The organism is uncultured Aquimarina sp. (assembly GCF_947492115.1).
In the GTDB taxonomy this organism is placed as follows: Bacteria; Bacteroidota; Bacteroidia; order Flavobacteriales; family Flavobacteriaceae; genus Aquimarina.
Genome location: NZ_CANLMM010000003.1, coordinates 461,374 through 692,059 on the forward strand (window position 1 = coordinate 461,374; position 230,686 = coordinate 692,059).

At 33.3% G+C, this 230,686-nt stretch carries 188 protein-coding genes and 2 tRNA genes (1 of these 190 cut by a window edge); 109 read left to right on the forward strand and 81 right to left on the reverse strand.

All coding sequences use genetic code 11. The annotated features are described in order from the left end of the window. Positions 1–178 precede the first annotated feature (178 nt). On the reverse strand, positions 179–2,074 hold the full coding sequence (locus tag Q1A73_RS11460) for a tetratricopeptide repeat protein (protein WP_299605520.1): 1,896 nt from the start codon (positions 2,072–2,074) through the stop codon (positions 179–181). Positions 2,075–2,384: 310 nt separating this feature from the next. Between Q1A73_RS11460 and Q1A73_RS11465 the strand changes: the two genes are divergently transcribed. Next, positions 2,385–3,932, forward strand: coding sequence for a thiol-activated cytolysin family protein (locus tag Q1A73_RS11465; protein WP_299605522.1), 1,548 nt, complete (start codon positions 2,385–2,387; stop codon positions 3,930–3,932). Positions 3,933–4,076: 144 nt separating this feature from the next. Here the strand turns inward: Q1A73_RS11465 and Q1A73_RS11470 are convergent, their stop codons facing one another. From Q1A73_RS11470 to Q1A73_RS11480, 3 genes are all read right to left on the reverse strand, one after another. Further along, entirely contained in the window at positions 4,077–5,459 is a 1,383-nt protein-coding gene (locus Q1A73_RS11470) for a hypothetical protein (protein ID WP_299605524.1), read from the reverse strand. A 417-nt stretch (positions 5,460–5,876) separates the two neighbouring features. Further along, complete coding sequence (gene dnaE / locus Q1A73_RS11475; RefSeq protein ID WP_299605526.1) at positions 5,877–10,262, reverse strand: DNA polymerase III subunit alpha; 4,386 nt, start codon at positions 10,260–10,262, stop codon at positions 5,877–5,879. A gap of 231 nt (positions 10,263–10,493) precedes the next feature. Further along, positions 10,494–11,375 carry a DUF6252 family protein gene (locus tag Q1A73_RS11480; RefSeq protein WP_299605528.1) on the reverse strand — a complete coding sequence of 294 codons (882 nt, stop codon included), beginning with the start codon at positions 11,373–11,375 and terminating at the stop codon, positions 10,494–10,496. A 368-nt stretch (positions 11,376–11,743) separates the two neighbouring features. On the opposite strand from Q1A73_RS11480, the gene Q1A73_RS11485 reads away from it, so the two are divergent. From Q1A73_RS11485 to Q1A73_RS11495, 3 genes are read left to right on the forward strand one after another with little or no spacing between them, the layout of a single operon-like run. Next, entirely contained in the window at positions 11,744–12,277 is a 534-nt protein-coding gene (locus tag Q1A73_RS11485; protein ID WP_299605531.1) for a 30S ribosomal protein S16, read from the forward strand. Between the two features lie 14 nt (positions 12,278–12,291). Then, positions 12,292–12,816, forward strand: coding sequence for a ribosome maturation factor RimM (rimM, locus tag Q1A73_RS11490; protein WP_299605534.1), 525 nt, complete (start codon positions 12,292–12,294; stop codon positions 12,814–12,816). A 4-nt stretch (positions 12,817–12,820) separates the two neighbouring features. Continuing rightward, complete coding sequence (locus Q1A73_RS11495; RefSeq protein ID WP_299605537.1) at positions 12,821–13,534, forward strand: methyltransferase; 714 nt, start codon at positions 12,821–12,823, stop codon at positions 13,532–13,534. 104 nt (positions 13,535–13,638) lie between these two features. On the opposite strand, the gene Q1A73_RS11500 is transcribed toward Q1A73_RS11495, so the two are convergent. Beyond that, positions 13,639–13,950, reverse strand: a complete 312-nt coding sequence (locus tag Q1A73_RS11500) for a hypothetical protein (RefSeq protein WP_299605540.1) — start codon at positions 13,948–13,950, stop codon at positions 13,639–13,641. Positions 13,951–14,389: 439 nt separating this feature from the next. Here Q1A73_RS11500 and Q1A73_RS11505 point away from each other — a divergent pair, with 439 nt between their 5' ends. Then, the gene (locus tag Q1A73_RS11505; protein WP_299605543.1) at positions 14,390–15,568 is read left to right on the forward strand and encodes an acyl-CoA dehydrogenase family protein; all 1,179 of its coding nucleotides are present in this window, start codon (positions 14,390–14,392) and stop codon (positions 15,566–15,568) included. A 126-nt stretch (positions 15,569–15,694) separates the two neighbouring features. Here Q1A73_RS11505 and Q1A73_RS11510 read toward each other — a convergent pair whose 3' ends face one another. Both Q1A73_RS11510 and Q1A73_RS11515 read right to left on the reverse strand, forming a co-directional pair. Beyond that, positions 15,695–17,083, reverse strand: coding sequence for an aminotransferase class V-fold PLP-dependent enzyme (locus Q1A73_RS11510; protein ID WP_299605546.1), 1,389 nt, complete (start codon positions 17,081–17,083; stop codon positions 15,695–15,697). Between the two features lie 16 nt (positions 17,084–17,099). Continuing rightward, positions 17,100–17,735, reverse strand: coding sequence for a LysE family translocator (locus Q1A73_RS11515; protein ID WP_299605550.1), 636 nt, complete (start codon positions 17,733–17,735; stop codon positions 17,100–17,102). Positions 17,736–17,892: 157 nt separating this feature from the next. On the opposite strand from Q1A73_RS11515, the gene Q1A73_RS11520 reads away from it, so the two are divergent. From Q1A73_RS11520 to Q1A73_RS11540, 5 genes are all read left to right on the forward strand, one after another. After that, complete coding sequence (locus tag Q1A73_RS11520) at positions 17,893–18,312, forward strand: Lrp/AsnC family transcriptional regulator (protein ID WP_299605552.1); 420 nt, start codon at positions 17,893–17,895, stop codon at positions 18,310–18,312. A 60-nt stretch (positions 18,313–18,372) separates the two neighbouring features. Next, complete coding sequence (locus tag Q1A73_RS11525; protein ID WP_299605555.1) at positions 18,373–19,050, forward strand: glycerophosphodiester phosphodiesterase family protein; 678 nt, start codon at positions 18,373–18,375, stop codon at positions 19,048–19,050. Then, positions 19,050–20,264 carry an NAD(P)/FAD-dependent oxidoreductase gene (locus Q1A73_RS11530; protein WP_299605558.1) on the forward strand — a complete coding sequence of 405 codons (1,215 nt, stop codon included), beginning with the start codon at positions 19,050–19,052 and terminating at the stop codon, positions 20,262–20,264. Before Q1A73_RS11525 ends, Q1A73_RS11530 begins: the two co-directional genes overlap by 1 nt. Positions 20,265–20,275: 11 nt before the next feature. Next, positions 20,276–20,833 carry a DUF1697 domain-containing protein gene (locus Q1A73_RS11535; RefSeq protein WP_299605561.1) on the forward strand — a complete coding sequence of 186 codons (558 nt, stop codon included), beginning with the start codon at positions 20,276–20,278 and terminating at the stop codon, positions 20,831–20,833. Positions 20,834–20,907: 74 nt separating this feature from the next. After that, positions 20,908–21,687: a hypothetical protein gene (locus Q1A73_RS11540; RefSeq protein WP_299605564.1), complete on the forward strand. Its 780-nt coding sequence runs from the start codon at positions 20,908–20,910 to the stop codon at positions 21,685–21,687. 80 nt (positions 21,688–21,767) lie between these two features. Here the strand turns inward: Q1A73_RS11540 and Q1A73_RS11545 are convergent, their stop codons facing one another. Together Q1A73_RS11545 and Q1A73_RS11550 are read right to left on the reverse strand one after the other, a co-directional pair. Beyond that, on the reverse strand, positions 21,768–22,325 hold the full coding sequence (locus Q1A73_RS11545; protein WP_299605567.1) for a TetR/AcrR family transcriptional regulator: 558 nt from the start codon (positions 22,323–22,325) through the stop codon (positions 21,768–21,770). A 26-nt stretch (positions 22,326–22,351) separates the two neighbouring features. Beyond that, on the reverse strand, positions 22,352–22,825 hold the full coding sequence (locus Q1A73_RS11550; RefSeq protein WP_299605570.1) for a TspO/MBR family protein: 474 nt from the start codon (positions 22,823–22,825) through the stop codon (positions 22,352–22,354). A gap of 101 nt (positions 22,826–22,926) precedes the next feature. On the opposite strand from Q1A73_RS11550, the gene Q1A73_RS11555 reads away from it, so the two are divergent. The 3 genes from Q1A73_RS11555 to Q1A73_RS11565 are packed head-to-tail and all read left to right on the forward strand — an operon-like array spanning position 22,927 to position 25,921. Beyond that, positions 22,927–24,012 (forward strand): diphosphomevalonate decarboxylase, encoded by a 1,086-nt coding sequence (locus Q1A73_RS11555; protein ID WP_299605573.1) that lies wholly within the window; start codon positions 22,927–22,929, stop codon positions 24,010–24,012. A 47-nt stretch (positions 24,013–24,059) separates the two neighbouring features. Further along, positions 24,060–24,995: a mevalonate kinase gene (locus tag Q1A73_RS11560; protein ID WP_299605576.1), complete on the forward strand. Its 936-nt coding sequence runs from the start codon at positions 24,060–24,062 to the stop codon at positions 24,993–24,995. A 17-nt stretch (positions 24,996–25,012) separates the two neighbouring features. After that, positions 25,013–25,921: a geranylgeranylglycerol-phosphate geranylgeranyltransferase gene (locus Q1A73_RS11565; protein ID WP_299605578.1), complete on the forward strand. Its 909-nt coding sequence runs from the start codon at positions 25,013–25,015 to the stop codon at positions 25,919–25,921. A gap of 83 nt (positions 25,922–26,004) precedes the next feature. On the opposite strand, the gene Q1A73_RS11570 is transcribed toward Q1A73_RS11565, so the two are convergent. Next, complete coding sequence (locus tag Q1A73_RS11570; protein WP_299605580.1) at positions 26,005–26,349, reverse strand: hypothetical protein; 345 nt, start codon at positions 26,347–26,349, stop codon at positions 26,005–26,007. Between the two features lie 452 nt (positions 26,350–26,801). Here Q1A73_RS11570 and Q1A73_RS11575 point away from each other — a divergent pair, with 452 nt between their 5' ends. Genes Q1A73_RS11575 through Q1A73_RS11585 form a run of 3 tightly spaced genes read left to right on the forward strand, consistent with a single transcriptional unit; the run spans position 26,802 to position 29,417 of the window. Then, positions 26,802–27,758: a carbon-nitrogen hydrolase family protein gene (locus Q1A73_RS11575; RefSeq protein WP_299605583.1), complete on the forward strand. Its 957-nt coding sequence runs from the start codon at positions 26,802–26,804 to the stop codon at positions 27,756–27,758. A gap of 51 nt (positions 27,759–27,809) precedes the next feature. Next, a complete protein-coding gene (locus Q1A73_RS11580) occupies positions 27,810–28,649 on the forward strand; it encodes a pseudouridine synthase (RefSeq protein ID WP_299605586.1) in 840 nt (279 codons plus the stop codon). Between the two features lie 30 nt (positions 28,650–28,679). After that, complete coding sequence (locus Q1A73_RS11585; protein ID WP_299605589.1) at positions 28,680–29,417, forward strand: protein phosphatase 2C domain-containing protein; 738 nt, start codon at positions 28,680–28,682, stop codon at positions 29,415–29,417. Positions 29,418–29,421: 4 nt separating this feature from the next. Here Q1A73_RS11585 and Q1A73_RS11590 read toward each other — a convergent pair whose 3' ends face one another. Genes Q1A73_RS11590 through Q1A73_RS11615 form a run of 6 tightly spaced genes read right to left on the reverse strand, consistent with a single transcriptional unit; the run spans position 29,422 to position 34,713 of the window. Beyond that, on the reverse strand, positions 29,422–30,246 hold the full coding sequence (locus tag Q1A73_RS11590; protein WP_299605592.1) for an alpha/beta fold hydrolase: 825 nt from the start codon (positions 30,244–30,246) through the stop codon (positions 29,422–29,424). Between the two features lie 9 nt (positions 30,247–30,255). Then, a complete protein-coding gene (locus Q1A73_RS11595; RefSeq protein ID WP_299605594.1) occupies positions 30,256–30,627 on the reverse strand; it encodes a hypothetical protein in 372 nt (123 codons plus the stop codon). A gap of 41 nt (positions 30,628–30,668) precedes the next feature. Continuing rightward, the gene (locus tag Q1A73_RS11600; RefSeq protein WP_299605596.1) at positions 30,669–32,051 is read right to left on the reverse strand and encodes a glycosyltransferase 87 family protein; all 1,383 of its coding nucleotides are present in this window, start codon (positions 32,049–32,051) and stop codon (positions 30,669–30,671) included. Then, complete coding sequence (locus Q1A73_RS11605; RefSeq protein WP_299605598.1) at positions 32,051–33,523, reverse strand: cellulose synthase family protein; 1,473 nt, start codon at positions 33,521–33,523, stop codon at positions 32,051–32,053. The genes Q1A73_RS11600 and Q1A73_RS11605 overlap by 1 nt, the downstream gene beginning before the upstream one ends. Beyond that, positions 33,523–34,215 carry a glycosyltransferase family 2 protein gene (locus Q1A73_RS11610; RefSeq protein ID WP_299605600.1) on the reverse strand — a complete coding sequence of 231 codons (693 nt, stop codon included), beginning with the start codon at positions 34,213–34,215 and terminating at the stop codon, positions 33,523–33,525. The genes Q1A73_RS11605 and Q1A73_RS11610 overlap by 1 nt, the downstream gene beginning before the upstream one ends. After that, the gene (locus Q1A73_RS11615) at positions 34,216–34,713 is read right to left on the reverse strand and encodes a hypothetical protein (protein WP_299605604.1); all 498 of its coding nucleotides are present in this window, start codon (positions 34,711–34,713) and stop codon (positions 34,216–34,218) included. It lies immediately after the preceding gene. Positions 34,714–34,927: 214 nt separating this feature from the next. Between Q1A73_RS11615 and Q1A73_RS11620 the strand changes: the two genes are divergently transcribed. Both Q1A73_RS11620 and Q1A73_RS11625 read left to right on the forward strand, forming a co-directional pair. Then, the gene (locus Q1A73_RS11620; protein ID WP_299605607.1) at positions 34,928–36,202 is read left to right on the forward strand and encodes a HAMP domain-containing sensor histidine kinase; all 1,275 of its coding nucleotides are present in this window, start codon (positions 34,928–34,930) and stop codon (positions 36,200–36,202) included. A gap of 439 nt (positions 36,203–36,641) precedes the next feature. Next, positions 36,642–37,919 carry a HAMP domain-containing sensor histidine kinase gene (locus Q1A73_RS11625; RefSeq protein ID WP_299605609.1) on the forward strand — a complete coding sequence of 426 codons (1,278 nt, stop codon included), beginning with the start codon at positions 36,642–36,644 and terminating at the stop codon, positions 37,917–37,919. A 78-nt stretch (positions 37,920–37,997) separates the two neighbouring features. Here Q1A73_RS11625 and Q1A73_RS11630 read toward each other — a convergent pair whose 3' ends face one another. After that, positions 37,998–39,635: a 4Fe-4S dicluster domain-containing protein gene (locus tag Q1A73_RS11630; RefSeq protein WP_299605613.1), complete on the reverse strand. Its 1,638-nt coding sequence runs from the start codon at positions 39,633–39,635 to the stop codon at positions 37,998–38,000. A gap of 3 nt (positions 39,636–39,638) precedes the next feature. After that, on the reverse strand, positions 39,639–40,940 hold the full coding sequence (locus Q1A73_RS11635; RefSeq protein ID WP_299605615.1) for an FAD/NAD(P)-binding oxidoreductase: 1,302 nt from the start codon (positions 40,938–40,940) through the stop codon (positions 39,639–39,641). 310 nt (positions 40,941–41,250) lie between these two features. On the opposite strand from Q1A73_RS11635, the gene Q1A73_RS11640 reads away from it, so the two are divergent. From Q1A73_RS11640 to Q1A73_RS11680, 9 genes are all read left to right on the forward strand, one after another. Then, the gene (locus tag Q1A73_RS11640) at positions 41,251–41,961 is read left to right on the forward strand and encodes a DUF547 domain-containing protein (protein ID WP_299605618.1); all 711 of its coding nucleotides are present in this window, start codon (positions 41,251–41,253) and stop codon (positions 41,959–41,961) included. A gap of 66 nt (positions 41,962–42,027) precedes the next feature. Beyond that, positions 42,028–42,915 carry a hypothetical protein gene (locus Q1A73_RS11645; RefSeq protein ID WP_299605620.1) on the forward strand — a complete coding sequence of 296 codons (888 nt, stop codon included), beginning with the start codon at positions 42,028–42,030 and terminating at the stop codon, positions 42,913–42,915. Between the two features lie 36 nt (positions 42,916–42,951). Continuing rightward, positions 42,952–43,950 carry a glycoside hydrolase gene (locus Q1A73_RS11650; RefSeq protein ID WP_299605623.1) on the forward strand — a complete coding sequence of 333 codons (999 nt, stop codon included), beginning with the start codon at positions 42,952–42,954 and terminating at the stop codon, positions 43,948–43,950. After that, complete coding sequence (locus Q1A73_RS11655) at positions 43,943–44,680, forward strand: hypothetical protein (RefSeq protein ID WP_299605626.1); 738 nt, start codon at positions 43,943–43,945, stop codon at positions 44,678–44,680. Before Q1A73_RS11650 ends, Q1A73_RS11655 begins: the two co-directional genes overlap by 8 nt. A gap of 62 nt (positions 44,681–44,742) precedes the next feature. Next, positions 44,743–46,005 (forward strand): POTRA domain-containing protein, encoded by a 1,263-nt coding sequence (locus Q1A73_RS11660; RefSeq protein ID WP_299605628.1) that lies wholly within the window; start codon positions 44,743–44,745, stop codon positions 46,003–46,005. Positions 46,006–46,063: 58 nt separating this feature from the next. Further along, positions 46,064–47,326: a POTRA domain-containing protein gene (locus Q1A73_RS11665; RefSeq protein ID WP_299605631.1), complete on the forward strand. Its 1,263-nt coding sequence runs from the start codon at positions 46,064–46,066 to the stop codon at positions 47,324–47,326. Positions 47,327–47,411: 85 nt separating this feature from the next. Further along, entirely contained in the window at positions 47,412–47,972 is a 561-nt protein-coding gene (locus tag Q1A73_RS11670) for a TetR/AcrR family transcriptional regulator (protein ID WP_299605634.1), read from the forward strand. Positions 47,973–48,026: 54 nt separating this feature from the next. Continuing rightward, positions 48,027–48,437, forward strand: coding sequence for a nuclear transport factor 2 family protein (locus Q1A73_RS11675; protein WP_299605636.1), 411 nt, complete (start codon positions 48,027–48,029; stop codon positions 48,435–48,437). A gap of 23 nt (positions 48,438–48,460) precedes the next feature. After that, on the forward strand, positions 48,461–49,432 hold the full coding sequence (locus Q1A73_RS11680; RefSeq protein ID WP_299605639.1) for an alpha/beta hydrolase: 972 nt from the start codon (positions 48,461–48,463) through the stop codon (positions 49,430–49,432). A gap of 60 nt (positions 49,433–49,492) precedes the next feature. Here the strand turns inward: Q1A73_RS11680 and Q1A73_RS11685 are convergent, their stop codons facing one another. The 10 genes from Q1A73_RS11685 to Q1A73_RS11730 form a co-directional block, all read right to left on the reverse strand. Next, a complete protein-coding gene (locus Q1A73_RS11685; RefSeq protein ID WP_299605641.1) occupies positions 49,493–49,696 on the reverse strand; it encodes a hypothetical protein in 204 nt (67 codons plus the stop codon). A 99-nt stretch (positions 49,697–49,795) separates the two neighbouring features. Further along, positions 49,796–50,401: an NAD(P)H-dependent oxidoreductase gene (locus tag Q1A73_RS11690; RefSeq protein WP_299605643.1), complete on the reverse strand. Its 606-nt coding sequence runs from the start codon at positions 50,399–50,401 to the stop codon at positions 49,796–49,798. 5 nt (positions 50,402–50,406) lie between these two features. Continuing rightward, positions 50,407–51,276, reverse strand: a complete 870-nt coding sequence (locus Q1A73_RS11695) for an NAD(P)-dependent oxidoreductase (protein WP_299605645.1) — start codon at positions 51,274–51,276, stop codon at positions 50,407–50,409. A gap of 89 nt (positions 51,277–51,365) precedes the next feature. Beyond that, a complete protein-coding gene (locus tag Q1A73_RS11700) occupies positions 51,366–52,232 on the reverse strand; it encodes an AraC family transcriptional regulator (RefSeq protein ID WP_299605647.1) in 867 nt (288 codons plus the stop codon). Positions 52,233–52,306: 74 nt separating this feature from the next. After that, positions 52,307–52,882, reverse strand: coding sequence for a YceI family protein (locus Q1A73_RS11705; protein WP_299605650.1), 576 nt, complete (start codon positions 52,880–52,882; stop codon positions 52,307–52,309). A gap of 7 nt (positions 52,883–52,889) precedes the next feature. Then, positions 52,890–53,378 (reverse strand): hypothetical protein, encoded by a 489-nt coding sequence (locus Q1A73_RS11710; protein ID WP_299605652.1) that lies wholly within the window; start codon positions 53,376–53,378, stop codon positions 52,890–52,892. A gap of 2 nt (positions 53,379–53,380) precedes the next feature. Next, positions 53,381–53,770 carry a hypothetical protein gene (locus tag Q1A73_RS11715; RefSeq protein WP_299605654.1) on the reverse strand — a complete coding sequence of 130 codons (390 nt, stop codon included), beginning with the start codon at positions 53,768–53,770 and terminating at the stop codon, positions 53,381–53,383. Between the two features lie 124 nt (positions 53,771–53,894). Then, a complete protein-coding gene (locus tag Q1A73_RS11720; protein WP_299605657.1) occupies positions 53,895–55,010 on the reverse strand; it encodes a helix-turn-helix domain-containing protein in 1,116 nt (371 codons plus the stop codon). A gap of 24 nt (positions 55,011–55,034) precedes the next feature. Beyond that, positions 55,035–55,745: a TIGR04283 family arsenosugar biosynthesis glycosyltransferase gene (locus tag Q1A73_RS11725; protein WP_299605659.1), complete on the reverse strand. Its 711-nt coding sequence runs from the start codon at positions 55,743–55,745 to the stop codon at positions 55,035–55,037. A gap of 28 nt (positions 55,746–55,773) precedes the next feature. Further along, positions 55,774–56,487, reverse strand: a complete 714-nt coding sequence (locus Q1A73_RS11730) for a DUF547 domain-containing protein (RefSeq protein WP_299605662.1) — start codon at positions 56,485–56,487, stop codon at positions 55,774–55,776. Between the two features lie 211 nt (positions 56,488–56,698). On the opposite strand from Q1A73_RS11730, the gene Q1A73_RS11735 reads away from it, so the two are divergent. Beyond that, positions 56,699–57,916 carry an NADH:flavin oxidoreductase/NADH oxidase family protein gene (locus Q1A73_RS11735; protein ID WP_299605664.1) on the forward strand — a complete coding sequence of 406 codons (1,218 nt, stop codon included), beginning with the start codon at positions 56,699–56,701 and terminating at the stop codon, positions 57,914–57,916. Between the two features lie 63 nt (positions 57,917–57,979). Here Q1A73_RS11735 and arsM read toward each other — a convergent pair whose 3' ends face one another. The 7 genes from arsM to Q1A73_RS11770 form a co-directional block, all read right to left on the reverse strand. Continuing rightward, positions 57,980–58,948: an arsenosugar biosynthesis arsenite methyltransferase ArsM gene (gene arsM / locus Q1A73_RS11740; protein ID WP_299605666.1), complete on the reverse strand. Its 969-nt coding sequence runs from the start codon at positions 58,946–58,948 to the stop codon at positions 57,980–57,982. A 45-nt stretch (positions 58,949–58,993) separates the two neighbouring features. Continuing rightward, a complete protein-coding gene (locus Q1A73_RS11745; protein ID WP_299605668.1) occupies positions 58,994–59,806 on the reverse strand; it encodes a purine-nucleoside phosphorylase in 813 nt (270 codons plus the stop codon). Then, a complete protein-coding gene (locus tag Q1A73_RS11750; RefSeq protein ID WP_299605670.1) occupies positions 59,799–60,416 on the reverse strand; it encodes a TIGR04282 family arsenosugar biosynthesis glycosyltransferase in 618 nt (205 codons plus the stop codon). The genes Q1A73_RS11745 and Q1A73_RS11750 overlap by 8 nt, the downstream gene beginning before the upstream one ends. Continuing rightward, entirely contained in the window at positions 60,413–60,913 is a 501-nt protein-coding gene (locus Q1A73_RS11755; RefSeq protein ID WP_299605672.1) for a rhodanese-like domain-containing protein, read from the reverse strand. The genes Q1A73_RS11750 and Q1A73_RS11755 overlap by 4 nt, the downstream gene beginning before the upstream one ends. Positions 60,914–61,060: 147 nt before the next feature. Further along, entirely contained in the window at positions 61,061–61,738 is a 678-nt protein-coding gene (locus Q1A73_RS11760; protein WP_299605674.1) for a DUF2064 domain-containing protein, read from the reverse strand. 2 nt (positions 61,739–61,740) lie between these two features. Continuing rightward, complete coding sequence (gene arsS / locus Q1A73_RS11765; RefSeq protein WP_299605677.1) at positions 61,741–62,796, reverse strand: arsenosugar biosynthesis radical SAM (seleno)protein ArsS; 1,056 nt, start codon at positions 62,794–62,796, stop codon at positions 61,741–61,743. A 45-nt stretch (positions 62,797–62,841) separates the two neighbouring features. After that, on the reverse strand, positions 62,842–63,177 hold the full coding sequence (locus tag Q1A73_RS11770; protein ID WP_299605680.1) for an arsenosugar biosynthesis-associated peroxidase-like protein: 336 nt from the start codon (positions 63,175–63,177) through the stop codon (positions 62,842–62,844). 643 nt (positions 63,178–63,820) lie between these two features. Here Q1A73_RS11770 and bglX point away from each other — a divergent pair. From bglX to Q1A73_RS11790, 4 genes are all read left to right on the forward strand, one after another. Next, on the forward strand, positions 63,821–66,112 hold the full coding sequence (gene bglX, locus Q1A73_RS11775) for a beta-glucosidase BglX (protein WP_299605682.1): 2,292 nt from the start codon (positions 63,821–63,823) through the stop codon (positions 66,110–66,112). 7 nt (positions 66,113–66,119) lie between these two features. Continuing rightward, positions 66,120–68,441, forward strand: coding sequence for a glycoside hydrolase family 3 N-terminal domain-containing protein (locus Q1A73_RS11780; RefSeq protein ID WP_299605685.1), 2,322 nt, complete (start codon positions 66,120–66,122; stop codon positions 68,439–68,441). Between the two features lie 137 nt (positions 68,442–68,578). Then, positions 68,579–71,365 carry a LuxR C-terminal-related transcriptional regulator gene (locus tag Q1A73_RS11785; RefSeq protein WP_299605688.1) on the forward strand — a complete coding sequence of 929 codons (2,787 nt, stop codon included), beginning with the start codon at positions 68,579–68,581 and terminating at the stop codon, positions 71,363–71,365. 21 nt (positions 71,366–71,386) lie between these two features. Continuing rightward, on the forward strand, positions 71,387–72,400 hold the full coding sequence (locus Q1A73_RS11790; protein WP_299605691.1) for a LacI family DNA-binding transcriptional regulator: 1,014 nt from the start codon (positions 71,387–71,389) through the stop codon (positions 72,398–72,400). 2 nt (positions 72,401–72,402) lie between these two features. Here Q1A73_RS11790 and Q1A73_RS11795 read toward each other — a convergent pair whose 3' ends face one another. After that, on the reverse strand, positions 72,403–74,451 hold the full coding sequence (locus Q1A73_RS11795; RefSeq protein ID WP_299605694.1) for a glycoside hydrolase family 65 protein: 2,049 nt from the start codon (positions 74,449–74,451) through the stop codon (positions 72,403–72,405). Positions 74,452–74,636: 185 nt separating this feature from the next. Then, positions 74,637–75,668, reverse strand: coding sequence for a LacI family DNA-binding transcriptional regulator (locus Q1A73_RS11800; RefSeq protein WP_299605697.1), 1,032 nt, complete (start codon positions 75,666–75,668; stop codon positions 74,637–74,639). A 692-nt stretch (positions 75,669–76,360) separates the two neighbouring features. On the opposite strand from Q1A73_RS11800, the gene Q1A73_RS11805 reads away from it, so the two are divergent. The 8 genes from Q1A73_RS11805 to Q1A73_RS11840 all read left to right on the forward strand — a co-directional run bounded on the left by Q1A73_RS11805 (position 76,361) and on the right by Q1A73_RS11840 (position 95,244). Continuing rightward, on the forward strand, positions 76,361–78,031 hold the full coding sequence (locus Q1A73_RS11805) for an alpha-glucosidase (protein ID WP_299605701.1): 1,671 nt from the start codon (positions 76,361–76,363) through the stop codon (positions 78,029–78,031). A gap of 281 nt (positions 78,032–78,312) precedes the next feature. Continuing rightward, positions 78,313–81,405 (forward strand): SusC/RagA family TonB-linked outer membrane protein, encoded by a 3,093-nt coding sequence (locus Q1A73_RS11810; RefSeq protein WP_299605704.1) that lies wholly within the window; start codon positions 78,313–78,315, stop codon positions 81,403–81,405. Between the two features lie 12 nt (positions 81,406–81,417). Continuing rightward, on the forward strand, positions 81,418–82,956 hold the full coding sequence (locus tag Q1A73_RS11815; RefSeq protein WP_299605707.1) for a RagB/SusD family nutrient uptake outer membrane protein: 1,539 nt from the start codon (positions 81,418–81,420) through the stop codon (positions 82,954–82,956). 131 nt (positions 82,957–83,087) lie between these two features. Then, complete coding sequence (locus Q1A73_RS11820; RefSeq protein WP_299605710.1) at positions 83,088–86,360, forward strand: VCBS repeat-containing protein; 3,273 nt, start codon at positions 83,088–83,090, stop codon at positions 86,358–86,360. 1 nt (position 86,361) lies between these two features. Then, the gene (locus Q1A73_RS11825) at positions 86,362–89,670 is read left to right on the forward strand and encodes a VCBS repeat-containing protein (protein WP_299605713.1); all 3,309 of its coding nucleotides are present in this window, start codon (positions 86,362–86,364) and stop codon (positions 89,668–89,670) included. Between the two features lie 22 nt (positions 89,671–89,692). Then, positions 89,693–92,956, forward strand: a complete 3,264-nt coding sequence (locus tag Q1A73_RS11830) for a VCBS repeat-containing protein (protein ID WP_299605716.1) — start codon at positions 89,693–89,695, stop codon at positions 92,954–92,956. Next, positions 92,943–94,340 (forward strand): vanadium-dependent haloperoxidase, encoded by a 1,398-nt coding sequence (locus tag Q1A73_RS11835; protein ID WP_299605718.1) that lies wholly within the window; start codon positions 92,943–92,945, stop codon positions 94,338–94,340. The genes Q1A73_RS11830 and Q1A73_RS11835 overlap by 14 nt, the downstream gene beginning before the upstream one ends. Before the next feature lies 1 nt (position 94,341). Continuing rightward, positions 94,342–95,244 carry a GyrI-like domain-containing protein gene (locus Q1A73_RS11840; protein ID WP_299605721.1) on the forward strand — a complete coding sequence of 301 codons (903 nt, stop codon included), beginning with the start codon at positions 94,342–94,344 and terminating at the stop codon, positions 95,242–95,244. 36 nt (positions 95,245–95,280) lie between these two features. Here the strand turns inward: Q1A73_RS11840 and Q1A73_RS11845 are convergent, their stop codons facing one another. Both Q1A73_RS11845 and Q1A73_RS11850 read right to left on the reverse strand, forming a co-directional pair. Then, positions 95,281–96,171 (reverse strand): phosphatase PAP2 family protein, encoded by an 891-nt coding sequence (locus tag Q1A73_RS11845; protein ID WP_299605724.1) that lies wholly within the window; start codon positions 96,169–96,171, stop codon positions 95,281–95,283. Between the two features lie 138 nt (positions 96,172–96,309). Further along, positions 96,310–96,382, reverse strand: a tRNA-Phe gene (locus tag Q1A73_RS11850). 205 nt (positions 96,383–96,587) lie between these two features. On the opposite strand from Q1A73_RS11850, the gene Q1A73_RS11855 reads away from it, so the two are divergent. The 6 genes from Q1A73_RS11855 (at position 96,588) to Q1A73_RS11880 (ending at position 104,338) form a co-directional block, all read left to right on the forward strand. Further along, entirely contained in the window at positions 96,588–97,319 is a 732-nt protein-coding gene (locus Q1A73_RS11855; protein WP_299605727.1) for a type III pantothenate kinase, read from the forward strand. Continuing rightward, positions 97,316–98,563 (forward strand): hypothetical protein, encoded by a 1,248-nt coding sequence (locus Q1A73_RS11860; protein WP_299605729.1) that lies wholly within the window; start codon positions 97,316–97,318, stop codon positions 98,561–98,563. The genes Q1A73_RS11855 and Q1A73_RS11860 overlap by 4 nt, the downstream gene beginning before the upstream one ends. Before the next feature lie 16 nt (positions 98,564–98,579). Continuing rightward, positions 98,580–99,950, forward strand: coding sequence for a tetratricopeptide repeat protein (locus tag Q1A73_RS11865; protein ID WP_299605732.1), 1,371 nt, complete (start codon positions 98,580–98,582; stop codon positions 99,948–99,950). Then, the gene (lptC, locus tag Q1A73_RS11870; protein WP_299605735.1) at positions 99,950–100,507 is read left to right on the forward strand and encodes an LPS export ABC transporter periplasmic protein LptC; all 558 of its coding nucleotides are present in this window, start codon (positions 99,950–99,952) and stop codon (positions 100,505–100,507) included. The genes Q1A73_RS11865 and lptC overlap by 1 nt, the downstream gene beginning before the upstream one ends. A 209-nt stretch (positions 100,508–100,716) precedes the next feature. After that, positions 100,717–101,985 carry a hemolysin family protein gene (locus Q1A73_RS11875; RefSeq protein ID WP_299605737.1) on the forward strand — a complete coding sequence of 423 codons (1,269 nt, stop codon included), beginning with the start codon at positions 100,717–100,719 and terminating at the stop codon, positions 101,983–101,985. 280 nt (positions 101,986–102,265) lie between these two features. Then, positions 102,266–104,338, forward strand: coding sequence for a peptidylprolyl isomerase (locus tag Q1A73_RS11880; protein ID WP_299605740.1), 2,073 nt, complete (start codon positions 102,266–102,268; stop codon positions 104,336–104,338). An 80-nt stretch (positions 104,339–104,418) separates the two neighbouring features. Here Q1A73_RS11880 and galE read toward each other — a convergent pair whose 3' ends face one another. From galE to Q1A73_RS11925, 9 genes are all read right to left on the reverse strand, one after another. Further along, positions 104,419–105,435, reverse strand: coding sequence for a UDP-glucose 4-epimerase GalE (gene galE / locus Q1A73_RS11885; RefSeq protein WP_299605743.1), 1,017 nt, complete (start codon positions 105,433–105,435; stop codon positions 104,419–104,421). 96 nt (positions 105,436–105,531) lie between these two features. Then, positions 105,532–107,178, reverse strand: a complete 1,647-nt coding sequence (locus Q1A73_RS11890) for a solute:sodium symporter family transporter (RefSeq protein WP_299605746.1) — start codon at positions 107,176–107,178, stop codon at positions 105,532–105,534. 52 nt (positions 107,179–107,230) lie between these two features. Continuing rightward, positions 107,231–110,410 (reverse strand): glycerol kinase GlpK, encoded by a 3,180-nt coding sequence (gene glpK, locus Q1A73_RS11895; protein ID WP_299605748.1) that lies wholly within the window; start codon positions 110,408–110,410, stop codon positions 107,231–107,233. A 229-nt stretch (positions 110,411–110,639) separates the two neighbouring features. Next, positions 110,640–112,400 (reverse strand): glycoside hydrolase family 36 protein, encoded by a 1,761-nt coding sequence (locus tag Q1A73_RS11900; RefSeq protein WP_299605751.1) that lies wholly within the window; start codon positions 112,398–112,400, stop codon positions 110,640–110,642. A 7-nt stretch (positions 112,401–112,407) separates the two neighbouring features. Next, entirely contained in the window at positions 112,408–115,791 is a 3,384-nt protein-coding gene (locus Q1A73_RS11905) for a VCBS repeat-containing protein (protein ID WP_299605753.1), read from the reverse strand. 106 nt (positions 115,792–115,897) lie between these two features. Then, positions 115,898–117,487 (reverse strand): RagB/SusD family nutrient uptake outer membrane protein, encoded by a 1,590-nt coding sequence (locus tag Q1A73_RS11910; protein WP_299605755.1) that lies wholly within the window; start codon positions 117,485–117,487, stop codon positions 115,898–115,900. Positions 117,488–117,506: 19 nt separating this feature from the next. Beyond that, a complete protein-coding gene (locus tag Q1A73_RS11915; protein WP_299605757.1) occupies positions 117,507–120,578 on the reverse strand; it encodes a TonB-dependent receptor in 3,072 nt (1,023 codons plus the stop codon). Between the two features lie 287 nt (positions 120,579–120,865). Next, complete coding sequence (locus tag Q1A73_RS11920; protein ID WP_299605759.1) at positions 120,866–121,882, reverse strand: GntR family transcriptional regulator; 1,017 nt, start codon at positions 121,880–121,882, stop codon at positions 120,866–120,868. Between the two features lie 166 nt (positions 121,883–122,048). Beyond that, positions 122,049–122,504, reverse strand: a complete 456-nt coding sequence (locus Q1A73_RS11925) for a GAF domain-containing protein (protein ID WP_299605761.1) — start codon at positions 122,502–122,504, stop codon at positions 122,049–122,051. A gap of 140 nt (positions 122,505–122,644) precedes the next feature. Here Q1A73_RS11925 and Q1A73_RS11930 point away from each other — a divergent pair, with 140 nt between their 5' ends. The 8 genes from Q1A73_RS11930 to Q1A73_RS11965 all read left to right on the forward strand — a co-directional run bounded on the left by Q1A73_RS11930 (position 122,645) and on the right by Q1A73_RS11965 (position 132,954). Then, positions 122,645–123,061 carry a hypothetical protein gene (locus Q1A73_RS11930; protein ID WP_299605763.1) on the forward strand — a complete coding sequence of 139 codons (417 nt, stop codon included), beginning with the start codon at positions 122,645–122,647 and terminating at the stop codon, positions 123,059–123,061. Between the two features lie 107 nt (positions 123,062–123,168). After that, complete coding sequence (locus Q1A73_RS11935; protein WP_299605765.1) at positions 123,169–126,867, forward strand: efflux RND transporter permease subunit; 3,699 nt, start codon at positions 123,169–123,171, stop codon at positions 126,865–126,867. Continuing rightward, positions 126,851–128,143: a TolC family protein gene (locus Q1A73_RS11940; protein WP_299605767.1), complete on the forward strand. Its 1,293-nt coding sequence runs from the start codon at positions 126,851–126,853 to the stop codon at positions 128,141–128,143. The genes Q1A73_RS11935 and Q1A73_RS11940 overlap by 17 nt, the downstream gene beginning before the upstream one ends. A gap of 27 nt (positions 128,144–128,170) precedes the next feature. Further along, positions 128,171–128,743 carry a DUF3347 domain-containing protein gene (locus Q1A73_RS11945; RefSeq protein ID WP_299605769.1) on the forward strand — a complete coding sequence of 191 codons (573 nt, stop codon included), beginning with the start codon at positions 128,171–128,173 and terminating at the stop codon, positions 128,741–128,743. Positions 128,744–128,811: 68 nt separating this feature from the next. After that, positions 128,812–129,531: a MauE/DoxX family redox-associated membrane protein gene (locus tag Q1A73_RS11950; protein WP_299605772.1), complete on the forward strand. Its 720-nt coding sequence runs from the start codon at positions 128,812–128,814 to the stop codon at positions 129,529–129,531. Positions 129,532–129,534: 3 nt separating this feature from the next. Further along, the gene (locus Q1A73_RS11955; RefSeq protein ID WP_299605775.1) at positions 129,535–130,233 is read left to right on the forward strand and encodes a PepSY domain-containing protein; all 699 of its coding nucleotides are present in this window, start codon (positions 129,535–129,537) and stop codon (positions 130,231–130,233) included. A gap of 2 nt (positions 130,234–130,235) precedes the next feature. Then, positions 130,236–131,963 carry an efflux RND transporter periplasmic adaptor subunit gene (locus Q1A73_RS11960; protein ID WP_299605778.1) on the forward strand — a complete coding sequence of 576 codons (1,728 nt, stop codon included), beginning with the start codon at positions 130,236–130,238 and terminating at the stop codon, positions 131,961–131,963. A gap of 232 nt (positions 131,964–132,195) precedes the next feature. Next, positions 132,196–132,954, forward strand: a complete 759-nt coding sequence (locus tag Q1A73_RS11965) for a M15 family metallopeptidase (protein ID WP_299605780.1) — start codon at positions 132,196–132,198, stop codon at positions 132,952–132,954. Between the two features lie 157 nt (positions 132,955–133,111). Here Q1A73_RS11965 and aceB read toward each other — a convergent pair whose 3' ends face one another. Then, positions 133,112–134,710 carry a malate synthase A gene (aceB, locus tag Q1A73_RS11970; RefSeq protein ID WP_299605782.1) on the reverse strand — a complete coding sequence of 533 codons (1,599 nt, stop codon included), beginning with the start codon at positions 134,708–134,710 and terminating at the stop codon, positions 133,112–133,114. Positions 134,711–134,829: 119 nt separating this feature from the next. On the opposite strand from aceB, the gene Q1A73_RS11975 reads away from it, so the two are divergent. Next, positions 134,830–136,311, forward strand: a complete 1,482-nt coding sequence (locus Q1A73_RS11975; RefSeq protein WP_299606354.1) for an XRE family transcriptional regulator — start codon at positions 134,830–134,832, stop codon at positions 136,309–136,311. Positions 136,312–136,329: 18 nt separating this feature from the next. Then, a complete protein-coding gene (locus tag Q1A73_RS11980; RefSeq protein WP_299605785.1) occupies positions 136,330–137,196 on the forward strand; it encodes an alpha/beta hydrolase in 867 nt (288 codons plus the stop codon). A gap of 10 nt (positions 137,197–137,206) precedes the next feature. Here Q1A73_RS11980 and Q1A73_RS11985 read toward each other — a convergent pair whose 3' ends face one another. The 8 genes from Q1A73_RS11985 to miaB form a co-directional block, all read right to left on the reverse strand. Next, positions 137,207–137,980, reverse strand: a complete 774-nt coding sequence (locus tag Q1A73_RS11985) for a hypothetical protein (RefSeq protein WP_299605788.1) — start codon at positions 137,978–137,980, stop codon at positions 137,207–137,209. Positions 137,981–138,147: 167 nt separating this feature from the next. Beyond that, a complete protein-coding gene (gene groL, locus Q1A73_RS11990) occupies positions 138,148–139,785 on the reverse strand; it encodes a chaperonin GroEL (RefSeq protein WP_299605790.1) in 1,638 nt (545 codons plus the stop codon). Between the two features lie 83 nt (positions 139,786–139,868). After that, the gene (locus Q1A73_RS11995) at positions 139,869–140,144 is read right to left on the reverse strand and encodes a co-chaperone GroES (RefSeq protein ID WP_219007873.1); all 276 of its coding nucleotides are present in this window, start codon (positions 140,142–140,144) and stop codon (positions 139,869–139,871) included. Positions 140,145–140,292: 148 nt separating this feature from the next. Further along, positions 140,293–140,625 carry a preprotein translocase subunit SecG gene (gene secG, locus Q1A73_RS12000; protein WP_299605792.1) on the reverse strand — a complete coding sequence of 111 codons (333 nt, stop codon included), beginning with the start codon at positions 140,623–140,625 and terminating at the stop codon, positions 140,293–140,295. 9 nt (positions 140,626–140,634) lie between these two features. Then, the gene (locus tag Q1A73_RS12005; RefSeq protein ID WP_299605795.1) at positions 140,635–141,582 is read right to left on the reverse strand and encodes a hypothetical protein; all 948 of its coding nucleotides are present in this window, start codon (positions 141,580–141,582) and stop codon (positions 140,635–140,637) included. An 18-nt stretch (positions 141,583–141,600) separates the two neighbouring features. Further along, positions 141,601–142,104: an LptE family protein gene (locus Q1A73_RS12010; protein WP_366141452.1), complete on the reverse strand. Its 504-nt coding sequence runs from the start codon at positions 142,102–142,104 to the stop codon at positions 141,601–141,603. 44 nt (positions 142,105–142,148) lie between these two features. Beyond that, positions 142,149–143,417 carry a sigma-54 dependent transcriptional regulator gene (locus Q1A73_RS12015; protein ID WP_299605797.1) on the reverse strand — a complete coding sequence of 423 codons (1,269 nt, stop codon included), beginning with the start codon at positions 143,415–143,417 and terminating at the stop codon, positions 142,149–142,151. Between the two features lie 32 nt (positions 143,418–143,449). Further along, positions 143,450–144,895, reverse strand: coding sequence for a tRNA (N6-isopentenyl adenosine(37)-C2)-methylthiotransferase MiaB (miaB, locus tag Q1A73_RS12020; RefSeq protein ID WP_299605800.1), 1,446 nt, complete (start codon positions 144,893–144,895; stop codon positions 143,450–143,452). Positions 144,896–145,034: 139 nt separating this feature from the next. Between miaB and Q1A73_RS12025 the strand changes: the two genes are divergently transcribed. From Q1A73_RS12025 to Q1A73_RS12060, 8 genes are all read left to right on the forward strand, one after another. Beyond that, the gene (locus Q1A73_RS12025) at positions 145,035–145,817 is read left to right on the forward strand and encodes a hypothetical protein (protein ID WP_299605803.1); all 783 of its coding nucleotides are present in this window, start codon (positions 145,035–145,037) and stop codon (positions 145,815–145,817) included. Between the two features lie 196 nt (positions 145,818–146,013). After that, complete coding sequence (topA, locus tag Q1A73_RS12030) at positions 146,014–148,512, forward strand: type I DNA topoisomerase (RefSeq protein ID WP_299605805.1); 2,499 nt, start codon at positions 146,014–146,016, stop codon at positions 148,510–148,512. Between the two features lie 8 nt (positions 148,513–148,520). Further along, positions 148,521–149,684 (forward strand): formimidoylglutamase, encoded by a 1,164-nt coding sequence (locus tag Q1A73_RS12035; RefSeq protein WP_299605807.1) that lies wholly within the window; start codon positions 148,521–148,523, stop codon positions 149,682–149,684. 110 nt (positions 149,685–149,794) lie between these two features. Further along, the gene (gene gldK / locus Q1A73_RS12040) at positions 149,795–151,162 is read left to right on the forward strand and encodes a gliding motility lipoprotein GldK (RefSeq protein WP_219007881.1); all 1,368 of its coding nucleotides are present in this window, start codon (positions 149,795–149,797) and stop codon (positions 151,160–151,162) included. 93 nt (positions 151,163–151,255) lie between these two features. Continuing rightward, positions 151,256–151,882 carry a gliding motility protein GldL gene (gene gldL, locus Q1A73_RS12045; protein ID WP_299605814.1) on the forward strand — a complete coding sequence of 209 codons (627 nt, stop codon included), beginning with the start codon at positions 151,256–151,258 and terminating at the stop codon, positions 151,880–151,882. 43 nt (positions 151,883–151,925) lie between these two features. Then, positions 151,926–153,473 carry a gliding motility protein GldM gene (gene gldM, locus Q1A73_RS12050; RefSeq protein WP_299605817.1) on the forward strand — a complete coding sequence of 516 codons (1,548 nt, stop codon included), beginning with the start codon at positions 151,926–151,928 and terminating at the stop codon, positions 153,471–153,473. Between the two features lie 16 nt (positions 153,474–153,489). Then, a complete protein-coding gene (gene gldN, locus Q1A73_RS12055; RefSeq protein ID WP_299605820.1) occupies positions 153,490–154,380 on the forward strand; it encodes a gliding motility protein GldN in 891 nt (296 codons plus the stop codon). Positions 154,381–154,447: 67 nt separating this feature from the next. Further along, the gene (locus tag Q1A73_RS12060; protein WP_299605823.1) at positions 154,448–155,485 is read left to right on the forward strand and encodes an FAD-dependent oxidoreductase; all 1,038 of its coding nucleotides are present in this window, start codon (positions 154,448–154,450) and stop codon (positions 155,483–155,485) included. Here the strand turns inward: Q1A73_RS12060 and Q1A73_RS12065 are convergent. Then, positions 155,482–155,868, reverse strand: coding sequence for a DUF983 domain-containing protein (locus Q1A73_RS12065; RefSeq protein WP_299605826.1), 387 nt, complete (start codon positions 155,866–155,868; stop codon positions 155,482–155,484). The two genes, Q1A73_RS12060 and Q1A73_RS12065, sit on opposite strands and share 4 nt — an antisense overlap. Positions 155,869–155,924: 56 nt before the next feature. Between Q1A73_RS12065 and Q1A73_RS12070 the strand changes: the two genes are divergently transcribed. The 18 genes from Q1A73_RS12070 to Q1A73_RS12155 all read left to right on the forward strand — a co-directional run bounded on the left by Q1A73_RS12070 (position 155,925) and on the right by Q1A73_RS12155 (position 178,951). Further along, positions 155,925–157,841, forward strand: a complete 1,917-nt coding sequence (locus Q1A73_RS12070; RefSeq protein ID WP_299605828.1) for an ABC-F family ATP-binding cassette domain-containing protein — start codon at positions 155,925–155,927, stop codon at positions 157,839–157,841. A 224-nt stretch (positions 157,842–158,065) separates the two neighbouring features. Continuing rightward, a complete protein-coding gene (locus Q1A73_RS12075) occupies positions 158,066–158,521 on the forward strand; it encodes a MarR family transcriptional regulator (RefSeq protein ID WP_299605830.1) in 456 nt (151 codons plus the stop codon). Between the two features lie 167 nt (positions 158,522–158,688). Then, positions 158,689–159,855 (forward strand): HlyD family efflux transporter periplasmic adaptor subunit, encoded by a 1,167-nt coding sequence (locus Q1A73_RS12080; protein ID WP_299605833.1) that lies wholly within the window; start codon positions 158,689–158,691, stop codon positions 159,853–159,855. Between the two features lie 2 nt (positions 159,856–159,857). Continuing rightward, on the forward strand, positions 159,858–163,082 hold the full coding sequence (locus tag Q1A73_RS12085; RefSeq protein ID WP_299605836.1) for an efflux RND transporter permease subunit: 3,225 nt from the start codon (positions 159,858–159,860) through the stop codon (positions 163,080–163,082). After that, complete coding sequence (locus Q1A73_RS12090) at positions 163,066–164,421, forward strand: TolC family protein (protein ID WP_299605838.1); 1,356 nt, start codon at positions 163,066–163,068, stop codon at positions 164,419–164,421. The genes Q1A73_RS12085 and Q1A73_RS12090 overlap by 17 nt, the downstream gene beginning before the upstream one ends. A gap of 55 nt (positions 164,422–164,476) precedes the next feature. Beyond that, the gene (locus tag Q1A73_RS12095; protein WP_299605840.1) at positions 164,477–164,659 is read left to right on the forward strand and encodes a CPXCG motif-containing cysteine-rich protein; all 183 of its coding nucleotides are present in this window, start codon (positions 164,477–164,479) and stop codon (positions 164,657–164,659) included. A gap of 194 nt (positions 164,660–164,853) precedes the next feature. Next, positions 164,854–165,360, forward strand: coding sequence for a DUF3124 domain-containing protein (locus Q1A73_RS12100; protein WP_299605842.1), 507 nt, complete (start codon positions 164,854–164,856; stop codon positions 165,358–165,360). A 316-nt stretch (positions 165,361–165,676) separates the two neighbouring features. After that, the gene (locus Q1A73_RS12105; RefSeq protein WP_299605844.1) at positions 165,677–166,087 is read left to right on the forward strand and encodes a response regulator; all 411 of its coding nucleotides are present in this window, start codon (positions 165,677–165,679) and stop codon (positions 166,085–166,087) included. A 45-nt stretch (positions 166,088–166,132) separates the two neighbouring features. After that, entirely contained in the window at positions 166,133–166,678 is a 546-nt protein-coding gene (locus tag Q1A73_RS12110) for a heme NO-binding domain-containing protein (protein ID WP_299605846.1), read from the forward strand. After that, entirely contained in the window at positions 166,671–167,894 is a 1,224-nt protein-coding gene (locus tag Q1A73_RS12115; protein ID WP_299605849.1) for a PAS domain-containing sensor histidine kinase, read from the forward strand. The genes Q1A73_RS12110 and Q1A73_RS12115 overlap by 8 nt, the downstream gene beginning before the upstream one ends. Continuing rightward, entirely contained in the window at positions 167,891–169,024 is a 1,134-nt protein-coding gene (locus Q1A73_RS12120; protein WP_299605852.1) for an FIST N-terminal domain-containing protein, read from the forward strand. The genes Q1A73_RS12115 and Q1A73_RS12120 overlap by 4 nt, the downstream gene beginning before the upstream one ends. Before the next feature lie 2 nt (positions 169,025–169,026). After that, complete coding sequence (locus Q1A73_RS12125) at positions 169,027–170,070, forward strand: ATP-binding protein (RefSeq protein WP_299605855.1); 1,044 nt, start codon at positions 169,027–169,029, stop codon at positions 170,068–170,070. A gap of 7 nt (positions 170,071–170,077) precedes the next feature. Then, the gene (locus tag Q1A73_RS12130) at positions 170,078–171,178 is read left to right on the forward strand and encodes an FIST C-terminal domain-containing protein (protein ID WP_299605858.1); all 1,101 of its coding nucleotides are present in this window, start codon (positions 170,078–170,080) and stop codon (positions 171,176–171,178) included. Beyond that, complete coding sequence (locus Q1A73_RS12135; RefSeq protein WP_299605861.1) at positions 171,175–172,344, forward strand: HAMP domain-containing sensor histidine kinase; 1,170 nt, start codon at positions 171,175–171,177, stop codon at positions 172,342–172,344. The genes Q1A73_RS12130 and Q1A73_RS12135 overlap by 4 nt, the downstream gene beginning before the upstream one ends. A 3-nt stretch (positions 172,345–172,347) precedes the next feature. After that, the gene (locus Q1A73_RS12140; protein WP_299605864.1) at positions 172,348–172,668 is read left to right on the forward strand and encodes an Hpt domain-containing protein; all 321 of its coding nucleotides are present in this window, start codon (positions 172,348–172,350) and stop codon (positions 172,666–172,668) included. Between the two features lie 5 nt (positions 172,669–172,673). Next, on the forward strand, positions 172,674–173,396 hold the full coding sequence (locus tag Q1A73_RS12145; protein WP_299605867.1) for a LytTR family DNA-binding domain-containing protein: 723 nt from the start codon (positions 172,674–172,676) through the stop codon (positions 173,394–173,396). Between the two features lie 730 nt (positions 173,397–174,126). Then, positions 174,127–174,732 carry a matrixin family metalloprotease gene (locus tag Q1A73_RS12150; RefSeq protein ID WP_299605870.1) on the forward strand — a complete coding sequence of 202 codons (606 nt, stop codon included), beginning with the start codon at positions 174,127–174,129 and terminating at the stop codon, positions 174,730–174,732. A 259-nt stretch (positions 174,733–174,991) separates the two neighbouring features. Beyond that, a complete protein-coding gene (locus Q1A73_RS12155; RefSeq protein ID WP_299605873.1) occupies positions 174,992–178,951 on the forward strand; it encodes a DUF4114 domain-containing protein in 3,960 nt (1,319 codons plus the stop codon). 128 nt (positions 178,952–179,079) lie between these two features. Here Q1A73_RS12155 and Q1A73_RS12160 read toward each other — a convergent pair whose 3' ends face one another. Continuing rightward, on the reverse strand, positions 179,080–181,152 hold the full coding sequence (locus tag Q1A73_RS12160) for a tetratricopeptide repeat protein (RefSeq protein WP_299605876.1): 2,073 nt from the start codon (positions 181,150–181,152) through the stop codon (positions 179,080–179,082). A gap of 870 nt (positions 181,153–182,022) precedes the next feature. Here Q1A73_RS12160 and Q1A73_RS12165 point away from each other — a divergent pair. The 4 genes from Q1A73_RS12165 (at position 182,023) to Q1A73_RS12180 (ending at position 185,211) form a co-directional block, all read left to right on the forward strand. Then, positions 182,023–182,319 (forward strand): STAS domain-containing protein, encoded by a 297-nt coding sequence (locus Q1A73_RS12165; protein WP_299605878.1) that lies wholly within the window; start codon positions 182,023–182,025, stop codon positions 182,317–182,319. Positions 182,320–182,347: 28 nt separating this feature from the next. Continuing rightward, the gene (locus Q1A73_RS12170) at positions 182,348–182,647 is read left to right on the forward strand and encodes an STAS domain-containing protein (protein ID WP_299605881.1); all 300 of its coding nucleotides are present in this window, start codon (positions 182,348–182,350) and stop codon (positions 182,645–182,647) included. Next, positions 182,637–183,866 (forward strand): sugar isomerase, encoded by a 1,230-nt coding sequence (locus tag Q1A73_RS12175; RefSeq protein ID WP_299605883.1) that lies wholly within the window; start codon positions 182,637–182,639, stop codon positions 183,864–183,866. The genes Q1A73_RS12170 and Q1A73_RS12175 overlap by 11 nt, the downstream gene beginning before the upstream one ends. 121 nt (positions 183,867–183,987) lie before the next feature. Then, a complete protein-coding gene (locus Q1A73_RS12180) occupies positions 183,988–185,211 on the forward strand; it encodes a glycosyltransferase (RefSeq protein ID WP_299605885.1) in 1,224 nt (407 codons plus the stop codon). 77 nt (positions 185,212–185,288) lie between these two features. On the opposite strand, the gene Q1A73_RS12185 is transcribed toward Q1A73_RS12180, so the two are convergent. From Q1A73_RS12185 to Q1A73_RS12195, 3 genes are read right to left on the reverse strand one after another with little or no spacing between them, the layout of a single operon-like run. Further along, a complete protein-coding gene (locus Q1A73_RS12185; protein ID WP_299605887.1) occupies positions 185,289–186,815 on the reverse strand; it encodes a glycoside hydrolase family 2 TIM barrel-domain containing protein in 1,527 nt (508 codons plus the stop codon). A 14-nt stretch (positions 186,816–186,829) separates the two neighbouring features. Beyond that, positions 186,830–188,062, reverse strand: coding sequence for a hypothetical protein (locus tag Q1A73_RS12190; RefSeq protein ID WP_299605889.1), 1,233 nt, complete (start codon positions 188,060–188,062; stop codon positions 186,830–186,832). Next, positions 188,062–191,148, reverse strand: a complete 3,087-nt coding sequence (locus Q1A73_RS12195; RefSeq protein ID WP_299605891.1) for a hypothetical protein — start codon at positions 191,146–191,148, stop codon at positions 188,062–188,064. The genes Q1A73_RS12190 and Q1A73_RS12195 overlap by 1 nt, the downstream gene beginning before the upstream one ends. 203 nt (positions 191,149–191,351) lie before the next feature. Here Q1A73_RS12195 and Q1A73_RS12200 point away from each other — a divergent pair, with 203 nt between their 5' ends. Continuing rightward, positions 191,352–192,170: a dolichyl-phosphate beta-glucosyltransferase gene (locus tag Q1A73_RS12200; RefSeq protein ID WP_299605893.1), complete on the forward strand. Its 819-nt coding sequence runs from the start codon at positions 191,352–191,354 to the stop codon at positions 192,168–192,170. Between the two features lie 218 nt (positions 192,171–192,388). Here the strand turns inward: Q1A73_RS12200 and leuB are convergent, their stop codons facing one another. From leuB to leuC, 4 genes are all read right to left on the reverse strand, one after another. Continuing rightward, positions 192,389–193,447 (reverse strand): 3-isopropylmalate dehydrogenase, encoded by a 1,059-nt coding sequence (leuB, locus tag Q1A73_RS12205; protein ID WP_299605895.1) that lies wholly within the window; start codon positions 193,445–193,447, stop codon positions 192,389–192,391. Between the two features lie 118 nt (positions 193,448–193,565). Further along, entirely contained in the window at positions 193,566–195,092 is a 1,527-nt protein-coding gene (locus tag Q1A73_RS12210) for an alpha-isopropylmalate synthase regulatory domain-containing protein (protein ID WP_299605897.1), read from the reverse strand. Positions 195,093–195,230: 138 nt separating this feature from the next. Next, complete coding sequence (gene leuD / locus Q1A73_RS12215; RefSeq protein WP_299605898.1) at positions 195,231–195,827, reverse strand: 3-isopropylmalate dehydratase small subunit; 597 nt, start codon at positions 195,825–195,827, stop codon at positions 195,231–195,233. Between the two features lie 41 nt (positions 195,828–195,868). Beyond that, complete coding sequence (gene leuC / locus Q1A73_RS12220) at positions 195,869–197,281, reverse strand: 3-isopropylmalate dehydratase large subunit (protein ID WP_299605900.1); 1,413 nt, start codon at positions 197,279–197,281, stop codon at positions 195,869–195,871. 322 nt (positions 197,282–197,603) lie between these two features. Here leuC and Q1A73_RS12225 point away from each other — a divergent pair. The 8 genes from Q1A73_RS12225 to Q1A73_RS12260 all read left to right on the forward strand — a co-directional run bounded on the left by Q1A73_RS12225 (position 197,604) and on the right by Q1A73_RS12260 (position 203,075). Further along, positions 197,604–197,676: transfer RNA gene (locus Q1A73_RS12225), tRNA-Met, on the forward strand. A 1,465-nt stretch (positions 197,677–199,141) separates the two neighbouring features. Next, positions 199,142–199,390, forward strand: coding sequence for a cold shock domain-containing protein (locus Q1A73_RS12230; protein WP_366141453.1), 249 nt, complete (start codon positions 199,142–199,144; stop codon positions 199,388–199,390). Positions 199,391–199,585: 195 nt separating this feature from the next. After that, positions 199,586–199,933 (forward strand): hypothetical protein, encoded by a 348-nt coding sequence (locus Q1A73_RS12235; RefSeq protein ID WP_299605903.1) that lies wholly within the window; start codon positions 199,586–199,588, stop codon positions 199,931–199,933. Between the two features lie 85 nt (positions 199,934–200,018). Next, positions 200,019–200,558, forward strand: a complete 540-nt coding sequence (locus Q1A73_RS12240) for an AraC family transcriptional regulator (protein WP_299606361.1) — start codon at positions 200,019–200,021, stop codon at positions 200,556–200,558. Between the two features lie 366 nt (positions 200,559–200,924). Further along, positions 200,925–201,275 carry a cupin gene (locus tag Q1A73_RS12245; protein WP_299605906.1) on the forward strand — a complete coding sequence of 117 codons (351 nt, stop codon included), beginning with the start codon at positions 200,925–200,927 and terminating at the stop codon, positions 201,273–201,275. Between the two features lie 234 nt (positions 201,276–201,509). Next, positions 201,510–202,547 (forward strand): beta-1,6-N-acetylglucosaminyltransferase, encoded by a 1,038-nt coding sequence (locus tag Q1A73_RS12250; RefSeq protein WP_299605908.1) that lies wholly within the window; start codon positions 201,510–201,512, stop codon positions 202,545–202,547. Positions 202,548–202,564: 17 nt separating this feature from the next. Then, positions 202,565–202,750, forward strand: coding sequence for a hypothetical protein (locus Q1A73_RS12255; RefSeq protein ID WP_299605910.1), 186 nt, complete (start codon positions 202,565–202,567; stop codon positions 202,748–202,750). 22 nt (positions 202,751–202,772) lie between these two features. Beyond that, complete coding sequence (locus Q1A73_RS12260) at positions 202,773–203,075, forward strand: co-chaperone GroES (RefSeq protein WP_299605912.1); 303 nt, start codon at positions 202,773–202,775, stop codon at positions 203,073–203,075. Between the two features lie 76 nt (positions 203,076–203,151). Here the strand turns inward: Q1A73_RS12260 and Q1A73_RS12265 are convergent, their stop codons facing one another. The 3 genes from Q1A73_RS12265 to Q1A73_RS12275 form a co-directional block, all read right to left on the reverse strand. Beyond that, a complete protein-coding gene (locus Q1A73_RS12265) occupies positions 203,152–204,945 on the reverse strand; it encodes an alanine racemase (RefSeq protein WP_299605915.1) in 1,794 nt (597 codons plus the stop codon). A gap of 145 nt (positions 204,946–205,090) precedes the next feature. After that, positions 205,091–206,008 carry a DUF1611 domain-containing protein gene (locus tag Q1A73_RS12270; RefSeq protein WP_299605917.1) on the reverse strand — a complete coding sequence of 306 codons (918 nt, stop codon included), beginning with the start codon at positions 206,006–206,008 and terminating at the stop codon, positions 205,091–205,093. A 41-nt stretch (positions 206,009–206,049) separates the two neighbouring features. After that, positions 206,050–206,232 carry a hypothetical protein gene (locus Q1A73_RS12275; RefSeq protein WP_140592049.1) on the reverse strand — a complete coding sequence of 61 codons (183 nt, stop codon included), beginning with the start codon at positions 206,230–206,232 and terminating at the stop codon, positions 206,050–206,052. Positions 206,233–207,049: 817 nt separating this feature from the next. Between Q1A73_RS12275 and Q1A73_RS12280 the strand changes: the two genes are divergently transcribed. Both Q1A73_RS12280 and Q1A73_RS12285 read left to right on the forward strand, forming a co-directional pair. Then, entirely contained in the window at positions 207,050–207,412 is a 363-nt protein-coding gene (locus tag Q1A73_RS12280; RefSeq protein WP_366141454.1) for an HPF/RaiA family ribosome-associated protein, read from the forward strand. Between the two features lie 200 nt (positions 207,413–207,612). Next, entirely contained in the window at positions 207,613–208,452 is an 840-nt protein-coding gene (locus Q1A73_RS12285; protein ID WP_299605921.1) for a universal stress protein, read from the forward strand. Between the two features lie 147 nt (positions 208,453–208,599). Here Q1A73_RS12285 and Q1A73_RS12290 read toward each other — a convergent pair whose 3' ends face one another. From Q1A73_RS12290 to Q1A73_RS12300, 3 genes are all read right to left on the reverse strand, one after another. Further along, positions 208,600–209,487, reverse strand: a complete 888-nt coding sequence (locus Q1A73_RS12290; RefSeq protein WP_299605922.1) for an RsiV family protein — start codon at positions 209,485–209,487, stop codon at positions 208,600–208,602. A 148-nt stretch (positions 209,488–209,635) separates the two neighbouring features. Continuing rightward, the gene (locus Q1A73_RS12295) at positions 209,636–209,920 is read right to left on the reverse strand and encodes a hypothetical protein (protein ID WP_299605925.1); all 285 of its coding nucleotides are present in this window, start codon (positions 209,918–209,920) and stop codon (positions 209,636–209,638) included. Positions 209,921–210,004: 84 nt separating this feature from the next. Continuing rightward, entirely contained in the window at positions 210,005–210,409 is a 405-nt protein-coding gene (locus Q1A73_RS12300) for a hypothetical protein (protein WP_299605927.1), read from the reverse strand. 124 nt (positions 210,410–210,533) lie between these two features. On the opposite strand from Q1A73_RS12300, the gene Q1A73_RS12305 reads away from it, so the two are divergent. The 4 genes from Q1A73_RS12305 to hemN all read left to right on the forward strand — a co-directional run bounded on the left by Q1A73_RS12305 (position 210,534) and on the right by hemN (position 215,052). Beyond that, the gene (locus Q1A73_RS12305; protein ID WP_299605928.1) at positions 210,534–211,682 is read left to right on the forward strand and encodes a PAS domain-containing sensor histidine kinase; all 1,149 of its coding nucleotides are present in this window, start codon (positions 210,534–210,536) and stop codon (positions 211,680–211,682) included. A gap of 7 nt (positions 211,683–211,689) precedes the next feature. After that, positions 211,690–212,742, forward strand: coding sequence for a response regulator (locus Q1A73_RS12310; protein WP_299605930.1), 1,053 nt, complete (start codon positions 211,690–211,692; stop codon positions 212,740–212,742). Between the two features lie 88 nt (positions 212,743–212,830). Next, on the forward strand, positions 212,831–213,664 hold the full coding sequence (locus tag Q1A73_RS12315) for a universal stress protein (RefSeq protein WP_299605932.1): 834 nt from the start codon (positions 212,831–212,833) through the stop codon (positions 213,662–213,664). 23 nt (positions 213,665–213,687) lie between these two features. Next, on the forward strand, positions 213,688–215,052 hold the full coding sequence (gene hemN / locus Q1A73_RS12320) for an oxygen-independent coproporphyrinogen III oxidase (RefSeq protein WP_299605934.1): 1,365 nt from the start codon (positions 213,688–213,690) through the stop codon (positions 215,050–215,052). A gap of 90 nt (positions 215,053–215,142) precedes the next feature. Here the strand turns inward: hemN and Q1A73_RS12325 are convergent, their stop codons facing one another. The 9 genes from Q1A73_RS12325 to Q1A73_RS12365 form a co-directional block, all read right to left on the reverse strand. Continuing rightward, a complete protein-coding gene (locus Q1A73_RS12325) occupies positions 215,143–215,847 on the reverse strand; it encodes a sulfite exporter TauE/SafE family protein (RefSeq protein WP_299605936.1) in 705 nt (234 codons plus the stop codon). Then, positions 215,848–216,294, reverse strand: coding sequence for a FixH family protein (locus Q1A73_RS12330; RefSeq protein WP_299605939.1), 447 nt, complete (start codon positions 216,292–216,294; stop codon positions 215,848–215,850). A gap of 19 nt (positions 216,295–216,313) precedes the next feature. Continuing rightward, positions 216,314–217,735, reverse strand: coding sequence for a cytochrome c oxidase accessory protein CcoG (ccoG, locus tag Q1A73_RS12335; protein ID WP_299605941.1), 1,422 nt, complete (start codon positions 217,733–217,735; stop codon positions 216,314–216,316). Between the two features lie 16 nt (positions 217,736–217,751). Beyond that, on the reverse strand, positions 217,752–218,708 hold the full coding sequence (locus Q1A73_RS12340) for a cbb3-type cytochrome c oxidase N-terminal domain-containing protein (RefSeq protein ID WP_299605943.1): 957 nt from the start codon (positions 218,706–218,708) through the stop codon (positions 217,752–217,754). Beyond that, positions 218,705–218,896, reverse strand: a complete 192-nt coding sequence (locus Q1A73_RS12345; protein WP_299605945.1) for a CcoQ/FixQ family Cbb3-type cytochrome c oxidase assembly chaperone — start codon at positions 218,894–218,896, stop codon at positions 218,705–218,707. The genes Q1A73_RS12340 and Q1A73_RS12345 overlap by 4 nt, the downstream gene beginning before the upstream one ends. A gap of 28 nt (positions 218,897–218,924) precedes the next feature. Next, positions 218,925–221,108: a cytochrome-c oxidase, cbb3-type subunit I gene (gene ccoN / locus Q1A73_RS12350; protein ID WP_299605947.1), complete on the reverse strand. Its 2,184-nt coding sequence runs from the start codon at positions 221,106–221,108 to the stop codon at positions 218,925–218,927. Between the two features lies 1 nt (position 221,109). Beyond that, positions 221,110–221,322, reverse strand: coding sequence for a cbb3-type cytochrome oxidase assembly protein CcoS (gene ccoS, locus Q1A73_RS12355; RefSeq protein WP_366141455.1), 213 nt, complete (start codon positions 221,320–221,322; stop codon positions 221,110–221,112). Between the two features lie 149 nt (positions 221,323–221,471). Beyond that, positions 221,472–222,071: a pyridoxamine 5'-phosphate oxidase gene (gene pdxH / locus Q1A73_RS12360; protein WP_299605951.1), complete on the reverse strand. Its 600-nt coding sequence runs from the start codon at positions 222,069–222,071 to the stop codon at positions 221,472–221,474. Next, entirely contained in the window at positions 222,055–224,463 is a 2,409-nt protein-coding gene (locus Q1A73_RS12365) for a heavy metal translocating P-type ATPase metal-binding domain-containing protein (RefSeq protein WP_299605953.1), read from the reverse strand. Before Q1A73_RS12365 ends, pdxH begins: the two co-directional genes overlap by 17 nt. A gap of 116 nt (positions 224,464–224,579) precedes the next feature. On the opposite strand from Q1A73_RS12365, the gene Q1A73_RS12370 reads away from it, so the two are divergent. The 8 genes from Q1A73_RS12370 to Q1A73_RS12405 all read left to right on the forward strand — a co-directional run. Further along, positions 224,580–225,506: a universal stress protein gene (locus Q1A73_RS12370; protein WP_299605956.1), complete on the forward strand. Its 927-nt coding sequence runs from the start codon at positions 224,580–224,582 to the stop codon at positions 225,504–225,506. Between the two features lie 66 nt (positions 225,507–225,572). Then, the gene (locus Q1A73_RS12375; RefSeq protein WP_299605959.1) at positions 225,573–226,421 is read left to right on the forward strand and encodes a universal stress protein; all 849 of its coding nucleotides are present in this window, start codon (positions 225,573–225,575) and stop codon (positions 226,419–226,421) included. A gap of 99 nt (positions 226,422–226,520) precedes the next feature. Beyond that, positions 226,521–227,372 (forward strand): universal stress protein, encoded by an 852-nt coding sequence (locus tag Q1A73_RS12380; protein WP_299605962.1) that lies wholly within the window; start codon positions 226,521–226,523, stop codon positions 227,370–227,372. A gap of 111 nt (positions 227,373–227,483) precedes the next feature. After that, positions 227,484–228,332 carry a universal stress protein gene (locus Q1A73_RS12385; protein WP_299605965.1) on the forward strand — a complete coding sequence of 283 codons (849 nt, stop codon included), beginning with the start codon at positions 227,484–227,486 and terminating at the stop codon, positions 228,330–228,332. Positions 228,333–228,397: 65 nt separating this feature from the next. After that, the gene (locus tag Q1A73_RS12390; protein WP_299605968.1) at positions 228,398–229,246 is read left to right on the forward strand and encodes a universal stress protein; all 849 of its coding nucleotides are present in this window, start codon (positions 228,398–228,400) and stop codon (positions 229,244–229,246) included. Positions 229,247–229,313: 67 nt separating this feature from the next. Then, complete coding sequence (locus Q1A73_RS12395) at positions 229,314–230,165, forward strand: universal stress protein (protein WP_299605971.1); 852 nt, start codon at positions 229,314–229,316, stop codon at positions 230,163–230,165. Positions 230,166–230,176: 11 nt separating this feature from the next. Continuing rightward, positions 230,177–230,581, forward strand: a complete 405-nt coding sequence (locus Q1A73_RS12400) for a hypothetical protein (RefSeq protein ID WP_299605974.1) — start codon at positions 230,177–230,179, stop codon at positions 230,579–230,581. Positions 230,582–230,664: 83 nt separating this feature from the next. Next, positions 230,665–230,686, forward strand: the beginning of a protein-coding gene (locus Q1A73_RS12405) for a hypothetical protein (RefSeq protein WP_299605977.1). 389 nt of this gene lie beyond the right edge of the window; only the first 22 of its 411 coding nucleotides appear in the window; the start codon lies at positions 230,665–230,667; its stop codon lies beyond the right edge, outside the window.

Here is a 230,686-nt window from a genome sequence, read left to right on the forward strand (position 1 = left end):
TATTGATTTTGTTGATACCAAATATACTATTAAATTGTTCTGTAGGAAGATATTTCTGAATCTTTTGCTTGCTCAATTAAAGAATAATAGTTGGGTTATTTTTTAAGAACGATAATAAGTTCGAATTAATGCAAAGAAGTTTAAGTTTTAATTATTATTAAACGCAATATTGTTCTTATCATAGAGTATTTAAGAATTCATAGAGGTCTTCTTCTTTTCCGAGCTGAAGTTTCTTTTTTAATCTATATTTTGATTTTAGTACACTATCTGGTAGTACATTTAGCATGGTAGCAATTTCTTTAGTAGTAAGATTCATTCGTAGAAAGGAGGCTAATCGTATTTCTTTTTCAGTGATTTCATTATGAATTGCTTTTAATTTGTTATCGAAATTATTGTGTACATCTGCAAAGTATGACTTGAATACTTCCCAATCTTTGTCTTCAGCACTTTCTTTTTTTAATAACATTACCAATCTTCTAAACTCTACTTTAAAAAGTTCAGGAGAGTTTTTAATACGTTCTAGATTTTCTTTGAGTTCTTGGATAAAGCTACTTTTTTGAACCAAATGCAACGTTTGGGAGGTAAGTTCTTTTCTTTTAAATTCAATTTCTTGCCGGTATATTTCTTCTTGTTTTTCTCGTTCTATTTGATTCTTTTTAATTCGTTGTCTGAATCCAAAAAATAGCAATCCTGATACCACAATGAAAGATATCATTCCTCCTGCATAGAGCGTTTTTCGAAGATTACTAATCTCTACTTGTTGATTTAGATTTTTTATTTCTTCCTTTTGTAACGTAATGGCAGCTTCTTTTTTTTCTGTTTCGTAAATAGTTCGTAATTCTTCTATTTGTTGCGATTTTTTCACTGAAAATAAACTGTCTCTTATTTTTTGAGATGCATGTAGGTCTGAAAGTGCTTCTTTATTTTTATTCTGTAATCGAAAAAGGTTAGAGCGTTTTTCATATAATTCCTGAAGATTCGACATGGTACCAATTTTTTCGGCTATGTTGATCGCTTGATTAATGTTTTTAATAGCTTCAGGAATATTGTTTTCATTTTTAAAGGTATTGCTTAATCCTTTATATGCATTTATAATCCCAATTTTTATGTCTTCTCCCTCTGTAATCTCTTTGGATTCTATAAAAGATGCTTTTGCTTTTTCGTATTTTTTTTCAATGTTGAATAATTCACCAAGATTATAAAGTGCATTGGCTAATGGGGATTTTGCCTCATGCTTTCTTGCTAGTTTTATAGCTTCTTCATAGTGTGTTTGAGCTTCGTTTATGCGATTTAATTTTTTTAAGGCATTCCCAGCTGAGTTTTTTGCATAGGATAAATAAATCTCATCATTTTGAGCTAAATAAATTGCCATTGCTTCTTTAAAATAGGTAAGTGCTTTTTTGTGGTTTTCCGTTGCGTATTCTAAATCACCTAAAAGTTTTAGAATATCAGCTTTTCTCATGACGTCATTGATTTCTGTAAAAAGTTCCAATGCTTTTAAAGCTTCAATTAAAGCAAGTTTGTAATTACCTTTTTCCATATAAATAGTAGCAAGGCTATTATATTGTGCACCCTTAAATTTTGCTTTGGCCTTATCCACTTTTTCATTTTCTTCTATAAGTTCAAGGTTTTCCAGAATTATATGAATAGCGCTTTCAAAATCACCTTTGCTCCGCAAGATGTCCGCAATGGAATAGTTAACAAATAAAGTACCTCTGTAAGAATTGCGATTGCTAAATTCTTGTTTTGCTTGTTTGTAATAATAAAGAGCAGAATCTAGATTGCTTCGATTGGTATAAAAATCACCTAAGTGCAATAAGCCTTTGCCAATCCCCATTTTGTAATCAATTTTTTTTGAAATTTTCAGTTCTTCTTCTGCGTATTTTTTAGCTTTTAAAGGCGAAGAGAACATTAATTTCTCATGAAGCTCGGTCAAAATATCAACCCTAACACTATCTTCTTCGATATGATTGTCTAAAGCATTTTTTAAACTGTCAATTAATTTTAGGTTTTGAGAAATCACCAGTTGGGTACAAAATATAAATACTGTAATAAGAAGAGATTGGAATTTCATAAAAGCGAGTCATTTAGTTGACAACTAAGGTAATTAATAAATATTATGATTGTCGAATACTCTGTATTTCGAAAGAAAGTGTAGAAGGGAGTTTACAAGATCTTTAGGTTGCTTTTTCCCTTAGGTATCCTCTCTTAATACTTTGAAAACGTAGAGAACTCTTCAGTTTAGTATTCGTAAAAACACTCATTTCTTTCCAAGTTAATTTATGGGTTTTTAATAGGTGTCCATGCTTTGTCCATGACTGAAATTAGGACTAAAAACGCTTTGCTAGTAGTTTTGGATCGTTGAATCATTAAAAAGAAAACTCATGAAAACTTCAATCTTAAAAATGCCCCAAGCATTTATATTAATTAGTTTGATTTATACTTGCATAGCATGTAGCTCTTGTAGTAAAGATGAAGATAGTTTGCCTTCCGAACCTGTAAATCCAGAAGCAAATACAATCAATGAATTCATTAATAATTTGGAATATAATCCAAGTGAATTGTTAGGGGTTGAAGAAACTGGTGGAGAAGCGTTGGTAAAAATAGATGGAGAGACTACTACAGATAATTCATATAATGAAGGCATAGAAACTACTTGTGTGAGCGTGGATTATAACCTAAAAGCCAATTTTGAAGATGTGGCAATCCTTCGTCCAACAAATGGTGTTGTTTGGCCAGGAGCATTGGTGGTTGGAAATCAAACTATGCGAGATGGTCTTCCAGAGGCTTTTACTCTAGGTAGAGCACCGATGACTATACGATTAGATTTACCAGGTATTGGGGAAGCAGGGAATATTAGAGTAGAGGATCCCAGGAATTCTAATGTACAATCCAAGATCGATGAGGCTTTAGAATATTGGAATACAAACGCATATCAAGAAGGATATGTAAACCCTTCGAACTCTTCTTACTCAGCCAGTACTTCTTATAGTTCTAAACAGATGAGTTTAGAAGTTGGAATGAATACGGAATGGGCAACAGGTGATGTTTCTGCACAATTTAATTATGAAACTACAAGTACGAATAGAGTAGCTGTTATGGTGTTTAAACAAGTTTTTTACACAATTACTATGGATACTCCTGAAAATCCTTCGGATGTATTTAGAGCTGACGTGCCATTATCACGAATCGAAAATGCATTTAATTCTGTGACACCACCTGCGTACGTGCACTCTGTAAATTATGGTAGAATAATCATGTTTAGAATGGAGACTACAGCAGAAGCTACGGAGGCAGAGCTTACAGGAGCTTTTAATTATGCAAGTGGCGTAACTAATGCATCTGGTGATGTGGAGGCTAAGTATAAAGAAATTTTAAATGAATCTACTATCACTACAGTAACAATAGGAGGGAACGCTTCTGTGGCTTCTGAGGCCGTTTCTGCACAAAACTTTGGTGATTTACAATCTATTATCAAAGGAGAAAATGCTGTGTATAGTAGAAACAATCCTGGGCTTCCAATTGCTTATACCATTAGATTTTTAAAGGATAATAGTTTAGCAAAAATGGGATATAGTACGGATTACGTTGCATTAAATTGTACTACGGCAAAACGTGTGCATAATCGAATAGTGTTTAAAAATACAGTGGTTGATAATTTTAGAATAGGAATTGAATATAAACTAAAGGACGGAGCAAGTGTGCCTTACGATGAAATTGTCTGGAAAGATAATAAGGTAGATGGTGAGCAGACTATCATTACTCCGCCAGATGGAGCTTATGATATCTTCTATTATGTAGATAGGGCAAAAGCAGGTACTGGTTACGAGAATAAATGGACGGATAACATTGGAGGATATGTTCACGCACATGAAGATTGTTTTGAATCCTACCGAAATTTCCTAGAAGTGAAAGTAAGGACTTGCCAATAAAAAAGTATTTTTTTCGAAAGTCGGCATCCTAGGTTGTGATTCAACAACCTGATGTCGGCTTTTTTGTATATTTCTATATAAAATAAGAAAAAGCTCAGCGCTTACTGGTTGCTGAGCTTTTCCATAAGGTTTTAAGAGTTGCTATTAGTTATTTGTAGGTATTCCTATTTGAGTACCAATAACACTATCATCTGGTTGCGTAATAACAGGACAGTTGATAATAGCTCCTGTAGCTGTTAATAAATCTGATAAAGAATTAGCTAATGGGCTTGGATTAGCATTTCCTCTAAATGGGATCAAAGTTCCATCTGCTAATAAGTCATTAATTTGATCAAAACTCTGTAGGATTGGACGTTCAGATTCTGGAACGGTAAATTCTGTTACGTGAGCATCCCACATCGGAGCATATCTTGTATCACTTGGATCTATAGGGAATGTATTGGTTGGATCTTGTACTTGTCTGTTACTTAAAGAAGCAGTATTTAATCCTTGTACTCCAAGTCCATCAGTATCTGTTGTTCTTCCATTAGCTGTTGGACTAAAAGGTAGCATAGATCCTCCTGGGAATAATCCAAATGTTGGTAGATTTGCTAATCTTGGTGCAAATACTCCTAACTCGATAGTTGCAGGTCCTGGATCTGAAGTATCAGTTACGATATGGAAGTAATATGGTCTATTAGCATGCCATCCATCAAGTAATTGCATAACAACTGAAGCTTGATCAGGTGCAAAATTTGGATTGTTTAAATCATCTTCTTGCTCTTGCTCATTTCCAAGAGGGTTTGGTACTCTGTCATGAAGACCTGTACTGTTGGCTACTGGCTGCGCATTAATTACTACTCCACTAGGTAAAACAACATATGAAGACCATTTACCATCTGCAATTGCTCCTGGGTTTGCTTCTGCTGGAGGAAATCCGAATAGTAAACCGTCTGCTGGTCCAGTTACTAAAGATCTTTTTGGTGAAAAATCTACAGATCCTTCAAAAACAAGTCGCCCTGTTCTTGTAAAATATCCTTTTTGTTCTCCTCCAGATCCTATAGAGGCTGCCATTCTTGGTGCGAAAATAACACCTAGTTTTTTAGCCATCAGTCTGTCAGATACTTCTGTGATTACGTAGTAAAGCTCTCTCTTTTGTCCATTTGGTAAAGTTTCCCAACCTTTAAACATAGGCAGTCTAACAGTGGGTCCTGCAGGAACCACATCTCTATCAATTCTAAAATCAATACCCAAAACACTTGGTACAAAAACATTTTGTGCGTCTGTGAATCGTAAAGCTGGGTTAAAAAAGTTATAAGGAATTCCGCCATCTTTACGGATACTTGCTAGTAATATTTTAGCTTCTTTTAAAGCTCTAAATGATTGTAATAAGCCTTTTGATTGAGCTTCTTCTTCTAATGCATCTTCTGCAATTTCATCAGTGATCGTTTGATTTGTTTCAACTTCTAAAAGATTGTCGTCATTGTTACAAGCCATGAATAATGAGGCGGCGAAAATACTTAAAAGTAAGGTTTTAAAATTTTTCATTTTTTGTGTTTTTAATAGTTATATTCTGAAAAAATCATTAAGAAAACAATTGGCCAATCGTTTAAAGTAATTAGGGTTTTAAGATCTTACATATTTTGAGACGGTATAAATATTTAATCTTACATCAAGGGGAATTTTGAATTTTAAAAAATAGTGTTGGTTTTGTAGATCTTGTGAATTGAAACCCTTTGAATTAAAGGGTTTTATATGAAAAAAAGGCTATGATTACAAAATGTAAAAAAACAATGTTTTTTAGGAAATATTTAACTAGATCATTCTAGTTTTTAAGAATCCTTAACAACTTATAAGTGTTAGCTATCTAACACATTATGAGATTTTTATTGGCTTTTTTATAGGTGATATTTTCCCTTCTTCTTACAAGTTCGGGATTAAAAACTTCAGAATTAAAGATCGTTTCTAGTTTAATTTGTAATACACAGAATCGCTCTCCAATGCGGTTAACAATTCTGGAGAGATGTTTACCTTTTGTTTTCTACTTGGCATATGTAACTTAAGTTTCTCTGCCATTTCGAAAATCACAAAATTTAACGTGTGATTTCCAGCATGTTCAGTGAGCAATTCTTTTAGCTTATCAATCCTAGTATCAGAAAGTTCATTAATATCTAGTTGAATTGTCAGCTTTCTGGCATAGGTTTCCATTACGTCGTGTAGTAACTGAAAACTATTGAATTGTATTCTGGGATCTCCCTTTTTTCCCGTATCGCGATTAACCCAACCTTCTTTTATAAAAGCTTTTGCATACACGAAGGTGCTTTGTACTAGGAAGGGTCTGTGTTTTAAGTAATCTTCGCCAAAAATTCTAAACTCATGCGCAGTGTTATAGTCTTCTATGGTAAACGTGGCCCATCCTTTTCCATTTTTTGATGTTCGATGCTCCACACCTGTGATTACGCCACCAAAGGAGATCTCACGATTTAGATTGTTTTCTAGATCGGCAAAATTCAAAAGTGTTCCATTGCAGAAATACTTCATTTCATATTTAAAATCATCGAGTGGATGACCAGATAAATAAATACCAACTACTTCTTTTTCTCTAGCTAGTTTTTCCATAGTGCCCCATTCTTCACAAGGAGGAACAACTGGTTCTGGAATTTGAACATCACTAGATTCGCCAAATAGACTTACCTGAGAAGAGTTTTCGTTTTCTTGATATTTTGATCCATATTTCATAGCTTTTTCCAAGAAAGTAATTCCATCTCCATCCTGATGAAAATATTGACCTCTATGCGTTTCTATAAAAGAATCAAATCCGCCAGCTAGAGCCAAACTTTCAAAAGCTTTTTTGTTAGCGGCACGTAGGTCAATACGTTTTGCCATATCAAAAATAGACCTGTATGGTCCATCTTCTTTTCTGTTTTCTACAATAGTAGCCACGGCTCCGGTACCTACACCTTTGATGGCTCCCATTCCAAATCGTACTGCACCATCTTTGTTTACAGAGAATTTTCTATAAGATTCATTCACGTCGGGTCCTAATACATCTAATTTCATACGCTTACATTCTTCCATGAAGAAAGTAACCTGCTTGATATCGTTCATGTTATTAGATAGTACAGCTGCCATATATTCTGCGGGATAGTGAGCCTTTAGATAAGCGGTCTGATAAGCAATCCAGGCGTAACAAGTAGAGTGAGACTTGTTAAAAGCGTAGGCAGCAAATGCTTCCCAGTCTTTCCATATTTTTTCTAATTTGTCTTCGGCATGACCTTTTGCAGCAGCTTGTTCAATGAATTTGGGCTTCATTTTATCTAGTACTGCTTTTTGTTTTTTACCCATTGCTTTACGGAGTACATCCGCTTCACCTTTGGTAAAATCAGCAAGTTTTTGAGAAAGTAGCATCACTTGCTCCTGATATACTGTGATTCCGTAGGTTTCTTTTAGGTATTCTTCACAAGCTTCTAAGTCATATATGATCTCTTCGGTACCGTGTTTTCTATTAATAAAACTTGGGATATATTCTAAAGGTCCTGGTCGGTACAAAGCATTCATCGCAATTAGATCGGCAAAAACTGTAGGTTTTAGTTCCTTCATATATTTTTGCATCCCGGGAGATTCATATTGGAATACTCCAACCGTTTCTCCTCGTTGGAATAATGCGTACGTTTCTTCATCGTCAAGAGGGAAATTCTCAGGATCTAATTCTACACCATGTTTTGCTTTTACAATTTTTACGGTATCCTTAATTAGGGTTAATGTTTTTAATCCTAAGAAATCCATTTTTAGCAGACCAGCACTTTCTACCACAGAGTTGTCAAACTGCGTACAGTACATGTCAGAATCTTTGGCAAGCGCAACTGGGACAAACTTGGTAATATCATCGGGTGTGATGATCACTCCACAAGCATGAATACCTGTATTTCTAACTGAACCCTCTAAAACTCTAGCTTGGTTTAAGGTTTCGGCTTCGAGATCGCTACCTTCTGCTATATTAAGTAGTTCATTTACTTTTTCTAATTCATCACTTCTAAACTTCTTTTTTAATACCGCTTCATCTACACCAAATATTTTTCCAAGTTTAGACATATTTGGAATAAGCTTTGCAATTCGATCTGCATCACCAAGAGGTAAATCAAGTACACGAGCAGTATCTCGAATAGAAGATTTTGCTGCCATAGTACCGTATGTAATTATCTGAGCTACCTGATTGGCTCCATATTTTTCGATTACATAGTCCATTACACGTCCTCGTCCTTCATCATCAAAATCAATATCAATATCGGGCATACTTACACGATCCGGATTTAGGAATCTCTCAAAAAGTAAATCATACTTTATCGGATCTAAATTGGTAATCCATAGGCAATAGGCTACCGCAGATCCAGCAGCAGATCCACGTCCAGGACCTACAGAAACCCCCATTTCTCTTGCGGCTCTTATAAAATCTTCCACAATCAGGAAGTATCCTGGGTATCCTGTATTTTCAATAACTTTTAATTCGAAATCAAGGCGCTCATCAATTTCTGGAGTAATTTCTCCATATCTAATCTTTGCTCCTTTGTAGGTGATATGCCTTAAATAAGCATTTTCTCCTCTTTTCCCTCCGTCTATTTTGTCTTCTTCAGATTGGAACTCTTCTGGGATGTCAAATGCAGGTAATAATACGTCTCTTGCTAGTACAAAAGGTTCTATCTTATCCACGATCTCCTGAATATTCATGATGGCTTCAGGGAGATCTTTGAATAAGTTTTTCATTTCTTCAGAAGACTTAAAATAGTATTCCTGATTTGGTAATCCATATCGATATCCTCTTCCTCTTCCAATTGGAGTCGCTTGTTTTTCTCCGTCTTTTACACATAGTAGAATGTCATGGGCATTGGCATCCTTTTTTTCGCAATAATAAGTATTGTTTGTAGCTACTGTTTTGATGTTATGCTTTTTGGAAAAGTTGATCAAAACCTGATTTACTCGATTTTCATCCTCTTGATTATGGCGCATGATCTCGATATAGAGGTCATCTCCAAACTCCTCGTGCCACCATAATAAAGCTTCTTCAGCTTGCTTTTCTCCTATGTTTAGTACTTTACTAGGAACCTCTCCATACAGATTTCCAGTTAGGACAATGATGTCTTCTTTGTATTGTTTAATAACTTCTTTGTCAATTCTAGGCAGGTAATAGAAACCGTCTACAAATCCAATAGAAGACATTTTGGCTAGATTGTGATATCCGTTTTTGTTTTTAGCTAACAAAACTATTTGATATCCATTATCCTTTCGGGATTTGTCTTTATGATTTTCGCAAACAAAAAACTCACATCCAACAATTGGTTTTATTTCGACTCCTGTTGGTTCTTCTCCATTTTCGATAGCTTCTGCATTCGCTGCTTTTACACTTTTATTGTGATTGGTAACTGCTTGTACAAAATGAAAAGCTCCCATCATATTTGCATGATCTGTCATGGCTACAGCTGTCATCTTGTGTTTGGCTGTTTCTTTTACCAGATCAGGAATACTGATAGTAGATTGTAGGACAGAAAATTGCGTATGGTTATGTAGGTGAACAAAATTTACAGCATCCAAAGCTGCAATATTGTCCTTGATTTCTTGTTGAGAAATGTCAGAACTTCCCTGTTTATCCAGTGTTTCTTGGATCTTTTGAGAAGCTCTTTTTAGATTAATATGTTGTAAACCTATTAATTCTATTGGTTCTGGATTAACACGTTTGAAGTTTTCAAAGTAATCTGAAGGAGCATCTAGCTCTTCTTTTGTGAAAACTTGCTTCCTGATTAATTCTAGAAAACATCGAGTGGTAGCTTCTACATCGGCCGTTGCGTTATGGGCTTCTCCAAATGAGGTTCCGAATAAAAACTCGTGTAACTCTGTAAGTGTAGGTAATTTGAATTTTCCTCCACGACCTCCAGGAATTTGACATAAACTTGCAGTAGTTTCGGTACAAGTATCAAGCACGGGTAACTCTTGTAATTGATTGCTAATACCAAGTCTATAAAACTCAGCACCCATGATATTAACATCAAACCCTACATTTTGACCGACAACAAACTTCGTTTTTGATAACGCAATATTGAATTTTTCCAGAACTTCTGCTAGGCTAATACCATCCTGCTCGGCAAGGGCAGTTGAAATTCCATGAACTTTTTCTGCATCATATGGAATATTAAATCCTTCTGGTTTTACTAAATAATCTTGATGCTCGATACAATTACCCATTTCATCGTGTAATTGCCAAGCGATCTGAATACATCTTGGCCAATTATCAGTATCACTGATGGGAGCATCCCAACGCTTAGGTAAACCTGTTGTTTCGGTATCAAAAATTAAATACATAAAAATATGTTTCGAGAAAGTTTTGTCTTATGGTCAAAGTGATCATCAAAAATAATTAAAATGATGTGTTCGGTGATTGAAAAGTTATCCAGAATTATTAACTACTTAAGATTTCCTTTATGAGGAATCAATGAAAAGATTGTTTTAAGAAATAATGTAATATGCTAAAAATTAAAAAGCGTTCACTAAAATAAATTAGTGAACGCCTTTTTCGCTATAGTTGAGTTTTGATTAATATCCGTATTCAAATTGTCCTTCTGTCACTGCAACACCTGTTGTTGTAACGAATTCAAAAGTTCCGCTGATACATTTTGTTTCGGTATCATGAGATGTTATGGTAAGTCTACCAGAAACAGCTGATGCTTTATCATTGTATAAGCTATATGTCGCGCTATACTCTCCTGATCCTGTTAAAGAGTGCTGTCCAACCTCCACACTGATTGGGAAAACGATTGTTATCTCCTCGTCTTCATTACTCGCTTTTATTAGTATTGAAGGGTTGTTCACTCCAAAAGGAATTGCATCGTGATCATCAGTAATCATCTCGTTTCCATTAATCATGGCTGTTAAAGAAGCGTTTAAAAGACAAGGGTTGATTTCTTCTTGCTCTTCTTCTTCAGAGGTAATAATGATTTCCTCCTCTTCTTCCTCTTCTTCAGGTTCTGGTACAAAATTTTCTATAGGTAATCTATAAAACCATCCGTTTTGGAAACTCATTGATTTTCCATTGCTTCCTTTTAAATCTGTAAAATAGAAATTCCCAGAAACTAAATTGTCCTGAATTTCTGTAATTACTATTTGTCCATTATTAGCACCTTCTTCAGAAACGAACTTAGCATCGTTGTTTTCGAATGTTACTTGATTAATGGCTTGTTCTAATCTATAAGTTCCTCTTTCTGTAGAAGAAGTAGTGAAGCTAATTGATTCTGTTCCTGTGTTTCCGATGATTACTAATGTACCATCCTCATGAATGATTGCTTTTCTAATATCGGGTCTAAATAACTTTCCGTCTATAGTAGCTTGTAATCCTGGTGAATTTACTTCTATATCGGTACTACAAGAGCTGAAAATAAGGCATATAAATGCCAGGAGTAGGGTAATTTTTTTAATCATACGCTTGGGGCTTTAAAAAATTTAGAGATAGATAACCAACTAATCAATAAATAATTTAATACAAACATATCACGAAATTCTGAAGAAAACAATTTTTTTGAAGATAAAACCATAATTTTTTACGATTAATGACATTTTAATATCGATGAAATACACAAAATTATATTTCATATCTAATAAAAGTAGGTATTTACGCTTCTCGTGAGACGTCTATAAGTCCTGTTAGAAAGAACAGTAAAACGTGTTAATTCTTCGATAGCTCTAAATTATTTAGTGAAAGAAGAATAAATTCGATGCTAATTTGCTAAAAATGATTACATTTGCGCACTTAATTATAAACAGGGTCGTGTACCCAAAAATTAATTTTTATGCCTGTTAAAATAAGATTACAGAGACATGGTAAAAAAGGAAAGCCTTTTTACTGGATCGTAGCAGCAGATGCTAGAGCAAAGAGAGATGGTAGATTTTTAGAAAAAATCGGTACTTACAATCCAAACACTAACCCAGCAACTATAGACCTAAATGTTGATGGAGCTGTAAAATGGTTACAAAATGGAGCGCAGCCAACCGATACTGCTAAAGCTATTCTTTCTTATAAAGGAGCATTGCTGAAAAATCACCTTGCAGGAGGTGTTAAAAAAGGAGCTTTAACTGAAGAACAAGCTGAAGAGAAATTTAACGCTTGGGTTCAGGAAAAAGAAGGATCCGTAAATGCTAAGAAAGATTCTTTAGCAAAGGCAGAGGCTGATGCAAAAGCAAAAGCACTTGCTGCAGAAAAAGAAGTAAATGCTAAGCGTGAAGCTGAAGCTGCAGAAGCTGAAGCTGCCGCTAAAGCAGAAGAAGTAGCTGCTGAAGCTGCTGAAGCAGAAGTAACTGAAGAAGCTAGCAACGAGGAAGAGTAGTTGCATTATTGACGATGAAGAAAGAAGATTGCTTCTATCTAGGCAAAATCGTAAGTAAATTTAGTTTTAAAGGGGAGGTGTTGATAAAACTTGATACCGATGAACCTGAAAGTTATCTAAAAATGGAATCAGTTTTTGTGAACTATAACAAAAATTTGGTTCCATTTTTTATAGAAAAAAGTAAACTTCATAAAAGTGATTTGCTTAGAGTAAAGTTTGAAGATATAGACTCCGAAGAGGATGCTGATGATCTAATGAAGGCAGAAATATATTTGCCACTTGACTTGTTGCCTAAGTTGGAAGGAAATAAATTTTATTTTCACGAAGTTATTGGTTTTAGTATTGTAGATCGAGCTTTTGGAAAAGTAGGAGTTATTACTCATATCAATGATAGTACTGCACAAGCACTTTTCGAAATAGACAGGGACGGTGTTGAAATTTTAATACCTATGAATGACGAATTCATTGATAAGGTGGATAGAGAACAGCGTACTGTTTTTGTAAATACTCCAGAAGGATTGATCGATCTTTATTTATAAAATAATGTCTAAACCATTTCATTTTAAACAATTTATGGTTCACCAGGATCGATGTGCCATGAAGATTGGTACTGATGGAGTGCTTTTAGGATCTTGGGTTCCGATTTCAGAAACTGTAAATACTATACTAGATATAGGTACTGGAACAGGAATCATTGCTCTAATGATGGCACAGCGTTCTCATGCAGGAACTATTGATGCACTAGAAATAGATGAGCTTGCTTATGAACAAGCAGTAGAAAATTTTGAAGCTTCTGACTGGGGAGATCGGCTATTTTGTTATCATGCTTCTTTTCAGGAATTCTTTCAGGAAATTGATGATGAGTATGATCTTCTCATTAGTAACCCACCTTTTTATAAAGATACCTATAAAACAGAAGATTCTAGTAGGGATTTAGCCAGATTTGAAGATGCATTGCCATTTGAGCATTTATTTATAGGAGCAACTCATTTGCTTTCCGAGAATGGTAGGTTTGGAGTAATTTTACCTTATAAAGAAGAGGAAGTAGTAATTGAAATTGCCCATAAAGTAGGCTTGTATCCTCAAAAAATTACAAGAGTAAAGGGAAACCCATCTTCAGAAATTAAAAGAACTCTTTTGTTATTTGGTTTTGAAGAGGTGGAAGTAAAATTGGATGAGCTTATTATAGAGAATGAAAGGCACCAATATACTCCAGAATATGTAGACCTTACTCGAGATTTTTATTTAAAAATGTAAAAAAGGAGAGTCTAGTAGACTCCCCTTTCTCCAAATTCAATCACTCTACGTAGTTCAACTTATATTTCTATAAGTGTAAACAATCTTAAAGATTTTTAATGCTATTAGTTTTTACCGATCCAGTTTCCTTCTGCATCACATAATACTTCTACAGTCTCTCCGTCTTCTTTCGTAAGTTCTAGCTTAAACTCTGAAGCGTCTTCCTTAGCAGCAGCTTTATTGATGGTCGCACCTTTAAAATCTTTCGCAACAGCATCTAAAACAGGTTGGGGTAAATTTTCAACAGCTAATTCAATATATTTTTCTTGAGCAGTAATTTCTATAGCTTCATCTGAAGAAGTCACTTGAGCAGTGATATTACTAGTTCCGAATAAAAGTCCTAAAGCTACTACTGGTAATACAAATAAATTTTTCATTTTAATTTCAGGTTTTAATTATTTTTTATTTCGATACTTAAATAAGAGGAAGAATTATGCCAGAGGATTGATAATGCTTTAATGTTGATTAAATAGCTGTAATACAGTGTTTTAAAACAAACGCTAATAATGTTAATAGTATCTAAAATGTGTAGAAATCAGATTGAGAATGCGGAAATTAACCACAAATTTATGTTCAAAATAGATATGCAAAACGTATGATAAACGCTTCTCACAATTTGTTTTGTTTGAAGTAAGTTTGATCATAACAGGATTAGAAGAATGATTGGGGAAAATCAAAAACAGCTTTATTACAAGGGTTATTAACAGATTTGACATTTTTTAATGCAAAAAGGAATAATCTGAGATCTTTCTTGATTATTTTTTAATTAATCTCACTATTTTTGAATATATCATAAAAAAATAATCCATTTACGCTATGAAACCTGATCTTTTTGAAGCACCAGATTACTACAATTTAGACGAACTTTTGACTGATGAGCATAAGTTAGTACGCGATGCTGCGCGCAGTTGGGTAAAACGAGATGTGTCTCCAATCATAGAAGAATATGCTCAACGTGCTGAATTTCCTAACCAAATTATTAAAGGATTAGCAGAAATTGGAGCTTTTGGTCCATATATACCTGAACAATATGGAGGAGCGGGATTAGACCAGATAAGCTATGGGTTAATCATGCAAGAGATCGAACGAGGCGATTCAGGTGTTCGTTCTACAGCTTCAGTGCAATCATCATTGGTGATGTATCCTATTTGGAAATACGGAACAGAAGAACAACGAAATAAATATCTTCCTAAGCTAGCATCTGGAGAATTTATGGGATGTTTTGGTCTGACCGAGCCAGATCATGGATCTAATCCAGGTGGTATGACAACCAATTTCAAAGATAAAGGAGATCATTATTTATTAAATGGAGCAAAATTATGGATATCCAATGCACCTTTTGCTGATATTGCTGTGGTTTGGGCAAAAAATGAAGAAGGAAGAATCCACGGTTTAGTGGTAGAAAGAGGTATGGAAGGTTTTTCTACGCCAGAGACACATAACAAATGGTCCTTACGAGCATCTGCAACAGGTGAATTAATATTTGATAATGTAAAGGTTCCTAAAGAGAACTTATTACCTGGAAAAAGTGGTTTAGGAGCACCGTTAAGTTGTTTGGATTCTGCTCGTTTTGGTATAGCTTGGGGAGCAATAGGAGCAGCAATGGATTGTTATGACACAGCACTTCGTTATTCTAAAGAAAGAATTCAGTTCGATAAGCCCATAGGTGGAACTCAGTTACAACAAAAAAAGTTAGCTGAAATGATTACCGAAATCACGAAAGCGCAATTGTTAGCTTGGAGATTAGGGGTGCTAAGAGAAGAAGGTAAAGCGACGACTGCTCAGATATCTATGGCAAAACGTAATAATGTGGAAATGGCAATAAATATTGCGAGAGAGGCAAGACAAATTCTGGGAGGAATGGGTATCACAGGAGAGTATAGTATTATGAGACATATGATGAATTTGGAAAGTGTAATCACTTATGAAGGTACTCATGATATTCATTTATTAATTACAGGGATGGATATTACAGGTATTCCAGCTTTTAAGTAAAAATCAAAATAAATTTTCGTAATAATTACGCCTTAGTTTTCCTAAGGCGTTTTTTTATGACATAGTTTTTATCACTCTCTAAACCTAAAATATTTATTTATGCAGGAGTATACTTTTATAATTGGTTCAGTTTTTAATTAGGTTTTTAGCATCAGTAAATATGCTGATTGTCTTTTCAATATCTTCTTTTGTAGTCATCCATGAGCAGATACTAATACGTATTACATCTCTTCCTTTCCAACGAGATCCACCGCACCAGCATTGTGAAGAATTTTGAACTGTATGTAAAACCAATTTTGTTTGCTGATCATTTTCACAGGCTATCAATACTTGGTTAAATACAACTTCATTCAGAATGATAAAACCATTTGCAGATAATCCTTCTGCTAGCTGTTTTGCTCTGTTATGAAATGTTGTAATCATAGTATCCATGCCTTCTTTTCCAAGATATTTCATGGTAGCCCATAATTCTATAGTTCTGGAGCGTTTTGATAATTCAGGTGTATATAAAAGTGGATCTCTTTGATCGCTATAGGTAATGTATTCTCCAGAGGCTTGTAATGCAGATATTAACGCTTCAGAATCTTTACACATTATAATTCCAGAGTCATATGGAGTGTTTAAAGTTTTATGACCATCTACAGCCCAAGATGATGCTTTTTCGATTCCTTTCGTAAGATAAGAAAGAGATTTTGAGGCTGCCGCCCATAGTCCAAATGCTCCGTCGATATGCACCCAAGCACCAGCTTTATTGGCTTGATCACATATAGTGTCAAAATCATCAAAACTACCAGTATTTACGTTGCCAGCTTGTAAAATCAAAAGAGAATGATTGTCTAACTCAGGAAGTTTATCGATTAATAATCTTCCTTGATCATCTGATGGTATCCAGCTGATATTTTCGTTACCAAAGCCAAGCATAGCAAGGGTTTTCTTTATACTAGCATGTACCTGTTCATGGGCGAAAATTTTAATTTCCGGAGCACCATTTATTCCTTTTATGTTGATATCCCATCCTAGATTTTTAAGTAATCTAAAACGTGCAGCTGCTAATCCAGAAAGGTTCGCCATCGATGTTCCGCTAACAAAACCGGCAACCGTTTCATTTGGTAAATTAAAAATAGTTTTAAGCCATTGTTCACAAATTTGTTCTAACTTGGAGTTTATAGGAGATGTAAGAAATAATCCTCCACATTGATCCCAAACATCTGACAACCATTTTACTCCCAATGCTATGGGAACAGCGCCTCCATTTACAAAACCAAAATATCGTCCTCCTAGTTGTGCAATTGTAGCTTTAGAACCAACATCGTGTAATAGATGCATAATTTCCTCAGTAGAACCTGATTTTTCACTAAGAGGTTCATCGAACACGTTTAATTGTTTAATATTTTCGGGAGATGGAAATACATCCATCTTTTCAATCCCATCTATATAGTCATAAGCAAAGGAACGAGCTTTATCGAATAGCTTTTTCTCCAATAATTCTGTTCGCATTTGTTGTAAAATATCCATACTTTAATGTGATAAATTATTGTTTAGAGAAGGCTAATTTGATTCCAAGTAGTATAAAGGTAATTCCTGTGAATTTATCTAACCACGTTTTTATTTTATAGTTTTTACGTATTCGATCAGATAGTTTGGCTGCAAAAAAGGCAAGAAAAAGACACCATATTGTTCCTGTAGTCACAAAGGTTAAACCTAAAATCATAAATGGAATATGGTTTTCTACCGCTTCAGGACTAATAAACTGAGGCAAGAAAGCAAGAAAAAATAAAGCTACTTTAGGATTCAGAATATTGGTTAATATGCCTGAAACGTAAATTTTAGAGTAGTTTATGTGATTTTCAATATTTTCATTTACTTCAAAATTTTGTACCGTTTTAGATCGTAATAATTGAACACCTAAGTAAATAAGATAGATAGCTCCAGCATATTTTATGAGCTGAAAAGCTAAGGCAGACTTCGCTAGTAATACTGATAGGCCTAAAGCGGCTGCCAAGCAATGGATCAAAGCACCAGTTGTTATTCCTAAAGCAGATAAAATACCGGATTTTTTTCCTTGTGATATGCTTCTTCCAAGGATGTACATAGTATCCGCGCCTGGTGTTAAGTTTAAAAGAATTCCCGCAAGTATAAAAGCTTCAAAGTTGATAATTCCAAACATGTATTATGGTTTTATGAAAATGATGTAAAGTAATAGTACTTTATTCTTACAGTGTAAATTTAGTTTTATCTTAGCAAGATGATATGTTGATTCGTGGGATATAACGTGCAATTTCCTTCGAAAACGTATTTTTAATATACAAAAACAATGGATTGTGGTGAAAGACGAATTAGATCGTAAGATCCTATGTTATTTAAAAGAAAATTCTAGAGCTTCTTATGCGCAGATAGGGAGACAAATTGGGTTGTCGGCATCGGCAGTTGGTGAACGAATTCAGCGTTTGGAAGAAACGGAAGTTATTAAAGGATATAGGACATTAATAGATCCGAAAAAGATGGGACTTTCTGTGTCGGCTTATATTCTGATGAGTTTAGAAAGTAAAAATTTCCATTCTTTTGTGGAGATCATGAAAGATTATCCTGAAATCGAGCATTGTAGTAGGGTTACTGGAGAGAATTGTTTGATTATGAAAATAAATGTAAAAGATAGTGGTCATTTGCAGAAATTTATCGATCGTTTAGCAAAACATGGAAATCCATCAACACAAGTAATTCTTTCGGATCTTATTACAAATTAAGTAGGATGTATTAGTGATAGTTTGACATTTTCAAATCGTATAATTTTAAAATAAAAATAAATGAAAATATTTGGGCATCGCGGAGCCGCTGGATTGGTTGCAGAAAATACAATAGAGTCTATTAAAGAAGCCTTAAATCATAAGGTCGATGGAATTGAAATAGATGTTCATAAATGTAAGTCTGGCGAGCTTATTGTAATTCATGATGAAACATTACAAAGAACAACTAACGGTAAGGGAAAAGTATCTGACTTTACACTGCAGGAATTACATAAATACACAACGATCGAAGGATACAAGATTCCTACGTTAAATCAAGTATTAAATATGGTCAATACAACATGTGATATAAACATAGAATTAAAAGGAATAGGAACGGCGATGCCTGTAATAGAGCTTTTAGAAGATTATATTAAAAACACTAACTGGGAGCGTAATAATTTTGTGTTATCTAGTTTTGATCATTCTCAACTATTTCAGATAAAAAGATCAAGTTCCGAATTTAATTTAGGAGTGTTAACAGAGAAAAATATATCCTCAGTTTTATCAGTAGCCGAAAGTTTAGAAGCCTATTCTGTTCATCCACCAATTGCCTCATTAACGGAAGAAGAGGTGAAGCTGGCAAAAGATAAGGGCTATAAAGTGTATGTCTGGACGGTAAATGATCCTGAAGATATTAAATCATCAAAAGAGCTAAAAGTAGATACTATCATAACTGATTTTCCTAATTTTGCTTAATGCAATATGATCTCCTAATTATTGGCGGCGGAGCGGCCGGTTTTTTTACTGCAATTAACGTAGCTGAAAATGATCCAAATCTTACGATAGCCATTTTAGAAAGAGGAAAAGAAGTGCTTTCTAAAGTAAGAATATCTGGAGGAGGAAGATGTAATGTTACACATGCGGAGTTTGTTCCAGATCCTTTAAGTAAAAACTATCCAAGAGGCGAAAAAGAGCTATTAGGTCCTTTTCATACTTTTATGACAGGTGATACTATGGAATGGTTCGATAAACATGGTGTTGAATTAAAAATAGAAGATGATGGTCGTATTTTTCCAATTTCTGACTCATCGGAAACTATTATAAATTGTTTTTTGTCTGAGGCCAGAAGGTTAGGAATAGAAATTCTTAAAAATCATGTGGTAAAAGATTTTTACTATGAAGATAAGGTTTGGAAAATAAGTACAAATCAAGGCGATTTTGAAAGTAAAAAAATGATGATAGCTACAGGAAGTAATTCCAAAATCTGGGCAAAACTTAAATCCCTTGGACTTCAAACGGTAAATGCAGTACCTTCTTTATTTACATTTAATATAAAGGACAAAAGGATTAAAGACTTGCCGGGTATTTCAACAAATGCTTCCGTAAAGGTCAAAGACTCTAAATTATTCAGCGAAGGTCCTCTTTTGATTACGCATTGGGGAATGAGTGGTCCTGCAATTCTGAAGCTTTCGGCATGGGGAGCAATAGAGTTGCATAATTTTAATTATAACTTTGAGATCATCGTCAATTGGTTACAAGATTATTCGTTAGAAGAAACCCTTCATATGTTAAAGGCTTTAAAAAACGAGCACCCCAAGCAACAAGTTTCTAAATATGCTCAATTTAATTTGCCCAAAAGACTATGGCAAAGTTTAGTGTTAGCCGCAGATATTGGTGATACAACCAAGTGGGCAGATGTAAATAAAACACAACTAACTAGACTTTCTGAAGAATTGATCAAGGGAGTTTATAAAGTAGTAGGTAAAAGCACATTTAAGGATGAATTTGTAACAGCAGGAGGTATAGATCTTAAGGAGGTTAATTTCAAAACCTTTGAAAGCAAAAAACACAAGAACTTATATTTTGCTGGCGAAGTCTTAAATATAGATGCGATAACGGGAGGATTTAATTTTCAGAATGCTTGGACAGGAGCTTATATCGCTGCTCAGGCAATTACATCGAAAGAATAAAAGAACAACACATGAAAACTTATGTCGCTTTATTGAGAGGTGTTAATGTTGGAGGTCATAACAAGATTAAAATGGTTGATCTTAAAGTGGCACTTCTTTCTGCCAGTTTTGAATCGGTAACTACCTATATACAAAGTGGAAATATTGTTTTTAAAGCTGGATCTGAAAACATTAAAGAATTACAAGAAAAAATAAAGAAAGTAATCCAAAAGAACTTTGGTTTAGAGATATCTGTTGTAGTGCTAACACAAAAAACTTTACAGAAAATTCTAACAAAAAATCCTTTCAAAGAGAGATTTAGTAATGACGAAGCCGAACTCAAAAAATTATATTTCATGGTCTTTTGTGATGCCGCAAATGAAAATGCCATCATAGAACTTAATAAGCTTTCGGTAGCTCCTGAAGAATTTATAATCACACCTGATGTCATCTATTTATATGCTGCAAATGGTTACGGAAAAACAAAACTTCACAATAATTTTTTTGAAAAAAAATTAAGAAATAAGTCTACTGCTAGAAACCTGAAAACGTTAAGTAAGTTATTGGAAATTTGCTCCTTAGTTGGTTGATTTGTAGATAAACGCCCAATAGATTTGTGTAAAATTTCGTATATTAAAGAGGTTAAACTATTACCTTATATACTATGAAAAAAATTACACTACTACTTATTATTTTTATTTGTCAAAGTTCGTTTACAGCCAGAGCAGGAGATGATGAGCCTATTAAAAAGCTATTAATGGACTATATAGCTAAAATGAATAATTTAGAAAAAGGAGCTAAGAAAAATAGCGTCTTACTTCTATTTGATGAAAAATATAGTGGCAATACGGTCTACGTAAATTTATCAGGAGCTTTGGTTCGAAAAGAGTACGATAAAAAACATATTTCCTCCCAGTTAGATGATATTATAAATGATGACAATTATAGTTTCAAACTTAAGTTAGAGAATATTGTTTTTCAAAGCCAGAAAGAAAATGCCGGAATTATATCGGCAGTAGTTAATTTCGAATCTTTTATAGATAAAAAATTAGCCGAAAAAGGCACTATGTTAATGGATATGGTTGCTGTTAAAGTAAATGAAAGATGGAAGATTGTGCAGAATAATATGGTGAGAGTGTCTGAAGCAAAAGATATTGGTGAATGTGTTTGCTATATGTACGGAAACGGAGACACAAAATTTGTTACCGAAGTATATTTTCCAGCAGGATTAGAATACGATCAGAAATTAGAGTCTTTTCAGATAACGAAGAAAGATGGAGTAAGAGTTATTAAAACGCATAGCGAAGAATTTGCATGGAAAGGAAATGGAGGCGTTTATTATAATGGAAAATCCATTGGAAAAACGAAAGAACCCAAAAAAGCGATACAAGCAGCAGTGAAAAAACTGTATAAAGATTCTTGTGTCAATGTCATATTTAACTAATACATCAGAGAAGTTTTATAATAAATCCTACTCTATATTTTAGAGTAGGGTTTATTATAAAAAAACTAATAATGTAATTTTTAATCTCTTAAAAAGCCTTTCCAAGATATTTCTATAGCCTGATTGATATGTTTGTCAAGTAGTTTTACCTTCTCATTTTCATGAATTTTTACTAGTGATACTACATTCCCAAAAAATAATTCCTCCATCACTAGAGTGTTGTAAGACTTAAATACTTTTTGTCGAATACCAGTTTTAAAGTAATTTTCAATATCTCCATAATATTGTCTCGCTTTATCTTTTAAAGATTGTGGGATCTCTGGAGATCTTGCTATTTGTTCAGAAAATATAAAAGCAAGAGGGTTATTAACGAAATAGTGGAATAAGTTGAGCCACATGATCGAAAATTGTTTTTTAATGTCATCTTCTGGAACATTTCTCATAACTACTGTTCCGAAATCTTGTGTGAGCATTAAATATAGCTCAGTGATAATCTCCTCTTTATTTTTAAAATGATGATATACTGTTCCATTAGCAACACCTGATTCTTTAATGATTTGTGAGAGAGAAGTTGCCCGTATTCCTTGTTTTGTGATTAATTCTAAAGTTGTCTGTAAGACGATCGACTTTTTGTTCATAAAAAAATTATTCCTTCATTCTTGGTTTAGTTAAGTTGCCATATACTAAAATTTAATGCAGTCGCAAAAGCAACCCAAATCAAGTATGGGATAAGTAGGTAAGCGGCTGTTGAGTTTACAACTTTAAACCATTTGATGGTAAACAAAAGTAGGATAAAAAGGGCAATTATATCCACAAGTGCAATCAATGGATTGCGCATTCCAAAGAAAAAAATGGACCACGCAGCATTGAGTAAAAGTTGAAACCCAAAATGATATAACGCAGTTTTTACCCATTTATGATAAAAACCTCTACTCCAAACAATACCTGCAGCAATTCCCATTAAAATGTACAAAACTGTCCATACAGGAGCAAAAAGCCAATTCGGAGGAGTAAAAGATGGTTTTTGCAATCCTACATACCAGGTGCTAATCGATGTTTGAGTAGCAATGCTGCTTAAAAATCCAATTAAAAGACATAATAAGACAGCAACGCCTATACGTAGTAATTTTTTCTTCATTTAGAATTAGTTAGTTAATCACTAAAATAATAATTTATTTTTACTAGCTTACTCTTAAAACAGCTTATCCACGTATCTTTGCCAAAATTATTTTTTAGATTATGGCCGATTATAGTCAGTTTATTGCAAAAAAAAGTGTAAATATCCCTAACAAAGGATTCTTTTCCTGTTCATCACCAAGTAACATTGCACTAGTGAAATATTGGGGAAAACGGCCGATACAATTACCAGAAAATCCTTCCATTAGTTTTACTTTGGATGTTTGTAAAACCGAAACAATTTTGCAATATGAAAAGTTGGAGAATCCATCAGAAGATTTTCAATTCGAGTTACTTTTTGAAGGAAAGCCAAAACCTGACTTTAAACCAAAAATTCAAAGTTTCTTCCAAAGAATTGAAGCTTATGTACCTTTTTTAAAAGACTTTAAGTTTGTAATAGAAACTAAAAATACTTTTCCGCACAGTAGTGGAATTGCATCATCTGCGAGTGGAATGAGTGCATTAGCGTATTGTATAATGCATTTAGAAAGATCGATGGATGCTTCAATAACAGATATGGAGTTTCTTAAGAAAGCTTCTTTTCTTTCACGATTAGGATCAGGAAGTGCTAGTAGAAGTATAGAAGGTCCTGTAATCGTTTGGGGTAATCATAATGAAATTGAAGGAAGTAGTGATGCTTACGCAGTGAAGTTTCCACATACCATTCATGAAAATTTTAATAATTATCAGGATACTATATTGCTCGTGGATAAGGGAGAAAAACAAGTAAGTAGTTCTGTAGGTCATGATTTAATGCATGGTCATCCTTTTGCGGAACAACGATTTTTTCAGGCAAATACCAACATCACAAAACTTAAAGATGTACTTGTTTCTGGTGATTTGGATAGATTTATTGAAATAGTAGAAAGTGAAGCGCTAACCTTGCATGCTATTATGATGACTTCTCTTCCGTATTTTATTTTAATGAAGCCTAATACGTTATCCGTAATACATAAAATATGGAAGTATAGAAAGGATACAGGTTCTAAAATTTGTTTTACGCTTGATGCGGGAGCAAATGTACATGTGTTATATCCAAACTCAGAAAAAAATGAAGTGATGGATTTCATTAATAGTGAGTTAGTTGTGTATTGTGAGAAAGGGCAGTATATTTGCGATAAAATAGGATTAGGTGCTAAATTGTTGTAACTTTATCCTAAATAATTAGACAAATTAGTAAAAAGGAAAATAAACTGATGAAAGGACCATTATTTTACTCGAAAATACTTTTGTTTGGCGAATATGGAATCATTAAAGATTCCAAAGGTCTTTCTATACCTTATAATTTTTATAAAGGAGCTCTAAAAGTTTCCGATAATCCTGGTGAAGAAGCTGTAAAGTCAAATAAAAGTCTACAAGAGTTTACAAATTATCTCGAAGGAGTGCAGAGTAAAGGTGTAGTCAGTTTCAACTTAGAAAAGTTGAAGGAAGATGTTGGCGCAGGAATGTATTTCGATAGTAGTATTCCACAAGGATACGGAGTGGGTAGTAGTGGAGCTTTAGTTGCTGCGATTTATGATAAGTATGCAGAGGATAAAATTACAGTTTTAGAAAACCTTACGAGAGATAAACTACTTAAACTGAAAGAAATTTTTGGTTTGATGGAGTCCTTTTTCCATGGAAGTAGTTCTGGTTTAGATCCATTAAATAGTTATTTGAGTCTTCCAATTCTAATTAATTCTAAAGATAATATTGAGCCTGCTGGGATTCCTTCCCAAAGTGTAGATCATAAAAAAGGAGCTGTATTTTTATTAGATAGCGGTATCGTAGGAGAAACAGCACCTATGGTTAGTATTTTTATGGAAAACATGAAGCAAGAAGGTTTTAGAAAAATGCTCAAAAATCAGTTTGTGAAGCATACTGATGCCTGTGTAGATGATTTCCTGAAAGGGGATATAAAATCTTTATTCTCCAACATTAAGCAATTATCAAATGTAGTATTGGATAATTTTAAGCCAATGATTCCTCAACAATTTCACGAATTGTGGAAAAAAGGTATAGAAACCAATGACTACTATCTTAAATTATGTGGTTCTGGAGGTGGCGGCTATATCTTAGGATTTACGCAAGATTTAGATAAAGCGCAATCTGCACTAAAAGACTATAAATTAGAAGTAGTATACAACTTCTAAAAGCGCATCCCATTAAGATGTTTTCTAGAAAAAATAAGCTCATTCTTCTTAAGTTATTGAGTTTGTTTTCTATTGTTAGAGGTTACAATATTCTTATTATTGTTTTTGCTCAATATCTTACGTCCATATTTATTTTAGCACCAGATATTCCTTTAAGAGAGGTGCTTTTTGATCCTAATTTATTTGTTATTGTACTAGCGTCTGCAGGTGTAATTGCGGCAGGATATATTATTAATAATTTCTATGATCGAGAAAAAGACCTGATCAATAGGCCACAGAAAACAATGTTAGATCGTTTGGTAAGTCAGCAAACTAAACTAACAGGATACTTTGTGCTCAATTTTCTTTCAGTAATTCTAGCCAGCTATGTTTCTTTTAAAGCTGTGTTGTTTTTTTCTTTATATGTATTCGGAATCTGGTTTTATTCACATAAACTCAAGAGAAAACCTTTTTTAGGTAATTTCGTAGCTTCCATATTATCCATTACACCATTTTTTGCTGTTTTTATTTATTACAAAAACTTCGATGAGGTAATTTTTGTGCATGCTACTTTTTTGTTTTTAATGTTGGTAATGAGAGAAATGGTAAAGGATCTTGGAAACCTTAGAGGAGACATAGCACAGAATTATAAGACAATTCCAATTATTTATGGAGAACCCACATCAAAAAAACTAATTAGTCTACTTGTCCTGGCTTCTTGCGTTCCTATTTATCTATTGCTAACCTCTTATGAAATTGGTTTAATGAATTTTTATTTCTACGCTTGTCTGGGATTGCTATTATCGTTTTTGATTGCACTATGGAAATCAAATAAAAGAACACATTACGTTTGGCTACATAATATTCTGAAGTTCATTATTGTTGTTGGAGTATTTAGTATCGTTCTGATTGATGTAAATATGATTTTAGACAGACTACTTTGGTAGTAAAAAAATAAAAGCAGCTATATAAAATTATATAGCTGCTTAACTTTTAGGTAAGGATGAATCCTTTATATATTCAAAATATCTTAAGCTTCAGGGTTTAATACCTTTACTCTTAATTTAAATATTTTATTACCAGTTTTGTTAATTTCGTTACCTATTTTTTTGTAGTTCAATCTAGATTTTACGTAGTATTCGATAGCTTCTTTTTCTGAATCAATAGATAGGATTACGATTTCTCCTTTTCCGTTTACTATAAACTCAATATTAGCTTTGATTTCATCAGTATCCAACTGGATCTGAGGCTTCTCTAATAGAAGTGCGATTTCACTTCTTAATTTTTGTTCGTTCGTTTCTTCAGTGTTTTTGTCGTTTGCAAAGATCTGAGTAGATGCTAAAATTGCGACTGCTAATACAACTAATTTTTTCATTTTTTACGTGTTTTTGATTTGAGTTTTAAGATATTGTTTGTTTAAATTTTACATGACAAATGTAGATCTGAAAAACAGCTTTTTTTAAGTTTAAATTTTAATATAATGTATTGTTAGCTTTACCATTATGTAAAAATTAGTGCGTTTTAACATAAATTCAACTTTGAATAAAAAGTACTTTTTATATGTTTACTTTAGAAGTATGAAAGAGGATAAGATTTTTTGATATCAAATTCTCAGTACTGTAATGAACAAGTATGCGAATAGTTTAATTTTTGGATGTTTTCTAATGTTAACTTAATGTTACGTGAAGGTTTAACCGTAAAGCTAGTTTTGTTGTTTAACTAATTGAAATTCAATTTTTTAAATGTTAATAATTCGTTAACTACTTTGCGATACTTTTAGAATTATAGGAAAAACTTGACGTATACGAGATAAAATAAATATGCTACATGAATGATCAATTACTAACTGTTGCTTTAGCACAAATATCACCAGTTTGGCTGGATAAAAATGCTACTATAAAAAAAATAGAAAATTCAATTACCGAAGCAGCTGCTAAAAAAGCGGAGCTTATCGTATTTGGCGAAACATTATTACCAGGGTATCCGTTCTGGGTTTCGCTTACAGATGGTGCACAGTTTGATAACAAGATCCAAAAAGAAATTCATGCGCATTATGCACAGAATGCTATAGTTATAGAGAAAGGTGATTTAGATTCTATTTGTGCATTAGCCAAAGAACATAATTTAGCAGTTTATTTAGGGATTATTGAGCGACCTCTAGATCGTGGAGGACATAGTTTGTATGCTTCTTTAGTTTATATTAATAGCAATGGAGAGATTAAATCTGTGCATCGTAAATTACAGCCAACTTACGAAGAACGTCTAACCTGGTCCTCTGGAGATGGTAATGGATTGCGGGTACATCCGCTAAAAGCATTTACAGTAGGTGGATTGAATTGTTGGGAAAATTGGATGCCTTTGCCTAGAGTGGCATTATATGGTCAAGGAGAAAATTTGCACGTAGCTGTTTGGCCTGGTAGCGATTATAATACCAAAGATATTACCAGGTTTATTGCACGTGAATCTAGATCTTATGTGATTTCTGTTTCTAGTTTAATGAGAAAGGAAGATTTCCCAGCGACTACACCACATTTAAACGAAATCCTTAAAAAGGCTCCAGATGTTCTCGGTAATGGAGGTTCTTGTATTGCGGGACCAGATGGAGAATGGATTTTAGAACCAGTACTCCATAAAGAAGGATTACTTATAGAAACCTTAGATTTTAATCGTGTCTTACAAGAACGTCAGAATTTTGATCCTGTAGGTCATTATTCCAGACCTGATGTTACGCAATTAAGTGTAAATAGAGAACGCCAGAGTACCGTTTGGATAGATGAAGATTAATTTTCATTATTTCTAAATGCGAAAGAGCTATCTTTGCAAAAAATGTAAGATATGAGTCGTGGAGACAATTCCAAAAAAGGAAGAGGAAGTGGGAAAAAAGGAGCAAAGCCTAAAAGAAATTCGTATACAAAAGGTAATGCCTCTGTAAGGAATAAAAGTAATGGACCAAAAAAGATCTCAGATTCTGAAGAAATTAGATTAAATAAGTTTGTTGCTAATTCTGGTGTTTGTTCCAGAAGGGACGCGGATCTATATATTCAAACTGGGAGTGTTTGGGTAAATGGCAAGCCTGTAACAGAAATGGGATATAAGGTGAAACTTACAGATGAAGTTAAGTTTGATGGTAGACTCATTACGCCTGAAAAAAAGGAATATGTCTTACTTAACAAACCAAAAGGTTTTGTAACATCTACAAGTCCTGAAAAAACTAGAACTGTTATGGATTTGGTTGCAAATGCTTCCAAAGCCAGGCTAAAACCAGTAGGAAGACTAGAACGAAATACTACTGGGTTGTTACTTTTTACAAATGATGTAGATCTAGAAAAAAAACTTACCCATCATAAAACAGGAGTTCGTAAAATCTTTCATGTAGAATTAGATCGTAATCTAAAATTTGAAGATTTTCAGAAAATAGAAAAAGGGATTAAACTGCAAGAAGGTTTTATCCAGGTAGATGAGATCTCATATATCGAAGGAGCTTCTAAAAATGAAATAGGAATACAGTTAATGTCTTCTAAAAATGGAATCGTGACCAAAATATTCGAACATCTTAATTATGGTGTAGTCAAATTAGATCGAGTGATTTTTGCAGGATTGACCAAAAAAGACCTTCCTAGAGGTCATTGGAGAATACTTACCGAACAAGAAGTAATTAATTTAAGGATGATGTAATTAGTTTTTTATTTTTGTGGAGTTATTTTTATGAAAATATATTCCACTCTTAATATAGGAGACTTTCACACCAATTATTGCGAAGATTTTTTAATAGTCGAGAACGTTAGTACGAACAGATTCATAGTAGCTGTTATGGATGGTTGTACTATGGGCAAAGAATCTGTTTTTGCCTCTATGCTGATTGGTAAGATCCTTAGAAATATTGCTAAAGAAGAGTTTTACAAGGACTTTTTAAATAATAATACCAAGGAATTGCAATTATGCCTGCAAGAAATTCTCAAAAAACTTTTTTTACAATTAAAAACTATAAAAAATAATTTAGGCCTAGAGACAGAAGAATTACTGTCGACTCTTATAATAGGTGTAATAGATCAGCATACATCTAATGCAGAGTTTTTATCAGTTGGTGATGGATTGATTCATTATGATGACATTTCAGTAGAATACGAACAAAATGATAAGCCAGATTATTTAGGGTATCATTTAGGCGAAGATTTTGATACTTGGTATCAATCCCAAGAACAACGATTATCAATTACTGACTTTAGGGATTTATCGATTTCTACAGATGGAATTTATTCCTTTAAAAATTTTAAAAATCCTAATCAACAAAAGAAAGAAGAGGAGATTATTGCGTTTTTATTACGAGATAAGCAAGGAAAAAATTACGACAACTTTCTAGAAAAGAAAATCCGTGATTTAGAATTGGAGTACAATCAGGTACTAACCGATGATATTGCTATTATCAGAATAATAAGAGAATAGTGGTTTAATATCTTGCCAACAGTTCTTTTAGTTCGTCGTAATATTGTTTTGTAAGATGTACACTATGTCCTGCGCCTTTGATCAATGTACGTTCTATTTTATCTGGATATAGATCCTTTAATCGCTTAGAATGTTCTTCAGGTTTAATCAAAAAGTCTCTAGATCCATGAAACACCCGGATTGGGCATTGTACTTCTCCCAGAAATTTATATGAAGGTATTTCGTAGTTAATTAAGGATTCTGGTACGGGTGCCATACTAGCGATAAATTCGTTCCAAGCGTAATAAGGTGCTTCTAGAATAAGTAGTTTAGGGTTGTTTTTAGAGGCAGTGTACGAGGCAAACCCTGTTCCTAATGAGAAACCTAATACAATAATATCTTCCTCCTTATAACGAGTAAGCGCAAAATCATACACTTTTTGGGCATCATTGTACAATTCAGATTCTTCTTCATAAAAACTATCACTCTTTCCATAACCTCTATAGTCCACGAACAATACATCAAATTTATTTTCTGTATACAGATACGCCCTTTCTCCCCATTCATGGATGGCCCCAGCATTTCCGTGGAAATATAGAATTAATCCTTTACTTATAGAATCCGTTTTAAATAATAATGCATTCAGATTTACATCATCTTCTACAGCAATATTTATTTCTTCAAAAGGTTGGTCAAAAGAATAGGAGTAATCTTTTGCTAATACCTTTGGGTTAAAAAAGAAACGTTCTTGTTTCACATATAAGAATATATAAACACCAAGGATTAATATGACGATAAAAGCCATGATTCGTAATAATCGTCTTCCTATTTTTTTGAAATTGATTCTCAAGTTGATAATTTATTTTTTTAAAACATATAAATCAGAAGTTTGTTCCACAAATAACGTGAAACCATCCTCTTGATTACGAAGTTGAACGCCTGATATTCCCAGAATATTTAAAATTTCACCTTGTTGTACAGAATCAAAATTAATGAAATATACTTCATCGTACTGATGATTTATCTCAAAAGTACCGGTGTCTATTTTTATGGAGTCTCTTAATAAGGTATACTTATTTTCGGAAAATATAATTTGAAATTCACAATTCAATCTACTCTCATTGTTCTCGCAATAATGTTTGCTTGTTACATATTTGCAAAAATTCCAGTTATCTGCTAAAGATGCTCCTATAACTTCTGTATTTTGAGAAAAGAGAAAGCTAGTGAACATCAAGAATGACAATATTGTTACTTTTTTATATCTATTAAAAATCAACTATAGATAGATTTTAATGAAACTCGAGAAGTGTTTTTAAGTACTTCAAAAATAAAAATACCAAATACAGTAGTATATTCTAAAGCAACAAACCATAAATTTTCTTTAAAATCAGGATTTATATAAGCAGTATAGCTAAATATGATGACAAACGACCACCAAATTGGGAATTTATATTTTGTGAATATGCATAAAACTAACGGTACTGCAATATACCAGGGATGAACTGTGGTAGATAAAAAATAATAACTACAAATCGCAATCATCATTACAGCAATTAATTGATCTGTTTCTTTATTTTTTCTAAAAAAAGTAAGTAGTAAAAGAATTGCTACGGTAATTAATGGGAGGATTTTTCCAACGGTACCGATAATATTCCATCCAATAGTTTCATATCCTATCCATCTTATAATATAATAGATACTCGCATTGAATTCGAAATTTTGGAACCATAAACCAATCGTTTTACTAAAATTTGAAATAAATTCAGAAGATAAGAAAGGAGCAAAAAGGAGTATTGTTGTTATGATTACAATGCTATAGAAACCTACCAATTTCCAAAACCTTTGAAATATAGTATATCCACCTTGTCCAACCATGAATTTTTGGAAAAATAATGGTAAAAACAGTAAAGGGATCAATTTTACCGATACAGAAAGTGCTAAAGCAATTGCAGCCCAATACCAATATCCTTTTTGTAATAGATATAAGGACCATACAATAAAGAAAATCATTACTGCCTCGAAATGGAGGTTTCCTGTAAGTTCAATAATGATGAATGGGTTTAATAAATACCAAAAGATATTTTTTTCTGGGATAGCTAATCTTTGTAGTAGTTTACGACCTACAAAAAAAGTTCCGATATCCGAAAGAATGATCAATAAGCGTAATACAACGGCCGAACCCCAAATATTACTAGAGCCAAATACTGCAGCGATTAGATAACAGAACTGACTAACTGGAGGGTAATTTGTAAAATGACTACCATTTAAAGTTCCCATACCATCATATAACTCTTGCGCCTGAGCTATTGGAGCATTACCTTGTGAAATCCAATTTTCAGGTAATGATAAGTAAGGATTAAACCCTTCTAATAGCATTCTTCCATCCCAAATGAATCGATAAAAATCTTGGGAGAGATTTGGGATGGCAAATAAAAAAAGGATTCTAAATACTAATGCTAAACCCGCTAAAAATTTGATATTATTTGGGTTAATTTTAATAATTTGATAAGTAAACAAGAATAATCCCGCCCAAAGACCAAACATTTTTATAAAATCCGTACGTGCTAATTGATAAGCAAAACTCCAGTAAAATAAGAAACAAACAGTTGCATATAAAATGGAAAACTTATGGTATTTCCATAGCTGCAAAATCATCACAGTTTAGAAGTAACAGATTTGAAGAATACAAATCCAAAACCAAGAAATAACATGATATGAAACAGGAATAATCCAAAGTCCTGTAGTTTGAATGCACTGTATAAGGCAAAAGCAAAATAGCACATTAATAAGGCTTCAATAATGGTGTTACCAGAGATATTCTTATTTATATATTTGTTTCCTTTCCAAGAATCTTTTAAAGAATTAATGTTGAATTTTGGAGTTCTAACAAATTCACTCTTCTTTCCGAAATGACCTTCTAGAACAGCCATAGAGTTATGAACGGAGAATCCCATAGCAATAGAGAAGAACGTAAAAAACATCTTTACATATTCTATGAAGTTCCAAAAACCTCCATTATGAATCTTTTTGAACGTATGCCAATAACAAAAGAAGAATATCACTGTACTCAATGCAAAGAAGGCGATTACATTAAAATACCAGCTAAACATAGGATTACTGTTTTTAATATACATTACAGGTACACTAAGTACTGCAACTAGTAATACTAATAAAAACATACTACTATTCAGTAAATGAAAGAAACTATGAAACTTAGTTTTAAAAGGTACTGTCTTGTCTTTTAATAATTTCCAATATAGTTTTTGGAAATTTTCTGCCGCTCCTTTATTCCATCTAAATTGCTGAGAACGTGCAGCACTTATAACTACAGGTAATTCTGCAGGAGTTTCAACATCTTCCAAATATTTAAACTTCCACTTTTTTAATTGGGCTCGATAACTTAAGTCGAGATCTTCAGTAAGTGTATCTCCTTGCCAGTTTCCTGAATCTTCGATACACGTTTTTCTCCAAACTCCAGCAGTTCCGTTAAAATTGATGAAATGGTCCTTAAAATTACGTCCTACCTGTTCCATCGTAAAATGAAAATCCAAAGCAAAAGCTTGTATTTTGGTAAGAATAGAATAATCTCTATTAATATGTCCCCATCGTGTCTGTACTACACCAATATTGTTGTCTTTGAAATAAGGAATCGTTTGAAGTAACCATTTACTTCCTGGAAGGAAATCGGCATCAAAAATAGCAATGAACTCTCCTTTAGCGATCTTGAGTCCTTCTTTTAGAGCACCAGCTTTAAAACCAGTTCTGTCTTCTCTACGAATATGTTGAATGTCTAATCCAGTTTTTTGTAATTTTTCGATATGAGCCGCAGTCGTATGAACCGACTCGTCTGTAGAATCGTCCAATACCTGTATTTCTAATTTGTCCTTCGGATATTCTAATAAAGAGATATTATCCAACAAACGCTCCATTACATATAATTCGTTGTAAACAGGAAGTTGAACCGTAACGTAAGGCGTTTCATCTTTTTTAGAAAGATCAAAAGTAGGTGACTTATCATCTAATTTACGGGATTTGAGATAGTTGAAAAGTAAGTTCAACTGAGCCAAACTGTATAAGAAAATGATAAGTAGTGCTAACGTGTAAATAACGATGATTGCAATATCCATTACGCAAAGCTATATTTAAAAATCCAACTTAAAATCTTAACGCCTGCAAAGATAGCACCTTTTATGGTTCCTGAAACTTTTGAGACACCTATTCTCTTTTTGTACCTTACTGGAACTTCTGTATAAGAAAACTGTTTTTTTATTGCTTTTAACTGCATTTCCACAGTCCATCCATAGGTTTTGTCTTGCATATTTAATTCTAGAAGTTTGTCGTATTTGATAGCTCTAAAAGGCCCTAGATCTGTAAATTTTGCTCCAAAAAATAATCTCATCAAGCTGGTTGCTAGCCAATTTCCAAAAATCTGAGGAATAGTCATGGATCCAGACTCTCTTAATTTTTTATCTCTAGCACCTATCACCATGTCTATATCCCGATGTATTATAGGATCGATAATTTTTAATAATTCTTCCGGATAATCGCTATAATCTCCATCTAAGAATACGATGATTTCGGGAGTAATTTCTTGAGAGGCAATATGTGATAAACCTTTAAGACAAGCATAACCATATCCCATTCTTTCTTCTCTTAAGACCGTTGCCCCAGCTTTCTTAGCGACAGCTTCTGTGTTATCTGTAGAGTTATTACTTACAACTATAATTTCAGAAACAACTTCGGGAATTTCACTAATTACGTGGCCTATAGAACCTTCTTCGTTGAAGGCAGGTATGATTACTTTAATTAAAGGATTCATTTATAAAGAAACATTGGGATTGTCTTTTCTAAAGCTAGAAACGTCTGTCCATTCTCCAATCTTTTGATTTTCAATATATTTTTCAGCTTTAAAGAGCTTGTTATTCTTGTATAAGAGACAATACCCATTTTTTTTGTTATTTCGATATTGGTACTTTCTTGTAACCTTATCTTTTTTATTATTCGTGGCAATATCGTAAATAATCCACCATTTTTCGGCTTTATTGTTTATAAAGTGTCCTTCTTTTATTAGTTTCTTGTCAGAAGAATAGAAATACCAGTATCCTTCTTTTTGATTATTTCTGAAATGCCCCTTCTCGGAAATATTTCCATTAGGATAATAATTATACCAATAAGCAGTTTTTTGATCTTGTACTTTCCAGCCTTCTGCTTTAAGAGCACCGCTTTCATAAAATTCTCTATGATATTCTTTTTTAGCAGGTATTTGAAACGAAAAAAGAAATATCGTAACAATTAAGTATGTCAGGTGTTTCATCATTATAAGCGTTGGTTAGGGGCTTAGACGAAAACCTTTAGCTATACCTACAAAATATTTTTAAAAAATAAGAGAGGTTTGGTTTTTGTAAGTAAAAAACTTACCTATTTTTAGATTTTTTTAAGAAATAAATGCTTTTTGTCGATGTTTTAGGTATATTTGTCGACAAATTAAAATACACATTTGCATTGTGTTAATGAAGTTTTAGCGGAAATTTATGAAGTGGAATTTATCAAGGTTTATAAATACAAAGAAATATGACAGGATATTAGCTCCTTTCTTTTTTGTTATATTACCTGGTACTGCACTTCATGGATATATGGAATATCTAAATACTGGGTTAAGCCAGTATTTTTTTAGAGATGTCATTAATGTGCTTATCTTGATCATGGGAATTGTAGTATTGAAGTTCTCTTTGATTAGTAAAAAACAGTTAATAGTTATCTCGCTTTATACAATAAGATTCGCTATCGATTACACATTTATAATAGCCTATTTTGATCCTAATTTTGCATTTGAATATAATTTTATTCACGTACAGATGATTTTTGCTACGGTAATATTTGCTGCAGGAACGCTGATTCACTCCAAACATCTTTTCGTATTAAATACAATCAACATTATATTCATAGTCATGTGCGCGCTAACCTATGGTAGCGATTATTCAATTTGGAGATTTGTCTTTTGTGCAGTGCTGGTATCCGGAGGTGGTTTTATTGCTTATGCTGGTAAGAAATTCGTTCAATCACTTTTCAAAAAAATAAAAGCAGCTAATATTTTGATAGAACGGCAAAATGCCGAATTAAAAAAAATGAATGCTTCAAAAGATCAGTTGTTTAGAATTATTGGACATGATCTCAAAACACCTTTTCATCAATTAAATCTATTGGTAGAATTGATTACAGAAAGTAAAGATGAAAATGAACGCCAGCAATATGCTAATTTAATTAAAGAATCCGCTACCAAAGGAAGTGAGCTTTTAGAAGACTTATTAGACTGGGGAAAACAGAATATGGATACTAGTCAAGTTAGTTTAGAAGAAACTTCTATTGCTAAGGTAGTAGATAAAACTTTTGAGTTTTTTAAAGTTAAAAGTGGTGTCAAGGAAATTAAGCTGATCAATGAATTACCAGAAAATATAAAGCTTAAAATTAGTCCATCTATGATGGAAACAGTTTTTAGAAATTTAATAGGTAATGCTATAAAGTTTTCTCATCCGAAATCTAAGATTATCGTTAAATGCAGTATTAAAAATAACTATGTTGATATTTCTGTAGAGGATAGAGGAGTGGGAATTAGCTCTGATCAATTAAAAATATTACTCTCAGAAGATCAAGTGATATCGACATCAGGTACGGCGAACGAGCAAGGTACGGGATATGGACTTGGAATTGTAAAAAAGCTTGTTGAAAAACAAATGGGGTCTTTATCCATTAATAGCGAATTAGAAAAAGGTACAAAAGTAATTCTCACTTTCCCTATGGTTGCCTAATTTCTATTTCTTCATATAAGTAATCATAGTTTAGTATCTAAAAAACGCTTATTAATTTTCATGTTATTGATTTCAATAGATTTTGCCTAATCAAAACTAGTAATACTGAGTTATATTTTAAAATAGTGTATTTTAATTTCATATTTTTTTATTTGGATGTTGTTGTAAAAAAGAGATTCTCGATTATAGATGAAACTGTATGAAAAATTAAGACACATCTTTAATTGTATGTATTTTTTAATGTAAACGTTTGTTTGTTAGTGTTTTGAGTTTGTTTTTAAGAGTAAATTTCTTACATTTTTATTTTTGTTTAATCGATGAAATACATATTTATTAGGATGAAATACACAATTTATTTGGTTTTCTAATATAAACACATTATATTAGTGTCGTAATATTATCACAATCATCAAGGCTTTCTAATAAAATTTAGAAGATTATGAGTGTTTCGCCCCAAAAAACCAAAAGTCTTTTCAAATTTGATAAAGTTTTATTTACGACCCTCTTTATCGTAATGCCAGGAGTAATTCTTGACGCATTAGCAGAGTATTATAACGGAGGAGTGAGTTTATATTTTTATCGTGGTGTGGTAAATCTTATTATTGTGTCCATTGCCTTGGTATTATATATTACATCTCATATCAAAAAATCAACTTTATTAGGTACATCGGTATATTCAGTAGTGTTATTGATGATGTCAACCATGTTCTGGGCAGTTAATGATCCAGCGTTTGCTATCGAATCTTTTTTTCTTAAAGTTGAAGTTATAGTATCATTATTACTTTTTGCGGTAGGTATGCTAGTACATTTTAGACATATCATTTCATTACTGGTTTTTAATTTCATATTTATAGGTTTTTGTGCATTCCGATATCCAGAACTTCCATTGGTTCAGCTTGCTTTTTATGCAGTTATCGTAAGTGGTGGCGGATTAATGGCCTTTTTCTGTCAACGAATTTTGGTAAAACTATCTCGAGAGTTGAAAGAAGCGAACAGACTAATTAGTATAAAGAATGATAAGCTTAGAGAAATGAACCAATCTAAGGATGATCTATTTAGAATTATTGGACACGATTTAAGAACACCATTTTATCAATTAGAAGGGTTAATTGATATGGTAGATCAAGCTGAAAATGAACTGGAGAAGACAAAGATCAAAGCAATGATCAAAGAATCTGCGAGTAAAGGAAACCAATTGTTAGAGGATCTATTAGAATGGGGACATATGTACAAAGAACAATCTCAGGTATTGCTAGAAGATAAAGAAGTGTCAACGATTGTAGATAAAGTATTTAAGTTTTCGGATATGAAACGAAAACGTAAACAAATCAGCCTTATTAATAAGCTTCCAGAAGATTTAAAAATTACCATAAACCCTGCTATGATGGAAACTGTAATGAGAAATTTAATAGCCAATGCGATCAAATTTTCTCATAGAGGTTCCTATATCATTGTAAAGTCAGAAAAAATGGAAGGTAAAATACGAATAGCGATAGAAGATAAAGGTATAGGTATGAATACTGATAGTCTATTTCGCCTATTCACAACAGATAAAAATAATTCTACGGCAGGAACAGAAAATGAAAAAGGAACTGGATTTGGTTTGAGTATAGCTAAAAAACTTGTAGAAAAGCAGAATGGAGTTTTAGAGATCGAAAGTGAATATAATAAAGGAACCACAATTAATCTTTATTTTCCACATACAATGAGCGCTTAATGACTAAACAAAAAAATACTATAACGAAAAAACAGCCTATCTTTTAGGCTGTTTTTTTATGACTACTAGTAATAATTACTATTTATTATTTACGTAATTCATGAGATCAACATCATTTCCTAATAAAACATCGTTAGAGTTAATTCTTCCTTCTAAGCTGTCATTTTCTAATTTCAAAACTCCTCTCGGACATACTGCAGAACAAATTCCACATCCGACGCAGCTAGATCGTACAATGTTTTCACCTTTCTGGGCATACGCACGAACATCTATTCCTTGTTCACAATAGGTAGAACAGTTTCCGCAAGAAATACATTGACCACCATTGGTTGTGATTCTGAATTTAGAGAAAAGACGTTGTTGAATTCCCAGAATTCCTGCCATAGGACATCCCATGCGACACCATATTCTATTACCGAGTATTGGATAAAATCCAGTTCCAATAACACCAGAGAAAATAGATCCAATACCAAAGCCATAGAAACTACGTAAGCCATCAGCAAGTCCATATTCTTTTGTGTTTAACCCAAAAGACAAATAACTTGCGTTAATTTTTATGTTATTAATATCTACAAAAGCTAATAACACAAAGAACCCTAAGGTGATAACTAAAGATACTGTAGCTCCTATAAAAGCATCTTTTTTTAATTGGTCACGTTTCCAATACACAACTGCCGCAAATACAATAACTAAGAACGCTCCAGAGGATATAAGAAAACTATTTTTCGTAAACCAATATTTAGTACTATCATATCCAAGATAGGTAGAGATTACAGCTGTTGTAAAAATTACAGCAAATACAAGTACTGCATTAATCAACCAGCGTTCAATTTTCCATGCTTTAACACTTTTGTCAGATAACTGACGGAAGGCATCACCTGCAGTTTCTGCTAATCCACCACAACCACATACCCAAGAACAATACCATCTTTTTCCGTATTTATAAGTAAGCCAAGGAGAGATTACAAAAACCATTAGTACAGCAAGTATTAAAAAGAACAGTCCAATCGTTTGTGCGTTAATAAACTGATCCACTCTCCATTGATCAAAGGCATAATAATTTAATGGCCACATTAATTTTATATCATTATAAGGCAAAGAAAAATCATCTGAATTTAAACGTGCCATTAATTCTGGGATCACAAATGCAAATGCAGTTTGAAAAAACATTACACTAACTGTACGTAATTGCTCGTAGCGATTATGTTTGTATTTCATCATAAATTTGACCCCAAACGCAATGATTGCAACGGTATATAAAGTTCCATATACAAACCATTCGCTCGCTTTTTCATTCTTTAAGGCATAACTTAAGGGATCAAATAATCCAATCAATCCCGTATTAGCTCCATCGGCACCTTGCCCAAGACCTAAAAGCTCTGCATAAAAATATAAAACGATATAAAAACCTGTTAAGAATACTCCTGCAATCCAAGCCAGAACTCCACGAGAAGACATGGATTTAAACCATACTCCATCATTCTTTATTCCTTCCAATTTTTTATCGTAAGCTCCTTTTGAAAAAACAATAATACCAGTGGTTAGTGCCACTAACGATACCGTTAACCATAATGCTTGATTCGGTAGATTAACATTAAAAGTTGCTAATAATAGGATTAAAAGTCCAGACATTCCGATAAGAACACCGATCTTTTGTATTGTATTTAGACTTTTAGGCGGTTGTCCTGTTAAAGCCATATTTCTTTCTACTGCCATGATTTATGCGTTTACGGTTTGTTGCTTCTGAAAAGCGTTTAAAATATCTTTTTCGAAATGTTTGTAAAATTCAGGGTCAAAATTCGCCACAGGAAGATGCTCTATTACGTAATCTACATCTCGTTTTTCTGTTAGCCATCGATCGAATACTTCATGGCGCATGCGAATTCCAAAAGTGTTAATTCCTAAAAACTCTCTCGTTTCTTTATGATAAGACACAGTTACACATTTGGTATCACTTTCATGTATCCAATGAAATTGTGCTTCATATTCTTTGGGTCTACCAAATACCCATCCATAAGTTTGGTATTCGATATCTAAAAATTTTGCGCTATTAAACCAATGTCCTGGTTTGTATTCTAACTTGTTTCCACATATGGTTTGCGCCACGGTTTCACCCATCATTCTACCGGTATACCATACAGCTTCGATAGGCCTTCTATTTCCAATAGCTTCATGCTGTTCTGCACAATCACCTATAGCGTATATGTTTGGAATGCTAGTTTCCAAAAAACGATTCACTTTTACACCTCTTCCTAGTTCTATACCAGAATCTTTCAAAAAATCTACGTTTGGAGATACTCCAGCCGTTAAACCAACAACATTGCACTCAATTTCCTCACCAGTTTCTTGTATTACAATAGATTTTACTTTTCCATGATCATCAGCCTTTATTTCTTTCAGATTTACACCTAAACGAAGATCAATATGATGATTCTTGATATGTCTATTAATCATTCCACTCTCTCCTGCGGGAAGCACACCATTCCAAAAGCTATCTTCTCTAACTAAGAACGTTACTGGAATACCTCTGGAATTTAGCATTTCGGCTAATTCAATTCCAATAAGTCCACCACCAACAATGACGGCTCTTTTACAAACTGTTTTATTAGGAGCATATTTTTCCAGATTTTCTAAGTCTTGTTTATGATACATTCCCATTACTCCATCCAGATCTTGACCAGGCCATCCAAATTTATTTGGTTTGGATCCCGTAGCTATGATGAGCTTATCATATTGCAGATTCTCTCCGTTTTCGAAGATTAATTGACTATTTTCATGATCTACTTTAGAAACAAATCCTTTCTTTAGTTCTATTCTATTTTTCTCCCAAAACCAGTTTTCATAGGGTTGTGTATGTTCAAATTTCATATGTCCCATGTATATATACATAAGAGCTGTACGGGAGAAAAAATAATCCGTCTCACCAGAGATCAGGGTAATCTTTTTATCAGACATTTTCCGGATGTGTCTTGCAGCTGTCACACCAGAAATTCCGTTGCCGATTATTGCAATATGTTCCATAGAGTTTTATGTTAGTTGATTTTAATTCTAGTTCTTAAAATGAAGCTTCTGTGCGTAAGTCGTATATAAATATAAGAACTTAAACAGCTTCAATAATTTAGAATTAATCTAAAAAGCTGAGGTTTTGTAAGTTTTCTTTTTGAATTCGAACGGCATTTACTTCATAAAACACAAGTGCACTTTCCGAATGGTTTTTTGAAAATAATTTGTAAGTAGCTCAGAAAGGCTTCGACTCAATGCCCGTTACCAAGGTAAATTATAAACTTAAATGTAAACACAACTTCATATGTAAGAAGTAAAAAAATTAGTCATGAAAAAAATACTTTATATACTAACATTATTAACTATAACAAATAGTTTTTCTCAAAGTACAAAGGAATTCTTTACTAAATCTGATGCCTTTTTTAAAAAGCATGTTACAGATGGTAGAGTAGATTATAAAACAATAAAAAGTAACCCAGAAACTCTTAATGAGCTATTAGATATGGCAGCGACTATAAGTGTTTCTAAAAGTGATCCAAAAACCTTTCAGGCATTTTACATTAATGGGTATAATTTATCTGTTATTAAAGGAATTGTAAATAATTTTCCAACAAAATCTCCACTAAAGATTAAAGGATTTTTTGATAAAACTAAATATACGTTAGCAGGTAAGGAAACTACACTAAATGATTTGGAGAATAAGATACTACGTAAAAATTTCCCAAAAGAACCACGTTTCCATTTTGCATTAGTTTGTGCAGGGTTAGGATGTCCTCCAATAATATCAGAAGCGTATACACCAGCTTTATTAGATAAACAATTACAACGCCAGACCACGATAGCATTAAACAATCCAAACTTTATAAAAGTAAAAGGTAAGAAAGTACAGCTTTCTCAAATTTTCGAGTGGTATAAAGGTGATTTTACTCAGAACGGATCCGAAATTGATTACGTAAATCAGTTTAGAAAAGAAAAGATCCCTTCAAATGCGAGAATCTCTTACTATCCATATAACTGGTCTCTAAATATCATTAAATAACAAATCATAATATAAGGTTAACATCAAATAATAACCTAAACTAATTTTTAATAACCTATTGTAATCATGAAATTTACTAAAAACATTATAACCGCTTTCTGCCTCTTATTAACCGTTTCTTTTGCTTTTGCACAGGATGATGATGATCAGGGTTCGGTAATTCAAACATTAACACCCTCTAAATTAATCGGGAAAGGTCAGTATGATATTAAGTGGTTTAATAACCTATATACGGAAACTAAAGATCTTTTCGGACCTAACGGAGAAGAAAGAGACATTCCTAGAAATACTTTCTTTACAAGTACTTTAGAAGCTTACACAGGAATTGGAAATAATAAAAGATGGAATATTGGTGCTATTTTAGAATTTAGATCAAATGCTGTTGGAGGAAGAGATGCTTTGGATGTCTTTAAATTTGATGGAGAAAGAGGTTCTGCAAGATCAGGATTAACATCTATTGCACCATCGGTAAAATTTGTACCTCTTAAGAATGTAAATAACTTTTCTATTCAAAGTTCATTTTTTATTCCGCTAGTGGATAATGAAACTGAAGATGGTGTTTTCCTTGATCAAAATGGATTTATTTGGCAAAACCGTTTCTTTTACGACTATACATTTCCTGGAAACAAATTTCAGATTTTTGGAGAATTGAATTCTGAGTTAAATTTTGGAGATGAAGAAGATAGTTTTGCTAATGATAGTTTACGTTTAACGCCTGGAGTATTTTTTAGTTATTTTCCAAGTTCTAAATTTACAGTATTAGCATTAGCACAGCATTCAGAATTGATTGATTTAGGGAATGATTTTGATCAGAATTTCACTGCACTAGGCGGAGGTGCTAAGTATCAATTGACAAAAGAACTGAATATAGAAGCCTTATATACTAATTTTGTTAGAGGAGATAGAACAGGTTTAGGAGAAACTTTTAACATTGGGTTAAGAGCGGTTTTCTAAGATAATATTGTATTTTCAGCGGTATAAAAAATTGATATGAGACATCTTTTTATGCCGCTGATTTTCGCTTTTTTTTGTAGCTGTTCTGGACAGGAACCAAAAATGAACGGGATAAGTTTTGTAGCCTCACCAAATCAGATTGATGAAACACATATAGAACCTGTAGTTAGTGTAAATGCAAATTGGGCTGCAGTGATGCCCTTTGGGTTTGTGAAAAACCTGAAAGAACCAACAGTAGTTTTTAATATAGAAAGACAATGGTGGGGAGAAAGAGCGGATGGAGCAAAGCGTACGATTGAATTACTAAATCAGCGAGGAATCAAAGTAATGCTAAAACCACAGATTTGGGTATGGAGAGGAGAATTTACAGGTAATATTTCTATGGATTCCGAAGAAGACTGGAAAACCTTGCAGAACTCATATGAAGCATTTATTATGTTGTATGCTCAATTAGCAGAGGAACTTAAAGTTCCTGTGTTATGTATAGGTACCGAATTACACAGTTTTGTGCAAAAAAGACCAAAATATTGGAATCAATTGATTCAAAAAATCAAAGAAGTCTACAAAGGGAAGCTGACCTATGCAGAGAATTGGGATCAGTTTGCTAAAGTACCTTTTTGGGATCAGTTGGATTATATAGGGATTGATGCGTATTTTCCAGTTTCAGAAAGCAAAACACCAACTGTAGAAGAATTAAGAAAAGGTTGGCAAGTGCATAAAAGGAAGATAGAAAATGTACAAGTTGAGGTGAAAAAGCCTGTACTGTTTACAGAATATGGATACCGAAGTGTACATTTTACAGGAAAAGAACCTTGGGATTCAAACAGAGTACAAGGAAATATAGATCTGCAAGGTCAGAATAATGCATTAACAGCATTGTATGAAGAGTTTTGGAAAGAACCTTGGTTTGCTGGTGGTTTTTTGTGGAAATGGTATCATAATCATGAAAAGGTAGGAGGTGAAGAGAATAATAGGTTTACCATACAAAACAAACCATCAGAAAAGCTAATTCAGAAGTTGTATAAATATGAGTAAAAACAATTATATCGTATGTCTTCTATGTTGCATTTTATATGCTTGCAACAGTGATGAAAATACGATAGCATTGAATGCTACTTTAGCGACATTAGTAAGTTCTAATGATATAGAAGTAGATAATGTTATTGCATGTGCTTCTGGATCTGAATCTGATGAAAATAGTATCATTGCTTACGTTTATCCGAGACCCGAAGCAACTGATATTAGATATTATGAAACCTCTGATATCGATGTAGATAAAAACGATTACAGTAATTACCAAAGAATCCTGATAGAATCGACGGATTTTTTTAATGGCTATCTTCGAAAGTTTACTAGAAATACAGATGAAGAGAAATGGGTAATTATTACTTTTTTTGAAGAAGAAAAACTACACTTATCTAATCCAATTCGATTAAAGCATAAGACGAAACCAACTGAATTTACAAGTCAGGTAAATATCGATTTAGCAACAGACAATATGCCAGTATTTTCTTGGCAAGATGAGGTGTTTGATGATAATGCTATCTACTTTCAGGTGGTTTCCGATAGTGATAACGAACTACTTTCTGGAACATATACTTTTGAGAAACAATTTCAGTATTATAAAACTGAAAATGTAGTGCTTAATATCACCATGGGAACACCACCACAGTTAGATCCTATGAACTCTTATAATTTCACACTAATGGGGGTAAGTGAAGACAATTGGGTAAACCTTTTGATACAAAAAGAATTTCAACCTTAATTTTATTTAGATTTTCCTGTAAGATCATAACATATTTTGCGTCTACGATGATAAAAAATGTTATGAAGAACATCTTAATAGCACTGATTTTCTTTGCGTATTGTGGAAGTTTTTCTCAAGAAACTGTTGTCTCAGAATTACAAATTACCGGTTTAAAAAGAACCAAGGAATCCTTTATTAGAAAATTGGTAAAGGTAAAACCAGGATCTACCTACGATTCTTTAAGAGTAGCAACAGATATTGAGAGATTGAAAAGACTTCCTGGTGTAGCAAATGCCGAAGTTGTAGTGCAGAAAAATCAAGATTCCGGATATCAAATCACATATGCTATCGAAGAGAATTTTACCATTATTCCAGGCTTAAGTATTGCTACAGACAATAATGGAGAATTTGCGTATAGAGTTTCACTTTTTGAATTTAACCTATTTGGTAGAAATCAAATATTTGGAGGTTTCTATCAGCGAGATGTTTTTGATTCTTATGGAGGGTATTGGGAAGCACCATACCTATTCACCAATAAATTTGGGATAGGTATTAATTATAAAAATCTTGTTTCGCAAGAACCTATTTTTCTAGAAAATAATAATACCATCAATTACAAGTTTGATACAAGAGCGTTTGAATTGAACTTTTTATATGAGTTTGATTTTCATAACCGAGCTGAGGTTGGTGTTAATATTTCTAAAGAGGAATATGATTTTATAGAAGGGAATCTGCCTGCTGAAATTCCAACCCGTCTTTCTGCTAATAAAATTGCGTACAGAGGAGAATATGAATATAACGATATTGATATCGATTATCAGTATGTTTCAGGTTTTAGAAGTCTATTGGATTTCCGTTTTGTAACTGGTGGAGAAGGTTTGTTGGATGATTTTTTTATTGGAAGAAATGATTTTGAATATTTTAGAAGAATCGGAAAACGCGGGAACTGGGCAAATCGTCTAAGATTAGCATATGCATCGAATGATGATACCCCTTTTGCTCCTTTTGCAGTAGATAATCAATTAAACATACGAGGGGCTGGAAATACGATTGATAGAGGTACTGCTGCAATTGTATTAAATACAGAATATAGGCATACCTTATACGAAAAAGGATGGTTTGTAGTGCAAAGTAATGTTTTTATAGATACGGGAACATGGAGAAACCCTGGAGGAGATTTAGTAGAACTGGTAGATGGTAGTACCTTACGGTTTTATCCTGGAGCAGGAATACGATTCATACATAAACGAATTTTTAATGCAGTTTTTAGATTAGATTACGGTTACGGAATTGGAAATGATGCAACCAACGGAATTACCTTTGGAATTGGCCAATATTTTTGATTTGCAGTGTAATAAGACGTACCTTTGTTAGGAAATTGCTTCAAATATTTACAACTAAATGCGAATAAGACTTACCCTTGTCTTCATAACCTTTTGTTTTTGTTGTTTAGGCTACGCTCAGGAAAATGTAATTTCCGAAATCGTTATTCAGGGAAATAAAAAAACAAAAACGAGAGCCATTGCAAAATTGAACTCTATTCGAGAAGGTGATGTGCTGGATTCTGTTCAAATAGAAGAAGATATCAAACGATTAAAACGATTGCCAAGCATTGCGCATGCCTATTATCAGGTACATAAAAAGGAAAACGGTTATAAGGTGGTGTATGGAGTAGAAGAAAATTTTACGATCATTCCTAGCGCTAATGTATATACCACTAACAACGATGAATTTGCTTTTAGAGTGGGATTGTATGAATTTAATTTGTTTGGGCAAAATGTGGCTTTGGGAGGTTTCTATCAAGATGATATTTATAGTTCGTTTGGGGTGAATATAAGAGCCCCTTTTTTATTTAGCAAAAAGTTTGGTTTAGCATTTAATTATCAGAGTCTCACTACACAAGAGCCTGTGTTTTTAGACAATGGTACGGCAGATTATAAATATAACAACACTTCCTATGAACTGTTAGGATTATACCAGTTTAATTTTCAAAATAGGATTGAATTAGGTGTTAACTATTTTAATGAAGATTATACATATAGAACCGGAGCAACAGCACCAGATGTTCCCTTAGATTTTGACGTAAATAAATTACTTTTCAAAGGAATTTACGAATACAATAACTTAGATTTTTATTTCCAATATGTTTCTGGATTTAGAAGCGTTGCGAATTTTCAATATGTAATCAGTACAGAAGAGGTACTCCCTGACTTTTTAATAGGATGGAACGATTTTATGTATTATCACAGAATTGGTAAAAAAGGAAACTGGGCATCGAGATTACGTGTAGGATTGGCTAGTAATGATGAATCCCCTTTTGCACCATTTGCGGTAGATAACAATTTGAATATTAGAGGAGTTGGTAATACCATTGATAGAGGTACTGGAGTCATAGTTCTCAATACAGAGTATAGGCATACGTTGATGGATAAAGACTGGTTTGTATTACAAAGTAATGTTTTTGTCGATGGTGGAAGTTGGCGAAATCCTGGAGGAGATTTTGGAGATTTTGGAGATACTCAAAATTTTAGAGTCTATCCAGGTGTAGGGTTACGTTTTATGCATAAGCGAATTTTTAATGCGATTTTTAGAATCGATTATGGATATGGAGTTACGGAAGATGCTACTAATGGTTTCGTATTCGGAATAGGTCAATATTTTTAGAAGAATAATGTTTTAGTGTTAAAAACAAGTTAATAATAAACCGAACGTTTGGTAAAAAACTAAAAAAGGCTACATTTGCAACGTTATGAGACCAGTAAAAGTAGATGATCAACAGTTAATAGAAGGCCTGAATCAAGTATTTAGGACTAAAGGGTATGAAGGTGCTAGTTTAAATGAATTAGCGGAAGGAGCTGGTCTTAAGAAAGCGAGTTTGTATCATAGATTTCCTGAAGGTAAAAAACAAATAGGTTTAGCTGTACTGTCTTATTCTTCGGATTGGCTACAAACAAATCTTTATAAAGTACTTTTGGATACAACTAAAGAACCAAAAGAAAGATTAGAATTAGTATTGCAAAAAATTAGTGAGTTATACGATCAAGGAAAAGAAACTTGTGTATTAAGATCACTATCTATGGAATCCGGAATGGAGATTTTTGGAGAAAAAATAAAATCCGAAATGGAATCCTGGATTCAACATTTTTCTGATTTCGGATTTGAGTTTGGGTTAGATAAGCAAACATCTTCTAAGGTCGCCAGACGAGGTCTTATTAGTATACAAGGAAGTTTGGTGGTATCTAATGCAATGTCTGATAATTCGTTGTTTTTAGAAACTTTAGAAGAAATAAGAAAATACTATATAGGCTAACATATTTTTTTAAATAGTAATTATACCGAACGTTCGGTAATAAATAAAATCATCATGGAAAAAAAGTATCCGTTACCTCCGTTTACAGAGGAGACAGCAAAACAGAAAGTACAAATGGCAGAAGATGCCTGGAACTCAAAGGACCCAATCAAAGTATCTAAGGCATATAGCGAAGATACCGAGTGGAGAAATCGGAATCAATTTATTAATGGAAGAGAAGAAGTACAAGATTTTTTAACCGATAAATGGAAGAATGAACAGGAATATAAATTGAAAAAAGAGCTGTGGGCTTTTACGGAAAATAGGATTGCAGTTCGATTTGAATATGAATATAAAAATGATAAGGAACAATGGTTTCGAGCTTATGGTAATGAGAATTGGGAATTTGATGAAAATGGTCTTATGAAAAAGAGATACGCAAGTATCAATGATCTAGAAATATCAGCATCTGACAGAAAATTATAATCTAATTTAAATACATACACAAAATGAAAATTCAAACAACAAAACATCTGGTTTTAATCCTAATATTAACTATTACAAGTAGCATGTTGGGGTCTGACCTAAGCTTTATTAGTAATGATAATGTAGTTACTGAAGCGTATAGTGTGAAATATAAAAAAATCAATGTAGATGGAGTACAACTAGCCTATCGCGAAGCGGGTAATCCAAAAAATCCAGCAGTCGTATTATTACATGGTTTTCCAGCTTCTTCACACCAGTATCGAAAGGTATTAAATCAATTATCTGATGAATTCTATTTGATAGCTCCTGATTATCCAGGTTTTGGTAATAGCGACTTCCCTAGTGAAACTGATTATGAATATACATTTGATAATCTTGCAAATACGATTAATACTTTTTTAGAAAAGTTGGGACTAACTTCGTATGCATTAATGATTCAGGATTATGGAGCTCCTATAGGATTTAGGATAGCTACAAAACATCCAGAAAGAGTAACGGCAATCATCAATCAGAATGGGAATGCATATCAAGAAGGATTAGGACCTGCTTGGAAAGATCTTAGAGTATTTTGGGCTAATCGGAATTCAGCAACTGAAGAGGCTTTATTACCAGTATTTTCATTAGAAGGATTGGAATGGCAATATACTCATGGAACCAGAAACCCAGAGAATGTAAACCCCGATACTTGGCATTTGGATTACTTACGATTGTCTAGACCGAATGCTCACAAGGTAAATTTAGATCTGTTTTATGATTATCAAAATAATATTAAGTTATATCCAAAATGGCAAAAATATCTTAGAGATAATCAACCACCACTATTAATTGTTTGGGGTAAGAACGACGCTTTTTTTCCCGAAAGCGGAGCAAAAGCTTATAAAAGAGATGTAAAGAATATTGATTATAATATTTATGATACTGGACACTTTGCTTTAGAAGAAGAGAGCGAATCTATTATTAAAAAAATGAGAGCATTTTTACATAAGGTTTTATAAATAATAGTTATTTTAAAAGAATAAGGATCTAGTTTTTATTACTAGATCCTTGTTTGTTTATTATTCAAATATACCCGTTAGACACATATGCGTTTCTCTAGTACCTAAACAACAACCATTAGGCAGTGGATATCCACCACAAGCCTGACATTCTTGAGGTGAATATGTAGGGCAAGTTGCTCTTACAGCTCCACCATTTACAGATCTTTGCGCTTCTTTACTAAGGGTCTGAGTGTCTTTTAAATTTAAAATGCTTTTTAACATAATTAAGGTTTTAAGAATAATATTTCCCCAAACATTTAGAGACACTTGAGGTTTATGTCTATAAAATTGAGAACGAAAAAATGGGGAATTTGTTACTTTTTATAAATGGTTTATTATCTCTTCAGCACTTTCCTTTGTTTTTACAAAAATTTCTTCATTCATAGTAGTTCCTTCTAACGGTAGAAAGGTTATATCGGTAATTCCAATAAGTCCTAAAACAGTTTGTAAATATGGCTGAAGAAAATCTAAGGCTTTCATTTCCTGAGAATCATACACAGCTCCAGCAGAGGTGATGATATAGGCTTTCAGCCCTTCAATTTTTCCATAAAAACCACCTTCTTCATTGACTCCAAAAGTACTATTGATTCTAACGATATGATCAATCCAGGCTTTTAGAGCAGAAGGAATGCTAAAATTATACATTGGTGTACTGATCAACAAGATGTCTGCTTCTTTTAATTCAGCAATTAGGGTGTCAGATAATCTAATAGCTTTACTTAAATCATCACTAAGTTGATCAGTTGGAGTGTAAAATCCTTCAATGGTTTTTTGTTGGATATGAGGTATTGGAGTATTGATAATATCTCTTGCAACTAAAGTGCTATTTGGGTTTTTTTGTTGCCATTTTTTTTGAAATAAATCTGCCATTTTTCTGCTATCTGAATTCTCAATTCTAGAACTAGCATCAATTCGTAATAATTTCATTTTTTTTATTTTTTAGAGTTTAAAAATTCATATACTGCACTAAAATCCAAGTTTCCATATCCTTGTTGTTTTGCTTGTGCAAAAATTTCTTTTGTACTATTTAGATTAGGTGCAGCTACATTGTTTTCATATGCTGATATACTAGATAGGTGAAGATCTTTTTGTATCCATTTTAAAGGGAAATTAGCTTCATAATCCGAATTTTCGAGTTTTTGACGCAGATTCGAAATAAAAGGAGCTACTACTGGAGTGTTTAAAAGCACATTAAAGAGTGTTTCTTTTTCTAATTCCATAGCTTCCCCCATCACCATTGCTTCTGCAAAAGCAACCATCGATTGCCCTAATAATTGATTGATTAGCATTTTCATAGCTGCACCTTTTCCAACTTTTCCTAGGTGCAATGTCTTTTTGCCCATGATGGTTAATAATGGTGATACTTCATTTACCGAAGCAGTATCTCCTCCAACTAAAAAAAGCAATTCTCCATTTTCTGCAGGTGCTTTTGTTCCTGCTACAGGAGCATCCAAATAGCGAACTCTGAATTCTTTTGATATGATATCCATTTCCTTAGTGAAGGAAGGGTTTACCGTGCTGCAATTCAACCAAATACTGTTGTCCTTAAGTGAAGAGAGAAAACCTTGATTTCCTATAGCTACTTCTCTTACTACTTCAGGAGTAGAAAGCATTGTAATAATCACATCAGTTTCTTTAGCAACTTCTTTGGGTGAAGTGGCCCAAGTTGCACCGTTTTGCAATAGATGTTTTGCTTTTTCTTTGGTCCGGTTATATACAACCAGATCATATCCTTTTTTTTGGAGATTGGCTGCCATTCTACTGCCCATAATACCAAGTCCTATAAATCCTATTTTTTTCATCTGTACATATTTATTTTGTACAAATGTCTAGGAAAATAAATGTGCTAAATTTTCAAAAAAACAAAAAATAGTGTTTTTCGGTCAAAACTTTATAAAAGGATATCTTTTCGATATTTGATTTGAAATTGTTTAGGCGAAAGGCTAAACTTATTTTGAAATATTTTTATGAAGTGTGATGTGTTTTCATAACCAACTTGTTGTGCAATAGCTGTTACCGAACTAGGAGTATCTTTTAATAAGAGCGCTGCCTTTTCCATTCGTCTCTGAACTAGCCATTTCTTAGGGGAAACTCCGAATTTGGATTTAAAATCTCTACGGAAAGTCGAAATACTCCTACCTGTTAGATATGCGTAATCTTCTATATCCAATGGTTTATCATAGTTATCACCCATAAAAGCTTTAATGTCTTTTTTAGCTCTTCTCTTGTGATGTTGTAATCTATTTACAAAAGCTTCACCTGTATCAGAAAGGCTAATCAAATGCAATAATTCGAGTAATTTCGGTTTGGTAAATTGATGTTGATTTTTATTTCTATACAAGGTAATGAGCGTGTCCGTGAATAGTCTAATATTTTGATCATATGCTAGAATGATGCTATTGTTAGAATTTGTAATATCTGAGACTTCAAAGTTTCGTAAGAACTCATCTGTGATTTCTTCATCAAAAAAGAATACAATAGCCTCAAAAGATTCATTTTTTGGAATGATATCGGATATCATATAAAGCCCTCTTGGGAGAAGTATCATTTGATTCTTATTTACAATCGAAAGATCTCCTTCTTTGGTTTCAATTCGTAATCCACCGTTTAACACTAATGTTAATGCATGCGATGCTAAATAACGCTCATTCTGAAGATCTGCATGCTGTACGCTTTTAAAAATGACACAGGATAATCCATCTACTAAGACTTTTTCAATCTTTGGATGCTGGTAGAATGCTTGTGGAACTACTTTCATAACAAACAAAAATCTTAAAAAATCGTTGGGTAAAATACTGTTGTTTTATAAAAATAACGATTTTCGGTCAGAACTTATTTCGATTTAAATAATAATTTCCCCTCTAAAATAAATTCATCAGCGATCGCATTTTCTTTCATTCTTTTAAAAATACTGGGAGAATTATGATTCACTCCATATTTAGTTCTATCTATCAAATATTTAAATGTAATCAAGATATCAGTGCCTTTGCTTTTAATAGTAACAGGAATATTTTCTGTATTTGTTTTGCCCTTTATCGTAAGGCTTCCTGTTAAAACAGTTTCTGTGTTCTCTAATGTAACTGAGTTATTAACGATGAAGGTAGCTGTTGGATATTTCTTTACTTCAAAGAAGTCTTCGTTTTTAAGGTGATTTTTTAGGTCATTATTTTCGTGATCAATACTTTTCATATTAATGATTAATTGTAAGGAAGAAATGGTATTGTCCAAGGTCGTTACGGTTCCATTTTTAGGTGCAATAGTTCCAGTAAGCGCGTACGAGTTAAAGGCAGCTTTTCCAGTCCATGATAGTTCAGAACTTTTTACATCTAAAGTGTAATTCTGCGCTTGTATCTTTTGTAATCCAATTATGATTAGACTTATGATTACTATATTTTTAAATGTTCGCATAATTGATTTAGTTTAAAAGTTTATCTGTTGTTTCAATCTTCTCATAACCGCATACAGTTTCTCCATCTTTGGTTATACCAATGAAATACCACATGGCCCATCCACCAAACAGCGTATCATCTGTTCGCCAATTGTTTGCCCAGGTATAAGGTTGAGATTGTTTCATTACCTGTTTTTTGGTTTTGAAGTTTTTGTTTAATTCTTTTAGTGGATATGATTTTCTTAAATTCCAAGTATCATTATAGAATAGATATGCACCGTATTCAATAATTGTTATTTCACTTTCTTTACATAGAATAGCGGTATTATGTTTCCAGTAATATCGATCATCAATTTTTATTGCATCAATTGATTTAGGAAAATTTTTTACGGAGATAGCTCTGCGTAAACTGCTTAATTTCTCAGGTAATTTATCATTTATGGGTGTTCCATATTTAGTTTGCGCAGGTAGTAAGACTGTATACAGAACCGCGCATAGTAAGATTACTTTTTTCATGATTATTTTATTTTTTCTGCTGTCCAAACAGCTAAAAAGTCCTTCTTTATAGCATGCGTTGATCCATAAAGTTTTCCATTTTTATAGTAAAATGTGGTATTATAGTCACCACTATTGTCACCGGAGATAAGTGCTACATAAATCACATCTAATTGGGTGTTTACTCTTCCCTCTCTCATTTTTACACCTTCTCTATAGAATGTTCCTTCTACGGATTTGGAAGTAATCTTATCGATGCGCATCATGGCAAAATTGGAATCTGTCGTATCCTGCGGACTCATATCCAGTTTCCATTCACCAACTAATTGTTGTAGATCTTTTGTGTCTTCTTGAGAAAAGCTATAGAAAGATGTTATTAATACGAATACTGTAAATGTCATTAATTGTCTCATGTTTTTATGATTTTAGAATTGTTCGAGACAAATATTGATCATTTAATAAACAAAATCGTTTCAATTCGCTAAATGAGACGAATTTTGAAGAAAGTTAAGGACTCAATTTTTTAATTGAGACTATTTAACTATTTGATTTTAAAGCGCTAGGAGGTTTACCGGTTATTTTTTTAACTGCTCGGTTAAAAGAAGCTTTAGAGTTAAAACCTGCTTCATAAGCTAATGCTAAAAGGGTGAAATTGTTATTTTTTGAGTCATTTACTAACCTTTTTACTTCTTCAATACGAAGTTCATTGATGTAGTCATTAAACTTTTTCTCGTAGATGGTATTAAGGCACTTGGTTACCAAGTATGGTTTTACAGATAGTTGTTCGGATAGAGAAGCTAAGGTAAGTTCAGGATCTTTAAATAATTGGTCTTCTTGCATTTTAAGATTCAATGCATTACTGATAGTCACAAGTTGCTCTTTTTCTTTATCTGAGACAGTTGTTGTTGGTTTAAATGCACTTTCTTTTCTGCGAGAAAATCCTTCGAGCCCTAACCAATAAGTAATAATCGCCATGCCTATAAATACAGGATGACCGTAGAAAAAATTACTGGCAAAATTGAAAAAGAAAAAGTCTATTAAAATTCCAAGAACATAAATAATAGAGAATATTTTCATCACCAAAATTACTCTTTTGATCCAGTCGAGTTTTCCTGGAATGATCTTATATCCTTCGACACTCGTCATATTACTTAGTATTTTTTCAGCTTTGCTACTATAAAAAATGATGAGTGCTCCAGAAATGACAAACATCGTTGGATAATGCATCCATATTACATATCCCCAATATCCTAACCAAGTAAGGCTTTCTCTGGTTCCATCCCAGTAAAAGTTTTGAGCTTTGATAAAAAAGCTCCAGGCAAATTCAATGAATACTGGTAGAAAATGAATCCAATCCTTCTGTTTAAATTCAAATTTGGGATTCACATAACTTTTTACAAAAAAGAAAATTAGTGTTCCGTAAATCCAATTATATTCTAGCAAAATATGATACCAAACATCATAACGACCTAAACCAAATATATTTAGTGTCTCTACAATAAGTCGGTAAGAAAAGAAGAATAAAATGGTAGCCAGAAACCTATTAGCTATATAGTGCAATCCATTTTTCTGCCATAATATGGTTCCGAAAATTATTCCCTGAATAGCTCCAATAAGGAGTAAAACAACTAAAAGTATTGGTATTGTTTCCACTTCCCTAAAGATAAAGAAGTAGATTTAAGAAACAACTTTTTTCTTATAATACCTATATAAATCTTCTGAGGAGGCACCCAGCCATCGTCGCATATGAATATTTAAAAAGTGGTATTGCAATCGCCAAACTCCGACTTCTCTGTAACGTCTTGCAGAAGTAATGACGTATTTAGGAATGATAACAAATTTATTAATCGCAAAAAGACGATCTACTAGATCATTATCCTCATAAACGATATAATTTTCGTCGTACCCTTCTATTTCTTTAAATAATGATGCGGTTATAAACTGACTTTGATCGCCACCACGACAGCGTTTACTTTCAAATTTTGTAAGCCACCCTAGAAATCGCAACCACCAATGATTTGAATCAAACTTCATACGAAAACATCCAGCTTCATTACCTTTTTGTATTTCTGCTATGATATCCTTATCATAATGCTTTGGAGGAAAGGAATCAGCATGCAAAAAATACAGAATTTCACCAGTAGCAACTGATGCTCCTGTATTCATCTGCTTAGCACGACCTTTTTCAGAATCTACTAATTTAATCTTTACAGCTTGGCTTTCTGCAAACTGTTGTACCACGGTTTTTGAATTATCAGTGCTTCCACCATCGACAATGATAATATCACTAATGGTATCTTTAGCATAAGAAACCTGTATCAAATGCGAAAGCAGCTTACATATAGAAGCCGCTTCATTAAGAATAGGAATGACGATAGAAATTTTCAAAAGGTCAGCTGTTATTTATGGTATAAAGTTACTCATTTAAACTCCAATCATATTTCTTATATCCTTTCTTTTTTTGCTTATCAATTTTAACTTTAGCGTATCTATTGATAAAAGATTTTGCATCTTCACCATCTACCTTGAAATCCTTTTTAAACCAACTGAAAATTTTTGAAACCTCTACTACTTCTTCAGTAATAGTATTTCTTTTAGGGTCGTTGATAAAATTTCCAGTAAGTGTTTCCAAGGCATTATCAACATTAGTTGCAGTAAAAGCTCTATTCCATACTATTGGGCAAGAAAAAGAAGCACAATTGATAGCAAAATGAATTCTAGGTTCTCCTAGTTTTCTAAGAATTTTGTGTTCTAGTTCATTTAAACTGTGTAATACACCATTAATTTTAAAAAACTGTCTATCCCAAGGATTTTTAATGTCTTTAATACTTTTTAAAGGATAGTTATCAATGATAAGCTTGATCGTATAGGCATTGTAAGCATTGATCCAGTATGCTAACTTTTCTTCTTTGCTCCAATTTTCTGCAGGTGGATTATCAGAAAGATAGTTGAAGTACTTATATAGCTCTGCACTGTCTCTCATAAATCCTTTATAATCTACTTTTCCGTCATCGGATACATTGATCAATAATATCTGATCCCAGATGGCATGATCTAATTTTTGTTGTGCTTTCGTTTGTAGTGATATGAATGCAATAATTGCGAATACAAATAGTTTTGGGGTCTTCATTTTTTATGTTTTTTATTCCAAATGGTTAGGTTTGACACTTAATTTATTTTTTGTTTTTCCAAATAACGAAATGTTTATATAAATATTCGTTAAATACTCGAGGTTAGTCCAAAGTCTGTGCCATTCCTTACAGATGTTATTCGTAATTCATAGTTCCTTATATTGGAACTTACTTATTGAATGTGTATTATTGTAATCGAACTATTTCCATATGATTAGTACAGTTTTGACACTTCCTTGCGGAGCGGTATTGAAAAACAGATTAGTAAAATCCGCTATGACCGAGCGTATCAGCAATCGGAATTATGAACCTGTTAAAGGTCATAATCGGTTGTATGAAGATTGGTCTGCTACCAGAGCTGGCTTGCTAATAACCGGAAATGTAGTTATCGACAGGAAACATTTAGAATCTGCGGGCAATGTATGTTTTGATGATGAAAATATGCTCCCAAAATTAAAGTTATGGGCAGAAGCCGGAAAAAGATATGGTAATCATGTTTGGGTTCAAATTTCACATTCTGGTCGACAAACGAATCGTTTTGGAACTGGTAGACCCTTAGCACCTTCTGAAGTTCAGTTAAAAAAGTTAGGGCTTTTTGGTAAACCTAAAGCTATGACAGAAGAGGATATTCTAAAAGTAATTCAAAGGTTTACCAAGGCTGCACAATTAGCCAAAGAAGCTGGTTTTACGGGTGTTCAAATCCATGCTGCTCATGGATATTTGTTGAGCCAGTTTTTATCACCTAATACCAATTTGCGATCTGATCAATGGGGAGGTAGTATTGAAAATAGAAGTCGTTTATTACTAACTATTATCAAAGAAGTTCGCAAAGTAGTAGGAGATGATTTTCCTATAGCCGTAAAATTGAATTCTGCTGATTTTCAGAGAGGAGGTTTTACAGAGGAAGAATCCTTAGAGGTAGTTCGAATGTTGGATAATGAAAAGATAGACTTACTGGAGATATCTGGAGGAACCTATGAAAAGCTTGCTTTTTTTACTATGAATGAAGAAGATGTAAAACTAAAAGAGAGTACAAAACGCAGAGAGGCGTATTTTATAGATTTTGCTAAGAAAATAAGAGCAATCAGTCAGTTGCCACTTATGATTACAGGAGGTTTTAGGTCATATGATTTTTGTAACGAAGTATTATCTAACGGCGAAGTTGATCTAATTGGTATGGCTCGTCCTTTTATTACGAATAGGGATGAGATATCGGATTTTCTAAAAGGGAAGTTACCTAGATTAGAAAATTTGATTTTGCGTACGGGAATTAAACAATTTGAAGATGCAGCCGAAGGAGGATTTTATGCCAGACAAATTATAAGGTTTTCGAAAGGAAAAGGGTTGAAAATCAATATGAGTCCGCTTTGGTGCTCTATGTTTTTGATTATATATGAATTTAGAAAAGCAATGTCGAAGAAGTTCTAAAAAAACATATCCCCAAAACTAAAAGAAGTTCTAGGGATATGAATGCTTACATATTTAATAAATTTAGCAACATCCGCCACCATCGTAATGGAAAGTAGATTCGCTAATATAGATATCATCTCTTCCCAAATCAGCAATAGCAGCAGCAGTTTTGTCACATACGGCAAGAGGTTGGTTTTTTAATAAAACGTGTCCTTTTTTATCATCAAAATAGTCTTCATCTCCATAATAAATAGCTGCTTTCCCAGTAAATACACAAGGTCCATCCTCTGGCATTGGATCTTTAATAGCAGCCACCTCAATAGATTCTATATAGATTAATTCATCCGTTTCGTAGTTTTTAGGGTCTAATATACGATAAGGCTTACGTGCTCTAATTTCTATTGTTCCAAAACCAACATCAGTAAGTGCTTTTACATATTCTGCAATCGGAAGACTACCACTTAAACATAAAGCTCTTAATCGTTCGTCGTTTCTTAACGTTTCATTCATTGGCTGCTCACAAGTAGGATCACTCATCACCAATCTGCCGTGAGGTTTTAAGACACGATACATTTCTTCGATAGCTTTTTTTAGATCTTCTTCTTTAAAGATATTAAACAAGCAATTTTGAGCAGCTACATCAATACTATTGTCTTCTACTGGAAGATTTAGAGCGTCACCAAATCGGAGATCTACAAATTCACTTTTGAACCAATCATTTTGTTCTTCTGCTTCTTTAAAATTCTTACGAGAAGCTTCCAACATTTCTTGTACTACATCTACACCAATAACACCATGTTCTTGGCGTGAGAAATAAGAGAATTGTAATAATTCCATTCCTCCACCAACACCAACGTATAGAATTTTAGGATTGTTGGTAAGGTCTCGGGCATTTACAGTACTTCCGCATCCATAATTCATTTCTTGCATGATCTTTGGGATTTTTAATCCTGGTAGTTCCCAAATTGGATTTGTGGTACAACATAGTCCAACATCTGGAGTTAATGCTGCTTCTTTATAAACATCATGTGTGGTTTCTAAATAACTCATATTTTATACTTTCTTTTTACTATTAATGGGGTTTATCTTATGCTTCTACAAGGATTTTATTAGTTCTTTAAATAAAAGAATCATTTCTGGTTCTGCTTTTCCTGCCATGGCGATAATTTCTTCAATATCTACAGGTTGTAAATTATCAGGATCACATTCATCGGTAAGCACAGAAACTGCTGCTACTTTTAGATTTAAGTGATTAGCGACAATAATTTCTGGAACAGTACTCATCCCTACTGCATCTGCTCCGATTATCTTCAAGTATCTATATTCTGCTCTTGTTTCTAATTGTGGTCCTACTACAGAGGCATATACGCCTTTGTGCAAAGTGATGTTATTTTCTTTTGCAATGGTCTCCAATTGATGATTAAGATTGGCATCATATGGAGCACTCATATCCGTAAAACGAGTTCCTAATTGTTCTACTCCTTTAAATGCAAGTGGCGATCCTCCCTGAAGGTTGATATGATCATCAATTAACATTAACTCTCCTTTTTTGAAATTTAGATTAATGGCTCCTGAAGCATTTGAAACTAGCAATGTTTTAATTCCCAACTGCTGCATGATACGTACGGGATAAGTAACATCCTGAAGAGAATACCCTTCGTATAGGTGGAAACGACCTTGCATTACCACAACCTTTCTTCCTTCCAGATTTCCATAAATTAATTTCCCTTTATGAAATTCTACCGTTGCAGTGGGGAAATTAGGAATATGATTATAGCTTACTTCTTTAAGAATTTCAATTTCATTAAGTAGTTGTCCTAGTCCTGTTCCTAAGATGATTCCTATCTCTGGATTTTCAAATCCTTTTTCCTGTAGATACTCTGTTGTTTCTTTAATGTATTTAATCATTTTGATAACTTAATAGGTGTTGAAAGGCCGAGATGTCTTTAATATCTTCATAATAGTCGATATCATTTCGTTCTTCCAGTAATTTTATATTGGTTTGTTGTAAATCGTTTAATGTATTTTGAAGGACTGTCTCAGTACCCCAAGCTTTGTTTTCAAAAACTTCAGAGTTCATTCTTTTCATCCCTAACAAATAATATCCTCCATCCATTGCAGGACCAATTACATATTCATGATCTTGGAGAGCTCTAAATGCGTTTTCGATGTCTTCCTGATTTAAATCATACATGTCACTTCCAATGATGATGATATTGGTATATCCATTAGTAAAACCATTCTGAAATGCATTTTTCATTCGTTGTCCGAGGTCTTCACCATCTTGCTGTTTTTTGTGATAGATATGGTTATCCCAAATATCATTTTCTCTAACTTTTACAGAATAATGTACCTCTTTGGTGATATCCAGATCTTTTGTGATACTCACCGTATGATTTAATAAAGTTTGATATACCTCTAAAGCAGCATGATCGCCTATGGTAGCTGCTAGTCTTGTTTTACATTTACCCAATTCGGGGTTTCGGGTAAAAATTAATAATAGATTCTTTTCTTTCACCTTTTGTATACTTTTTTTCCTTTATACAACCATTTTCCCCACTCTTTTGAAAATGCGTGTACTTTGTTAGTTTCTTTTTCGTTCATATCCACTACTTCATTACCGTCATTTTTCCATTCAAATATGCCGCCGTATAAATTATATATGTTGGTATAACCAAATTCTTTTAACTTTTCTGAAATATCTTCTGATCGTATTCCTAAACTACAATACACTACAATTTTTGAGTCTTTAGGAATATTTTGATTTACTATTTTGTTTATTTCAAAAAAATCATACCCAACATGAATAGCACCTTTTAAGTGACTTGTTTGGTACTCTACAAGCTCTCTTGCATCAAAAAGGATAACATCGTTTTTAGAAGTTTTCAGTTCTTTAACAGTGATGTAGGGGATACTCTTACTATTGTGTAGTGTTAACAACTCCTTCAAGGAATCTTGACTTGCTCCGAGTAAGGGTAATAGTATACAGAAAAATATAAGAGTTACTTTCTTCATACAGATGATGTTCGTAATGCTATAATCTCAAAGAGATTGATTGGTCAATACTAAAATGTTGATATGATTTTTGACTGCTGTAGACTTATAACAGCTATGATTCCTAGATAGCATAAAGGAATCATCTAAATTGACTTTATAAATGTCTTAAGATAAGAGTGGAGATCCTTTATTGTAAAAGGAATATTGTTGGTAGGTATCTGTACTTGTTATTACACCACGAAATATTTGAACAAAAGGGCGTAATATTTCATCGATGATGGCCTTAATCATTTTAGATAGATCAAAACTAATTTTAGAAATAGTTTTTAAATCTTCTAACGTATCTATATCATAAAGAACTTCGAGTTGAGTAACTTCGATTTTTGAAGTTTTTATTAAAAGAGACACGCTCTTAGCCAGGTTTTTAGACTGCCAAGGGAGTTTTAAAAAGGTGTTTTTATTAAACTGAGATTTGTGCAACCCCATTAAATAAAATCCACCATCAGCAGAAGGTCCAAGTACAAAATTATTATTTTTAAGTTGCTTAACACTTTCAATTAAGTGGTGTTTTTGTAGATGAGGTGTGTCATTCCCGATAGTAATTACACTTTCATATCCTCGATCATAAATATTCTGAATCGCATTTACAAAACGTTCTCCAAAACTATTTCCAATCTGATCTCTCTCTGTACATACAAAAAATGGAATTCCTGTACTTTGTACTATTTTGAGAGTAGCTTTATTAAGCTCTGAGAATAGTTTATCACCTCCAAATATTGGTTTATTGAGCACCTCCTGTTTAGAGGAGTTTGCAAAAACTAATATGGCGGTTTTTAAATTCATAATTAAGCTACTGTTCCTTGGCAACTACTTCCTGCACCAGCGGTACAACCATAACAATGCTGGGAAATGATAATATTTCTGTTTTGAAGTAATTCTTCGTTGTATTCGCTAATATGTTTTACTTTACTTGCTACTTTTAGATCTAACATTTGATTAAAATCACAATCATAAAGCCATCCATCCCAACTTATAGAAATCGTGTTTGTACACATAACATTCGATACAGCTGAAGGATTATAGGCTTCTACCAAAGCATACATATAATCTTCATAATTCTCAGAAGCAATTAAGTAATCCAAAAATCTACTGATCGGTAAATTAGTGATTGCAAACAAATTATGAAAGTGAATTCCAAAATCTTCTAACAAAGCCTTTTTAAAATCTTTTTCCATAGAAGCTTGATCACCTGGTAAAAAAGCACCCGAAGGATTGTATACTAAATCAAGGCGAAGATCACTGTCCGGCATTCCATATCCGCGCTCATTAAGTTCTTGAAGCGCTTTAATGGATTTGTCAAAAACACCATCTCCACGTTGCTTATCGGTTTTACCTCTCGTCCAATGTGGCATTGAGGAAACTACATGTACATTATGTTTTTTGAAAAAATCAGGCAAGTCATAATATTTTTTGTTTGCCCTTATGATCGTTAAGTTACTACGAACTATAAAATCCTTAATTCCAGCTTTACTGGCTTCTTCTACAAACCATCTAAAATTAGGATTCATTTCCGGTGCACCACCAGTTAGATCCAGCGTGTGCGCTCCTGTTTTCCTAATAACATCCAAGCATTGTTGCATAGTTTCTTTGGTCATAATCTCCTTGCGATCAGGGCCTGCATCTACATGACAGTGTTCGCATACTTGATTACACATGTATCCAACATTGATCTGTAATATTTCAAGTTTATTAGGACGTAGAGGGTTTTTGCCAATTTCAGCAATTTTATCAGCAAATTTTGGTAGTTCACCGTTAGCAAAAATACCATTGTTTAGTATTTCTAATTGCCTATTAGAATCTGCTAATTCGTTATTTCTTTTTTTCAGTGACTTAGTAGCCATACATCATTTTTATTAAAATTGTCTTTCAAGATATCAGCCTCAATCTTACATAGACAACTTTTCGTATTTATTCATCATTTGTACACCATGTACTAGTGTAGCCCCACTTTCTATAGCAGCTCCTGCATGAACAGCTTCCATCATTTCTTCTTTAGTAATTCCTTTTTGTAAACCATCTTTTGTGTAGGCATCAATACAATAAGGACATTTTACCACATGGGAAACTGCTAAGGCAATTAAAGATTTTTCTCTCGCTGTTAATGCGCCATCTTCGAAAACCTTTCCATAATAATCAAAGAATTTAGTTCCTAGCTCTTCGCTCCATTCAGTAATTTTTCCAAATTTTCTAAGATCCGAAGGATCGTAATATGTTTTAGACATATAATCGTTGTTTTAAAACAGATAGTTATTGTATGTCGTAAGATATAGATTAAAACTTACAATAAATTTATCTTTTATTCATAATGTCTAAAATCAACATTATGGAGATAAAAAAAAAGGGAATGTTAAATATTTAAGTTTTTTTGTCAAAAATATACCGATCATACACGTTAAAATAACCAATTGACACCCATTATTAGGAATTGTGAATTATATTGATCTATAATTATTTTGCTCTTCAATTGTTAAGATAAAAAGCATGTTTTTTTACTAAAAGATTTGTTGCATTTTAGATGTTAATCCCTAAGCTCATTTGTTATAATATATTTATTTAATCTTTATTAGGTTTTGTTTTTAACTCCTGATAACTTTCTATTATTTTAACAATTAAATCTCGCAATTCGTTGATTAACAGTGATTTTTTTAGACATATATAAATGTCAATGGGATAATTGAATTAAAATGTAATGATAATGTTAAGATTATCTAGTTAGCATAAAATAGAATGTAATGTTGTAGCTTTATCAATATTTCGAGATAAAAATCTAAAGTGTTTATTTACTGATTTTTGAAAAACGAATCAGATTTATATTAAGAAAGTAAGTAAGATAAATTTAATTGACGTAACTAAAAAATAAGATAGGTGAGAATTATTAAAGAATATGCTAAAAATAATATTTGTGGTATTGTCCTGTTGGGGTTGTTTGTAGGTGCTCCATTACAGGGTTTTTCTCAGAATAAAAATATTGAGCAGAAAGTGGATTCTGTTATTGCTTTAATGACATTAAAGGAAAAAATAGGACAGCTTGTTTTATATAATGGTAGTTGGGATGTAACCGGACCACCTTCGGATGTTGGGAATAAAGAAAAATATGAGAAACTTCGCAACGGAGAAGTAGGGGCTATGCTTAACGCTACATCAGTAGCAGGTACTAAAGAATTACAAAAAACGGTAATGGAAAATTCGCGATTAAAAATTCCATTGTTGTTTGGATATGACGTGATTCATGGTTTTAAAACAATTTTTCCTATTCCACTTGGTGAAAGTGCAAGTTGGGACTTAGAGGCTATTAAAAAGTCTTCAGAAATTGCAGCAAAGGAGGCGACTGCGTCTGGTATTAATTGGGCATTTGGTCCTATGATGGATATTTCTAGAGATGCTCGATGGGGAAGAGTTATGGAAGGAGCAGGAGAAGATCCATTTTTAGCATCGAAAATAGCAGTTGCCAGAATTCAGGGATTTCAAGGAGATGATTTAGCAAAAGAGAATACACTCGCTGCATGTGCTAAGCATTTTGCTGCCTATGGTTTTGCAGAAGGAGGAAGAGATTATAATACTGTAAGTATAGGAGAATTTGAATTACACAATACCGTATTACCTCCTTTTAGGGCAGCAGTAGAAGTTGGTGTTGCATCAATGATGAGTTCGTTCAATGAGATAGATGGAATTCCAGCAACAGGTCATAAAGGTTTGCAAAGAGATATTTTGAAGAATACCTGGAACTGGGATGGTTTTATCGTTTCGGATTGGGCTTCAATTGCTGAAATGATTTTTCATGGATATGCAAAGGATAGAACACACGCAGCTGATATAGCGATACATGCGGGTAATGATATGGACATGGAAGGTAGAGCTTATGAAGTTGGTTTGGAAAAGTTGGTCAAAGATGGAAAAGTAGATGAAAAACTTATAGAAGATGCAGCTAGACGTATTTTACGAGTTAAGTTCGAATTAGGGTTGTTTGATGATCCTTTTAGATATAGTAATGAAGAACGTGAAAAAACGGAGATATATACAAAGGAGCATTTACAGATAGCTAGAGATGTTGCCAAGAAATCAATTGTTTTGTTAAAAAATGATGGTAATATATTACCGCTCAAGAAAGATGCAAAAAGTATTGCGGTTATTGGATCTCTTGCGGATGATAAAGATACTCCTATTGGAAGTTGGAGAGGAATGGCAACACCGAATTCTGCAGTATCATTATTAGAAGGTATAAAGGCTGCTGTATCTAGTTCTGCAAAAATTTCGCACGCAAAAGGAGTTGAGATAGGTGTAGGTGAAAGAAGTTTCGTTAGAAGTTTGAAAGTTAATAGAGATAATTTTGAGGGAATTGAAAATGCAGTAAGTGTTGCTAAGGGAGCAGAAGTGGTTGTCTTAGCATTAGGAGAAGAAGCTTTTCAATCTGGAGAAGCAAGAAGTCAGGTGAGTATAGAATTAACTCCGCCACAACAAAAGTTATTTGATGCTGTTTATGCGGTAAACAAAAATATTGTAGTTGTGCTTATGAATGGTCGTCCAATGGCTCTTCTTAATATTGCTGAAAAAGCATCCGCAATACTAGAAACTTGGCATCTTGGATCGACTTCTGGAAATGCAATAGCAGATGTATTATTTGGTGATTATAACCCTTCAGGGAAATTACCAGTATCTTTTCCTAGACATGGAGGTCAAGCGCCTCTGTATTATAATGTTAAAAATACAGGAAGACCAGTAAATCAGGATGGTATGGTGTTTTGGTCACATTATACTGATGAAAAGAATGATGCTTTGTTTCCTTTTGGTCACGGATTAAGTTATACCGATTTTGAGTATAAGGATTTAAAAGTGAGTGCTCCAACATTTAGTGTAGGAGGAAAATTATCGGTCTCTGTTACAGTTAAAAACACTGGGAAAGTAAAAGGTAAGGAAGTGGTACAGCTATATCTTAGAGATCTAATAGGTAGCTTAACACGACCAGTAAAAGAATTGAAAGGGTTTCAGCTGATAGAACTTGGCCCTCAAGAGAGTAAAACAGTCACTTTTACGATAGATGAAAAAACGATTCAGTTTTACACGGCTAATAAAAAATGGGAAGCAGAACCAGGAGATTTCAAAGTGTTTATAGGAGGTAGCTCAAAAACAGAACTAGAAAGTAATTTTTCTTTTAAATAATTAAATGATGCACAAATTATATATTATCGTATTCAGTCTTTTGGTATTAAGTTGTAACTCAAAATCAACCGAAGACAATGATAAAACAATAAAGGAAAAACCTTCTATGAATACAGAGATTGATAAAAAAGTTGCTTCACTGCTTTCCGAAATGACGTTAGAGGAAAAAGTAGGGCAGATGACTCAAATTACTTTAGACGTAGTTACCAAAGGAGATAATCAGTATAGTTCTGCTCAGCCTTATGAGTTGGATTCTGCCTTAGTGCGCAAGGCAATTCATACTTATAAAGTAGGTTCTATATTAAATACTCCAGGAGTTCCTTTATCCAGACAAGATTGGTATAAAACTATAAAGATATTTCAAGATGAGGCTGCGAAAACACCTAGGCAAATTCCTATTATATATGGTATAGATGCTATTCATGGTGTTAATTACACTACAGAAGCAACATTATTTCCACAGCAGATTGCATTGGCTGCAACTTTTAATCGAGATTTGGTAAAAGAAGTTGCTAAGATTTCTGCTTATGAGACAAGAGCTTCGTCGATTCCTTGGAATTTTTCACCTGTTTTGGGATTAGGAAGAAATCCTTTATGGCCAAGGTTATGGGAAACTTTTGGTGAGGACGTCTATTTAGGAAAGACAATGGGTGTGGCAATGGTAGAGGGTTATCAGGGAACACTTGGAGACCCTTATACTGTAGCTTCTTGTATGAAGCATTATTTAGGATATAGCGTTCCTTTGTCTGGTAAAGATAGAACACCTGCTTGGATTCCAGAAAGAGAATTAAGACAATATTTTTTACCAGCTTTTAAAGCAGCTGTAGATGCAGGGTCTGTAACCTTAATGATTAATTCGGGAGAAATAAATGGAGTTCCTGTACATGCTAGCAAATTCTTGTTAACGGATGTATTGAGAGGCGAACTTGGCTTCGAGGGTATTGCAGTAACGGATTGGGCAGATATCAATTATCTACATACGAGACATAAAGTTGCGGAAACAATTAAAGATGCAATCAAAATGTCTATAAACGCAGGTGTAGATATGAGTATGGTACCTCATGATTTTGAGTTTGCCGAACTGTTGGTAGAGTTAGTGAAAGAGGGGAGTGTAGCTGAGGAAAGAATCGATAGTGCAGTTTCTAGAATATTAAAAGTAAAAATGCAATTGGGTCTATTTGAAAACCCAGTCACAGATCCTAAAGATTATCCTGATTTTGGATCAGAAAAATTTGCTGCAGTAAGCAAAAAAGCATCGTTAGAATCTTTTACATTGCTAAAAAATAAAGATGAGGTACTGCCACTAGAAAAAGGAACAAAAATCTTAGTAACAGGTCCCACTGCCAATACCATGAGATCTCTAAATGGAGGATGGTCATATAATTGGCAGGGAAGTGAAGCAGATAACTATGCTAAAGATAAAAATACAATTGCTGAAGCTATTGTAGGTTTAGGTAATGCTACATTTGTTCAGGGAGTTTCGTTTAAAGAAGATAATGGTATCGATAGTACTGTATTAAAAGAGGTTTCTTTCGAGGATCAAAAGAATATTGCTGCTGCTGTAAAGGCTGCTCAACAAACTGATGTTATTTTATTATGTTTAGGTGAAAACTCCTATACAGAAACTCCAGGAAATATTAATTCTATTTTATTGCCAAAGGATCAAGTAGAACTAACAAAAGCATTGGCAAAAACAGGTAAGAAAATAGTGCTTGTGTTACTAGAAGGAAGACCAATCATCTTTAACGAGATAGAGCCTTTAGTAGATGCTGTATTTATGGGATATTTGCCAGGTAACCACGGAGCAGATGCTCTGGGAGATTTATTGTATGGGTTAGAAAGCCCTTCTGGAAGGTTGCCAATAAATTATCCAAAACATCCACATGCATTTGTAAACTATAATCACAAACACTCTGATAACATTTCCATTCCAAACTATTATGATTCGGACTATGATCAGCAATATGAGTTTGGTGATGGATTATCGTATACAACTTTTGAATATAGTAATCTATCCGTAAGTGCAGAAGAAATGAATGAAGATGGTTCTATTGACGTTTCAGTAACCGTTACAAACACTGGTAGTAGAGATGGAAAAGAAGCGGTGTTGCTTTTTATTAGTGATTTGTATGCCAGTATTACTCCTGAAGTGAGAGCTTTGAAAGGATATGAGAAAATTGCTTTAAGCAAAGGAGAGTCTAAAGAAGTTTCGTTTACAATCACTAAGGATGAGCTTTCTTTTGTAAATCAGGAGTTAAAGACTATTGCCGAGCCTGGAGATTTTGAGATTAGTATTGGAGATTTAAAGAAGAAAATTAAGCTTAAATAATATAAAAAATTAATACCCATCTTTTATGATTAAAAGGTATAGGGTGCTTATTGATATCTTATAAACAAAGTGTAAATAAGGTATGTTAAGATTTTAATGGTATATTTGATAAGCCTACTTATGTAAAAACTCATCTCATGTATCGTCTTTTTATTACATTTTATTTTTTATCATTTTCGATTTTTTCACAATCCATAAAAAATAAAACACTTCCTAAGATAACCCATTATGATACCAAAAACATGGGATTTAATGCGCAATCTTGGGATATTAAACAAGATGAAAATGGTTTAGTATATATTGCTAATGGGAATGAGATTTTAATTTTTGACGGCACTGATTGGACTTCAGTAGACACCAATCCAGAAATGGTAAATAGAAGTCTTTTTGTTAAGAACAAAGACACTATATATTTTGGGGCTGATGAGCATCATGGGATGTTGATTAAAAATGGATATGAGGATTATACAATTCAGCCATTAAGAAATAACAAAAAAGATGTAGCTGCGGACATTGAAGAGTATTGGAGAACACATTTTGTTAATAATGAGATCATTTTTCAAACCTTTAGAAATTTATATGTTAATCAAGGAAATATAATTACCAAAATTCCCGCTCCATATCGTTTTAAGTGGAGTTATAGTATCGACAATCAGATCTATGTAAATGATTTAAAGTATGGGGTTTTTAGACTACAGGAAACCAATTTAATACCTGTAATAAGTGATCCAGCTTTAAATGAAAACATAGTTGGTGTTACAAAAATTGATGATAATTTAATTATTATAACTGATACTAAAGGATTATATAAAGTAATAAATGATGAACTCATACCTATTACTTTTTCTGTGTCAGAAGAAGTTCAAAAAGCTCAGATCTTTTCTTTTCTTAAACTTAATGATGATAGAATAGCTCTTGGTACAGTTTCTAATGGATTATATTTATTGGATGTAGCCACTGGAGAATCTCATAATATTAATAAGAGAAACGGGCTCCAAAACAATACGATCCTATCCATTTATCAAGATTATGAGGAAAATCTTTGGTTGGCTTTAGATTATGGAGTAGATCATATAAAATTAAACTCTCCTCTTACCTATTATTATGATTATTTTGGAGAGTTGGGAACTACTTATGCGGTTGTAAATGATCAAAATCTTTCTTACTTAGGTACTAATCAAGGACTTTATGCAGGTAACACCACTTCTACGGATTTTAATAAAGATTTTGAATTATTATTAAATGGTCAGGTTTGGAATATCGAAAAAGTTGATGATGATGTTTATGTTGGTCATGATAAAGGAGCTTATGCGTTAGAGGGTAAAGTCTTGACCAGAATGGGGGAAGATTTAGGGGCTTGGAATTTCAGGAAATATAAACTTTCAGAAGAAAAGGATGTTATTGTTTCTGGAAATTATAATGGTATATCGCTATATCAAAAGAGAGAAGGAGAATGGGAAGGATATAAATTAAGTGGTTTTGAAAAATCCGGTAGGTATTTAGAGGTAGATAAGGAAAATTACCTTTGGGTAGCACTGTATAGTGATGGTGTGTTCAAATTTGAGCTAGACTATGATGAAAAACAATTAAAGGATGTGGCTTTCTATCCTGTAAGTGATTTTGAAGGTGATAGAATAGCTCTTTCCATGGTAGATGACAAAATAGTAATAACTTCTAACTACCATACATACACATACTCTCATCAGAACAAAGATTTTATTAAAACGGAAATACAAGCAAATCTAGGATCTGCTCCCAGAATTTTTAAAAATGGAGAAGAAACTTGGTATGTAAGTAATGATAAGGTTGCAGTAAAAAATTCTGAAAATGCAATAGTGCTTCACGAATTAAAAGATCAATTGGTACCTGATGTTTTAAATGTTTTTCCTGTTGATTATTCAAATACTGTAATTCCTGTTTTTAATGGTTTTGCGATGTATTCCAAAAAGAATAATACGATTTCGGAAACTATTAAAAGTGATATCCTAATTAGAAATTTTGTTTCCGTAAATAGTGGAAATTCATACGTTGTTGGGGATAAAATTGCATTTTCTGATAATGATCTTAAGATTAACTACGCATTACCAATTTATGGACAAGCAATAGAGTACCAGACGAGCTTAAATGATAATGATTGGAGTCCTAAAACCACGAGTACAGAGCGAACACTTTATAACCTGAAAGAAGGAAATTACACTTTTAAAGTAAGAGCAGAATACAATGGAGAATATCGATTAGGAACATTTAGTTTCAGTATAAAACCTCCAATATATAGAACACATTGGGCATATATGCTCTATTTGATTTTGTTTTTGATATTGATTATTTCAGTAAGAGGGATCAATAGGTATAAAATGAAAAAACAGGAAAGGATTTTATTGGAAGAAAAAGCAATGAAATTAAAAAAGCAGGAGGAAGAACATAGAGCGCAAAAATTAGAACAGGAGCATAAAATCATCGAGCTTAATAACTCTAAATTACAAGATGAAATAAAAGCAAAAAGTAGAGAGCTGACTCAGATTGCCTACGTGAATTTGAATAAAAATAAAATTCTTAAAAAGATTAGGGATAAGATTGTAAAGGTTCAGGATGCTTCTGATCAAAAGTTGCCAACCAATAGTTACAATGAATTAGTGCGATTAGTGGACTATTATATTACAGATAAAGAAAGCAAGTTGTTCGAAATTAATTTTGATAAATCACATCAAGAATTTTACGAAAAGCTTTCGAATAATTATCCTAACCTAACTTCCAAGGATTTACGACTGTGTGCTTATCTGAAAATGAATCTTTCTTCTAAAGAAATAGCGCCTCTATTAGGAATAAGTTCACAAAGTGTAGATGTTAGCAGGCATAGATTAAGAAAAAAGCTTAATTTAGACTCCAAAGACAATTTGACAAATATTCTTATCAGTCTTAAATAAGGAATTTCTAATAGCACAGTCATGAGGAAAAAGGTTACCCTAAAACAGCTTGCAAAAGAGTTAAATCTATCTATTTCTACCGTTTCTAAGTCATTAAAGAATGATTCTGAGATAAGTCAGAAAACTATCAATAGAGTTCATGAGTTAGCTAACTTTTATAACTATAAACCTAATGCACTAGCTGTTAGTTTAAAAAGTAATAAAACTAATACCATAGGTGTGTTGTTACCCGAGATTCTTAATCATTTTTATGCTAAAGTACTTTATGGGATTGAGCAAGAAGCTTCTAAAGAAGGGTATAAAATTGTAACCTGTATTACTAATGAGTCGTATGAGAAAGAAGTAGAATATGTAGAAATGCTTAATTATAGTAGTGTAGATGGTTTTATTTTAGCTTTGAGTAAGGAAACTCAGATGCTTAATAAACTAGATCATCTTAAAGATTTGAAGCGTGATAATGTGCCACTTATGATGTTTGATCGCGTAAGTGCAGAAGTGGATTGTGATAAGGTTATTGTGGATGATAAGCATGCTTCCAAAACGGCTGTACAACACTTGATTAAAACAGGTTGTCGAAAAATTGCTATAATCTCTACCATTTTTGATCTAAGCGTTGGTAGATTAAGATTAGAAGGGGCTCATGAAGAAGTGGCTGATAATGAAGGGGTAACACTTGTTGAATTGCCTATAAATAATATTGAGTTAGAAGAGAAGGAGATTGAATCTTTTCTTAAAAATAATGAAATTGATGCTGTGCTCGGTTTGGATGAGACCGCAGCAGCAGTTGCAATAAATATGGCTAATAAGTTAGGATATAAAATTCCAGATGATATCTCTGTAATTGGATTTACCGATGGGATATTATCCAAGCACTCCTATCCTAAATTAACAACAGTCTCTCAGCATGCTGAAGATTTAGGAGCTAGGGCAGCAAGAATACTATTGGATAGGTTATTAAATACTTCCGAGGACAATTATAAAACAAGTACAGAAATCGTTAAAACCTCATTGATTCTTAGAGATTCAACGAATTAGTTTTAGTCAACTACATAAGTTTTTTTATCTATTCCTACTCCCGTTATCGTAAGTTTTTTCCAAGTTTTAGGTAATATTGGATTTTTTTGAATTATTCCATTGTCGGTAAGATATAAGCCGCCAAAACCGAAAATAACTGTTTGTAGCATTCCTCCTGCACCTGTGGCAAAATAGGGATTGTTACTTGTGGCAGCTTCTGCTAATGCTCCGAAAGGAGGTCTTTTGTTGGGTTCATAGCTTCTTTTGAAAAGCCTAAAGGCATTGTCTGCATCACCTAATCTGGCATAGATCACGGCAAACACACTCTGAGCCATAGCTGGGCCTTCTTCTGCGAGTTTAGGTTCGTAATATTTTAGGTCTTTTAAAATGGTTTCTTTATCAGTTATGATATCTAATGGGTATGATAATAAGTTAACATCTGCCTGCTTTATTCTATCTCCTGAGTATTTACTATGTTCTTTTGTTGTTCCGTCTTTAAACTTATGAATGATTATTTTATCTGCAACATCATTCCATGTCTTGTTCGGTGTGATTCCAATTTTGGTTGCAGCTAAAGAAGCGTATCTTAGACAAGTGATGGCAGATCCATTAGTAAAAGCATTGTCATCTACATTAGGCGCAAACTCATTTGCTCCTACAACATTTTTGATGGAATAGGATCCGTCAGAATTTTTTGTGGATCTACTAACCCAATAATCTGCAACTTCCTTTAGAAGAGGATACCCTCTTTCTTGAAGCCATTTTTTATCTTTTGTAACTCGATAATAGTTCCAAAAAGCGATACCTATATCAGCTGTGATGTGATGTTCGAAAGTTCCTGTTAGCGCCCAAGCGGGAGTAGCTTCCTCTCCGGTGTCATCGCTTTCCCATGGAAACATAGATCCTTTATATCCAAAATTGATTGCTTTCCTTTTTGCTACCTCGAGACGGTCTGATCGATAATTCACTAATGAACGAGCGATATCTTGATTAAGTACCAATAAAGGAGGATACATCCATAACTCGGTATCCCAAAAAATATGACCATTATAGTTTTGAGAGCTTAATCCCATTGGAGCAATACTAAGATCCGAGTCTCCTCGAGAAAAAGCGTATAAATGATATAGGGCTAAGCGAACATCTAATTGAGATTGTAGATCGCCTTCTATAATGATATCACCTTTCCAAAGATCTGTCCATAAATTTGTGTGTTGATATAGAAGGTCTTTTCTAGGAGTTAATAAATTGAAAATTACAAAACGCTCGCTTTCACTTTGAGGATCAAAAAAGTCTTGTGTGGAACATTGGGCTGCGGTCCAAGCAAACTTATAATTTTTTCCTTTGGACACTTTTTTTTCGAATGACAGTTGATTGTCGTATTCAGAAAGTTTGGTATGTACTAATTCTGGACGTTGATTTTCTCTTGTAGAATTAATATCATGCCATATGAACGTAGCAGAAGTACCTACTGTATGTTTTCCCAGTCTGCTTTTTGCAACGGTTTGTAAGATGGGCATTGTGGTTTCTAAATCTCTAAGAACTCTAAAAGTGCTTAAAGGTTGCAGGTATTCTTCTGGTGTTTGTATTTTTCCAACAACTTTTAGATCAATATCCTTAGTTGCTGATACTTCAAAATCGATATAACCAGAATAGGGTACATTTCTAAGAGCGTATACGGTATAAGAAATTTCTGCAATATAATTATAGGTAAAGGTTGTGGTAAAGCTAGCGTCTTTCATATTGAGCGTCTGTTTCCAGTTGCTAATATTTTCATTGGTTAACTTTATGTTGTTTATATAGAGGTCAAGATTTCCAAAATTCATTCCCAGAAGAATTCTGCTAACACCAAGTGGTGACTCCTTGTCATATACATTATTCAGAATTATTTTGTCTGTTTCAAATATTTTAGAAGACGGTAGTATTCCGATTCTTCCGTTTGCGGATACAATTCCTGTGTAATTTTTATTATCAGTAGCAGAAATTGTCCATCCATCACTTTGTGCTGCGATATATATAGTCATAAAAAAGCACACGAATTGAGTAAGAAAAGCCTTTGAATTCTTTAGTGTCATAATTAAGATATTTTGTGAAATAAGAATCTAGTGATCTTAAAATAAATAGAATACACAATTTACTAAACAAATTTTGAAAAGTGAAATTGAACTAATTAGCATGGCAATACAAGCGTTTGTATTATCATTTTTTAGTCAGAATCGTGAATTTGATTAAAATTATGTAATTTTCTAATGAATGTGCTTTAAGTGCTTTCTCGCTGGGTAAGTTTAGTTTCCAGTTTAACAACTGTTTTTTTATGAAGGATGTCCTCAGGTTCATTTAATTGCTTGATAAGGAGTTCAGCAGCCTTTTGGCCCATTTCGAAACTTGGTTGTGATACGCAGGTTAGGGTTGGAACAAAGACTTCTCCAAGTCCCAAATCTCCAAAGCCGATTACTGCGACTTCCTCAGGTATTTTTTTTTCAGTCTTTAATAGTGTTTTCATTGCTAACAATCCATAATTGTCAGTGCACGTAAAAACTCCATCTGGAGAGGTGGTAAGATGTTTAAAAAAATCTAGTATTTCTCTATCCTCAAACTCTCTGTCCAAGGAGTTACAATGTAAGACTAATTCTTCATGGAAAGGGATCTTGTATTTGTTAAGAGCCGACTTGTATCCTGTAAACCGATCTTGAAATACTTTTTTTTGTTTTATTCCTCCTATAAATGCTATTTTTTTTCTTCCTTTTTTGATAAGAAACTCTACAGCATTAAAAGACGATTTTATATCATCAATCATTACATGGTCCGCTCCAGAGACTTCTTCTCTAATATTGTCAAATAATACCATGGGCATACCTTTACTTGTAAGATCGTTTAAATGGGCAACATTTTCTGTCTCATGTGTAGGGGATAAAATGATTCCATCAACCAAACCTCTTTCGAATGAGATAAGGTTTTCTTTTTCGAATTGATACGAGTTTCTCGAGGAACTGATTAGAATTTTATAATTATGATTTCTAGCATATTGATCTATCCCTCTACATACTTCGATAAAAAAAGGTTCGTCATATCTAGGTATAAGTACTCCTATGATGTTGGTTTTTCCAGAGCTCAAACTTTTAGCAATCTGATTGGGCATATACCCCATTTCTTCGGCAGTTTTAAATACTTTCTCTTGAGTACTCTTTTTAACTCTGGGGTTTTTATCCAATGCTCTTGATACTGTCGCAATAGAAATATTTAGTTTTCTTGCGATATCTTCAAGTTTAACCCTTCTTTTTTTAAAAACCATCAAATTAAGTATTAAAAAATTATCAATAAAATTTTAATTTTGCTAAAAATATAATAATACAAACGTTTGTATTATTATTTGTTCTTGATTTACTTTCTAAGGAGATTATTTGTTATGTATTTTGTGTAAACGTAAAAAAAGCGCGCTGAACTAACGTAAAGTAAAGTATTATAAAACGCTCATTTTACACAACCTTCCCCAAAATAAATAGTCAAATTTTGTATTTGTACTACCTGCGCTAATTTATGATAAATAAAATTAAAGCATATGTTTCTTAGAGAAATTGAAAATGGGTTTGATAAGAAGTTTATTGTTTGTTTTTTCTTAATTGTATAGAAATTTATGAAGTACTTGTCTATATAAAATCTATACTTAATCGATTGAATTCTTTATTTATTATTGAATTCTTTATTTTAAAATTATTGATTAAGTGACTGATAAATAGATTGTTGAGATAATTTTAAGGTTGTTATATCGACATTGTATAGGTAATGTAAAGATTTGTGTTTTTGAAATTCTATATAAATAATATTGTAGTTTTGGTAATCAAACGATGTAATAAATAGTAATACCAGATTTTTTTAACTATTTTTTTATTAAATCGATTATTAGGTGTGTTTTTGAAGGATTTCAATGCCAAAACGAATAAGACTAGTAAAATGAAATTATTTAAAAACATAATACAGATTTAAGTGAAACTAACTTGGTTTAAAAAAGGTACGATCTATCAGATATACCCTCGTAGTTTTAATGATAGTAATAATGATGGAGTTGGTGATCTAAGGGGTATCATAGAGAAACTAGATTATATTCAAAGTTTGAATGTTGATATTGTTTGGTTAAGTCCAATTTTTTGTTCGCCAAATGATGATAATGGATATGACATTAGTGATTATCGTGGGATTATGCCTGAATTTGGAACCATGGAAGACTTTGATGAGTTATTAAAAGGAATTCATGATAGAGGTATGAGATTAATATTGGACTTGGTTGCCAATCATTGTTCTGATGAACATATGTGGTTTGAAGAAGCTAAAAAGTCTAAGGATAGTCCATATAGAGATTATTTTCATTGGCATAAGCCTTCAGATGATGGAGGTCCTCCGAATAACTGGAAGTCATTCTTTGGAGGAAGTGCATGGGAATTGGACGATGCTTCTGGAGAATATTATCTCCACTTATTTACAAAGAAGCAACCTGATTTAAATTGGGAAAATCCTAAGGTAAGAGAGGAGATTTACGATGCCATGAGGTTTTGGTTGGATAAAGGAGTGGATGGCTTTAGAATGGACGTGATTCCATTAATATCTAAACCAGAAGGGTATCCAGATGCTCCAAAAGTCGGTTTTAGAAAAATTATAGAAGATGTATATGCCAATGGACCAACCGTTCATAAATATCTGAATGAAATGAATGAGAAGGTGATTAGTAAGTACGATGCGTTTTCATTAGCTGAAGGAGTTGGTATTAATGAAACTAAAGCTGGTTTGTATGTAAACACAGACAGAAAGGAATTGGACATGTTGTATCATTTTGATATTCTTGAATGTACAATTGTAAACGGGAAATTTGAAGAGGTTTCTCCTTTTGATCTAGTGCAAATAAAAAGAATTTTTAAAAAATGGAGAGATGCAGTGCATAACACTGGGTGGATTGCAAACGCTATGGGAAATCACGATTTCGCTAGAATGGTATCAAGATTTGGAAATGATAAAGAATATCATTCGGAGTCTGCTAAAATGTTAATTACAATGTTAGCTACCCAAAATGGGACTTTAAATATTTATCAAGGAGATGAAATAGGTATGACTAATATAACCTTAGAAACCATAGAAGAAGTCAAAGATGTTCAGTCATTGAATTTTTATGAAGAAAGTTTAGTTAATTCTAAATTTTCTAAGGAAGTGGCTTTGGAAATGATCAATAAAGAAGGTAGAGATAATGCTAGAACTCCTGTGCAATGGAATGATGAGATTAATGGAGGGTTTTCAATAGTTGATCCGTGGTTAAAAGCTAATCCAAATAGTGATGTTATTAATGTTAAGCATCAAGAAAATGACCCTAATTCTATTCTGAATTTTTATAGATCCTTGCTCAAAATAAGAAAACAGCATGATGTATTTGTTTTTGGAGAATTCGAGGAAATAGAATTTAATAGCCCTAATCTATATATCTACAAAAAGACCTTGGAAAATAGGTCAATTATTGTTGCTCTCAATTTTACTGAATCAGATCAAGTTTTTAAAACTTCTGGTGTAGTGAATGAGTACAAAGTTTTGATAAATAATTATGCAGATCTGCATAGTAAAGAAAATGACTTAATCCTTCGACCTTATCAAGGATTAGTTTTAGATATAGATTAATATAATTTTAAAACAAATATGAATAAAGTAGAAAGTGAAATTAGTTTTTGTTTGTTAGCGAAGGAGTTTATCTGATAGCAACTTCTTCATAAGAGGTAACATTAGGGGCGTTTTAAAATTGTAACTTTTATTTAAATATTAATTTCTAGTTACTATGTCGATTGTTCTAGTAAGACTAAGACGCCCCTGTTACTTAAAATATTGAATAAAACTAATTTTTTTAACGATAAAAGTAGTAATAATTAACAACTAAATATTTAAATTTAATCAAACTCTAAATTATGAAAAGTATGATACTTAAAAAACTCATGTTTCTTTTAGTATTTATCTCAGGGAATATGATGTTTGCACAAATCACGGTTACGGGGGTGATTTCGGATGCAAATGGTCCAGTTCCAGGGGTAAATGTCCTTGTTAGGGGGACTTCAAATGGGGCAGTTTCTGATTTTGATGGGAACTATACCTTAAGTAATGTGGCAGAAGACGCTACATTAATTTTTAGTTACGTAGGATTTCAAACTAAAGCGGTGGAGGTTAGTGGTCGTACAACCATTAATGTAACCATGGAGGAAAATGCTGCAGAACTAGAAGCGGTTGTGGTTATTGGTTATGGAACACAGTCTATAAAAGATGCCACGGGTTCCGTTGCAGTAGTAACTTCTGAAGATTTTAATTCAGGTTCTATTGCATCACCAGAGCAGCTTATTCAAGGTAAAACAGCAGGGGTTCAAATTACACAAGCAAGTGGGGAGCCAGGAGCAGGCGTAGCATTAAGAATTAGAGGTACAACTTCTGTTCGATCTAACAATAACCCTTTATTTGTAGTTGATGGAGTTCCATTGGCTGGAGACGATACTGCCGCTGGAGGTAGTGATTTAGGGATTGGAACTAGTTCTGCAAGAAACCCGCTTAATTTCTTAAACCCTAATGATATAGAAAGTGTAAGTATTCTTAAGGATGCATCCGCAACTGCAATATATGGATCAAGAGGTGCGAATGGAGTTGTAATCATAACCACTAAGGCAGGTAGAGGGGCGCCAAAAGGTGTTTTTGAATATACTTCTACTCTAAGTATCGCTAGACCTGCTCAAGAATTTGATTTGCTGAATAGAGAACAATATTTAGATGCTATTGATCAGTTCGGTGGAGATCGTGCTGCACAGGATTTTGGAGCTAACACGGATTGGCAAGATGTAATTACTAGACAAGCTGAATCTACTAATAATACATTGTCGTATTCACATAATTATCAAACTGGTAATGTAAGAGCTTCTTTTGGATATGGAAAGCAGTTTGGTGTTGTTAAGAAAAGTTCTTTAGAAAGGATTACTGGAAGAATTAATGCTTCCCATAGATTTTTTAACAATAAATTAAAATTAAATCTTCAAGGGACACTATCAAGAGTAAATGATGAAGCGCCACCAATTACAAATAATGCAGGTTTCCAAGGAGATTTGTTAGGAGCTGCGTACTCTGCAAATCCAACATGGCCTGCTTCAGCAGGGTTTGAGCCAGGTGGTTCTAATATTAACCCTTTAGCATTATTGACTTTTAGTCAGAATGAAACAAAAACAAATAGATATTTAGTTAACCTTTCTGCAGAGTATGCGATTACTTCTGAGTTAAGTGCTAAGGTAAGTGTAGGATATGATAATTCAGAGTCTACTGCTATAAATGTTTTATCAGGAAATATAACTGGTTTTAATAATGGAGCTCCTGAAAATGGTAGAGGAACTTTAAATGATATCGAAGTAGAGAATAGACTTTTAGATATAACTTTGAATTATGAGAAAGAATTTGGAAATTCTAAATTATCCGCTTTAGCAGGTTTTTCTTATCAAGATTTTGGAAGAAAAGGAAGAAGTGTACAAGGTTTTGGCTTTGGAACAACAGATTTGGATCAAATGGGAGAAAATCTTGAAATCTCTGCAGATCTGATCGAAAGTGTTATTGAAGGTTCTTTCCAGCAGTATGGTGTGGCACCTAATGGTTCATTCGTAAATAGACTTTTCCCTGATATCGTTCAAGGTGAGGCTTTGGTTGCACCAACAACACCAGTTTCTTCAGTATTAGGTGATACATTCGATTTTACAGATGAGTTACAATCCTTTTTTGTAAGAGGTATCTATTCCATAGCAGATAAGTATATTTTAACTGCAACAGTTAGAGCTGATGGGTCTTCAAGATTTGGACCTAACAATCAATATGGATATTTTCCATCTGCAGCATTCGCTTGGAAGTTAGATCAGGAAGATTTTATTGGTGATTCATTCTCTACACTGAAATTAAGACTTGGATACGGTATTACTGGAAATCAAGATGGACTTGGTTTCGGTAACTTTACAATCAGACGTAGATTTAGCCCAGGTGGAATCGCTCAAGATGGTGTGATAAATGCACCGGGAACTAGTCAGGTATCTTTTGTTAATGATGATCTTAAATGGGAGGAAACAAGTCAAGCCAATGTAGGTGTTGATTTTGGATTCTTTGGAGATCGTTTAACAGGTACTATAGATTTTTATCATAAGGATACCAAAGACTTATTATTAAGTGCAGCAAATGCTCAACCAACACCACAACCTTTTAACTTTACTAATATAGATGGTAATGTAATCAACCAAGGGGTAGAATTTGCAATCAATTATGATATTATCCAGCAAGAAGACGTAAATTGGAATTTTGGATTTAATATCGCTTATAATAAAAATGAGCTTCAGAACTTTGACGGTCAGATCCAATCTGGTCAGATCAGTGGACAAGGATTAACAGGTGCGTTTGCGCAATTATTAGCTGAAGATCAGCCACTATTTTCTTATTTCTTAAGAGAATTTGCTGGGTTTGATGCAGATGGTCAATCAATTTATCCTAACGGGGATGTTCAAGAGTTTGTTGGTAAAAGCGCCTTGCCTGATTTCAATGTTGGTATTACCACAAGTTTCAACTATAAAAACTGGGATGCTTCTATGAACTTTGCAGGTCAATTTGGTCATTACATATATAATAACACCGCAAATGCATTTTTCACTGCAGGAAGTATTAACGGTGGAAGAAACGTTACTGTAGATGTTTTAACAAATGGAGAAGCTTCTTCCAACGCTCCTGATGTATCTACTCGTTTCTTAGAAAAAGGAGATTTCTTAAGATTACAAAATGCTTCTATTGGATATAATTTCCCATTATCAGGAGAAGGACTTTTCAAAAGCCTTAGACTTTTTGCAAACGGGCAGAACTTATTTGTAATAACTGATTATAGTGGTTTAGATCCAGAAGTAAATGTAAGTGCTCCGTTAAATGGTATACCAACTGCGGGAATTGATTATACAGCCTTTCCAAGACCGAGAACCTATACATTTGGTTTAAATGCAACTTTTTAAAAAATTAAGATTATGAAAGAAAAGAAATTTAAAATTGGATTATCGGCATTATTCTCAATAATGCTATTAGTCTCCTGTACTGATTTGGAGATAGAGCCCACTGATTCGGTGATCGAAAATCTAACCGGTGAATTTTCTGGAGTTGGAGATGTAGATGCCGCGATTACTAATGTTTACAATTCTATATATGGACAATTAGGAAATCAAGCAGATTTATACGCATTGAATGAGGTTACTTCAGATGAGTTATTAGTACCTACAAGAGGAACTGACTGGGGTGATAATGGATTGTGGAGAAATTTACACGAGCATACATGGAGTGCGATCCACCCATTTGTATTGAATAATTGGAATAACATGAATACCAACGTTTTCAATACAACTGAAATTATTGATTCAAGAAGTGGTGCTGATGCGGCGCAGCTTGCACAAGCCAAGTTTTTAAGAGCATTCAGTATGTTCTGGATTATGGATATGTATGGTCAAGTACCATTTAGAGAGCCAGATGAAGGTCCAGAAATTGATCCTAGAGTGTTTACAAGAGCAGAAGCATTAGATTTTGTACTTACGGATTTAAATGAAGCTATTCCTGATTTACCAGTGATAGGGCCAAGTGCTTCCACAAATAGAGCTTCTAGAGCAGCAGGGAATTATTTATTAGCAAAGGTGTTATTAAATAAACATATTTATAATGGATCAGGTACACCCGATGCAGCAGATATGACCGCTGTGGTGAATGCGGTAGATGCTATCGCAGCTGATGGTTTTGCGTTACAAGCAGGTTATTTTGATATCTTTAAAGAAGACGTAGATAACGAAACTATTTGGTTTGCAGAAACAGGTGTAGGTAATAGAATTTGGAATGGATTGCATTATAACCAAAACGCCGAAGGTAATGGTGGAGGTGGATGGAATGGTTTCTCTACTCTTGCTGAGTTTTATGACCTTTTTGAAGGAGATCCAAATATTAATATTCCAGGAAGTGGTCAAGAAGAAAGAAGAGGTTTCGTTCCAACAGATGGTTCTTTCCAAGGTATTGGTTTTGGTTTCTTAGTAGGACAACAGTATGATGAAAATGGTGATCCATTAACAGATAGACCAGGACAACCGCTTAATTTTACTAGAGATTTTGCTGGTTTACTTGGGAATGATGAGAATAGAGGTATTAGAACGATTAAATATCACCCTGATAATGGTGCTTTTACGAACCATGAGATTGTATTTAGATACGCGGATGCTCACTTAATGAAAGCAGAAGCAATATTTAGAGGAGGTTCTTCCGGTGATGATGCGCTAGCAATGGTAAATGAACTAAGATCTATTCGAAATACTACTAATAGTTTAGGTTCATTAACAGAACAAGACATTCTAGATGAGAGAGGAAGAGAGTTGTATAAAGAATTCTGGAGACGTAATGACCAAATTCGTTTTGGTAAGTTTACCGAAGCTTGGGGATTAAAAAGTAATACTGAAGACTTTAGAGTATTATTCCCGATTCCTGCAGGTGCACTTATTTCTAATCCTAATTTAACACAAAATCCTGGTTACTAACATATTAAATTGCTAAGATTTGTTAGAGTAGAGCCCTTCATTCCTTGAAGGGCTCTACTAATTCATATTTTTCGCTTATCTAATAATAATTGATTCATTACACAAGAAATATAATACTTAGCCTGCTTTTTATGAATCTTTTGATTTCTTGTAAAAAGGATAAAAAAGAAACATATCTTTTTGAACTGATTTCAAAAGAAGAAACGGGTATTACTTTCCAAAATAAGTTAAAAAAATCACCAGACCTTAATATTCTTAGATACCTTTATTTTTATAATGGGGCTGGAGTAGCAGCAGGTGATTTTAACAATGATGGTTGGGAAGACCTATATTTTGTATCCAATCAAGAAGAAAATCACCTATATCTGAATCAAAAACATTTTCAATTCAAAAAAATTAACTCAGAAGTTTTAGCCGATAAAGAAGGTTGGTCCACAGGTGTTACTGTAGTAGATATCAATAATGATGGTTTACAGGATATTTATGTATGTAAAGTTGGTAATTACAGAGGTATATTTGGAAAAAACAGGTTGTTTATAAATCAAGGATTAGATAAAGATAGTGTTCCTTTTTTTAAAGATGAAGCGTCAAAATATAAGCTTGATATTTCAAGCTTTTCTACACAAGTAAGTTTTTTTGATTATGATCTAGATGGTGATTTAGATATGTATCTTTTAAATCACTCTGTTCATCCTAATCGTGCTTACGGTAGAGGCTCTAAAAGAAAGCAGGTTGATTCTTTGTCGGGAGATAGGTTGTATAGAAATGATGATGGGACATATCATGATGTTTCTGCTGAAGCAGGAATTTTTCAGGGATCTATAGGGTACGGTTTAGGTATAATTACAGATGATATAAATGATGATGGCTATCCCGATATTTATGTTGGTAATGATTTTTTTGAAAATGATTACTTATATATTAATCAAAAGAATGGGACATTTAAAGAAGTAATTAATTCGGAACACAATATCATTCAGCATACTTCACATTTTTCTATGGGAACGGATATTGCAGACGTTAACAATGATGGTTTGTTTGATATTTTATCTTTAGATATGTTGCCTGAAGATTTAGCTACGTATAAGTCATCTGGTACTGAATATGGCTTTACAGTCTATAATCAATATCTTAAAAACGGATATCAACCTCAGTATATGCAAAATGCATTACAACTTAATAGAGGAGAGAATACTTTTAGTGAGATAGCCTTTTTTTCTGGTATTGCCGCAACCGAATGGAGTTGGTCACCCTTAATGGTAGATTTAAATAATGATGGTTATAAAGACATTTTTATCTCTAATGGTATCAAAGGAGCGACTAATGATATGGATTTTATTAGTTTTATCGCTAATGAAAATATTCAAAGGCGCATTGAAGAAGGGATGACAAAGGAAGATTTAGCATTAATCGATGAGCTACCTAGTAAAAAAACAACTAATTATTTTTATAGTAATAATAGTGATTTAACTTTTAAAAACGTTTCCGCTGACTGGTCAGAAAATATACCCTCGTATAGTAACGGAGCTGTTTTTACAGATTTAGATAATGATGGAGATCTGGATATTGTAACTAACAATATAGATGATGTTGCTTTCGTTTATGAAAACCATTCGGATGAATTGACAAAACACAATTATGTCAAACTAAAATTAAAAGGCATAGGGCAGAATTTACATGCCATCGGAGCCAAAGCTACACTGTTTATAAACAATGAATTACAAGTAGCGAGTATAAACCCAACAAGAGGTTATTTATCGTCTGTTTCTAGCATATTACATTTTGGAATAGAGAATCATACCAAGGTTGATTCCATTCAGATTAGATGGCCTAACGGGAATTTATCAGTACACAAGAATATAAAGATAAACGCTGTCAACTACTTGCTTCAAGATCAATCATTAGATTCTGTTGTACTTGATGATAGAGATTCCAAAATTTTCGCGAAAAGTGAATCCTTAATTAAGTTTAAACATCAGGATTATGAAACTAAAGATTTTAGCGTTGAGCCTCTGGCACCCTATGCTATATCTAATGAAGGTCCTCATGTATCAGTTGTAGATGTAAATAATGATCAGTTAGATGATATTTTTATTCCTGGAGGTAAGTTTAGATCCGGTTCACTATTTCTTCAGAATGCGTTAGGAGAATTTAATAAATCAAAGCAAGAAGATGTTGAGTTATATAAAAAGTATGAAGATGTAAGTCAACACTTTTTTGATGCAGATGCAGATGGAGATTTAGACCTTATTACAGTATACGCAGGAAATGAAAATTACGAAGGATATGAGTCGGGTCCTATATTGTTTTTAAACGATAAAGGGAAATTTAAGGTAAGTCAGAGCTCTTTTCAAAATATAAAAATAAACGCCTCTGTTGTTATAACTGCTGATATTGATAAAGATGGTGATAAAGATATTTTTATAGGAAGCAATAGTATTCCTGGACATTACGGTAAGATACCAAAGAACTACTTATTTTTAAATGATGGTAAAGGTAATTTTATAGATCATACATTAGAATTATCTAAGGATTTAGAGACCATCGGGCAAATTTATGATGCTAAATTTGTTGATATCAACCAGGATGATTATCAAGATTTGATTGTTGTAGGTCACTACATGCCAATTTCCATTTTCATGAATGATAAAGAAGGAAACTTAGTAAAGGATGAAAATCAGTCATTACAAAAAACAAATGGTTGGTGGAATTGTATTGCAATAGAAGATATGGATAATGATGGTGATATGGATATTATAGCTGGTAATTGGGGGTTAAATAGTAGATTAAAAGCATCAGAAAATGAACCTTTACAACTTTACTTAGCTGATTTCGATGATAATCAAAAAATAGATCCTATTGTTACTTATTTTTATCAAGGTAAGGAGACTCCAATTGCCACTAAAGATGAGCTTACGAAACAAATTCCTCAGTTAAACAAGAGGTTTTTGTCATATCATGCTTTTGCAGAAGCTAAGTTTGAAGATTATTTTTCGAAAGAGAAAATTGAAACTGCTCAAAAGAAACAAGTTTTTACATTGAAAACCACTTATTTTGAAAACAAAGGAAACCTTAACTTTTCGGCAAAAGAGCTTCCTTGGGAAACCCAAATTTCTTCAGTTCATGATATCTTAGTAAAAGACATCAATAATGACCAGTATCCAGATATATTTCTTGGAGGGAATAGCTATGAGATCAGTACACAATTGAGTAGATTAGATGGCTCTTATGGTACCATTTTAATCAATAATAAAAAAGGAGGTTTTGATAGCGTTAAAAATTCAGGTTTGAAGATTGATGGAGCTGTACGATCGATTAAATCAATCCAAATAAAAGGTGAGGAATATGTTTTATTTGGAATTAATAATGATAGTATTCAACTTGTAAAAAAGACATATAAGTAACATGAATAAACTTTTATATAGTACACTTCTTATAGTTCTTCTTTTTTCCTGTAAAGAAAATCTGGAGAAGGAAAATATTATTGCAAAAAAAGAAACCTTATTTAATAAACTTACTCCACAGAAAACGAATATTCATTTTATTAATGAAGTAGATAATGAGAAAAACCTGAACATTTTTACTTATAGGAATTTTTATAATGGCGGAGGAGTCGCGATTGGGGATATTAATAATGATGGCTTACCCGATATCTACCTTACAGCAAATAAACAAGAAAACAAACTGTATTTAAACAAAGGTGATTTTGTTTTTGAAGATATTTCAAAATCATCAAAAACAATGGGAAAAAATGCTTGGTCTACAGGAGTAGTGATGGTAGATATTAATGCGGATGGTTTGTTGGATATTTATGTTTGTAATGCAGGAAATGTAGAAGGTGATGATCAAAAGAATGAGCTTTTTATTAATAATGGTGATTTAACGTTTACAGAAAGAGCAGAAGATTATAACCTTGCCGATAGTGGTTTTACTACGCATGCAGCTTTTTTTGATTATGATAAGGATGGAGACTTAGATGTGTATATTCTTAATAACAGCTTTATTCCTGTAAGTAGTTTAGGGTATGTAAATAAAAGAAATTTAAGAGCAAAAGACTGGGATATTCCGGAAATTCTAAAGGGAGGAGGAGACAAGCTATTAAGAAATGATGATGGAATGTTTACAGATGTGAGTGAAGAAGCTGGGATATTAGGTAGTCTTATTGGGTTTGGATTAGGGGTTACTATAGGAGATGTTAATGAAGATCTTCTTCCTGATATTTATGTGTCTAATGATTTCTATGAAAGAGATTATCTATACATAAATCAAGGAAATGGAACTTTTAATGAAGAAATTAAAGATTGGGTAAAACATCTTAGTCTTTCCTCGATGGGAGCGGATATGGCGGATATTAACAACGATGGGCGTCCTGAAATTTTTGTGACCGATATGCTTCCGGAAGATGATAAACGATTAAAAGAAACAAGTTCTTTTGAGAGTTATGATGTGTATAAATTGAAGAAAAGTAGGGACTTCTATAATCAATATATGCAGAATTCTCTTCAGCTCAATAATGGAGATAATACTTTTTCTGAAATAGCTTTTTACAGCGGTGTTGCTAAAACAGATTGGAGTTGGGGAGCTTTGTTGTTTGATATGGATAATGACGGTTATCGAGATATCTATGTAAGCAACGGGATTTACCATGATCTTACAGATCAAGATTTTATGAACTTTTTTGCGAATGATATCATACAAAAGATGACATTGACAGGTAAAAAAGAGGAAGTGGACTCTATCATTAATAAAATGCCCTCTACGCCAATACCTAATTATTCGTTTAAAAACAATGGAGATTTAAGTTTTACAGATGTTACAGAAAAATGGGGTTTTGATGAACCAACTTTTTCTAATGGTTCAGCCTATGGAGATTTGGATAATGACGGAGATTTAGATCTGGTAGTTAATAATCTAAATATGCCAGTCGGAATCTATGAAAATAATAGTCAGCAAAAAGGGAATAACTATTTGAAAATTAAAGTCTCTGGAAGTGAGAAAAACACCTTTGCTATTGGAAGTGTTGTAGAGGCGTATTTCAATAATCAGGTAATTAGGCAAGAGCTAATACCTACTCGAGGTTTTCAATCTTCGATAGACTATATAATGACCATTGGAATTGGAGAGAGTGATAAAATAGATTCACTACGAGTTATTTATCCAGATGGGAAATCACAATTATTGGATCAAGTAGCTCTGAATAAACAAATAAACCTAAATTATAAGGATGCCGATCAGCAATTTCAATATGTTTCTAAAAAAGAAAATCCTTATTTTGTCGAAATATCGCATAGTCTTAATGCGCATAAAGAAGATCCATATGTAGATTTTGATTATGAAGGGTTGATCTATAAGATGCAATCTAGAGAAGGCCCTGCTTTAGCCATTGCAGATGTAAATAATGATGGGAATGATGATGTGTTTATTGGAGGAGCCTATGGTCAAAAAGGAAAGTTGTATACTCAAAACACTTCTGGAAAACTAAAAGAAACTCAATTTGAAACCGAGGAGTTTTTTGAGGATGTTACAGCTATTTTTGAAGATATTGACGGAGATAAAGATTTGGATTTGGTGATAGGATCAGGAGGTAATTTTAAAGGAGCTAGAACTGGAGTTAGAAGTTATATAAATGATGGGAACGGAAATTTCTCTAGAGGTAATGTGATTAAGCCTACAAATACTAACATTTCTGTTTTAAAAGCGTATGATTACGATCAGGATGGAGATATAGATATTTTTGTTGGAAGTCATAGTGTTATCGGAGTATATGGTGTTTCCCCGGAAAGTTACCTTTTAGAAAATGATGGAAACGGAAACTTTGTAGATATCACAAGTGCAAAAGCGGCTGACATCAAAACTATTGGAATGATTACAGATGCAAGTTGGCAGGATGTCAATAAAGATGGTAAAAAAGATTTGGTTTTAGTAGGTGAATGGATGTCTCCTAAGATACTGATAAATGATGGTCAGAATTTAACCGTAGCTGCTACTGATTTAGATAAAATTTCGGGTTGGTTTAATACTGTTGAAGCAACAGATATAGATAAGGATGGGGATATCGATCTTGTATTAGGAAATAGAGGTTTAAATTCTATTTACCAAAGTGATGAAGAAAATCCAACTAAGATGTATATCAATGACTTTGATAATAATGGAACAGTAGAACAAATTGTTACCCAAACAATCAATGGTAAGGATATTCCGATTCATCTAAAAAAGGAGATTACAGGACAAATAAATGTATTGAAAAAGCAAAACCTGAAGTTTTCAGAATACGCGACTAAAGCTATTGATGAACTTTTTTCAAAAGAGATTTTAGAAAGTTCGACAGTAAAAATTGTAAACAATTTTTCAAGTTTGATCGCTTATAACGAGGGAGATTTGTCTTTTAAAATCAAAGAATTACCAAAAGAAGTACAATTATCCTGTGTCTGTGATATAGAAACAGAGGATATTAATAATGATGGTTTTTTAGATCTTATTTTAGCAGGTAATAATTACAATTTTAAACCTCAGTTTTCAAGATTAGATGCAAGTCGGGGTAATGTTTTATTTGGAAACAAAAATGGAAGTTTTACCAATCAACAAAATACTGGATTTTTGGTAGAGGATGAGGTAAGAGCGATGCGATGGATGAAAAATAAATCTGGAGAAAAGTATCTACTAGTTGGGGTTAATAACCAAATGCCAAAGCTTTTTAAAATAAACACAAAATAAGTTCTAGATTCGAATTCAGGAGATGACCAATAAAGTATTCATATTAGTATTCGGATTATCGTTTTTGTTTGCATGTAAAAAGCAACAAATTGAGCAAAGTAGTTTATTTGAAAAAATGACTTCGAAAACTACAAATGTTACATTTCAGAATACATTAAACCCAACCGATAAGCTTAATATCTTAGATTATCTTTATTACTATAATGGAGCTGGTGTAGCAGTTGGAGATATAAATAAAGATGATTTGCCAGATGTGTTTTTTACAGCCAATCAAGGAAATAACAAGTTGTATTTGAACAAAGGAAATTTTCAGTTCGAGGATATAACAGATGCGGCAGGAGTTGCGGGAAACTCTGATTGGAATACAGGAACAGTAATGGCAGACATTAATGGAGATGGATATTTAGATATATATGTTTGTGCTGTTGTTGGTTTACAGGGTTTAAAAGGAAAAAACGAACTGTTCATTAATAACGGTGATAATACATTTACCGAAAAAGCAGCTTCCTATAAATTAGATTTTGAGAATTACACTACATCTGCAACTTTTTTCGATTATGATAATGATGGAGATTTAGATATGTATTTGCTTAACCATGCAGTGCATACACAGAATTCGTTTGGTAGTGCAAAGCTTAGAAATAAAAGGAGTAATGAGAGTGGAGATAAGTTATTGCGCAATGATGGAGAAGTGTTTACAGATGTTAGTGAAGAGGCGGGTATTTTTGGAGGGGGAAATGGGTATGGACTTGGAGTAGCTACTGCCGATTTTAATAATGATGGGTATACAGATATTTATGTAAGTAACGATTTTCATGAAGACGATTATTATTATCTAAACAATGGAAATGGAACTTTTACGGAGTCATTAAAGAAAAACTTCGGTCATACAAGCCGATTCTCTATGGGTAGCGATGTAGCAGATATAAATCATGATGGATTTACTGATATTATGACTTTAGATATGACTCCAGAAGATGAAACAGTATTAAAAGCTTCAGCGGGAGACGAAACGGTAGATATGCTTCAGATGCGAATTAAAAGACTCGGATACCATTATCAGTACGCCAGAAATATGCTTCAGGTTAATAGAGAAGATCATTTTGAAGAAACGGCTTTACTTAGTGGAGTTGCAGCTACAGATTGGAGTTGGTCAGCCTTGTTTGCAGATTATGATCAAGATGGAGAACAAGACATTTTTATATCCAATGGGATTCCTAAAAGACCAAATGATTTAGATTACATAAAATATATTTCTAACGAGAAGATTCAGGAGAAGCTAAATGCCAATAAATTGGTAGATAATGATGCTCTGAATATTATGCCGTCAGGCGAGGTGCCAAATTATATGTTTCGTGGAGATAAAGGAATTACTTTTTCCAATGAATCTTCCAGCTGGTTACCACAAGAAAATACGGCTTCTACAGGAAGTGCTTATGCAGATTTTGATAATGATGGAGATCTGGATATTGTCACTAATAATATTAATGCACCGGTTTCTTTCTACAAAAATACAACAGATCAAAAATCCAATTTTTTAAAGCTTAAATTCAATTTTAAAGACAATAATAAATTTGGAATTGGAACTAAAGTAATATCTTATCATAAAGGTATTGCGCAATACAAACAATTATTTACGTCTAAGGGGTTTCAGTCTTCTTCAGAACCTATAGTCCATTTTGGATACGATACCATAGCCACCATAGACTCGTTGAAAATTATATGGCCAGATAACACAATTCAAATCGCTGAAAATATTGCAACTAACCAAAGTCTGACTATTAGATTGGTGTACAAAAGAATTGGGGTTGATTATGAGAATTTATTTCCAAAGACTAAAAAATGGTTCCGAAAAATTGATTCAGTTCCTGGATTAAATTATGAGCATAAAGAAAATAATTATACGGATTTTAATCGTCAAAAACTCATTCCTTATAAGATTTCTGATCGAGGGCCAGCAACTTCAATAGGGGACTTGAATGGAGATGGAAAAGATGATGTCTTCTTTGGTAGTTCTAAGTTGGAACCTTCAAAAATATACTTGCAAAACGATACAGGTTTTGAAGAGCAACAATCAGAAATTTTAGAAAAAGATAAAAAGAAAGAAGATGTAGTTGCAATTATTGCTGATGTAAATGGAGATACTAAAAATGATCTTCTCGTTTCTTCTGCAGGAGGCGAGTTTTATGGAAACTCTAAAGAGCTAATAGATCGATTATATTTAAATTCAGATACAGGATTGTCAAAAACAGATTTCCCTGAATTATTTGATCATGAATCGGTGATAAAAATTAATGATGTAGATGGAGATGGAGATTTGGATATATTTATTGGAGGGTATTCGGTTTCTAATGACTTTGGAAAAATACCAAATTCCTATTTGCTTATTAACCAACAAGGGAGTTTCAGTATAAAACCAAACAACAGTTTACAAGAAGTAGGAATGATAACTGATGCTGTTTGGAGTGACTTTGATAATGATGGTATAAAAGATTTAATTGTCGTTGGAGAATGGATGTCACCACATTTTTTTAAGAATACGAATGGTGATTTGGTAGATGTAACAAACAGTATGTATCAACAAAAGCTAAATGGTTTATGGCAATCCATTATTGATTTCGATATTGATGATGATGGTGATAGGGATTATGTACTCGGAAATTTTGGATTAAATACAAAACTAAATGCATCATCAGAAAACCCTTTAAAAATGTATTATGCTGATTTTGATAATAACAGCACCACAGAAACAATTTTAGCATTACCTAAGGAGGGAAAATATTATACAGCATTAGGTTTGGATGAATTATCAAGTCAATTAAATTTTCTGAAGAAAAAATTTACAACATATACTAGTTTCGCAGGAAAAACGGTAGAAGAGATTTTTGGAGAGGATGTTTTAGAAAAAGCTAAATCATTTTATGTGCATCAACTTGCATCAGGATATCTTAGAAATGATAACGGTAAGTTTTCTTTTGTGCCTTTCGAAAATGAACTTCAATTAGCTCCTATAATGTCCATGTTAAAATTTGATTTTGATAAAGATGGAAAACAAGAAGTTTTATTGGCTGGAAATTATTTTGGAGTGATTCCATATCATGGTAGATTTGATGCATTTGCAGGAGCTGTATTGCAAGAAGGTAATACTGTGGTAAAGGCTTCAGAATTGGGGATTAATTTGAGTCAGAAATCAGTAAGAGGGCTAAATATTATTAATTTTGCAAATAAGGATTATTTGCTCATCACACTAAACAATGAAAAAGCAGAGGTTTATGAGATACTTTGATGAATCTATAAGAATAGGTAATCTATTAAAAAGTATGAAGATATTTGTATTCGTTTCTTCTGTAATGCTTTTAAACTCTTGTCAAAAAGAAGAAAAAGAGATTCAAATTACTGCTGATGATTATCATAAGGCAGTAGATAAGATTACTGAAGTTATGGTGCATGATATTTTCTCGCCACCAGTAGCCAGTAGAATATATAACTATTCCAATATTGCTGCTTATGAAGTGATTAGCCAAGAAGGAGGAGATTATAAAACCTTATCTAACCAGTTGCATGATTTGAAATCAGTTCCAGCTATCGACACTACAAAAAGCGTAAATCATAAAATAGCGGCTTTGGTAGCGTATTTAGAAGTAGGAAAATCATTGCTTTTTTCAGAGGATAGAGTTGAAGTGTATAGAGATAGCTTGTATAATTCATGGCAACTTCAAAATGAAAAAATGTTCAATGATTCTAAAGAGTATGGATTAAAAGTTGCAGAACATATAAAAACTTGGTATGCCACCGATAATTATGCGCAAACTAGAACAATGCCAAAGTTTTCTGTAAATACCGAGGATCCGTCGAGATGGCAACCTACTCCACCAGACTATATGGATGGAATAGAACCGCATTGGAAAAAAATTAGACCTTCGATTATAGATTCATCCTCACAGTTTAAACCTGCAAGATATCCTGATTTCTCTTTGGAAAAGGACACGCCTTTTTATAAAGAATTGATGGAAACCTATGAAGTAGGAAATCTTATTAAAGAAGAAGGTGAAAAGTCTGAGAAATTAGAAATAGCGCAGTTTTGGGATTGTAATCCTTACGTGTCAACCCATAAAGGACATTTAATGTTTGCTACTAAAAAGATTACGCCTGGAGCACATTGGATTGGAATATGTAAAATAGCTTGTAAAAAAACAAATTCTGATTTTGCAAAAACTGTTTTTGCTTATACCAAAACATCCATCGCCATTGCAGATGCCTTTATAAGTTGCTGGGATGAGAAATATAGAAGTAATCTAATTCGTCCGGAAACATTAATAAATCAGCATATCGATGAGAACTGGACTCCTGTTTTACAAACGCCTCCGTTTCCTGAATATACTAGTGGACATTCCGTAGTATCAGGAGCTGCATCTACTGTATTAACCAATATTTTTGGAGATAATTTTGGTTTTGAGGATGATACTGAACTTCAGTATGGACTGCCAGTACGTTCTTTTACTTCTTTTAATCAGGCAGCAGATGAAGCAGCGATTAGTAGATTGTATGGAGGAATTCATTACAGAGCTGCTATTGATTTAGGATTGGATCAAGGGCGTTCTTTAGGAGCTTTTGTAATTGATAAGTTAAAAATGAATACTCCAAATTCTGAAGTGGTAAGTGCAAATTAGAATGAAGAAAGTTATTATTTTCTGTTTTACTATTCTGATGGTATTGGGGATATGGTATTTATTTATTAAAGAATATGACTATCAGATTACTTTTACGGCCAAAGGAACTCCAGGGAGTATATATCATCAGATCGTAGGATGGGAATCTTGGGGTAAGGATTTAAAAGCCAAAAATATTACTACTGTAGATACTGTATTGTATAAAGAAATAAAGCAAAAGGTGAATCTACCTGATACTATTTTAAATTTGAAATGGGATATAACAAGTGTGAATGATTCAATATCAAAGATAAAAGTAGGAGTTTTTTTAGAAAATCAATCTTTGATGAATCGGCTAAGTATTCTTACTGGAGAAACTATTTTTACAAGGTCACTAAAAAAAGAATTTAAAAAATTTGGGAAAGGTTTAAATAATTTTGCTAAAACTTTTAGAATAAAAATTGAAGGTGAATCGGAAATACCAGTGCTTGAATATCTCTATATTTCTTCTAATGCTAATCGATCTGGTAAAGCCGGAATGATGCTAAGAACTAATGCAGATATTTTTCCTAAAATAAAGGAAAACAATTTGAAAATAAATGGTTTACCATTTGTAAAAGTTAAAGAATGGAATGAAATAAATGATAAGATTCAATTTGATTTTGGGTTTCCAATAAAGTATAAGGACTCGTTACCAGTTAGTTCTATCATTAAGTATGCTAAAGTAGCTACTCAAAAAGCTATAAAAGCAACGTTTTATGGCAACTATAGACATAGCGATCAAGCATGGTTCGCTATTATGGAATATGCCAAAAGAAGAAATATTCTTATTGAAAAAAAACCTTTAGAGATATTTTATAACAATCCGATGCAAGAAGGAGATGCTTCGAAATGGAAAGCCGAAATTTTTATGCCTTTAAAATAAAAAAGAATTGAGTGAGAATTTTCTATTATTAATTTTTTAGAACTTACCAATTACTCCTAGTTGTCCAGGCCCGATCGCAAGATCCCATTTAATTTTATTTTTTTTGTTGTTATAAGCGTAACGTTGCTTTCTGTTCAGATAATTATCAATACCATCTACCATAACAACACTTAATACAATGCCGAGAGTGACATCAGTTAACCAATGCGCTCCTGCCCATAATCTAGAAACAGGAGAAACGAGTCCAAGTGCATAAATACCGCCTCTAACATAAGGGTTTTCAAATTGTTTTCCTATCGCATATGCTGTGGTAAAAGACAATATAGCATGCCCAGAAGGGAAAGAGTGATAGTCTGCTTCGCTACTATAAAATTTGAATGCATCTTTGCCTTTTCCAGTATAAGGTCTGGCACGACCAGCAAGAGTTTTGCTTACAGTTTGTATAATTCCTCCTGCGGTGGCAGAGGCAATTAGTAATACTCCTGTTTTTCTAACTTTTTCATTTTTTGTAATAAGTCCAAAGGCATATATTCCTGTAGTTAATCCATAATTTACTAGAGGTTTTCCAAAGCGGAATCCGGCTTCTTTAACAAAGCCTGGAATATCTTCTTCCTGATCAGTGAAAAAATCATTAGCAGGTTCATCAATTAAATAAATTAGGGCAGATCCCGCAACAATACCACCAAATGTAGCCCAATCTTTTCCTTTCCATCTCAAAGGTTGAGTATATGCATTGGTTATTCCTCCAAATGCGGAAACACCATCATATTTAAGCATTTGCCAGCGAGTCATTTCTAAAGCGGATTCTTCAGTATTAGAGGAGATAGAATCTTTTTCTTTAGACGTATCTAGTTGTTCTTGGGAAAAAATACTTGTTGAAAATATAAATAAGAGGATACAATGGGATAAAGTGTATAAGCGTTGCATACTATGAGGTTTGTAAACAAAAATAATAACTTATTGGCAAAGAAGGACTAAATATTCAGAATTGCTTGTTCATTATTGGTTAACGAAGTTTGATAAGGATCAAAAAAAACCCGAACGAAGTTGTTCGGGTTTTCAAGGTGGTGCCTCCAGGAATCGAACCAGGGACACAAGGATTTTCAGTCCTTTGCTCTACCAACTGAGCTAAGGCACCTTGCTGTAAGCGGATGCAAATATAGAACGCTTTTTTTAATACTCAAAAGAAAAAATTAAAAAAATCGTTTCGTATTTTTGCAAACTTATAAAATAAACTCGTAATCCGCTGTAATCTAGAAGATGTGAGGGAAGAATATTCTTAGAAAAAATATTTGGCTTCCGATAAAAATGTCTGATTACAATGTACTATAAAAAATACATACATGAATTTAGTGATTGATGTAGGAAACACATCTATAAAAGTAGGTGTTTTTGAAAAAGACATAATGATACATAGGGAAAATCTGAAATTGAATGATTTTCAGAAGTGTATTGAGAAATTACATCAAGACTATTCATCTATAAATAAAGCTATTTTATCTTCTGTGGCTAATTTTCAAGAAAAAGAAATAGCATTTTTAAAAAATAAGTTTAATACTCTTATTTTGGATCATACTTTAAAGATGCCTTTCCAGAATTTATATGCTACTCCAACAACGTTGGGCGTAGACAGATTAGCTCTAGTGGCAGCAGCGGTTTGTCAGTTTCCTAAAAAGGATACATTGATTATAGATGCTGGTACTTGTATTACCTATGATTTTAAAAATAAAGACGAATGCTATCTTGGAGGGGCAATCGCACCTGGGATTGGATTACGATATGCTAGTCTCAATAACTACACTTCAAAATTACCATTATTAAGTCTAGAGGTACCAAAAAATCATATAGGGGATAGTACAAATCAGTCAATTCATTCAGGTGTTGTAAATGGTATTTTATACGAAATTGAAGGAGCAATTGCCGAATATTGCAACACTTACCCTGATTTAACAGTTATTTTAACCGGTGGAGATGCACATTTTTTGTCTAAAAGATTAAAAAATAGCATATTTGCCACCTCTAATTTTTTATTGGAGGGACTAAATTACATTTTAGCTTTTAATAATAGTCAATGATAAAAAAGATTTTAGTAGTTGTTTTGGTAGTAATTACCGGTGTATCTAATGCTCAAGAAGGAACATCGTCGCCCTATTCTTTTTATGGTGTAGGATTACAGAAGTTCAAGGGGACAGTGGAAAATAAATCGATGGGAGGATTGGGTATACTTGCAGATAGTATTCACTTAAATCTTCAGAATCCAGCATCTTATGGAGAGTTGAGGCTAACTACGTATACGTTAGGAGCTAATTATAATGGATTAAACTTAGATAATGCTGCAGGAGACGATTCTTACAAGGATAATGCATCTTTAGATTATCTAGCAATCGGAATCCCAGCAGGAAGATTTGGTTTTGGTTTTGGGGTACTTCCAGTAAGTTCGGTAGGATATCAAACAAACACTTTTAATAGTGATGGTTCTGAAAGTCAGTTTTTTGGAACCGGAGGCTTGAATAAAGTGTTCATAGCTACAGGTTTTAAAGTTAACGAGAATTTAAGTGTTGGTTTAGATATTAATTATAACTTTGGAAACATTGAGAATAAAGCTATTCTGAGACGTCCCGAGTTGCAATTTGATACCAGAGAGATTGATAATTCCGATCTTTCTGGAGTAAGTTTATCTTTTGGTTTGGTCTACAAGCGACTGCTTACCGAAAAACTGGAGTTAACAACATCTTTTGTATCTACTCCATCATTTAAGCTAGCTTCAGAAAATTCTATTGAGCTTGCTACGATACAGATATTAACTAATGGATCTGAATTGGTTGTGGAAAGACAGGACTTGGAAGTAGAAGATAGGGATCTTGATCTTCCAGCAGAATTGAAATTTGGCGCAGGAATAGGAGAACCTAAAAAATGGTTTGTAGGGGCAGAGTATACTTATTTGGATGCTAAAGATTTTGATAATAGATCTTTTACTGCGGATAATGTGGTTTACGAAAATGCATCAAAATTTAGATTAGGAGGTTATTATATTCCAAAATATAACTCCCTTACTAGTTATCTGAACAGGATAGTTTACCGTACAGGATTGAGATATGAAGAGACTGGGTTGAATATTAATGGACAAGCGATTAATGAGTTTGGCATATCTTTTGGAGTAGGTCTACCAGTAGGAAACTTATTCTCAAATGCTAATGTAGGTTTTGAGTTCGGTACACGCGGAACAACAGACGCTGGATTAGTGCGAGAAGAGTTCTTTAATCTATCATTAAGTTTATCACTAAATGATAGATGGTTTAGAAAAGTGAAATTTAATTAACTACAATTATACAGCTATGAATACTAAAGTTTTATTTACGATAGCAGCAGGATTAGTTCTAGGCACTTCTAGTGTAAGTGCACAGGCTACAGACTGTGCAACTACGGCTTCTATAGCCTATGAGCATGCTAAAGTAAAAAATTGGGAGGCTGCAGAAGCACCTTTATGGAAAGTAAGAAAAGAATGCCCTACGCACAGTGTTGCTACTTTCCAATTCGGAAAAAAATTGTTAGAAGCAAAATATAAAAAGGCAACTGGTGCTGATAAAACAGCTATTGCAAATGAAATGATTGCTTTGTGGAAAGAGCGTCAACAATATTTTCCAGCAAAAGTGGAATTAGGAGATATGCATTCTGATATTGGTCAGATCATGTATGATAATAATATTGGTACTAAGGAAAGTCAGTTTGCCGAGTTCAATAAAGCTTGGACAGAGGATAAAAAGAACTTTTCTAGTCCTAAAAAGGTGTATACCTACTTTTATTTATTAGTAGAGCTTCAGGCTGCTGGAAAGAAAGAACTTCAGGATGTGTTCGATTTATATGATGATGTAATCGAAAAAATTGAGGATGAAGAAAGTAATAAAGCGAAAATAGTTTCTGAATTAACGGAAAAAGAAGAATCTGGAGCTGCTCTTTCTAGTAAAGAAAAGAAAAGATTAAAAACGTACGATAAAATCCTTAATAATTACAGTAAGGTTAAAGCAGGAGTTAATCAGAAGCTTGGAGAACTTGCAGATTGTAAAAACTTGATTCCTTTATATAATGGACAATTTGATAGTAAGAAAAATGATATTAACTGGTTAAAAAGTGCTGCAAGCAGAATGTCTGCAAAAGAATGTACTGATGATCCATTGTTTTTCAAAATGGTGGAGGCATTACACAAAGCAGATCCATCTGCTAAGTCAGCGCTTTACCTAGGAATACTTGCGCTTAAGGATAAAAATACTTCTAAAGCGTTAGAATATTATAATCAGTCTGCTCAGTTAGAAACCAAAGCAAGTGATAAAGCAAAAGTATATTACAAGATTGCTGAGGTGTACAGAAAAAAAGGTAGCTACAGTAAAGCGAGAGCTAATTATAAGAAAGCACTAGCTAACAAGCCTTCTTTAGGACAAGCGTATTTAAAAATAGCAAATATGGTTGCAAAGAGTGCTAACGACTGTGGTACTGATGTATTTAGCAAAAGAGCGGTATATTGGTTAGCAGAGCGATATGCTTTAAAAGCAGGAAAAGTTGATGCTAGTTTAAAGAAAACTGCTGCAGGAACTGCCGCAAATTATAGAGCAAAAGCACCTTCCAAAACGGATATCTTTAATAATCCAGAGATTAAGTCTGTAAAGATTGGATGTTGGATCGGAGAAACGGTTAAGGTACCGAAACTATAATGCAAAAGAGAATTTTATATATATTAGGAAACCTTGTCACAGCTTTTGCTGTGACATTGTTTTTTTCATGTCAATCTAAAACGTCCCAAACGAATTCATATCGTATTGATGATGATGCGCCCATAGCAGAAGGTTTTGAGCTTAATCTTAAATATACCGATTCAGGTAGGCTTACAGCAATTCTTAGAACTCCTAAAGTAAAAGATTACACGAACAAGGATTTTCCATATCAAGAATTTCCTGAAGGTGTTGTATTAGATATTATTGATAAAGAAGGGAAAGTAAGTGTAGTGACATCTGATTATGCTATATTTTACAAAGAAACGGGGCTTATCGATATGCGAGGAAATGTAGATATTAAAACAGCAGATAGCACTCATCTTATGGCTAAACAGTTATATTGGGATCAGAGCATTAACTGGGTTTTTACAGATCAGCCTTATAAAAGTATACTCCCAGATGGAACTGTCAATGAAGCAGATGGTTTTGATGCTAATCAGGATTTTACTATATTGAATTCTCGCATTAATGAAGGAATAATGTTCATCGAAGAGTAAATGAATATGATGAAAATTTTTAGATTTTTTGAATTTGCTTATCTAGCTATTACTTGTTTTTTTCTATTTCAAGCATATGAGGAATGGGGGCAACAAGATAGTAGAAGTATTTTGTATCTCTGTTTCGCTGGAGTAGCTGTTTTTATGTTCTTCTTTAAGAGAAATTTCCGTAAAAGAATTGATGCCAATAGTAACCAGGATAACAAATAATGGAGCTACAAATTGTTGTAATTGTACTTTCTGTTATTCTCTCTGCCTTTTTTTCTGGGATGGAGATTGCTTATGTGTCTTCGAATAAGATTCATATCGAGATAGAAAAAAAACAAGATGGTTTTCTTGCTACGATTTTATCTCGATTAACAAAAAAACCTTCCAAATTTATTGCTACCATGTTAGTGGGTAATAACATTGCACTGGTAGTTTATGGATTCTACATGGGAGAGCTGTTAATGGGATTCATAAAAGGGTATTATCCGGATTTGGCAGGAAGTGTTAATTTATTGCTACAGACAATTATATCTACTTTTGTAATATTAGTCACAGCAGAGTTTTTACCAAAGGTTTTTTTTCAGATCTATGCCAATACCTTATTAAAGGTGTTTGCTGTGCCAGCCTATTTTTTTTATGTGATCTTTTGGTTTATTTCCTCTTTTGTTATTTGGATTTCTGACTTTGTTTTAAAAAAGTTCTTGAAAACTGACGGTGATGAGGTACAACTTGCTTTCACCAAAACTGAGCTTGGAGATTATATTACAGAGCAAATGGAAACTGTAGAGGAACATGATGAAATAGATAGTGAAATTCAAATTTTTCAAAATGCGCTCGATTTTTCAGATGTAAAGTCCAGAGAGGTAATGATTCCTAGAACCGAGATTATTGCGATAGAGAAGTCAAGACCATTAGAAGAAGTAACCCAGCTGTTCATTGATACGGGATTGTCTAAGATATTGGTATATAATAATACTATTGATGATATCATAGGATATATGCATTCATTTGAACTGTTTAAAAAGCCGAAGTCAATCAGATCTATTTTACTTCCTGTAGTATTTGTGCCTGAAACCATGTACGTAAAGGATGTTTTAAATTTGCTTACTAAAAAACATAAGAGTGTAGCTGTAGTTATAGATGAATATGGAGGTACTAGCGGGATTATTACGGTAGAAGATATCGTAGAAGAACTTTTTGGAGAAATAGAGGATGAGCACGATTCTGTAGATTTGATAGAAGATAAATTGGCAGAAAATCATTATCGTTTCTCGGCTAGAATGGAAGTAGATTATATTAATGAAACTTATAAACTAAATCTACCTGAAAGTGAATATTATGAAACGTTAGGTGGAATGATCGTAAATCATACAGAAGAAATTCCAGAGCAAGGTGATGTTGTGAATATCGACTCGGTAACGGTAAATATTATAGAAACTTCTAATACCAAAATAGAAATCGTAGAATTAAAGCTTAAGGAAGAAGACTGATTTCTATAAAACAAAATTCCTCTGGTGTAAAAATCATGTAACTTTTCTTTTTTTTATTCAGAAAGCTTGTTCCAGTTGATGACTCCTTTTTTATTTGTTATATATTTTAAAATCAGTTAATTGAGCTATGTTTTTTGTGGGATTAATCTGTAATTTTTTACGGTAAAATTTCATGAAAAATAAAATGTAAAAAAAGTTGTAAAGACTTTCTGTCTTTAATTGGTAATATTCTAAGAAAATGGTATTTTCGCCCACTATATTTCAATAAATTAAACTTAAAATGGCAGTTTTAAATAAAATCAGACAACGTTCCGTTTTCTTAATTGTGATTATCGCATTAGCGCTTTTCTCATTTGTATTGGCGGATTTGATTCGAAACGGAGGAGCTATTTCTCAAAAAGCAGCAAATACTATTGCTACTATAAATGGGAAAGAAATTGATAGAACTGATTTTGCACAGAAGGTAGAAGCAGCTTCTAGAAATTTTGGTGGTGGATCTAACCTACAAACTGTAAACTATGTTTGGAATCAAGAAGTAAGACAAATAGTTTTTGATGGTCAGTTCGAAGAGCTTGGTATTAGAGCTGGTGCTGATGAAGTAAATCAGTTATTAGAAGAAGGATTAGCTAATAACCCTACCTTTCAAAACGAAGCAGGAGTTTTTGATAAAGCAAAAATGCAAGAATATGTGGCAAGTATTAAAGCCAATCCTGTAGCATACCAACAATGGATTGATTATAAGAGATCTTTAGGAAAAGGAGCTTTAGAGCAAACATATCTTAATATGATTAAGGCTGGAGTAGGAGCTACTCTTAAAGAAGGTGAGTTGGCATACAAAATGGAAAATGATGTAGTGGATATTAAATATGTTCAATTGCCTTTTACAAGTATTCCTGATACAGACGTAACAGTATCTGATGCAGAAATTCAATCGTATATAGATAAGCATCCTGATTTATATCAGGCAGAAGCGTCTAGAAATATGAGATATGTGTTCTTTAAAGAAGAACCAAGTAAAGAAGACGAAGAGCGTTTAACTGCTGAAGTGGCAGAACAAGTGGAAGCACTTAAGAAAGCAGAAAATATTGAAGAATTTATCAATGTTGATCAAAGTTCTGCTTTAAAATATAATGATCGTTTCTTGTTTAAAAAAGACTTACCTACTTCAGTTGCTGATACGTTATATAACGTACCAGTTGGAGAAGTTTATGGACCATATAAGGATGGGAAATATATTAAAATATCTAAAGTAATTGCGAATAAGCAATTACACGATTCATTAAAAGCAAGTCATATCCTAGTTTCTTGGAAAGATTTAGGTACTGCGGGAGATACAGAGCGTACTAAAGAAGAAGCAAAAACATTGGCAGATAGCTTACTTGCTGTGGTTAAAACGGATAAGGCTAAATTTGAAACACTTGCAAAAGATTTTTCTGCAGATAATTCTAATAAGGATAAAGGAGGAGACCTAGGATATTTTGCTCCTGGTAGAATGGTTCCAGCATTTAACGATTATATCGTTGATAACAATGTTGGTGATATGGGAGTTGTAGAAACACAGTTTGGATATCATATTATTACTATTGAGGACAAGAAAAATGAGCAGAAAGCTGTAAAAGTTGGAACGATTGCAAGAGAAATCGAAGCTAGCGAGAAAACGATTAACGATATATTTACGGAAACTACAAAGTTTCAGATAGCTACTAAGGATGGAGACTTCGCTGAGAAGGCAAAAGAAAGTGAGTATAACGTTCGTCCTGTAAACAAGATTAGTGAATTAGCAGAAAATATTGCTGGACTTGGAGCTCAAAGATCTATTGTGCAATGGGCTTTTAATGAAGAGACAAAGGTAGGAGATGTGAAACGTTTTGATGTAACTGATGGATATGCGGTTGTGCAGTTGACTGGAAAAGCATCTAAAGGACTTCAAAAGGTAGAAGATGCAAGTGCTACTGTTAAGCCAATACTTATCAAAGAGAAGAAAGCGGAAATGTTGAAGAATAAAATTTCTGGTACAAGTTTAGATGAAATCGCTAAGAGTCAATCACAAGTTGTTAAAACAGCTTCTGCACTTAATATGAAGACTCCAACAATTAGTGGTGCTGGAACAGAACCTAAAGTAGTAGGAGCAGCTTTCGCTTTAGAAAGTGGTCAAATTTCTGAACCAGTTGTTGGTAATAATGGAGTATACGTTGTAGAAGTTACTAAGAAAACACCTGCTAGTGGTTTAGATACTTATATGAGTTATGCTGCCCAAGAATCTAAAACACAAGCAAACGCTGTTAATACAAGAGTTTTTAATGCGTTGAAAGAAGCAGCAGATATCGAAGATAAAAGAGCGAACTTCTACTAGTAGAAGTATCTAACAGATAATAAAAAATCCTGAAGCATGCTTCAGGATTTTTTTGTTTATAAGATATAGAAAAAGGTATTTTATGCTCTAACCTTTTGTTCCCATTTCCAGGCAGATGTTAAGGCTTCATCTAAGCTGCTTTTAGCTTTCCAGCCTAACTCATTATTAGCTTTATCAGTGTTCGCATAAGCTGATGTAATATCGCCTTCTCTGCGGTCTACCACTTTATAATTTAGTTTTTGATCAGAAACCTTTTCAAAAGATTGAATTACCTCTAATACCGAACTACCAGTACCTGTCCCTACATTAAACACTTCATAATTAGAAACATTATTATTTTTAAGTAAACGCTGTAATGCTACTACGTGTGCTTTTGCAAGATCAACAACATGGATATAGTCTCTAATACAAGTACCATCTTCTGTAGGGTAGTCATCACCAAAAACAGAAAGCTGCTCTCTTAGTCCAATAGCAGTTTGTGTAATAAATGGAACCAAATTTTGTGGAACACCTATGGGTAATTCTCCTATTTCTGCGGATGGATGTGCACCAATAGGATTAAAATAGCGCAAAGCAATAGCATTTAGATTGGGTTGTACCTTGCAGGTATCTCTGATGATTTCTTCTCCTATTTGCTTGGTGTTACCATATGGTGATTCTGCTACTTTTACAGGCGCATTTTCGGTAATGGGAAGCTCATCAGCTTGTCCATATACAGTACATGAAGAACTAAAGATAAAACTAGTTTTGTCTTTTTTCTGTAATTCTTGAAGGATATATACAAGAACACTAATATTGTTTTCGTAGTATAACAGAGGTTTTTCAACACTTTCTCCCACTGCTTTTGATGCCGCAAAATGGATAACTCCTTCAATATCATGATGACGTTTAAAAAAGTCCTGGACTTTTTCTTTTTCTCTTAGATCAAAGTTTTCAAAAATTGGTTGTTTTCCAGTAATTGCTTCAATCCCTTTTAAAACATCTGGAGAAGAATTAGAACAGTTATCTACAATAACAACTTCGTACCCTTCATTTTGTAGTTCTACCGCTGTATGCGATCCGATAAACCCTAATCCACCGGTTACTAATATTTTCATTTTTTTGTTTTCAAGAGTTTTTATTAGAACGAGTTGTAAAGTTAATACAATACACTTTATAACCGAAAGCAGATAGCAAATAAGTTTATGTAATGGTTAGAATATTAAATAGGTGCTCAATACTAGTAGTGTAATCAGTCCTCCAACAGCAAAAGCATATTTCCAAGGGGTAGTGTCAATAACTTCTGTAGTTAAAGGTGTATAGATATCTTTTTTGGGTTTCCACATTCCTACAATTAGCATGATAGCAACATTAATGACAAACAAAATACCCATAACATGCAAGAAGTGTGGATAGGCTTCAGCTTTTATAATAGCTAATTGATCAGAGTCTGTAATACCATTGGTAGCAGCTTCTAATAACGCCTCATTTGTGAAATGAGGTCCCAAAATAAGTAAGCTTACTAAATACATCAATACACCGCCGATTAATACTATTTTAGCCCCAATTGCGGGTACTTTCTTAGTCAAAATTCCAATGATAACCACAGCCAAAATAGGTACGCTTAAGCTTCCTAATGCTTGTTGGATATAAGAAAACAGACCTGCCGGAGCGTTGGCGATAAAAGGAGCGATGGTCATAGAAATCATGGCTACAATAAAGCCAAATAATTTACCTGCTTTTACCGTTTGGAGTTCGCTTGCATTTCTATTAAAAAATTTCTTATATAAGTCAAATCCAAAAAGTGTAGCACTACTATTTAATAGACTATTAAAAGAACTCAATACAGCTCCAAATAATACTGCTGCAAAAAAACCAAGTAATGCGGGTGGAAGCACTTTACGAACTAGTTCTGGATACGCTCGATCTGCCGAACTAAGTTCTCCATTAAATACGTTCCATGCAATAATTCCAGGGAGTACAACGATTACAGGTATTAGAAATTTTACAAATGCTGCGAGCATCATACCTTTTTGCCCTTCTTTTAAACTTTTGGCACCAAAAACACGTTGCAGTATGGATTGATTCGTACCCCAATAATACATCTGAGCAATCATCATTCCTGTAAATATCGTTCCTACGGGAATAGAAGAAGTAACACCTCCAGTAACGTTAAATTTATCCTGATTTTCGGTCCACAAGGTATGCATACCGTCCATCATGCTACCATCTCCAATCAGCTTTAAACCAAAATAAGGGATGAGTAGCCCTCCGATTAATAATCCAATTGCATTTATAAGATCTGATACTGCAACAGCTTTTAAACCTCCAAAAATGGCATAGATAATCCCTATTAAGCCAATACTCCAAACACATAACCAAATAGATGCAGATTGAGACCAACCTAATAAAGATGGTAAGTCAAACATGGTACTAAAGGCTAATGATCCTGAGTAAAGGATGGTAGGTAATAATACGATACTAAAAGCGATTAGAAATAAAACGGATAATATGGCTTTGGTATTTTCATCGAAACGTTTTTCTATAAATTCTGGAATTGTAGTAATACCACCTTTCATATATTTTGGAAGTAACCATATTGCGGTAAGCACCATCGCAATAGCTGCCAGTGTTTCCCAAGCCATTACAAGAATACCTTCGGAAAATGCCTGCCCGTTTAATCCCACGATTTGTTCCGCAGATAGATTCGTAAGTAATAAAGAACCGGCAATTGTAATTGCACCAAGGCTTCTTCCTCCAAGATAATATCCATCTGCAGATTTTTCATCTGTACTTCTTGTTTTCCACCAAGCATATACTGCTACTAATAATGTAAATCCAATAAATGAAAGTATTCCCATATCTTTTGTTTTTAATAGAGTTTAGAAAGCCAAGTGAGCTCTTTATTTAAATCTATACAATTTCATATTCGTAATAGGTAGATGCATCAAGTAATAATAGATCTAAATACTGATTTTCTCGTTCCAGACGCTCTTCGTCCCAACCAAGATATTTTATTAGATCTTCTTGTACTACAGATCTGTATTGATGTACACTGCCAATATCAAAATATAGTCTTCCTGTTCTACGAACAAAAAAGTCGGCCAAGCCATTTACCATCTCATGATGGACTCCATACCAGACTTCTGATCGTATTAATTTTTCTTCAATAGCATCATTTAAGAAGTAAGAGATCTTGTCTATAATGATAGTTGCCTGTTTACCATAGGTGGTAGCAAGATACCAACCATAGTACTCATCATTAAGATTTTTATCTTTTAACTGTTGATTAATTTCTTCTAGATATTGGTTAACTTCGGCAGTGTCCTCCAACGGGTCACTTGTTAGTTGAATATTCTGGGTGTAGGATTTAGAAAACTGTTCTCTCCTCTTTGTACTCATGGTTTTTAGCACTGCATCAATAACCCGTTGCGCCATTTTACGATATCCTGTAAGTTTTCCTCCTGCTATCGAAATTAATCCTGTTTTAGAAATAAAAATTTCATCTTTTCGGGATAATTCTGATGGGTCTTTTCCATCCTCGTGAATTAAAGGTCGTAATCCAGCCCAATTAGATTCAATATCCTCTATGGTTAGACTGAGAGTTGGAAACATATTATTTACGGCATCTAGTAGATACTGAGCGTCTTCTTTTGTCGCTACAACTCGATTTAAATTGGCACTATAATTAGTGTCTGTGGTACCTACATAGGTAGCTCTACCACGTGGAATTGCAAAAATCATCCTTCCGTCGGGTACATCAAAATAGATAGACTGTGTAAGTGGAAACTTCTCTCTGGAAAAAACTATATGCACTCCTTTGGTAAGATGTAGATGTTTGTTATTCATCGAATCATCTTTTTCTCTTAACAAATCAACCCAAGGTCCGGCTGCAGAGACGTAGTTTCTGGATTTTATAGTAAAACTTTTTCCAGTATTATGATCTAAGCATTGTAGACTTTTAATTTTGCCTTCGTCATTATAATTAAAGGTTGTCATTTCACAATAATTAATGATATTCGCACCATAGGATGCTGCCTTTTTAAGAAGCTCAATAGTTAGTCTAGCGTCATCTGTTCTGTATTCTGCATAATACCCGCCTCCAGTAAGTCCATTTTTATTCAGTAAAGGCTCTTTGGCTATTGTTTCTTCTATACTCAACATCTTTCGTTTATCATCTCCTTCTACATTGGCTAAAAAATCATAGACTTTTAGTCCAATAGCAGTCATCATTTTACCGTAAGTTCCACCTTCTATTAGGGGAAGTAACATTTTTTCAGGAACAACCAGATGCGGTGCTAATTTATGAACGGTAGCTCGTTCGCTTCCAGATTCTTTTACTAAAGCTATTTCCATTTGCTTTAGGTATCGTAATCCCCCATGAATGAGTTTAGTAGACTTGTTGCTGGTTCCCGAAGCAAAATCATTTTTCTCTACCAAACATACTTTTAGACCTCTGGAGGAAGCATCTAATGCTATTCCTGCTCCAGTAACTCCACCGCCAATAATAATTAAATCATATTTTGTAGTTTGAGCTTGTAATAATTGTCTGTTTCTGTCCAGAATTGAAAAACGTATGGCTCCTTGTTCTTTAGCGGCAACCATTTTGGCATTCGCAGATTTCGTACGCTCCACAGCATCTTTCCAACCCGTATACTTCCGATTTCTTTCATGTTCAGAAATCTGGGGTTTGAACGTGGTATCTACAATTCTAATTTTTGATATGTCTTTTTTTGTCCAAACCCCAGCTTTTATTCCTGTCAGGAATGCTGCACCTAGTGCAGTTACTTCTAACATTGCAGGGCGATCTACATCTACATTAAGAATATCCGACTGAAATTGCATTAAATAATTATTGGCAGATGCCCCTCCGTCTACCTTAAGTTCTCTCATTAATTTGCCACTATCTTCTACCATAGCATCCAATACATCTCGAGTTTGGTATGCTAGGGCTTCTACAGTAGCTTTTATGATTTCGTTTTTACCAGAATCTAATGTGAGACCATAAATTGCTCCTTTGGCATTCATATCCCAATGAGGCGCTCCTAAACCAGCAAATGCAGGTACTACATATAGATCCTTTGCTGTAGGAGTAGATTTACAAATCTCCTCTGTTTCTGATGCTTTTTCTATTACTTGTAATTTATCTCGTAACCATTGTACAGAGGCTCCTCCTACGAATACACTTCCTTCTAAGGCGTATTTTATGTTGTCTCCAGGAAGACTGCAACATAAGGTAGTAAGTAATCCGTTTTTAGATTGATAGGGTTTCTTTCCCGTGTTTAGCAATAAAAAACAACCGGTTCCATAAGTGTTTTTAGCAATTCCAGATTTGTAACCTCCTTGTCCAAAAAGAGAAGCTTGCTGATCGCCAGCTACTCCGTATATTGGAATTTCTTTTCCTTGATAGTTAATACTACCAAAATCTGATGAGGAATGTAATACCTCTGGAAGCATCGAATTTGGAATATTTAATTCAAAGAGCATTTTTGAATCCCATTCTAAGTTCAAAATATTATATAGCATGGTTCTAGATGCATTAGAATGATCCGTAACATGTCTCTTGCCATTGGTGAATTTCCAAATAAGCCAGGTGTCAATAGTTCCGAATAATAAATCTCCTTTTGACGCTTTTTCTCTAGCACCTTCTACATGGTCTAATATCCATTTTAATTTTGTGCCTGAGAAATAAGAGTCAATTACTAAACCCGTGTTTTTGGAAACATATTCTTCTAAACCTTTTTCTTTCAAGTTTTTACAGATATTAGAAGTTCTTTTGTCTAACCATACAATAGCTTTATGGATAGGCTCACCAGTATTTTTATCCCATACTACTGTGGTTTCTCTTTGATTTGTGATACCAATTCCTGCAATTTGGTCTACTGGTATTTTAGATTCAGATAATACCTCTTCAAATACTTCTTTTTGATGCCTAAAAATTTCTTGTGGATCATGCTCTACCCATCCTGATTGTGGATAATATTGTGTTAGTTCTTTCTGAGAGATACCACAAATAACACCATTTGTGTTAAAAATAATGGCTCGTGTGCTAGTAGTTCCTTGGTCAAAGGCTATGATATATTTCTTATCCATTAGGCAATAGTTAGCTTTATTTATATCCGTTTTGTTTTAGTTGATTATTAGATAATCATCTTAAAAAGCTGATATTTTTACAGAAGATCAATTGGTTGATTATAAATATCTGAATTATTATATCAATTGAAAAGAGAATCATCAATTAAAAAAAATGTAATCGTTTGTATTATGTTTTATGCGTCATTTTTCTTTTCTGTTTGTTTTTGGAGGGCTAATACTGATAGTTTTAGACTTTTTCTAATCTGATTAATCCACAAACGGGAACTTTTATTTGCAACACTCCAATTGATATCATTAACTTACTTTTGCTAATTTTTTTACCAGTACAATCATAAATTCTGCAATTATAGGAGCCATAATCTCGCTCACTATTTAAAACTATTTTAGTTTCAAACTGGCCATTTATAATATCAATTTTATTAGTGTTTTCAGAAAAATCAATAGTATAATTGTCAAATACTCCAATAATGGTATGTGTTTCAGTAGCTGATTTTAGTATTGGATAATTAGCCAAAGGTCTTTGAGGAGTAAATCTGCCATTTAAGAAAATCTCCTTATGATTTCTCCAGTAGTGTGTGTAAAAGTGTATCATGGAAAGTTCTTCAGGAGACGCATCTTTAAGTAAAATAGATAGTTGCGGAACTCCAAATAAGGTGTTTACTAATTGTAACGCCTTTATCTCCAAAGGTTCTTCCTTATGATAGGTAAACATATCACTATGTACCGCAGTATCTCCACATAACATTTTGATATCTGTAATCCGTACTCTATTCATCACAGAGTCTCCTGGACAATCGAAAGCTCTAAACATGTTTCCATATTTACGCATTGCGGGGCCAGTATATTTCTGTCGAAATTCGATGACAACTTCCGGATTTATAGCATGAAGAGAACTAATAATATCGGTCATAAGTCGATCTACAGCAAGATTTACAGATGAATAATCACGTCCATCTTCTTTAGTGAGTTTTGTACTCGGATACACCTTGAATTCATCTATAAAATCTAGTTTGAAACCATCAATTTTCCAAGCTACTAAAGCATTTACATATAAGCTAATAAGATAGGCTCTTACTTCTGGATATCTGGGATCAAAAACAGGAGCCCAACGATGTTCTTCGGTTAAAAACTTACCTCTAAATTTTTGATAAGCCTTTGATTTTTTACCGCAAAATGGGACAGAGTACCATAATGCGAGTTTCATTCCTGTTTTATGTATGTCTTGTATGAATTTTTCCATTTCTGGAATTCGTTCTGTAAGCCAATCACCTGTATAGTCATACCCTCGATTTTCATCTTTTGTTTGCCATCCATCATCCAGAATTATTAATTCATATCCTAATGTGGTGGCTATTTTACATTCCTCGATAAGATCTGTAGTGTCTAATTTTTGATGATATTGATACCAGGTGGAATAGACAGGTACTTTAGCTAATTCTGGAACATTTGCTGGGATGAGATTTTGAAAACCTTCCCACCATTTTCCTACACTTTTTAGCGATGCTGAAAAATGTTGTTGACTTTGATCAATTCTTAGCTGTGCATTATAATCGGTAATTTTATGATGCCTCTCTGTAAAGAATGAGATATGACAATACATACAATTATCCTCTTCTCGATATAATGCATTTAGTTTTTTTGTGTTTATGGCATCCGAACAAGCAAAAGTAATAATATTGCTATCATCGTGCCCAAATAATGAAATGACTGGTGAGTCTACGGAAATTCTCGATTCCATATGATCTAATTCCCAGTCATCCATAATTCTTTTGGCAAAATCAGTAGTAGGTTTCCATACTCCTTTTACATTTACTGCAGGAATTTTCCATCTAAGTGTTACTTCTTTAGGTTGAAATTCAGATGTTGAAGAAAAATTAATATTGTAAATGGTAACGTTATTTTGTTCTTCAAGTAAATGAATACTGACCTTAAAATCCTTAGATTTTTGTTGTATTTCTATAGTATGAGTAGTAATTACTTCTTTCATCTTTCCTCTATTCGTTGATATCCAAGTGTGGTTGTTTAATTGCTAGAGAGTTTCTCTTTTGATTGTTTAAGCGGTGTACTACAACGCTATCATTGTTCTGGGTAGCTATAATTAGTTTCTCCTCATTTTTATTTTGTACAGAAATAATATGATTAGACTGTTTGGCCACTACAAATCCACTTTCATAATTATGTATAGGAACGAATCCCTTGTTAGTGCCTTTTAGGTATATACCAATGATAGCGTCGTGTCTTCCGTAATTAGCCTCTGCCGAATAGTTGTTTCCCACTATGAGAACATCTTTGTAGCCGTCTTTATCAAAATCATCTACCAGAAAATCGTTTATAGGAGATTGTTGGCAAACATTCGGTAAGTAAGAAACTTTAAAAGTATTATTCCCTATGTTTTCTGCATAAATAGATTGAAATATGTTGGCGTGGAACGTTTCTTCTTCTAGGTTTTCTATGCTTAATAATTCTTGAAAGCTTGTTTTTGCAAAATCATTGTAAGTAGGATATTTTTTTTTCAGGCTAACAATCTGTTTCATAATATCATCTCTGGTATGAACAGGTTTAAGAGAAATACCATCAGGAGTTTCAAAGTATTGGGCTAATAGCGGATCAATGCTTCCGTTTTGATCAAAATCTTTTTTGTAGACATACAATGGTTGATCAAAAGTAGGTTGTATGAAGCCATTCATCCCTTGATTTCCAGCAAGTATGTCCAGATCACCGTCGTTATCAAAATCTTCTAGAGCAATAGCATTCCACCATCCTGATAACTCTATAACTTCTCCATCTTTATTTTCCCATTGTACAGGGATTTCTTCTACTTTCTCGTCTTGGATATGATACATCATAATAGGCATCCATTGTCCCACTACAATTAATTCCTTGTTTTTATTATTATTTATATCTGCCCATATCGCATCAGTAACAATTCCAGTATTTGAAAATGCTGTACTGTGGACTTTTGTTAAAGTACCATTCTTGTTTGTTACTAAAAAACTAGGGGTAGAGAGCGGATATTTTCCCGGTTGCACACCTCCACCAATAAAAATATGTTGTAATCCATTTGTTACATTATTAGAGGCAATGCAGCTAGTGTTGGTTTGTATTTCTGAAAGCACGTTATATTGTTTTTCTGAAAATGAACCATTTCCATTATTTAGGTATATTCGATCCTTAAGGAGTTTTGTGCTATTTCCAGCATCACTACCACCACTACCTACATATAAATCATTATCTCCATCTTGATCTATATCTATAAATATCGAGGCTGTATCTTCATAATCCGTTTCAAATTGTTGAATAGGTTGGTATATTCCATTTTGATTTTCCTTAAAGAGAACACCTGATTTTCCTTTGCTTCCGCCAATAAAAATCTCATCACCTTTTTGAGTATCTATATTTGCTGAGCTCAAACAAGGGCCGAATGAATTAAATTGATGACTTAGTAATGATTGCTGTAGATAATCATTTAAGTAATTTTCTTCATGTAAATAAGGAAAGATAGTAAGATCCTTTTCGAAGTTTAAAAATTCTTCTTTAATAGGACGCTTATATGAGCTTTTTTTATAGTCGATAGATAAGGTTTGATTAGTGCCTATATCTTTGATCGTTTGTGAACTTTGATCTGGCCAAATTACCTGTATCGAATCTATTTTTTCTGAAGAAATCCCAAAATGTAGGATAGGTTCTACAGATGATAAATATCCTTTAACTACCGATTGATACTGTGTCTGTTTCTGTTCTTTTTCCCATAATATAATTTTGGATCCAATGCCATGCTTGTTGTTAGAAGTTCCTTTAAGTTGTATTCTAAGGAACTTTTTATTCTTTTCTGAAGTGTGGTTTTCTAGTATAGACGCGGTACTATTAATATTGTTAACGATTAGATCCAAGTCTCCATCTAGATCTAAATCCGCATAAGCAGAACCATTAGAATAGGTTTTTATACTTTTTGTCCATTGTGAAGATACATCTGTAAATTTTATACTCCCATTATTTTGATAAAATACGTTCGAAAGGTGAATCCCAGGTAATTGATCTACTAGAGTTTTAAATTTTTCCTTGCGTGCGTTTGGTGTCCCAAAAATATTATTGTTTTCAGAGTAGTTGATAAAGTCTAAATCCGTGATATCTTTCACATAACCGTTAGTGATGTAGATATCTTTATCTCCATCATTATTATAATCTGCTATTAGCGGAGCCCAGCTCCAATCGGTACTTGCTATTCCAGAGGCAAAACCAATTTCGGAAGTTGGTAATATTTTATTCGAAACGGTTCCATTATGAAGTTGTAATGTGTTATGGACATATTGCGGTGTATATCCATTCCTTTGGGAAAGGAGATATTTATCATAATTGTTAGCTGCCAACATTTTTTTCTGCCTTTCATAATCATTTGGAAGCATGTCTAATACCAATATATCGGGTAAAGCATCATTATTAATATCTCCTACATCTACACCCATGGCATTATACGTTTGCTTAGATAGTACTTGTTGATTTATTTCATGAAATCCAAGGTGTATTCCTTGCTTATTAACACCTTTATTTAAGTAGAGTAGATCATTAGTTATAAAATCATTACTTACATATATGTCTGGCCAATGATCATTGTTAAAATCATTGATAGCCACACCAAGGCCGAATCCTTTATGAGTAATTCCTAGACTGTCAGAGATATTGTGGAAATAGATTTGATTGGTATTTGGATCTGTTGTGTTCTCTAAAAGATAATCAGACAAATGATCGGGTAGATATTTTTTGGGTATAGGTGTGTTTCTATCCCTTTTCGTATTACCATTATGTACTATGTAAGCATCTAAATCTCCATCATAATCATAATCAAAGAAAATAGTTTGTTGACTATAGTTGCCATCATCTAAGCCAAAAATTTTAGCTTGTTCTTCAAAACTTGGAATTCCTTTTTGATTTATGCCTTTGTTAATGTAAAGAAGGTTGTTACAATTATTATTACAATCAGAGCCTCCAACGTTCAAATAAATATCATCCCATCCATCAGCGTTGATATCTACAATACTAACACCAGTTATCCAAGAAGAGGTAGAGAAATTAGATACTTCGGAAATATCTTGGAATTTCATATTTCCAAGATTAAGATAAATTTTACTAGATACTTGATTTCCTGTAAAAACGATATCCGGTAATCTATCATTATTAAAGTCTCCAATACCTACACCACCACCATTATAGCAATACTGAAAATCTATGGCGTTGATCTTATCATCTTCGATAATAGTATTTTGAAACTGGATGCTTGTTTTTGATGCAGGTAGTTGTGTAAATAAATAATCCTGATTGGTTTTATTTTTACAACTAAAAAACAAAACGATAATGCAGATATGTAAGAGGATGTTTTTCAAGGAATGTTTCTGAATTTTTAAAAACCAAGCAAACTTGTGGTTAAGGTTTGCTTGGTTAACTAAAACAATTAAATATTACAATCAAACTGTGGTTTACGTATTACGGTTAGTATCCATCGTTTTGGTTTAAATTTGGATTAGCTTGTATTTCGGATAGTGGGATCCATAAAAGCTCATCCTGTCCTGTTGTAAATACTGCAGCTGGTCCAGCTAATGATTTTGGATGACGTCCTCCAGCAACTGTAGAACCTGGTCCTAAAATATCATCGGCTAATTCCCAACGAACTAAATCAAAAAATCGATGTCCTTCTCCAGTTAATTCCATGATACGTTCATCAATAATGGCTTGTTCTACTTCTTCTTTAGATAGGGTATTAGGTAATAAAGAGATTTGTGCACGTTCTCTAACTTGATTAATAAAGGGAATAGCATCTGGTGTAGCTCCATTTTCGTTTAGCGCTTCAGCGAGCATTAATAACACATCAGCATAGCGTATAATTCTCCAGTTGGTTCCCAACGTATGTCCAAAACCAGGAATTTCTGCACTAGACAAGCCTTCATCTAAACCAGCATATTTTCTGGAGAATAATGCAGGAACTCCAAGATTTTGTGCTACTTCTATACTTGGAGCAAAGTCTTCTGTAAAAGGGGCTCCACCATATCCAGTGGCTCCAGGATAGTCAAAGGCAATCGTTCTATTTCGTCTGATCACATCTCCGTTGTCTTCGAAAACTTGAAGTATGTGTGGGTTGATTACATGTCCTTGATCTAAACTTACGTGTGGAGGAGAATAGTCAATATGCCAATTAGACTGAGATCCAGTAAGTGGCGCGTCTGCTCCCCATACAAAATTGTCTTGCGCCACATACTGAAGCTCATATACTGATTCTGAATTGTTTTCTAACGTTGGGTTTGATGAAAAGTTATCCCCATAATTATCAGATGGAAGTAGAGAGTATCCTAAAGTGGTTACTTCTGTGAAATCTGCAATAGCATTTGTCCAATTTTCTAAATATAAATATGTTTTACCACGCAAAGCCAGTGCTGATCCTCTAGTAGGTCGTCCTATGTCGTTTTCTCCCCAGGACTGAGGTAGCCTATTAATAGCTTCGGTTAGGTCTGCAATGATTGCATCATTGAACATAGCAGGTGTTGCATTCGATGGGAAGAATTCTTCAGGGTTTTGAGGATCTGGTGTTTTCATGACCAGTGGTGCGGTTCCAAATAGGTTTAGTAAGTACCAATTGCAAAATGCGCGTTGAAAATGTGCTTGTCCTAATATTTCATTTTGTACATCACCCGACAACACGTTATTACTGGCATCTTCTTCAATAATTTTATTCGCTCTTGCAATAGATTGATATAACTGTGGATATAAATCCACTGCCCATCTCGAAATACCGGGTTGTCCTTCTAAAGTAGACATAGTGGTATTTTGTTGAAACGGAATCACATTATAAGCATCTGATCTAAGCATAGCACCTGTATGAATTACACGGCCCCAGAATAAAACAGCAGTAATAGGGTGGTACATTCCGTTAACAGCTAACCTAAAATCATTTTCCGTTTGGAAAAACTCTGGTTCTGCTACGTTGTTTGGATTCGAAATATTAAGATCTTCTTCATCACAACTATAATAGAATGCGACAAAAAGTAGCAACATTATAAGAGGTAGTATTTTTTTAATCGTTTTCATTAGTATATTTTTTATTTTTTTAAAAAGACATTTGTAAACCAAAAGTAAAAGTACGTGGTCTAGGCTGTGCTCTTACGTCTAATCCTCTGTCAAAAACAGAGTCAGCACTCGTTAAAGGTGTAAAACCAAAGAATCCTCTATTGGTTCCTAATCCACTATTGTTGGATCCAATTTCGGGGTCATAACCTGAGTAATCGGTAATAGTAAATAAGTTTTGAACATTTACGAATGCTCTGGCATTAGAAACCCATTTCTTTCCAACAAGACCGGTTAAATTATACCCTATTTCTAAGGTTTTAAGACGGAAAAAAGAACCATCCTCAACAAAGAAATCTGAAGGAAGCTGATTCCCTGCAGTATCCTGTGTGGTTACTCTAGGGAGATTGGTATTAGGATTTTCTGGAGTATAAGCATCCCTTACAATTCCTAGTTTATTGTCATCTAGGAAGAAGTATCCAAAGAATTTGGTAACATTATAAATTTCATTTCCCTGAACACCATTAAAGAAAGCGCCAAGATCCCAATTTTTATAATTTACAGAAAGATTAATACCATATGCAAAGTCTGGAGTTGGATCTCCTAAATATGTTTGATCTTCATCGTTTATAATTCCATCGTTGTTAATATCAACTCTTCTAAAATCTCCAGGTTGTAATAAAGCTCTACGATCTGGATCGTTTGCTAAAAAAGGATCATTGTCGATTTCTGCTTGGTTATTATAGATTCCATCTGTTCTGAACCCAAAGAAAAACCCAAGTGGTTGTCCAACTTCAAAACGGTTTGCTCTTAATCCTTCTTCATTATAGGATGGTCCAACAATAGGATTTGGAGAATCAGTTAGTTCATTGTCAATAGCAGAAATATTAAAGCCTACATTAAAAGTTAAATCACCACCAGTATCGTAATTATACGCAGCTTCAAATTCGAAACCTTTATTATTAATAGAAGATGCGTTCTGGAATACAGGATTCACGGATCCGTTGGAATCGGGAATTGCAACTGCTTGTATAACATCTTCATTATCTCTATTAAAGTAATCTAAACTTAATTTTAAAGCATTGTTTAATAATGAGGTATCAATACCGAAATTAATGGTTGTTGAAGTTTCAAAACTTAGTGTAGGATCTACCAAGCTCGTAATAGCAAATCCAGGAATTTGTCCTGCTGCGCCGCCAACTGTAATTGGGGAATTGGGCTCTACTACAGATTGATTAGAAAAAGGATCAACATTTTGAGATCCTAATTCTCCATATCCAGCTCTTACTTTTAGGTAATTAAAAAGCCCTTCTTGATTAAAGAAATTTTCATCACTTACGACCCATCCTGCAGAGAAGGAAGGGAAGGTCCCAGTATTAAAACCATCTGCAAATAACGAAGTTTCATCGCGTCTTACGATAGCCGTAAGTAAATACTTTTGTTTGTAATTGTAGTTAACACGTCCAAAAACGGAGAACAATTTATTATCAAAACGTCCACCACCTGAATTTATAATATTATCCGTAAACTGTGCGATATTGGTTATGTTGTTACTTGGTAGTCCTTCCGCATAAATTGCCAGTGTGTTTGTTGTAATATCTTGGCGAGCACCTCCAGCAAGAAGGTCAAAGTTATGATCACCAATACTTTTTTTGTAATTCAGTGTTGGTTCTACGTTAGTGGCATAGCGTTCTCCTCGCACTTCGGTAAGGTCATTGAGGGGATTTGCATTAACTTCACTATCTATATTACTCTGAAAAAATGTAGGTTGGAAAGTGTTTCGATAAAAACTTGTATACTCAGTTCCGAAATTAAGTTTTGCAGTAAGTCCTTCTATGATTTCATAGGAAATATTTATGTTGCCTAAGAAATTGCGTTCGATATTTTGATCGTCAACTAATTGTGCATTGGCAAATTTATTAGTTCCTCCAATTCCAAATACGGGATCACTAATCGCTTCAAAACCTCCATCGTTTTCTGGGGCAAAAGGACGAATTATAGGAACTGTTCCTCCTTGATTTCCGAAGGCATTATTTCGGGTGAATCGGTTTTCAGAAAAACCAAATGATTCTTGGATTTTTAGCTGACCTAATTTGAATTCACTATTTAAGCGAGCATTCTTTCGATTAAATTCCTCACTTATAAGAAGTCCTTCTTCATCATAATAATTGGCACTAAAAAAGTACTTAGAATTCTCACCGCCTCCAGAGATATTGAAACCAAAATCTTGAATGGTTCCCATATTGATGGTTAGATCTTGAAAATCTGTATTGATACCTGGATCCGCGATGTCACCTGGTTGACCATCGTTAATTCTTCGTTGATTAAGAAAAGCAATATATTCTGGGCCATTTAGTAGGTCCAATCTTTTAGATTGCGTGTTAACACCACTTCTTACATCTATATTTACTGTAGGACTGGCATTTTGTTTCCCTCTATTGGTAGTTACGATAATAACTCCATTAGCAGCTCTTGATCCATAGATTGCTGCAGAAGTTGCGTCTTTTAATACTTGAAGATTGACAATATCCTTAGAGTTTAGATAGTTGATATTGTCTGTAATAGTACCATCAACAACATAGAGCGGAAAAGAATTGGTTAAAGAGCTTACACCTCTAACAAATACATTGGCTGGACTACCAGGAGCACCACCGGCAGTTTCAACCTGCACTCCCGCAAGTTTTCCCTGCAAAGCGGCAGTTGGGTTCGCAGTTACTACTTGGTTAATGTCTTCGGATTTAATCTGAGATATTGCTCCCGTAACATCTCTTTTGGATTGTGATCCGTATCCAACAATAACTACTTCATCCAATGCTGCAGCATCTTCTTGTAATAGAGCATCTATTGTGGTTTGACCATTTACAGGAATTTCCTGAGCGATAAAACCAACATAGCTGAAGATAAGTATAGCATCAGGAGCTACATTGTCTAAAGTGTATTTTCCGTCAAAATCTGAAGTTGTTCCATTGGTGGTTCCTTTTACCAAGATATTTGCTCCCGGCAAAGGACCGTTAGGTTCTGTTACTGTTCCAGAAACAGTTTGTTGCGCATATATTAAGGTAGTACTTAATCCAAGCAGCAACATCATTATACGATTACATATTTTTTGCCTCATATGATTTGTGTGTTTGTTAATGATTTTCTGTCTTTTCGACAAAATTTGAGTAAAGAATATATTGTGCTATGATACTCTATGCTACTATACAAAAGTAGAATATTTATTTTTATATCAAAACTTAATTACACAATATTTTGAATTATTCGTAATTAAACGTATAAAAAATTAGATATATGAAATAGTTTAAGTTCATATTTAATAAGACATGCTAAATTTAAAAGAGAGGTGTATTCCCTTTGTAGTATGGTTCGAAAAGGAAGGTAAAACCAAAATAGATTATGGATCTATAAAGAGTTTCTTTGTCTTAAATAGGTAGGTGTAATTTCTTTGATAGGATTGCCTTCTTTTACAAAATGAGCAGCTTTTTTTGCCATTAGCGTAAAATCGGTGGAGATCGTAGTGATACCTCCAAAGGCAATTTCTTTCACAATATTATCATCATGAGCAAGAATACCAATATCTGCTCCAATTCGATACTCCATTTTTCGAGCATCTTTTAAAACCTTCCACAGTTGAGTATCACTGATAGAAAAGTAGGCAGTACTTTTCTTAAGTGTATTCGGTTCATAACTATCTAATACAATTCCATTGATTTGATAATTATCAACATATCTATTAAAAGCTGCTAAAATCTCTGGAGGGAAGTCAGAATTTTTTTTAAAGAATAACACAAATCTGTCATACTTTTTTATCTGTGGAGTAAGTTCTTCTAATTTTTGATAGGTAATATCTTCAAATTCCTGCGAAACATAAGAATAGTCTTTAGGCATTTTTAGGTAACGATCCACAATTAATAATCGATCTGATGGAATCTGCTTTAGCATGGCAGGAACTTCTTTTTCTTGTATCGGGGCGATTACATACATTCCGTATTTACGAGATATATTGTCTAAGATTGTTTTAAATAAACTAAGATTATTATGATGAAAGAAGACATCAATATGGTATTTTTTACCAAGTTCTTTTCTAAAGGTATTGTAAAAATCTTCTTGAAAACTATGAAATGCAAATAAAATCAATGCTACTTTTAGGGTAACATTCGTTTCTTCACTAATAATATAATAACCTTTTAGATTTTTGGATTCTACAAGCCCTCTTTCCTTTAGCTCAGTATATGCTTTTACAAAAGTTTTTCGTGCATATCCGACTTCTGCAACCATTTCATTAATAGAAGGAAGTTTATCTCCTACTTTCAATACCCCAGCATCAATTGCATCTATAATACCGTTCACAATTTGCTCGTGTTTTGATAAGCTATTGATATCTTGTAGATCGTATATTTTTTGAAGTAATGGAGACATAATTATAGTAAGCTTCTGATACGTATAAAATTAAACTTAATTCATAGATTCCAAAAATTTTACTTGTTGGATTAGTTTTTGTTATAGGTATCTAAGCTTCATTACTTCTCACTTACAAGAAGAATTGATTATTGAAGTTTATGTATCTAGAAAGTAAAAACTACTATTATAAAATTTTAGCAACCTCTTGATTTACAAACTCAAGAAATCTTTCGTCTTTTTCTGTAAACGGATCTGGAGTTTCCGAATCTATATCTATTTGACCAATATTTTCACCATCCTTAAACAGGGGAATTACGATTTCGGATTTTACTGTAAAGCTACAAGCAATATAATTATCCTGAGCTTGAACATCGGGAACAACAAAATTCTCATTCGATACTGCTACTTGTCCACAGATTCCTTTTCCAAAAGGTATTATTTCATGATCTGTTGGCTCACCAACATAGGTACGAAGCTTTAATTCCTCCTTATCACCATTTCTAAAATAGAAACCAACCCAATCATAATAATCAATATGATCATTCAGTAATTTACATACTTCATGAAGGCGATCGGTTACATTTTTTTCTGAATTATCAAGTATATTAACAACTTCTGGCTTTAATTTTTCAAATGGCATTCCTTACAATTTTTCCGGCTAAAATATCTAAAATATTTAAGATTGACAGATTTTTAGAATGGTATTGTTTTGTTAAAAGTTTCTAAGGGAAATGTAAAAAAACAGCAATTCTTTAAATATTATGTATTTTTGTTTTATCAATGAAAAATATTTTTCAGAAAATATCATCTCTTTTATTAGCATCTTTAGTGCTTATTTCTACGTTTTCTTTTACTGTAGAGAAACACTATTGCGGTCGTTTCTTAGTGGATGTAGCAGTATATTCAAAAGCCAAAGATTGTGGTATGGATATGATGAACCATGACGATTCATCAGATAATCATGTGAAAAAAAAATCCTGTTGTAAAGACGAAATAATAGTTTTAGAAGGTCAGGATGAACTCAAAGTATCATTTGATCAATTAGAATTTTCTGATCAATTATTTATAACTTCTTTCTTTTATTCTTTTGCAGATCTTTTCCTTTTGCAAAAGGAAAAAGCATTTATTCCAAAAGAGTATTCTCCTCCCGAAAGGTATAAGGACATACAAATCTTATTCGAGACTTTTTTAATTTGATTTAGACTGTTATTGTTTGTTGGACAAAACTAGGTTTTGTTTGATACGAATCTTTGGTTGTTTTATAGCAAGCAAATAAAACTGATAATAGACTAAATTATATATGTATGCTTAACAAATGGATTAAGTTTTTTATAGAAAATAAATTTATAGCGTTACTACTTCTGTTTATTTTTATAGGCTTTGGGTTGGTATATTCTCCTTTTTCTTCGGATTTAGACGTCTTGCCAACCGATCCCATATCTGTAGACGCAATTCCCGATATAGGGGAGAATCAACAAATCGTTTTTACAGAATGGAAAGGAAGATCCCCACAAGATATAGAGGATCAAATAACATACCCTTTAACGAGTGCTTTATTAGGAGTTCCTGGTGTTAAAACCATTCGTAGCTCTTCTATGTTTGGAGTGTCTTATGTATATATCATTTTTGAAGAGGATGTAGAGTTTTATTGGAGTCGTAGTCGCATTTTGGAAAAACTAAACTCTCTACCTAATGGCTTATTACCTTTTGGAGTTCAACCTTCTTTGGGGCCTGATGCTACAGGTTTAGGGCAGATATTTTGGTATACGTTAGAAGGAAGAGACGTAGATGGTAACGTAACAGGTGGTTGGGATCTGCAGGAATTAAGAAGTATTCAGGACTATTATGTTAAATATGCTTTATCCTCGTCTTCTGGCGTTGCAGAAGTAGCTTCTATAGGTGGATATGTGCAAGAATACCAAATTGATGTAAATCCTGAATTGCTAAAACAATATTCCATAGAATTACAAGAGGTTGTGAACGCGGTTAAAGAAAGCAATCGTGATATAGGAGCACAAACTTTGGAAATTAATCAAGCAGAATATTTTGTCCGAGGCTTAGGATATATTAAGTCAATAACTGATTTAGAAAATGCGGTAGTGCGTTCTAAAGATTATGTGTCTATCCGTATAAAAGACATTGCAAAGATTTCACTTGGACCAGCTTCAAGACGCGGTATCTTAGATAAGGAAGGAGCAGAGGTTGTTGGAGGTGTAGTAGTAGCAAGATATGGTGCTAATCCAATGGAAGTAATAAGTAATGTAAAGAACAAAATACAAGAACTAAGTTCTGGATTACCGTCAAAAACACTAAAAGATGGAAGAACTTCTCAGTTAACCATTGTGCCTTTTTATGATAGATCTGAATTGATAAAAGAGACGTTATGGACATTAAAAGATGCTTTAACGCTGGAGGTACTAATTACCATACTCGTAGTGTTAATGATGCTACTGAACTTACGTGCCTCTATCTTGATTTCGACCTTATTACCTGTGGCAGTTTTAATGGTTTTTATCATGATGAAAATTTGTAAGGTAGATGCTAATATTGTAGCCCTATCAGGTATAGCAATTGCTATTGGTACTATGGTTGACGTTGGAGTCATACTTTCAGAAAATATTATTAGACATATTAAGAGGAATAAGGGCGAATTACCTGTGAATACAGTTGTTTATAATGCCACTACAGAGGTGTCAAGCGCAATTTTAACCGCTGTATTAACAACGATTATAAGCTTTGTGCCTGTTTTTATGTTGATAGGGGCAGAAGGAAAACTTTTTAGACCATTGGCTTTCACCAAAACCATGGCACTAATTGCGGCTATTGTAATTGCATTGTTCTTAATACCTCCTTTTGCAGCGTTTTTGTTTAAAAAACGTTCCATAACAAAAGGAATAAATTATCTAATTCAATTTGGTCTTATTATACTAGGTTTAGTAAGTGTTTTTAATAATTTGTATTTGGGTATAGTGCTTATTGTCTTTGGCCTCGTTCAAATACTTTACAGCACAGAAAAGATTTCAAAAAAAACCACAAATAACATCTATATCCTTATTTCTGGGATTACGGTTGCTTTTCTGTTAGCTATACATTGGAGACCTCTTGGAATTGATAAAAGTGTTTTTTGGAATTTGATTTTTGTTGTGCTCTTATGTGCAGGTCTACTAGGAAGTTTCTTTCTGTTTCAGAAGTATTATGTTCGTATATTGAACTGGGCACTTCGTAATAAGCTATTGTTTATGTCGTTGCCGATAACGATTGTAATTTGTGGGGTTATTATTTTTCAATCTTTAGGCAAAGAGTTTATGCCTTCTCTTAATGAAGGAACGTTCCTTTTAATGCCTACTTCATTGCCGCATGCTGGAGCCGATGAAAATAAAAGAGTGCTGCAACAACTTGATATGGCAGTAGCAAACATTCCAGAGATAGCAACAGTAGTTGGTAAGGCAGGAAGAGTGAACTCTGCACTTGATCCAGCTCCCTTATCGATGTATGAGAATGTTATCATCTATAAACCTGAGTTTGCTACAAATGCAGAAGGAAAACCACAAAGGTTTAAAATAAATAATGACGGACTTTTCGAATTAAAAAATGGTAGTTTTGTTGCCAGCCCCAATGCAACAAAAGAACAACTAATTCCTGATAAGGATGGAGCATTTTATAGAAATTGGAGAGCCCATATAAAATCCCCCGATGATATTTGGGAAGAGATCACCAAAGTAACCAAATTACCAGGAGTTACATCTGCTCCAAAATTACAACCTATAGAAACCAGATTAGTGATGCTTCAAACAGGAATGCGATCACCGATGGGAATAAAAATACAAGGGCAAGATCAAAAATTAATAGAGAGTTTTGGATTGCAATTAGAAACTGTTTTAAAAGAAGTTAAAGGAATTAAAACGGAGACAGTTTTTGCTGATAGAGTAGTTGGTAAACCTTATCTTTTGATAGAGCTCGATAGAAATCGTATAGCCAAGTATGGAATATCTGTAGAAAAGGTTCAAAAAGAGCTGGAAGTTGCTTTAGGAGGTAAAAAAATCTCACAAACGGTAGAAGGTAGAGAACGATATGATATCAGAGTTAGATACCCTAGAGAACTAAGAGCTAATCCAGAGGATATAAAGAATATATATATTCCAATTCAGCAAGGCACTTCAGTTCCTTTAAGTGAACTAGTAACAATTAGATATGAAAAAGGCCCTGAGGCTATAAAAAGTGAAGATACTTTTTTAGTCAGTTATGTGTTGTTTGATAAAGTAGATGAGTATGCAGAAGTAGATGTCATACAAAATGCAAAAAAAGTGTTGCAGGAGAAGATAAATAGTGGTGAATTAATAAAACCAAAAGGAATCAATTATAAGTTTACTGGAACTTATGAAAATCAACTACGTTCGGAAAAATCACTTTCTATTATTGTTCCTTTAACCTTACTTAGTATTTTCTTGATCTTGTATTTTCAGTTTAGGTCTATAACAACTTCTCTGATGGTGTTTATGGGGGTTATCGTATCTTTTGCAGGAGGTTTTTTAATGATTTGGTTATATGGTCAAGGTTGGTTTTTGGATATTGATATATTTGGTGATAATCTAAGATCTTTGTTTCAAATACAGAAGATAAACCTAAGTGTAGCTGTATGGGTTGGTTTTATTGCATTGTTTGGAATTGCTACCGATGACGGAGTTATTATGGCAACATATCTAACACAGACTTTTAAGAAAAATCATCCTACAACTATCAAAGCAATTCATGAGTCTGTCATACAAGCTGGTGAAAAACGAATACGACCTTGTTTGATGACGACAGCAACTACCATTTTGGCGTTGCTTCCAATACTAACATCAACAGGAAGAGGAAGTGATATTATGATACCAATGGCGATTCCGAGTTTTGGTGGAATGTTTATCGCTTTGATTACCTTGTTTGTAGTGCCAATTTTATTTAGTTGGCAACAAGAATTTGTATTAAAAAAAGAAAATAGGTTAAATGAAAAAAACGCATAAAAAGAATAAAATGAATTTAGGAAAGATAACTTTTTTTCAAAATATGATTCCTTGGATAACTCTCAAAACATTTATAAGTTGTGGTTTGTTGTTTTTATTCTTTCAAGAGGTAAAATCGCAAACGCTTCAGGATTATATTAAAGAAGCAAAAGAAAATAATCCCGAGTTGAAAGCCTTTCGGAATGCCTTAAAAGTTAGTAAAGAAAGAGTTAATGAGGTAGGAGGATTACCAAATACAACTATCGGAACAGGGTATTTTGTGAGTGAACCAGAAACTAGAACAGGTGCACAAAAAGCAAAGTTTAGTGCACAACAGCGTATACCTTGGTTTGGTACTATCAAAGCTAGAAAGGAAACAGCATCTCTAGAGAGTGAGGTTTCTAAGAATGAACTAGAAATTGCGATTAGAAAAATTACCTTACAAGTAGAGCAAGCGTATTACAATTTATATGAGCTAAAAGCAAGACAAAATGTATTGACTAAACAAGAAGAATTGTTAGACACCTATATAGAGATTGCGCTTAAGGAAGTTGAAAATAATAGAGCTTCAACCATAGATGTATTAAAACTAAATATTGCGAAAAATAATCTTCAAAACGAAAAGGAAATTTTAAAGGGTGAAATTCTTACTTCAGAAACTGTTATGAATCAACTTTTGCATAGAGATGGTTTTGATCCATTAATTGTCCCAGATAATCTTTTTATTCCGGATGAAGAACCAACCATGATGTTAGATGATATTACGTTTCATCCAGAATTAATGACCTACGATTTTTTGAATGATTTGTTAGATAAAAAAGAAGATGTGAATACTAAAGAAGCCTTACCATCAATTGGAGTAGGTTTGGATTATGTCATAGTCGAAGAACGACCAAATATTGATTTTTCGGATAACGGAAAAGATATAGTAATGCCTTCTTTATCACTCTCGATACCTATTTTTTCCAAAAAACATTCTTCTAGATCTAAACAATACGAACTTCAAAAAGAAGAGGTGTATCAAAAAAGAGAAGCTTCGCAAAATAGTTTAGAAAATATGATGGAAAAGGCAATAAATAATAGAATTACAGCGCGAATTAATTATGATACTCAGCAAAAAAATATCGAACAAGCAAAACAAGCCGAGCAAATTATTGTATCAGGTTATGAAACTACCCAGTTAGATTTTGAAGAAATACTGGATGTACAGCAAATGCTATTGAATTTCGAAAACGAGAAAGTGAAAGCAATAGCTCAATATTTTAAACAAACAGCAATTTTAAATTATTTAAGATAATATAAACCCTTAATATAAAATATAGTCATGAACAGAATAACGTATAAAGTATTAGCGCTCGTAATAATAGGACTTATGATTTCCTGTGCAAAAGATAAAAAAGAATCAACAAAAAACATAGAAGATACTCCTATAAAGGAAGAAGTAAGTGTAAAAGAGGATAAAGATCTGGATCTTACATCATCAAAAAGCGAAGTGGTTTTTAGCGATGAAAAAATTACCAAATTGTATAATCAATATCTTTTGTTAAAAAAACAATTAGTGAACTCAAAATCAAAATTAGTACAAAAAGAAGCTAAGAAATTAGGGGAGTTGATAGATGATTCGGATGAAAATAAACAATTAAAGGCAACTGCAAAGCTTATTTCTCTCACGAAAGAGATTAAAAAGCAGAGAGATTTTTTTGTTACGCTAACAGAAGAAACTGAAAAAATAATAGGTGGAGCGACTATAACCTCTGGAAAAGTGTATAAGCAGTTTTGCCCGATGGCTTTCGGAGGAAATGGAGGATATTGGTTGTCTAATTCTGATGAAGTTCGTAATCCTTATTACGGGAATGAGATGCTTATTTGTGGTAAAGTAGATACAACCATACAGTAAAAACCATAAAATGCTTTTTTGCGGAGTTAGGAGGATAAATTTTTAAATGATTACCAAAATTTAAAAGTGTGAAAGTAAAGTATCATATAGAAGGGATGACCTGTAATGGATGTCGAACTCAAGTAGAACAAATACTGAATTCGTTAGCTGAGGTAAAAGAAGCCCACGTACATCTTGAAACGAGAGAAGCATCTTTAGTTTTGCATAAGCCTTTGGATATTGATAAGGTATTAAAAGAGATGCCTAAAAAGTACACCATAACTGAAAAGAAAGAAGATAAGTCAAATGCTAATCATATTGTTGCAACGGAAAAGACAAAAACCAGGCAGTTATTTCCTCTTTTTTTAATTCTGGGGTATATAACAATGGCATCAATATTATTGAATTATAAACAATGGGATGCTGATAATTTTATGATGGATTTCATGGGATTATTCTATATTGTATTTAGCTTTTTTAAGCTATTGGATTTATTAGGGTTTGCTAAATCTTTTGCGATGTATGATCCGCTCGCAAATAAGCTTTCCTCTTATGCTTGGGTATATCCCTTTATCGAAATTGGTTTAGGGCTGATGTTCCTGATGCGATTTAATATTCAGATAGCTTTATTAGTTACGATAGTAGTTTTAGGTATTACCACATTTGGAGTAACAAAAGTTTTATTGGATAAAAAGAGTATTCAATGTGCATGTTTAGGAACAGCATTAAAGCTACCCATGACGAAAGCTACATTTATAGAAAACGCTATCATGCTTGTTATGGCATTTTTAATGCTTTTTAATAGGTAATATATGGTTAAAAGAAAAACAGCAATATGGATTAGAAAAGCACATCGCTACTTAGGATTGTTTCTTGGAATCCAGTTTTTGATGTGGACAATAAGTGGATTGTATTTCAGTTGGACGGATATTGATGAAATACATGGAGATCATTTTAAAAAAGAGCAGAAAAAGATAGTTCATAGCAATTTAAAAGGGTTGGATATTATTACTTCTAGAATGGAAGTTTCTGCATTGGAACTGAGAACGATTGCTAATAAACCATATTATTGGATTAATGATAGTATTCTGGTAGATGCATCATCTGGATCTATAAAGCCAGAAATTTCTGAGGAAGAAGCCTTAAAAGTTGCAGAAATGCATATGCGTGACGATTTACAAGTAATCTCGGTCGATTATATAACTGAAGTCGATAAGCATCATGAATATAGAGGTAGGTCTTTACCAGCCTATGTGATTAATTATGATCATCCCGAAAATGTAAAAGCGTATGTAGCAGCTTTAGACGGATCATTTCAGCGAGTACGACATCAATCTTGGAGATGGTTTGATTTTTTATGGATGACACATACTATGGATTACGAAGGGAGAGATGATTTTAATACATCAGTATTACGAATCTTTTCTCTATTAGGACTTATCACAGTAATAAGTGGCTTTGTATTGTGGTATGTCTCATCTAGTACGATTAGAAGAATGATAAAAAAATAATTATGGAGAAGAAAAGTGCCATTTATTTGATAGTAGTAATGTTTATTGGAGTTGGAATAGGGTATCTACTTTTTGGAAGCTCCTCCCACTCGAACTCGGATCATGCTCATGATGAAAATACTGAAGTGGCTGATCAAATTTGGACGTGTTCCATGCACCCTCAGATTAAGCAATCAGAAGCTGGTGATTGTCCAATATGTGGAATGGATTTAATTCCTACTACAAATATGACAGCTGATTTGGATATAAATCAATTTAGAATGACAGAAAATGCTATGGCATTAGCTAATATTCAAACATCTATTGTAGGAGATGGAAGTGAGAACTCCCAAGAGATAAGACTATCTGGTAAGATTGAAGAAAATGAAGAAGAGACAACAGTGCAGGTTACCCATTTTACAGGTAGGATTGAAAAACTTTTGGTAAATGCAATCGGAGAAAAAATAGCTAAAGGACAAAGAATTGCTCTAATTTATTCTCCAGAACTAGTGGCTGCACAACAAGAATTATTAACTGCTGCAAAGCTTAAAGAACAGCAACCTGAATTGTATAAAGCAGTAAGAAATAAATTAAAACTTAGAAAGCTATCGGAGAACCAAATTAATCAAATAGAATCTTCGGGTAATATTATGGAAATGTTCCCCTTGCATGCGCAAGTTTCAGGGATAGTTTCTGAAAAAATGGTCGAGGAAGGTAATCATATAGAAAGAGGACAAGTATTGTATAAGCTTTCAAATTTGAATACGGTATGGGCGAATTTTGATGTGTACGAAAATCAGATTTCTTTAATACAAAAAGGACAAGAGGTCAATGTGATTACCAATGCATATCCAGATACTACTATAAAAGCAAAAATTTCCTTTATAGATCCAATTCTTAATAAAGTTTCCAGAACGGTTAGTGCTAGAGCTGTATTAACTAATAAAGATGCTGTGTTTAAGCCAGGAATGTTTATTGAGGGAGTTATTACTGTCTCTAATAACAATGATGAAAAGGATAACATAATAGTCCCTAAAAGTGCGGTGCTTTGGACTGGGAAACGCTCATTAGTATATGTGAAAAAGGAGGCTATAACACCAGTTTTTGAAATGAGAGAAGTAGTATTAGGGAACTCGAATAGTGATTCCTACCAGATCTTGTCTGGATTACAGAAAGGAGAGGAAATAGTTACTAATGGAACCTTTACTGTAGATGCTGCGGCACAATTACAAGGAAAAAAATCAATGATGAAATTAGGAATCAATCAAAGTGATTCTACAAAAGATATAGATTTTGAAAAAGTCTCAATATCCGTTGATTTTAGAAAATTGTTCAATCAAGCATTGTTGTCTTATTTTAGTCTCAAAGATGCGCTGGTGGCTAGTGATGCGAATCTTTCTGCCACTTTTTCGGAGAAAATGTTATCCCAATTAAAGAATCTAAATATTTCAGAATTGCCAGATGATGAGTTAGAGTATCTACAAAACCTTAAAAAGCATTTACAAGGTATTTCTGATAAAGAAGAGCTAATACATCAAAGAGCTCATTTTAAAGATCTGAATGAAAATTTAAATCGTCTAATCCATAAAATCGGGAATACTACTCAAACAATCTACATACAAAAATGTCCTATGGCTAATGATAATAAAGGAGCCATTTGGTTAAGTAAAGAAAAAGAAGTTAGAAACCCATATTTTGGTGATGCAATGCTTGCTTGCGGTAGTGTAATCAACACTTTAGAGCACTTGTAGCTTACTTAGAATTATTATGTTTAAAGCTTTGATTTGTAAAATAATACAATTTTATTTTAATGGTTAAGCAAAACGACGTATCTTTAATTTAGGGAAATATTGGATTACGTTTTTTAAGAGATTACAGTTATTACTAATTGTGCATTATGTTTTTACAGAAAAGGCATTAAATGCGCAACGATTTTTTATGTGATACTCAAGCAAATAAATGTGATCAGAAAAGATTGGGAATATGATTAAAAAACTACTTTTTATTACATTTTTATCCTTACTATTTTCATGTAAGGAGACGCCTGTACAGACAGTGACTAGTGCGAGTACACTAGCCTTGTTAGAAAAATCTAAAGCTATTCAGTTACGAGCAGAGAGAGTCGAACAACATATGAAAGTTTGGCAAGATTCTTTGGATCGATTCGGAAGTTCAGAGAAGTCTAAAGTACAGTTTAAAGACGATGAATTTGTAAATATAGAAGAGCTTTCTAACTTTTTTGTATTGGATATGAAATATGCTACAGAGGATAACTTTCTTAAAAAGGCGGTGTATTCTTGTGCTAAATGTTTTGTAAGAGGAGTTGTAGCAAAAGCATTGATTAATGCCAATAAGGATTTTATGGAAAAAGGATATAGAATCAAGCTTTTTGATTGCTATCGCCCTCATAGTGTACAAAAGAAAATGTGGGAAATATTTCCTAATCCAGGTTATGTGGCAGACCCCAAAGGAGGATCAATTCATAATAAAGGAGCTGCGGTAGATATTACGTTAACAGATTTACAAGGAAATCAATTAGATATGGGTACTGATTTTGATCATTTTGGGAAAGAAGCACATCATTCTTATAGAGCGTTGTCAGATGAAATCCTTGCTAATCGTAAGTTGCTAAAAGAAACTATGGAAAAGCATGGTTTTTCTACCATACGTACCGAATGGTGGCACTATAATTTTAAAAACAAAAAGTTTAAGATTGCTGATTTTAAATGGAAGTGTGGTTAGGACATAACTGCTAACAACAACATCCGCATAAAGCGGATGTCGTACGAGCACAATTATAAAATCGGAAAAAATTAGAATTGTTCAGTTTCTGTGTTTGTTAGCCAACTCTTTCAAATAATAGTTGAAATTAGTTTACGGTCAGAAACATATCATCTATCTATAAGTATTTATAGGCTTGTGTGGTCAAGAATTCTTCAAATCTCTCATCAGTTACTAGTTTATAGAAAATCTGAACTGCATTTTGATAATTTTTACCATTAAAAAGATCTGTTCCAGCTTGTTTCTCCACAGTTTTTAATTCATCTTCAAAAAGCATATGGAACATGTTGGAGTTCAATCGTAAACCATTGTCTAGTTTCACCTCATTTTTAAGCCATTGCCAGATCTGAGTTCTACTGATTTCAGCTGTTGCTGCATCTTCCATTAAATCATACAATGCGACAGCACCATTTCCTCCTAACCAGGTAGCGATATAATGAATACCAACATTGATATTTTCTCGAATTCCTCTCTCGGTGATCGTTCCCTGTGGGATTTCTAAAAGATCCTCTTCTGTAACAACTACATCATTTCTTTTTACATCTAACTGATTAGCTTCAGGCATGTGCATATCAAAAACCTGCATAGCTAAAGGAACTAGTCCAGGATGTGCTACCCAAGTTCCATCATGACCATTCTTTACTTCACGTTCTTTATCTGCTTTCACTTTTGCAAAAGCCTGATTGTTTCGCTCTTCGTCATTTTTGATCGGAATTTGAGCTGCCATACCGCCAATGGCTAGTATATTTCTTTTGTGACACCTTTGGATCACTCTTTTGCTATATGCATCCATAAATGGACTGGTCATCGTAACCTGAGCTCTATCTGGAACTACGAAATCTTTATGATTTCTCAATTTTTTGATATAACTGAATATATAATCCCATCTACCACAGTTAAGTCCTACGATATGCTCTTTTAAAGCATAAATAATTTCATCTAGTTGAAAACTTGCTGTAATCGTTTCTATTAAAACAGTTACTTTAATCGTAGCATGCTCTAATCCTAAGTATTCTTCTGTGAAATCAATTACATCATTCCACCAAATTGCTTCTGTAAAATGCTCCAATTTTGGAATGTAATAGTAAGGCGCAGTACCATTTTCTTTTAATCGCTCATTATTATGAAATACATAAAGAGCAAAGTCGAATATAGAAGCACTAATTTCTTTACCTTCAATTAATAAGTGTTTTTCATTAAGGTGTAAACCTCTTGGACGTACAATTAAGGTAGCAACTTCTTCATTAAGTTGATAGGTTTTGTCTTTTTTAGGATTATAAAACGAAATAGTTTTGTTGACGGCGTCCTTCAGGTTTTTTTGACCTTGTAAGCAGTTTTCCCATAATGGAGCATTACTGTCTTCAAAATCTGCCATAAATGTTTTGGCACCTGAGTTTAACGCGTTGATGACCATTTTTCTGTCCACCGGACCGGTAATTTCTACCCTACGATCCTGAAGATCGGCTGGAATAGGAGCGGCGCACCACTCGCTATTACGGATCTCTTTCGTGTTTTCCGGAAAAGCTGGATAAGTTTCTAAATCAAACAACTGCTGTTGCTGTTCTCTGTTTCTTAAAAGTTCTAATCGTCTTTCGTCAAAACGATTATGCAAAGCCTCTAAAAAAGTTAAAGCACCATCCGTTAGAATTTCTGGATGATAATTTTTCACCTCTTTTGTAAAGCTAATTTTCTGACTTAGGTTTGTTTGAGTTTCCATAACTATATCGTTTGAGTGAACAATATTAAAAAAAAGTTTTTGATAAAACAAGCGAACGTTCGCTAAATGTGAATTTTTTGTTTTTGAAAATTTTCGCAGAAATCCCTACTTTTGGTTTTATGGCAATAGCAGAAGAATATATTAGACTTATTTTTGGTCTGAAAATCAAGCAGATACGAACAGATAAGGATTTATCACTTTTTGGTTTATCTAAATTAAGTGGATTGTCTAAATCGTATTTAAATGAAATAGAAAAAGGAAAAAAATATCCGAAAACGGATAAAATTATAAAACTAGCTGAAACTTTAGAGGTGCCTTATGATAGTTTGGTTTCTCTAAAGTTGGATAAAAATCTTGCGCCTATTGGAGAGATTTTGCAATCCGGAATTTTGGATGAAATACCACTTGAATTATTTGGCATTCAGCAAAGTGATCTTATTGATATCATTGCAAACGCACCTTCTAAAGTAAATGCTTTTATTAGTACTATTATAGAAATAGCGCAGCATTATAATATGAGTAGAGAGGGGTTTTACCTAGCTTCTCTACGATCTTATCAAGAAGCACATAATAACTTTTTCAAGGATCTAGAGGATACAGCAGTGCGTTTTGCAAATTCATATCAGTTGGATTTATCTGGTAACATAGGAGCAGCAGAATTAGAAGAAATCCTGATAGAAGAATATGGATATACCATAAATACAAAAGGAATACCGAAACAGGAAGAACTAGATAATTTGAGATCAGTGTTTGTTCCTACAACAAAAACATTGTTATTATCGGATAGAGTAGATGAGCCTCAAAAAACGTTTATCTATGCAAAAGAATTGGGGTATCAGTATATGAAAATTACCGAAAGGCCTTACACTTTCTCATGGATACGTTATGATAATTTCGAAGAGGTGTTACATAATTTCTATGCGTCCTATTTTGCTGGAGCACTTATTATTCCGAGAAATCATCTCAAGGAGCATCTCAAGGAATTGTTTAGCGGAAAGAAATTTTCTGAAGATGCATTTCATAAGATAATGAAGTTGTATAATGCTTCACCAGAATCGTTTTATCAGCGTTTAACCAATGTATTGCCAAAGGATTTTGGAATGCAAAATGTGTTCTTTTTAAGATTTACACATAAGAAAGGAATTGAACGATTTAATTTAGTAAAAGAATTACATATTACCCATCAACAACAGCCACATGCTAATGAGATCAATGAGCATTATTGTAGAAGGTGGATGGCAATTAAAACTTTGCAGAGGACTGCTAATAATGATCTGCCATATTCATTTGATATACAGATATCAGATTATGCAGATACGGATCAGCAATATTTAGTGTTTACTTCGGCAACCAAAGATCCATTTAGAAAAGACTACTACCGTAGTATAGGAATAGGTTTTCTAATCTCTAATGCCTTAGAAAAGAAGATCAGCTTTGTAAACGATTCTAAAATACCAAAAGTAAAGGTAGGTGTTACCTGCGAATCGTGTTCTATTGCAGATTGCGAAGTAAGAAAAGCACCTCCAAAACGTTTGTTGTCGAAAGAAAGGTTTAGAAGAACTTCTCAGTTAGTAGCGGATATAGTTAAAGAGTATTCTTAATCTTATCAACTACAAAACATGAATAATACCTTTTTTGTAGAACACGAAAAACGAGGTAAATACATACAACTATCCAATACGAAAGCTTTTGTTTTTGATAAAGGAGAAGGAGTTCCTATTGTTTTCTTTCATGGTGTTCCCGCATCGTCATTTTTATATAGAAAAATCATCAATACGATTGCTAATCATGGAGTGCGAGGTGTTTCTTTTGACTTGTTAGGAATGGGATTGTCTGATAGACCATTGGATTATGATTATAGTTGGACAGGTCTTGGGAATTGGTCGGTAGAGGTTATAGAAAAATTAAAATTAAAGAAATTTCATGTAGTACTTCATGATATTGGCGGTCCTGTGGGGAGTGAAGTGATTTCTAAAATGCAAGATCGAATTTTATCAGTAACTATTTTAAATACACTTTTGGTAAACTTACCTCAATTTAGGAAACCATTCCCGATGGGATTTTTTCCGATACTAGGAGTTGGGGAGTTATTTATTGCAACTACAACACCCTTTTTATTACAAAAGCTAATGCATCTTAGAGGGGTTTATAGAAAAGAAGCTTTTGGGATTGAAGTGGCTAAAACATACCTTCAGTTTTTAAAAGGGAAAGATAAAGCCAGGTCTTTTTTAAAAATAATGAGAAGTTTTGAACCTACTTCGGAAAAGGAGAATTTGTATATATCATCCTTAAAAAATCTTGATGTTCCTAAACAATTAATTTGGGGTATGAATGATAAAGGACTTACCTATGAAAAGTATGGTGTTCCGATTAAAAAAGCTTTAGAAATTGAAAAAATAACAAAAACAGAGGGATCTCATTTTTTACAAGAAGACTTTTCAGAAATAATAGCAGCTAAACTGTTAGAGTTGGTACAGCAAGCATAGTTATACATACTTATTTTATAAAAGTAGTACTTAATTTATCCAAATATTGAGCTGTTGTTTCCTTAAGGTAAATACCCATGGCAATAGCAGCTTTGTCTAATAAATTTATTTTAAAGAATGTATAATCAAAATGATGGGATGTTCCACTCGTTAAATCCTGACGTTTTTGCGATAATATTTCGCATTCAGACCTTGAAATATTGTTAACTCCTCCTACATCGATATAATTTCGTAGTCTTTTTTCTGTGGTGATTAAAGCATCTTCTAGAATTGACAAGCTCGTAGCGGCATCAGCAAGGATCTTTCGCTGGATGTTTATCTGATCGATAGCAATCTCTTTATCAGATTGTATTTGTTTGTCAGTTTTTTCTACCGAATAATAATCTTTATCGATATCTCTGTTAAACTGTTTAATGGTTTCTAAGTGAATCATCGCTAGTACTCGCATTTCAACGATTACTGCTTCAAATTTTGATTGAAGCATACTGTAGTATTTACGTTCCCTAGCAAGGCTTCCTTGGTCATGCGGATCTTTGGCAACTAAGAAAAAATCCAATACTCCTTTCTCAACTTCATGGTCAATAGCTCTGGTTTTGGTAAGCAATTGTGAAAAAGGTTCTGCTTTTAAATTGAATCTTTTGGTTAATGCCAAAATTTCATCCAGAGATTCTGTGGTGGATGCCTGAAACCTGTCATCATCTATAGGAGAAGGTTGAGGTTTTGTGGGTTTAGGTTTGTTGTCCTTTCCGTCTTCTTCAAACAAATCATCATATAAGCTCGACATAGAATATTGAAAGTTACTATTGGTTAATTTCTGTTCTAATATTCAAAGATACTGTTTTATAAAAACAATCCCTGTTTCAAAAACTTTTGAAACAGGGATTGCATATTTTTTAGTGAATGGTAGATGCTACCAAAATCACTAAATTATTTTCGATTTCGTCTTGCGATCTACATCATTCCTGGCATTCCACCACCCATTGGAGGCATTCCTCCTCCAGCTGGAGCATCTTCTTTAATGTCAGTCAAAGCACATTCTGTAGTAAGGATCATTCCAGAAACAGAAGCAGCATTTTCTAATGCTACACGAGTTACTTTCTTAGGATCAATAATTCCAGCCTTTAGCATATCCACGTATTCTTCAGATTTTGCATCATATCCGAAATCATCTTTTCCTTCAAGAACCTTAGAAATTACAACAGAACCTTCTCCACCTGCGTTTTCTACGATTGTTCTTAATGGCGCTTCGATAGCACGGTTTACGATTTGTACTCCAGTTGCTTCATCCGCATTTTCAGTTTTTACACTGTCAAGAACTGATTTTGCTCTTACTAAAGCTACACCACCACCAGCAACAATACCTTCTTCTACTGCAGCACGAGTTGCATGAAGAGCATCATCTACACGATCTTTCTTTTCTTTCATTTCTACTTCAGAAGCAGCACCAACATATAATACAGCTACACCACCAGCTAATTTAGCTAAACGTTCCTGTAATTTTTCTCTATCGTAATCAGAAGTAGTAGTTTCGATCTGAGATTTGATCTGATTTACTCTGTTCTTAATTAAGTCTTCGGCACCAGCACCGTTAACAACCGTAGTATTGTCTTTGTCAATAGCTACTTTTTCTGCAGTACCTAAATGCTCAATTGTAGTATTTTCTAAAGTAAATCCGCGCTCTTCAGAAATTACAGTTCCTCCTGTTAAGATCGCAATATCTTCTAGCATTGCCTTACGTCTGTCTCCAAATCCTGGAGCTTTAACTGCAGCAATTTTTAATGCTCCACGAAGTTTATTTACTACTAACGTAGCAAGAGCTTCACCATCTACATCTTCAGCAATGATTAAAAGAGGTTTACCTGTCTGAGCTACTGGCTCAAGAATTGGTAATAAATCTTTCATTGCAGAAATTTTCTTGTCAAATAACAAGATATATGGACTTTCTAATTCTGTAGTCATTTTTTCGCTATTAGTAACGAAATATGGGGAAAGGTATCCTCTATCAAACTGCATTCCTTCAACTACGTCTACGTAAGTGTCTGTACCTTTAGCTTCTTCTACAGTAATTACTCCTTCTTTTCCTACTTTACCAAAAGCTTGTGCAATAAGATCTCCAATAGTCTCATCGTTATTAGCAGATATAGCAGCAACTTGCTTGATTTTATCAGAAGAACTTCCTACTTCTTTCATTTGCTTCTCTAGGTCAGAAGTGATAGCTTCTACAGCTTTATCAATTCCTCTCTTAAGATCCATTGGGTTCGCACCTGCAGCAACATTTTTCAATCCTTCTTTTACGATTGCTTGTGCTAAAACGGTAGCGGTAGTAGTACCATCACCAGCAAGGTCGTTTGTTTTAGAAGCTACTTCCTTTACCATTTGTGCTCCCATGTTCTCAAGAGCATCTTCTAATTCTACTTCTTTAGCAACAGAAACTCCATCTTTTGTTACAGTTGGAGCTCCAAAAGATTTGCTAATGATTACATTACGACCTTTAGGTCCTAATGTTACTTTTACTGCATTGGCTAATGCATCCACACCACGTTTAATACCGTCACGTGCTTCTATATCAAATTTTATGTCTTTTGCCATAATATTTTAATTTTTAAACTTCATCCTATCGCTATTTTTAGATAGGAAATATTGAAATTTTGAGTTGTGTTTTGATTGAATTATTAAACGATTGCTAGGATATCATCCTCACGCATAATTAAATAGTCTTTACCATCTAATTTTAATTCAGTGCCAGAATACTTTCCGTAAAGTACAGTATCACCAACTTTTACAGTCATTTCGTGATCTTTTTTACCGCTACCTACAGCAGCTACTTTACCTTTTTGTTGTTTTTCTTGTGCTGAATCAGGGATGTATAATCCTGATGCCGTTTGCGTTTCCGCTGGAAGTGGCTCAATTACCACACGATCTGAAAGAGGTTTAATATTTACTCCCATTATGATTAGTTTTGTATTTTAAAATTTAAACGAATTATTCGATGCTGTGTAATTCAGAAATTATGCCAGCTACTTGATACTGACAAATTGAAATAAAAAATGCCGACTGTATGACAAGTCGGCATTTTTTATAGTTGGATTAACCTTATTATTCTTCAGGTGTGTCATCTATAACAGGTGTGTCAGGTGTATCCTGAATTACCTCTACATCGTTAGTATCAACAGTTGGATCCTGACCAGCATCACCACCCATTAAGTCTACGTTAGATAAAAGAATAAGTGCTAACAATAAAGTAGCTAAAGCCCATGTACTTTTGTCTAAGAAATCTGTGGTTTTCTTTACTCCACCTAACTGCTGAGTTCCACCTCCACCAAAAGAAGAAGAAAGACCTCCTCCTTTAGGATTTTGTACCATAATTACTACCACCAATAAAAAAGAAACGATGATGATAAGTATTAAAAATATTGAAAACGTTGTCATTATATATTGTTATTTATTTTCTTGTATTTTTTTGATTGCTCGAATTTGGTCTGCAAAGAAACCACTTTTTTCGGGATTTTTCAAAATTAATATTTTGTAGGCCTGAATTGCCTTTTTGTACTTTTTCTGAGCTAAATAAACACGTGCCAAAGTTTCTGTCATTAACTCGTCTGGAGCAACCATATGTTCATTTGCTAAATTGCGTGATGGGGCATTCTTTTCTGCTGGTTTTATTTTAGGATTGTTAGCTATAAATTCATCTATCAAATGGAATTTATGGTCCTGTTTATTTGGCTTTTCATTTTCAGTTTGCTGATCCTGATCCTTAGGGTTTATAGTCGAATCAGTTTCTCGATCTATAGGTAGTGCCGATGTTAGTTTCAACCATTCCGCAAACGAATGAGATTCTTTTTTGTTGAAATCGAGAGGTTTGTCGATTTCTAATGCCGTTTCAGCAGCACTTTTTTCTTCTTCAGACACTTCATCAATTTCATTTTTTTCTGATTGCTCTATGATCGTTTCAATAATGGTAATATTGTTGTCAATCGTCGTGTCTTTTGATGAAAACAAGGAAGGGTCTAAAACTTCTTCTGCTTCTTCAATATTCATATCAACAGCGTCATCCATAGACATTCTTGAAAGTGCCTTGATTTCCTGAGGATCTACTACATCTATTTCGTTTTTACTTTTCTTTTCTACCGTTTTTTGGATGTTAGTGTCAAAAAGCTCAGAAGTAATGAAATCAAATAATACCGCTCTGTCAGTGGTGTAAGCTGCAGTGGTCTTTAATTCCTGATTATATCTAAAATCTTCGTTTTCTTTTAATCCTTTAAGTAACAAGGCTCTTACAGGTTGAAAATATGGAAACTGCTGAATAATTTTTTCCAGATTCTCTGTGTGTTCTTTAGTGATTAAAGAAGGGTTTTGAAACAAGTATGTAAGCTCTTTAGTGTTCAAAAATGAGGATTTACAAAGTTACCATTTGGCTAAAGTAGCATTAAGAATATCTTGAGTAATTCGTTCATAAATTACCTGAATAGCCTCCTCTCTAACCGCTGTCTCTGCTTGAGTCGCAGGATAGTCAAAAAAGAAAGAAAAACGTTGCTCCAAATCTTCTTTGGGATTTTTGGTATCATAGAAACGAACATTCACTGCAATTGTTAGTCTGTTCTGCGCTGCAGTATTGGCAGAAGTAGCATTGGTAGGTGCTACATAGTACTGCACAATTTCTCCTTCGTAAGCAATATCTCCATTGGATGTTACTAGATCTAAATTGGTTTGGTTAAGAATTAGATCTTGTAATTGATTCGTAAAAGTTTGATCAATACCTGGAATAATAATGGAAGCTTGATTTTGAAAAAAATCTACTTGGAAAGAAGTTGCGGTAGTATTGATTCCACTAAAAGAGTAAGCTCCACATCCTTGAATAATAAAGATTCCAACGAGTGTTATGATTGTGTATTTGATTTTTTGTATCACAAGGTATGTTGTTTTAATAATTTACGAATTCCAAATATTTTAATTTAGAGGTCATATTGTTTGATCTTTCTATATAATGTTCTTTCGCTAATTCCTAGTTCTTCGGCAGCCGCTTTTCGTTTTCCACGATGGCGTTCTAGCGATTTTTTAATGAGTTCTAGCTCTTTATCATGTAACGAAAGGGTTTCTTCTTCTTCAATTTCTTCAGCAAAATGATATTTGTCTTCTTCCTTTATAGATGATGTTTCAGCAGGTGTTATTTGTAACACTTCTGTAGTATGTTCTGTTATTGGTTCTTCAAAAGGTATTTCGGTTTCTGCTTTGTCATCTCTATAGATTTTTCTAATAAGTCCTTCATGCTCCTTTTGTACTTGTTGTGAATTCCCGCTTTGCATTAATTCCATAGTCAACTTTTTGAGATCATTAAGATCATTTTTCATATCAAAAAGCACTTTGTACAAAATTTCTCTTTCATTGCTAAAATCACTCTCTTTCTTGCTGGAAGAAACAATAGCAGGTAAATTACTTCCGATGTCAGGTAAATATCCTCGTAATGTATTGGCGGATATCGTTCTGTTTTGTTCAAGGACTGATATTTGCTCCGCAATGTTGCGTAATTGCCTAATATTACCACTCCAATGATACTTTTCTAGAAGCTGTACAGCAGCTTCTTCTAATCGTATGGTGGGCATTTTATATTTAGTGGCAAAATCAGAAGCAAATTTTCTAAATAGTAAATGAATGTCGTTTTCACGATCTCGCAAAGGGGGAAGTAGAATTTCAACAGTACTTAAACGATAGTATAAGTCTTCACGAAATTTTTCCTTCTTGATCGCTTCGAACATGTTTACATTGGTGGCTGCAACGATACGAACATCCGTTTTTTGTACTTTAGAAGAACCTACTTTGATAAACTCTCCATTTTCTAAAACTCTAAGTAATCTAACCTGAGTAGTTAGTGGTAATTCTCCAACTTCATCCAAAAAAATAGTTCCTCCATCAGCAACTTCAAAATAACCACTTCTAGTAGAGGTTGCTCCTGTGAAAGCTCCCTTTTCATGACCAAACAATTCACTGTCGATAGTTCCTTCTGGAATAGCTCCACAGTTTACGGCTATATATTTACCGTGTTTTCTATGAGATAAGGAATGTATAATTTTAGGAATACTTTCTTTTCCAACACCACTTTCTCCGGTAACTAAAACCGAAATATCCGTAGGAGCTACCTGAATAGCTTTTTCTATAGATCGATTTAGTTTAGGATCATTTCCTATGATTCCGAATCGTTGTTTTGTGGCTTGAACTGATTCCATTAATACAATTATATTAGTTGGTTGTTGTTTATTTAATTATTGTCAGAATATCCTACAGCTTCTCCAATTAGCGTTGCACTCGTGCATTCATCTACTCTTACCATTACAAAATCACCAACTTTATAGTCTCCTTTTGGGAAAACGGCGACAGTGTTTTGTGTAGTCCTTCCACTCCAATGTGCATCAGATTTTTTAGATGCTTTTTCGATAAGAATTTCTACAGTTTTTCCGATAAAAGCTTGGTGGCGATACTCACTATGAGCTCTTTGTAATTCGATAATTTCGGCTAATCGTCTTTTTTTAACTTCTTCAGGAATATCGTCTTCCAGTTTTCTGGCCGCTAGTGTTCCAGGACGTTCGGAATAAGCGAACATAAACCCGTACTCATATTTTACATACTCCATTAAGGATAAGGTGTCTTTATGGTCTTCCTCTGTTTCTGTAGGGAAGCCTGTGATAATATCCTGAGAAATAGCGCAGTCAGGAATCAGACGTTTAATATTGTCGATTAGATCAAAATATTCCTGACGTGTGTGTAAACGATTCATTTCTTTCAGAATACGATCGCTTCCACTTTGTATAGGTAAATGAATGTATTTACAAATATTCTTATGTTTTGCCATTACTTCGATAACATCCATCGTCATGTCTTGTGGATTCGAAGTAGTGAAACGAAGTCTTATCTTAGGATGCTTTTCAGCTACCATATCCAGCAATTTAGCAAAATTCACTGCTGTTGCTTTTTGAAAATCACTAGCTTTTTCAAAGTCTTTTTTCAGACCTCCACCATACCATAAGTAACTATCTACATTTTGACCCAATAAGGTAATTTCTTTGAAGTTTTTAGCAACAAGGTCATCTATTTCTTCTATAATGCTCTGTGGATCACGGCTGCGTTCTCTTCCTCTAGTAAAAGGAACTACGCAAAAAGTACACATATTATCACATCCTCTGGTTATGGATACAAAAGCGGATACTCCATTGCTTTGTAAGCGAACAGGAGAGATATCGCCATAGGTTTCTTCTTTGGATAAAATAACATTCACAGCATTGCGTCCAGCATCAACTTCTTCAATAAGATTCGGAAGGTCTTTGTAAGCATCTGGTCCTACAACAAGATCTACAATTTTCTCTTCTTCCAAGAACTTACTCTTAAGTCGCTCCGCCATACAACCCAGAACGCCTACTTTCATTCCAGGATTGATTCTTTTAACAGCATTGTACTTTTCTAAACGTTTTCTAACGGTCAGTTCTGCTTTTTCTCGGATCGAACAGGTGTTTACCAATACTAAATCTGCATCTTCTAGATTTTGTGTGGTATTAAACCCTTCTTTAGCTAGGATGGAGGCTACAATTTCACTATCACTAAAATTCATCTGACATCCATAACTTTCTATAAAAAGCTTTCTGGTGTTTCCTTCTTTTTTATCAAGTGACAATGCTTGCCCTTGTATCTTTTCATCAATAATCTTCTCCATGTGTTATAATATCCTTGCTAATTCAATTCAAATAGTGTGCAAAGATACTTTTTAAAACAATATATGACAAAGTGGCAGGGTAATATTTGTTTAAATATTTATATTTGAGAGAACAAATAAACTAAATCCATCATTATATATGAATTCCAATCAACTCTTCGAAAGAATAGAAAACTCCAAAAAACCAGAATTTGGTGATATTTTATCTAAAAGTTTTGAATTATATAAGAAAGTGTTTTCTAAGGGTATCGTACATGCATTGATAATGTTTGCGTTAGCAATTCCTTTTATACTTGCTGTTTATCTTCCTCTTTTACCTTTCTATATAGATATGCTTCAAAATGCGGGTGATCCATACTATCAACCAACATTTTTAGAAGGTTTCTCTGTTGTTATGATTATCGTTTGGGTGATAGTAATATTTGCATTGTCATTCATTATGCAAGTTTTAAATATATCTATATATAGTCATTTTCTTAAGGTAGTTAAGAATGAAGATCTTGGTTTGACGGAAGAAACAGGAGGTTATTTTACGATAGCAAAGAAATATTTTGGTAAAATTATTTTAATTTCTCTTGCTAATATGGGAATATCAATAGTAGCAATGTTGGCTTGTTACTTTCCTCTTTTCTACGTGATAGTGCCCTTACAGTTAGTGATTCTTATATTTATCTTTAATCCTGAAATGAGTGTAGAAAATATTATAAAAGCAGCTTTTAAATTAGGAAATAAATATTGGTTTACTTTTTTCGGATTAATCTTTATCTCTGGATTACTTTCTGCACTTGGAATCATATTGTGTTATATAGGTGTCATAGCAACATTGTTTTTTTCTTATGTAGTGATGTATTATATGTATAAAGATACCATTGGTTTTGAAGAGGAAAATAAATCCGAAAGCTGGAATGTAATCGTTGAATAATAAAAAATAAAACCTGCAGTTCTGCAGGTTTTTTTAATATAATTTTTTGTGAAAAAATTTTGATCTCAAAAAATTCATATACTTTTGTTCTCAGAAAATCCCTTATTATAAGGTAACCACCAACTAAAAATGTTTATTAGAAGTTCCATCTGTCAACTAATAAATGTCAATTATCAACAGATGAAAAAAGAGGATTATGGCTAAGAATTTAGTGATTGTAGAGTCACCAGCTAAGGCAAAGACAATAGAGAAATTTCTTGGAAAAGATTATACCGTAGCTTCGAGCTTTGGGCATATTGCGGACCTGCCTGCAAAAGAACTAGGAGTAGATGTAGAGGAAGGTTTTAAGCCGAAATATATCGTTTCTAAGGATAAGAAAGATGTAGTGAAAAAATTAAAAGATCTTTCTAAAAAAGCAGAAATGGTTTGGCTGGCTAGTGATGAGGATCGAGAAGGAGAGGCAATCGCTTGGCATTTGGCAGAGGAATTAAAATTAGATAAAAAGAGGACCCGCAGAATTGTTTTTCATGAGATTACCAAAAAGGCGATTCTAAAAGCGATAGAAAATCCGAGGACTATTGATTATAATCTAGTAAATGCGCAACAAGCTCGAAGAGTGTTAGATAGGTTGGTAGGTTACGAGTTATCTCCGGTTTTATGGAGAAAAGTAAAAGGTGGGTTATCTGCCGGTAGAGTACAGTCCGTTTCAGTGCGATTAATTGTAGAAAGAGAACGTGAGATCATAGATTTTAAACCTACTCCTTCTTATCGAATTGATGCGGAATTTTCTAATGAGAAAGGGAAGTCTTTTAAAGCGAAACTTCCTAAGAATTTTGCAACAAAAGCTGAGGCTGAGGTTTTCTTGCAGAAAAATTTAGGCGCTGGATTTAAAGTAGCTGATTTAACTACAAAGCCAGCTAAAAAATCTCCTGCACCACCGTTCACCACTTCTACATTGCAACAGGAGGCTTCTAGGAAATTATATTTTTCTGTAAGCAAGACCATGACCATGGCACAGAGATTATACGAAGCTGGACTTATTACTTATATGAGAACAGATAGTGTAAATTTGTCTACTGAAGCTCAGAATAGTGCCAAAGCAGAAATAGTTTCGGCGTATGGAGATGAATATAGTAATCCAAAACAATATAAAGGAAAGTCTAAAGGTGCTCAGGAAGCGCACGAAGCGATAAGACCTACGGACTTTTCAAGACATACTGTTCCTGTTGATTCTGATCAACAACGATTATATGAGCTTATTTGGAAAAGAGCAATAGCTTCGCAAATGAGTGATGCTAAATTGGAACGAACAAATGTGAAAATTGGAGCGAACTCTCATTCCGAACAGTTTACTGCTAATGGAGAAGTAATAAAATTTGAAGGCTTTCTAAAAGTGTATTTGGAAGGTAATGATGATGAGGATGAAGAGCAAAGCGGTATTCTTCCTGCAATGAAAGTGGGAGAGAGTTTGTTTAATAATTACATCACCGCTACCGAAAGATTTACAAGACCACCAAGTAGATATTCTGAAGCCGCTTTAGTTAAAAAACTAGAGGAATTAGGAATCGGTCGTCCATCTACATATGCGCCAACAATTTCTACAATACAAAATAGAAAGTATATCGAAAAAGGTTCTAAGGATGGAGAAGAGAGAGGGTATGTGCAGATTACACTTTCTGGTGATTCGATAAAGGAAAAAAATCTTAAGGAAAAAGTAGGAAGTGATAAAGGGAAATTAATTCCTACCGATGTTGGGATGGTGGTGAATGACTTTTTGGTAAATCATTTCTCTTCTATCTTAGATTATAATTTTACGGCAAAAGTGGAGCAAGACTTCGATGAAATTGCCGAAGGTCAGGAAGATTGGACTCAAGTAATGAAAGAGTTTTATGAAGAGTTTCATCCTAGAGTAGAAGATGTTGCACAAAATGCAGAGCGTGAAGTAGGGGAAAGAATTCTTGGAGAGGACCCTGAATCTGGAAAACCGGTAAGTGTTCGCCTTGGAAAATTTGGACCTATGGTTCAGATTGGTACTGCTGAAGATGAAGAAAAACCAAGATTTGCGAGTTTAGCACCTGGACAAACATTAAGTAATATAACTTTTGAAGAGGCAATGGATTTATTTCAGTTGCCAAAAGAATTAGGTAATTATAAAGGAGAAGCGGTAAGTGTGAATAATGGACGTTTTGGACCGTATGTGAAATTTGGAGCCAAATTCGTTTCTTTGGATAAAGGAGAAGATCCATTAAGTACATCTTTAGAAAGAGCAATCGAATTAATAGATGCTAAAGAAAAAGCCGATGCTCCAATATATACATATGAAAATTTACCTGTGCAAAAAGGAACAGGTAGATTCGGACCATTCATAAAATGGAATGGGATGTTTATCAATGTAAATAAAAAGTACGATTTCGATAATCTTTCTGATCAAGATATCATTCAGCTTATAGAAGAGAAAAAGCAGAAAGAGATTGATAAAGTAATCCATAATTGGGAAGAAGAAGGTATTCGAGTTGAAAAAGCAAGATGGGGTCGTAGTAATATTATAAAAGGTAAGACTAAGATTGAATTACCTAAAACGGTAGATGCTACTAAGCTTACTTTAGAAAAGGTGAAAGATCTTATCGAGAAAAATGCACCCAAGAAAAAGACTGCAAAAAAGAAAACAACAAAGAAGACTGCTAAAAAGAAATAATAAATTTTATGTCCTTAGAATTTCTTTCGCCAGTTAGTGAAATAGTGGCAGCACATGTTGCATTGCTTCCAGATCAATCTTTAGGTAAACAAATTAATATTCATACGATAGCAGATGGTGTTCCTGATCTAGATAAAGTTGATATTGCAATAATCGGTGTTAGAGAAAATAGGAATGACATTAATTATCTAGGAGAAGGATTGCATTTTGATACCATTAGAACTTCTTTGTATGAGCTTTTTCCTGGTAATTGGGATACATCTATTGTTGATCTTGGGGATATTCAGCCAGGAGAGGAGGTAAGTGATACGTATTTTTTAATGAAGGATATTCTTGGAATGCTTCTTCAGAAAAATGTAATCCCCTTAATTATTGGTGGAAGTCAAGATCTTGTTTATGGTCAATATAGATCTTTTGATATTCTGGAGAGAATGGTGAATCTTGTGAATGTCGATAGTAGATTTGATTTAGGAAATACTTCGCAACCCATAAAAAACAATTCTTTCGTTGGAAAAATCATAGTAGAACAACCTTATAATCTTTTCAATTACAGTAATATAGGGTATCAAACATATTTTAATTCGCAAGAAGAGATTGATCTGATCGAGAAATTATATTTTGATGCATATCGATTAGGAGAGGTGATATCCGATGTTACTATTGTGGAACCAATCATGAGAGACGCGGATATTGTTGCTGTGGATCTTGGGGCGATGAGTTCTACGTGTTTGGATTATAAGTATGCTTCTCCTAATGGTTTTAATGGAAGAGAAATATGTGCAATCGCAAGATATGCTGGTATCAGCGATAAAGTAAAAAGTTTTGGAGTGTATGAATTTAAAAATTTTAAGCATGAAGAGACAGCAGCTTTACTGATTGCTCAAATACTTTGGTATTTTGTAGAAGGGGTGAATTATAGATCCAATGAGTTGAATATTAAGAACAAAACGAGTACGTTGCACTATAATGTTCCTGTCGAGGATGAAGTTTTGTCGTTTTATAAAAGCCCAAAAACAGAAAGATGGTGGATAGAAATACCATTTATTTCATCTGGGAATAATAAATTAAAAAGACATACGTTATTACCTTGCACATACAACGATTATGAGCGTGCTTGTAATCAAGAAATACCTGAAAGATGGTATAAGGCAAAACGAAAAAACGAAGTTTAACATTTTTATTAGGGAGAATTAAGGTTTTTTTTAGAAAAAAATTGTTTTTCTGAAAATAAATAAATAGGTTTACCACCTTAAATCTCGAAGATCTTAACCTAAAACACGTTATGAAGAAATTTGTATCACTCTTTGCTATTGTAGCAATGCTATATAGTTGTGGTGGCGGAAACCGCGGAGAACTAGTTGGAGTAAAGGGTAAAAAATGGCATCCAGAGAAACCTTATGGAATGGCCCTCATCCCCGGAGGATCGTTTATTATGGGTAAATCAGACGATGATAAGGCAGCACTTGCTAATGCGCCTACAAAAACAGTTACCGTTCGATCTTTCTACATGGACGAGACTGAAGTTACCAATAGTGAGTATAGACAATTCGTTCGATGGGTTCGTGATTCTACCGTAAGAATGAAATTAGCTATCATGGCAGATGAAATGGGTAAAACTCCAGGAGACGATGGTATCGGAGAATACGCGTTTTTAGATGCAAATACCGAAGACATGTCTGTGTATGAAAAGTATGTTTATGATAACTATAGTGGAACTGGAGAAACAGGATACGAAGGTCGTAAGCTTAATAAAGATATAGATATTGAATGGGATACAGAAGATTATCCAGATGAGTTCTATACTGAGGTTATGGATTCATTATATATACCATTAGAGGAATCTTACAATGGTAGACGTACTTTCGATGTTCAAAACTTCAAATTCAGGTTTACTTGGATGGATATCCAGGCTGCAGCACGTGCTAAAAAAGGTAGAAGAAAAGATTTCGTAAAAGAAACTGTTATAGAAGTGTATCCTGATACTACCGTTTGGATAAAAGATTTTAACTATTCTTATAATGAGCCAATGCACAATGATTATTTCTGGCATAGTTCTTATGATGATTATCCGGTAGTAGGAGTTTCATGGGAGCAAGCAAAAGCTTTTTGTACTTGGAGAACTATAGAAAAGAATTCATATCAGAAAAAACGTAATAAGGAGTTTGTAAACTATTTTAGATTACCTACGGAGGCTGAATGGGAATATGCGGCTAGAGGTGGTCTGGAGTCAGGTACATATCCTTGGGGTGGTCCTTATGCCCTAAATGATAGAGGATGTTTCTTAGCAAACTTTAAACCTCTTAGAGGTAATTACGCTGCGGATAATTTCCTTTATACAGTAGAAGCAAAAACATTTGAGCCAAATGATTATAACTTATATAATATGGCAGGAAATGTTTCTGAGTGGGTGCAGTCATCTTATGATCCTGCAGCCTACGAATATGTATCATCAATGAACCCAAATGTTAATGATGATCAGAACAAACGAAAAGTTGTACGCGGTGGATCTTGGAAAGATGTTGCTTATTTCCTACAGGTAAGTACTCGAGATTACGAATACGCGGATTCAGCTAGAAGTTATATCGGTTTCAGAACGGTACAGGATTATATGGGTACTGACGTCACTGGAGAAGATAATACCCGAAATTAGAATAAGTCCCAAAATTTATCTATCAACCCTAATTACTAACCCTTTTTTTTAATTTAATATTTAAAAAATTTAAAAAAACTAAACACATTTATTATGGCAAATTCAAAATCAAGCAAGAAGTTAATGAACATGGTATACGGTCTCGGAGCGGCTGTAGTAATCCTTGGAGCTTTATTTAAAATTATGCACTGGCCTTTTGGTAACGAGATGTTAATCATCGGTCTTATTACAGAAGCATTAGTATTTACAGTTTCTGCATTTGAACCTGTAGATGACGAGCTAGATTGGTCTTTGGTTTATCCAGAATTAGCTGGAGGATCTAAAAGAGACAAGAAAGAAAAAGAAACTCCAGAAGGATTATTATCTAAGAAATTAGATGAAATGTTGAAAGAAGCTAGATTAGATACTAGTTTAATGACTAGTCTTGGTGAAAGTATTCGTAATTTCGAAGGTGCTGCAAAAGGAATTGCTCCTAGCGTAGATGCTATCCAAGGAACTAAAAAATATAGCGAAGAAATGGCTGCTGCAGCTACTCACTTAGAGTCTTTAAATAGCTTATATAAAGTGCAGTTAGAATCTTCTGCTAAACAAGCTGAAGCAAATCAGGCTATCGCGGATAATGCAAAAGCTTTAGAAGAGCAAATGAAGAGCTTGTCAAGTAACCTGTCTTCTCTTAACGGAGTATATGGTGGTATGTTAAGTGCTATGAACAGAAGCTAGTATTTAACATTAATTAAAATTATAACTACCAAAATATAGAAATATGGCAGGAGGAAAATTATCACCAAGGCAGAAGATGATTAATCTTATGTACTTGGTATTTATTGCGATGATGGCATTAAATATGTCAAAAGAAGTATTATCTGCATTCGGTTTAATGAATGAGAAATTGACTTCAGCGAATACTATTGCTACCGAGCGTAATTCAGCATTTATGACTGGTCTAGCCGAAAAAGTTTCGGAACAACCAGAAAAATACACTCCATTAAAAGAAAAAGCTGATCAAATTAGTAGCTTTTCTAATGAATTTAATACGTATGTAGAGCAGTTAAAGTCTGAGTTATTGGAGACAGCTGATGATCCAACAGATTATGAAACCATGGATAAACCAGATGCATTAGATACTAAATTCTTTGAAGGAGGTAAAACTACTGCGGCTGCAACAGAGTTCTTAGAAAAGATTAAAACTTATAGAGAAGGAGTTGTTACTGCTATCCGTTCTGTAAAGGAAGTTGATGGTCAGGTAGCTACAGATGTAGAAAATACTTTTAATACTGAAAAAGTAAAAGATAGAGATGGAGTTTCTAAAGATTGGTTAAACTACAATTTTGAAGGATTTCCATTAGTAGCTTCAATTACCAAACTTACTCAAATGCAGGCTGATGTTAAGACTACAGAGAGTAAAGTGCTTTCTGCGTTATTAGCAGGTCAGCAAGCTTCAGAACTTTCATTTAGTAACTATGAGGCAATTGTTGTACCAGATAAGACTGCTTTTTTTAGTGGTGAGAAATTTAAAGGACGTATCGTTTTAGGACGTTTTGATGCTACATTAAAGCCTACTAAAGTAATGGTAAATGGTAAAGAGCAAACGGAAGTTCAGAACGGACAAATTATGCTAGATTTCCCAGCAGGTAATGTTGGAGAGAGAAAAATTGATGGTGTATTAGAGTTTAAAGAAGGAGATTCTATTATTCCTATTAAAATTGCTAGTACATATGCTGTAATTCCTAAACCAAATTCAGCTGTAATTTCTGCAGACAAAATGAATGTGGTATATAGAGGGGTACAAAACCCAATGACAATCTCTATTCCAGGAGTTCCTTCAGTAAATGCTACTGCACCAGGACTTAAGAAAGTTGGTGGAGCTGGTAAGTATGTAATGAACGTAACAGCTATTAAAGCTAGAGAGGTTGCCATTAAAGTAAGTGGAAAATTACCTAATGGTAGCTCTGTAAGTGATAGTAAGAAATTTAGAATTAAAGATATTCCAAGACCTGTTGGAACTGTTAGAGGAGAAGACGGAAGTATTAAAATGTCTAAAAGTGGTTTAGATAAAGCGTCTATCGGTGCGATTCTTCCGGACTTTGATTTCGACATTAAGTTAGATGTTACAAGCTTTAAGTTTAAAGTAAGTGGGCAGCCAACGATTAATGTAAGAGGTCGTAGATTAGATTCTAGAGCAAAATCAGCATTGAAAAAAGCGAAAAGAGGATCTACAGTTCAGGTAATGGATATCAAAGCTCAGCTTAAAACGAATAAAGGATATAAGTTAAAGAAAATATCTCCAGTGATCGTTGAGCTAACGAACTAAAAGTAAACTAATAATTATGAATTTGAAAAATTTATTATTAACCGTTTTTAGCCTATTCGTGACAATGTTCTCGTTTGGTCAGGCTAACATTTTGAATGCTGGAAGCCCAGAGGATATTGGGAAGAAGACAATCGAACAAATTCAGTTAGATAATGACCTTCCGTTAGAGTATGGTTATGTTGATGAGCGTGATGTATTGTGGGCAAAGACTACTTGGGAAACTATCGACTTAGACGAGCGTATTAATTTCCCTTTGTATTACCCAATTGATACCGTTAACATTGGTTCAGATAGAAGAGCATTATATGATATTTTATTAGCTAATGTTAAAAACGGGAAAATTAAAAAGATTTACGCAGATTCATATTTTACAGAAACACGTACGCTAAGTGATCTAGATGGTACATTATCTAAAATAGATACGTTAGATTTAGGATATGAGCAGTATAATGCTGGTGAGCCAGTGGATCCTCAGTATATTGAGACTACTACAATTGGCGCTGCAGATATATCAGAGTATAAAATTAGAGGATATTGGTATTTTGACAAGCGTCAAGGAGAATTAAGATACCGATTACTAGGTATCGCCCCAGTAGCTCCGGATGTTAACTTCCTTAATGATGATGAGCCAGATATGGTTCCATTATTTTGGGTGTGGTATCCTGATGTAAGAGAGATTTTACATAAAGCGAAAGCATTTAATAGGAAAAATACTTCTATGCCTTTTACTTATGATCATATTTTAAATGCAAGACGATTTAGTTCGGTCATATATAAAGAAGATAATATTCAGGGTGACCGAGAGGTGAATGAATATATTATAGACAATGCTTTAATGCAGTTGTTAGAAAGTGAACGAATTAAAGAAAGTATCAGAAATTTCGAAATGGATATGTGGAGTTATTAAACTCTAATGTTTCTAATATAATATTGAAACGCCCAACTCTTGTTGGGCGTTTTGTTATTTTTAGTATATGAAAGATTTTATAATTGTTGGTTTTGGATTAGCAGGATTGTCTTTTGCAGAAATACTTGATAGAAATCAAAAGTCTTATGTGGTTTTTGAGAATAATTCAGAGCTATCTTCAAGAGTAGCTGGAGGATTATATAATCCAGTAATTTTAAAGAGATTTACACCTGCTTGGATGGCTTCGGAGCAGTTGATTTTAGCATTATCAGTATATAAAAATGTAGAAAAACAACTTAATGAATCTTTTATCACAGAACTTCCGGTATTGCGAAGATTTAATACTGTAGAAGAACAAAATTTATGGTTTACAGCTTGCGACAAGCCCATATTGAATGAATTTCTTTCTTCGGATTTAGTTAAAAATGAAAATGTAGCTTTAGATATCCCATTCCAATTTGGTCAAGTAAAACATACAGGAAGAATTGAGGTAAAAAAAATGTTGTCTTCTTATCTAAGTCATATCCAGGCTAGACAACTATTGTTTAACGAATCTTTTGAGCACACTGCCTTAGATTTTCAAGAAGACTATGTTAGTTATAAAGGGATAAGAGCTAAGAATATCATTTTTTGTGAAGGTTATGGATTACGAAACAATCCATTTTTTAATTACTTGCCCCTGCAAGGAAATAAAGGAGAATATATTATTATTAAGTCCAAAGATTTGCAGTTACAGGAAGCAGTAAAGTCTTCTATATTTATTATTCCTTTGGGAGGTGATCTTTATAAGGTGGGAGCTACATATAATCGAGATGATAAAACCTCTGTTGTTACTGAGTTGGCTAAAGAAGAATTACGTATGAAATTAGATCGTTTTCTAAATGCGGATTACGAAATAGTTGATCAAGTAGCTGGTATTAGACCAACAACAAAAGATAGAAGGCCGTTTGTGGGGACTCATAGAGAACACCTAAACATGCATATAATTAATGGATTAGGAAGTAGAGGTATATTAATTGGTCCGTATGCAGCAAAAGGGTTATACGATTATATTACGAAGAGTATTCCATTGCATACTGAAATAGACATCAAAAGGTTTGATTAAGATGCTGTTTTCTTTTTTCCGTAGTGCATAAATAGATTAATCCAGATATTACGGGATAATCTAAGGATAACAGGAAAAAATACGATTAACGTACCTACGATGATAAAAAAGCTTTGTAGTAAATTAAATTTTAGAATAAGATTTCCTATAACAAAAGCGGCTACCGCAAATGCAATTCCTACTCCATAACTAACATACATGGCTCCATAAAAAAAAGAAGGCTCTATTTTATACTTTGTATTACAGTGGCTGCAACGTTCGTGCATCTGAAAAATCCTTCCTAACTTATAAGGATTTTGTTCTTTATACATACTTTCATTTTGGCAAACAGGACAAGTGCCAGTGAAGATGCTATATATTTTAGTTCCTTTTAAGAAGCTCATAGTACTTTTATTCTATTACAAAATTAATCATCTTTGCACAAAATATTCTAAAGCTGATGTTAAACATACACAACCTTTCTATTTCATTTGGAGGAGAATACCTTTTCGAAGAAATAGCATTTAGATTAAATGCAGGAGACCGAGTAGGACTTGTTGGAAAAAATGGTGCGGGAAAATCCACAATGCTTAAAATCTTATCCAAAGAGCAGGAGCCAGATTCAGGGCAAATTGCTATGGATAAAGACTTGAAAATAGGGTTTTTAAAACAAGATATAGATTTTGTTTTAGGTAGAACGGTTCTAGAGGAATCGTATGAGGCTTTTACAGAAATAAAGAAAATAGAAAGAGACATTGATAAGATCAATGCTCAGCTAGCAGAACGTACAGATTATGAAAGTGAAAGTTATAACCAATTAATTACAGATCTTAGTGATTTTACACAGCAATATGAGATTTTAGGAGGTTATAACTATCAGGGAGAGACAGAAAGGGTTTTACAAGGTTTAGGATTTCTTCGAGAAGATTTTGATAAGCTTACAGACACCTTTTCTGGAGGTTGGCGTATGCGAATAGAGTTAGCGAAATTACTATTGCAAAATAATGATATCCTGTTGCTCGATGAGCCTACTAACCATTTAGATATAGAATCAATTATTTGGTTAGAGAATTTTTTAAAAAATTATGCGGGAGTTGTGGTAATCGTTTCTCATGATAAAATGTTCCTAGATAATGTTACCAATAGAACTATTGAGATTTCTCTTGGACGAATTTATGATTATAATAAGCCTTACTCTAAATATTTAGTGTTAAGAAAAGAAATCAGGGAGCAACAACTTGCTGCACAAAAAAATCAATCTAAACAGATCGAACAAACTGAAAAATTAATCGAAAAGTTTAGGGCAAAAGCTACCAAAGCCTCTATGGCGCAGTCTCTAATCAAAAAATTAGATAAAGTAGAGAGAATAGAGGTTGATGAAGACGATAATGCAGTTATGAACATTAGTTTTCCTGTAAGCGTGCAACCTGGTAAGGTGGTTATTGAAGCTGAAAATGTAGGTAAAAACTATGGAGAGAAAGAAATTTTAAAAGATATAGATTTACTAGTAGAACGTGGTTCCAAAACGGCTTTTGTAGGTCAGAATGGTCAAGGAAAATCCACTTTAGCCAAAATTATTATTGATGAAATATCTCATACAGGTCATCTGAAGCTTGGGCATAATGTGCAAATTGGATATTTTGCCCAAAACCAATCAGAGTATTTGGATGGAGAGTTAACCATTCACGATACGATGATCAATGCTGCCAATGAAAAAACTCGTAGTAAGGTACGAGATATGCTAGGGGCCTTTTTGTTCAGAGGTGATGACGTAGAAAAAAAAGTAAAAGTACTTTCTGGTGGAGAGCGAAATAGATTAGCATTGTGTAAAATGCTACTAGAACCTTTTAATGTGTTGGTAATGGATGAGCCGACAAATCACTTGGATATTAAATCTAAAAACATATTAAAAGAAGCATTAAAAAATTTCGAGGGAACTTTAATTCTGGTATCTCACGATAGAGATTTTTTACAAGGATTGACTAACACGGTATATGAGTTCAAAAACAAGCAGATTAAGGAGTATTTGGGGGATATCGATTACTACTTAGAGCAAAGAAGAGTAGACGATCTCAGAGATATCGAAAAGAAGGATAAAGAATCTAAAACCGTTTCTGACACCAAAGAAAGTGCGAAACAATCTTATGAAAATCAGAAAAAACTAAAATCGCTCAATAATCGATTGAGTAATATTGAATCTAAGATCAATAAGATAGAAAAAGAAATCAAGGATATAGATGTAGAATTAGCGATTAACTATGATCAAACAATAGCAGAACCCGATTTTTTTGATAAATATCAAGCAAAAAAAGAAGAATTAGCTTCTTTAATGGATAGTTGGGAGTTAATACAAGAAGAAATTGATGCTTTAGCATAGAATTAACTTTCTACGTAAATTTCAAAAAAAGTTAAAAAATAGAATCTTAATTTGTCATTCTTATATCGTAATTGGTGTTTTATTAAACATCCTTGAATTTGAGTGTGTTACCTTAATGTTAAGCCTAAATAACCGATATACTGTGGTGTAATTTTTATCGTTAGTATCAGGTACAAATGGATATTTATAGATATTTTTGTACCGTAAATTAAATTATACAATGTATGAATGATACCAAAGCAATTGATTTAAATGCGCACGCTTTGTCTTGGATTGGAAAGATTCACTACGACTTTGGATTTTTAGTTCAAAAAGCGTTTGGTGAAAACGGATTGGATTTATCAAAGGAACAATGGAGTGTTCTGAAACGCCTCAATGTAAACGATGGTCAATCACAAAATGATTTAGCTTTTATTACGCATCGAGATAAAACATCCATGACCAGATTAGTAAATACGATGGAGAGTAAGGATCTTGTAGTAAGAAAAAGTGATGAAAACGATAGACGAGTTAATCGAATTTTTCTTACCGATCATGGTAAAGAAGTTATTGAAAAAGTGACGCCTATTATGTATGATCTTATTCCTGCAGTACAAGAAAGCTTAACAGAAGAGGAGATTGAAAATCTAATCAACACTTTGAAAAAAGTGAAAGCCAAAATAGCAGAAATAGCGGATTAATATATAGTTAGTCCTAAAAATAAATTAAAAAAGGCATCTGAGATATAGATGTCTTTTTTGTTTTTATGTAGGAAATTTATTTTATGAGTTCTTTAACTGGAACCCAAGTTAGTAGTTGATAGTTTTGTGCAGCTTATCATATTGTAAGTTTAAACAATTAAGTGTGTATGAGAAATATAATACTTTCTATTCTTGGTATATTATTGATAGTTGTTGCAGTATTTGCAGCAATGAAGATTGTCGATAGTAAGACCAAAATAAAACCAAAAGCTGCAAAAGTTATAAAAACAGTTTTTGTAGATACTGTACAAAACGGAACTGTACCTATAAAGATATCTGCGAATGGCAATCTTACTGCAAAGAGGAGATTAGAGCTCTTTTCGGAAGTACAAGGTGTTTTTAGAGGAGGTGCTAAGCTTTTTAAAACCGGACAGCCTTATCAAAAAGGACAAAAATTAATAAGAATTGATGCTTCAGAATATTACGCTTCAGTACAATCTGCCAAGAGTAATTTATATAACTTAATTACTTCAATAATGCCAGATTTGCGTTTGGACTACCCAGATATCTATGATAAGTGGCAAGCGTATTTAACAAATTTTGATATTAATAAAGTAACTCCAGAACTTCCGGAAACCACTTCCGAAAAGGAAAAATATTTTATCACAGGACGTAATATTTATAGTACTTATTACAATGTAAAAAATCTTGAGCAGCGGTTATCTAAATATACTATTTCTGCACCATTCTCTGGTGTTTTAACAGAAGCATTGGTTACCGAAGGAACTTTAATCAGGCAAGGGCAGAAACTTGGAGAGTTTATAGATACAAGTGCTTATGAAATAGAAGTGGCTATAAGTAAAGAATATTCAGATTTATTAAAAATTGGAGAAACTGTTGAGCTTTCTAACTTAGATAAATCGAAGGAATATCAAGGTGTTGTAACCAGAATTAATGGAAGTGTAGATCAGGCTACTCAAACCATAACCACATTTATAGAAGTAAAAGATCCTTCATTAAAAGAAGGAATGTATTTAGAAGCAAATTTAAATGCAAAAAAAGCTGAAAATGCAATAGAGATCGATAGGAATTTGTTACAACAAAATAATAAAGTCTTTGTGGTAAGGGATAGTATTTTAGATGTGATAAATGTGCAACCTGTATATTTTTCGGATAAGAAAGTCATTCTTACAGGAGTTCCCGATGGTGATGTGATATTAAATAAACCTGTTCCAGGAGCTTACGCTGGGATGTTAGTTAAGATATATCAATCAAAAACAAATAAACAAGGGGAAAAAGGTAATAATATCATTAGTACAAATTCAAAACAGTAACTATGCGTAAGATTATTTCTTATTTTATTAGATACCATGTTGCTGTAGATGTTATTGTAATTGCGTTTATAGTATTTGGGATTTTTGGAGCGCTTTCTCTTAAGTCTTCTTTCTTTCCGCTAACAGATTCCAAGAATGTTAGTATTAGTGTGATATATCCAGGAGCTTCGCCGTTAGAAGTTGAAGAAGGTATTATTCTTAAGATCGAAGATAATCTTAAAGGATTAGCAGGAGTGGAAAGAGTAACTTCTACATCCAGAGAAAATAGCGGTAGTATCAATGTAGAAATCGAGAAAGGAAAGGATATCGATTTTATGCTACTCGAAGTTAAAAATGCTGTAGATCGAGTACCTACATTTCCAACAGGAATGGAGCCTATAGTGGTGTCGAAGCAAGAGGCCATTAGGCAAACCATTAATTTTGCGGTAAGTGGAGATGAAATACCTTTAAGTACACTAAAACAAATCGCCAGACAGATTGAAAATGATCTAAGAGGAATTGAAGGAATTTCTCAAATTGGTATTACAGGATATCCAGATGAAGAAATAGAGATAGCGGTAAATGAAACAAGTTTATTAGCGTATCAGTTGAGTTTTAATGAAGTGGCTCAAGCAGTAAGTCAAGCTAATATTTTGACTACTGGTGGTACTATTAAAACAAATGCAGAAGAATATTTGATCAGAGCGAATAATAGGTCTTATTATGCTAGTGAACTTTCTAATTTGGTAATTAGAGCAGAAGCATCGGGTAGAACTATTAGACTTAAAGACGTTGCTGAGATAAGAGATCGTTTTTCCGAATCACCAAACGCATCGTACTTTAATGGAGATTTAGCGGTTAACATTGAAATCACAAGTACTAATACTGAAGACCTAATTTCTTCTGCAGAAAAAACAAAAGAGTACATTACCGAATTTAATGAAAAGTATACCAATGTTCAGTTAAACGTAATTAGCGATCGTTCGATCACCTTAGTGCAGAGAACCAAATTGCTTACCGAAAACGCCATTATCGGAATGATATTGGTATTAATATTTTTATCATTGTTCCTAAATACACGATTGGCATTTTGGGTAGCTTTTGGACTTCCGATAGCATTCTTAGGAATGTTTGTGTTTGCAGGTTATTTTGATGTAACCATTAATGTATTATCTCTTTTTGGGATGATTATTGTAATTGGTATTTTGGTTGATGATGGTATCGTTATAGCAGAAAATATCTATCAACATTATGAAAAAGGGAAAAGTCCTATTCAGGCTGCGATAGATGGAACTATGGAAGTGATACCACCGATCGTTTCTGCCATTATTACTACCATATTAGCGTTTGGAATCTTTTTGTTTCTCGATGGTCGTATTGGAGATTTCTTTGGCGAAGTTTCCGTAATTGTAGTACTTACCCTTACCGTTTCTTTGGTAGAAGCACTGATAATTTTACCTGCGCATTTAGCGCATTCAAAAGCACTAAAAGCAGAAGATAATAAACCAAAGAAGGGGATCGCTAAACTCTTCTCCAAGCTAAGAGATATTAATAAGTTTGGAGATAGAATTATGAGATGGCTTAGAGATAATATTTATAGCCCAATGCTCGGTTTTTCTTTAAAGAATAAGATTTTTACCTTTTCTATTTTTCTAGTGATTCTGATCCTTACAGGAGGAAGTATTGGAGGAGGAATTGTAAGAACAGCATTTTTTCCACGTATAGCTAGTGATGTAATCTCCGTGGACTTAGGAATGCCTAACGGAACCAATGAGAAAATTACAGATTCTATCATTTCTATGATCGAAGAGAAAGCTTGGATCGTAAATAAAGAGCTTAGCGAAGAATATTTGGGAGGAGAAGATTATGAAGGGAAACAACTTTTCGAAAATATTATTAGAAGTATTTGGTCATCTTCAAATGCATCATTAAGAATTAATATGCTACCAGGAGAAGAGCGACCTAATGTGCTAAATTCTGGATTAGTAGCCAATCGTATTCGTGAAAAAGTAGGTCCGGTTTTTGGAACCGAACGATTAATTTTTGGATCGGGTGGAAATTTTGGAGGAAGTCCAGTTTCTGTTTCTCTTTTAGGAAGTAATATCAAAGAATTAAAAGCAGCAAAGCAAGAGTTTAAGACGATATTAGAAAATGATTCTCGATTAAAAGATGTAGCAGATAATGATCCAGCAGGTATTAAAGAAATAAAAATAGAACTTAAAGAGAATGCATATGCTTTAGGACTTAATCTTAGAGATGTGATGGCTCAGGTAAGAGGTGGTTTTTTTGGAATACAAGCACAACGATTCCAAAGAGGTCAGGACGAAATACGAGTTTGGGTGCGATATGATAGAGAAAACCGATCTTCTATTTTAGATCTGGATAATATGCGAATTTCGACACCAACTGGAGCAAGAATTCCGTTAAACGAAATTGTAAATTATTCTATAGAAAGAGGCGATGTTGCAGTCAATCATTTAGATGGGAGAAGAGAAGTACAAATTTCGGCAGATTTAAAAGATCCGGAAACAACAAGTTCTACGGATGTGTTAGAAGAAATTAGATCCGAAATCATGCCAGACATTATTGCAAAATACCCTACAGTTACTCCATCATACGAAGGGCAAAATCGAGAGGCAGGTAAGTTTTTAGGATCTCTTGGGCCAGTTGGTTTAACAGCATTGGCCTTAATCTATATCACTATCGCTTTTACTTTTAGAAGTTATAGTCAACCTTTATTATTACTTCTGTTGATTCCATTAAGCCTACCAGCTGTGGCATTTGGACATTGGATACACGGATTTCCAATTAATATATTATCCTTATTAGGAATCATTGCTCTTATCGGTATTATGGTTAACGATGGTTTGGTACTGATAGGTAAGTTTAATAGTAATTTAAGAGCAGGAATGACTTTCGATAATGCGATTTACGAAGCTGGTAAATCAAGATTTAGAGCAATTTTCCTTACCTCGTTAACTACTATAGCAGGATTAGCACCATTGATTTTTGAAGAAAGTAGACAAGCTAAATTCTTAATACCAATGGCAATTTCAATAGCCTATGGGATTGGATTTGCCACCGTACTTACCTTATTAGTTTTACCATTGTTTTTATCGTTTAGTAATACCATTAAAGTAGGAACTAAATGGTTAGCTACCGGTAATAAAATAACAAAAGAAGAAGTAGAAAGAGCTATCAAAGAACAAAAAGAGGAACAAGAAGAGCAATATGAATTACAACCATAAATCACTGATTACATTTATCTTGTTGGTGGTAGTTGCAGGTAGTGTTGCTGCCCAAAAACTAACAAAACAAGAAGCAATTCGGTTAACATTAGAAAACAATTATGGAATTCTAATAGCAACCAATACTATCGAAACTGCTAAAAACAATAAAGGGATTCTAAATTCGGGATACCTTCCAACATTAACAGGAAATGCTGGAGCTACTTATCAAGAAGCATCTTCCAATACGTCATTCCAAGGTGCCATCGATCAAAATACGGGTTTACCTAGACCAGATATCGAAATTGAGGGAGCGGAAACGCAGCGTTATAACGCATCTTTAAATCTTAACTATACATTGTTTGATGGATTAGGAAGATACTATAATTATAAAAGATTAAAAGAGCAATACAATCTTACAGAGCTACAAGCACGAGAAACTATAGAAAACACCTTGTTACAATTATTTACGGTATACTATGAAGTGGCTAGACTTACAGAGAATGAGCAGATTTTGGAAGAAACTCTACGTATTTCAAAAGAGCGGGTAACCCGATCGAATTATCAGTTTGAGTATGGACAAAACACAAAACTTAATGTATTAAATGCCGAAGTAGATGTCGCTAATGATAGTATCAATTTAATAAATACGAGACAACAGTTGACCAATACCAAAAGGGATTTAAACGTAATCGTAGATAATGAGTTAGAAAAACAATTCTCTGTAGATACGATAGTGAAGTTTATCTCTAGATTAGAAATGGATAGTTACATAGAAAAATCTATAGAAAACAACGTCACCTTATTACAGAATGAAAGTAATATTCGTATCAGTGATTACGATATTAAGGTAAGTAAATCTGGATATTTACCAACAATTGGCTTGAATGGATCTTATGGCTGGAATGAAAATCGAAATCCACCATCTGCGTTTTTTCCAGGGAATGTTGCAGATACCTATACCTTATCAGGAGGAGTAAGTTTAAGTTGGAATCTATTTGATGGAGGAGGAACGATTACAAGAGTAAAAAATGCTAAAATAGCTTTAGATAATCAGGAATTAGCAAAGTTACAAGTAGAACAGCAAGTTAAAAGGGATATTGCCAACGCTTTAGGGAATTACGAAAACCGACTGAAAGTGTATGAAATACAACAGCAAAACGTAGTGACGAATCAGAATAATTTTGAGCGTTCGAAAGAGCGTTTCAAGTTAGGGCAGATTACTTCTATAGAGTTTCGACAAGCACAGATTAATCTCATAAATGCAAAAACAAATAAAAACCTGGCTAAATATGATGCTAAGTTAGCAGAATTACAATTATTGCAACTTACAGGTCAGTTGCTAAATATTGAATTTTAAGCAATTCGAAGTATTTTTGATAATAAAAGATCAAAAAATAACAACATATAATAGTATGTTCGAACATTTTTTTCAATGTCCCTACTGCTGGGAAGAAATATCAATGTTATTAGATCCTTCTATTACATATCAGGTATATGTAGAAGATTGCGAAGTATGCTGTAATCCTATAGAGATACATCCGCGTTTCGAAGAACAGGTATTAATAGCCTTCGAAGCGTTGAATATAGAACAATAAATACCTTTTGTTTACCAAACAGTACAAATTAGCTCTTGTTATTTCATTACACATTCCTTTAATTTATGATATTAAAATCACAACAAAAGTTTATCTTTAAGAACTACGGTAATATCATTCTGAAGAGTAACATAAAAACAGTTTTTCAAATTTTTTATGTGTTCTTCTAAATCAAAAAAATAGTAAATAATAAAATGAGAATTTTATACACATTAATCATAGTTTTTGCTTTTTTAAGTTGTGATGAGAATAAAGAAAATAGATCTTTAAATCCCGAAAACTGGGCTAAAAGAAAGGTAACATCACAATTAAGTGATTCTTTAAACTATGGAAAATCATATTTGTCAGTTTATTCTCAGATTTACAGTATTAATGAACATAAGATCCATAATCTTACCTCAATGGTTAGTTTAAGAAATACCAGTGATTTGGATACAATTTATATTTTAAGAGCAGAATATTATGATACAAATGGTAAATCAGTGAGGAAATATTTTGATCATTCAATTTATTTGGCTCCAATGGAAACCACGGAAATCGTAATCGATGAAATCGATATATCCGGAGGAACAGGCTCCAATTTTATTTTTGAATGGAAAATACCCAAAGACTGCCCAGAACCACTTTTTGAAGGGGTGATGACTTCTACATTAGGACAGCAAGGATTGTCTTTTACCACACAGGCTAAAAGAATAAAATAACACGCACTTATCTAGAACATCTTTTTTTTAATAGCCTAAATATTTCTATTTATTGATCTTCACTAAAAATATGTAGAAGACTGCGAAGTATATTGCAACCACTTTGAGATGTATCCAGGTTTCGAAGAACAGGTGTAAATTCCCTTCGAAACGTTGAAAATTGAGCAATAATCCACCGAATTTCCATTCGTCGACAGTAAATTACCATTCGTCTACAGTTAAAATGATTCTAACGACATGTAAGGGATTACCTCGTTAAAATTATTGAATTTTACTAAACAGGAGCGAATTCCCGTAAGTTTAAAATTAAAACCTGATGAGAAATTTAAAAATTTTATTAATAGAAGACGACGAGATCGAAAGAATGAAATTTACAAGAGTGTTAAAAAAAAATAACTACGCTTGTAAATTGGAAGAAGCTACTAACGGTGAAGAAGCTGTAGAAATTTTAGAAGATGAAACCAAAACTCCGGACCTAATTTTATTAGATCTGAACATGCCAAAAATGAATGGCATCGAGTTCCTAAAAAGTCTAAAATCCAACAGTCAATTAAAATATGTTCCGGTTATCATTTTAAGTACATCAAATAATCATCAGGATCTTAAAAGGTGCTACGAGGAAGGGATTGCGGGATATTTAGTAAAACCATTAAAGTACGAAGATTACGTAGAAAAGATAAAAGCTTTGATAGAATATTGGGGAAAAAATGAGTTAATTTCTGTTTAAAGTACCAGAAAACTCGTAAATTAACTAATCTCTAAACAACATATTATGAAAGGAATCGTATTTACAGAGTTTTTACAATTAGTCGAAGATAAATTTGGTCTGGAAATGGTAGACCAAATTATTGAGGAATCCAACTTACCATCTAATGGAGTGTATACTGCCATAGGAACTTATGAGTTTTCAGAAATGCTTAGTCTGATTACCAACCTTAGTAAGAACACAAACATAAAAACAGATGATTTGCTACTTACCTATGCCGAACATTTTTTTGGAGTACTGGCTGGTGGTTATCCTCAACTTATAGAAAGATATACAGACCCTCTAGATTTATTAGAATCCATTGAAAATCACATTCATGTAGAGGTAAGAAAAATATACCCTAGTGCAGAGCTCCCTACTTTTGAGGTATTGGAAAGAACTCCAGACTCATTAGCGATGATTTATAAATCTAGTAGAGCTATGTATAGTTTTGGACTAGGACTCATGCACAAAACATTTGAACATTTTAACAAAAAGGCTGTCATTACTTGCGATAAATTAAAAGATGATGGGACAGAAGTTAAATTTATGATTCAAATGACTAATGGGTGAAATTAAACCAGACATATTGCAGCGAGCGCTACAAAGAGAAAAAGCAGCTCGGAAACAAGCAGAAGGAATTTTAGAGGATAAGTCCAGGGAGTTATACAATGTTGCTCAAGAATTAAAAACAGTTAATGAGCAATTAGAATCGGTCTTAGCAAAGAAAAGTTCAGAGCTTCAAGGAATGTTTCATAATCTTGTTGATGCCTACGTGCTCATGAAGGTAAATGGAGATATTTTGGAAATGAACGATGCAGCTAAAGAACTATTCGGATACGATCCTAAGAATGAAAAACTAAATGTGATTTCTCTGATTCATAAAGAGGATATCAATTATGCGATGGATTCTTTTCAGGAGCTTGTTACCGAAGGATTTTTTACAGATTATGTGGCTAGAGCAGTAACGAAAGACAATGGTGTACGTATCGTGCATATTAATGGTAGTGTAATCAAAGATAAAAATAATGAAGTAATCGCGGCTCAAGGTATCGTAAGAGATATTACAAGCCAGATAGAAGCACAGCAACTAAAAGAAGAATTACTTAGGAATCTCGAACAAAGTAATAAAGAGCTAAATGATTTTGCACACGTGGTGTCACATGATTTAAAATCACCACTTCGTAGTATGAATGCTCTGATTACGTGGCTTAAAGAAGACTATGAAGATAAACTAGACGAAGGAGCTATGAAATCATTCGATTCATTACTCAATAAAATTGAAAAAATGGATCATATGATCGACGGGATTTTAAGCTATTCTAGTATTGATAAAAAGGAGAAGGAGAAGCAGAAAGTCAATCTTAATAAAATTGTATCCGATATATTAGAAATGATTTTCATCCCAGAAACTTTTAGCGTAAATATCCATGATATGTTACCAGTTGTAATGGGAGATAAGTTTAGATTTCAACAATTGTTTCAGAATATTATTAGTAATGCAATAAAATATAATGATAAAGAAAAAGGTGTTTTAGATATCAAATGTAGAGAGATTGGTGGTTTTTGGGAGTTTACGCTTGCAGATAATGGACCAGGAATTCCAAAGGCATACCACCGCAAAATTTTTGAGATTTTTCAAACAGCACAGGATAAAACTAAGTCTACTGGTATTGGATTATCGATCGTAAAAAAGATCGTTAATATGTATGGCGGAGAAGTACAAGTTTCATCCGAAGAAAATAAAGGCACAACATTTTTATTCACTCTTAAAAAAACCTCTAAATGAAAATTCAACAATACGAAAGAAACGGACAAGGTGAATGGGTAGCTACCCAATCCTATACCGAAAAGTTACAGAACCCGTTGGTTTTAGTATTTGGAAATCGATTCATTTTAGAAAAAGAACCGATTTTAGAAGAGGTATCAGGACTTTTTGGAACTAGTGAAATAATTATTGGTTCTTCTGCTGGAGAAATTTTAGGAGGCAATGTTTCTGATAATACAATTTCGCTTACAGCTATAGAATTCGAAAGAAGTACCATAAAACTAAGTCGTCAAAATATTCTGGATAATGATAAGAATACCTTTGAGACAGGAAAAAAATTAGCAGCCGGATTACCAGCCGATAACCTAAAACATATTTTTATTGTTAGTGAAGGAAGTTTTGTAAATGGTTCTGCCCTAATTGATGGTATCGAAGAAGTATATAAAGACATTCCATGTACTGGAGGACTGTGTGGTGATGATGCAAGGTTCGAAAAAACATTAGTGGGATATAACGAAAAGCCCAAAGAAGGAGAAATTGTTGCGGTAGGATTTTATGGTGATACTTTACAGATTACGAGTGCTCAATATGGAGGATGGAATCCATTTGGTCCCGAAAGAATTATTACAAAATCAATAGATAATATTTTATACGAGTTAGATAATCAACCAGCGCTGGATTTGTACAAAAAATACTTAGGAGATAAAGCATCAGAATTGCCACAGTCCGCTCTTTTATATCCACTAAGTGTGAAAACTGAAGGGCGTAAAGAAGCAATTGTAAGAACGATACTAACTATCGACGAAGAAAAAAATGCCATGATTTTAGCGGGTGATGTACCAGAAGGATCTGTGGTGCAGTTGATGATGGCTAATATCGATAAAATTGCAGAAGGAGCTTCGAAAGCAGCAGAAATTGCTATGGAATCTCGTGATAAAGATCCACAATTAGCGCTGTTGGTAAGTTGTATCGGAAGAAAATTGGTAATGGATCAACGAGTAGAAGAAGAGATTGAGGAAGTCATTGAAGAGGTAGGTAAAAATGCAGCGATTACAGGTTTTTATTCTTATGGAGAGTTAGCACCTTTTAGTAATAGTACAAGATGCGAACTCCATAATCAAACAATGACCTTAACCTTATTGAGTGAATAACAATGAATTCATTATTGAAGCGACAGATAAGAAAACACTTATCTGAAGAATTAAAAAATAATCCTGAGATACAAAGCTTTTTAGCCGCAATCGAAGGTTCATATAACACCTACGAAGAGCAATTTTCGATGCTGCAAAGGGCGATGTCGATAAGTTCACAAGAGTTGTTTGATGCCAATAAAAAATTAACAGAAGAAGCCAAACAACAGCGAATGGTGATAAAAAGATTGAATGATGTTATAAAAACACTTCAATCTATAGGTAACAAAGAAGTAACCAAAGAAATCAAAGATCTTACAGGAATTGAGTTAGCCACATTAATAGAAGAACAAGCGGCTAAGATTTCTGCCTTTGAAAAGCAAAGAGCAAAGATGCTCAGGGATTTAGAAAAAAGTAATGAAGAGCTTACAAGCTATGCACAAGTAGTATCGCATGATTTAAAATCGCCTTTGCGCAATGTAAGTGCCCTGATTGCTTGGATAAAGGAAGATGCTGAGCAAATGGGAGGAACTGCATTAAGTCATCTTGCTCATATCGAAAAGAATATAAGTAAGATGGATAATATGATCGGAGGAATTTTGGAATATTCGCTGGTCGACAAAAAGGATAAAATTGTAAATCTGGTAGATTTAAATGTATTGATATATCAAACGATTGAGTCACTACACGCCCCAGATTTTATAGAATTTAGTATAGATAATAGGCTTCCTACAATAAAAAAGGATCCGCATAGAATCAAGCAATTATTTCAAAACTTGATTAGCAATGCGATTAAGGGAATGGATAAGGAAGAAGGGTATATCTATATTGGCTCTAGAGAAGAAGAAGAGTATTGGGAATTTTACATAAAAGACAACGGAAAGGGGATTCCGGAAAAGTATCACACAAAGATTTTTAAAATGTTTCAGAGTATCGACTCCACAAAAGAGTCTACTGGAATTGGATTATCTATTGTTAAAAAGATCATAGATTACTATGAAGGAAAAATTTGGTTGGAATCTGTCGTCGGTGAAGGAACTACCTTCTACTTTACGATAAAAAAATGAAAAAAGTATGTTAATAAATTCTACAGACCCCCATAATGTAGCAAAAACAATTAAAGAAAAATCAAAAGGTCGAAACGTTGTACTATCAATACCAGATAATTATCCGGTAGATGTCGAAATGCTTATCGAAGAATTGAACAAACTCGATGTGCAGTTCATGGGAGGAATTGTTCCCAAAATCATTTATCAAAATATGGTGTTAGATGAAGGTGTGGTTGCTAATTTTTTAGACCACGTAGTAACTCAGTTTGTGATAGAAAACATTAGAGAGAAAGATTTTACTATTCCTCAAATTCCATTTGAAAGAGAAAAAGATTATTGCGCTTTTACCATGCTAGATGGTTTAACTGGTAATATATCCCATTATTTATCAGAAGTATATCGGGTGCTCGGTAATAATTGCCTATATCTAGGCGGAGGTGCCGGAAGCCTTACTTTGGAACAAAAACCTTGTGTTTTTAGTAATGAAGGTTTTTTTATGAATGCAGCCATAACCGTAGTTTATGAAGGTTCAGGCAGTCTAGGTGTGCAACACGGATGGGAAAAAATTGAAGGTCCTATCATCGCTACAAAAACCGATAAAAATGTAATACAAGAACTGAATTGGAGAAATGCTTTCGAGGTATATAAAGAAATCGTAGAAGCAGATAGCAATAAAGAAATAGGTAAAGAAAATTTCTTTGATATTGCAAAATCATATCCGTTTGGTGTTGTAAAAGATAACTCGGAATGTATCGTAAGAGACCCTATTGCTACAAATGAAAAAGGAGAATTAATATGTGTGGGTGAGGTATTTAATAACACCGTTGTGGATGTATTAAAAGGAAATCGATGTAGCCTGGTAAAGTCTGCAGAGAAGGCCGCGAAAATGGCCATTGAGAATTTTTCGGATCCCAGGTCTGGAGTCATCATCGATTGTATATCTCGTGCATTATTTTTAGAAGAAGAGTTTCAAAACGAATTAGATACCGTAGTAGATTTGTTGAAAGAGCAAAATGATCAAATGTTCATTGGTGGAGCATTAACATTAGGAGAAATATCTTCTTTTAATGGGTATTTAGAACTTTTTAATAAGACTATTGTAGTCGGACTATTTGGTAAAAAATGAGTGTAAATATCAACAAACATATCGCAGACATTCTTCAGCTCTACGAGTTTTCTATGTCCATAGGAAAGACGCTAGATTTTCATAAGAATTGTGATAACTTTCTGAAGCTATTGTTGGCCAGAAAAAACCTAAGTGGTTGCTGTGTAATCTCCAAAGAAGGAGATGACTTTACTAGATCTTATGCATATCCTGATGGATTGGTAGATGATAAAATGATAGAGCATAGTGGATTCCTTACAGATTGTTTTAAGGATGACACTATAAAAACCGGTATGTTTGAAGATAATACGAAGGAAATGGTTTCTTCCTGTAGAACACAAGGTTCCTGGTTGTTTTTTAACTTAAAAAACGATAAGGGATTGATGCTCATGAATCATAAAGGAACTCCATTTAATCAGGTAGAGATTAATCAGCTAACGCCGATTATGGAAAAATTCTCGATTTCTCTAAAAGCCTGTGAATCCTTTATGAGAAGAGATAACTTACTAAAGAGATTAACAAAGCAAAATAAAGAGCTAAGAGAATATACACAGGTGATTTCGCATGATTTAAAATCTCCACTAAGAAATATTGTTACTTTGATTGCCTGGACCAAAGAAGATGGAGAAAATCTTCAGGATGATGTTATGCAAAACTTAGAAAGTATTGAGGATAACATCGAGAAAATGGATAACCTTATAAAAGGATTACATGCATATTCTACGATTGATAAATTCGAAGAAAATGATAAAGAGATTGAGGTTGCACCATTTTTGGACGGAATTATAGAATCTTTAGAGGTCCCCGACAATATAGAAATCATGGTAGATAGTAATATCTCTACCTTATCGATACACCCAACACTCTTTCAAAACCTGTTTCAACATTTAATAAGTAATGCGGTCAATAGCATTGACGAGGAAAATAAAAAAGGAAAAATTATTATTAACATAAAAGGAGAAGAAACACAACTAAAATGTAGCGTTCAGGATAATGGAAAAGGAATACCAGAAAAATATCAAGAACGGGTTTTTGAACTATTCGAAAGCATAGATTCTAAAAAGGAATGCGTTGGAATTGGATTACCAATCATTAAAAAAATTATCGATTATTACGATGGTGATCTGCTATTAGAATCAGAAGAAGGTAAAGGAACCACATTTAGTTTCTCTTTAAAAAAAGAATGAACTATGAACGAAGCCCCAAATTTGTCGTACATTAAAGAATTATCAGCCGGATCAGAAGAATTTGAAGAAAAAATAATCGGATTGCTCAAAAGAGAATTTCCTGAGGAAAAAAATGAGTTTCTGAATAATTACAACAGTAGTGTTTTTAAAGCAGCAGCAGAAAATGTTCACAAATTAAAGCATAAGATCGGAATGCTTGGTTTTGAAGACGGATACCAGACAACGATCGCCTTTGAAGAAGGCTTACTTAAGGGAGAATATTCCTTATTTTCAAAATTTATGCTTATTTTAGACTCCATTGATGAATTTCTTAAAAATTTATAAGGAGAATGAATTGTATTATTATAGACGATGAAGAAGCAGCGAGGTTAATTATTGGTCAATTATGCACTCAGGTAGATGATCTGGATGTAATTGAAGAGTTTCCCAACGCCATTCAAGCTATCAAATTCTTGAATAAAGAGTCTATAGATCTTATATTTTTGGATATTCATATGCCTGATTTTACAGGGTTTGATTTTATTCAAACCCTTAAGAATCCGCCTAAGATCATTCTAACTACTTCAGACAAGAATTTCGCTTTAGAAGCTTTTGAGTATGAGTGTATTGTAGATTATCTAATCAAGCCTGTAACCTTACCAAGATTCTTAAAAGCCATTCAAAAAGCGGAAAGTACTCCTGCTTTAGATGTTTCTGCATCTCCATCGAGTACAGGAGAAGCTAAAGGCACAGGTTCTGAAGAAAATGATCTTTATATTAATATTGATCGTAGATTAATTAAAATAGATATTCCTACTATTAATGTGATAGAAGCCAAAGGGGATTATATTCTTATTAAAACAGAAAAGCAAAATTATACGGTGCATTCTACTTTAAAAAAGATCGAAGAAAAACTTCCTGAAGATGTTTTTTTAAAAGTACATCGATCTTATGTAATTAACTTTAAGAAAATCATCGATATAGAAGATAACAGTGTATTAATCGCCAAAGATGTGATTCCTGTGAGTAGATCTAAGCGTCCTGAATTAATGAGACGATTAAATCTTCTATAACAGCATCAAAAAGTATATTTATTATTTAGATCGTGTTCTACACGATCTTTTTTTATGCTTAATAGTAAAGTTACCTTGGAGTATTCAAATCAATCAGTTTAAAAACACATAATTTTGATCTAATAGAGACTATAATCATATATTCTTAGGATAAAATAGTGGCAGTTTTTGTTTTGGAAAAACATCTTCCCCCTTTTCTACCTAACAAGTTGGCATCATCATTATCATTACTTCTTTTTAAAAGATAGAAGCCAAAAGTCCTCCAGTAACTGAGATAGTCACAATAAAAAAATGTATGCATCTATTCTAGTATTAAAGTATCTCTTTTGTATAAATAAACGTACTATACACTTTTCATTATCCTTAATTCGTCTTGAAATTGTTCTTTTAAATGATCGAAATTATTGTGCAGTTCGAAGATCGTTTAATGGAATTACTTGTATATAAAAACAGTTTGTCGAATTTATAAAATCGATAGTTAAACAAGACGAATGCCATTTATCGAAAGTTTGCTGCTGTTAAACAGTCGATTACTACCATAAATCGAGTTTCGACGAAAATTTTCGTACACAATAACTTACATTTCGTCGATAGATATCTACTGTTCATCGAAAAATACAACCGTTAATCGGTTATATAAGTAATTTCATTGTAGGAAAAATATGGTATGCGCACTTTATGATTCCACGTTCTATTTTTATTTACTAATAACCCTAAAAAGACATTTGCTATGAGATATTTACTGTTTTTATTTTTACTGTTCTTATTACCTTCATGTACTGTAGAAGACGACTACGTTCCAACATCTATAGAACCAATATTTATGGATAATCCATCAGCGAAATTATTAGTTGATATTATCTATGTAGTTCCTTCAAAAAACCACAATCAGTCAAAGTACGCAATAGACGAAACTAGATTTATGGATTTTATCAATGGTTGTTTTTTTAATAGACATAACATTGGTTTCGAGATGGGAGAATCCAGAGTTCTTATTAATAGCGAGTTATACGATCTTAAGGATAACAGAGATCAAGAATCCTCGGTATTCAATACAGAAACTCAGGATTCTTATAGACAAGATAGAATGAACATATATATCATTCCAAGAACAAATACGGTTGCTATTGCAGGAATTGGACTAAAGCAAAGAGCATTAATAACTGATGAATTTTTATTCACTACGACTGCTCCACATGAAATAGGGCATGCTTTAGGACTTTCTCACAAAGAGGTAGAAGGAAACATCATGTGCAGAGTAAAACCTTACTTACGTAAAGAATTTGATAGTGATCAAGTAGATACGATGTATAATAAGATTTTAAGTATCAACTAATATAATAGATATTATTACTAATAAACCCAGTACAAAATATAAAGAGTATAATAAAATAATGTGTTTCGATTTTTATGTTTACCTAAAACGGTAGGATTTTGATCTCTTCCTACCGTTTTTTAAATCGTTTTAAGCACATTTTACCTTTACCGAGGTCAGAAAACCATTCACCTAATCAACAAAACCATTCATCGAGTAATTCTTTTTAGAGGCTTCATCTTCAATACTTTTGAGATATAGAAACCAAATATTTAAAGCCGTGAAAAATATTATTACCCTTTTATTAGCCTTAATTTGCTTCGCAGCAAATGCCCAACAAACGTTCGAATGTAACGATGGAACTTTTTACCAGGTAATATCCGGATCAATGAAAGCTTATGATCCTATTACAGGTTCTTATTCTGAAGCTTTACATTCTTATGATACGTATAACGCTGGTGGTTATAACGTGGTAGACAACTATTTATATGCGATTAAGAAGAGTGATAAACACTTATTACGTATCGCAAAAGATATGGTAATAGATTTAGGAGCAGTTGCTCCAAATGGAACTACAGTTTTTGGAGGTGGATATGCAGCAGATGTAGATCCAGATGGTAACTTGTGGGTATTCCAAAATAATACAAAAAGAACTTTCCATAAAATAACAAATCTTAAAGACTATGATGGTAACTCTTCACCACAATTCGAGGTTGTAGAAGCAGATGTTACTGCACCTAGTACGTGTGCAGACATCGTTTACGTCAATGGAGCTTTTTATGGAGGTAGTAGAGGTAAGATGTTTAAGTGGGATCTATCTTCAGGAACTCCTGTGTTTTCCAGTAAATCGGTAGCCAATTTACCATCCAGTACGTTTGGAGCGGCTTATGCAGATTCAGCTAATAGATTATATTTTTCAGACAATAACGGAGGTTTATATTTAATCAATGATTATGAGGGAGCTAATCCTTCGGCAACTCTTTTAAATCTTACGGAAACTACCAATTCCAATGACGGTTTTAAATGTGCAAGTGGTATTTCTCCATTAGATAAAGACGGTGATGGAATTTTGGATTCTATGGATGCAGACTGTGATGGTGATGGAATATCAAATATAGTAGAGTGCAATGGTATGGATCCTTATGGAGATATCGACGGAGATGGTATGTTTAATTACTTAGATAATGACATTAGCGGTAATGGAGATAATGTAGTACAAGATGCATTTGATAGAGATGGAGATGGAATTCCAGATTTTTTAGATATTGATTCTGATAATGATGGTATCTATGATATCGTAGAAGCAGATGGTGGAGCTAATGATACTAATAATGATGGTGTTTATAATAATCAAGATACAAACTATCAGGATACAGATAATGATGGGATCGCTGATACGTATGATGCAGATCAATTAGGTACAGAATTTATTCCTTTAGATACAGATAATGATCAGGTATATGATTGTTATGATATCGATTCTGACAACGATGGAATTATAGATCTAATAGAAGGTCAGGAAGAGAATTCCTTTTTAGGACTTTCGGGTAACGATGAAGATGCTGATGGGTTGGATGATAACTTCGATTCTGATTTTGGCGGAACTACAAATGGAACAGTAAATACAGACAATACAGATATGTATGATCATTTAGATACGGATTCTGATAATGATGGGATTTCAGATCATATAGAAGCTTATGATAGTGACGGTGATGGTATAGCAGAAACAGAAGCTTCTGGAGTAGATTCTGATAATGATGGATTAGATGATCACTTTGATCAACGAAAAACAAAATTTGACCCTCAAAACGGTGGCCAAACACCAGCTAGTTTTCCTATACCAGCAATTTGTGATCGTTATAACTACTTAGGTGAATTTAATGCTAATGGAAAACCATTATACTTAGACGGACAAGATGTGGTTTCTCAGGAAACTCTAGATATGATAAATAATGCATTGCCCGAAGGATATCCAGTTCCTGATTTTAATCCTCATTATATCTCATCAGGGTATGATACGGATGTAGTAGTACAGGAAAATGCAGAAGTTTGGATAACCTTCGTAGGAGAAGGAGCTGGATATAAAAATACACTTGGATTCTATACCTACGATGCAGACAATCCATATACTACCGTTCCGCAGCCAGAAGACATTACAGTAATTTTTCCGAATGTATCTGCTGTAGGTAGTGGAGGGGAGTTAGAAGTGGGTGATAGAGTAAAAATTGGAAGCTTTCCTCCAAATACAGGAATAGGATGGGTATTATTAGCAGATGCATGGAAAGATGGATGTGTAGATACAGGAAACTGGCAATTATATTCTAATCCAGATTACAATCCAGAAAGTGATGAAACTTTACGATACCATAACGTGTTGCTAAACGATCCAGATTCTGAAAGAATAATCCTTGGATTCGAAGATATCAGAAGAGATTATGCGTCTTGCGATCAGGATTTTAATGATGCATTATTCTATATCACTGCAAGTCCTATTACAGCAATAAAAACAGATAATTATGCAGATATTAATAGTGCTACAGATGTTACATCGGCAAATGATGGAGGATTAGAAAGTAACGGAGATTTAGCTAGCTTAATTGCTAAGCGTAACTTTAATAGAACAAAATCTAATTCGATTTTTAATACTAAAAAATCGCAGAGAAGCTTTCAGCCAGGACTTGTTTCTTATAACTCAAAAAATAATGGAAATTTAAGTACATATTTCCCTGCAACGGGAGTGTTAGGATCTGAGTCAGCTTATGTGTCTAGTCCAGAAGATTTATTAGAAATTACAAATGCAAATACGGTATTTTCAGTTGATTATTATAATAACGAAAAAAGAGTGGCAGCTGCTTTAGCAACTTCTACTACAGGTAAGATATATGATCATTCTAAAACAATCTGTGATCGTCTTAACGGATCTAAATTGTTAGACTTAAGAACTGTAGCTGTCAGAAACCATACGATCATTAGTACGCGAATTGAGAGAGCTTCTGGTGAGATTGAGTACGCACTTACATTCTCTATCAAAGAAGGAGAATCAGAAAATGAAATTTATAGCCTTTGGAATATAGATAGCTATCCAGAAGGAGATTATACCAATTTCCAGGTGTGGGGCGGTTCTGTAGCACAAGTAGCTAATATTGCGAATCATATCTTAGATACTTTTATCGCAGAAAAGCCAATGAGAAGTCACGAAGTAGCTGATAGAATTCCGACAGTGTATGTAGAAAAAGGAAACTATACAAATGGAGAACTTACATTAAGTATAGTAAATACAACAGGAGCTTCTTCGATGGACTTTAATGGAAATATTAGAAGAACTGAATTATCAGCAGAAGTACAACTGAACCAAGCAATAGCATTGTCTGGCGAGTATAGAGAAGAAATCAAAGTAGCAACTGGATTCTTATTCGATATCGGATTCTCAGTAAATGGAGCAGAATCTACGCAACTAGATGCATTATACCTTGCAGATGGTCCTTGGGGAATTGATTATACAGAAGAAGGAGTGATTATAGAAACATTCGAAGTGTTAGAACAAATAGAAGGAGCTACAGAAGAGAACCATACGATAGAAAGAGGCATTACAGTGAGCGGAGAAGTAAAAGAAACAATGAATATCTTCAGAAATATTGTAGCAGGAGAAGGTACATTGAATGTAGAAGCTTATGATGCATTACAATTTCAAATGAATACAGACAGAGACATTGAAGTAATCTTAGTAACAAAAGATCTTGTAGATTGGAATAACAGATTAAGATATACTGTAAAAGCAGGTGCTAAAAGTAAAATGCATACAATAGCTTTCTCTGATTTTGTGAATGGACAAGGAGCAAGTGCAGAAGTTGCAGATGTAAGAAGTATCGTATTCTCTGTACAAGGAGACTATCAAAACTTTGAACTGTTTGATGTAGCTATTACAGAAGTAGCATTTACGAACAGCTCCGTACTAAGTGTAGATGAGCATGAGATTGAGGATAAGCTTACCAAAGTAATGAATTATCCAAATCCATTTCAGATGACTACTTCTATTAGAGTGCCTGAAACAATGCAAGGAAATATTCAAATTACAGTAGTTGATATGCTAGGAAGAGTAGTAAGAAATGAACAACTAGAAAAGGTAGCTCCTAATGTAGCTAGATTCGACGGAAAAGAGTTAACAGCAGGAGTATATAAGTATATCGTATCAGATGATCATAAGAAAAGTTACCAAGGAAGTTTTATGAAAAAATAGAGTATTGATTTCGGTTGGGTTTTTGGGGTCTACTAAGAATAGCGAGGATAGGTGTTGTTTCCTCGCTATTTTTTTATGCTTTATTCTCTATAGAAACCTTTAATTTTTTATTCGTAATGGTAATCAAATTACAATCTTAATTTTTCAATCTTTTTATTAAAAAGCGGTTTTTCTAAGAAGTACCATTTTAGTTTAAAACCTATTTCGGTAAACTCAAAACCGGCAGCGGTCGCAGAAGCGATATTACTATACTTTCCATAAATATGAGCCATAAATCTTTCAGAAAAATGATGACCAATTTTTCCTTCTGCTCTAAAGGTAGTAGAAGCAGGATCTTCTTCTACAAACTGGCGTCCTACAGCTGCACTTAAACTATAAAACCAATCATTATTCTGGTCATTCAACAATTCAGCAAAAACTTCTACTAAATGAAATGATGAGGGACTGAAATAAATGGTTGGTACTTGATCTTTAAAAGAAATATACTGATAATTAATACCTGTTTTTAGAACAGGTCTGTTTAAAATATTATAGTATAATGAAGTGAACAATAAATTTCTGGTATTATCATCGGATTGAGTTGTATATATGGCCTGAGTATACCATCCTAAATTAATGTTGGTACCAAGGTTATAATTTATGGAGTAATTATTCATGATAATTTCTCTATCAATAAGATCTGCATTAAAATTTTGTAATTCTCTTTTGTAACCAAAATCTAAACTCTGTAGTCTGAAAGGTTTAGTGCTAATAATTACTTCGCCAATGATACCTGTATAACTGGTCGTATTTGCATCAGATATGTTAAATCCAACATTTGCTTTTAATCCTATTCTACCTCCAAATTTATAATCCAATCCGATTAAAGCTTCTTGGGATTCGGCTTTACTACCTGTTTCAGTATTTTCGGTTGTTCTAAAAGAATAGCTACCTCTTATTTTTAATTTTGGAGATAGTGGTATTTCGGTATTAAAATTAGTATTTATGGCTTCATTATTACCATTATCAAAAGTGTAAGCCGTTCTATTTTCGATAAAGGGAGTATGAGATTTTTTTAAGGTCGCAATTAGTTTCTCTGCATCTGGTTGTTTTGGATAAAAGAATAAAGTTTTAAAGGCAAATTCATAAGACTTCATGTCTAAACCAGATGCTCTATATGCATTGGCGATTCCCAAATTACCATCGAATGAGCTTTCACTTTTAGCAAGAATTTTTTGATATTGATCCAGACTCAGTCCAAAATCACTAGTGTACATTCCTAAAGTAGCTCGTAAACTTAAAAGGTTAGTACTTTCTGGATATTGTTTTTCAAATTCTAATAATGTGCTTTTAGCTTCTTTAAACTTTTTATTCCAGAATAAGGCCTGGATATAGCGTTCGTAGGATGATATCAGAAGATTCTCGTCTGACGGAGATAATTTTTTCGCTTTACGAAGTGCTTTACTTGCCTGTTCTAATGCTTTCTTTTCTTTAAATCTTCTGTGAGATACTAACGATAGTCCTTGTAAAGAGGTAATACTATCTTTAGGGTTTGTAGCAATCGTACGGTAAGCTTTTTCTGCATTATCATACTGTTCTAGAATGATATAGATATTAGCTTGATTTAGCAAGGTGTCTTTATCTTCAGGAAAATCATTTAGATTTTGCTCTAATAAGTTTAATGCTTTTTCGTATTCTTTATTCTGTGATAAGGTAAAAGCATATCCTAGTCTAATGTATTTTCTAGAAATTAGCGCATTTGGATTTCCTTCTTGTATTGATAACGCTTTATTTACAGTCTCCAGCGCTAGTGGATATTTTTTGAGGTTAGAAAGCGTATTGGCGTACCCTAATACGGCTGCAAAACTAGTACTGTTTTCCTCTACGATAGTTTGATAGTAGGTTTCCGCTTTTTCATAATTCTTATTCCATAATAAAGACTCTGCATAGTTTAGTTTTATTTCATAGTCATTTGGATATATACTTTTTAATTCTGTAAAAAGAGTAACCGCTTTTTCGGATTCTCCTAATAGTCCTATGGCACGCCCATAACATAATCTTGCAGTTCTATTATCGGGATAATTTTTTAGGATGTTCTCAAAAAAGGACTTGGCTTCTTGGTAGCGACCATTTTCTAGATAACCAAAACCTTCTTTCATATCTTGACCATTGGTCAAGGTTATTACAAAAAGAAGGAAAACCAAAAGTATTTTTTTGTTCATATATCGTATTTGGAATAACAAGTTACTAATATTTTTTGAAGATAAATTCTCCATAGAATATAATACTTGTAAGTTAGGTTTTTGAGTTAATATTAAAAATATAAACGTACTTTTTTTGAGGGAATATTCAACTTTATAAGACGGAATTCTCCCTTTTAGTAAAAAAAGATTCAGTTTTAAATGTTAAAAAAAGAGGTAAAAAGAGGTTTTTTATACTTTTAAAAGTTAATTAAATGTTAATTTTATCGATTAAAGGCATTTAAAACCGTTGTAATACATGATTTCTTGTCAAGACCTTACTAAAATTACGGTTTTACAGTATTTATTTAAAAGATAATACATTTAACTTTACAGTAAGTTGATTCATAGTTATTTATATTCAACTTAGTCGTCATAAATTAAAAGAATAAATCTTCGGTTGCCCTTCGAAGAAAGTAGAAATTAAAATGATTAATTTATAACAACAACAACACTTTTACCTTGTTTTTTACAACAAATAAAAGCAAGGCCCCAAAATCTTAAACAACAATGAATACAATCCACATCATTATTCCTTTTCGCGACACATAGTTTTATAGGATCTAGCAAAAGTTTTGGAATGAAGAAATCCTTTACTAAAGTGCTTTTGAAGAACGTATCTGATTTAAAAATATATGTTATGTATTCTTTAAAAAACTTTTAGACCAATCTATGATAGTATATAGTTCTATTGCACAATACCATAGATGTTTGTTTTAAAATGGCGCTGATGGTAAATACTTCATCTAATGATATTTGTCATTCGTCGATCATAAAAAGTATCTGGTCTAAAACAAGAGAATATTGTAGAAAAGAATAAAGATATTGAGAGCAATCAAAAACTAAATTATTATGGCCCTAAAAATAACACACCGATACGGAATTTTTGAACTAGAAGGAAATGTAGTAGGTAAGAACGCTTTATCTGTAAAAAATCATTTCGAACAATTAATGCTTTCGTCAGAGCAAATCGTATTATCCTTGAATAAGGTAAAAAGGATTGATACGCAAGGAATCCAAGTACTTAGCAATTTATACAGAAGAGCAGTTAAAAACAATAAGATATTCTATTTGATTGGAGCAGAGAATGCCATTATAAAAAAGGCCTTTGGTAAAGTAAATTATGTTATAAGAAAGGAGTCTCTGTAATTATTACTAATCCCAAAATTAGCCCCAAATGGAATTAGAAATAAATAATGTAAGAGGACGCATGGAAGTAGTAGGAGATTTTACTTCCGAGAATGTCCATAAGGTAAAAGATCATTTTAATTACTTATTAGATCACTATGAAGAAGTAGTAATGTGTCTAAAAAAAGTAAAGAAGATAGATAAAAAAGCTTTACAGGTGTTACAAGGCATTTATGCCAAAGCGCAGCGTAGAAAGAAAGTATTATTTGTATTAGGAAAGAAAAATAAGAAGGTGTTTATGACCTTAAAATCAAATAAACTCAACCATATTTTTAGAAATGACTATTAGCACATTGGTTCCAAAACTAACATCAGAGCAAAAATTTATGCTTAGTGTTATCGTAGTGAATGCTGGGAATTATCTTTATAACCTTTTGTTAGGAAGAATTCTTGGTCCAGAAATGTTTGCAGATGCAGCCTTGTTGATCACTTTTTTGTTAGTGTTATCCTTCGTTGCTATGACTTTTCAATTAGCTACGGCAAAATTTTCTGTGTTGTTTGAGAATGCTACTTTTAAAAGTTTCATTTCTTGCATATATAAATATGCAGGTATTACTGGTATTGTCATTGGAGCCGCTATGGTTGTATTTTCAGGAGAGTTACAACAATTATTTAATACTAAATCTTCTTTGATGTTTACCATTTTTGGATTGGGAGTACCTGTGTATTTTATCATGAGTGTAAATCGTGGTTTTTATCAAGGTACCAAACGATTCGAAAAACTTGCCTGGACCTATCAGGGAGAGATGTTCAGTAGATTAGCCATTACACTTTTATTAATTTTTACCATCACTACCGTAAGCTCATCAATTCTAGTAGTCATAGGAATCTTTGCATCCTTCTTTTTTGGGTTATTACCATTTAAGAAAGAACACTTTGTGCTTAAGGTAAAGAATGTACTAAGTAAAGAGCAGTCTAGTCAGATCAGTAAGTTTTTTGTGCTTACTGCATTTTACGAGTTGACTCAGATCATTATCAATAATAGTGATATCCTATTAGTGAAACATTATTTTCCTGAATATGATGCAGGATTATACGCGTCTTTAGCATTAATCGGACGTGTGGTCTACTTTGTTACCTGGATGTTTGTAATGCTATTACTACCAGCGGTTATAGAAAAGAAAAAACTAGGAGAAGCTACTGCACCAATTTTGGTTAAATATGTTGGTTATGTAGTAGGTCTAGCATCTGTCGTTGTTTTAGGATGTTATCTATTTCCAGAATTAGCGATTCATTTATTATTTGGTGATGCATACCTATCTATGGCTCCTTTATTATGGAAATACGCTGTAGCAACAGCATTATTTGCGGTGTCTAATATATTCGCGTACTATTTTTTGTCATTGGATCAATATATACCTGTAGTCGTTTCTGGTTTATTAGGAATTTCACAGATTTTACTCATCGTATTTTTTCATAGTTCTTTATTAGAAGTGGTGGTTGTGCAGATAATTGCAATGGCTGTTTTATTAGTAATTCAGTTGATATACTTCTTTTTTAAGAAGTAATGATGAAATAAATGAAAGAAGTAAAAATGTTATTGATCGAAGTAAAACGGTAACCCAACGAATATTAAAAGACAAATAGATAAATAAAAAAGAAATTTACATCAATATACAATCAAAACACATGAAATTAGCAATCGTAACAGCATATCCACCAAGTAAGGTGACTCTAAATGAATATGCATTTCATTTAGTAAAACATTTTAGACAGCAAGCAGAAATTACAGAATTGGTTTTATTAACTGATATTACCGAAGAAGAAGCAAATTTAGATTTTGAAACAGAAGGTTGCAGCGTTACTGTAAAACAATGTTGGAAATTTAATAGCTATAAGAGTATTAGAACTGTTATGAAAGCAGTTAAAGAGACAAAACCTGAAGCTATTTTATTCAACCTTCAGTTTATGAAGTTCGGAGATAAAAAGATAGTTGCGGCACTAGGACTGCTATTACCGTTCTTATGCAAAATGAAAAAGATACCAACGATTGTCTTATTGCATAATATCATGGAGCAGGTAGATCTAGGCAAAGCTGGTTTTACAAATAATGTTTTCTTAAAAGCAATTTTCAATTTTATTGGAACAGTCTTAACAAGGTTTGTTTTAGCTTCTGATCGTGTTGCAGTAACGATTAGTAAATACGTAGAAATATTAGAGAAAAAATATAACGCGAAGAATGTGGTTTTGATTCCTCATGGAACTTTCGAAATTCCCAGAGAACCTTCGTACGAATTACCAGAAGGACCATTGAAAATTATGACTTTCGGAAAGTTTGGGACTTATAAAAAAGTAGAAATCTTAATCGATGCTGTTAAAAAAGTTAGAAAAGAAACCGGAGTGGATCTGGAAGTGGTCATCGCGGGAACCGATAACCCGAATACACCAGGATATTTAGAAAATGTACAAAAACAATATCAGGATACACCACAGCTAACATTTACAGGTTATGTAGAAGAAGAAGATGTGCCAGTAATTTTTGGTGAAAGTGCTATGGTAGTATTTCCATATACATCCACTACTGGAAGTTCTGGAGTATTACATCAGGCAGGAAGCTATGGGAAAGCAGTGGTAATGCCGAATTTAGGAGACCTGAGCATATTAGTAAAAGAAGAAGGATATAGAGGTGAGTTTTTTGATCCTCAAAGTACGGATAGTTTGGCTACAGCAATACAAAAGATCGTGGTAGACAAAGCATATAGGAATCAATTGGCAAAAGCTAATTATCAAGCAGCTACCGCATTTCCAATGAGTAGGATAACTAAAATGTATATCGACTCATTTAAAAGTATTAAAAACGGAAAAAGTAAGAAAAAGAAAGAGGAAAAAGAATTACAAGGAATATCGGTTTAAGTACTGTCATTGTCTTAATAGAATGACTTAAGCCATAATAATTAAGTGTTTTGATGTTTTTTTCAAAAAGATGTTTTTCAATAACTAATAAATTGGAAAGCATCTTTTTTATTTCCATCTGCATCAATAAATCCAAAATGCTTTTGTGCATTTTTTCTCCAAGGCAATCTTCCAACTACATCTGTTGGGATTTTATTAAAATCATACAATGTCCAAGATAAATAGTGTAATTCATGTTGTTGGATGATTTTTAAAAATGCTTCATGGTACGCTGCCTGATCTTCTTCATTATTCCCGAAAGGAGCCCACAACCCTTTGTCAGAAGACAACCCAAATTCTTGTAATACTAAAGGTTTTTTTAAAGAAGATATAGTTTTAAAGATATCCTGAAACTGAGTCAAATCTTTATAATAATGAAAAGATACAATATCCACATCTTCACTCAGAATATCTGCAGTTTCTATAGAAGACCAACCAATGGTTATGGGATGTTCTGTATCTATAGTGCGTATTTGATGAATCATTTCTTTTAACCAGGCAAGAACGGTTTCTTTTGTTCTGCTTTCAAAATCAAGATTAGGTTCGTTTTTTATATCCCACATAAGAAGCGCTGGGTGCTCTTTGATACTACTTACGATTTGCTCAGCGTGTCTATGCGTAAAGGTCCAATCGTTTATATCATAATTACCATAAAAATCAAAGAGGGTAAGTACGACTTTTAGACTATTCTTTTCTGCCAGATCCATCACTTCTTTTAGCTTTATGAGTTTGTCTGCTAGTACATATTCTTTTCCAAAATCTTCGTAAGGAACAAATATTCTGATGGTATTTAATCCAGCATCGTTGATAATTTTAAAATCCTTTTGGATAATATCAATATCAAATTCTTCACCAAACATATTCCATGGAGTTTCTTGCGGATAATAATTGATACCTTTTATTTGATAAGGTTTATTGTCTACGATGATTTGATTTCCTCGAACATATGGAGATTCTTTTTGTGTATTGGTGTCAATAACTGTGATATTAGGTTGTTTTACAATATGTCGTACTCTCCAAAACCCATCCTCAAGAAGCATTGCAATTTTGTAACTCGATATAGAAGTAGTTTCATATTGCAAGTTGTTTTCTTTAAAACTTTGGGTGTAAGATCTTACGTTTTGATCTTCAAATACTACTAGCTGCCCATCTGCGCTATAAAAGTCCAGAGCAAGATGATGATCTAATGTAGTACTCAAAATTTGCACGTCATTTGTCTTATTAAAATGAATTCCATCAACTAAGTTCTTTCGGGCACTTTCGGTATAAAAATCAAAAATACCTAAGGAGTCATAAGTAGCATATCCTACGTTTCTAACGTACCACGAATTCACATAATCTTTTTGGATATCATACATGGTTTGTTTTTCGATCGGTCGTGCAGGATTTATAGTGTCTTTCCATTCGACTTTGGGAATATACGCTTGCTTATTTTTCACACCGATATGTAGCATCATAGAACGATCTGCACCAGTACTAAGAAATGATAACGTTTGACTTATTCCAAAAAGGATTAAGGCATTTATAGCAATAAATGATGTGATGATGAAAGACCTGTATATCATTTTATTCTTTTTCTTCATTCTAATTCGATGCGATCATATTTTTTATGTACTCCCATTCCCTTGATCTCTAAGGTATAAATTCCCTTTGGAAAGAAATCCTCAGATACGTAAAAATTCACAAATCCTTTGGATGAAAATTCAGTTAACTTTTCAATTAATTGATCATTCTGATAGATATCCAAAGTGATTAGAGCTCCATCTGGTATGATTTGATCCATGAAACTTACAATAGGACCAATTTCTATAGTTCTATTTTGTTCTTTAAAAATGACCTTATAATCAGAAACGGCAGCTTCAAAATTTAGTTCGATACTATTGCTTTCTGCCATTTCAGGAATAAAAGCCTGAGCATTCCAGGTGGATTTTTGATCAGGATGCACCATAAAGCCTCTTGCTACACCATCTATGGTAGTTCCTGAGGTACGTAACCTTTCTTTATTGTCCTTTAGAATACTAAATTCTACAATACGACCATCACTGATAATATTCCCAAATTCATCTTTTATTGTTGAGGTAAAAAATTCTGCAATTTGATTGCCGTCAGCATAATTATGTTTTGTGTTCACAAATAATTCAAAATCCTGTCCTTGAGAAGGAAATACATCTAATGAAAACTCTTTAGAAGGGATGTTATCCAAATTTGCACTTACCAGTATTCTTCCAGATTTTTCATAGGAAAATATGTTTTTCCAAACGATAAAATCTTTACTGTAAATATCATCGTCAATTTCTTTGTCTAAGAATTGATGTTTGACGACGATTAGAGTGCTATCCTTCACAGGATTATCATAGCGATCTGAAGCAATGATGGAAAGCATACTGTAATCAGTACCTCCTGCAGTAATGCTTGGAGGACCTAAGTAGGATTCTAATGGTTCTTTTATATCAGTCATCGCAGTAATGTAGCATTCTCCAGTATATATGTTTTTTTTGTTTTTAACGAGATGATAATTAAGTATTCCTCTCTTTTTAGATACAAATTCTGGGATTTTAAAAACTACAAAATCATGTTGTTTTTCTGGTGTAAGTAATGTAGTGCCATAAGAACTTTGGATTGCTAATACCAAATTTTCTATGGTATCGTATTTAAATTTTAAAACGATTTCTTCTCCGGCGGTATATTCATCTTTTGCATCGAATAGAACAATTTCCTTATCCATAACAGTATCCGTATGGGTTGTGTGGATCGTAAATCCAAAAACCAATACAATTGCAACTAATAGATATGGATAAATATTTAATTTCATTAATAAGGAGCTCCGATATAATTGTTTATTTCTACTTTTATATAATCATATCCTTTGCCTTCGATAGGGATGAGGATATAATCATCTTGTTCAATTCGTCTATTAGGTGTTACTTTATGACTGATTGCTTTATTAGGTAATCCATTTATATAAATATTTTCCATATCCTGACTTAAGGAATTGATACATTCTAACTCTTTTAATTCAAATTCGAACACCTTTTTACGTTGAGGTCGGATACCTTCTCTTACATACGAATGATCAACCCAAATGAGTTCTTTATTGCTATTGTAATAAGAAATAATTAATTGAGGTATAGTAACTTCTTGTAAACCGGAATTGAATAAAATACCTCTAACTTTCTTGTCACTTATTTTAATTTCAGAGATCGATAGTCCTTTGTACAAATCAGTGGTAGCAACATTTCCTGCGCATTGCAAATTAAAAGTGGTCGGTATATCAGCGAGTTCAATAGCTGTAAATTCATCTGGGTTAAAAGTTTTAGGTTTATCAGAATTCATCCAAGCAATTCCTTCAAAATTAACTCTAAAACTGGTAATCTCTTTAGGTACAAGTTTGTGTTTTATTTGATCTTTAGCATTATAAATAGCTAATTCTTCATTTTCCTTATTGTATAAAGTTGCTTTTATAACTACGTCTGCAGGCACATTGTCAACATTTTGTATCTCACCTACAATGGTATAGGTAGTGTCATTCTGAATTAGATTGGCTTTCAGAACCTCCAGCACTGGTTGTTTCAATACATCTTCATGGAAAGTTTGTTCAGAAGAGATTCGTCTTCTTCCATGGTTATAGAATTGTGTTTTGTTTTGCGAAAACAATTGATCCGGTGGAATATCAAGATCATAATTAGGAGGTTTTACAAACCACTTTCCTTTATGCTTCACCAATTCATGATAAAATACTTTATCAATACGTTCTAATGGAGTAATCCAGTAGGTAGTAGCTTTGGCTTTTGCTGTACTATCTGTTTGTTCCAAAATATCAACAGTAATCTCATCCATTTTGGCATAAGAACTTAATAAACCATCCGTTACTGCTATTTCTAGCATATATTGTTCTTCCTTTTTATCACTTTCGGGATCTATATAGCTGTAAGCTCTTTTAAATTCTTTGAAATCCAGCGCATCATAATAGGATTTGACTATGTTTTCTGGACTAATTTGTGTGGCATTTTTGAGATAGAAAATATAAAAACCAAAAGCTATCACACCTAAGAGAAAAACAACCCAAATATGTTGTAGACGGATCATATAATTTTTAAAGTCATCATATTGAATACGATAATTATAAAAGTCAAGGAGACTTCGTTCTTTTGTTTTTAAGGCTCTTATCCAAATGAATTGTATGTTGATGATAAAGGCAATAAGTACAGTAGTTACAGGAATAAGTCCCCACATTAATTTTAGAGGTAATGCCACATCATCTTTAGGGATGATATTAGGAATGGGTGGAACATTTAGTTTTTCCCATACCATAATCCCATTTTCTAGTTGTCTTAGACGTTGCCAACCACAGAAGAAGAGAACTGGATCATAAAACTTATCATTGGAGAATACGTATTTGAGATTGTATTTCTCTGGTACAGTTAAGAATTGCTGTAAAGAGCCAATGCCTTCTACGCCTCTAAATTTAGAATTCTCTAATCGTTCTACGGCTCTCGATGTTAGTTCGGGAAGTCTTCTTGCAGAGTGATAATTGCCATCTACGGTCATGGCATTCGTTTGCGCAGAAAGCCATGCCATCTGATCGCCAAACCCCAACGGAAGGTACCGCCAGTGATCGTGTTGATCTTGTTTTAGGAAATTTAAGATCGGAAGCATTTTAATTTTCTGTGGCTGCGAAGGTCTAAAATAACCCAAACTCATCGTAAAAATGCAGACAAAAATATAAGCTCCAGCAAAAGCTCCTCCAAGGATTCGGTGATACACACTTCCAAATTTTTGCTGAATTTTATTTTTGATATCACCTTCGATAAATCGATAACAAAATTCACCGAATATAGGAAGTGCCATAATAGAACCCCAAAGGGTAAATCTATCTAACGTAAGAATATTAAAGGCATTATCCCCCAACATCATTTTCGGGATTGGGGTGGTGCCACCAGTTCCTAGAATACTTAATAAGGTAAGTGAAAGGCCAAAAAACAAGTATCGTTTACTATAGTATCTATAAAATAAATAGGGAAAAATAAATAGAATAATACCCCAAGGAATTGTGAAAAACACCAATCCAGAAGAAGTAACTTCTAAGAAATTATCTCTTGAACCATGAGGAATAGGGACCTGAGTGATAGGGTTATTCTTGGTGTTAATCCAATAAGGTAGAATACAAAAAATAATAAGGAATAAGGAACCGAAACCAAAACTTACAATTCTCCAAAACAGCTTAAAGAAAGTTTGTAGAAAATGTTTAAATCGTACTGCTCGATAGGAATCAACCTTGTCTTTTGCACTATCCATGATTACCATACCGATTAAAGGAAAGATAAAAAATACCATTCCAAAAATAGGAGTAACATGATGCGAGGTAACAGTAACCGCTAATAAACTAAATGCTCTAATTAAATAGGTATACTTACCGGTTTTAATCCATAAATATATTTCTGGTAATGCGTGCATTAAAACGGAAACACCTACAATACTTGGTAGTTGTCCGAAGATATGAAGCGTTTCTACGAAAGAAGATGAAAATACTGCAACAAGAGCAGCATAACCCGCCACATTTCTTTTACCAGTTATTAGAAGAGAATATCGATATACTCCAGTTATAAAAAGTAAAATAGCAATGAAAGCCACAGAAAATAGACCAAATTTAAGTCCGCCGATTAATGAAAACAGTCCAATGCTTTGATGTACCAGAGGAGGATATCCCTGAACAGTAAACCCTGTATACCAACTATAACTCCATGGATCGAACCAGCTATTGGCATAGTGATCGGCAAAGAAAAGATGGATTAAGGCATCATAAGTAGTTTCTATGGTAAAGAAGATACTAGATCCATGGAATAAGATTCCAATAAGTATTGCACTAATTAAATATTTGTTTGTGTTTTTTTTATCCATCCAATAACCGTAAGCGGAAACTTCCCTTTAAATATAAACTAAAGTTTGCTAAAACTAAATATACAATAAAGCTTTTGGATTCGACGAGTGGTATGTCTTTAGACAAAAACCATTCGTCGATAGCTTTTTTTCAGTGATCGAAATAGTCCAATATTCGGTGCCGTTTCAACATACTTTTGAATCAAAACCCAAAAGAATGTATCATGAAAACTGGAATTATTATACCATGTTATAACGAGGAAAAAAGATTAAATAAAAATGCGTTTATCAAATTTGTACAACAGGAAAATGAATATTATTTATGTTTTGTGAATGATGGAAGTAAGGACAACACCATCCATGTGTTAAAGGAAATACAAGAAGCAAATCCATCTAAGGTGAGTATCATAGATATGAAAAAAAACGGAGGTAAAGCTGCCGCTGTAAGATCAGGATCTAGATATTTTTACAGCAATCATCATATAGATTATATAGGATTTATTGATGCTGATCTCTCTACTGATTTTGAGGATTTTGGTGACTTAGTAAAAACTTTGGAAATAAATAATGAATTAAATTTTGTATTTGGTTCTAGAGCTAAAAATGCATCTAAAGCCATAGAAAAAGATAAGATACGAGCGCTGATCTCTAAAGTAATAAATATATTAATTGTTTTGATCGTGGGTTTGTCCATTAGCGACACACAATGTGGAGCAAAAGTTTACAAGGCAGAATTGGTACCTATTTTATTTACCGAGAGCTTTTTGAGTAAATGGCTTTTTGATGTAGAAATGTTTATTAGAATGAAACGGTATTTTGGAAAATCCAAAATAACCAAAGCGATATATGAACAGCCTCTAAAAAGATGGGTGCATATGGAAGATTCTAAATTAGGGTTGAAGGATTCTTTAGAAATTCCATATCGGTTAATCTTGATTTGGTTTAATTATAATGTGATATCAACATTTACCATTAATCCTTCTATTACTTATGAGCCTTTGTTGGAAATATATGGAAATACAACGCAGCCAATTGCAGCATAGTATTCTTCAATAATCAAGAATAAAAAATAGAAATAATTATCTAATACAAAATTATACTATATGAAATAGAAAATTACATAAGTTGAGGTTGCGGTAAGGTACTGTTTGTAGAATATTAGTAAATAATGGGTTAAGTAAATAAGAAATAGAGTTTTACCGCAAGCATTGTTAAAGTGAAAACCAGCTAACTTTTGGAACGGGTTAGCTGGTTTTGTAATTTATATGTGTTTCACCAACCAATCTCCAACTTCACTAGTTTTGTAGGCTTTAGCATCACCAGCTAAATCTTCGGTAACAATCCCTTCTTCTAGAGACTTATCTACAACATTTTTAATAGCTTGCGCTTCTTCCTGAAGCCCAAAAGCAGTTTCGAACATCATAGCAGCAGATAATACGGTAGCTAATGGATTGGCGATATCTTTTCCTGCGGCCTGCGGATAAGATCCGTGAATTGGTTCGAATAAAGATGTTTTCTCTCCAAGCGAAGCGGATGGCATTAACCCCATAGATCCAGATATTACAGAAGCTTCATCGGTAAGAATATCTCCAAATAGATTTTCAGTAATTAATACATCATAAGAATTCGGCCATTGAACTAATCTCATCGCAACAGCATCTACAAACTCGTAGCTAACCTCCACTTCTGGATAGTCTTTTTCCATGGCTTGTACCGTTTCTCTCCACAAACGAGAGGATTCTAACACATTAGCCTTGTCCACACAACATAGTTTTTTGTTACGAGCCATTGCCATTTCAAACCCTTTTTTGGCTAATCGCTTTACTTCTTCACGCGTATACGTACAAGTATCATAAGCTGTCTCGCCATTGTCTTCTCTTCCTCTTTTTCCAAAATAGATACCGCTAGTTAATTCACGTAAGAAAACTAAATCAGTTCCTTCTATACGTTCTTGTTTTAAGGGAGATTTATCTATTAATGACGGAAATGTAAATGTAGGACGTACATTAGCGAATAATCCAAGTTTTTGACGCATTTTTAGTAATCCTTGTTCTGGGCGTACTTTTGCTGAAGGATCATTATCAAATCTAGGATGACCAATAGCTCCAAACAATACAGCATCTGCGTTGGTACATATTTCATGGGTTTCATCAGGATAAGGTTCTCCTACAGCATCAATAGCAGCTGCACCCGTTAATGCGGATGTCCAGTTAATTTTGTGGTCGTATTTTTTTGCAACGGCATCACATACTTTTACAGCTTGATCGATTACTTCGGGTCCAATACCATCTCCGGCAAGTAGCGCGATATTTAATTCCATTTTGTTAATTCTAATTTATAGTAATTTACTAGTTATGTCATACTGAGCTTGTCGAAGTATTATATTCTGATTCCAAATTGTCTTCGACAAGCTCAGACTGACAATTTGGTTTTATATATTATTGTAATTCAATAATGTTCAGCATTTTTTCTGTTGCTTTTATTGCGGAAACCGTTTGATCTGAATCTAATCCTCTGGTGGCAAATTCTTTGCTTTCGGTTCTCCAGGTAATTACTGTTTCACATAAGGCATCAGAATTACTTCCTGGTGGTATTCTTACTGCATAATCAATCAATTTAGGAAGCTTTTTGTCTTTTCGTTGATATACTTTAGCTAAAGCATTCATAAAAGCATCGTACTGACCATCACCTTGTGCATGTTCTTCGATTACTTCATCATCCAATTTAATAGCCAACGTGGCAGAAGGGTTTAAGCCTTTTGCATGATTGAGAACATAAGATTTGATTTTTACCTTTTTGGTGTATAGGTTACTATCTAGTACATCGGAAATAATATAAGGTAAATCTTGTTGAGTCACTACCTCTTTTTTATCTCCTAGTTTAATGATTCTCTGTGTTACTTTCTTGATGTCCTCTGGACTTAGTTTTAGTCCAAGTTCCTGAAGGTTTTTTTCAATATTCGCTTTTCCAGAAGTCTTACCAAGGGCGTATTTTCGTTTTCGTCCAAAACGCTCTGGCATGAGATCATTAAAATAGAGATTATGTTTATTATCGCCATCAGCATGGATTCCAGCTGTTTGGGTAAACACATTATCGCCAACTACAGGTTTATTGGCTGGGATTTTAAAACCTGAAAAGGTTTCTACCAATTTACTTACCTTATATAAAGCTAATTCATTTACATTGATATGCACCTCAGGAAGATAATCGTTAATCACCGCAACGACACTTGCTAATGGTGCATTTCCCGCTCGTTCTCCCATACCATTCATAGTAAGGTGTAATCCATTAACACCAGCTTTTACACCTTCTATTGCATTGGCTACCCCTAAATCATAATCATTGTGGGCATGAAAATCAAAGTGCAAATCAGGATATTTATTTCTTAAGGCAGACAAATAAGTGTTTGTTTCAGAAGGAATCAGAACTCCCAATGTATCCGGTAATAAAACTCTTTTTATAGGTTGCGTAGCTAAAAAGTCTAAAAATTGGTATACATATTCTGGAGAATTACGCATACCATTACTCCAATCTTCTAGATATACATTAGTAGTAATCCCTTCTTCCTTGGATTTTTTGAAAACTTCCGCGATATCTTTAAAATGTTCATCAGGAGTTTTTTTTAACTGATACGTAAGGTGATTTAAAGATCCTTTGGTTAATAGGTTTTGCACTTTAGCTCCGGTATCTTTCATCCATTGGATAGATTTACCACCATCCACAAAAGTTAGTATCTCTACCTGATCAATGTATCCATTGTTAGTTGCCCAATCGATGATATTTTTTACCGCATCAAATTCACCTTTTGATACCCGAGCAGAAGCCACCTCGATACGATCTACTCCTAATTCTTCTATCAAAAGTCGCGCAATGGTTAGTTTTTCTGAAGCAGAAAAGGATATCCCAGAGGTTTGTTCTCCATCTCTGAGGGTAGTATCCATAATTTCGATTGATCGTATACTCATATTCAGCATCTTTTGCGTTAGGGATAGTAGCGGCATCCTTTTTTACTTCTGGTCTAGAAGTCTAATTTTGTATTAAGACGTTTCTACAATAAGAAAAAAAGATATAGCGTATAGCCCGCTCGAACGCCCAAACTCTAATTAAAAAGGACGTGCAGCAGCAAATTCTTGAATCTCTGATTTCATTTTTGTGAGATAGTCAATATCATCATATCCATTGAGCATATTCTCTTTTTTATAACTATTAATCTCAAAGGATTCTGACGCTCCAGTAGCTTTGATATTAATGGTTTGTTCTGGTAAACTTACTTCTATTTCAGTTTTAGGATCTGCTTCGATGGCACTGAAGATTTGTTCTAAAAACTCTGGACTTACCTGAACGGGTAATACCCCAATATTTAAACAATTACCTCTAAAAATATCTGCAAAGAAACTAGAGACTACGCATCTAAAGCCATAGTCATAAACTGCCCAAGCAGCATGTTCTCTAGAAGACCCTGAACCGAAGTTTTTACCACCCACTAGTATTTTACCACTGTAGGTAGGATTATTTAATACAAAATCTTCTTTAGGGGTATTATCATTATGATATCTCCAGTCTCTGAATAAGTTATCTCCAAAACCTTTACGTTCGGTAGCTTTTAGGAAACGAGCTGGTATGATCTGATCTGTATCTACATTTTCTATTGGTAATGGAACTGCTGTAGATGTTAGTATGTTGAATTTATCGTATGCCATTTTAATTGCAAATTATATCGATTAAGAATTTTGAATTCGATTTATGCTAATGTTTGTTCTTTTAAAAGTGTTCTTGGATCTGTTACTACTCCGGTTACTGCAGTGGCAGCAGCCACTAGTGGGCTAGCCAATAAAGTTCTGGATCCTGGTCCTTGTCTTCCTTCAAAATTTCTGTTGGAGGTGCTAACAGCAAGTTTTCCTGCAGGGATTTTATCCGCATTCATTGCTAAACAAGCTGAACATCCAGGTTCTCTAAGTGTAAATCCAGCTTCTTTTATAATGTCTAGTAAACCTTCTTCTTTGATCAGGTCTTCTACTTCATGAGATCCTGGAACTAACCAGGCTGTAATGTTTTCTGCTTTCTTTTTTCCTTTTACAATAGAAGCAAAGGCTCTAAAATCTTCGATTCTACCGTTGGTACAACTTCCTAAGAATACATAATCCACAGGTTTGCCAATCATAGCGTCACCCTCGTTAAAATCCATATATCCTAAAGATTTTTTATAGGTGGCAACACCTCCTTCTACAGTAGATGCATCCGGAATATGATTGGTAATTCCGATTCCCATTCCTGGATTCGTACCATAGGTAATCATAGGTTCTATATCCGCACCATTAAAAGTCAATTCTTTATCAAATACTGCATCCTCATCGGTATGAAGTGTTTTCCAATATTCCATAGCAGTATCCCAAGCTTCACCTTTTGGAGTTAGTGGCTTTTCCTTTATATAATCAAATGTTTTGTCATCGGGAGCTACCATTCCTCCTCTTGCACCCATTTCGATACTAAGATTACAAACCGTCATACGACCTTCCATGGTCATATTTCTGAAAACGTCCCCTGCATATTCTACAAAATATCCTGTCGCACCAGAAGTGGTTAGCTGAGAAATTATATATAAAGCAACATCTTTTGGTGTTACCCCAAAACCAAGATCACCATTTATATTGATCCTCATTTTTTTAGGTTTAGGTTGCATGATACATTGTGTAGATAGCACCATTTCGACTTCTGATGTTCCTATTCCAAAGGCAATAGCTCCAAAAGCTCCGTGTGTTGAGGTGTGTGAATCTCCACATACAATAGTAGCACCTGGGAGTGTAATTCCGTTTTCAGGACCTACTACATGAACAATTCCGTTTTTTTTATGTCCTAATCCCCAATGCGAAATACCCCATTCGGCTGCGTTTTCTTCTAAGGCTTTTAGTTGATTCGCGGAAAGCGGATCTTCTACTGGTAAATGTTGATTAATAGTTGGAGTATTATGATCTGCGGTTGCAAATGTGCGTTCTGGATATAAAACTGTATTCCCTCTACTTTTTAATCCTAAAAATGCTACTGGGCTAGTTACTTCGTGAATGAAATGACGATCAATAAAAAATACATCGGGTCCATTTTCTATTTTACGAACTACATGGGAATCCCATACCTTATCAAATAATGTCTTACTCATTTTTACGATCTTTTCTGCAATACAATCGATGCATTTAGCATCTTGTTATTAAAATGTTAAAAAGGAGGTAAATTTACGAGTTATGGAAGATATCAGCTAATAAAATGGTAAAGTAAAGAGTAGTTTTAAACATATCTCAAAATTCGCTTAAATTTTAGATGATTTGATAAAAAAGATAGAGGTTTTGGGAAAAACCAATATTTTTTGTTTTGGTATTTGATTTAAAATCAGGTTATAAGAAATGATAGGATAAAAAAAATGTTACTTTTTGTTAATTATCCTTTGTAAAGCTAAAAAAGGTTGTATATTTGCCGTCCAATAGCGCGGGATAGAGCAGTAGGCAGCTCGTCGGGCTCATAACCCGAAGGTCGCAGGTTCGAGTCCTGCTCCCGCTACTAGTAACCACTTCATTTTGAAGTGGTTATTTTTATTTTTAGACTTTTTTTGAGTTGTAAAAACTATTTTTTAACAATAGAGCATGGTTTTGGAGCATGGTTTGTGTTACTTTTTAGATCTAAAATTGATCTCATTTTAAAGTGGGGTACTGTTGATTTATTTTATGTGCTTTTTCAGTTGATGATTTAAGTTGTTGTTTATCAGTTTGTTTTGTTGTTCTGTTTCTTTATTCCTGATTAAGATTTTTGTTTTTGAATAGGACATGGTTTTTTTGCGAACTTCGGGGAGGTATTCATTAGAGTACTGCTTGAGAATATGTAAATTGTTTGAAATTATGGTTTGTAAGGTCAAGAAGGATCAAGGTCAAAAGTTGAATACAGCATAAATATTCTTGTTAATCGAAATGTGAGAACTTTATACTTTTTATGAGATATAAAATTTTGCAAAGATTAGTTTTTACTCTAATAATTTAGTATTCGGTTTGCTGAAATAATATTGGAATAAAAATCTAAGATGATGTTTCTGAAAAATGGTTAAAACCGATTGATGTCTGTTTTTTCAATTTGGAAAAGGAGTAATTTGAATATTGTACAGGAAAATAAGCAGTGTAAATTAATAGGTGTCTCAAGAGTGTTTGAACTTTACATGTTTAATATTTCACTATTCTTATTTTTGGAATTCTTCTTCTACAGATAAACTTAGATTATTTTTTTAACTTTATATGAAGTAAGGTTTTGATTTTAAATGATCAAATTATATTACTGAAATTTGATAAGTCAACAGATATATTGGGATGCATTTATAATGTCTTACAATATGATACCACTTTTTAAAGTATCAATATTTAACATATGATTTGGAGATAATAACTAAATTAAAAGTATCTTTAGGGTGATAAAATTCGTAAAGCTTCAAATTAATCTTGTTTTTTCAGATTCACTATTCTTTTATTGCTCTCTTTTTTTCTCGGCAATAGTGCAAAAAACAATTTTAAGGATAACAACGTAGATTTTAGTATTGTTTCCAACGTAGAACAAGTTTTCATAATTGAATATTCCTGTTTGTTTCTCCATCCATATTACGTTAATATGTTATCTCCGAATTATAAGGGGATAGGCTTAAAACAAAAAGTTGATAGTATCAAAAATCTAAAATTTTCAAAAAGAACAAACTCTGAGTTTTCAAAAACATTGAGAAACAAGGTTAACAATTATTTCAAAACAGATTAAATCGACAAGCATACAAATAACAGCATGATCTTTAAAAATATCGTAATACTTGCGGTTTTTTAGCATTAATATTGGTATTGCTTCCGATACAGCTAATGAATATGAAATACCCTATCATACAAAAAGAACATTTTTTTCAGCCATTATGGACATATTAGAATTTTGCGAAAGTTGGGAAAAATGCAAGTCATACATAGAATCCAGATACAATTTTAAGATAATAAATTAAAGAACAATGAATATTATAAAACAAACATTAAATAGAATAATAAATAATAATTACAAAGTAATGAAAGAAGGAACAGTAAAATTTTTCAATACTGCCAAAGGATTTGGCTTTATTAAACTCAAAGATTCTGATGAAGATATTTTTTTACACCAAAGCGGTATTATAGATGAAATTCGTGAGAACGATAACGTAAAATTTACGATGGAAAGAGGTCAAAAGGGAATGAACGCAGTCAATGTTGAATTGATTAAATAACAAGTCCTACCTCTCTAAAAATGTTGAAAAGCCATCTATTGAAGATGGCTTTTTATGTCTTATATCCTATACTGACAATACACTTAAATGTTGAGTATCTAATATCTAATCTCAAATATAATAGAGGTGTTGTGATCGTATGAGAATGCTTAAAAATATGTTCCCAAAGTAAAACTCCGTACAAAAAACAAAAAAATGACAATACAGATAAAACTTTCCTTAATAGCACTGATTTTTTTTACCATTGGCTATTCCCAAGAAATAAATCGAATAGAACAACTAGAGGGAGTGTATCAAGGACGTATTAAAGGAGGTTATTCGTTTTGTTATAAAACCGTATCTGGATTTGATGAGATATTGGTTTTTAATGAAATTTTGTCTGTTATACTTAAAAAATATCCATTACATACGGATAAAAATATTGGAGAAAATTTTATCATCTCGTTTACCAAGGATATAATTATTGAGAAAAAAAAGAGTAGAGAAGTGTCAACCATATTACGCTTACAAAAGCTTGTACCTGGACAATATCTTCGAGAATGATATAAAATCCTAATTCCTACCGTATAAATAAATACCTTACATATAAACGATTACAAATATGAGTACAAAACTATTCATAAAATACATGGTTAGTTTACGATGCAAACTGATGGTCAAAGAAGAGTTAAAAAAACTTGGATTGCATTATTTGGTTTTAGAATTAGGTGTGGTTGAGCTCTTGGAAGATATAACTAAAGACCAACGCCTTGAACTGAAGAAAAATCTAAGTAAATCTGGCTTAGAACTGATGGAAAATAAAAAAAGCATTCTAATTGAAAAGATAAGAAATGTTATTGTTGAAATGATTCATTATACAAATGAAATTCCCAAAGTTAATTATTCTGATTATATAAGTGAAAAAGTTGGTTATAATTACACATATCTAGCAAATATATTTTCAGAAGTGAAGGGAATTACTATTCAGCAATTCATCATTATCCACAAAATAGAAAAAGTTAAAGAATTACTTATTTATGATGAACTAAATCTTACAGAAATAGCTTATAAACTTCATTATAGTAGTGTTGCTCACTTATCTAATCAATTTAAAAAAATCACAGGTTTAACACCCACTTTTTATAAAAAACTGAAGGAAAAACGTAAACAAAGTCTAGAGGATTTATGATAAATAAACATAAATTCATATAGCTTGTTCGATGTTCAAAATGTTTGATACTGCAGAAAAGTGTGATATATGTAATGTAGGCTTAAACTAGTGTAACACATTAAAGTATTAATTAACTGAATTTCGTATCCATAACGAACTCTTTTTTATAGATGAAGAGGTATTCATTATCTAAAAACAAAAACCATGGCAAAAGGAAAAGAAGGTAAATCTAAGTTAGGTAAAAAAGCACCTGTAAAAAGTTTGAAAGAAAAGAGAGCTGCAAAAGCTGCAAAAAGAAAGGAGAAACGGAGCGAGGAATAATTAGTAAATACAAATCGTTGCTGACGTATTCTAATTTAACATTAATCATCCATAATATCTTTTATGAAGAATAAAGAACTAGAAAAATCCTATAAGTATAAATTGGTTGATACCATTGATTATGTGCCTGGATCTGTGGTGATGAAAACAATTCTAAAGAAAAACACGGGAATAGTAGCCATATCATCATTTGATAAGGGAGAAGTCTTGACTTTTACAACTTCTCCTTTTGACAATTTTATTCAAATTATTGATGGGGAAGCTGAGATTATTATTAATGAAGAATCAAATATTGTTGAAACAGGTCACGCAATTATTATCCCTGCTCATGCAATAAATATAATGATGGCAAATAAACGATTTAAAATGATATCGATTATCATTAAAAGTGGTTATGAAGATGTAAGTATCTAAAATTTGAAAATAAAGTATATGGAAAGGCAAGAAAGTAAATTCAAACCGGGCGATACCGTTTATGCCAAAGTAAACCCTGAAGTCAAATTGGTCGTACGGTTATATTACCGGCGAATATACTATTGTACGTTTGCTGAAGATCCTAAGAAAAAGGAAGTAGTATTTTTTGAAAGAGAGCTTGTTCAATGAATGTTAAAAATAATAAAAATTAAGAATTAAATGACATACATATAAATGACAAAAAAAATACACATAGCAAAAAAGCAAAGTTTTCATTTCAATATCCCGAAAAGTAAACCGAAGATTGCTTACTTCATATTGGCACATCGTTTCCCTAAACAATTCAGACGATTATTTAAGACAATTTATCACCCAGGAAATCACTACTTAATCCATATTGATCAAGAATCCGATGCTTCTACTAAAAAGGGTATTAAAGCTTTTTTAGAAGATTATTCTAATGCTTATATTTTAAGAAGTGAGAATGTAGTGTGTGGAGGATACAGTCGAGTACAGTCTGAAATTAATGGAATGAAGTATCTCTTAAAACGTTGTCTCAAATGGGATTTTTTTATTAATCTAAGCGATCAGGATTTTCCTTTGAAATCTAACAATTTTATATTTGATTTTTTGGGCAAGAACATCGGTAAAAACTTCATGAAGATTGCTAATCAGATTAGAGATCGCCCAGATACGATGAATCGAATTGAAAACTATTTTCACGAAACTGATATTGGTTTTTCGGGCATACCTTATCAAAGATCCTTCATGAAAAATGTAACCCCATATATAGGAGGGCAATGGATGATCTTGACTAGGACTTGCTGTGAATTTATCTGCTATAACCCTGAAGTAAAAAAATTTGAAGATTTCTATCACAATATATGGTTGGCAGATGAATCATTTTTTCAAACAGTACTAATGAATACTTCATTCAAAGAAACAATCGTAAATGATGATAAAAGAGCTATTATATGGATGTCTGACGAAGGGATGAAATTGAAACCTAAAACTTTGACTGGATCAGATATTGACTTTTTGATGCAAGGAGACAACTTATTCGCCCGAGAATTTGATGAGAATATTGATGTGTTGGTATTGGATTTTTTGGAAGAATCTATAAAAGCAGATCCAATACTAAACAATTCTATTAATATAGATTTTAATCTTATTCCAACTCATAATATGGATACAAAAAAAAGTGTCGTATTAAGCCCAGAAACAATTATAAATCCTCCTACTCAATTAAGAAAACTTAATGGCAATAAATAAATAGTAAAATGGCTAAAATGAATATTACGAGAAGTTGGAGGGAGCAAAAGGTGATGCTAAAACGAAGGTTTTCTTTTCTATCGGACGGGGATTTTGATTTTAAAGATGGACAAAAAGAAGCAATGCTTGATAATCTTGCTGTTAAACTTAAAAAAACAAGAACAGAGCTAGAAGTACTTTTTGCTGAATTACAAACCTATTGAATTATACTTAACAAAAATAATCATGCATAAATTTAAAATACAACCTCTTTCTGATAGGGTGCTTGTAAAAGCAGACATCGCAGAAGAAAAATCAAAAGGAGGTATCATTATACCGGATACTGCTAAGGAGAAATCTCAAAAAGGTATCGTACTAGCCGTCGGAAAGGGAAAGAAAGATGAACCCATGACCGTAAAAATTGGTGATGCCGTATTATATGATAAATATTCGGGCACAGAAATTACGGTTGAAGGAATTGATGCACTTATTATGAAAGAGTCAGATATCTTTGGTATTATTCGGCCAGTCAGATTAGAACTCATATAAAAAGATTTAACAAATATATGTTGAAACTAAGATGATGAGTTATGTATAGATATGAAGATTAACAAATCAGTATATCCTAAAGATAAAAGGGAGTTTTGTCAGGGTATTTAAAAACAGTTGATTGTACATAAGACTCTTCTAAAATGGCATAGTGAGCATATTTTTTATTTTTTTCTACTGCCCAACCAATATTGCCATAGTCAAAATGCCAATATTCTTTATGATCACACACAAAATCTTCATTCTCGAAAAGTTTCATAAGTAGCTTACGGTTTTTCCTTGCTTCCTCACTAATGCTAGGATGTTTGGGGTAACATTTTTCATTTAAATCTATATGTAGGCCATCGTTAGTTCCGAAATCCAGGACACATTTCTTTCGCAAATCATAAATCAAAGCATCAACCGCGCCTCCAGTTGAATGGGTAGATTGTTTTCTTGGGGCGATAAACCTTGATACTAGCTCATTAATTTCTTCTGCGTTTTTTTTTGGATATTTCTTTTTCATAAAACTTGCTTTTCGCTCCCATAGTTTCTGCTGATGCTCAAATGATCTCCAGGCAGATCTAATAATTAACCTTTTGTCCTGATCATCCAGAAGCTTACTTATTCGACCTATTTTTTCGTAGACCTCTTTTCTAACTAAATAACGATAGTTTTTTTGAATGGACTTTTCGAATATTAAATTAAAATTAGAATCCTGAAGACTTATCAATGGGCTTAGATCATCTTTGATAGTCATAATGGCTGCTTTCTTTTTGTGCGACCTATTTTTCTCTTCGACTACAAGACAATAATCTTTTGCGCTTATTGGAGTCTTGATGTTTTTAAAAATATAGGGTGAATTCATAGCGGTAACTAATGCTCCATATTTTAATGTAAATGACACCTCGTCTCCAACTTTTAAGTCTTCTTTTTTGGCATTGATTATAATGTGATCCCCACCCGCTCCTAGGATTTCAATATTTAATTTTGGGGTTAATCCATTCACCATTACATCTTGAACCCCCATGGCTAAGATAGCTCGTTTTATCATGCCTTGGTCTTTTAAATTTGGTTTGTTACCAAAAGCGTTAAGACCAATTTCGCCATCTGGTACTGATGATTTGTTTTTCAGTTCGATAACCTTGGCTGTCAACATAAAGGCGTCTTGATAAAGTTTTGGAATCGGCTTTCCGCTTAAAGGTTCATAACCTAAAAATATAGACTCTCCAAGTCTCAAATTATTAATCTTGCCTAAATCTTTTGTAGTATTAAACCAATTATAATTAGCTGAGTTCCCTCCTGAGATTATAGATAGCTTTATGTTGAACTTCTTCTCAATACTATTAGCAATAGAGGATAGTATGTCCATTTTTTCCGCGGTGGGTTTAACTCCGGAAAAGCAGGCAAGATTTGTACCTATACCTTCAAGTTTAATACCTTTTAGAGTTAGTACCTTTTTGATAGTGTTTTCCAATTGTAACGGTAATATTCCTTCACGTAAATCTCCTAATTCTACCATTAGTATAATTTTATGGATCTTACGGTGTAGGATAGCATATTCTGAAAGTTTTTTTATTACAGATAATTCCGAGTTTAAACTCATATCAGTATCTAATACTACTGATTCCGTTTGACTGATCATTGGAGTTCTAATCAACAGGAAATTTGCTTTGACTCCAGCAATACGCATTTTTTTGATATTTGATATTCTGGAGTCAGCAAGAATTTTAATCCCGCTCTTTACCAAAATATTAGCAATATGAGGATCCGCACAAACTCCTTTAGTAACAGCAATGATATCTATACCTTTTGACCGAAAAAGGGAACTTAAACCCTTAGCGTTATTAGCAATTTTGTTAAGATTAATATCTATTCTTGGGGTTGGCATAGTAGTGGATTGATACGATTTAAATCAGGAAATATTTCTTAAAGTTTTTCTACCAATTTACCACAGTCGTTTTTTAGGACATCAGTAACAGGTAATTGATATTTTACTTCATAAGCCTTTGTTATATTTTCAACTTCTTCGTCAATCATATCTTCGTGATTGCAATTACCTTAGACCCAGTGAAGGTTTCTAACATTTTTATTTCACTCTCAAGTGTTGGCATTAGAATATCTGGAAAATCACACCTGTTGCGCCTTTTTGGTGGATGTTGAAGGACAATAGCCTTAGGCATAGCACCTTTTAGGGTAGCACTTGAAGAGGTAAATGCCGGATGGCTCAGTGCTCCTTGTCCTTCCACTACAATAATATCGGGTTGTTCCTTGATTGCTTCCAGAACAGCATTTTCAACTTCTCCGTTTGCAAAACCAGAGCTTAGTACATCTATGGCAATACCATATTTGGAACCTTGAAGTATTCCTGTCTGACCTGTAGTTATGAAGATCGCATTTAAACCTATTTTCTTTAGGGCTTCTACTAGCTTAAGTGCTGTAGTTCGCTTACCAACCGCACAATCTGTACCAAATACTGTTATGACAGGAGTTTGAACGTCTCTGATTTGCCCTGTAAAATTATGAAGGTTTTCTTTTGAAGGTGGTTTTCTTACATCAAAAATAGATACATTGTATTTATTTGCAAGCTCTATACAAACTGGATCATCCGAAAGAAACTCTGGTAGTCCATTTACAATATGCATTCCAGATTTAATGGCTGTGTAAATAACTTTTTTCTCTTCATTATTAAGTAATGGTGCGAGTGGAGCAATCCCATAGATAAAGTATTTTGGAACGCTATCTAATATCTCAATCGCTTTGTTAAAATTTTGGAATATTGGTATCTCATTTTTAATTCCATCCAAATACTCTCCGGCATCAAGACCTGATTTAGCGCTATCTATAATCCCAACGATTTTATACTTTCCAGAATGCCTGACAAGACCATTTGCGACTTTACCATCTAATTTGCCAAATTCATTTTCGCAATAAACTATTGCTGATGTTTTCATAATTTGTGCGATTTAAGATAAAAAATAGATTTTGGAATAGTTTAACTTCCCACCAATGCTCTGGCGGTCAAACCTAATTCCCATCTATCGGGGTCATTTTGAAATCCACAGTAATAAACTCCATTAATATATCTTCGAACGATAAGAGAAATATTAGGATTGATTTTAGTGAATACGGTATCTCCTATTTTGTATTTACCAATTACCTTATTATCAAGTTTCATATCTACTATATTATAATTTTTTAATACCTCTTTAATAAAATTTGATCCTTCTAATCTTATTCTTAGAGTTGTTAAGTTTCTTTAAATTCCGGAGATCATACTTGGAGGATCATAATCGCCGGAACCTAAAGTTTTATTAGTAAATTACTAATAAAAAGAAACAGAAAAATGGTTGTAAGAGAATTGTCTTTTTACAAAACCTATTCTAACAATTATTTTTTACTATTTTTTGAATAATAGTCTTTCTTTAAAAAAGAATCATAATTTAAAATGTAAATATCTTTATAATTAATTAATTAAAGGTTGTATAATAAGAGTTGAATGTTACATAAATCACAGTTTTGGTACTATTTGATATTATTATAGGAAAAGTAATAAAATTTAAGATTTCAGAACATGGTTTATAATCACTTATATGTTTTATTTACTACGTTTTTGTCTAAAATGTTTAAAAACCTATTGATTTATTAACATAATATTTGGAATTATAAGCATTTCAGTACTGCGTTTTTGCTTCTAGAAAGAAATATAAACCATGCTCCGTTTTGGAGCATGGTTTTTTAGTACGGAATTGTTGTTAAATGTATCGGTTTGCATGCTCCAAAAAAATATAAAAAACTCTGATACAAAGTGTTGTGGTTTTTTTGATCTGTCCTCATAACCCGAAGGTCGCAGGTTCGAGTCCTGCTCCCGCTACTAGGAAAAAGCTTCAGAAATAATCTGAAGCTTTTTTTATTCTCAAAATTAGATGTGCAGTATTTTGGTTTTCTTCGCATAAGCTCACATAAAATTCAAAAACATAACACATTCATGATAAATGTCATATTTATCGGATTCTACAGGAATTACTTTTGGAGTATATTTTAAAGTAATGCCTATGAAAACAAATATTCAGTTCGTGCAGATGCCAACCAGTGAAACTATGGAGGGTTATGTGCATGAAAAATTAGAAAAACTCTACAGGAAATACGATTGGATTATTAAATCCGATGTTTTTTTTAAAAAAGAAAATGATCCCAAAGGAAAAGGGAAAATTTGTGATATAGAACTAAGTATTCCTGGTCCTAGAATTTATGCTACTTCCAATGAAAATAATTTTGAAATGGCATTTAAAGAAACTCTTAAGGATATCGAGACACTGCTTAAGAAAAAGAAGCAGGAGATCAAACCATATCATTAGTACCATTTACAAATTTGATAATATTCGATTCTAAAGGGTGCTATCAATCAATATACTTATCTAGAGGTGCTCTATGAATTTATTTATAAATCCATACATATAAACCCATGAAATAAGCCATAACAATTAAGTTGATATCCACCGATATGATTAGATGGCGATTCGATCTGACCATTAAAAAACAATAAAAATATAAACAGATGAAAAAAATTCTTGTCCCTGTAGATTTTTCGGAATATTCCGAATACGCTTTAGAAGCGGCGGCTATTATTGCTAAAAAATTAAACTCAGAAATTATCGTATTACATATGCTTGGTTTATCAGAAGCCATTCTTACCAAAGATGAAAGTCAGGAAGTAGCAGAAGCTATGTATTATATGAAACTAGCAGAAAAAAGATTTAGCACTTTTTTAGATAAACCGTATTTAGAAGGAATTAAAGTTTCCGAAACGGTTCAGAACTATAAAATCTTTAGCGAGGTAAATAAAGTGGCTAAAGAATATGATGCAGATCTCATCGTAATGGGATCACACGGAACAAGTGGAATGAGCGAAGACATATTCGTTGGTTCGAATACAGAGAAAGTTGTACGAACTTCGGATGTGCCGGTATTGGTAATTAAGCAAGCGGTCACAGATTTTAAGATACAAGAAGTGGTTTTTGCCTGCGATTTCAAAATAGAAAATATTCGCCCTTATGTAAATGCAATTAACTTGTTCGAATCTTTTGGAGCTAAAATACACCTATTGTATATTAATCTTCCTGGAGATAGTTTTAGAAGCTCAGACCAAATAGAAGAAAGGGTGAAAGAGTTTTTGTTTAAAGCTGATGCTGGAAGTATTGAAAGGTTTAAGGACGTTGTTTTTTATAATGATTATACCGTAGAAAATGGTATTTACAAGTATAGTAATCAGGTAGATGCCGATGTGATTGCTATTCCAACTCATGGAAGAAAAGGACTTTCTCACTTTTTTAATGGAAGTATTGGAGAGGATATAGCAAATCATGCTAATAGACCTGTGATTACATTTAGAATTTAAATCACATATAAAATAAGTTGAGTTTGTATCATAACGGTTGACAAATAGTCAACCGTTATTTTTTTATCTATTCTTGGAAGTATATACATTCTTTTTTCTAATATATTAATTGGTACACTAGAGCTGTTTTCAATCTAATGAAAACTGCTAGTTACCTATCATAGGAATGTCTTTGTAATTTCTAATTAAATGCATGACCGTTGTTATTGGAATTTGGATACTATACGTTCCAGTGTAGGATGGACAAATAATACAATCATCAAAATAGTAAGTGATAGTTTCGTCATTGATCACAAAATTGTTTTTATAAGCATTAAAATCTGATTCTGAGATTTCCCAACAGTCGTAATACATTTCTCCAGAATGGATAGCTGCTTTTATTTCATCATTCAGAATACTCAATAATTCTTTTTCAGAGCCTAGATCAAAGAAGTCATTGTAATATATAAATTGATGCGTATCCATTTCATAATTAAGACATTCAAACATATACGTAGAATGTTTCATACCCGAATAATAGTTTTCTTTATAAATAACTACACTAACTAAGTCGTTTTTGGCATTGTATATTTTGTAATCGATCAATCTTTTATCCATACATCGAGCTATTTGCATACTGTCGCAAAAGATTACCTTATCCTCCATGATTTCATTTTCAGTAGCTTCAATGTTTAAATAAGTTTCACTTATATAAGTGTTAAAGACAGCATACCCTTTATTAATGTCTTCGTTGAGATATGGATAGGTATAATCCAAAACATAATAATCTTCTGCCTTGTATAATTTTTTATTAATAACTAAATATTGCAGCTGTGCTTTATCATCGGGAGCAGTAATTAATTTTTTTCTTTTGATTGCCTTCGTTTTTTCTTGGTGCATTTCTAGATTTTCTTCAGAAAAAACAGCTATAGAATCGATATCATCACTATTTGTATCATGATTAGTAGCTTTTGTATGAGAAGGTTCGGGATGAGAAGATGCTTTTGGTTTACAACCTATTGCACATATAATCAGGATAAGAATTAAATATTTCATAAGTATAATTTTATAGTATCAATGTATATCGGATATGCTAGAATAAAAATGACTTTTATCATCTTAATTATCGAACAGATTTTAAAAACAAAAAAGAGTGAACCTTAATAAAAGTTCACTCTTTTTTCAAGTTTATTAATAATGTAAATTAAAAGAGAGTATTGATAAGAATAATTAATGAGTTTATTGCTAAGCTGGTGATCAAAAGATCTAATACCAATTTTGGTTTTTGTACGGTTAATATAGCTGCGTTATGAGCACTACAAATCGCTACACTTAGAAATACCGTAAACATTTCTACAGCGCCATGACCACCCATTAAAGTAGACATAATTGCTACAGAACCTAGACAGGTGGAAGCGATAATTGCTAAAGCAGAATATCCAATGTAATTTTCAGAAAAGTCGGTGTTTATTTTTGCATATAGTGTCATAATAATTTGGTTTTTAATTTGTTGTAAAGGTATATCAGGTCTCAGAACTGAAATATGATATTTGTCAGTAATGGAAAAAAAAGATTACTTCTCGAAAAGCAATTTTAATTTCCCAAGCATCATTAATTCAGATTTATTTTTTCCGGAGAAAGCACTGGCAATGGCATTACAGGTAGACCATATAAGTTCTTTGATCTGATTGGAAAACATGGAAGTGTGTTCCGTATAAAAGTTTTGGAACTCTTCAAAACAGTCTTCTGCATTAGGTGTTTCATAATCTAACCAATCAAAAACGATTTCTATTTGAAACGCTGCATCTATTCCAAATTCATCTTCGAGATCATCTAGTGGCAACCATTCTGATTGTACAATTTTATGCAAAGATTCATATTCTGAAACGCGTACTACCTTGTCGGATGCAGCAATGGCATAAAATAGTTTACCTAAGCTTTGATACAATGCTACTCCAATGTTTTGTGTTGTATTCATGGTGTGATTTTTTAATATTGAAGTAAAAGTAATAGGTGTTACGGAGAAAAATTATGACATAAATCAGGTTGCTGTTTTTTTGTGTAAATTTGTGGATACACCCAAAAAAACAACCTCCATTTATATGTCATTAACCGGTGATAACACTTTTGATATTCTTTCTGAAGCGATTTCTGAAGGAGTAATTATTGTAGATGAAAATCAAATGATTGTTGCCACAAATAGTGCTTCAGAACAAATTTTTGGTTATGAAAAAGGAGAGCTTAAAGGACAATCGCTAAATATTCTGATTCCACAGCAATATCAAGGAAATCACGGTAATCATTTCCAAAGCTTTATGAAACATAGTCAAAAACGGCAAATGGGAATTGGGAGAGATATTCATGGAGTAAAAAAGAATGGAGATACCTTTCCTGTAGAAGCAGGATTAAGCCCTTTTCAGATATATGATAAAACATTTGTCATGGCTTTGGTCATTGATATCACAGAACGCAAAAACTATACAGAAAAACTGGAAAGCACCGTAAAAGAGCGGACCAAACAGTTACAGGAAGCTTTAGAGAAAGAAAAGGAACTAAATGAGTTAAAAACAAAGTTTTTATCATTGGTATCACACGAATTCAAAACCCCTTTAAGTGGCATACTAACTTCAACTACTTTGATCGGGAAATACCAAAAAACAGAACAACAAGAAAAGCGAGAAAAACACCTTCATACTATTAAAAGTAAGGTGAAGTATCTCGATAATATCTTAACAGATTTTTTGTCTATAGAAAGGCTAGATAGTGGAAAAGTAAATTATAAATTTTCCACTTTTCCTTTGAGCAAAGTAATTAACGAAGTAGTCTACGATGCCAATATGCTGCTAAAAGATGGACAAAAGATCAATTATCCTCAGGATATTGATGAATATACCCTAGAGTTTGATGAAAAAATATTGGAGTTAACACTAACCAATTTAATAGGAAATGCGATCAAATATTCTGGAGAGGGAACTACGATAGATTTGCAAGCCTATCCAGAAAAAGAAACCTTCGTTTTTAAGGTAATTGATCAAGGTATCGGGATCCCAGAAAAAGAACAAAAGTTTATCTTTAACAGATATTTTAGAGCAGAAAATGCATTGTTGGATCAAGGGACAGGTATAGGACTAAATATTGTAAAAAGTCATATAGAAAATCTTGGAGGTTCTATTACTTTTTTAAGTGTAGAAAATCAAGGTACCACCTTTACCGTTACAATTCCTATAACAATAACAGCAACACACAAATAACTAAATGATGAGTAAGGTTTTATTAATAGAAGACGATACAGCATTACGAGAAAACACAGCAGAATTACTGGAATTGTCTGACTATGATGTTACTACTGCGCCTAATGGCAAAGTAGGTATAGAAAAAGCAAAAACCGAAAATCCAGACATTATTGTTTGTGATATTATGATGCCCGAAGTGGATGGATACGGAGTGCTAGAAGCACTATCATTACATAATCATACGCATCAGATTCCTTTTATCTTTTTGTCGGCAAAAACAGAACATAAAGAAATACGCAAAGGGATGGATCTGGGAGCTGATGATTACCTTACCAAACCTTTTGAAGAAGAAGAATTAATAAGTGCAATCGAAAGTCGCCTCGCAAAAGCAGCGATTTTAAAAAAGATGATGACAGGTAGTGCTGTTGCTTCAGAAGATCAAGAGGATACGCTGCGAAACTTACATGAATTGAAGAACTTTTTTGATGATCAAGGTGAGATTTCTAATTATAAAAAAGGAGAAGTTATATATAAAGAAGGAGATCATTCTAATAAAATTTATCTCACCCTAAAAGGAGTGGTAAAAACTCATAAAATGGATGAAAGCGGGAAGGAATTGATCACAACTTTGTACAAACCCGATGATTTTTTAGGGTTTACTTCTTTTATGGATAATATCCCGTATCAAGAATCTGCAACAGCAGTAGAGGAGACCGAACTCGCTGGAGTTTCTAAAAATGAACTAAAAGATATTTTAGCAAAAAGCAATAATATATCCTTGGAACTAATGGAGCTTCTTACAGATAATCTCTCAGATATCAAGGAACAATTATTACAGATGGCCTATAGCTCTGTACGCAGAAAAACAGCACAGACAATACTTCAGTTTGCAGAAATTTTAAATAAAAAAACTGAGGAAAACATTAAAATTTCACGAAACGATTTAGCTAGTGTAGCAGGAATAGCCACTGAAAGCTTGATACGTACACTATCTAGTTTTAAAAAAGATGGTCTAATAGAAATTGAAGGCCGAAATATCAAGATATTAGATTTATCTGCATTACAATTGATGGAATAATTTTTCAATAAATTTCCAAACCTGACATTTGTCATATTTCGGGAGGTAGCGACCAGATATATTTGTATATAACTAGGTGGCGAAAGACATGAATAATATATTAATTCCGACTGATTTTTCTGATAATGCATGGAATGCTTTGGATTATGCTGTTTCTTTTTTCAAGAAAGAGGAATGTTCTTTTTATTTACTTCATGTTTCCGCTTCCGAAATGGTGGCATCAGGAATCACTTCTGAAATTATCATGAATCCTTTTGAAGAAAAAACAACAGTATCAAAACGTTTCACAGATCTTCGAGAAAAAATCAAACAGTTTCCCACCAATAAAAAGCACCACTTTTTTACGCTTCATGAATATGGTTATTTAGTAGATACTATACGAAATATTGTAGCCGAAAAGTCCATTGATTATATCGTCATGGGTACCAAAGGAGCGTCGGGATGGAAAGAAAGAACGATCGGAAGCAATACTGGAGATGTAATTACCAAAGTGAAGTGTCCGATTTTAGTAATACCCGAAAAAGCAACCTATATAAAACCAATAGAGATAGCTTTTCCTACAGACTATAATCTACAGTATAGAAGCAAAGTTTTGAATACCATTAGAACTGTTGTTGCCACTGGTGATGCAAATTTTCGAATCCTTCATATTGCTAAAAAAGAGAAAGAACTTTCTGAATTACAAAAAGAAAATAAAAACCTTCTTGATGATTATCTGGGAGATACTCTAAAGCACAGTTTTCATTTTCTTTCTACCGCTAATATCGAAGAAGGAGTTCAATCTTTTGTAGAAAGTAGTAATATAAATATGATAATGATGATTGCAAAAAATGTGAATTTTTTTCAGCGAATTTTATTTCGTCCTACAGTAGAAAAAATTAGTTATCACACCCATATTCCTTTTTTTGTTTTACACGAATAATAAACCCTAATAATTTCTAACGAATGTGTACAAGTTTAATCACCAAGTATAATGTGCCAGGACCTAGGTATACAAGCTATCCAACAGTGCCCTATTGGAACAATGATATGTTTTCGCTTAAAAAGTGGACAGAATCAGTTCAAAAATCTTTTCATGTTACCAATAATTCTAAGGGAATCAGTATCTATATACATTTGCCATTTTGTGAGAGTTTGTGTACTTTCTGTGGCTGTCACAAACGAATTACCAAAAGACACGAAGTAGAAATACCTTATATTAATGCCGTTATAAAAGAATGGCAATTGTATGTTGACCTATTTGGAACCAGGCCAATAATTAAAGAACTACATTTAGGAGGAGGTACTCCTACATTCTTCTCTTCTGAAAATTTGCAATACTTACTACAAGGTATCTTTTCCTTTGCAAAAAAAGCAGAAGGATTCGAATTTAGTTTTGAGGGGCATCCTAATAATACAACACGAGAACAGTTACAGGTCTTATACGACGTAGGTTTTAGAAGAGTAAGTTTTGGGGTGCAGGATTATGATGAAACGGTACAGAAGGCTATCCATCGTATTCAGCCCTTTGAAAATGTGAAATATGTTACAGAAGTTGCCAGAGAAATTGGTTACACATCCATAAGTCATGATATCGTTTTTGGATTGCCTTTTCAAACAGAAGAAGCAATTATTAGAACAATCAAAAAGACAAAAGAATTACTTCCTGATCGATTGGCTTTTTATAGTTATGCACACGTTCCTTGGCAAAAAGGGAACGGTCAACGTGGCTTTAAAGAATCAGATCTTCCTACAGCTGCTCAAAAAAGAAGACAATATGAAATAGGTAAAGAATTATTAACGAATCAAGGGTATATAGAAATTGGAATGGATCATTTTGCACTCAAAAGTGATGCACTTTATACATCCAAAATGGAAGGAGATATGCATCGTAATTTTATGGGATATACCATTTCTAATACCAAATTGATGATTGGTTTGGGCGCTTCTTCCATTAGTGATAGTTGGTATGGTTTTGCTCAAAATGTAAAAGGTGTTGAAGCTTATCAGAACTTAGTTCATGAAGGAATCATACCTATTTATAGAGGTCATATGTTAACGAAAGAAGATGAAATCATCAGAAGGCATATACTGAATTTGATGTGTCATTTTGAAACAGATTGGAGTATAGATAATCTTCATTTTGATGAATTAGCAGATGTATCTGATCGATTAGAAGAAATGGAAAGTGATGGATTAGTAGAAGTGACAAATCATAATATAAGAATTACCAAAAAAGGACAACCTTTTGTTCGTAATATTTGCATGGCATTTGATTTAAGATTACAGCGCAATAGACCAGAAACGCAATTGTTTTCAATGACAATCTAGAATACGAAGAAGCTTCAATATTGAAGTGTAACAAAAACCAGCATAGTTTTATTCAATTTTAACCCGAATTATATACCGTATGATTCGGGTTTAATTACATTCAAAATTGGTAGAGACAATAGGGGATGCTTGTTTTGGAGAAACATAAGGTATTCCTAGTCCCATTCCTCGTAAAATAAAAAGTAATCCCATTACAATGATAAATATAGGGATCATCTTTTGTATCCGTTGTCGTATCCAAGTTCCTTTGAATAAGTTGTTTGCAAATACTATTGCAGTCATCAATGGAATTGTACCCAATCCAAAAAGAATCATGTATAAACTTGCCTGTACGATATTTGAAGAAGTGATAGCACCAAAGACAGCCATATACACAAGTCCACAAGGTAAAAAACCGTTTAAAAAACCGATGGTTAAAAAGGTATCTGTAGTTTTCTTTTGCAAATTATGACCAAGAGCAGCTTTTACTTTTGTAATTGCATAATAAATTGGTCGGGTAAAAGTGTTTTTCTTGGCTTTAATTGCTGGTACTAGGACTATAAGAATCATTAAAATTCCGATGAAGATCGATAATCCTTGTTGTAGATTAAAAATATGAAAACTTTTCCCCAGTAAACCAAAGAAAAAACCTATCATTCCATACGCTAATAGCCTACCAGAATGATATAATAAAACCTGAAATAGTTTTTTAGCACTATTGGACTTATGTACTGGGAGCATGAATGCGATTGGCCCGCACATTCCTATACAATGAAAACTGCCTAAAAAACCTAATATGAAAGCAGATATTAACACCTAATATGTAAATGATTTTTTATATAAGTAATGGATATCTTCATACTTCCAATCTATTGTAATTTTCCATTTTCCTTCGATCATATTTTCGTCTGGAATTATTATGGTATTTCTTTCAAGATTAATTGGAATAGAAAAGTCTAATTGCTTATTTGATGGACGATATAATGAAATAACTCCACTGATTTTTTGAAATTCCTTTTCTTCAGGAAATGTGATGGACAGACCTATAGGTGTTTTTTTAATAAAAACGTCATTAGGCAAAGCTCTTGCATTTTTCTCGGCGTCAATTTCCTTCTGAAAAGCTAGTTCTTTTTTGTAATATTCCTCGGTTACGAGGTCGTGCTCATATTTCTTGTTGGTATTCATACGTACTACGAAGTACATAATAAAGGTTATGAATCCTATAAATACCAATACGATTGCGGTTCCCCAGTTTATTTTCATGGTCTTAGGTTTTTAATTTCTATCTATAACTTCTTGGCCCCAAAAAAGCCGCATAAGTTGTTTCTATTAGTGTATCATTGCTATAAACTCCTATTTTTAGTTTGTCTTTATCCCCACTTAGCGCAGATGCATGAACCTCAATAAACAATGTTCCTTCGGCCAGTCCTTGTCTAGGCACAACAAAGTTCTTATGCGTTACTTGCTCAATTTTTCCTTGATGTGATAACAACTCAAAATGTACATCTATAATATCTTCAGTGGTTTTGTTCACCAACTTATACGTAAATACATTACTAATCATATTATTTTCCTTTCTTTCATAAAGTTGGCCAGGTAATCGGAGGATATTGGCTTCTACGTCATTTCTTAAGAACAACATTCCAGTAAGTACACCTGTCAGAATCAATAATACACCGGTATATCCTTTTAATCGGGAAGTGAATTCAAATTTTGCTTTTTTTGCAATATTCTCCTCACTTGCATATCGAATAAGTCCTTTAGGTAGGTTCACGCTTTCCATCATATGGTCACAAGCATCTATACAGGCAGTACAGTTAACACATTCTAGCTGGGTGCCGTTACGAATATCAATACCTGTAGGACATACATGTACACATTGAAAACAATCTATACAATCTCCTTTTCCAGTACTTGGGCGGTCTTCATTTTTTTTAAACTTGGCTCTGCCTGTCTCTTTCTCTCCACGTTTGTAATCGTATGCAACTACAATCGATTTTGAGTCTAATAATACTCCTTGTAATCGACCATAAGGACAAGCTATAATACATACTTGTTCTCTAAACCATGCAAAAACAAAATAGAAAACAGCCGTAAAAATCAGTAATGAAACTAGAGTGCTAACATGTTTTAAAGGGCCATCAATGATATATTGTAATAATTGATCACTTCCTATAAGATAAGCCAAAAATACATTGGCGATTAAGAAGGAAATGATAAAAAATATAATCCACTTTGCTATTCTTTTTCTGATTTTTTCTGCATTCCAGACTTGCTTATCGAGTCGGATTTGTTTTCCTCGATCACCTTCTATCCAGTATTCGATTCTTCTAAAAACCATTTCCATAAAAATCGTTTGTGGACATACCCAACCGCAGAATAATCTCCCGAAAGCCACAGTGAATAAGGTGATAAATATAACTCCTATAATCATGGAAATCACAAACAAATGAAAATCCTGAGGCCAAAAAGGAGCTCCAAAAATATTGAATCGTCTTTCCAGAACATTAAAAAGCAGGAATTGATTTCCGTTGATCTTAATAAAAGGAGCAGAAAACAGAAAGATTAACAATCCGTAACTTACCCATTTTCTATATTTATAGAATTTTCCGCTTGGTTTTTTGGGGTATACCCATGCTCGTTTTCCTTCTGCATTTACAGTAGCAATCGAATCTCTGAACTTTTCATTTGTTGGCGTTTCCAAGAGTTTTGATTTTCAATTATTCATTCAGTGCGACAGAGGTTGAATCTGATACTAATTCTTGTGTTTCTTCCTTTGATTGTTCTTTTTTTGGAGCATCAGGATCTATCCATAATTCTCCTTGTGCTTCTTTCGGTTCGGCAGGAGTTGTTCCTTCTAAGGTGATGATATAACTAGCTACCTGAGCCATTTCTGCAGGTTTTAATGTTTGTTTCCAGGCCACCATTCCTTTACCATCTCTACCTCCTTCAGAAATGGTACGAAATATGTTCTTAATTCCACCACCCAAAATCCAATATCTGTCAGTTAAATTTGGACCAATTCCACCTCCACCATCAGCTTTGTGACAGGCAACGCAATTCGCTGTGAAAATGGCTTTTCCTGCACTCATGTCCGAAGCATCAGTTAATAGTGTAACCGTATTTACATCTACTAAATCTTTGGCGGTTTTTTTGTATTCTTCGATCGCAATTTTAGCTTCAGCCATTTCTGTTTCATACTCTTCTCTTTGGGTGTAGTCATTAAACACATGGAAACGTATCATATAGATCATGCCGAATACGATGGTAGCATAAAATCCATATACCCACCAAGGAGGAAGATTATTATCTAATTCTTTAATGCCATCGTAATTATGGTCTAGGATGATTTCATCCTCTTGCGCTACCGGTTTACTATCAAGAAGCTTTAGATAGATATCTTTTAACCATTTGAATTGTTTTTCTTTCTTAATCTTTTGAGCAAGTACATAACGTTCTTGGGCATCTGGTTTTAGAGATAGGAATAGTATATTTTGTAATGCAGCTAAACTAATTTCTATAGCAATAGCAAATAACGCAATCATACCTAATACTAACCAGCTAAGAGGTTCTTCAATAAATGCTGAATTGCCGTTAGTTTCAACTGTAAGTTCTATTAAAATATACGCAATGAGTAAAAAGGTACATACTCTTATATATGATGCGGTTGTTTTCATAATGTTAGGTCTTTATCGATTTCTGTTTCTAATGGTATATGACTTACTTCTTTGATGTGTTCTTTTTTTGCAGAAATAACCCACCAAAATAATGCGGTAAAGAAGATGAAAAATATCAGGAGAGAAATCATAGGATAGATTTCTATTCCCTCGATACTTTCCATATGACCTTTTATAAATTTTAGCATAGCTTTATTCTTTAGTTTGTACTATCGTTTATTCGTCTTGATTTTTAACTTTAATATCTGTTCCTAATCTTTGAATGTAGGCGATAAGTGCTACTACTTCTCGATGTCTCATCTCTATGAAGTCGAACCCATTTTCTTCGGCATATTTCTTATCGGCTTCATAGGTCTTTGCAAAATCAGGATCGGTATATAGATTTTTTTCAATTTGTATAGCTTGCTGGTCCATCCATTCTTGTGCTCTTGCAATCTCCTCTGGAGTATAGGGAACTCCTAGTGTCACCATAGCCTCCATTTTTGTCTCTGTTTGAGATCTGTCGAGCTTATTTTTTATCAACCATTTGTAGCTAGGCATGATAGAACCCGAAGAAGTGCTTTGTGGATCGTAGAAATGATTAAGATGCCAATTATCAGAATATTTTCCTCCTATCCTCATAAGATCTGGTCCTGTACGTTTACTACCCCATAAAAAAGGATGGTCATATATATATTCTCCTGCTTTTGAATATTCTCCATAGCGTTCTACCTCACTTCTAAAAGGCCGAATCATCTGAGAGTGACAAGAAACACAACTCTCTCTAATATAAAGATCACGTCCTTCTAACTCAAGAGGCGTATAAGGTTTCACGCTTGTGATAGTAGGAATATTAGAATCAACCATTAATGTGGGGATGATTTGTACGGCTCCTCCAATAAGAATAGCGATAGTTGCAAAAATGGTAAGCTTTACGGGTCTTCTTTCTAACCAGGTATGGTACCCTTCTTTAGCTGTTCTGTGTCGTGTTACCTTAGTAAGAGGAGCTGCTTCGGCAAGTTCGTCTGCAACTTTGCTTCCACTTTTCACTGTTTTCACAACATTATAGAGCATAATGAATATTCCTAATATGTAGATGCTTCCACCAATAGCACGCATCCAATACATCGGTATAATTTCATTTACGGTTTCTAGAAAATTTCCATATACCAGGCTACCATCAGGATTAAATTGCTTCCACATAGAAGCTTGAACAAATCCTGCTACATACATAGGTAATGCATACATGATAATACCAAGAGTACCTAACCAAAAGTGAACATTTGCCAATCCTGTAGACCATAATTTGGTTTTAAAGAGTTTAGGAATTAACCAATATGCCATTCCAAAAGTTAAAAATCCATTCCATGCTAATGCTCCCACATGAACGTGAGCGATCACCCAATCACTAAAATGGGCAATAGCATTTACATTTTTAAGAGATAACATTGGACCTTCGAAAGTCGCCATTCCGTAACCAGTGATGGCAACTACCATAAATTTAAGTACTGGATCTGTACGGACTTTGTCCCAGGCTCCACGAAGAGTTAATAAACCATTGATCATTCCACCCCATGATGGAGCGATAAGCATTATAGAAAAAGCAACCCCAAGATTTTGTGCCCAATCTGGTAACGAAGAGTACAACAAATGATGAGGACCAGCCCAGATATATATGAAAATAAGCGACCAAAAATGTACTATCGATAATCGATATGAATAAATAGGTCGATTGGCAGCTTTAGGAATGAAATAATACATTAATCCTAAGAATGGAGTAGTAAGGAAAAAAGCCACTGCATTATGACCATACCACCATTGTACCAATGCGTCTTGTACTCCTGCATACACTGAGTAACTTTTTAATGCACTTACAGGAAGTTCAAGACTATTAAAAATATGGAGTACTGCCACAGTTACAACGGTAGCGATGTAAAACCAAATGGCAACATATAAATGACGTTGCCTTCTTTTTAATATTGTTCCGATAAGGTTCCAACCAAAAACAACCCATGTTACTGCTATAGCAATATCAAAAGGCCATTCGAGTTCTGCATATTCTTTGGATGTTGTAAAACCTAAGGGAAGCGTAATAGCAGCACCAACAATAATCAATTGCCATCCCCAGAAGTTAATATTACTGAGAATATCGCTGAACATTCTTGCCTTTAATAAACGTTGTGTAGAATAATATACCCCTGCAAAAATGGCATTTCCTACGAAGGCGAAGATTACAGCATTGGTGTGTAGAGGTCTTAGTCGACCAAAACTCAACCATGATATACCATCGGTAAGATTGGGGAATAAAAACATGAACGCCAGAAGTAGACCAACCGACATTCCTACAATACCCCATAGCATCGTAGCGTACAAGAATTTTTTTACGATTTTATTATCGTAATAGAATTGTTCCATTTCCATGTTAAGATTGTTTGGTTTTAGAAGGTGTTGAAGATTTTTCTTGGACTTCCTTTACGAGTTCGTCTTCAAAAAGCATGCGAATAGATGGCGTATAAACGTCATCGTATTGTCCATTTTTTATAGAAAATATAAAAGCAATAAAAAAGACAATCGCTACTAGAATACTAATCGTTAAGAGCACATAAATAACACCCATACTTATTTTATTATGCATCAAAAGTATGTGCCAACCTTTTCTTAAAAAATGACATTTATCAGGTTTCGAAATCTATCTAGTAAAAAGTATTTTAGTATGGAATACAGATTTAGAATTTTAGCCACACTAGAAAACCAATAGTTTTAAATACAGGTATAAAGTTATAATCAGAGGAATCTATATGAACTGGTTTTACACCAATTATAATCTTGTTGGAGTGTATATTGAATAACCTTATTTGCTTTAGTGAATGCGTCGTATTTTATAAATTCCATATGAATAGGCCTAAGAATATAACCACCCCAATAGGGTGGTTTTGGAATTTCTTTGTTTTGGAATTTCTTCTCCAATTGTTCCATACCTCTGTCCAGAATTGTTCGGGATGGTATAATAGTACTTTGTTCAGATACCCAAGCTGCGAGTTTGCTGCCTCTAGGACGAGATTCGAAATATCCTTCTGATAAATTTTCAGGTATTTTTTCGGTATGGCCGTAAATATGTACTTCTCTTTGCGATTTATGCCAGTTAAACAATAGTGAAGCTCTATTGTTGTTTGCAAGCGCTTTTCCTTTTTCGCTCTTATAATTGGTGAAAAAGATAAAACCTTCCCAAGTAAATCTCTTTAATAAAACAATCCTGGTTTTTGGAAAACCATCTATTCCAATGGTAGAAAGTTGCATAGCATTTATTTCATCTCCAGTATCCAAGTTTTTTATTTCATAAAACCACTGTTGGAAGTGTTCTATGGGATTATAATGCTTCGACATCTCCTTTCTTTTTATGGTATAGCTTAAAACTCATAAAATTTGTAAGTATCGTCACATAAATTACTATAGAAATTGAACTTAATGGCATTAGAATGGCAGCTACGATAGGAGATAATTGACCTGTTACAGCAAAATACAAGCCAATTATATTATAGAAAAATGATATAATAAAACTTGATTTAATTACTCGAATTGTCTTTTTTGAAATATGTAAAAGATCACTGATTTTTTCAAATTCTGATGCATCTAAAATTGCATCACAAGCTGGAGAAAATACATTTACATTTTCTGATATAGCGATTCCTACGTTACTTTGTGCCAGTGCTCCGGCATCATTAAGACCATCTCCAATCATCATTACGTTTCGATCGTTTTTCTGTAAGTTCTTGATATGGTCAAGTTTGTCTTTTGGTTTTTGATTAAAAAGTAATGAAGTCGTTTTAGGAAGTATTTTCTGTAAATAAGATCTTTCTCCCTGATTATCACCAGAGATTATTGATATTTCGTAAGTGCTAGATAACTTTTTAAATAAATTTTCGAGTCCTTTTCGATATTGATTGTAAAAAATGAAATGGCCTCGGTAATTATCATTTGTGCTTATATGTACGGAAGTGTTAAGCTGTTTTTCGTTATCAGGATTTCCTACAAAATTCGTAGAACCAATTTTAATGGAGTTTTCGGCATGTTTTCCTTCTATACCACTACCGATATACTCTTGATATTCATCTAAAGTCATAATTTCATATGCTGCAAGTGTATCGTATAAAGATCTGCTTAACGGATGGTTTGAAGCCCGTAGAGTGTTTTTTAATAATGCTTCTTCGGTATGTGATAAAGGTTGCCCATGATATTCAATATTATTTTTTTTATGTACTGTAATCGTACCTGTTTTATCAAACAGAATGGTATCTGCATTTGCCATTTGCTCGATAACGTCAGCATTTTTGAGATAAAATTTATGCTTACCGAAGAACCTTAGTACATTTCCTAGTGCAAATGGTCTGGCTAATGCTAATGCGCAAGGGCATGCAATGATTAAGACTGCTGTAAAAACATTCATGGCTTTGGATGCATCCTTAAATAACCAGTAACTAGTTGCAATAACTGCGATACATAAAATGATTATGGTAAAATATTGGCTTACCATATCGGTAAGATTGGTAAAAGAATCGGCTTTGTTCTTTTTAAAAATATCATTACTCCATAATTGAGTTAGATAACTTTGTTCTACGGATTTGAGCGCTTCAATTTCTATTGCTCCGTTCATCTGTTTTCCTCCTGCAAAAAGTTTATCTCCAGATCGTTTAGAAACAGGCTCACTTTCTCCAGTAACAAAACTGTAATCTATCCTTGCATTACCATTAATTAATATGCTGTCTACAGGAATTAATTCCTCATTTCTAATTAATAAACGATCTCCTTCTTTAATTTCATATACCTGAATGTTCTCTTCTAGTTTCTGGTCTGAAGAAATTCTGGTGACTGCAATGGGAAAATAGGATTTATAATCTCTTTCGAAGGATAAGAAAGTATATGTCTTTTGTTGAAAAAACTTCCCTAATAATAGGAAGAATATCAAACCGGTGAGGCTATCAAAAAAACCGGTGCCTAGATCAAATATTATTTCTACAGTACTTCTAATGAAGAGTACTAAAATACCTAAGGCAATAGGTACATCGATATTTAATATGTTATTTCGTAACCCTTTATAGGCAGAAATTAGATATTCCTGACCCGCATAAAAAACAACAGGTATCGAAAAAGCAAACATTAACCATCTAAAAGCATGTTTATATTGTTCTAACCAATATTCTGACACTTCAAAATATTCAGGGAAAGATAAAAACATTACATTTCCAAAAGCAAAACCTGCAACTCCTAATTTATAAAATAGACTTCGGTTAGTATGTTGATTGCCTTTAGAATAATCTTCTAAGCTGATATAAGGCTCATATCCTATGGAGTTAAGTAAGGTAACAATTTCTTTTAGGGTAGTTTCTGAAGTATCAAAAGTTACTCTTACCGTTTTTTTCGGAAAATTTACTTGTGATGCAGAAATCGATGTATGGAGCTTATGCAAATTTTCTAAAATCCAAATACAGGAACTACAATGTATATGAGGGATATATAAGGTAACTATCTGGATATTTTCATTGCTGAACTCGATTAATCTTTCAATAATATCAGGATTATCGAGATAATCATACTTTCCTTCAAGCTCTTTGGGAATCGCTCCAGGAGTAGATTGTAAATCATAATAGCAGGATAAATTATTGGTGGAAAAAATTTCATACACTGTTTTGCATCCATTACAGCAAAAAGTTTTATGATCAAATTTCACAATTGTTTTATCACATTCATTGCCGCAGTGAAAACATTTTGTAGCTATCATATCTATTAGATTTTGTACAAAAATCATAAAGACTACATTCGTATCATATGACAAAAATCATAGTTTGGAGAAGGCAAATAAAATAGTTTTGAGATATCAACATAATACCAAAAACCATGAAAAAGATTTTGCTACTTACCGATTTCTCAGAAAACTCCTGGAATGCTATTGATTATGCTACAGAACTTTTTAAGGAAGAATCTTGTACATTTTACATAGTAAATGCATATCATAAAATTATTTACGAAGCTATTCATCTCTCCGATCATCCATCTGAGCGTAGTGTAGAAAATACAGTACAATTAGATGTTTTAACAAACCTGAAACACATAAAGAAAAGCTTGGAGTATGCGAATGTTAATAAGAACCATCATTTTGAAATCATTGCAGCTTTTGGAACGATCACTGAAGTAACATCAGAAATAGTAGCATCCAAGAAAATAGATCTTATCGTTATGGGGACTAAGGGAACTACTGCTGCAAAAGAAGTATTTCTAGGTAGCAATGCTGTACGAATCATAAAAGCTATCAAAAATTGTCCGGTTGTAGTCATACCGTCCGGTTTTTCCTTGATAAGCCATCCTTTGCATATAGCATTTGCAACAGAATTCACACATTTTTATAGTAAGGAAGAATTAAAACCTTTAATAAACTTAGCTATAAATAATAATGCAAGAATAAATATTGTACACATTCCGAAGCAAGCAGGTTCTTTATCAGAGGAACAAAAATTTAATTCAGAAATATTACAAGAATATTTTAATGCTATAGACAATCATGTACATACTATAAACATGGGTGACTCTGTAGCTTCAACTTTACAAAGTTTTACAGAAAAATCGAATGTAGATCTATTAGCAATGTTGAATTATAGACACAGTTTTTTAGAGAAATTAACCAGAGAACCTGTCATTAAAAATATAGCGTTTTATTCAAAAATTCCTTTTATGATACTACCAGAAATAGGAATGAGTACTTCATTCTCTAAAATAGGTAAAGACATATCTAAAAGAGATCAAAATCTGATAAAAGATACAGTATAACTGATATTGGTCATAGTTCATCTTCTAGACAGGACTTAGTTTTGGATATAATAAAAACTATTTATCATGAGAAAGGTTCTAATCCCCACAGATTTTTCAGAGAATTCTTTAAACGCATTAAAATATGCTGTTGAGGTTTTTAAATACGAACATTGTGATTTCTTCATACTACACGCCTATGCGGACGAAGTATATGATCAGAATGCTCATATGGCTCGAGAACTTTTTAATGAAATAAAAGACAATGTCTATCAAAACTCGGAAAAAGAATTGACCAAAATAGAGGAGATATTACAACAGATTTCTCCGAACCCAAGACATTCCTATACAACACTATCTAAGTTTGGTCAGTTGGTAGATGAGAGTAATGAAATTATAGAGGAAGAAAATGTAGATATTGTTGTCATGGGAACCAAAGGAAAAACGGATAACAGCAAAATAACCTTTGGAAGTAATACACTACAGGTAATTAAATATGTTAAAAGTCCTGTTTTGGTGATTCCTAATGGTTGTACATATACGCCTCCGAAGAATATCTTATTTCCATCAGATTATCAATTACCATACAAAAGAAGAGAGTTGAAGTTATTGTATACAATGGCTAGAAGTTTTAGGTCTAAAATTAACTTTTTATGGGTATCTACTAATGATAAGTTGTCCATACGACAAGAAGACAATAAAGAGTTTTTAGAAACAAGTTTATCAGGTGTTGAACTAGAATCTCATCGGATCTCGTCAAAGAGTTTAACTATAGCAATTAATGAATTTATCGAGCATAAAGGAATAGATTTTTTGGTGATGGTAAATTCTAGACATTCCTACATGGAGAACATATTGTATAACTCTACAATAGATACAATAGGATTAGAGATCAAAATTCCATTTTTGGTGATGCAAAATGTACCAAGAATCTAACCTCTAAAAATAACAAGGAAAAATAGACCACAAGAATTATGAGAGGATATAATGGTTTGTCATAATGTGGTGATTTAGTAAACAATAAATGTAGAAAAGATGAAAAGGATATTATTACCAACAGATTTTTCGAATAATGCATATAATGCTATAAAATATGCAGTACAGTTTTTTAAAGACGAAACCTGTACGTTCTATTTGCTAAATACATTTACTCCTATTTCATATACAGCAGAATACCTTATAGAGAATCCTGCACCTTATGGTATAGAGGAGGTTGCACTTGGACATTCAAAAAAAGAAATAGAAAAAGTAGCACAAAAGATTCAAATAGAATTTCCAAATGAGAAGCATCAATTTGTAAAGCTTTCTGCTTTTAATATGTTGATTGCTGAGATAAAGGATGTTATTGAAACGTATAATATTGATCTTATAATCATGGGTACAAAAGGTGCAACAGGACTTAAAGAAGTATTGATAGGGTCCCAAACTATGTATACCATGAAAAAAGTAAAATGTCCGATTATTGCTGTCCCAGATGGATTTGTTTATGAAAAACCTAAAGAAATTCTGTTTCCGACAGACTATAATCTCAATACTTCAAACCCAATTTTACTTCCATTAATTAAGAGTATATGTGACATCCATAACTCTCGGTTACATATTTTAAATGCATATTATGGTGTTCCCTTAGTTACACAACAGAAGGATACAAAAGTATATTTAGATACTTATTTCGAAGAGAATGCTCATGTTTTTGAAATTGCAGACGGCATGGATGTTATAGAAGCTATTGAAGACTATCAGAAATATCATATTATCAACTTATTAGTGATGGTTCATAATAAGCATTCATTTTTTGAGAATCTTTTGTTTAAACCGGTGATCAATCAGATTGCATATTATCTAAACGTTCCTTTTTTAGTGATTCCTTCAACAGAAAGGCTTTAGTAAATGTGTTACTACTAACGTTTAAAATTCTTAATGAGAGAGCAAAGTGGTAACATATGTTCTCAATTTTATAATCAACTCATAATTAAGTAAACACTAAAATTTAAACAGGTGAAACGTATATTAATTCCAACAGATTTTTCCGATAATTCATGGAATGCAATAGTGTATGCTTTTAATATCTTTGAGAATACTCCATGCGAATTTCATATTGTAAATGCCTATGATTTAGCTGCTACACAATTGTTAACTACGATTAGTACTCAAAAGATAGGAGAGCAGTATAAACTTCTTAGATCAGCATCACAAAAGGGGTTGGATATGGTTGTCGAGGATATTGAAAATTCGAAAACTAGTATGCTTCATTCTTTTAAAACCATATCTCGTTTAGGTGAATTAGTGGAAGTTTTACAAAGTTTACTAAAAGAAAATCATTATGATCTCGTTCTGATGGCAACTAAAGGAGCTACTGAGGCAAAAGAGATTTTTATGGGAAGTAATGCGCATAAGGTTGTTCAATATCTGGATAGTTGTCCTGTTTTAGTAATTCCTGAAGAGTGTAGATATCAAGAAATTTCAAATATTGCTTTTGCCACTAATTTTGAAAGAATGTATTTCAAATCTGAAATCAATCCTATAAAAGATTTAGCAAAGATTCATGATGCTACTATACGAATGATTCAGGTATATGAAGAACCAAAACTTTCAGAAATGCAAAGCTTTAATTCCAGCACGTTAGAGCATTATTTTAGTAATAGGAAGCATGATTTTCATGTAATTGAAGACTTTTCTACAATAGAAAATGCAATACAGGCTTTTATAGAAGAACTGGAGATAGATGTGTTGGCCATGATTAACTACCCGCATGGGTTTATCAAGCGATTATTAAGAGAACCTGTTATTAAAAAAATAACATTTCATACTGTAATTCCATTCCTGGTAATCCCTGCTGATAACTGAGAATTGTCATAGTTTTTCGTTTCTACAGGAATTAGATTTACTCATAATTAATAAATAGTTTAACGATGAAGCGAATACTAGTTCCTACCGATTTTTCGAACAATGCATATAATGCTCTTTTTTATGCTACTCGATTGTTTCAGAATCAACCTTGCCATTTTTATATACTCAATACTTTTGAGGTTAACACCCCAATATTAACTAGTCGTTTGGATACTAGTAAAGGAGATGCACTCTTTCAGAAATTGAGAAAAGAATCTGAAGAAAAGTTACTCGAAACAAAACATAGAATAACTCGTGATACCGAAGAGCTGCAACATCATTTTGAAACGATTTCTATTTCCAAAGAATTGATAGAAACTATTACTAAGACTGTTAAAAGTAAAAAGATTGACTTGGTAGTTATGGGAACAAAGGGAGCTACTGGAGCTAAAGAAATCTTTATGGGAAGTAACACAGTGAAGGTGATTCAATCGATAAAATCCTGTCCTATCTTTATGATTCCAGATGCATTTGAGTTTGTAAAACCTATGGAAATTGCATTTCCTACTGATTTTAAAAGATTCTATTTAGAAGAGGAGTTGAAACCTCTTGTAGATATGACCAAACTTTTTGATGCTAACATTAGGCTTTTTCATATTCACGAAGAAGAACAATTAGATGAACTTCAAGAATATAATTTTACAGCTTTGAAAAAATACCTGAAGGACATAAATCCGACTGTACATTGGATTTCAAAATTCTCAAAAAAATCAAAATTGATCAATGATTTTATTGCAGATATGGATGTTGATATGCTGGCTATGGTGAATTATAAGCATAGTCTGATGGAAAATATCACTCATGAACCAGTAATAAAAAGTATAGGTTTCCATCCTATAGTTCCCTTTTTAATTATTCCTGACGCAAGCTGATAATTATCATAGTTTACGATAAATAAGAGAGGTACATTTACTACACTAATCTTAAAAATCAATACTGATGAAGAAGAAGATTTTATTACCAACAGATTTTTCTAAAAATGCATGGACAGCTATTTGTTATGCTATAGAATTGTATAAAAGTGATGAGTGCGAATTTTATTTGCTAAATACGTTTGATGTGTCTGGTTATGCGCTGGAAAGTATGATGGTTCCAGAACCAGGAGAGAAGTTATATGATGCAGCTAAAGAAAAATCAGAAAAAGGACTTGGAAAAACCTTGGAAAGATTAGCATTTAGAGATGAATATCCAGGACATAAATTCTTTGCTATCTCGCAGATGAATAGTCTGTTAGAGGCCATTAAAGATATCGTGGATAAAAAAGATATCGAAATGATTATCATGGGAACTAAGGGAACTGGTAATCAGAGAGATGTCATATTTGGAAGCAACGCTATATCTGTTATGGAAAAGGTAAGAAACTGTCCTGTAATGATGGTTCCAGAAGAAACACTATACCGAAAACCAAGAGAAATAGTATTTCCAACGGATTATAAAACACATTTTAAGAGAAGAGAATTACAATATTTGGTAGAGATCGCTCAACGAAATAATGCAGCAATTCGTGTGCTATATATCACACAAGACGATACACTTTCTGAAGAACAAAAGAATAATCAGGATTTATTAAAAGAATATTTCGAAGAAGTCCCTTATACATTTCATACGCTGCATAATGTAGATGTGGCTGGAGGCTTGAGCTGTTTTGTAGAAAGTAGGGATAGTGATATGATCACTTTTGTAAATCATAAGCATAGCTTTTTTGGTAGTGTATTCTCTAGACCCTTAGTTAAAAACTTAGGACATCATGCTACAGTTCCTGTACTGGCACTTCACGATTTAAAAAACTAAAACCATATACAATGAAAAACATAGGTATCTGGATGGATAAAGAAAAGGCGTTTATTATTAACCCTAATAAAAACGAAAAAGAGATGATCACCATCCCATCTCAAATAGAAACATATCGCATTCATGGAGGTTCCGGAACCAGAGTAAAAGGAGGCCCACAAGATGTGGTACAAGACAGTAAATATTTGGAGCGAGAGAAACATCAGTTCAAAGCTTATTTTAAAGAAATAGCTTCTCATGTAAAAGACGTCGATAAACTGGTTGTTTTTGGACCCGCAGAGGCGGGAGAAAAGTTCAAAAAAGAATTAGGATACTACTATAAAGATCTACATGATAAACTAGAAGGTGTTTTTAAAACTGATAGTATGACGGCAAATCAAACCAAAGCATTGGTAAGAGATTATTTTAATCTGTAAAAGAAGTATTGATAGTACTCTTAATATGAATCCTACTTTTTTTACGCATACTAGAAAAACGGTAATTATAAAATTTTGAAGAAATGAAAACAATACACGAAACAG

Excerpts from the sequence above, each read along its gene's own strand:
- Q1A73_RS11460 (WP_299605520.1), bottom strand. The coding sequence starts at position 2,074 with ATGAAATTCCAATCTCTTCTTATTACAGTATTTATATTTTGTACCCAA.
- Q1A73_RS11465 (WP_299605522.1), top strand. The coding sequence starts at position 2,385 with ATGAAAACTTCAATCTTAAAAATGCCCCAAGCATTTATATTAATTAGT.
- Q1A73_RS11470 (WP_299605524.1), bottom strand. The coding sequence starts at position 5,459 with ATGAAAAATTTTAAAACCTTACTTTTAAGTATTTTCGCCGCCTCATTA.
- dnaE (WP_299605526.1), bottom strand. The coding sequence starts at position 10,262 with ATGTATTTAATTTTTGATACCGAAACAACAGGTTTACCTAAGCGTTGG.
- Q1A73_RS11480 (WP_299605528.1), bottom strand. The coding sequence starts at position 11,375 with ATGATTAAAAAAATTACCCTACTCCTGGCATTTATATGCCTTATTTTC.
- Q1A73_RS11485 (WP_299605531.1), top strand. The coding sequence starts at position 11,744 with ATGCCTGTTAAAATAAGATTACAGAGACATGGTAAAAAAGGAAAGCCT.
- rimM (WP_299605534.1), top strand. The coding sequence starts at position 12,292 with ATGAAGAAAGAAGATTGCTTCTATCTAGGCAAAATCGTAAGTAAATTT.
- Q1A73_RS11495 (WP_299605537.1), top strand. The coding sequence starts at position 12,821 with ATGTCTAAACCATTTCATTTTAAACAATTTATGGTTCACCAGGATCGA.
- Q1A73_RS11500 (WP_299605540.1), bottom strand. The coding sequence starts at position 13,950 with ATGAAAAATTTATTTGTATTACCAGTAGTAGCTTTAGGACTTTTATTC.
- Q1A73_RS11505 (WP_299605543.1), top strand. The coding sequence starts at position 14,390 with ATGAAACCTGATCTTTTTGAAGCACCAGATTACTACAATTTAGACGAA.
- Q1A73_RS11510 (WP_299605546.1), bottom strand. The coding sequence starts at position 17,083 with ATGGATATTTTACAACAAATGCGAACAGAATTATTGGAGAAAAAGCTA.
- Q1A73_RS11515 (WP_299605550.1), bottom strand. The coding sequence starts at position 17,735 with ATGTTTGGAATTATCAACTTTGAAGCTTTTATACTTGCGGGAATTCTT.
- Q1A73_RS11525 (WP_299605555.1), top strand. The coding sequence starts at position 18,373 with ATGAAAATATTTGGGCATCGCGGAGCCGCTGGATTGGTTGCAGAAAAT.
- Q1A73_RS11530 (WP_299605558.1), top strand. The coding sequence starts at position 19,050 with ATGCAATATGATCTCCTAATTATTGGCGGCGGAGCGGCCGGTTTTTTT.
- Q1A73_RS11535 (WP_299605561.1), top strand. The coding sequence starts at position 20,276 with ATGAAAACTTATGTCGCTTTATTGAGAGGTGTTAATGTTGGAGGTCAT.
- Q1A73_RS11540 (WP_299605564.1), top strand. The coding sequence starts at position 20,908 with ATGAAAAAAATTACACTACTACTTATTATTTTTATTTGTCAAAGTTCG.
- Q1A73_RS11545 (WP_299605567.1), bottom strand. The coding sequence starts at position 22,325 with ATGAACAAAAAGTCGATCGTCTTACAGACAACTTTAGAATTAATCACA.
- Q1A73_RS11550 (WP_299605570.1), bottom strand. The coding sequence starts at position 22,825 with ATGAAGAAAAAATTACTACGTATAGGCGTTGCTGTCTTATTATGTCTT.
- Q1A73_RS11555 (WP_299605573.1), top strand. The coding sequence starts at position 22,927 with ATGGCCGATTATAGTCAGTTTATTGCAAAAAAAAGTGTAAATATCCCT.
- Q1A73_RS11560 (WP_299605576.1), top strand. The coding sequence starts at position 24,060 with ATGAAAGGACCATTATTTTACTCGAAAATACTTTTGTTTGGCGAATAT.
- Q1A73_RS11565 (WP_299605578.1), top strand. The coding sequence starts at position 25,013 with ATGTTTTCTAGAAAAAATAAGCTCATTCTTCTTAAGTTATTGAGTTTG.
- Q1A73_RS11570 (WP_299605580.1), bottom strand. The coding sequence starts at position 26,349 with ATGAAAAAATTAGTTGTATTAGCAGTCGCAATTTTAGCATCTACTCAG.
- Q1A73_RS11575 (WP_299605583.1), top strand. The coding sequence starts at position 26,802 with ATGAATGATCAATTACTAACTGTTGCTTTAGCACAAATATCACCAGTT.
- Q1A73_RS11580 (WP_299605586.1), top strand. The coding sequence starts at position 27,810 with ATGAGTCGTGGAGACAATTCCAAAAAAGGAAGAGGAAGTGGGAAAAAA.
- Q1A73_RS11585 (WP_299605589.1), top strand. The coding sequence starts at position 28,680 with ATGAAAATATATTCCACTCTTAATATAGGAGACTTTCACACCAATTAT.
- Q1A73_RS11595 (WP_299605594.1), bottom strand. The coding sequence starts at position 30,627 with ATGTTCACTAGCTTTCTCTTTTCTCAAAATACAGAAGTTATAGGAGCA.
- Q1A73_RS11600 (WP_299605596.1), bottom strand. The coding sequence starts at position 32,051 with ATGATTTTGCAGCTATGGAAATACCATAAGTTTTCCATTTTATATGCA.
- Q1A73_RS11605 (WP_299605598.1), bottom strand. The coding sequence starts at position 33,523 with ATGGATATTGCAATCATCGTTATTTACACGTTAGCACTACTTATCATT.
- Q1A73_RS11610 (WP_299605600.1), bottom strand. The coding sequence starts at position 34,215 with ATGAATCCTTTAATTAAAGTAATCATACCTGCCTTCAACGAAGAAGGT.
- Q1A73_RS11615 (WP_299605604.1), bottom strand. The coding sequence starts at position 34,713 with ATGATGAAACACCTGACATACTTAATTGTTACGATATTTCTTTTTTCG.
- Q1A73_RS11620 (WP_299605607.1), top strand. The coding sequence starts at position 34,928 with ATGAAGTGGAATTTATCAAGGTTTATAAATACAAAGAAATATGACAGG.
- Q1A73_RS11625 (WP_299605609.1), top strand. The coding sequence starts at position 36,642 with ATGAGTGTTTCGCCCCAAAAAACCAAAAGTCTTTTCAAATTTGATAAA.
- Q1A73_RS11630 (WP_299605613.1), bottom strand. The coding sequence starts at position 39,635 with ATGGCAGTAGAAAGAAATATGGCTTTAACAGGACAACCGCCTAAAAGT.
- Q1A73_RS11635 (WP_299605615.1), bottom strand. The coding sequence starts at position 40,940 with ATGGAACATATTGCAATAATCGGCAACGGAATTTCTGGTGTGACAGCT.
- Q1A73_RS11640 (WP_299605618.1), top strand. The coding sequence starts at position 41,251 with ATGAAAAAAATACTTTATATACTAACATTATTAACTATAACAAATAGT.
- Q1A73_RS11645 (WP_299605620.1), top strand. The coding sequence starts at position 42,028 with ATGAAATTTACTAAAAACATTATAACCGCTTTCTGCCTCTTATTAACC.
- Q1A73_RS11650 (WP_299605623.1), top strand. The coding sequence starts at position 42,952 with ATGAGACATCTTTTTATGCCGCTGATTTTCGCTTTTTTTTGTAGCTGT.
- Q1A73_RS11655 (WP_299605626.1), top strand. The coding sequence starts at position 43,943 with ATGAGTAAAAACAATTATATCGTATGTCTTCTATGTTGCATTTTATAT.
- Q1A73_RS11660 (WP_299605628.1), top strand. The coding sequence starts at position 44,743 with ATGAAGAACATCTTAATAGCACTGATTTTCTTTGCGTATTGTGGAAGT.
- Q1A73_RS11665 (WP_299605631.1), top strand. The coding sequence starts at position 46,064 with ATGCGAATAAGACTTACCCTTGTCTTCATAACCTTTTGTTTTTGTTGT.
- Q1A73_RS11670 (WP_299605634.1), top strand. The coding sequence starts at position 47,412 with ATGAGACCAGTAAAAGTAGATGATCAACAGTTAATAGAAGGCCTGAAT.
- Q1A73_RS11675 (WP_299605636.1), top strand. The coding sequence starts at position 48,027 with ATGGAAAAAAAGTATCCGTTACCTCCGTTTACAGAGGAGACAGCAAAA.
- Q1A73_RS11680 (WP_299605639.1), top strand. The coding sequence starts at position 48,461 with ATGAAAATTCAAACAACAAAACATCTGGTTTTAATCCTAATATTAACT.
- Q1A73_RS11685 (WP_299605641.1), bottom strand. The coding sequence starts at position 49,696 with ATGTTAAAAAGCATTTTAAATTTAAAAGACACTCAGACCCTTAGTAAA.
- Q1A73_RS11690 (WP_299605643.1), bottom strand. The coding sequence starts at position 50,401 with ATGAAATTATTACGAATTGATGCTAGTTCTAGAATTGAGAATTCAGAT.
- Q1A73_RS11695 (WP_299605645.1), bottom strand. The coding sequence starts at position 51,276 with ATGAAAAAAATAGGATTTATAGGACTTGGTATTATGGGCAGTAGAATG.
- Q1A73_RS11700 (WP_299605647.1), bottom strand. The coding sequence starts at position 52,232 with ATGAAAGTAGTTCCACAAGCATTCTACCAGCATCCAAAGATTGAAAAA.
- Q1A73_RS11705 (WP_299605650.1), bottom strand. The coding sequence starts at position 52,882 with ATGCGAACATTTAAAAATATAGTAATCATAAGTCTAATCATAATTGGA.
- Q1A73_RS11710 (WP_299605652.1), bottom strand. The coding sequence starts at position 53,378 with ATGAAAAAAGTAATCTTACTATGCGCGGTTCTGTATACAGTCTTACTA.
- Q1A73_RS11715 (WP_299605654.1), bottom strand. The coding sequence starts at position 53,770 with ATGAGACAATTAATGACATTTACAGTATTCGTATTAATAACATCTTTC.
- Q1A73_RS11730 (WP_299605662.1), bottom strand. The coding sequence starts at position 56,487 with ATGAAGACCCCAAAACTATTTGTATTCGCAATTATTGCATTCATATCA.
- Q1A73_RS11735 (WP_299605664.1), top strand. The coding sequence starts at position 56,699 with ATGATTAGTACAGTTTTGACACTTCCTTGCGGAGCGGTATTGAAAAAC.
- arsM (WP_299605666.1), bottom strand. The coding sequence starts at position 58,948 with ATGAGTTATTTAGAAACCACACATGATGTTTATAAAGAAGCAGCATTA.
- Q1A73_RS11745 (WP_299605668.1), bottom strand. The coding sequence starts at position 59,806 with ATGATTAAATACATTAAAGAAACAACAGAGTATCTACAGGAAAAAGGA.
- Q1A73_RS11755 (WP_299605672.1), bottom strand. The coding sequence starts at position 60,913 with ATGAAGAAAGTAACTCTTATATTTTTCTGTATACTATTACCCTTACTC.
- Q1A73_RS11760 (WP_299605674.1), bottom strand. The coding sequence starts at position 61,738 with ATGAATTTAAAAACCGCCATATTAGTTTTTGCAAACTCCTCTAAACAG.
- arsS (WP_299605677.1), bottom strand. The coding sequence starts at position 62,796 with ATGGCTACTAAGTCACTGAAAAAAAGAAATAACGAATTAGCAGATTCT.
- Q1A73_RS11770 (WP_299605680.1), bottom strand. The coding sequence starts at position 63,177 with ATGTCTAAAACATATTACGATCCTTCGGATCTTAGAAAATTTGGAAAA.
- Q1A73_RS11780 (WP_299605685.1), top strand. The coding sequence starts at position 66,120 with ATGCACAAATTATATATTATCGTATTCAGTCTTTTGGTATTAAGTTGT.
- Q1A73_RS11785 (WP_299605688.1), top strand. The coding sequence starts at position 68,579 with ATGTATCGTCTTTTTATTACATTTTATTTTTTATCATTTTCGATTTTT.
- Q1A73_RS11790 (WP_299605691.1), top strand. The coding sequence starts at position 71,387 with ATGAGGAAAAAGGTTACCCTAAAACAGCTTGCAAAAGAGTTAAATCTA.
- Q1A73_RS11795 (WP_299605694.1), bottom strand. The coding sequence starts at position 74,451 with ATGACACTAAAGAATTCAAAGGCTTTTCTTACTCAATTCGTGTGCTTT.
- Q1A73_RS11800 (WP_299605697.1), bottom strand. The coding sequence starts at position 75,668 with ATGGTTTTTAAAAAAAGAAGGGTTAAACTTGAAGATATCGCAAGAAAA.
- Q1A73_RS11810 (WP_299605704.1), top strand. The coding sequence starts at position 78,313 with ATGAAAAGTATGATACTTAAAAAACTCATGTTTCTTTTAGTATTTATC.
- Q1A73_RS11815 (WP_299605707.1), top strand. The coding sequence starts at position 81,418 with ATGAAAGAAAAGAAATTTAAAATTGGATTATCGGCATTATTCTCAATA.
- Q1A73_RS11820 (WP_299605710.1), top strand. The coding sequence starts at position 83,088 with ATGAATCTTTTGATTTCTTGTAAAAAGGATAAAAAAGAAACATATCTT.
- Q1A73_RS11825 (WP_299605713.1), top strand. The coding sequence starts at position 86,362 with ATGAATAAACTTTTATATAGTACACTTCTTATAGTTCTTCTTTTTTCC.
- Q1A73_RS11830 (WP_299605716.1), top strand. The coding sequence starts at position 89,693 with ATGACCAATAAAGTATTCATATTAGTATTCGGATTATCGTTTTTGTTT.
- Q1A73_RS11835 (WP_299605718.1), top strand. The coding sequence starts at position 92,943 with ATGAGATACTTTGATGAATCTATAAGAATAGGTAATCTATTAAAAAGT.
- Q1A73_RS11840 (WP_299605721.1), top strand. The coding sequence starts at position 94,342 with ATGAAGAAAGTTATTATTTTCTGTTTTACTATTCTGATGGTATTGGGG.
- Q1A73_RS11845 (WP_299605724.1), bottom strand. The coding sequence starts at position 96,171 with ATGCAACGCTTATACACTTTATCCCATTGTATCCTCTTATTTATATTT.
- Q1A73_RS11855 (WP_299605727.1), top strand. The coding sequence starts at position 96,588 with ATGAATTTAGTGATTGATGTAGGAAACACATCTATAAAAGTAGGTGTT.
- Q1A73_RS11860 (WP_299605729.1), top strand. The coding sequence starts at position 97,316 with ATGATAAAAAAGATTTTAGTAGTTGTTTTGGTAGTAATTACCGGTGTA.
- Q1A73_RS11865 (WP_299605732.1), top strand. The coding sequence starts at position 98,580 with ATGAATACTAAAGTTTTATTTACGATAGCAGCAGGATTAGTTCTAGGC.
- lptC (WP_299605735.1), top strand. The coding sequence starts at position 99,950 with ATGCAAAAGAGAATTTTATATATATTAGGAAACCTTGTCACAGCTTTT.
- Q1A73_RS11875 (WP_299605737.1), top strand. The coding sequence starts at position 100,717 with ATGGAGCTACAAATTGTTGTAATTGTACTTTCTGTTATTCTCTCTGCC.
- Q1A73_RS11880 (WP_299605740.1), top strand. The coding sequence starts at position 102,266 with ATGGCAGTTTTAAATAAAATCAGACAACGTTCCGTTTTCTTAATTGTG.
- galE (WP_299605743.1), bottom strand. The coding sequence starts at position 105,435 with ATGAAAATATTAGTAACCGGTGGATTAGGGTTTATCGGATCGCATACA.
- Q1A73_RS11890 (WP_299605746.1), bottom strand. The coding sequence starts at position 107,178 with ATGGGAATACTTTCATTTATTGGATTTACATTATTAGTAGCAGTATAT.
- glpK (WP_299605748.1), bottom strand. The coding sequence starts at position 110,410 with ATGGATAAGAAATATATCATAGCCTTTGACCAAGGAACTACTAGCACA.
- Q1A73_RS11900 (WP_299605751.1), bottom strand. The coding sequence starts at position 112,400 with ATGAAAGAAGTAATTACTACTCATACTATAGAAATACAACAAAAATCT.
- Q1A73_RS11910 (WP_299605755.1), bottom strand. The coding sequence starts at position 117,487 with ATGAAAACGATTAAAAAAATACTACCTCTTATAATGTTGCTACTTTTT.
- Q1A73_RS11915 (WP_299605757.1), bottom strand. The coding sequence starts at position 120,578 with ATGAGGCAAAAAATATGTAATCGTATAATGATGTTGCTGCTTGGATTA.
- Q1A73_RS11920 (WP_299605759.1), bottom strand. The coding sequence starts at position 121,882 with ATGTCTCCATTACTTCAAAAAATATACGATCTACAAGATATCAATAGC.
- Q1A73_RS11925 (WP_299605761.1), bottom strand. The coding sequence starts at position 122,504 with ATGCCATTTGAAAAATTAAAGCCAGAAGTTGTTAATATACTTGATAAT.
- Q1A73_RS11930 (WP_299605763.1), top strand. The coding sequence starts at position 122,645 with ATGAAAAATATTTTTCAGAAAATATCATCTCTTTTATTAGCATCTTTA.
- Q1A73_RS11935 (WP_299605765.1), top strand. The coding sequence starts at position 123,169 with ATGCTTAACAAATGGATTAAGTTTTTTATAGAAAATAAATTTATAGCG.
- Q1A73_RS11940 (WP_299605767.1), top strand. The coding sequence starts at position 126,851 with ATGAAAAAAACGCATAAAAAGAATAAAATGAATTTAGGAAAGATAACT.
- Q1A73_RS11945 (WP_299605769.1), top strand. The coding sequence starts at position 128,171 with ATGAACAGAATAACGTATAAAGTATTAGCGCTCGTAATAATAGGACTT.
- Q1A73_RS11955 (WP_299605775.1), top strand. The coding sequence starts at position 129,535 with ATGGTTAAAAGAAAAACAGCAATATGGATTAGAAAAGCACATCGCTAC.
- Q1A73_RS11960 (WP_299605778.1), top strand. The coding sequence starts at position 130,236 with ATGGAGAAGAAAAGTGCCATTTATTTGATAGTAGTAATGTTTATTGGA.
- Q1A73_RS11965 (WP_299605780.1), top strand. The coding sequence starts at position 132,196 with ATGATTAAAAAACTACTTTTTATTACATTTTTATCCTTACTATTTTCA.
- aceB (WP_299605782.1), bottom strand. The coding sequence starts at position 134,710 with ATGGAAACTCAAACAAACCTAAGTCAGAAAATTAGCTTTACAAAAGAG.
- Q1A73_RS11975 (WP_299606354.1), top strand. The coding sequence starts at position 134,830 with ATGGCAATAGCAGAAGAATATATTAGACTTATTTTTGGTCTGAAAATC.
- Q1A73_RS11980 (WP_299605785.1), top strand. The coding sequence starts at position 136,330 with ATGAATAATACCTTTTTTGTAGAACACGAAAAACGAGGTAAATACATA.
- Q1A73_RS11985 (WP_299605788.1), bottom strand. The coding sequence starts at position 137,980 with ATGTCGAGCTTATATGATGATTTGTTTGAAGAAGACGGAAAGGACAAC.
- groL (WP_299605790.1), bottom strand. The coding sequence starts at position 139,785 with ATGGCAAAAGACATAAAATTTGATATAGAAGCACGTGACGGTATTAAA.
- Q1A73_RS11995 (WP_219007873.1), bottom strand. The coding sequence starts at position 140,144 with ATGGGAGTAAATATTAAACCTCTTTCAGATCGTGTGGTAATTGAGCCA.
- secG (WP_299605792.1), bottom strand. The coding sequence starts at position 140,625 with ATGACAACGTTTTCAATATTTTTAATACTTATCATCATCGTTTCTTTT.
- Q1A73_RS12015 (WP_299605797.1), bottom strand. The coding sequence starts at position 143,417 with ATGGAATCAGTTCAAGCCACAAAACAACGATTCGGAATCATAGGAAAT.
- miaB (WP_299605800.1), bottom strand. The coding sequence starts at position 144,895 with ATGGAGAAGATTATTGATGAAAAGATACAAGGGCAAGCATTGTCACTT.
- Q1A73_RS12025 (WP_299605803.1), top strand. The coding sequence starts at position 145,035 with ATGAATTCCAATCAACTCTTCGAAAGAATAGAAAACTCCAAAAAACCA.
- topA (WP_299605805.1), top strand. The coding sequence starts at position 146,014 with ATGGCTAAGAATTTAGTGATTGTAGAGTCACCAGCTAAGGCAAAGACA.
- Q1A73_RS12035 (WP_299605807.1), top strand. The coding sequence starts at position 148,521 with ATGTCCTTAGAATTTCTTTCGCCAGTTAGTGAAATAGTGGCAGCACAT.
- gldK (WP_219007881.1), top strand. The coding sequence starts at position 149,795 with ATGAAGAAATTTGTATCACTCTTTGCTATTGTAGCAATGCTATATAGT.
- gldL (WP_299605814.1), top strand. The coding sequence starts at position 151,256 with ATGGCAAATTCAAAATCAAGCAAGAAGTTAATGAACATGGTATACGGT.
- gldM (WP_299605817.1), top strand. The coding sequence starts at position 151,926 with ATGGCAGGAGGAAAATTATCACCAAGGCAGAAGATGATTAATCTTATG.
- gldN (WP_299605820.1), top strand. The coding sequence starts at position 153,490 with ATGAATTTGAAAAATTTATTATTAACCGTTTTTAGCCTATTCGTGACA.
- Q1A73_RS12060 (WP_299605823.1), top strand. The coding sequence starts at position 154,448 with ATGAAAGATTTTATAATTGTTGGTTTTGGATTAGCAGGATTGTCTTTT.
- Q1A73_RS12065 (WP_299605826.1), bottom strand. The coding sequence starts at position 155,868 with ATGAGCTTCTTAAAAGGAACTAAAATATATAGCATCTTCACTGGCACT.
- Q1A73_RS12070 (WP_299605828.1), top strand. The coding sequence starts at position 155,925 with ATGTTAAACATACACAACCTTTCTATTTCATTTGGAGGAGAATACCTT.
- Q1A73_RS12075 (WP_299605830.1), top strand. The coding sequence starts at position 158,066 with ATGAATGATACCAAAGCAATTGATTTAAATGCGCACGCTTTGTCTTGG.
- Q1A73_RS12080 (WP_299605833.1), top strand. The coding sequence starts at position 158,689 with ATGAGAAATATAATACTTTCTATTCTTGGTATATTATTGATAGTTGTT.
- Q1A73_RS12085 (WP_299605836.1), top strand. The coding sequence starts at position 159,858 with ATGCGTAAGATTATTTCTTATTTTATTAGATACCATGTTGCTGTAGAT.
- Q1A73_RS12090 (WP_299605838.1), top strand. The coding sequence starts at position 163,066 with ATGAATTACAACCATAAATCACTGATTACATTTATCTTGTTGGTGGTA.
- Q1A73_RS12095 (WP_299605840.1), top strand. The coding sequence starts at position 164,477 with ATGTTCGAACATTTTTTTCAATGTCCCTACTGCTGGGAAGAAATATCA.
- Q1A73_RS12100 (WP_299605842.1), top strand. The coding sequence starts at position 164,854 with ATGAGAATTTTATACACATTAATCATAGTTTTTGCTTTTTTAAGTTGT.
- Q1A73_RS12105 (WP_299605844.1), top strand. The coding sequence starts at position 165,677 with ATGAGAAATTTAAAAATTTTATTAATAGAAGACGACGAGATCGAAAGA.
- Q1A73_RS12110 (WP_299605846.1), top strand. The coding sequence starts at position 166,133 with ATGAAAGGAATCGTATTTACAGAGTTTTTACAATTAGTCGAAGATAAA.
- Q1A73_RS12115 (WP_299605849.1), top strand. The coding sequence starts at position 166,671 with ATGGGTGAAATTAAACCAGACATATTGCAGCGAGCGCTACAAAGAGAA.
- Q1A73_RS12120 (WP_299605852.1), top strand. The coding sequence starts at position 167,891 with ATGAAAATTCAACAATACGAAAGAAACGGACAAGGTGAATGGGTAGCT.
- Q1A73_RS12125 (WP_299605855.1), top strand. The coding sequence starts at position 169,027 with ATGAATTCATTATTGAAGCGACAGATAAGAAAACACTTATCTGAAGAA.
- Q1A73_RS12130 (WP_299605858.1), top strand. The coding sequence starts at position 170,078 with ATGTTAATAAATTCTACAGACCCCCATAATGTAGCAAAAACAATTAAA.
- Q1A73_RS12135 (WP_299605861.1), top strand. The coding sequence starts at position 171,175 with ATGAGTGTAAATATCAACAAACATATCGCAGACATTCTTCAGCTCTAC.
- Q1A73_RS12140 (WP_299605864.1), top strand. The coding sequence starts at position 172,348 with ATGAACGAAGCCCCAAATTTGTCGTACATTAAAGAATTATCAGCCGGA.
- Q1A73_RS12145 (WP_299605867.1), top strand. The coding sequence starts at position 172,674 with ATGAATTGTATTATTATAGACGATGAAGAAGCAGCGAGGTTAATTATT.
- Q1A73_RS12150 (WP_299605870.1), top strand. The coding sequence starts at position 174,127 with ATGAGATATTTACTGTTTTTATTTTTACTGTTCTTATTACCTTCATGT.
- Q1A73_RS12160 (WP_299605876.1), bottom strand. The coding sequence starts at position 181,152 with ATGAACAAAAAAATACTTTTGGTTTTCCTTCTTTTTGTAATAACCTTG.
- Q1A73_RS12165 (WP_299605878.1), top strand. The coding sequence starts at position 182,023 with ATGGCCCTAAAAATAACACACCGATACGGAATTTTTGAACTAGAAGGA.
- Q1A73_RS12170 (WP_299605881.1), top strand. The coding sequence starts at position 182,348 with ATGGAATTAGAAATAAATAATGTAAGAGGACGCATGGAAGTAGTAGGA.
- Q1A73_RS12175 (WP_299605883.1), top strand. The coding sequence starts at position 182,637 with ATGACTATTAGCACATTGGTTCCAAAACTAACATCAGAGCAAAAATTT.
- Q1A73_RS12180 (WP_299605885.1), top strand. The coding sequence starts at position 183,988 with ATGAAATTAGCAATCGTAACAGCATATCCACCAAGTAAGGTGACTCTA.
- Q1A73_RS12185 (WP_299605887.1), bottom strand. The coding sequence starts at position 186,815 with ATGATATACAGGTCTTTCATCATCACATCATTTATTGCTATAAATGCC.
- Q1A73_RS12190 (WP_299605889.1), bottom strand. The coding sequence starts at position 188,062 with ATGAAATTAAATATTTATCCATATCTATTAGTTGCAATTGTATTGGTT.
- Q1A73_RS12195 (WP_299605891.1), bottom strand. The coding sequence starts at position 191,148 with ATGGATAAAAAAAACACAAACAAATATTTAATTAGTGCAATACTTATT.
- Q1A73_RS12200 (WP_299605893.1), top strand. The coding sequence starts at position 191,352 with ATGAAAACTGGAATTATTATACCATGTTATAACGAGGAAAAAAGATTA.
- leuB (WP_299605895.1), bottom strand. The coding sequence starts at position 193,447 with ATGGAATTAAATATCGCGCTACTTGCCGGAGATGGTATTGGACCCGAA.
- Q1A73_RS12210 (WP_299605897.1), bottom strand. The coding sequence starts at position 195,092 with ATGAGTATACGATCAATCGAAATTATGGATACTACCCTCAGAGATGGA.
- leuD (WP_299605898.1), bottom strand. The coding sequence starts at position 195,827 with ATGGCATACGATAAATTCAACATACTAACATCTACAGCAGTTCCATTA.
- leuC (WP_299605900.1), bottom strand. The coding sequence starts at position 197,281 with ATGAGTAAGACATTATTTGATAAGGTATGGGATTCCCATGTAGTTCGT.
- Q1A73_RS12230 (WP_366141453.1), top strand. The coding sequence starts at position 199,142 with ATGAATATTATAAAACAAACATTAAATAGAATAATAAATAATAATTAC.
- Q1A73_RS12235 (WP_299605903.1), top strand. The coding sequence starts at position 199,586 with ATGACAATACAGATAAAACTTTCCTTAATAGCACTGATTTTTTTTACC.
- Q1A73_RS12240 (WP_299606361.1), top strand. The coding sequence starts at position 200,019 with ATGGTTAGTTTACGATGCAAACTGATGGTCAAAGAAGAGTTAAAAAAA.
- Q1A73_RS12245 (WP_299605906.1), top strand. The coding sequence starts at position 200,925 with ATGAAGAATAAAGAACTAGAAAAATCCTATAAGTATAAATTGGTTGAT.
- Q1A73_RS12250 (WP_299605908.1), top strand. The coding sequence starts at position 201,510 with ATGACAAAAAAAATACACATAGCAAAAAAGCAAAGTTTTCATTTCAAT.
- Q1A73_RS12255 (WP_299605910.1), top strand. The coding sequence starts at position 202,565 with ATGAATATTACGAGAAGTTGGAGGGAGCAAAAGGTGATGCTAAAACGA.
- Q1A73_RS12260 (WP_299605912.1), top strand. The coding sequence starts at position 202,773 with ATGCATAAATTTAAAATACAACCTCTTTCTGATAGGGTGCTTGTAAAA.
- Q1A73_RS12265 (WP_299605915.1), bottom strand. The coding sequence starts at position 204,945 with ATGCCAACCCCAAGAATAGATATTAATCTTAACAAAATTGCTAATAAC.
- Q1A73_RS12270 (WP_299605917.1), bottom strand. The coding sequence starts at position 206,008 with ATGAAAACATCAGCAATAGTTTATTGCGAAAATGAATTTGGCAAATTA.
- Q1A73_RS12275 (WP_140592049.1), bottom strand. The coding sequence starts at position 206,232 with ATGAAACTTGATAATAAGGTAATTGGTAAATACAAAATAGGAGATACC.
- Q1A73_RS12280 (WP_366141454.1), top strand. The coding sequence starts at position 207,050 with ATGTCATATTTATCGGATTCTACAGGAATTACTTTTGGAGTATATTTT.
- Q1A73_RS12285 (WP_299605921.1), top strand. The coding sequence starts at position 207,613 with ATGAAAAAAATTCTTGTCCCTGTAGATTTTTCGGAATATTCCGAATAC.
- Q1A73_RS12290 (WP_299605922.1), bottom strand. The coding sequence starts at position 209,487 with ATGAAATATTTAATTCTTATCCTGATTATATGTGCAATAGGTTGTAAA.
- Q1A73_RS12295 (WP_299605925.1), bottom strand. The coding sequence starts at position 209,920 with ATGACACTATATGCAAAAATAAACACCGACTTTTCTGAAAATTACATT.
- Q1A73_RS12300 (WP_299605927.1), bottom strand. The coding sequence starts at position 210,409 with ATGAATACAACACAAAACATTGGAGTAGCATTGTATCAAAGCTTAGGT.
- Q1A73_RS12305 (WP_299605928.1), top strand. The coding sequence starts at position 210,534 with ATGTCATTAACCGGTGATAACACTTTTGATATTCTTTCTGAAGCGATT.
- Q1A73_RS12310 (WP_299605930.1), top strand. The coding sequence starts at position 211,690 with ATGAGTAAGGTTTTATTAATAGAAGACGATACAGCATTACGAGAAAAC.
- Q1A73_RS12315 (WP_299605932.1), top strand. The coding sequence starts at position 212,831 with ATGAATAATATATTAATTCCGACTGATTTTTCTGATAATGCATGGAAT.
- hemN (WP_299605934.1), top strand. The coding sequence starts at position 213,688 with ATGTGTACAAGTTTAATCACCAAGTATAATGTGCCAGGACCTAGGTAT.
- Q1A73_RS12330 (WP_299605939.1), bottom strand. The coding sequence starts at position 216,294 with ATGAAAATAAACTGGGGAACCGCAATCGTATTGGTATTTATAGGATTC.
- Q1A73_RS12340 (WP_299605943.1), bottom strand. The coding sequence starts at position 218,708 with ATGAAAACAACCGCATCATATATAAGAGTATGTACCTTTTTACTCATT.
- Q1A73_RS12345 (WP_299605945.1), bottom strand. The coding sequence starts at position 218,896 with ATGCTAAAATTTATAAAAGGTCATATGGAAAGTATCGAGGGAATAGAA.
- ccoN (WP_299605947.1), bottom strand. The coding sequence starts at position 221,108 with ATGGAAATGGAACAATTCTATTACGATAATAAAATCGTAAAAAAATTC.
- ccoS (WP_366141455.1), bottom strand. The coding sequence starts at position 221,322 with ATGCATAATAAAATAAGTATGGGTGTTATTTATGTGCTCTTAACGATT.
- pdxH (WP_299605951.1), bottom strand. The coding sequence starts at position 222,071 with ATGTCGAAGCATTATAATCCCATAGAACACTTCCAACAGTGGTTTTAT.
- Q1A73_RS12365 (WP_299605953.1), bottom strand. The coding sequence starts at position 224,463 with ATGATAGCTACAAAATGTTTTCACTGCGGCAATGAATGTGATAAAACA.
- Q1A73_RS12370 (WP_299605956.1), top strand. The coding sequence starts at position 224,580 with ATGAAAAAGATTTTGCTACTTACCGATTTCTCAGAAAACTCCTGGAAT.
- Q1A73_RS12375 (WP_299605959.1), top strand. The coding sequence starts at position 225,573 with ATGAGAAAGGTTCTAATCCCCACAGATTTTTCAGAGAATTCTTTAAAC.
- Q1A73_RS12380 (WP_299605962.1), top strand. The coding sequence starts at position 226,521 with ATGAAAAGGATATTATTACCAACAGATTTTTCGAATAATGCATATAAT.
- Q1A73_RS12390 (WP_299605968.1), top strand. The coding sequence starts at position 228,398 with ATGAAGCGAATACTAGTTCCTACCGATTTTTCGAACAATGCATATAAT.
- Q1A73_RS12395 (WP_299605971.1), top strand. The coding sequence starts at position 229,314 with ATGAAGAAGAAGATTTTATTACCAACAGATTTTTCTAAAAATGCATGG.
- Q1A73_RS12400 (WP_299605974.1), top strand. The coding sequence starts at position 230,177 with ATGAAAAACATAGGTATCTGGATGGATAAAGAAAAGGCGTTTATTATT.